This is a genomic window from Enterobacter sp. 6722112, from assembly GCF_058661685.1.
The window spans coordinates 4469636-4678988 of sequence record NZ_JBZWGR010000007.1 but is presented as its reverse complement, the minus strand read 5'-3'; the positions used below and the strand labels follow the sequence as shown (position 1 = coordinate 4678988).

Below are 209353 nucleotides of genomic sequence, written 5' to 3'. Positions count from 1 at the left end.
AGTTCTCCGCAGGCCGCAACCGCTAAATGACAGAAAAATGACTGACTGCTGCATTCCACAGCAAAACCCCGCCTTATACCTTTTTACGCACAGACTTATCCACAATGATACGAAAAAGTAAAAATGTGCGAGCGTTGCGCAAACGTTTTCGTTAAAATGCTCGCGCTTCACAAGGATGCCTCGTCAGGTGTGTTAGATGAGTTTTTCACAGGAAAATTCATCTAACGCTCTCTGTAATCGTGAAATCCAGGGGATTTACCATGCAACAACGTCGTCCAGTCCGCCGCGCTCTGCTCAGTGTTTCTGATAAAGCCGGTATCGTCGAATTCGCTCAGGCACTTTCTGCACGTGGCGTAGAGCTGCTTTCTACAGGCGGTACCGCTCGCCTGTTAGCAGATAAAGGTCTGCCGGTAACCGAAGTGTCCGATTACACCGGTTTCCCGGAAATGATGGATGGACGCGTCAAAACCCTGCACCCGAAAGTGCACGGCGGTATTCTGGGCCGTCGCGGTCAGGACGACGGCATTATGGAGCAGCACAATATTGCCCCCATCGACATGGTGGTTGTTAACCTCTACCCGTTCGCCCAGACCGTTGCCCGCGAAGGCTGTTCTCTGGAAGACGCTGTTGAGAATATCGACATCGGCGGCCCGACCATGGTGCGCTCCGCAGCCAAGAACCATAAAGATGTAGCCATCGTGGTAAAGAGCAGTGACTACAACGCCATTATTAATGAGATGGATGCCAACGAAGGGTCCCTGACGCTTGAAACGCGTTTCGATCTCGCCATCAAAGCCTTCGAGCATACCGCCGCCTACGACAGCATGATCGCCAACTACTTCGGTAGCCTGGTACCTGCCTACCACGGTGAAAGCAAAGATCCTTCTGGCCGCTTCCCGCGCACCCTGAATCTGAACTTCATTAAGAAGCAGGATATGCGTTACGGCGAGAACAGCCACCAGCAGGCTGCCTTCTATATAGAAGAAGAGGTAAAAGAAGCCTCTGTAGCGACTGCCCAGCAGGTACAGGGCAAAGCCCTCTCCTATAACAACATTGCCGATACCGACGCCGCGCTGGAATGCGTGAAAGAGTTCAGCGAGCCAGCCTGCGTTATCGTCAAGCACGCCAACCCATGCGGCGTTGCGGTAAGTGCGTCTATTCTGGAAGCTTACGATCGCGCCTACAAAACCGACCCGACCTCCGCGTTCGGCGGCATTATCGCCTTCAACCGCGAGCTGGATGCGGAAACCGCGCAGGCCATCATCTCCCGTCAGTTTGTCGAAGTGATCATCGCGCCATCAGCATCCGAAGAGGCGCTGAAAATCACCGCGGCGAAACAGAACGTGCGCGTACTGGTTTGCGGCCAGTGGGCAGAGCGCGTTCCAGGCCTGGACTTCAAGCGCGTGAACGGCGGGCTGCTGGTTCAGGACCGCGATCTGGGTATGGTGGGCGAAGCCGATCTGCGTGTCGTCACCAAACGTCAGCCAACCGAGCAGGAACTGCGTGACGCGCTGTTCTGCTGGAAAGTGGCGAAGTTCGTGAAATCCAACGCCATCGTCTACGCCAAAGAGAACATGACCATCGGAATAGGCGCAGGCCAGATGAGCCGCGTTTACTCTGCGAAAATCGCGGGTATTAAAGCAGGTGACGAAGGTCTGGAAGTCAAAGGTTCCGCCATGGCCTCTGACGCCTTCTTCCCGTTCCGCGACGGTATCGATGCGGCCGCTGCTGTGGGCATCACCTGTGTGATCCAGCCTGGCGGTTCAATCCGTGATGACGAAGTGATTGCCGCTGCCGACGAGCATGGCATCGCAATGATCTTCACCGACATGCGCCACTTCCGCCATTAATTCCCGGAGCAGAAAATGAAAGTATTAGTGATTGGTAACGGCGGGCGCGAGCACGCCCTGGCGTGGAAAGCAGCGCAGTCTCCGCAGGTTGAAACCGTCTTTGTGGCACCGGGTAACGCCGGGACCGCGCTGGAGCCCGCGCTACAGAACGTCGCCATCGGCGTAACCGACATCCCGGCGCTGCTGAGCTTTGCCCAAAACGAGAATATCGATCTGACGATTGTTGGCCCGGAAGCACCGCTGGTGATCGGCGTTGTAGATGCCTTCCGCGCCGCGGGCCTGAAAATTTTCGGCCCAACGGAAGGGGCTGCGCAGCTGGAAGGCTCAAAAGCCTTCACCAAAGATTTTCTCGCGCGTCATAACATCCCGACGGCGGAATATCAGAACTTCACCGAGGTAGAGCCTGCTCTGGCTTACCTGCGTGAAAAAGGCGCGCCCATCGTGATCAAAGCCGACGGCCTGGCTGCCGGGAAAGGCGTTATCGTGGCGATGACCCTCGAAGAAGCGGAAGCCGCCGTGCAGGATATGCTGGCGGGTAACGCCTTTGGCGACGCGGGCCACCGCATCGTGATTGAAGAGTTCCTCGACGGCGAAGAAGCGAGCTTTATCGTGATGGTTGACGGCGAGCACGTTCTGCCGATGGCGACCAGCCAGGATCACAAGCGCGTAGGCAATGCCGACACGGGGCCAAACACCGGCGGGATGGGGGCTTACTCCCCTGCTCCGGTGGTCACTGACGAAGTACACCAGCGCACCATGGACCGCATTATCTGGCCAACAGTGAAGGGGATGGCTGCGGAAGGCAATACCTACACCGGTTTCCTTTACGCAGGCCTGATGATCGACAAGCAGGGTAACCCGAAGGTGATTGAATTCAACTGCCGCTTCGGCGATCCGGAAACCCAGCCGATCATGCTGCGCATGAAGTCCGATCTGGTTGATCTGTGTCTGGCGGCGTGCGAAGGCAAGCTGGACGAGAAAACTTCCGAGTGGGACGAGCGTGCCTCTTTAGGTGTGGTGATTGCTGCGGGTGGCTATCCGGGTAGCTACAACACCGGAGATGAGATCCACGGCCTGCCGCTGGAAGAGATTGACGGTGCGAAGGTGTTCCACGCCGGTACAAAGCTCTCTGACGACGACCGCGTGCTCACCAACGGCGGTCGCGTGCTGTGTGCGACCGCGCTGGGCCAGACCGTGGCAGAGGCGCAGAAGCGCGCCTATGCGCTGATGGCGGATATTCACTGGAATGGCAGCTTCAGCCGCCAGGATATCGGCTATCGTGCCATTGCGCGGGAGCAGGGAGAGTAATTTCACACCCTCACCCTAACCCTCTCCCACAGGGAGAGGGGATTTACGTCAGAAACTCTTCTCTGTCGGCTGCCAGGTGCAGAAATCTTCATTCGCCACCAGCAACAGCTGAGAGCCTTCCGGCGCTTCCAGCCATGCCACACTCACCTCCACAGATGAATGCCGCTGACGACGCTGAATGTGTTCGGTTGCCCAGGATTCAAGCTCAGGCTTCACTGTCTGCCCTTCGCAGGTGGTCACCGTGCCGTCGGCATGCCAGCGCCCCTGGCGCAGCACCACGCGGCCCTGACGCAGCGCATCGCTGGTCTGGCGGAGTTGTTCAGCACGGTAGCGGTAGAGAGCGACCTGATCGCTGGAAAGCTGCTGTTTCAGTCCACTGACCTCATGCTGCATAAAGCTCAGCTCGCCGTGGTCGTCGAAACGCACCTTCACGTGTTCGGGAGTCTTACTGTAGATATTCAGTTCAATGAGCGACAGCGCATCGCCCTGCCAGCGGTATTCTGCGGTCGAGGTGTTGCCGTTATGCCACGGGCTGAATGCGGTGAGCATATGGACTTCATCGCTGGAATCTTTGCGCCAGATCCTGACCGCACCCTGGTTGTCAGCATAGCCGCTGGCGGTAAACGGGGGGAGTGAGGAATCATGGCTACAGGCAGACAGCAACAGTACGCCTGCCAGCGCGAGCGTTCCACGCCAGAATGACAAAAGGGGCGTTGCCGCCCCTTCGTTAAAACTGTTCACTGCCACGCGTCTTACTTAACTGCGTCTTTCAGTGCTTTACCAGAAACAAATGCCGGCACGTTAGCTGCGGCGATTTTGATTTCTTTACCGGTCTGCGGGTTGCGGCCAGTACGCTCAGCGCGGTGGTTCACTTTGAAGGTACCGAAACCAACCAGTTGTACAGCATCGCCTTCTTTCAGAGACTCAGTAATAGCAGCCAGGGTAGATTCCAGAGCAGCTTTAGCCTGCACTTTAGACAGATCAGCCTTGTCCGCAATTACATCAATCAGTTGAGTCTTGTTCATAAGTTATCCTTTCAATGTGTTTATCGCTTGCTAAGCATCGAGTGCGACGAAAATGCCAAAAAAGCACTCTCCTGCATACACGCACCGATAGCCACTTTTTTTCGCCCCCCAAATGTAGACCAGACGGGGGGCGAAAGGGAAGAGTCGAGGAGTGACAAAACAGGCGTTAAATCACGTTTTGTTGTCTCATTGGTTAAAAATTATACCAATATTGCTCTCACCGGCCTCGCGAAGGTCCGCGCGAAGCCCTTTGATCAGCTCAATATCACGTTCTTCACACTCCGCCAGCAGACGGAAAATTTCCCACTGAATATCCCATTCCTGTTCAACCGCCGGGTTAGCACGCAGCTCCTCGTCGGTCATTTCACGGCCTTCCTGGGTCATTTCCAGCATCGCAACGGTGGTAATGGATGCCTTACTGACTTCAATGGCGTGTTCCAGGGTTTCACCGCTCAGACGGGAGTGGATCAGCTCGCTCAACGCCACACAGGCATCAATGGCCGGGTAGACGCCATACAGGTCGAAATCATCCGCAGCCGGAATAGCCTCTTCCAGCTTTTCGAGCTGAGAGTCAAAATTTACCTTCGCATCTTTGACCGTCAGCGTCTCCCAGATTAAATCCAGGATACGACGATAAATCTGGCCTTCGCCAAACGCCGTCTGCTTGCAGAACGCGGCATAGTTGGGATACATGCGCTCGCACAGGCAAGCCATAAACGTCACGTGCTGCCAGCTTTCCAGCTTCTCAAGGCGCAGATGAATCGGGTTTTGTAACATGATGATGTCTCGAATCGAAAATTAGCCGCAGTTTACCTGAATCACGGCTGAATTTCCTGCCAACGAATGAATGCCGGACGTGAAGAGGCCACGGCGTCAGCCCAGCGGGTTGGCTCAGGTAAACGGTAGCCCTTCATACAGCGTTGCACCCACGCCAGGGCGCTATCCATGCTGACCCGATGCCCGGTGGCGATAAACAGCGGGTTGCAGCGCGCTTTACTGCGCCAGACCCACGCCAGCTGCTCGCCTTTATGGATAAGCGGCGCCAGCGCACCCGGTTCGGCAGAGAGCGGCTCAAACGCGCCGCACAGGCGTTTTTTCGCTACGCCGATGGTCGGCACGTCCACCAGCAGACCAAAGTGGCTGGCGACGCCTAAGCGACGCGGATGGGAGATACCATGCCCATCAACAAACAGTAGATCGGGTTTTTGCGAGAGTTGCTCCCACGCGGCCAGCAGCGCGGGATATTCGCGGAAGGAGAGAAAGCCGGGGATATAGGGCATGGTGGTGGCGATACGCGCCACCTTGTACTCCACCAGCTCCAGCGAAGGGTATTTCAGCACCACCATCGCCGCTCGCGTCACTTCACCGCCCTGCTCAAACCCGACGTCCGCCCCGCCAATGTACCGCGGAGGGTCCGTATCCAGACGATCCTCGCGGATCACTGATGAAGCCAGTTCGATTTGCTGAGCGCGTAGCGACGCGAGATCCATAACCACTCCTTACTTATGATACTGGGCAGAAAGCCGATGCACCGCCTCCACAAATACGCCAGCGTGTTCTGGCGGTACATCCTGATGAATACCGTGACCGAGGTTGAAGACGTGGCCTTCGCCCTGGCCGAAACCAGACAGTATAGTCGACACTTCTTCTTCGATACGGGCAGGCTGCGCATAGAGCATGGACGGGTCCATGTTGCCCTGGAGCGCCACTTTGTCCCCCACGCGACGGCGCGCATCGGCAATATCGGTGGTCCAGTCGAGGCCCAGCGCGTCGCAGCCGGTGGCCGCCATCGCTTCCAGCCACTGACCGCCGCCTTTGGTAAACAGCGTCACCGGCACGCGACGGCCTTCGTTTTCACGCAGCAGGCCATCGACAATTTTGTGCATGTAGTACAGGGAGAACTGCTGATAATCACGTCCGGTCAGCACGCCGCCCCAGGTGTCGAAAATCATCACCGACTGCGCGCCCGCTTTAATCTGCGCGTTGAGATAGAGCGTGACGCTCTTCGCCAGCTTGTCGAGCAGGGCATGCAGGGCCAGCGGCTCGGCGTACATCATCTTTTTGATGACGGTAAAGGCTTTGCTGCTGCCGCCTTCCACCATGTAGGTGGCCAGCGTCCACGGACTACCGGAGAAGCCAATCAGCGGCACGTCGCCTTTCAGTTCGCGGCGAATGGTGCGCACGGCGTTCATCACATAGCCCAGCTCGCCTTCAGGATCGGGGATCGGCAGCTTATCAACGTCGGCTTTGCTTTTGATCGGAGAGGTAAAACGCGGGCCTTCTCCGGTTTCGAAATAGAGCCCAAGGCCCATCGCATCCGGAATGGTGAGAATGTCCGAAAAAAGAATGGCGGCATCGAGCGGGAAGCGGCGCAGCGGCTGGAGCGTCACTTCACAGGCCAGCTCGGCGTTTTTGCACAGCGACATAAAATCGCCTGCCTGCGCGCGCGTGGCTTTGTACTCTGGCAGATAGCGTCCCGCCTGGCGCATCATCCACACCGGGGTGACATCAACGGGCTGGCGCAGCAGCGCACGCAGATAACGATCGTTCTTCAGTTCGGTCATTTTGCAGTTCCTTATTGCGTCAGTCCGTCAGTGTAACACTACTCATACTCGGCCCGACACATTGCCACGGTATCTTCTATCAGGCGACGCGCCACCGTTCCCGGTGGGGGCAGCAGCGGTAAATCGTCGTAGCGATACCAGTTCGCCTCCAGCAGCTCTTTCTGATCGATAACAATCTCGCCGCTGTCGTATTCCGCCATAAACGCGGTCATCAGGGACATCGGGAACGGCCACGGCTGCGACGTCACATAGCGCAGGTTTTTCACCTTAATGCCGCTCTCCTCCATCACCTCGCGCGCCACCGCCTGTTCCAGCGTTTCGCCGACTTCCACGAACCCGGCAAGGACGGTGTGAATGCCGTTGCGATGACGGGTATGTTGCGCCAGCAGGATGGAATCATCACGGCGGATGGCGACAATGATGCACGGTGCGATTTGCGGGTAGTAGCGTTCACGGCAGTGGCCGCAGAGCATTGCCCACTCGGTTTTGCTCGGGTGCATGGTATGGCCGCAGTAGCCGCAGTATTTGTGCGAGCGATAAAACTCCGCCAGCTGCACGCCGCGCCCCGCCAGCTGGAACAGGCCGACGTCCAGATCCAACACCTGACGAACGGATCCCATATCCTGACGACGAGCCTGTTGGATCAACCATACCGGATCGCCCTGCCACTCGCCGATCCGCAGCGCAGGTTGCCCGACGAGATCGAAGATGTCTGCCGCGCCGTAGGGTATCTCCCCACCGGGCAGCCATAATTTTTGTTCGTGACTGACGATCCACCAACCCAGATCTGATTTTTCAATAATACGATCCATATCTATTGCACTACCTTCGCTTCACTGACATGTTGTTAGCATTGTGGTTACATTTTGGATAAGCAGATCCCATTCTAAACCTTATGGAGTCGACCATGTTAAACCAGCTGGAAAGCCTGACTGAGCGCGTTGGAGGAAGTAACACCCTGGTGGATCGCTGGCTACTTGTGCGCAAGCATCTACTCGTGGCGTATTACAATCTGGTTGGTCTTAAGCCTGGCAAAGAATCCTTTATGCGGCTGAATGAAAAAGCGCTGGACGACTTTTGTCAGAGCCTGGTCGACTACCTCTCCGACGGCCATTTCAATCTTTATGAACGCATTATCCGCGAAATGGAAGGGACAACGCCGTATTTAGCGGCCAGCAAACTCTGTCCGCTGCTGGAAGCCAACACCCAGCAGATCATGGACTACTACGATTCCACGCTAGAGAACGCTATCGATCACGATAACTATCTTGAGTTTCAGCAGGCGCTTTCCGACCTTGGCGAAGCGCTGGAAGAGCGATTCACGCTGGAAGACAAGCTCATCGCCCTCGTGCTGGACAACAACCTGAATATCAGCACCAGCGATAACGTTGCGCGCCCTGCTTGAGTTCTTAATCGTTAACGAGTAATTTACAACCATTCGCCCCTCTCACGAGGGGGATTTTTCTTGTCGGAGTGCCCAGTGTGAAAGCACGGGCTGAGACCGTTAATTCGGGATCCGCGGAACCTGATCAGGTTAATACCTGCGAAGGGAACAAGAGTCACACTGCTGTTGTATCGCCCCTGAGGCGATCTTCTCTTGCTTCATCCGTCGTCTGACAAGCCATGTCCTTCACATCTGGAATGAGCTATGTCTACAACAAAACTGACCCGCCGCGAACAGCGCGAACACGCACAACGCTTCATCGACACCCTGGAAGGCACCGCTTTCCCGAACTCAACGCGCATCTACATCACCGGTTCACAGGCTGATATCCGCGTGCCGATGCGCGAAATCCAGCTCAGCCCGACGCTTATCGGCGGCAGCAAAGAAAACCCGCAGTTTGAAGACAACGAAGCCGTGCCGGTGTATGACACTTCCGGCCCGTACGGCGACCCTTCTGTTGCTATCAACGTACAGCAGGGTCTGGCAAAACTGCGCCAGCCGTGGATTGACGCCCGTAACGACTGCGAAGAACTGAGCGTGCGCAGCTCGGCGTATACCAACGCGCGCCTGGCCGACGACGGTCTGGACGAGCTGCGCTTTACCGGCCTGCTGACGCCGAAACGCGCTAAAGCGGGCAAATGCGTCACCCAGCTGCACTACGCGCGCCAGGGTATCGTCACGCCGGAGATGGAGTTCATCGCCATCCGCGAAAACATGGGCCGCGAGCGCATCCGCAGCGAAGTGCTGCGCCACCAGCATCCTGGTGAAGGGTTTGGCGCTCGCCTGCCGGAAAACATCACGCCGGAATTTGTGCGTGACGAAGTGGCCGCCGGGCGCGCCATTATCCCCGCCAACATCAACCACCCGGAATCCGAGCCGATGATTATCGGCCGCAACTTCCTGGTGAAGGTCAACGCCAACATCGGCAACTCAGCGGTGACGTCATCCATCGAAGAAGAGGTGGAAAAGCTGGTCTGGTCGACGCGCTGGGGCGCGGACACGGTGATGGACCTTTCCACGGGCCGCTATATTCACGAAACCCGCGAGTGGATCCTGCGTAACAGCCCGGTGCCGATTGGCACCGTCCCGATTTATCAGGCGCTGGAGAAGGTCAACGGCATCGCCGAAAACCTCACCTGGGAAGCGTTCCGCGACACGCTGCTGGAGCAGGCCGAGCAGGGCGTGGACTACTTCACCATCCACGCGGGCGTGCTGCTGCGCTACGTGCCGATGACGGCGAAACGTCTGACCGGTATCGTCTCACGCGGCGGTTCGATTATGGCGAAATGGTGCCTTTCCCATCATCAGGAAAACTTCCTCTACGAACACTTCCGCGAAATCTGCGAAATTTGCGCCGCGTACGACGTCTCCCTGTCGCTGGGCGACGGCCTGCGTCCTGGCTCCATCCGCGATGCTAACGACGAGGCGCAGTTTGCCGAGCTGCACACGCTGGGCGAGCTGACCAAAATCGCCTGGGAGTACGACGTGCAGGTGATGATTGAAGGCCCGGGCCATGTGCCGATGCAGATGATCCGTCGCAACATGACCGAGGAGCTGGAGCACTGCCACGAAGCACCGTTCTACACCCTGGGGCCGTTGACCACCGATATTGCGCCGGGCTACGACCACTTCACGTCAGGCATTGGCGCGGCGATGATCGGCTGGTTCGGCTGCGCCATGCTCTGCTACGTGACGCCGAAAGAGCACCTCGGGCTGCCAAACAAAGAGGACGTGAAGCAGGGGCTGATCACCTACAAGATTGCCGCCCACGCGGCGGATCTGGCGAAAGGCCATCCGGGCGCGCAAATTCGCGACAACGCCATGTCCAAAGCGCGCTTTGAATTCCGCTGGGAAGACCAGTTTAACCTGGCCCTCGATCCGTTCACCGCCCGCGCCTATCACGACGAAACCCTGCCGCAGGAATCGGGCAAAGTTGCGCACTTCTGCTCCATGTGCGGACCTAAATTCTGCTCGATGAAAATCAGCCAGGAAGTACGCGATTACGCCGCCGCGCAGACCATTGAAGTCGGCATGGCGGACATGTCGGAAACCTTCCGCGCGAAAGGCGGCGAAATCTACCTCAAAAAAGAGGAGGCATAATGTACCAGCCTGATTTCCCCCCTGTCCCCTTCCGCTTAGGGCTTTACCCGGTGGTGGACAGCGTGGCGTGGATCGCCCGCCTGCTGGAAGCTGGCGTTCGCACCCTCCAGCTACGCATCAAGGATAAACGCGATGAAGAGGTGGAGGCCGACGTGATCGCCGCTATCGCGCTGGGACGTCGCTACCACGCCCGCCTGTTTATCAACGACTACTGGCGGCTGGCGGTTAAACACCAGGCGTACGGCGTGCATCTGGGACAGGAAGATCTGGAAACGACCGATCTCAACGCGATCCGTGACGCCGGTCTGCGGCTGGGCGTTTCTACCCACGATGATATGGAGATCAACGTGGCGCTGGCGGCCCGCCCCTCTTACATCGCGCTCGGGCACGTTTTCCCGACGCAAACCAAACAGATGCCGTCCGCTCCACAGGGTTTGACGCAGCTGGCGGCCCACGTTAAGCGCCTTGCCGATTACCCCACCGTCGCCATCGGCGGGATCAGCCTTGAACGTGCGCCCGCCGTGCTGGAAACCGGCGTCGGCAGTATCGCCGTCGTCAGCGCCATCACCCAGGCGGCAGACTGGCAGGCCGCCACCGCGCAGCTTTTACAACTGGCAGGAGCAGGTGATGAAAGATCGTGATTTTATGCGTTACAGCCGCCAGATCCTGCTGGAGGATATCGCCATCGAGGGGCAGCAAAAGCTGCTCGCCAGCCGGGTACTGATTGTCGGTCTGGGCGGATTAGGCACCCCCGCCGCGCTGTATCTGGCCGGCGCGGGCGTGGGCACGCTGGTGCTGGCCGATGACGACGAGGTACATCTCAGCAATCTGCAACGGCAAATTCTCTTTACGACAGAAGATATCAACCAGCCTAAAGCGCACGTTACGCGCCAGCGGCTGAACCAGCTTAACCCCGATATCGAACTGGTCGCACTCCAGACGCGGCTGAGCGGGGAAGATCTGCAACGCGAAGTGGCCCTTGCCGACGTGGTGCTGGACTGTACGGACAATATGGCGACACGTCAGGCCATCAACGCGGCCTGTGTTGCGCAGAACACGCCGCTGATCACCGCCAGCGCGGTCGGTTTCGGTGGGCAAATAATGGTGCTTACGCCGCCGTGGGCACAGGGCTGCTACCGCTGCCTGTGGCCGGACGAGGCTGAACCGGAGCGTAACTGCCGCACGGCAGGCATTCTGGGCCCGGTGGTGGGCGTGATGGGTACTCTTCAGGCGCTGGAGGCCATCAAGTTGCTCAGCGGCATGGAGACAGAACGCAACACGCTGCGGCTGTTCGACGCCCGCTCCAGCGGCTGGCGTCATCTGGCGTTAAACCGTGCCAGCCACTGCCCGGTATGCGGAGGCCGCAATGCGCATTCTGTTTAACGATGAGCCGATGACGTGCGACGACGATCTCACCGTTGCCGCCCTGCTCGACATGCTGCGCCAGCTGAAGCCGGGAACGGCGCTGGCGCTCAATCAACAGATTCTGCCGCGCGAGCGGTGGGATCATCAGCAGGTCAATGAGGGCGACCAGATCCTGCTGTTTCAGGTTATCGCAGGGGGCTGAGATGTTACGTATTGCCGACAAAGTCTTTGATTCACATCTGTTTACCGGAACCGGAAAATTCGCCTCCCCGCAACTGATGGTGGATGCCATTCGTGAAAGCGGCAGCCAGCTGGTGACGCTGGCGATGAAGCGCGTGGATCTGCGTCAGCACAACGATGCCATACTTGCGCCGTTACTGGAGGCAGGCGTGACGCTCTTACCGAATACCTCCGGTGCGAAAACGGCCGAGGAAGCAATTTTCGCTGCGCAACTGGCGCGGGAAGCGCTCGGCACCCGCTGGCTGAAGCTGGAAATTCATCCGGACGCCCGCTGGCTGTTGCCCGATCCGATCGAAACCCTGAAAGCGGCAGAGAAGCTGGTGCAGCAGGGATTCACCGTTCTGCCCTACTGTGGTGCCGACCCCGTGCTCTGTAAGCGTCTGGAAGAGGTCGGCTGCGCGGCCGTAATGCCGCTGGGCGCCCCCATTGGCTCCAACCAGGGGCTGGAGACCCGCGCGATGCTGGAAATCATTATTGAGCAGGCGACCGTGCCCGTGGTGGTGGATGCGGGCATCGGCGTACCCAGTCACGCCGCGCAGGCGCTGGAGATAGGGGCCGATGCGGTGCTGGTCAATACCGCGATTGCGGTGGCCGACGACCCGGTGATGATGGCGCGTGCGTTCCGCCTTGCCGTGGAGTCCGGTCTGCTGGCTCGGCAGTCCGGCCCCGGCTCGCGCAGTGTTCAGGCGCAGGCCACCAGCCCGCTGACCGATTTTCTGGAGGCGCTCTGATGGCTACCTTTACCGATCGCTGGCGTCAGCTTAACTGGGACGATATTGCCTTACGCATCAACAGTAAAACCTCTGCGGACGTAGAGCGGGCATTAACAGCCAAACATTTGACGCGCGAGGATTTGATGGCCCTGCTTTCTCCGGCAGCCAGCGCGTACCTTGAACCAATGGCCCAGCGCGCGCAACGCCTCACCCGCCAGCGTTTTGGCAACACGGTGAGCTTTTACGTGCCGCTCTATCTTTCTAACCTGTGCGCCAACGACTGCACCTACTGTGGTTTCTCCATGAGCAACCGTATTAAGCGTAAAACGCTGGATGAGCATGAGATCGCCCGCGAGTGTGCGGCTATTCGTGAGATGGGTTTTGAACATCTCCTGCTGGTGACGGGTGAACATCAGGGCAAAGTGGGGATGGACTATTTTCGCCAGCATCTTCCAGCCATCCGCCGCGAATTTGCCTCGTTGCAAATGGAAGTGCAGCCTCTGTCGCAGGAGGAATATGCGGAGCTGAAAACCCTCGGGCTGGACGGCGTAATGGTTTATCAGGAAACCTACCATGAGGCGACCTATGCCCGGCATCACCTGAAAGGGAAGAAGCAGGATTTCATCTTCCGGCTGGAAACGCCGGACAGGCTGGGGCGCGCCGGTATCGATAAAATTGGGCTGGGCGCGCTTATCGGTCTGTCCGACAGCTGGCGGGTGGACTGCTATATGGTGGCGGAGCATCTGCTGTGGCTACAGCAGCAGTACTGGCAAAGCCGCTATTCCATCTCTTTCCCGCGGCTGCGTCCCTGTACGGGAGGCGTTGAACCCGCCTCGCTGATGGATGAGCGCCAGCTGGTGCAAACCCTGTGTGCATTTCGCCTGTTCGCGCCGGAAGTGGAATTGTCGCTCTCCACGCGTGAATCCCCCGCGTTTCGCGATCGCGCGATCCCGCTGGCGATCAATAACGTCAGCGCCTTTTCCAAAACGCAGCCGGGCGGTTACGCGGACGATCACCCGGAACTGGAACAGTTTGCACCGCACGACGGCCGACGGCCCGAAGCGGTGGCGGAAGCCCTGACTGCACAGGGGCTACAGCCGGTGTGGAAAGACTGGGATAGCTGGCTGGGAAGAGCCCCGCATTAGCGCTGAAACTGTCTGCAAAAATGCGAAAAGGTTACGAGGCGGCTCGTAAGATCATAACCGGGCGATTGAGGCGATCTGCCCGGTTTTCTTATGCTTAACCACGTCAGCAACGGACGCTGACCAGGGTGAAAATGCTTCTTCCTCGTTTCGCCCTGCCCTCCGCCTCTTAAACAAAATTCAATTGATACAATAAATACGTCGTTTCTTATCTACGCTTAAGATAAATCATCTCGTCGGTAATCGCCTTCTGTATAATTTACTACCAGCAACCGGACAGCGACTATGCTGAGGGTATCGACAGACGCAACGCGTCTACCATCTGGATTGATGTACAACTCATGGCACTCCACAGTAAAAAGCTCTCTTTTACCCGGCCAATTATGGTCAGCTTCGCGGGGATCCTGTTCAGTTTCGCGCTGATCGCCATCCTGGTCATCCTTTCACAGAGAAAGGATTTTCTTGAGGATTATCATAAAATTAATGGTAATTTCACCCATAATCTGGCGGTGAACTATACCGAATCCATCCTGCGAGAAAATGACTATATTCTTGGTCGCGCTGCGATGTACTTCGCCCGTAACGACAGAGTAAATCAGACAATAAATATCGATCCGACACACGGTTTGCAGATGTTGATGCATTTGCAGAACCTGATGCCGACGGTGTCGTCTATCTCTCTGGCGGACACAGAAGGGCGCCATCTGCGCGCGCCGGAAGTGCTGCCAACGGAGAAAAGTAAGTCGTTCGACGCCAGAAGCCGCCCATGGTTTGTCGGGCAAGCGGAAGCCAGCAACTTTCCTCACTACACCCGCCCCTATCTGGACTATTTCACCCAACATCCTACGGTCACTCTTTATAAGCCGGTCATTTCACCGGAAGGCCGTCTGAAGGGCACGCTCGCTTTCCATCTTGATTTAACGTCCATGGGGTATACCCTGCGCCAGATGGTGGCGCCGGTTCAGGGTGAGTTTTTTGTCGTGGAGCGTGACGGCGCCGTTGTGCTGCATCCGGACACGGGGGCGCTCTTTAAGCATTACGTAAGCGAAGCGCTGATGGACAAAATGACCAGCGGCGAAGGCCATCTTTTCGACCCCAAAAGTAAAACCTGGTATTACTACTACTCTTTCACCAATCCGGACTGGTTTGTAATTTATCGGGTCTCCGATACCACGCTTACCGTCATCACCCGGCATGAAACCACCGTCGTCGGCTGGGGATTTGCGCTGGCGGCAATCATCATCATTCTGTTCGGGCTTTACCTTCGTCATGCCTCGCGTTCTGTGCTGATGAACATTATCAATGCCATCAAAACCGGCGACGTCAACCAGGCGCCACGCCTTGAGGCGATGCTCAGCCATACCATTCGAACCAATAAAGAACGCGAGCTGGCCTATGTCCGTCAGGCCACCCATGATGCGCTGACAGGCTGCAAAAATCGCCGTGCGTTCGATAACGATGTGGATGAGCTGCTGACCGCTCATCAACCCTTCGTTCTGGCGCTGATCGACATCGATAACTTCAAATCCATTAACGACACCTGGGGCCACCTGAGCGGGGATATTGTGCTGCGCAACGTGGCGCGGGAAGGTATTCAGATCATGCAGCCGCACCACGTTTCCGTTTACCGCTACGGTGGAGAAGAGTTCGGCGTGATATTTCCGGCCGAGCTGATGAACTCCGCGCACGCGCTACTGGAAGCCTGGCGCACCGCCGTTGAAAAGCGGACCTGGCGGGAAGAGAACCTGCGAGTGACCTTCAGCGCCGGGATGGGAGAGTGGCACTTCGAACCGCTGGAACAATTTATCGGTAGCGTAGATGAAGCGCTGTATACCGCTAAACAACAGGGTAAAAACCGCATCGTAAGCACGGCCAGCCGATAATACCCTTCCTCAAATTCTGCCCGATCTGACGGGCAGAATGCTCTCCGCTGTAAAATTGTAACCGGTTTCAGAAAAATGCCGATTTCTTTGTGATGCCTGACACACAATCGCGGTAAAGCGGTTGTTGAAGCGGTCTGCACGGGATAATTATCAATAAACACATGTAGATCGAGGCTGACTATGAAGAACATCGTTTTATGCTGTGCAGCGGGAATGTCAACCAGCATGCTGGTTCAACGTATGAAAGATGCCGCGCAGAAAAAAGGAGTCGAAGTAACCATTAAAGCCGTTCCGGTCGCGGAGTTTAAAGATAACATCGCGACGGCTGATATCGTATTACTGGGGCCACAGGTTAAATACGAACAGGCAAAACTCCAGGCGCAGGCCGATCCGCTCGGAAAAAAGGTTGCGGTCATCGACATGATGGATTACGGCATGATGAAAGGTGATGCCGTACTGGAAAAAGCGCTCAAACTTCTGGAGTCATAATGGAAGACTTAGAAACCACGATTATGGAACTGCTTGTCAACGCAGGCGCAGCGCGCAGCGCGGCCCTGACGGCGTTGCAGATGGCGCGAAAAGGCGACTTTGATGAAGCCGAGAAAGCGATGGAAGAATCGCGTGAATATGTGAAACATGCGCATACGATCCAGACGCAGCTTATCGGTCTTGATGAAGGGACCGGGAAACTTCCGGTTAACCTGATCACCGTTCACTCTCAGGATCACCTGATGAACGCGATGGTTATTCAGGATCTGGCGGGCGATATGATTGAGCTTTATCGACGTATCCCGTTAGTGAACTGAAGACATACAGATGTAAAAAAACCCGCCGAGGCGGGTTTTTTATTGTCGGGTGGCGCTACGCTTACCCGACCTGTGATTCATATGCCCGGTAATTTTACCTACCGGGCATCAACGATTACTCGTTGTCGGAACCGCCCAGACCTGCGTTCAGCAGTTCTGCAAGGCTCGCGGATGCATCTTCGGCAGTCACCTGCGGTGCAGCTGGCAGTTCGCCCGCTGCGCGACGGCGCATACGATCCTGGTGGTACGCATAACCGGTACCGGCCGGGATCAGACGACCCACGATAACGTTCTCTTTCAGACCGCGCAGTTCATCACGTTTACCTGCAACAGCCGCTTCGGTCAGGACACGAGTGGTTTCCTGGAACGATGCAGCAGAGATGAAGGACTCGGTTGCCAGAGACGCTTTGGTGATACCCAGCAGATCGCGTGCGAAGGTCGCACCGATTTTGCCGTTCGCTTCCAGATCGCGGTTAGCGATCTTAACGCGTGAGTATTCAACCTGCTCGCCTTCCAGGAAGTCGGAGCTGCCCGCGTTTTCGATGGTTGCTTTACGCAGCATCTGACGAACGATAACTTCAATGTGTTTATCGTTAATCTTAACGCCTTGCAGACGGTATACGTCCTGTACTTCGTTAACAATGTAACGGGTAACAGCATGCACACCACGCAGACGCAGGATGTCGTGCGGCGCTTCTGGACCATCGGAAACCACGTCACCACGTTCTACGCGTTCACCTTCGAACACGTTGAGCTGACGCCACTTAGGAATCATCTCTTCGTACGGCTCGCTGCCATCTACTGGCGTAATAACCAGGCGGCGCTTACCTTTGGTCTCTTTACCGAAGGAGATGATACCGCTGATTTCAGCCAGGATCGCAGGCTCTTTCGGACGACGTGCTTCGAACAGGTCCGCAACGCGTGGCAGACCACCGGTGATGTCCTTGGTACCGCCGGATTCCTGAGGAATACGCGCCAGGGTGTCACCAGAGCTGATCTGTACGCCATCTTCCAGCTGTACAATCGCTTTACCCGGCAGGAAGTACTGCGCAGGCATATCGGTACCAGGGATCAGAACGTCGTTGCCCTGAGCATCAACGATTTTCAGTGCAGGACGCAGATCTTTACCGCCGGTAGTACGTTCAGCAGAATCCAGAACCACCAGAGAAGACAGACCGGTCAGCTCGTCGGTCTGACGAGTAATGGTCTGGCCGTCGATCATGTCAGTGAAGCGGATGAAACCACTTACTTCGGTGATAACCGGCATGGTGTGTGGATCCCAGTTTGCAACGGTTTCACCGCCAGCAACCTGCTCGCCATCACCTTTCGCCATAACCGCACCGTAAGGCACTTTATAGCTCTCTTTGGTACGACCGAATTCGTCGATCAGCTTCAGCTCGGTATTACGGGAAGTGATAACCAGTTTACCGCTGGAGTTCACAACCGACTTCGCGTTGCTGAGCTTGATGCTACCTTTGTTTTTCACCTGGATGCTGGATTCAGCAGCCGCACGAGATGCCGCACCACCGATGTGGAACGTACGCATCGTCAGCTGTGTACCCGGCTCACCGATGGACTGTGCCGCGATAACGCCGATAGCCTCACCTTTGTTGATGATGTGGCCACGCGCCAGGTCACGACCGTAGCAGTGCGCACACACACCAAAGTCGGTGTCACAGGATACAACGGAACGCACTTTCACGGAGTCAACAGAGTTCGCTTCCAGCAGGTCACACCACTGTTCGTGCAGCAGGGTGTTGCGTGGAACCAGAATGTCTGCGGTGCCCGGCTTCAGAATGTCTTCCGCGGTCACACGACCCAGTACGCGATCGCGCAGCGGCTCTTTAACATCACCACCCTCGATAACCGGGGTCATGGTGATACCTTCGAGGGTGCCACAATCGTCTTCGGTGACGACCAGATCCTGCGCAACGTCAACCAGACGACGCGTCAGATAACCGGAGTTCGCCGTTTTCAGTGCGGTATCCGCCAGACCTTTACGCGCACCGTGCGTGGAGATGAAGTACTGGAGTACGTTCAGACCTTCACGGAAGTTCGCGGTGATTGGCGTTTCGATGATGGAGCCATCTGGCTTCGCCATCAGACCACGCATACCTGCCAGCTGACGAATCTGTGCCGCAGAACCACGCGCACCGGAGTCGGCCATCATGTAGATGCTGTTGAAGGAGACCTGCTGCTCTTCTACGCCGTCACGGTTAATCACGGTTTCGGTTTGCAGGTTATCCATCATCGCTTTAGATACACGATCGTTCGCCGCAGCCCAGATATCGATAACTTTGTTGTAACGTTCGCCTGCGGTTACCAGACCAGACTGGAACTGCTCCTGGATCTCAGCAACTTCAGCTTCCGCTTCAGAGATGATCTCGTGTTTCTTCTCTGGGATGACCATGTCATCGATACCAACAGATGCACCTGAACGCGCTGCATAAGCAAAGCCGGTGTACATTGTCTGGTCAGCGAAGATAACGGTCGGCTTCAGACCCAGAATGCGGTAACAGGTGTTCAGCATTTTGGAGATCGCTTTCTTGCCCAGCGCCTGGTTGACGATGGAGAAAGGCAGACCTTTCGGTACGATCATCCACAGAATGGCACGGCCAACGGTCGTGTCTTTCAGGCTGGTGTGCGCAACGAACTCGCCGTTTTCATCTTTTTCGTATTCGGTGATACGCACTTTAACGCGCGCATGCAGAGAGGCCAGGCCAGCGCGATAAATACGCTCAGCTTCTTTCGGGCCAGTCAGCACCATGCCTTCGCCTTTGGCGTTAACACAGTCACGGGTCATGTAGTACAGACCCAGTACAACGTCCTGAGAAGGAACGATGATAGGTTCACCGTTCGCTGGAGACAGGATGTTGTTGGTAGACATCATCAGCGCACGCGCTTCGAGCTGGGCTTCCAGCGTCAGCGGTACGTGAACAGCCATCTGGTCACCATCGAAGTCGGCGTTATAGGCCGCACAAACCAGCGGGTGCAGCTGGATCGCTTTACCTTCGATCAGGACTGGCTCAAAGGCCTGGATACCCAGACGGTGCAGAGTTGGTGCACGGTTCAGCAGTACCGGGTGTTCGCGGATCACTTCGTCCAGGATATCCCAAACGACAGCTTCTTCACGCTCAACCATTTTCTTCGCGGCTTTGATGGTGGTGGCGAGGCCACGCAGTTCCAGCTTGCCGTAGATGAACGGTTTGAACAGCTCCAGTGCCATTTTCTTCGGCAGACCGCACTGATGCAGACGCAGGTATGGACCTACGGTGATTACAGAACGACCGGAGTAGTCAACACGCTTACCGAGCAGGTTCTGACGGAAACGACCCTGCTTACCTTTGATCATGTCGGCCAAAGATTTCAGAGGACGTTTGTTAGAACCGGTGATCGCACGACCACGACGACCGTTATCTAACAGGGCATCGACTGCTTCCTGAAGCATACGTTTTTCGTTGCGTACGATGATGTCCGGCGCAGCCAGATCCAGCAGACGTTTCAGACGGTTGTTACGGTTGATCACGCGACGGTACAGATCGTTCAGATCCGACGTTGCGAAACGACCGCCATCCAGCGGAACCAGCGGACGCAGATCTGGCGGCAGAACCGGCAGAACGGTCAGGATCATCCACTCTGGTTTGTTACCAGACTGAACGAACGCTTCCAGCAGTTTGATACGCTTGGTCAGCTTTTTACGCTTGGTTTCGGAGTTGGTTTCGTTCAGCTCTTCGCGCAGAGTTTCACACTCTTGCTCCAGATCCATGCTCTTCAGCAGGGCCTGGATAGCTTCCGCACCCATCTTCGCGTCGAATTCGTCACCGAACTCTTCCAGCGCGTCCAGATACTGTTCTTCGGTCAGGATCTGGTTACGTTCCAGATTGGTCATCCCGCCTTCGATAACCACATAAGATTCGAAGTACAGAACACGTTCGATATCGCGCAGCGGCATGTCCAGCAGCAGACCGATACGGGACGGCAGAGATTTCAGGAACCAGATGTGAGCGGTCGGAGACGCCAGCTCGATGTGGCCCATACGCTCACGGCGTACTTTGGTCTGGGTCACTTCAACGCCGCACTTCTCACAGATCACACCACGGTGTTTCAGGCGCTTGTACTTACCGCACAGGCACTCGTAATCTTTTACTGGCCCGAAAATACGCGCACAGAAAAGGCCGTCACGCTCAGGTTTGAACGTACGGTAGTTAATGGTTTCCGGCTTTTTAACTTCACCGAAAGACCATGAACGGATCATGTCTGGCGAAGCCAGAGCAATTTTGATCGCATCAAACTCTTCGGTTTTAGTTTGCGCTTTCAGAAACTTTAATAAGTCTTTCACGGATTTGCTCCCGTCGGAGTTAGCACACTCTGCTGTCGGGCGTTAACCCGACAGCAGTGACCTGTTTGAGCGAGAATTACTCGTCTTCCAGTTCGATGTTGATACCCAGCGAACGAATCTCTTTCAACAGTACGTTGAAGGATTCTGGCATGCCCGGTTCCATCTGATGGTTGCCGTCTACGATGTTCTTATACATCTTAGTACGACCGTTCACGTCATCAGACTTAACGGTGAGCATTTCCTGCAAGGTGTATGCTGCGCCGTATGCTTCCAGCGCCCACACTTCCATCTCCCCGAAGCGCTGACCACCGAACTGAGCCTTACCACCCAGCGGCTGCTGAGTAACCAGGCTGTAAGAACCGGTAGAACGAGCGTGCATCTTGTCGTCGACCAGGTGGTTCAGTTTCAGCATGTACATGTAACCTACGGTTACCGGACGCTCGAACTGTTCACCGGTACGGCCGTCAAACAGCGTAATCTGGCCAGACGTTGGCAGACCACCCAGTTGCAGCAGCTCTTTAATTTCAGCTTCTTTTGCACCGTCGAATACCGGCGTTGCAATTGGCATACCTTTGCGCAGGTTCTCTGCCAGACGCAGCACTTCTTCATCGCTGAAGGTGTTCAGGTCGACTTTCTGACGAACGTCGGTACCCAGATCGTAGGCACGCTGGATGAACTCGCGCAGTTTCGCGACTTCCTGCTGCTGTTTCAGCATGGCGTTGATCTTATCGCCGATACCTTTCGCAGCCATACCCAGGTGGGTTTCCAGAATCTGACCGATGTTCATACGAGACGGTACGCCCAGTGGGTTCAGTACGATATCTACCGGCGTACCGTTAGCATCGTGCGGCATATCTTCGATCGGGTTGATCTTAGAGATAACACCCTTGTTACCGTGACGACCTGCCATCTTATCACCAGGCTGGATCTGACGTTTAACAGCCAGATACACCTTAACAATCTTCAGCACGCCTGGTGCCAGATCGTCGCCCTGAGTGATTTTGCGGCGTTTCGCTTCGAGTTTTTTCTCGAACTCGTGTTTCAGTTCGTCATACTGCTCAGCCAGCTGTTCCAGCTGATTCTGTTTCTCTTCGTCGGTCAGGCCCAGTTCCAGCCAGCGATCGCGTGGCAGTTTGTCGAGCTTCTCAGCTTCAACGCCACCGGCAACCAGCACCGCATAGATACGGCTGAACAGACCTGCTTCGAGGATTTGCAGTTCTTCAGACAGGTCTTTCTTAGCCTGTTTGAGCTGCATCTCTTCGATTTCCAGCGCACGCTTATCTTTCTCAACGCCGTCACGGGTGAAGACCTGAACGTCGATAACCGTACCGGAAACACCGTTTGGTACGCGCAGAGAAGAGTCTTTAACGTCAGACGCTTTCTCACCGAAGATAGCACGCAGCAGTTTCTCTTCTGGCGTCAGCTGGGTTTCGCCTTTCGGCGTGACCTTACCAACCAGAATGTCACCGCCGGTCACTTCCGCGCCGATGTAAACAATACCGGATTCATCCAGTTTAGAGAGCGCAGCTTCACCCACGTTCGGGATGTCAGCGGTGATCTCTTCTGGCCCCAGCTTGGTGTCACGGGACACACATGCCAGTTCCTGAATGTGGATGGTGGTGAAACGATCTTCCTGAACCACACGCTCGGAGACGAGGATGGAGTCTTCGAAGTTGTAACCGTTCCACGGCATGAACGCTACGCGCATGTTCTGACCGAGCGCCAGTTCACCGAGGTCGGTGGACGGACCGTCTGCCAGCACGTCGCCGCGCTCAACTGGCTCACCCAGAGACACACATGGCATCTGGTTGATACAGGTGTTCTGGTTAGAACGGGTGTATTTGGTCAGGTTGTAGATGTCGATACCCGCTTCGCCCGGATACATCTCGTCTTCGTTAACTTTGATAACGATACGGGATGCGTCAACGTACTGAACGGTACCGCCACGCTTAGCAACTGCTGTAACACCAGAGTCAACGGCAACAGCACGTTCCATACCGGTACCAACCAGCGGCTTATCAGCACGCAGAGTTGGAACGGCCTGACGTTGCATGTTCGCACCCATCAATGCACGGTTGGCGTCATCGTGTTCCAGGAACGGGATCAGGGACGCACCGACGGATACCACCTGCTGGGTGGATACGTCCATGTAGTCAACCTGGTCGCGGCTGAACAAGCTGGATTCGCCTTTGCTACGGCAGGTAACCAGATCTTCTACAAAGTGGCCTTCGTCATCCAGGTTGGAGTTCGCCTGAGCGATAACGTAGTTGCCTTCTTCAATAGCAGACAGGTAATGAATTTCGTCAGTAACAACACCGTCGGTCACTTTACGATACGGGGTCTCGAGGAAACCGTATTCGTTCGTCTGTGCGTACACGGACAGGGAGTTGATCAGACCGATGTTTGGACCTTCAGGCGTTTCGATTGGACATACGCGACCGTAGTGAGTCGGGTGTACGTCTCGAACTTCAAAGCCTGCGCGTTCACGGGTCAGACCGCCTGGGCCGAGTGCGGAGATACGACGTTTGTGCGTGATCTCAGACAGCGGGTTGTTCTGGTCCATGAACTGAGACAGCTGGCTGGAACCGAAGAACTCTTTCACTGCCGCAGAAATCGGCTTCGCGTTAATCATATCCTGAGGCATCAGGGTATCCAGATCGCCCAGAGACAGACGCTCTTTCACCGCACGCTCTACACGTACCAGGCCAACGCGGAACTGGTTTTCCGCCATTTCGCCTACGGAACGGATACGACGGTTGCCGAGGTGGTCGATATCGTCCACTTCGCCTTTACCGTTACGGATATCGATGAGCTTCTTCATCACTTCAATGATGTCGTCTTTGCTCAGGATACCGGAACCTTCGATCTCGTCGCGCAGCAGAGAACGGTTGAACTTCATACGACCAACCGCGGACAGATCGTAGCGGTCTTCGGAGAAGAACAGGTTCTCGAACAGGCTTTCAGCCGCTTCGCGTGTTGGTGGCTCACCAGGACGCATCATGCGGTAGATTTCGACCAGCGCGCTCAGACGATCGTTGGTTGGGTCGACGCGTACAGTCTCAGAGATGTACGGACCGTGGTCCAGATCGTTGGTGAACAGCGTTTCGATACGTTTGTGGCCAGACTGGCTCAGCTTAGCCAGCAGATCCAGGCTCAGCTCCATGTTCGCCGGGCAGATCAGCTCGCCAGTTGATTCATCAACGTAATCTTTCGCGGCTACTTTTCCTGCAATGTATTCAACCGGAACTTCGATGTGTTTGATATCATCTTTTTCCAGCTGGCGGATGTGGCGCGCGGTGATACGGCGACCTTTTTCCACATACACTTTGCCGTCGGCTTCGATGTCGAACGACGCGGTCTCACCACGCAGACGTTCCGGCACTAACTCCATCTGCAACTTGTTGTCGCGGATTTCAAAGATCACTTTCTCAAAGAACAGGTCCAGGATCTGCTCAGTGGTATAGTTCAGTGCACGCAGAATGATGGTTGCAGGCAGCTTACGACGACGGTCGATACGGACAAACAGGTTGTCTTTTGGATCGAATTCGAAGTCCAGCCATGAACCACGGTAAGGAATGATGCGTGCGTTATACAGTACTTTACCGGAAGAGTGCGTTTTACCTTTATCGCTGTCGAAGAAGACGCCCGGGCTACGGTGCAGCTGGGAAACGATAACACGCTCAGTACCGTTGATAACGAAAGTACCGTTGTCCGTCATGAGTGGAATTTCACCCATGTAGACTTCTTGTTCTTTAATGTCTTTTACGGTGCCTTCCGGCGCTTCGCGCTCGTAGATCACCAGACGCAGTTTTACGCGCAGCGGTGCGGAATAGGTCACGCCACGGATCTGACATTCCTGAACGTCAAACACCGGTTCGCCAAGGCGGTAGCTGACGTACTGCAGCTCGGAATTACCGCTGTAGCTCTGAATCGGGAACACGGAACGGAAGGCTGCTTCCAGGCCGTACTGCCCTTCAGGATCTTGCTCGATAAACTTCTGGAACGAGTCAAGCTGGATAGAAAGGAGATATGGAATGTCCAGAACTTGTGGACGTTTACCAAAATCCTTACGAATACGTTTTTTCTCGGTATAGGAGTAAACCATAGGGTTCCTCAGCTCGCTGACAAGTCGACCCATCTGCCCGACGAAGGGACAGTTTGTGCAACACCATTTTGTGGACCGGAAAATTGAATACTTTCCGCAATACCTGTTGCTATCACGCTTAAACCATTTCATTGCGATTTACACAGAGCGAGCACCCTGTCGCAGTATATTAAGTCGTCGATAGAAACAAGCATTGTCAGGACAACCAGCAGTCAAACAGTGTGAAATGCTGCTGATGCCTTACAGCGCAAAAAGGCTGGTGACTAAAAAGTCACCAGCCATCAGCCTAATTGCTTAGGCTGCAACCAGAAAAGTTGGCTTATTTAACTTCAACTTCAGCGCCAGCTTCTTCCAGAGATTTTTTCAGTGCTTCTGCGTCGTCTTTGCTCACGCCTTCTTTCAGCGCAGCTGGAGCAGATTCTACCAGGTCTTTAGCTTCTTTCAGACCCAGGCCAGTTGCGCCACGTACTGCTTTGATTACAGCAACTTTGTTCGCGCCAGCAGCTTTCAGAATTACGTCGAATTCAGTTTTTTCTTCAGCAGCTTCAGCCGGGCCCGCAGCTACAGCTACAGCAGCAGCAGCAGAAACACCGAATTTTTCTTCCATTGCAGAAACCAGCTCTACAACGTCCATTACGGACATAGCTGCTACTGCTTCAATGATTTGATCTTTAGTGATAGACATTTAAATTGTTCCTGAAAATCAGAATAAGTTTATACGTAAGCAAATGCTTTATAAAGATAACTGCGATTAAGCAGCTTCTTTCGCATCGCGTACAGCAGCCAGAGTGCGAACCAGTTTGCCAGCCGCAGCTTCTTTCATGGTTGCCATCAGGCGTGCAATTGCTTCTTCGTAGGTCGGCAGGGTTGCCAGGCGATCGATTTGCGATGCCGGGATCAACTCACCTTCAAAGGCTGCAGCTTTGACCTCAAATTTTGCATTCGCTTTCGCGAACTCTTTGAACAGACGAGCAGCAGCGCCCGGGTGTTCCATAGAGTATGCAATCAGGGTCGGACCAACAAACGTGTCTTTCAGGCACTCGAACTGAGTACCTTCAACTACGCGACGCAGCAGGGTGTTACGAACAACACGCATGTATACGCCAGCTTCACGACCTGCTTTACGCAGTTCAGTCATTTTGTCTACAGTAACGCCACGGGAATCCGCAACTACTGCAGACAGCGCGCCTTTGGCTACTTCGCTGACTTCAGCAACAATCGCTTGTTTGTCTTGAAGATTTAAAGCCATTAGCTTTGCTCCTGGATGTTTGCCGGAACTCATGTTCCGGAACTCACTTCACTCGACCCAACGGGAAGAGCGTCTTAATACGGTGAGCAGAAACAAGCCAGAGTATTTAAAATAATCTTAGCGTTCTGTCACCGTCTACGCAGGGGATTAAGTTTCTTGCGAAACACCTGCGGTCTTCGACGGAGGCCTGGATAGGCCAGGCTCCAACGAACAATTCTTTTAGCCGCTAACTTTTGTTAGCAAACGTGGGGGTAAGATTGTAGACAAAATCACCGCCCACGTAAAGGCATTAGTTTGCAGCAGCGCTCAGGCCAGCTTGGTCAACTGCAACACCTGCACCCATGGTGGTGGAGATGCTAACTTTCTTGATGTACACGCCTTTCGCCTGAGTTGGTTTTGCTTTTTTCAGCGCAACCAGCAGAGCTTCCAGGTTTTCTTTCAGTTTGTCAGCGTCAAAGTCCACTTTACCGATGGTGGTGTGGATGATGCCGTTTTTGTCGTTACGGTAACGAACCTGACCTGCTTTAGCGTTCTTAACCGCTTCAGCAACGTTAGGCGTTACAGTACCCACTTTCGGGTTTGGCATCAGGCCGCGTGGACCCAGAACCTGGCCCAGCTGGCCAACAACGCGCATTGCATCTGGAGAAGCAATAACAACGTCAAAGTTCATTTCGCCTTTCTTGATCTGATCAGCCAGATCTTCCATACCTACCAGTTCAGCGCCGGCAGCTTTAGCAGCTTCAGCGTTTGCACCCTGAGCAAATACAGCTACGCGTACGGAACGGCCAGTACCGTGTGGCAGTACAGTTGCGCCACGAACGTTCTGATCGGATTTACGAGCGTCGATGCCCAGGTTAACGGCAACGTCAACGCTTTCAACGAACTTAGCAGTTGCCAGTTCTTTCAGCAGAGCGATAGCTTCGTTGATGTCGTACTGTTTGGTCGCATCAACTTTGTCACGGATCACGGACATGCGCTTGGTCAGTTTAGCCATTTCTTAGTCCTCCACTACCAGGCCCATGGAACGTGCAGTACCTTCGATGGAGCGAGTCATCGCTTCAATGTCGGAACCAGTCATGTCGGCAGCTTTGGTCTGCGCGATTTCCTGCAACTGAGCGCGGGAAATTTTACCCACTTTGTCTTTGTTCGGCTTACCGGAACCAGACTTGATGCCCGCTGCTTTCTTCAGCAGAACTGCTGCTGGAGGGGTTTTGGTAACGAAAGTGAAAGAACGGTCAGCGTAAACAGTGATTACAACTGGGATTGGCAGACCTTTTTCCATGGATTCAGTTTTGGCGTTGAACGCTTTACAGAATTCCATGATGTTCACACCCTGCTGACCCAGAGCTGGACCAACTGGTGGACTTGGGTTCGCCATACCTGCTGCAACCTGCAGCTTGACGTAGGCTTGTACTTTCTTAGCCATTCTAAAATCCTCTGATTGGGTAATAACGCCTCGGAGAGGCTCCCCGTGAATAAAATTCGTTTTACGGGCCGGGGCCCATAAAAACAAAAGGCGCGAAATTGTATTCCAATCTCGCGCCCTGTGCAACGATTAAATCGTCGCTTTTTTGATCGCTGCTTAGGCTTTTTCTACCTGAGCAAAGTCCAGCTCTACCGGGGTCGCACGACCAAAGATAGAAACGGAAACTTTCAGGCGGGACTTCTCGTAGTCCACTTCTTCGACGACGCCATTGAAGTCAGCAAACGGACCGTCGTTAACACGAACCATCTCACCCGGTTCAAACAGCGTTTTCGGACGCGGTTTATCACCAACCTGCTGGAGGCGGTTCATAATCGCATCAACTTCTTTGTCGCTGATTGGCGCCGGACGGTCAGATGTGCCGCCGATAAAGCCCATCACGCGTGGTACGCTGCGCACCAGGTGCCAGCTCGCGTCGTTCATCACCATCTGAACCAGCACGTAACCCGGGAAGAATTTACGCTCGCTTTTGCGACGTTGGCCGCCACGGATCTCAACCACTTCTTCGGTCGGAACCATAACTTCGCCAAATAACTCTTCCATATTGTGTAATTTGATATGCTCACGCAGCGACGTAGCTACGCGGCCTTCAAAACCGGAAAACGCCTGAACGACGTACCAGCGCTTTTTAGGGGCTTCAGACATCTCAGAACCTCAGGCCAGTGATAAAGGATACCAGGCGAACCAGAATACCATCCAGTCCCCACAGGATCAGTGACATTACAGCGGTTACCGCCGCTACAATCAGCGTGGTGTGCAATGTTTCCTGGCGAGTCGGCCAAATCACCTTGCGGACTTCGGTACGCGCTTCGCGGGCAAACGCAACGGTCGCTTTGCCTTTCGTCGTCAACAGCGCGACACCACCCGCCGCAGCAATCAGAATTACCACTGCAAGCGCGCGTAGCGGCAGCATCATGTCACGATAAAGATAGTTGCCGACAATCGCCACAATCAGCAGCACGGCTACAACTACCCATTTCATCGCTTCCAGGCCGCGCCCGCTCCCTTGAGCTTCGGTATTCGCACTCATAAACCAACCTGTCAGAAGTATTCTACAAACATTTTCACCCCGCGAGTGCGAGGCAAACCAATCGAAATGCTATTCGCTTTTCGTATTATACGCTCTCCGCAGAGCCTGTCTCAGCAATGATTATGACAAAATTAATCACTGATGAGCCAGGTTCTGATGTGAAAGCGTGCAAAAAGGGCATCAAATGATGCCCTTTTATTGCGCATTGCGTCAAATGTTATCAGCGATTAGCCGAGAACTTTAGCAACAACGCCCGCGCCAACGGTACGGCCGCCTTCACGGATTGCGAAACGCAGACCGTCGTCCATCGCGATTGGGTGGATCAGCGTCACAACCATCTTGATGTTGTCGCCTGGCATTACCATCTCTACGCCTTCTGGCAGTTCGATGGTACCGGTCACGTCAGTTGTACGGAAGTAGAACTGTGGACGGTAGCCTTTGAAGAACGGAGTATGACGGCCGCCTTCGTCTTTGGACAGAATGTACACTTCAGATTCGAATTTGGTGTGTGGCTTGATTGAGCCTGGCTTCGCCAGAACCTGACCACGTTCGATTTCTTCACGTTTGATACCACGCAGCAGAACACCAACGTTCTCACCAGCACGGCCTTCGTCCAGCAGTTTGCGGAACATTTCAACGCCAGTACAGGTAGACTTCGCAGTCTCTTTGATACCAACGATTTCAACTTCTTCACCAACTTTGATGATACCGCGCTCTACACGACCGGTAACAACGGTACCACGACCGGAGATGGAGAATACGTCTTCGATTGGCAGCAGGAATGGCTTGTCAATCGCACGCTCTGGTTCTGGGATGTAAGAATCCAGGTAGCCAGCCAGTTCGATGATTTTCGCTTCCCACTCTGCGTCGCCTTCCAGCGCTTTCAGCGCGGAACCACGAACGATTGGAGTGTCGTCGCCTGGGAAATCGTACTGAGACAGCAGTTCACGAACTTCCATCTCTACCAGTTCCAGCAGCTCTTCGTCATCAACCATGTCGCATTTGTTCAGGAACACGATGATGTAAGGAACGCCTACCTGACGACCCAGCAGGATGTGCTCACGAGTCTGAGGCATAGGGCCGTCAGTCGCAGCAACAACCAGGATCGCGCCGTCCATCTGCGCAGCACCGGTGATCATGTTTTTAACATAGTCGGCGTGGCCTGGGCAGTCTACGTGTGCGTAGTGGCGAGTCGGGGTGTCATACTCAACGTGAGAGGTGTTGATGGTGATACCACGAGCTTTTTCTTCTGGTGCGTTATCGATCTGGTCGAAAGCACGAGCAGCACCGCCGTAGGTTTTAGCCAGTACGGTAGTGATTGCAGCGGTCAGCGTTGTTTTACCATGGTCAACGTGGCCGATAGTACCGACGTTAACGTGCGGTTTTGTACGTTCAAACTTTTCTTTAGACATCGATTGTCCCTCTAAGACACGGATAAATCGGTGATATCACCACATCAACCAGGCGAAAATGCCTGAACTGTTGAATACATTTACATTGAAACAGAGAGAAAGGGAGGGAGAAGTGAAGTGGTGCTGATACCCAGAGTCGAACTGGGGACCTCACCCTTACCAAGGGTGCGCTCTACCAACTGAGCCATATCAGCACGTATTGGAGCGGGCAGCGGGAATCGAACCCGCATCATCAGCTTGGAAGGCTGAGGTAATAGCCATTATACGATGCCCGCATCCTGAAACTCGGCTACCCAGTTCTTTCTGTAACAAAAAAAGAGATTTCTCTCTTTTCTGTTCGAGCTGGTCAATTTTTCCAACCAGCTCCGGCGGCGTTGTCGCTGCCAGAAAGTGGTGGTGGGGGAAGGATTCGAACCTTCGAAGTCTGTGACGGCAGATTTACAGTCTGCTCCCTTTGGCCGCTCGGGAACCCCACCGGACTTGATGGTGCCGACTACCGGAATCGAACTGGTGACCTACTGATTACAAGTCAGTTGCTCTACCTACTGAGCTAAGTCGGCATCAAGTAGCGCGCATTCTATGGAGACCTGCGCAGTCATGCAACTAAAAAATTGCATAAAACGTTCTTTCGCTCACATTTTATTCGAAACCAGGGCTAACCGCTGTAAATTCATCCGCTCACGGTTAAAAATTCAACATGAACGCCTGATTTCGGCACGCTATAGCCCCAGGTGATGCCTGCCCGGTTAAGCATCGCTTTCCCATATTTTTTCTTATTATTCCTCTCATCTGGTGTTAACCTCCTGCCCATTGTCCAAAATTAACTATGTGATGAGCCCGCACCCGCCGTTTCGTGATGGTTCACAGAAGCATGCTTATGAGCAAAAAAGAGCAAACGTTAATGACGCCCTATCTTCAGTTTAACCGTAGCCAGTGGGCAGCCCTGCGTGACTCCGTCCCTATGACACTGACGGAAGGTGAAATCGCACGGCTAAAAGGGATAAACGAAGATCTCTCCCTGGAAGAGGTGGCAGAAATCTATCTCCCCCTCTCTCGCTTGCTTAACTTCTATATCAGCTCCAATTTGCGTCGTCAGGCCGTACTGGAACAGTTCCTCGGCACGAACGGTCAACGTATTCCTTATATCATCAGTATTGCGGGCAGCGTGGCAGTGGGTAAAAGTACCACCGCGCGCGTGCTACAGGCGCTGCTGAGCCGCTGGCCGGAACACCGCAGCGTGGAGCTGATCACCACCGACGGCTTCCTGCATCCCAACGAGGTGTTGAAAGAACGCGGCCTGATGAAAAAGAAGGGCTTCCCGCTCTCTTATGATATGCACCGCCTGGTAAAGTTTGTTTCAGATCTAAAATCGGGCGTACCTCACGTTACCGCGCCGGTTTACTCGCATCTGATCTACGACCGCATCCCGGATGGCGACAAAACGGTTGTGCAGCCCGACATCCTGATTCTGGAAGGCTTAAACGTCCTGCAAAGCGGGATGGATTATCCTCACGATCCGCATCATGTGTTTGTCTCTGACTTTGTCGATTTCTCAATTTATGTCGATGCGCCGGAAGATTTGCTGCAACGCTGGTATATCAACCGCTTCCTGAAGTTCCGCGAAGGCGCGTTCACCGACCCGGATTCCTACTTCCACAACTACGCCCAGCTCTCTGAAGAAGAGGCTATCAGCGTGGCGACCGGGCTGTGGAATGAGATCAACTACGTCAACCTCAAAGAGAACATCCTGCCGACGCGCGAACGCGCAAGCCTGATCCTCACCAAGAGTGAGAAACACGCCGTCGACCAGATTCGTTTACGGAAGTAGATCTCAGACGTAAAAAAACCGGCTTAGCGCCGGTTTTTTTATTTATGCCTGCGGCTTTTCGCCGTTTTCATCCTGATCGACTGCGAAGCAGGCCACCAGCTGTCCGCCATAATCCTTCAGCTGTGGCTGCAACTGCGTGCACGGACCGAAGCGGCGACGGCAGCGGGCGTTGAACGCACATCCCGGCGGCGGGTTAAGTGGGCTTGGCAACTCGCCGGTCAGCTTAATGCGCTCCCGGCGGTCATCCGGGTTCAGTCTCGGCGTTGCAGACAGCAGCGCCTGCGTATACGGATGACGCGGGTTAGTAAAGATCTGATCTTTCGTCCCCTTCTCCACGCAGCGTCCCAGATACATCACCATCACCTCATCGGCAATGTGCTCAACCACGGACAGGTCATGGGAGATGAAGACGTACGACAGTCCCAGATCCTGCTGTAAATCCATCATCAGGTTAAGCACCTGCGCACGAACGGACACGTCAAGCGCTGAGACCGGCTCATCGGCAATCACCACGTCCGGGTCAAGCATCAGCCCACGGGCGATGGCAATACGCTGACGCTGACCGCCAGAGAACATATGCGGGTAGCGATCGTAATGCTCGGTTTTAAGCCCCACCTTCGCCATCATCGCCAGCGCTTTTTCACGACGCTGCTCTTTGCTCAGATTGCTGTTAATCAGCAGCGGCTCTTCCAGAATCTGCCCCACTTTTTTACGCGGGTTTAAAGAACCGTACGGGTTCTGGAACACAATCTGGATTTTTTGACGACGCAGCTTCTGCGCCTGCGGATCGTGCTTGAGCAGATCCTGGCCCTGATAGTAAAGCTCGCCGCCGGTTGGCGTTTCGATCATCGTCAGCAGACGGCCCAGCGTGGATTTTCCACAGCCCGACTCCCCGACGACCGCCAGCGTTTTACCGCGTTCAAGGCTGAAGGAGACGCCGTCCAGCGCTTTTACCAGGCGCTCGGGGGCAAAAATCCCCTTCTTCACCGGGTAATGTTTTTTCAGGTCGATAGCCTGCAACAGCGGCTGTTGCGTGGTGGCCTCGTGCGTACTCATAGTGTTGGCCTCCCGGCATCATCGAGTGGGTAGTGGCATTTTGACTGCCGACCATCGGCCAGCAGATTCAGCTCTGGCTCCTCGGCGCGGCATTTATCCGTCGCATACGGGCAGCGCGGATTCAGCAGGCAGCCCTGCGGACGGTCATATTTACCCGGAACCACACCCGGCAGTGACGCCAGACGCGCTTTGTCCTGGGCAAACTCCGGCAGCGCGCGCAGTAACGCCTGCGTATACGGGTGACGCGGCGCGCGGAAGATATCATGCGAACTTCCGGTCTCCACCACCTGACCCGCGTACATCACGATGATTTTGTGTGCCGCTTCCGCCACCAGCGCCAGGTCGTGCGTAATCAGCACCAGTGCCATATTCTCTTTCTGCTGCAACTCCAGCAGCAGCTCGATGATTTGCGCCTGGATGGTCACGTCCAGCGCGGTAGTTGGTTCATCCGCAATCAGCAGTTTTGGTCGACAGGCAATCGCCATGGCGATCATCACGCGCTGGCTCATGCCGCCGGAAAGCTGATGCGGGTAAACGTCCAGACGCGATGCTGGGTCAGGTATCCCCACCAGGTTCAGCAGATCGATAGCACGCTGGCGACGGGTTTTCTTGTTGCCGCCCTGATGCACCTTAATGGCTTCCATAATCTGGAAACCGACGGTGTAGCATGGGTTCAGGCTGGTCATGGGGTCCTGGAAGATCATCGCCACTTCCGCGCCCACCAGCTGGCGGCGCTGTTTTTCGGAAATGCGCTTCAGATCCTGACCGTTGAACTCCAGATTTTCCGCCATCACGCGGCCGGGGTAGTCAATCAGCCCCATAATCGCAAGCGAACTCACTGACTTACCGGAGCCCGACTCTCCTACAATCCCGACCACTTCGCCCTGATTAACGCTGTAGCTGATGCGGTCCACGGCGCGAAACGGTGTGCCTTCGTCGCCAAAGTGCACGGATAATTTATCTACATTTAATAACGCCATCTCGTGCCTCTTACTGCTTCAGTTTGGGATCAAGTGCATCACGCAGACCGTCACCCATCAGGTTAAATGCCAGCACCGTCAGCAGAATCGCCAGACCCGGGAAGGTGACGACCCACCAGGCGCTTTGCGCGAACTGCAACACGTCGGAGAGCATGGTGCCCCACTCCGGTGTTGGCGGCTGCGCACCCATGCCAAGGAAGCCAAGAGCGGCCATATCAAGAATGGCGTTAGAGAAACCGAGCGACGCCTGAACAATCAGCGGCGCAAGGCAGTTTGGGAAAATATTGATAAACATCTGACGCATCGCACCAGCACCCGCCACGCGAGAGGCGGTAACGTAGTCGCGGTTCACTTCCACCAGCACCGCCGCACGGGTCAGACGCACGTAATGCGGTAGCGCAACAAACGTCAGCGCAAGCGCGGCGTTACCAATCGACGGACCAAAGATCGCCACCAGCACCAGCGCCAGCAGCAGGCTTGGCAATGCCAGCATAATGTCGACGACGCGCATGATGATGTTATCAACGATGCCGCCGAAATAGCCTGCCACCAGGCCGAGTACGATCCCCATGATCAGCGACAGTACGACAACGAGGCAGCCAACCAGCAGCGACAGGCGTGCGCCGTACATCAGGCGCGACAGCACATCGCGGCCCACGTCGTCGGTGCCCAGCAGGTGCGTCAGGCTTCCGCCGTCCTGCCATGCAGGAGGTGCCAGCAGCGCATCGCGGAACTGATCAGCCGGGTTATACGGCGCAAGGAAGTTCGCAAACACCGCAATCAGGATCATGATGGAAACATACACCAGCCCGACGACCGCGCCTTTGTTGCGCTTGAAGTAGTGCCAGAACTCCTGCATCGGCGTCATTGGCACCGGTGCGGTGACCACTTTATTTTGAGTAACTTGTGACATGATGGCCCCTTACTTCTTATGACGAATACGCGGGTTCACCACGCCGTACAGCAAATCGACCAGCAGGTTGACGAGGATAATCATCGTCGCGACCAGCAGTACACCGCCCTGCACAACCGGATAGTCACGGCGTTGCAGCGCATCAATCAGCCAGCGTCCAAGACCCGGCCAGGAGAAGATGGTTTCGGTCAGGATCGCCCCCGCCAGCAGCGTACCGACCTGCAAACCGATAACGGTTACCACCGGCAGCATAGCGTTACGCAGGGCATGAATGATGATGACGCGCATACGGGTCAGGCCTTTAGCGCGGGCAGTACGAATATAATCCTCGCCCAGCACTTCCAGCATGGAGGAACGGGTCATACGCACGATCACCGCCAGAGGGATGGTGCCCAACACCATTGCAGGCAGGATCATGTGCGCAACCGCATCAATGAAGTTGCCCTCTTCGCCCCAGATCGCCGTATCAATCAGCATAAAGCCGGTTAACGGGTTGGTGTCGTCAAGGAAAACCATATCGCTGACGCGTCCGGAGACCGGCGTCAGGTTCCACTGCACCGAGACCAGCATGATCAGCATCATGCCCCACCAGAAGATAGGCATGGAGTAGCCGGTCAGTGCCAGGCCAACAGCGGTGTGGTCGAAAATAGAGCCACGCTTAACGGCAGCCAGTACGCCAACGGGGATCCCTACTGCGGTCGCGAAGATCATGGCGCAGATACCGAGCTCCAGCGTCGCTTTAAAGCGCGGTACGAACTCGTCCCACACCGGAAGACGGCTTTTCAGTGAAATCCCTAAATCGCCGTGCAACACACCCCAGATATAGTGGAGATACTGCTGCCACATCGGCTTATCAAGGCCGAGCTCAGCCAGCAGTTGCGCATGACGTTCAGGGGAGATACCACGCTCGCCTGCCATAATCATTACCGGGTCACCCGGGATCATATGGACGAAGGCAAAAGTGAGAAGGGTGATACCGATAAACGTCGGGATAACCAGTCCCAGACGTCGGAGGATGAACTGCAACATAACCCGGATTCTCTCTGATGACGCACGCCCAGTGGCGTGACGTCTGTATTGCTCACAAATGTAAATTCCCTCTCCCTGTGGGAGAGGGTTAGGATGAGGGGATGCATGCACGCCCCTCACCCCTGCCCTCTCCCACAGGGAGAGGGAGAACACCCTACTTATTATTCAACAGACACGTTTTCGAAGTGGTGTTTGCCCAGTGGATCAACCACGTAGCCCTTCACTTCTTTACGCACTGGCTCGTACACGGTGGAGTGAGCAACAATCAGAGCCGGAGCCTGATCGTGCATGACAACCTGAGCTTGCTTGTACAGTTCAATACGTTTGTTGTGATCGTCGGTCGCACGCGCCGGCTGGATCAGATCTTCAAATGGCTTGTAGCACCAGCGAGAATAGTTAGAACCGTCTTTCGCTGCCGCACAGCTGAACAGGGTCGCGAAGAAGTTGTCCGGATCCCCGTTGTCGCCGGTCCAGCCCATCATGACCGCCTGGTGTTCGCCCGCTTTAGCGCGCTTCAGGTACTCGCCCCACTCGTAGGTCACAATTTTGGCCTGTACGCCAATCTTCGCCCAGTCAGCCTGAACCATTTCCGCCATACGACGTGCGTTCGGGTTGTAAGGACGCTGTACCGGCATCGCCCACAGCTCGACGGTGAAGCCTTTGTCCTGGCCCGCTTCTTTCAGCAGCGCTTTCGCTTTCTCAGGATCGTAGGTGTAGTCCTTAATGTCGTCGTTATAACCCCACATGGTTGGTGGGATCAGGTTCTTGGCCGCAACGCCCGCGCCCTGGTAAACGGCTTTGATGATCGCTTCTTTGTTCACCGCGTAAGTCAGCGCCTGACGCACTTTCACGTCATCGAACGGTTTCTTCTCGGTGTTGAAGGAGAGATAACCCACGTTCAGGCCCGCCTGCTCCAGCAGGTTGATATTTTTGTCCTGCTTCATGCGCGCGATGTCAGCCGGGTTTGGATACGGCATCACCTGACATTCGTTTTTCTGCAATTTTGCGTAACGCACGGATGCGTCAGGCGTGATGGAGAAGACCAGACGGTCGATCTGCGGCTTGGTGCCCCAGTAGCCCGGGAAGGCTTTATACAGAATACGGGAATCTTTCTGGTACTGAAGCAGCTGGAACGGGCCGGTACCGATTGGGTTCAGGTCCACTTTTTCCGGCGTGCCGGCTTTCAGCATGTTGTCAGCGTACTCTTTAGAGAGAATCGAGGCGAAGTCCATCGCCAGGTCAGCCAGGAATGGCGCTTCCGGACGCGTCAGCACAAACTGAACGGTTTTATCGTCCACTTTTTTCACTTCAGCGATCAGGTCTGGCAGACCCATCCCTTCGAAGTATTCATAGCTGCCGCCAGACACTTTATGGTACGGGTTCTGGGCATTTTTCTGACGGTCGAAGGAGAACACAACGTCGTCGGCGTTAAAGTCGCGCGTAGGTTTAAATTCTTTGCTGTCCTGCCACTTCACGCCCTGGCGCAGGTGGAAGGTATAGGTTTTACCGTCTTCGCTGATATCCCACTTTTCAGCCAGGCCAGGAATTACTTCCGTGGTGCCGGTTTTAAATTCAACCAGACGGTTATAGATCGGTACAGAGCTTGCGTCGTAAGTCGTACCAGAGGTAAAGAGCTGTGGGTTAAAGCCTTCCGGAGAGCCTTCAGAACAGTAAACCAGGGTTTTTGCCTGTACGCTTGCTGCAACGGTCATGGCCACCAGGCTCAGACCAAGCTTCAGCATCCCTGACTTATTCAAGGAAATACTCATTATTGTGCTCCAATGTGATGTTTTGCTTTGTTGTGTTACGCCGCCTGACCTTTATTTATTTTTTACCCGGTCCGGTCGGTGATGCCCGAAGGCGTTAAAAGGGATAGAGAATCCTTTCAGAAGAGCGTTTGAGTTGCAGCGCAGATCCTCCCTGAAATGCCCCTCGTGCCCTACAATCTGTCAACAGAATGTGAAAACGTCAATACAGGTGGCGGGGATTTACGTGGAGTGTGAGAAACCGCAAACAAAGATTAAAAAAACCCTGACCGTGAGTTTTCAGCAGAGAAATTTATGCTACTCGCCATGATGCAGCACAATTATCTTCATATTTCGCAACACTCAGTGATTAAGTTTTATTCAGAATGGGTAAATTTTCTTACAGAATGGTGATTATCTGAGCACTAAATACCGCGAACGTTAAAACGCACAGCGAAAAATGCTGAGGTTATCCATAAGCAACGCGAAAAAAGATCAAACTATATATAAAAAAATACAATGGATTATGTCACAAAACCGCAAACAGGCAGGGGGAAGCAGGGCTAAGGGGTATTTTGAGGACTCGTGCGGGGTAACGCGTTAATGCAAAAAGGGCTAACCTTGCGGTTAGCCCTTTTTAGAATGTGGTCGGCGAGAGAGGATTCGAACCTCCGACCCACTGGTCCCAAACCAGTTGCGCTACCAAGCTGCGCTACTCGCCGAATGCGGAGCGCATCTTACTGCTGAGGTGCGCCCCCGTCAATCCCTTATTTTCAAAAAGCCATTCAACTGGCGATATTCTCGCCAGACCAGCTACTGCGCGGCTTTTGTGGTGTTATCAGGGAGTTTACACCAGTTGTTGTTTTCGTTAATCCCACCGTTCGGTGAGGTATAGCCCAGACAACCCATAATGGTGTCGTACAGCTCAACGTGACGGCGCGGTACCTTGATCTCTGCCTGCTGTTTCAGATGGGCAAACATTTTGGCTTTGTCCGGGTTTTCCAGGTACTTATCCGACATCCACATGATCATCGGCACGCGGAACTGCTCAGGCGGGGCCAGCTTACGCGGCGTACCGTGTAAATGCTCTTTCTCGTTGATGGACTCGCCGTGGTCGGCCGCGTAGATCACAATCGCTTTCTTATCGCGAAGCTGGTCGATCACCCGGCTGAGGAAGGTATCCACATACAGAATCGAGTTATCATAGGCATTGATCAGCTCCTGCTTGCTACAGTTCTTGTTAATGCCGACGCACTCAGGCGTCCATTTGGCGAAATCGCGCGTATAACGCTGATAGTAGCTGTAGTGTGAACCTTTGGTATGCAGAACAATAAGGTGCTTACCCTGCGGATGGTTTTTCAGCGACTGTTCCATCTCAGAGAGCAGCAGCATATCATCAACGTTCTTTCCGCGGTTACGCGGCTCGGCGCCAATCTGCTCGCGGTAGGCGATGTTATCCGCCATGGTGTTGGTGTAGAACCACATCTCACTTTGCATGGCGAACAGATCGGAGCTAAATCCAAGCTGCTTCAGAACAGCAAACACGTTTTGCTCTTTGAGAGTGCGCTGAGGATTATCACTCGCACCGCCCTCACGAACAAACATACAGCGCAACGAAAGCTTCGTGGCGGTATCGCAGGAGTAGCCGCGGTATGCCACCAGGTTCTTTTCCTGCGCCAGTTTCGGGGTGGTATCGCGGTCATAACCGAGAATACCCATATGATCCCAGCGCGTCGTTTCGCCGATAACGAAGACCACGTAAGTATCATCCAGTCCGTCAGCCGGAGCCTGGTAGGTGAACTTTTTGGTCGGGTTAATCAGCGATTTCACATCGCTGGATTCGTCCGCCTGAGCCCAGGCATAGAGACCTAGCGCCGACAGCCAGTTAGACGGCAGATACGAGTTAGCCACCACGCCGCCGTAGCTTGGCATATCTACGCCTGTCGCTTTTTCGATCCGCTTTTGCTGTTTTTCCATCAGGCGAATAGGCGCCCATACCAGCAGACCCGCCAGAAGAACGACGGCGACGTTGCGGATGCGTTGCCCACGGGTACGCAGCTGGCGTAACAGGGTATAGCGACAGGTATTACTCCAGATAAAGAAGAGCGGGATCAGGCAGGTCAAAATCGTCCACATGATGAACCCTTGCCCCACTACCTCTTTCGAGAGGTCGATGTCCGTGGTCATCACCGAGGCCACAATACCGTAGCCAATGACCACATTCATGAATGTCATGTAATAGCTTGCGGCGGCAGAGATAATCACCACCAGCGAGGCCAGAACCTGCCATGTACGTCTGCCAAAAAGCGAGAGCAGACGTAGCAGGAAGAAGGTTGCCAGAATTGAGCCAAACACTTCAATCGCGGCGAAAATCCCGTTTCTTACGGTGAGGTGTTCAAAATAACCTTCCACTCTTCTGAACAGCACCGCGCCATTCAGAAACAAACCGATATAGACAGCCAGCATCAGACACAATCTTTGCTGGGTAAGAGACCTGATATATTTCATGCAAACAACCCTGGGGGAAGGGGTATAAAGACCCGCCGAATCTCATTGAGAAAGCAGACAGAGTAAGTAGGTGCGAGATAAACCGTTATCAGAAACGTCTACAAGCGCGATAAGTAGACCACAGCGAGGAAGAAAAGTGGCAGCAGAGAATGTGAATCGATGAAAATTTTTACAAAATAACAAGTCCGGAAGTGATATTGCGATAAAAAAAGAGGCCCTGCGGCCCCTTTTTATCGAATCATGCATGCGCTTCTTTATAGACCTCGCGTTGCGGCTGACGAATCGTGGTGGACAGCGCCAGTGAAATAATCAGCAAGGCAAATATCACGCAGAATGTCACGTAGAAGCCACCAAACAGCGAGGCAATCAGCGATCCGCAAATACTGCCGATACCGAAGCCGAGATAAATCACACCGTAGTTTTTCGCCAGATTGTTCAGCCCGAAGAACTCGCTCACCAGCGACGGGAAGACGGTAATGGTACCGCCAAAGTTAAAGGCTACGCAGGCTATCGCCGCAAAGAATGTCGCTTCGTTCAGCGGAGCGAACAGCAGCGCTGCCATCCCCACCAGGGAGATCACCTGCCCCAGCGTAATCACACGGATCCTGGCGATTTTGTCAGACAGGATACCCAGTACCAGACGACCCGAGAGGTTAGCGATGGAGATGACCGTTACCGCGTTCGCCGCCGTCGCCGCGTCCAGCTTCACCATTCCCTGCGCGATATCTTTCGCCACGCCGATGACATACAGACCGCTCATGCAGGCCGTCAGGAACATCACCGCCAGCATCCAGTACTGCGGTTTACGCATGGACTGTGCAAGGGTGAAATCATTCTCCACCACACCGTTAACGGTTTTCACTTCCTGCTGCGGCGCGTCTTTCATCAGCGTTGCGCCGAAGAGGATCATCACCAGCACAATCACGCCCCAGATCATAAAGGTTTTCTCAAGCCCCACCGAGGCCAGCAGATGCGCATCGATGAATTTGAAGCCAAGGCTGCCCAGGCCATATGAACCAATGGCAAACGCGGAGATAAGCCCTTTACGCTCCGGGAACCACTTCACGCAGTTAGACAGCGTCAGCAGGTAACCTGCGCCGTCCGCCAGCCCCACCAGCACCCCGGCGCTCAGCCACAGCATCATCAGGTTGTCGGAATATGCCGTCAGGAAGAAGCCCACGCCCAGCAAGATCCCGGAGGCCATGGTTACACGCTTCACGCCGAAGCGCTCCTGAAGTTTGCCCGCCACGGAAGAGGAAATTGCTAACCCAAGACTCAGCAAGCCGAAGGAGAACGCCACCTGGCTTATCGGCGCGCCGAGCTTATCAGACAGGGCGCTGTTAAACAGGCTCCAGGTATAGACCGATCCCAGTGCGAACTGGGTAACGATGGTGCCGAATAGCGTCAGCCAACGCGTGCGGTTATAAGTTGATGTGTTCATGGCAGTGTCCTGCAAGATAAATTAAGGAAATTCGCTGAGGACACGATAAACAAAACCCCATAACACCAGGGGTAAAACGGCATGAAATGCAGGAGAAACGGAATGAAATGCCTGGAAGCGGGAATGAATGACCTTGCCGGAGAAGAAAAAGCTCAAAGGTGAGCGATCACTATCGCTACAGTCCCTGCCGTTATTGTATTAAATATGTTACCGCAGCGTTTAAAAAAGTGACAACCCTTTAAAATTTGGCGCTCAATCCCAGCGTATATAAATATTCTTCTTCAGTTTGCTGGTTATAGCTGATCTTCGCCCAGGGGTGTAAATCACCATACTGCGTATCGACACGCCACCCCAATGAGTTCACGCTGGCATGCCAGAGTGGATCGGTAAGCGACTGCGTGGTGGTTGTATCCTCAAACGCATTCACTGGTGCGGAGGGAGCGCCATCAGTGCGCCACGCCATTACGGGCCCGGTGGTGAAATGTCCCGCCACGGGAAAATTCCAGCCAACGCTCAGAACGGTTTCCGCATCTGAACCGGATGGGTCGTTCAGGGTAAACCCCGCAGCATTCTGCGTGCGGTTAATACGCTCCGCGAGAATATCTTCATAACGAGGTTGGTGATCGGCGTCCCATGTATAGCGTTCCATCGTATTACTTTGAGCATCTGAAACGATATATTCCTGTTGCCACGCAAAAGCGGTGTTACAAAAAAGCAGGCAGACTGAAACACCCACCAGGCCAGAAGCAGCATGGCGACCACTGATTTTTTTTATCATCATCAAAGCGACTCCAGAAAGAGCCGAGTTCGGCGATATATGTCATTGTTCGAAGAGGTATTAGGGCGTATAGCCCTGTATTAACTATTGTCTCTTTAGCAGACACGTCAAGCCGGGCAGATTGAAATTTTTGCGTTTACCGTATCAGGAAGGGAGATGACCTATGCAACGTTGCGGCTGGGTAAGCCAGGATCAGCTTTATATCGATTATCACGACAAGGAATGGGGCGTACCGGAAACCGACGGTAAAAAACTGTTTGAAATGATTTGCCTTGAAGGCCAGCAGGCCGGACTGTCGTGGATCACCGTTCTGAAAAAGCGTGAGAACTATCGCAAAGCCTTCCACCAGTTCGATCCGGCTGCGGTTGCCGCCATGACCGACGACGACGTGGAAAGGCTGGTTCTGGATACCGGTATCATCCGCCATCGCGGTAAAATTCAGGCCATTATTGGTAACGCGCGTGCTTATCTGGCGATGGAGCAAAACGGCGAACCCTTCTCAGCATTCGTCTGGTCGTTTGTGGATAACGAGCCGAAGGTGACGCAGGCCGCCACGCTTGCAGAGATCCCAACGTCGACCCCCGCCTCAGATGCCCTGTCGAAAGCGCTGAAAAAACGCGGCTTTAAGTTTGTGGGCACCACCATCTGTTACTCCTTTATGCAGGCCTGCGGGCTGGTCAATGACCACATTACGGGCTGCTTCTGCCATCCGGAGGGCCACCATGATCCGCAAATGGCAAAGTGAGGACACCGCTCCGCTTTTGAGTCTGTGGCTGGAGAGCACCACCGAGGCGCATCCGTTTATCGACGCAAGTTACTGGCAAGCGAATGAAGCGGTAGTGCGGGATGAATACCTTCCCGCCGCCGAGACCTGGGTCTGGGAAGAAAACGGTACCCTGTGCGGTTTTATCAGCGTCATGCAGTTCCAGTTCGTGGGGGCATTGTTTATCGCCCCGGCGTTCATCGGAAAGGGGATCGGGCGTGCGCTGCTGAACCACGTTCAGCAGCACTATCCGTATTTAACTCTGGAGGTGTATCAGAAAAACGTGCGGGCGGTGAATTTCTATCATGCTCAGGGTTTTCGCATCGAAGACAGCGCCTGGCAGGATGATACCCAACACCCGACGTGGATCATGAGCTGGCAGGCGGATCAAACGCCGTAAGGGTAAGCGCCGGCCCCTCATATTTCTCCACCCATGCCAGCGCCGTATTCCCCGCGCAGCCATTCCCCAGCTTCGAGCTGGGGAGATCTTTGGTCAGCACGTTTACGGCGCCGTTCTTACAAATACCGCCCTCGTCCAGCGCCAGATCCGGCCATGCGCCCTGATGAATGCAGAAAACGCCAGGGCGGATCCCGTCACTCACCACGGCGCCTGCCAGCACCTGCCCGCGCGCGTTCCAGACCCGAACGAGGTCGCCGTGGTTAATCCCCCGCGCCTTTGCGTCATCGCTGTTCAGCGCAATCGGCTCACGACCCGCCACCGCATACTGCTCGCGCAAAGCCGAATAGTTGAGCTGGCTGTGCAGACGATGGGCGGGATGGGCAGACAGCAGCTGAAGCTGCCCCGGCTGCGCATTGCCATGCCATTCGTCCGGCTCCAGCCACGCCGGATGTGGCGGACAGTCCGCGTAGCCAAAGCTGGCGATGCGTTCGCTGTAGATCACAATCTTCCCGCTTTCGGTTTTTAACGGATGATTCTCCGGATCGCGACGGAAGTCAGCAAAGCGCACAAACCGCGCATTCTGCTCGCTTTCCGGCATTTCGAAGAGTTGATTCGCCTCCCAGAACTCAGCGAATGGCGGCAGCGTCACGCCCTGCGCAGCCCCACGCTGGCTGGCAATCTGGTAAAACGTTTCCAGCCATTGCAGATCGGTTTTGCCCTCGGTGAAACGCTCCCGACCGCCCGCTTCCCACATTTCACTCAGGTCGGCAAAGACATCAAAATCATCCCGCGCTTCATCCCGGGGAGCCACGACGCGCTTCATCGGCACCATATGCTGATTGCTGTAATCCCCCGTCATGGTGAGATCGTTACGCTCGAACGAGGTCGTGGCGGGCAAAACGATATCGGCATGTTTCGCTGACGCGGTCCAGAAGCACTCCGAGATCACCACCAGCTCCGGTTTCTGCCAGGCGCGGATCAGGCGGTTAGTATCCTGGTGATGGGTGAAGTTGGCCCCACCCGCCCACCAGACAAACTTAATATCCGGGAAATGCCGATCCTGGCCGTTGTGCTGATAAAACCCGCCTGGGTTCTCCAGGGCTTCAACAATGCGTGCCACCGGAATTTTATCTACCGCGTCCACGCCACCCTGCACCGAGCCCTGCATGGAGGCCAGCACCGCGGCTTTTCGCGTCGGGTTGCCGCCGTTAGCAAAGTGATAGGAAAGCCCAAAACCGCCGCCGGGTGTGCCAATCTGCCCGAGCATCGCGGCGAGCGTCACCAGCATCCAGTGCTTCTGCTCGCCAAACTGCTGGCGCTGCATCCCCCAGCCGGACATGAGCATCGTGACACGGCTATGGAATAACGTCGCCAGTTCGCGGATTTTAACGGCATCAACGCCGCAAATCGCCGCAGCCCACTCTGCGGTTTTGGCGATACCGTCGGTTTGTCCCGTCAGGTAGTCGGCAAATTTATCGAAGCCCGTGGTGCAGCGCGCCAGAAATTCCGTATCGTGCCAGCCGTTCTCCACCAGGGTGTGGGCGATGCCCAGCATCATCGCCACGTCGGTGCCCATATGCGGCGCGATCCACTCGGCGCTGTCGCCGAAGAAATCCAGCGTTTCAGAACGCATCGGATCGATACAGATGATGCGCTTGCCGCTTTTGCGCAGCGCATCAAAGTAGGAAACGCCCTGCTCGTCGGACGCATTCCAGGCAATTTTCAGGGTATTGAGCGGGTTGGCGCTCCAGAGCACCACCACCTCCGCATGCTCCAGCACCAGCGGCCAGCTGGTCTGCTGCTGATAAACCTCATTCCCGCCCACGACATACGGCATGATTGCCTGCGCCGCGCCGGTCGAGTAATCGCCCAGATGGCCGGTGTATCCTCCGGCCAGGCTCATATAGCGTTGCAGCAGGGTTGCGGCCTTATGCAGCACGCCGTTCGAGCGCCAGCCATAGGAGCCGGCAAAAATGGACGACGGGCCATAGCTGTCGCGAATGCGTTTATGCTGGGTATGGATCAACGCCAGCGCGTCGTCCCAGCTCACGCGTACGAACTCATCCTGCCCACGAATACCCTGCGGCTTATCCGGTGACGCCAGAAAGCCTTTACGCACCATCGGCCAGCGGACGCGGGTTTTACTGTGTACCTGATCGCGAACGACGGTCTGTAAAGAGTTGAGATGGCGCGAAGGCAAAGCCCCGCGAGACGACAGCACAGTGTCGCCATCGGTTTCGACCAGCATCGGCCCCCAGTGGGCGGCGGTCAGAATGGTTTTTGTTGAGGTGCTCAAAGCGTGCGCTCCTGGTTGCGTGCAGGTGTTTCGGCCTTTCATTGAGGCAGTTTATCGTTTGTGACAAATTTCAGAGTTATACACTGAATTTTCTCCGTATCCGGACGTCATAATCCACTGCCACGTCCATCGTGGCAAAGAATAAAAAGGATTAAGGAAATAAGATGAAAAAACGCGTACTCGTTATTGCCGCTCTGGTGAGCGGCGCACTGGCTGTTTCTGGCTGTACAACCAACCCTTACACCGGTGAACGCGAAGCGGGCAAATCCGGCATTGGCGCGGGTATTGGTTCCCTGGTGGGCGCTGGCGTTGGCGCACTCTCCTCCTCCAAGAAAGATCGCGGCAAAGGTGCGCTGATTGGCGCAGCGGCAGGCGCAGCCCTGGGCGGCGGCGTGGGTTATTACATGGACGTGCAGGAAGCAAAACTGCGTGACAAAATGAAAGGTACGGGCGTGAGCGTGACGCGCAGCGGTGACAACATCATCCTGAACATGCCAAACAACGTGACCTTTGACAGCAGCAGCGCGACGCTGAAACCCGCCGGCGCAAACACCCTGACCGGCGTGGCCGCAGTGCTGAAAGAGTACAATAAAACTGCCGTGAACGTGATTGGCTACACCGACAGCACCGGCAGCCAGGATCTGAACATGCGTCTGTCCCAGCAGCGCGCCGATTCCGTGGCCAGCTCGCTGATCGCCCAGGGCGTAGAAGCGAACCGCATCCGCACCAGCGGCATGGGTCCGGCTAACCCGATCGCCAGCAACAGCACGGCGGAAGGCAAAGCGCAGAACCGCCGCGTTGAGATTACGTTAAGCCCGGTGCAGTAGTTAAAAGCAAAACGGCAACCCCGTTGCCGTTTTTAGTGTTTGCGCCCTCTCCCGTGGGAGAGGGTTGGGGTGAGGACATCAGACCGCAACCTCCGGTAAGCGCAGCGCCACCCGGCAAATTGCTTGATTCGCCAGATTTTCCCGCTAAGGTATTCTCATTAAATTCAGGGAAATCAGCGATGATCAAACCAACCCGGGCCACCATCAGCGACGTGGCGAAAGCCGCCAAAACCGGTAAAACCAGCATTTCACGCTACCTCAACGGCGAGAAACACCTGCTTTCCGATGCGCTGCTGGCACGAATCGAACAGGCCATTGCCGATCTCGACTACCGTCCCAGCCTGATGGCGCGCGGCCTCAAGCGGGGCCGCACCCGTCTGATTGGCCTCATCATCGCCGATATCACCAACCCCTACTCCGTAAACGTCCTCAGCGGCATCGAAGCGGCGTGCCGTGAGAAAGGCTTTACCCCGCTGGTCTGTAACACCAATAACGAGGTTGATCAGGAGCTGCATTACCTCGATCTGCTGCGCAGCTATCAGGTGGAAGGGATTGTGGTGAATGCCGTCGGGATGCGAGAAGAGGGGCTAAATCGTCTGCAACAATCGTCTCTGCCAATGGTGCTTATTGACCGAAAAATCCCGGAATTTGCCTGCGATGTGGTCGGGCTGGATAACACCCAGGCGGCCACCACCGCCACTGAGCACCTGATTGAACAGGGCTTCGAAGCCATTTTATTCCTGAGCGAACCGCTGGGCATGGTTAACACCCGCCGCGACCGCCTGGCTGCATTTCGTGCCACGCTGGCGCGATATCCCGGCGTGATCGCCGAGAATGCCGAAATCCCCCTGCATGAAGCCGGGCAGCTGGATAATACCCTGCGCCAGTTCCATACCCGCCATCGGGGTATGCGCAAGGCGGTGATCTCCGCGAACGGGGCGCTGACGCTTCAGGTTGCCCGCTCGCTTAAACGCATTGGCCTGCACTGGGGCAGCGACATCGGCTTACTCGGCTTTGATGAACTGGAGTGGGCAGAACTTGCTGGCGTAGGCATCACCACCCTCAAACAACCCACCTGGCAGATCGGCTATGCCGCGGTTGAACAAGTGGTTCGCCGCATTGAAGGCACCCGCGACGCCGTACGCGAGCAGGTTTTTTCCGGCGAGCTGATCGTTCGCGGCTCTACTGCCCGTTAATTCCCCCTTCGTGACAGCGATCATAAATTCAGCATCCCGATCTTTTCTTTGGAACCGGTTCCATCTAGCGTAATACTACCGATTACGCTCTGGAGTCAGGAAATGATCAGGAAAATTATGGTGGTCACCGCCGCGTATGGTGCGGATCAGGTGCGACAGGCAGGCGGTCAACGGGCAATGCTTCCCGTTATTGCCGGCGCGGGAGCTGATGGCGTTGAAATCCGCCGCGAGCTCTTCAGCAACGACGAGTTAATGGCCCTGCCTGCGCTCGGCGAGTCCATTGAACTGCTGGGTTTACTGGCGTGCTACTCCGCCCCGGCCCCCCTGTTTATGCCCGATGGCACCCTCAACACGGATCTCCCGCGCTACCTTAGCGAAGCCAGCGCCCTGAACGCGCTGTGGCTTAAAGTCTCGCTGGGTCATTTCAGCGACAAACAGCCGCTTGAAGCCCTGCGCGCACTGCTGGATGAAAGCGGCATGACGCTGGTGGTGGAAAACGACCAGACCGACTGCGGGCAGCTCGCGCCGATGCAGCGCTTCAAAGCCGCCTGCCGTGTAATGGCGCTGCCGGTCACGCTGACGTTCGATATGGGCAACTGGCTGTGGGTTGGCGACTCCCCGGAAGAGGCTGCACGTCAGCTGGCTCCCGCCGTGAGCTATATTCATGTGAAGGCCGCAGTCCCGCATAAGGCGCAGTTCCGCGCCGTCGCACCGGATCAGACCGATTCTCGCTGGCGGGATCTGCTTAATCAACTCCCTGCCGATGCGCCACGCGGTATCGAATTTCCGCTGGAAGGGACGGATCTCACCGCCGTCACCCGCCATTACGTCAACCTGCTGCGCGAGGAGTAAACCATGCACAAGACGCTGGATGTCATCACCATTGGCGAGGCCATGGCGATGTTTGTCGCCACCGAAACGGGCGAGCTGAGCGCAGTGGAGCACTTCATTAAACGCGTGGCAGGTGCCGAGCTGAATGTTGCTACCGGACTTGCGCGGCTGGGGCTGAATGTCGGCTGGGTAAGCCGCGTGGGAAATGACAGCTTTGGCCATTTTGTTCTCGACTCGCTGAAAAAAGAGGGCATTGATGCCGCAGGCGTGACCCTCGACGGACGCTTTGCGACGGGCTTTCAGCTGAAATCTAAAGTTGAAAATGGAACCGATCCCATCGTGGAGTATTTCCGCAAAGGCTCAGCGGCAAGCCATCTCTCCGTGGATGATTATCACGCCGCGTATTTCTCCTCCGCGCGCCACCTGCACCTGAGCGGCGTGGCGGCGGCGCTCTCGGCCAGCTCGTACGATTTACTGGATCACGCGGCTTCGGCAATGAAAGCACAGGGCAAAACGATCTCTTTCGATCCTAACCTGCGCCCGGTGCTGTGGAAAAGCGAAGCGGAGATGGCTGAGAAACTCAACCGACTGGCGTTTCAGGCGGACTGGGTTCTGCCTGGCATAAAAGAGGGAATGATCCTCACTGGCGAAAGTACGCCCGAAGGCATTGCTGATTTTTACCTCAACAGAGGGGTAAAAGCCGTGGTGCTGAAAACCGGTGCCGACGGCGCATGGTTCAAAACTGCCGACGGCGAGCAAGGCGCCGTCGCTGCGGTAAAAGTCGACAACGTGGTCGATACCGTGGGCGCGGGCGATGGGTTTGCCGTCGGGGTCATCAGCGCTCTGCTGGAGGGCAAACCGCTGTCGCAGGCCGTGGCGCGAGGCAACAAAATTGGTTCGCTGGCGATTCAGGTGCAGGGCGACAGCGAAGGATTACCAACACGAGCAGAGCTCGGCGTCTAAATTCCCTCTCCCTGTGGGAGAGGGCCAGGGTGAGGGCAGCAATCCGCACCAGATAATTAAGCCACCGTGTACCCTACAGACAACGGCGGCAACAACCTCAACAACAGAGGCAAGCCTATGAACAGTTCGACCAATGCAGTAAAACGCTGGTGGTACATCATGCCAATCGTGTTTATCACGTACAGTCTGGCGTACCTGGATCGTGCCAACTTCAGTTTCGCATCCGCCGCCGGGATCAACGAAGACCTCGGGATTACCAAAGGGGTCTCCTCCCTGCTGGGTGCCCTCTTCTTCCTGGGTTATTTCTTCTTCCAGATCCCCGGCGCGATTTACGCTGAACGCCGCAGCGTGCGAAAGCTCATTTTCATCTGCCTGATCTTATGGGGTGCCTGTGCGTCGCTTACTGGCGTGGTGAATAACATTCCTGCTCTGGCGGCTATTCGCTTTATTCTCGGCGTGGTTGAGGCGGCCGTCATGCCAGCAATGCTGATTTACATCAGCAACTGGTTCACAAAATCTGAGCGTTCACGTGCTAATACGTTCCTGATACTCGGTAACCCGGTCACCGTGTTGTGGATGTCGGTGGTTTCCGGCTACCTGATCCAGTCCTTCGGCTGGCGCGAGATGTTCATCATCGAAGGGGTTCCCGCGATTATCTGGGCCTTCTGCTGGTGGGTGCTGGTGAAAGATAAGCCAGCCCAGGCAAAATGGCTTTCTGAGGACGAAAAAGCCGCACTCCAGGCGCAGCTGGATAAAGAGCAGCAGGGGCTGAAAGCGGTGCGTAACTACGGCGAAGCCTTCCGCTCACAGAACGTTATTCTGCTGTGCGCACAATACTTTACCTGGAGTATTGGCGTGTACGGCTTTGTGCTGTGGCTGCCGTCGATTATCCGCAGCGGCGGTGAAAACCTTGGCATGGTGGAAGTGGGCTGGCTGTCATCCGTTCCTTACCTGGCTGCGACCATCGCGATGATTATCGTCTCCTGGGCATCGGACAAGCTGCAAAACCGTAAGCTGTTCGTCTGGCCACTGCTGCTGATCGCCGCTTTTGCCTTTATTGGCTCCTGGGCCGTAGGCGCGAACCACTTCTGGGCTTCGTATACGCTGCTGGTGATTGCGGGTGCGGCCATGTATGCCCCGTATGGTCCGTTCTTTGCCATCATCCCGGAAATGCTGCCGCGTAACGTCGCAGGGGGCGCGATGGCGTTGATCAACAGTATGGGCGCGCTGGGTTCGTTCTTTGGCTCGTGGTTTGTGGGCTATCTGAACGGCGCCACCGGCAGCCCATCGGCCTCTTACATCTTTATGGGGGTGGCGCTTTTTGCCTCGGTATGGCTTACTCTGATTGTTAAGCCTGCTAATAATCAACAGCTACCCGTCGGCGCACGCCACGCCTGAATCCTTTTAAAATCAACGGAGATTAGCATGAAGCCGTCCGTCATTTTGTACAAAGCACTGCCTGAAGATCTGCAAAAACGCCTGGAGGAACACTTTACCGTTACCCGGGTAAAGAACCTCAGCCCGGAAACCGTGGCACAGCACGCCGACGCGTTTGCCAGCGCCGAGGGCCTGCTGGGTTCGAGCGAAAAGGTGGATGCAGCGCTGCTGGAGAAAATGCCGAAGCTTCGTGCTACCTCAACCGTTTCGGTGGGATACGACAATTTCGACGTGGATGCGCTAAACGCGCGCAACATCCTGCTGATGCACACGCCGCATGCCCTGACGGAGACCGTCGCCGACACGCTGATGGCGCTGGTGCTCAGTACCGCGCGTCGCGTGGTGGAAGTGGCCGAGCGCGTGAAAGCGGGCGAATGGACGAAAAGCATTGGCCCGGACTGGTTCGGCGTGGACGTTCATGGCAAAACGCTGGGGATTGTTGGGATGGGCCGCATCGGTCTGGCGCTGGCACAGCGCGCGCATTTCGGCTTCAGCATGCCCATTCTGTATAACGCACGCCGTCACCACACTGAAGCCGAAGAACGTTTCAATGCCCGCTACTGCGAGCTTGATACGCTGTTGCGGGAAGCCGACTTTGTCTGCCTGATCCTGCCGCTGACGGATGAAACGCGTCATCTCATCGGCAAAGCGGCGTTTGAAAAGATGAAGAAATCGGCCATTTTCATCAACGCGGGTCGTGGTCCGGTGGTCGATGAGAAGGCGCTGATTGAGGCACTGCAAAACGGTGAGATCCACGCCGCCGGTCTGGACGTGTTTGAACAGGAGCCGCTGCCGGTGGATTCTCCGCTACTGACCATGCCGAACGTCGTCGCCCTGCCCCACATCGGCTCTGCCACTCATGAAACACGCTACAATATGGCGGCGACCGCCGTGGATAATCTGATTGCCGCGCTTGGCGGTAAAGTGGATAAGAACTGCGTTAACCCACAGATACAACAGTAGAAACGAAAAAACCCGCCAGAAGGCGGGTTTTTGAATTTTGTGCTACTGGGCTGGAAGCTTACAGGCTTACAACGTTACCAGCTGCTGGGCCTTTAGCGCCGCTTTCGATGGTGAAGGAAACTTTCTGACCTTCATCCAGAGATTTGTAGCCATCGTTCTGGATAGCAGAGAAGTGTACGAACACGTCTTTAGAGCCATCGTCAGGAGTGATGAAGCCGAAACCTTTATCAGCGTTGAACCATTTTACCAGACCAGTCATTTTAGCAGACATAGAAATTACCTTATTAACAAATATATTGTGCCTTCCGGCTTGATGGATTGCGTTACAGATTTTTAAGCGATGAAGGAAGGGTCACTACGAAGGGTATCTATGGATAACAATCTGGACTGCTTTACTAAACTGCTTTAGGTCTGTGTAACAAACCGACGGACATAGTTATACCGATGTGGTAGATGAATGACAAGCGTTATTTTCATCAAGCATAAAAAAAACCCCGCCGAAGCGGGGGTTTTTCTTATTCCGTAGCAGCGACCGCTGCGCTCCAGGCCTGGCTAAAGGCCTGGTGCTGGGACGCGAGCGGCCCGATCAGCGCATTGTACTGGCTCGCCTGCTGGGAGGTCGGGAACTGGATACCGTTAGAGACGAAGCTCACCTGCGTACCTTGTTCACTGATAAAGTCACCCACCTGAACCAGCTGCTGAGTAAAGACCTGCGCCGCCGGGATCAGCGGTTGCAAGGCGTTTGACGGCTTGGTCACGACTTTCTCATACACCTGGTCATAGACCGGTTTGAGATCCTCGCCCTGCTTCAACGCGGAACGCGACGCATCAGCCTGCATTTTGGCATTTTGCAGCTGCTGGCTCAGTACCCCAAGCGCGCCATTTGACTGGCGCAGCGGTTCGCGCTGGGTCATATAATCCTGTGGAACGCGAATAGCATTCACGCTATCCACTACCGGGCGAATACCGGAATCCATCGCCTGGCTTACCTGTTGTGAATAGCCATACAGAATGGCGTAATCCGACACGAATGGACCAAACTGTTTTTTCTGATCCGCAGTCAGCGTTGGTAAACGCTCGCCGCTACGCATCACTGTATTCTGTAAAAAATCGATAAACGCTTTGCGCTGATCGCCTTCTTTATCGAAACACCCACTCAGGCTAACAACCATCAACAACGCCGCAATAGGCGCAAACCAGCGAGAGCAGGACTTTCCTGTCGCCATTTTATTACTCCTTTCACCCAAAAAGCGCACACCGGCACACGCGTGCCCAACGCTGACAAGGATAGTCCAGGTCAGCCTTGCAAGATAGAGTTTTCATGCAAAACGGGTATTCCCGTTTTTGTACTGACTATTTACAAAAAAATACCTGTGCATCCCTACATATGACTAATCAGGTAATTAGCATAACTATCCATATAGCTGAAACGCGTAAAGCGATCGTTATCGCACAATTAATCACAGCCGTGACGATCCTGTGTCTGGTTTAGGGACTATTCTTAACAGGCTCTCTGATGTTCATGATCCCGATGTGTGATTTATGAGGAGTTCTCAATGGAATTAAAAGATCCTGAGTTTGAGCTGCTGAGCAGCCTGGAACAGATTATTTTTAAAGATGTACCGCCGACGGTTACCCTGAATCAAAAGTCCAATCCTTTTAGTGAATTTGAGCGTTTACGCAAAGGATCGGGCCTGAAAACAGATGAATTCGCAAGAGCGATGGGTGTCAGCGTAGCGATGGTGCTGGAGTGGGAGTCAAAACGTGAAAAACCTACCCCAGCCGAGCTAAAGCTGATGCGCCTGATCCAGGCAAACCCTGACCTTCGCAAGCAGTTAGCCTGATAAAGTTTGTTTGCCCCCGCCCTTGCGGGGGCTTGTGTTTACAGGCTTTCACATCGCCATCCCGTCTCTTCCCATACCAGTTCATGCGTCAGCTTCAGCCCTGCCAGAAAGGCTTCATCATGCGACACCACCAGCAGCGCGCCGGGGTAATCGGCTAAGGCCGCTTCAATAGCCTGAACAGAGGCCAGATCAAGATGGTTGGTTGGCTCATCCAGAAGCAACAGCTGCGTTGCCGCTTCACGCCACAATACGCAGGCCAGCGCGGCCTTCAGGCGCTCGCCGCCACTCAGTTCGGCCAGTGGTAGTGTCACTTTCTCTGCGCCCAGCTGAAGCTGCGCTAAACGGGTACGCAGCGCCCCCTCTTCGAGCGGCGTATTGCCCAGGCTAAGGTGCGTCATCACCGACTGCGACAGATCCAGCCGGGAAAGATGCTGATCGAGATAAGCACACCTGACGGAGACCTTACAGGTTCCCGTAACAGGGGCGGTTTCGCCCAACATCACTTTCAACAGCGTGGATTTTCCACAGCCGTTCGGCCCGCGTAGCGCCACGCGCATCGGGCCATCCATTCGCCAGTTTATCGGGCAGACAGGCACGTGCGGAAGCACCAGTTCTTCCAGCACCAGCACCTGTTTTCCTTCCGGGATTTCACTGCCCGGCAGGGTAAACATCACCGCGTTATCCTCTTCAACCCGCTCGCGTGCCTGGTTGACCGCAGCGTTCAGAGCATGATTTTGATCGCTATGCTGTTTTTTCCAGGAACCAATACGCTCTTTCGCCGCCCCTTTGTATTTGACCCGTTCAAACGAGGCGATGTTAAGGCTGTCGACCGTGCGAAGCGTTTTGGCTGAACGCCGCAGGCTGTCGTCATGCTCTTTATGCATACGGGCGCGGGTACGCTTGCGCTCGGTGGCAGCATGCTCCAGCGCGGCGCGGGCAGCCAGTTGCTCAGCATCACGCTGGGTTCGATAGTCAGCATAATTCCCCCCGTAGCTGCGCAAGCCCAACGCGCTCAGTTCAAGGATACGCGGTACCTGGGCCAGCAACTCACGGTCGTGAGAGGCCACCAGTACCCCGCCCTGATACCGGGAAAGCTGCTCGTAGAACCACACGCGGCCTTGCCTGTCGAGGTGGTTGGTCGGTTCGTCCAGCAGCAGGTAATCAGCATCTGCGGTGAATGCGCTGCACAGCAAAGCACGAATGCGCTCGCCGCCGCTCAGCTCTGCCGCGCGTTTATTCGGGTCAAAAGGGGGAAGTTTTGCAGCGATAAAAGCCTGGCTCAGCCGTTCAGCCAGATCCCAGTAACCGTCGAGCGTATCGAGATCGTCGGGTTCATAATGACCGCTGTCGATGCGCGTGCGCGCCGCAAAGATCGCGTCGTAACCAAGCAGTCCGGCAAGAGTCGTATCCGCAGAAATATCCTGCTGCTGCGCCACATAGACGTGTGTACCAAAGCGCTCAATATGACCGCTGGCGGGTTCATCAACCCCTGCCAGCAGCCGCAGAAGACGTGTTTTACCGCTGCCGTTGCGGCCAACCAGCGCGCACACTGACGCATCCAGAGAAAGATTCAGCGGACCAAAAAGGATATCGCCCGTCGCAAACTGACAGGTGACCTGATGCAAAATAAAAGAGGGGGACTGCGCAAAATGAGCCATAAGCACTCCTGAATGAAATCAAAACATCCCCTGCCGACGCGGTGCGTTGAGCAAGGATCGAAATTCATCAGTCGTGTTTGTTCATTTTTGGGGGGCGCTCCTGAGGGCGAAATTTAACGGGAACAAGAATAACGGCAATGCGCCGCCCATTTCAAGGTTAAATTTTCACCAGGCTAATGCCCGAGCGTAAAAAACCCGCCGAAGCGGGTCTCTCAATCAGATAAACGCAAACGCATCGCCAAACAGACGATCTTCCCGCGCGTCACGCTCGTTGCAGAACAGGTCGCGGGCAATTTTTGCCATTTCAAAGCGACCGGCAATATAGATGTCGTGCCCGGCCAGCGTCCCGTGATCCTGCAATACCGCAGTCAGCACCGTACCGCTGCGCCCGCGCCAGCCCTCTTCCGGCTGCTCGACAACCGGCTCGATGCGCAGGTTTGGATGATTTACGCTCAGCGCTTCCAGCTCAGACAGATCGTAAAGATGCTTCTCTTCACGGCCGCCCCAGTAGATGGTGATATCGCGATTCGGGTTGCGCGCCAGCGCGGTCAGCAGAATAGAGCGGACATATGAGAAGCCCGTGCCACCGGCAATCAGGATCAGCGGACGGTCTTCGTCTTCACGCAGCCAGGCCTCGCCGTGAGGAATATCGACCACGATTTCACGCTCTTTCAGGATGCGGTCCATCACGGCCATCGCGTACAGGTTAAGCTCAGACGCACCAATATGCAGCTCAATAAATTCCTTCTCTGCTGGCGTTGAGGCCATAGAGAAAGGACGCTTATCACGCTCGTCCATCACGACCATCAGGTACTGACCGGCACGGAATGAGAAGGCCGCTTCAGGAACCAAACGGACGCGATATACGGTGTCGGTAATAGCATCTACCGACGTCACTTTACAGCTTAAGGTTGTCATTCGCTCTCTCTGTCGGGAAGTCTATAGGGCTAAACGGTCTTATTCTGCCTTACCGTTATTCATTATGGCCAGCTCGTCCCAGATCGCGTCAATTCGCGCGGTCACGGCAGGATCTTTTTTGATCGGGCGACCCCATTCACGGTCGGTTTCGCCAGGCCATTTGTTCGTGGCATCCAGTCCCATTTTTGAGCCAAGGCCGGAAACCGGCGAGGCAAAGTCCAGGTAATCAATCGGCGTGTTTTCCACTAACACCGTATCACGCGCCGGATCCATACGCGTGGTGATGGCCCAGATGACGTCATTCCAGTCGCGGGCATTGACGTCATCATCGCAGACAATCACAAACTTGGTATACATAAACTGGCGCAGGAACGACCATACGCCCATCATCACGCGCTTAGCGTGACCGGCATACTGCTTCTTCATCGTCACCACCGCCAGGCGATACGAACACCCTTCCGGCGGCAGATAAAAATCAACAATTTCCGGGAACTGCTTTTGCAGGATCGGCACGAACACTTCGTTCAGCGCCACGCCAAGCACCGCCGGTTCATCCGGTGGACGGCCGGTATAGGTGGAGTGATAGATGGCATCTTCACGCTGGGTAATGTGGGTGACGGTGAACACCGGGAAGTTATCCACTTCGTTGTAATAGCCGGTGTGGTCGCCGTACGGCCCTTCGGGCGCCAGCTCGCCCTGTTCAATGTAACCTTCCAGCACAATCTCTGCGCTGGCCGGCACTTCCAGGTCACTGGAGATGCACTTCACCACTTCGGTTTTGGTGCCGCGCAGCAGCCCTGCAAAGGCATATTCAGACAGCGTATCAGGAACAGGCGTCACCGCGCCCAGAATGGTTGCCGGATCGGCACCCAGCGCGACGGAAACCGGGAAGCGTTCGCCCGGATGGGCCGCGCACCACTCCTGGAAATCCAGCGCCCCGCCGCGATGGGACAACCAGCGCATGATGAGCTTGTTTTTGCCAATCAGCTGCTGGCGATAAATGCCGAGGTTTTGACGCTCTTTATGCGGCCCACGCGTCACGGTGAGGCCCCAGGTGATCAGCGGTGCGGCATCGTCAGGCCAGCACTGCATGATGGGAATTTTGGTCAGATCCACCGCATCGCCTTCCAGCACTTTTTGCTGGCACGGCGCACCGCGCAGGCGTTTGGTGGGCATGTTCAGCACCTGCTTAAACTGCGGCAGCTTGTCGAACAGGTCGCGGAACCCTTTTGGCGGCTCCGGCTCTTTAAGAAAGGCCAGCAGTTTGCCCACTTCACGTAACGCCGTGACATCTTCCTGTCCCATCCCCAGCGCCACGCGGCGAGGTGTGCCAAACAGGTTGCACAGCACCGGCATGGCGTAGCCTTTTGGGTTTTCAAACAGCAACGCCGGGCCGCCCGCGCGCAGGGTGCGGTCAGCGATTTCTGTCATTTCCAGATACGGATCAACAGGAAGCGTAATGCGTTTGAGTTCGCCCTGCTTTTCCAGCAGCGCCAGGAAGTCGCGTAGATCGTGGTATTTCATGCAGTTAATCATGGCCTCTCTGTAAGCGCTTCATTATACGGCGTAAGACCGCGTGATGCTGTAATTTTGTTAAATTAGCGTGAACTTCCACGACTTACTCTCTTTTTCGCCATTATAATCACCTTAGCGATCCCGCCAGGGTTTTGGTATGCTTGCGCCCCGAACAATGGGAAGAGTGATTATGCAGGCCTGGTATTTACTGTATTGCAAACGCGGGCAACTTCAGCGCGCGCAGGAACATCTTGAACGTCAGTCTGTTAACTGCCTGACACCCGTGATCACGCTTGAAAAAATGCAGCGTGGAAGACGCACGACCGTCAGTGAGCCTCTGTTCCCGAATTACCTGTTCGTCGAGTTCGACCCCGAAGTGATCCACACCACGACGATCAGCGCCACGCGCGGCGTCAGCCATTTTGTGCGTTTTGGCGCTCATCCGGCAAGAGTACCGTCATCGGTTATTCATCAGCTTTCTGTCTACCAGCAGCCTGAAGATATTACCGATCCGGAAACCCCTTATGCCGGCGACAGCGTGGTGATCACCGAAGGCGCCTTTGAAGGCTTACAGGCCATCTTCGCTGAGCCGGACGGTGAAGCGCGCTCCATGCTGCTGCTCAACCTGCTGAATAAAGAGGTGTTGCAGAGCGTTAAAAACACCGATTTCCGCAAAGTTTAGAACTGCACGCCGAACAGACGACGCACGTTATCATCGGTTTGTGCTGCCAGCCACTGGGCATCTTCTCCGCGCCAGTGCGCCACTCGCTCAGCAATATGCCCCAGGTAGGCCGGTTCATTACGTCGTGATGGCAGTTTGGGCTGCATATCCCGGGGCAACAGATACGGCGCATCCGTTTCCAGCAGCAAACGATCGGCCGGGATAACGGGTAACAGCTCACGCAGTTCCAGCCCACGACGCTCATCGCAGACCCAGCCCGTGATACCCAAATACAGCCCGCGGTTCAGGCAATCCAGCGCTTCCTGACGGGAGCCCGTAAAGCAGTGCAACACCGCGCCCGGCAGTTTCTCCAGCCAGGGTTCCAGTAGCGCCATAAAACGTTCATGCGCATCGCGACAGTGCATAAACACCGGCATCTCCAGCTCTGCTGCCAGCGCGAGCTGGGCGGTAAATGCCTTCTCCTGCTCTTCAGGCGTCGAGAAGTTACGGTTGAAATCAAGCCCGCATTCGCCAATGGCAACCACTTCTGGCGTTTGTGCCAGACGATGAAGCGCCTCAGCGCTTTCATGCGTCCACTGGCTGCTGTCATGAGGATGCACGCCTGCGGTGGACCAGCAGTGTTGATAGCGTTGCGCCAGCTGCCGTGCCTGCTCACTCTCATGCAGATTCGTTCCCGTCAGTAGCAGCCCACCCACGCCGGCGGCAAAGGCGCGCGCCACCACCTCATCGTGGTCTTTCGCAAACTGGGCGCTGGTGAGGTTAAGCCCGATATCAAACATACGTATCCCCATATGACAACCGCCCTGACGGGCGGTTGGTTTTATTCTTTAGTAGTCTCTTCAGACGGCTCGTCTTCTTCGTCCCGGGTACGCCCCTTTCCGACGTAGAAACGAGCGAAGAACACGCCGACTTCAAACAGGCAGTACATAGGTATCGCCAGTAAGGTTTGCGAGAAGACGTCCGGTGGCGTTAACAGCATACCTACGACAAATGCCCCCACCAGGATGTACGGGCGCTTCTTACGCAGATCGTCAGGCGTGGTCACCCCCACCCAGCAGAGCAGGACAATTGCTACGGGCACCTCGAAGGCGACACCAAAGGCCATAAACAGCGCCATCACGAAGCTGAGGTAGCTGGCGATGTCCGTCGACACCTGTACCCCTTCCGGTGCGGTATGCGTCAGGAAGCCGAAGGCCAGCGGGAAGACAACGAAGTAGGCGAACGCCATGCCGATATAAAACAGCAGCGAACTGGACACCAGCAGCGGAATAACCAGCTTGCGTTCATGCTTGTACAGCGCGGGCGCCACAAATGCCCAGACCTGATACAAAATGACCGGCGCAGAGGCAATCAACGACACCCAGAAGGTCAGTTTGATCGGGGTAAAGAACGGTGAAGCAACGTCTGTTGCAATCATCGTCGCGCCCAGAGGCATCTGTTTAATCAGCGGCGCGGAAACCACCTGATAGATATCGTTGGCAAAATAGACCAGACATAAAAAAATGAGGAAAACCGCAATAATGCAGTTTAACAGGCGCTTACGCAGCTCAATGAGGTGCGTAATAAGCGGTTGAGTATCATCTACTGCCATGTTTACGCTTTATCACTCGACGAGGGGGATGATTCGGAAACGGGCGCGGCGGGTTTTACCTCAGCCGTTTTGACCACGGGCTCTTCCGGCGGCACCTGCTTTTTCACTTCGGGCTCCTGCGGCGATTGCTCTGGCGAAGCAGCCTGATGCTCCGCGCTGGAAGGCGTTACACCCTCGCGCTGCTCTTCGCTACCCTTCACCACCGGATTGTGGATGGTGTTTGCTTCATCGCTCGCCTTCTCAGGATCGTTAATACTGTAAGAACGCTTCATGGATTCAGCCGCTTCGCGCAACTCATCCATTGATGCTTTCAGCTCCGGCGTCAGGTTGTCCATGCTCGCCTTTTCAACCTTTTTCAGGCTGTCCTGAAATTCCTGAAGCTTCAGCTCCTGCGCCAGTTCGTTCTGCACGGTAGTTGCCAGCGAGCGAAGCGCCCGCACCCAGCCCACGACGGTTTTCACCGCAACGGGTAAACGCTGCGGCCCCAACACAATCAGACCAATCACAAAGACCAGCAGTAACTCACCAAAACCAATGTCGAACACGAATTACACCTGCTCTTTATCGTGACGTTTAGCCTCTTCCTTTTTGGCTTCGTCCTGCTTATCGGCGATGGATTTAGCGGTAAAATCAGCATCCTGACTGGTTTTTTCCTGCTTATTCTCATCATCGCTCATGGCTTTCTTGAAGCCTTTGATTGACGCGCCCAGGTCGGAACCAATCGATCCGAGTTTTTTCGTGCCAAACAGCAGCACAACGATGACGGCAATGATCACTAACTGCCAGATACTGATACCACCCATGCGTGTTCCCCAGTGATAGATGATTAATTAGTCAGATCGCATTATACGTATGCAATCTCTCGATAGCGACGCTAATTCAGCGCGTTTTTCGCCAGCCAGCAAGCCAGACAACCACACCGGCAGCCATAATCCAGGCTGGCATCATTTCCCAGTCCGGACGATTGATCAACAGCAACGTGCCGCTTATCAGCAGCGTCGCGCCAATTCCGAAGAGATAGCGGGACTGCCCCTGACGCACGCGACTGGATTGAAGCTCGTGCGCGATTTTATCCATGCTGTGCTGAAGGTTCTTGCTCTGACGCAAACTGTCGTAAACCAGTTCAGGAATTTCAGGCATTTTTTCAATCCAGAACGGGCCTTTCTCTTTAAGCGAGCGAACCAGGGCTGGAATACCGACCTGATCCTTAATCCAGGATTCGAGGAACGGTTTCGCGGTTTTCCACAAGTCTAACTGAGGATAGAGCTGGCGGCCTACGCCCTCAACGTAAAGTAATGTTTTCTGAAGTAAAACTAATTGTGGCTGCACTTCCATATTGAAACGGCGTGCGGTGTTGAACAGGTTGAGCAGGACGTGTCCGAAAGAGATCTCCGAGAGCGGCTTTTCAAAAATCGGCTCACAGACGGTGCGGATCGCAAATTCAAACTCTTCCACGTTGGTATCTGGCGGAACCCAGCCTGAATCCACGTGCAGCTCGGCCACCTTACGGTAGTCGCGATTGAAGAAAGCGATAAAGTTCTCTGCGAGGTAGCGCTTATCCTCTTTATTTAGCGAGCCGACAATACCGCAGTCGATGCCGATGTATTTCGGATCTTCCGGGTGCTCATAGCTGACGAAGATGTTGCCCGGATGCATGTCTGCATGGAAGAAGCTGTCGCGGAAAACCTGAGTAAAGAAGACCTGCACGCCACGCTCGGCCAGCAGCTTCATGTTGGTGCCCTGTTTTTCCAGCGCCGCCACGTCCGAGACCGGAATACCGTAGATACGTTCCATTACCATCATGTTCTGACTGCAATAGTCAGAATAGACTTCAGGAACATACAGCATCGGGCTGTCTTCAAAGTTTCGACGCAGCTGAATGGCGTTCGCCGATTCACGCAGCAGGTTAAGCTCGTCAATCAGCGTTTTTTCGTATTCCCGAACCACTTCCAGCGGACGCAGACGGCGACCATCCGGCAACAGACGCGGCACCCAGCGAGCCAGGCGATAAATCAGCTTCATGTCTGCTTTGATAACCGGCAGGATATCCGGACGAATCACTTTGATGACCACCTCTTTGCCATTTTCCTTCAGGCGCGCGGTGTGAACCTGCGCAATAGAGGCAGAGGCCAGGGGCTGAATATCGAAATCATCAAACCAGGTCTCGATGGGGATATTGCCCATCGCTTCTTCGATTTGTTTCTTCGCTCTCTCTCCGTCAAACGGAGCAACGCGGTCCTGCAATAGCGCGAGCTGATCGGCAATCTGCGGTGGGAAAAGGTCGCGACGTGTTGAGAGCATCTGTCCAAACTTGATCCAGACCGGGCCCAGCTCCTGTAACGCAAGACGCAGGCGTGCGCCCAGCTCCTGATCCTTATGGCGATTCGGCATCCAGAACAGCGTGCGACGCCAAAGCCGAAGCGGCAGGGTGATACGCATTCTGGGGATAAGCTCGTCGAGCCCGTAGCTCAAAAAGGTGCGAACGATAAAATAGAGGCGCCGAATTTCACCAGGCGTCATTTGCCCTCCAGTTTTTCCAGCCGTTTGGTTAACGCATCAACTGCGCGCTCAACTGCCGCGGTCTCTTCTGCAAACCAGGCGACTTCTAAAGGCCCCGGCGCCATACGCCACTCTTCGGTCAGCACCTCGGCAGCGTAGCGCTGTTGACGGAGCAGACCTTTACGAAGGAAAGCGGAACCCGTGCGCAGCGTTTTGCTTATACCTTCAGCCGCGATGTCGCCGATATAGGGCGCCATCAGTTCCGCCGGGTCGAATTCAGCCTGATCGCTGAGTGCAACGAAGTTCTGTACCACCTGAATATCGCCTTCGACCTCCAGCTCACCGCTGCGAATAAGCGCCGTCATCTGCTGACGGTCACGCAGTTTTGGCAATACGCTCATGTGCGTAATCACCGAGCAGTCAGCCTCGCCTTCCCACTCACCCAGAACGTCAAGCTGGCGTTCGCTGAAGACCAGCACAAGCGGCGTCGAGAACTCCTTTAAAACGATGCGCAGCACCTTTCCGTTAAGCCGCTGACGTGCGGTTTTCAGCGCCGGAGCGCGATACAGAAAGGCATTCAGCACATTCTCGATGCCAGCGGTGACTAAGGGTTTAATGGGCACGGGAAACCTCCACTCAGAACTTGTAACCACGATGCAGCGCGACGACACCCGCCGTCATATTGAAGTATTCCACGTTTTCAAACTCCGCATCCTGCATCATCGCTTTCAGCGTGTCCTGATCCGGGTGCATTCGGATGGACTCGGCCAGATAACGGTAACTTTCTGCATCGTTTGCCACCAGCTCGCCGATGCGCGGCAGAACGTGGAAGGAATAGGCATCGTAAGCTTTGCTCAGCGGGTCGATAATCGGTTTAGAAAACTCGAGTACCAGCAGTCGACCGCCCGGCTTAAGCACGCGGTACATGGAGCGCAGCGCTTTATCTTTATCGGTCACGTTACGCAGACCGAAAGAGATGGTGATGCAGTCGAACGTATTATCCGGGAACGGCAGCGCTTCGGCGTTGGCCTGAACATATTCAACGTTGCCTACCACGCCGATATTACGCAGCTTTTCGCGTCCCATTTTCAGCATGGAGTCGTTGATATCCGCCAGCACCACGCGGCCGGTTTCGCCAACCAGACGGGAGAACTTAGCGGTCAGATCCCCTGTGCCTCCGGCTAAATCCAGCACCGTTTGTCCACGGCGCACGCCGCTGCAATCAATAGTGAAGCGCTTCCACAAGCGATGAATGCCAAATGACATCAAATCATTCATCACATCGTACTTCGCCGCCACGGAATGAAATACGTGGGCCACCATGTCAGCTTTCTGCGCTTTGGCGACAGTCTGAAAGCCAAAGTGCGTTGTGTCTTGTGAATCGTCAACCATCTCAGAGCCTGCTAATCAGTCAAATGTTCGTGAAGTGTAACAGATTGGGCGCATTTGCCCTACGTTTCAACCACCGTGAAAGAAACGCGCCGGCTGCGCTTCGGGGGATAAACTCGCCGCTAAATCGTTGTCTTCATTGCGGCTATTTTGCTTACCGTCGCCTTCACGCAGACGAAACTCTTCGTCCTGAGCGGTAGCCTGCTCCACCAGTTCCGGATTAATCTCGCGTTTAACTTCCACCCCCAGGCTGCGAAACGCCTCCGCCTGCGCCAGCAAATTGCCACGCCCGGAGGAGAGTTTTTTCATCGCCTGGCGGTAGTTATCCTGCGCGCGATCCAGGCTTTGCCCCACCGAGGACATATCGTCCACAAACAGCCGCATTTTGTCGTACAGCTTGCTGGCGCGATCGGCAATCTGCTGCGCGTTACGGCTTTGGTGCTCATAGCGCCACAGGTTGGCAATGGTACGTAACGCCACCAGTAGCGTGGTGGGGCTGACCAGCATAATGTTATTTTTCAGCGCTTCGGTGATCAGTTCGGGCTGTCTGTCGAGCGCCAGCAGGAACGCAGGCTCGACCGGAATGAACATCAGCACATAATCCAGCGATCGCAGCCCCGGCAACTGCTGATAATCTTTTCTGCCCAACAGACGGATATGGTTACGCACGGAGGCGATGTGCTCCTGCAACGCTGTTTCGCGGGTGTAGTCATCCTCAGCGTTGAAGTAGCGCTCATAGGCCACCAGCGTCATTTTGGCGTCGATAACCACATCTTTGCCCTGTGGCAGACGAACAATGACATCCGGCTGCATCCGCGAGCGCGCATCGTTCTCAATGCTGACCTGCGTTTCGTATTCGTATCCTTCGCGCAGGCCAGAGGCCTCCAGCACGCGCGTCATGACCACTTCGCCCCAGTTTCCCTGCGCTTTGTTATCACCTTTCAGTGCGCGCGTCAGGTTAACCGCCTCCTGCGCCATCTGCGCATTCAGCTGCTGGAGATTACGAATTTCATGCGCCAGCGTGTGGCGTTCGCGGGCTTCCTGACCAAAGCTGTCCTGTACCTGACGGCGAAAGCCATCCAGCTGTTCACGCAGCGGCGTCAGCAGGCTGTTCAGGCTCTGGCGGTTCTGCTCATCCACGCGGCGATTGCTGTGCTCAAAAATGCGGTTCGCGAGGTTCTCAAACTGCTCGCTAAGACGCTGCTCGCTGTTGATCATCTGACGGATTTTGTCTTCGGCGTGCAGTTGGGTGGACTCAAGACGGGTGGTCACTTCACGGAGATCGGCCTCCAGCGAGGTATTGATATCACGCAGATTGCGCAGTTCGTTATTGAGCAGTTCGCATTCGTCGCGCCAGTGGTCACTCAGCGCAAGCTGTTGTTTCGTCGCGCTAAGTTCAGCGACGATCTCCTCGCGCTCTGCCAGCTGTTCGGCTTTCTGCTGCGCATGCTGGTAGCCGGAAATGAGCCAGCCAATTCCCACGCTCACCAGCGCAATCACTGCATAAATCAGGATTGAGATATCCACAATGCCCCCTGCATCAACGTATTACCGCACAAAATAGAATTGTGCTGTATGAACGTCCAGTTTGAAAGGGTTTTCCTGCGAGGCGTTACGCAAAAAGAAAAGGCCGAGCATGTCGACCTTTCAGCACTGAAGAGAGAATTAGATCAGGCGGCGCGCCGCTTCAACCACGATTTTCACCGCATGGCTTTCAGTCTGCTTCATGGTTTCAGCGTTCGGGATCTCCTGCTGAGTACGGTTGACGATAACGCCCGCCACCATACCGGCACGCAGACCCTGGCTTGCGCACATGGTCAGCAGCGTCGCAGATTCCATTTCGTAGTTCATGACGCCCATCGACTGCCACTCTTCCATGGAGCCTTTGAAACGGCTCACCACGCGACCAGAGAAGGTGTCGTAACGCTCCTGGCCCGGGTAGAAGGTATCGGAAGAGGCAGTTACGCCCACGTGGGTGGTTGCGCCCACGGACTTCGCGGCTTCAACCAGCGCGGTGGTGCATTCGAAATCGGCCACTGCCGGGAATTCCATCGGTGCAAAGTGCAGGCTTGCCCCGTCCAGACGCACGGATGCGGTGGTAACCAGCACGTCGCCCACGTTGATGTGCGGCTGAATGGCGCCTGTGGTGCCGATGCGCAGGAAAGTACGAATGCCCAGCTGCGCCAGCTCTTCAACGGCGATAGAGGTAGACGGGCCACCAATACCGGTAGAGCACACGATCACCGCTTTACCGTCCAGCTCTGCGCGCCAGGTGGTGAATTCGCGATGCGCTGCCAGCTTAACCGGCTTATCCATCAGCGCGGCGATCTTTTCCACACGCTCAGGATCGCCAGGGACGATAGCAAGCGTAGCCCCTTGTAAATCGTTTTTAGTGAGGCCGAGATGAAAAACATCAGACTTAGACATAGGTGACTCCTCTGTGGGTCGGTTTGTCAGAAGAAGTAAAACGGTACTTTACAGAAGCAATGTGCATTATTTCGTGACACACCTCACCATGAATGAAAATGATTGCAGTTAATTTCCATAAAATAGTGATTCACATCACATTAACAAGTTATATCGCCGGGTGCTGCACAAAAGATAGACGCTATAAGGCACTGTGGATTGTTAACCTGGTGTCTATATTTATCTTTGCGCTAATCCATTCATTGGTACGGAGAATGCCATGACTGAAAAAACCGGTTTTGCACCTGCTGCGGCCCCGCATGCTTCAACCATCGTCTCAACCCCTGAAGAGGCCATTACCGCAGGCGAGACCTCCATTCCCTCCCAGGGAGAGAACATGCCAGCGTACCACGCGCGGCCAAAATCCGCCGATGGCCCGCTGCCCATCGTGATCGTGGTGCAGGAAATATTTGGCGTTCATGAACATATTCGCGACCTCTGCCGCCGTCTGGCGCTGGAAGGTTACCTGGCCGTTGCGCCGGAACTCTATTTCCGTCAGGGCGATCCGAATGATTACAGCGACATCCCGACGCTGTTCAGCAACCTGGTCAGCAAAGTGCCGGACGCGCAGGTGCTGGCCGATCTCGACCACGTTGCCAGCTGGGCGGCGCGCAACGGTGGCGACCCGCACCGTCTGATGGTGACCGGCTTCTGCTGGGGCGGACGCATTAGCTGGCTGTATGCCGCGCACAATCCGCAGCTGAAAGCCGCTGTGGCCTGGTACGGTAAACTGGTGGGTGAAAAGACCCTGAACTCGCCGAAACATCCAGTTGATATCGCCACCGATTTAAATGCCCCGGTGCTAGGGCTGTATGGCGGCCAGGATACCGGCATTCCGCTTGATACCGTCGAGACCATGCGCCACGCGCTGCGGGCGGCAAACGCGAAGGCCGAAATCGTGGTGTACCCGGATGCGGGACACGCGTTTAATGCCGATTATCGTCCGAGCTATCACGCAGAATCGGCGAAAGATGGCTGGCAGAGAATGCTGGCGTGGTTCAGCCAGTACGGCGGGAAGAAAGCGTAATACAAAAAGCCCGGTGGCGGCTGCGCCAACCGGGCAATCCAGCCCCACTACGCCTGACGCAAATTCTGCGCCGCCTGCACCATGTTCGCCAGCGCCGCGCGGGTTTCAGGCCAGCCGCGAGTTTTCAGGCCGCAGTCCGGGTTTACCCACAGGCGTTCCGCCGGAATGCGCTGGGCGGCTTTTTGCAGCAGCGATTCAATCCACTCCACGCTCGGCACGTTAGGGGAGTGAATGTCATACACGCCCGGCCCGATTTCGTTCGGGTAGTCGAACTCTTCGAACGACTCCAGCAGCTCCATGTCTGAACGCGAGGTCTCGATGGTGATCACATCGGCGTCGAGCGCGGCAATGGAGTCCATGATGTCGTTAAATTCGCAGTAACACATGTGGGTGTGGATCTGCGTGTCGTCCTTCGCGACGGCCGCGTTGAGGCGGAACGCCTCCACGCCCCACGTCAGATAAGCATCCCAGTCGCTGCGACGCAGCGGCAAGCCTTCACGCAGCGCCGGTTCGTCGATCTGAATGATGCCAATCCCCGCCGCTTCCAGATCCGCCACTTCATCACGCAGCGCCAGGGCGATCTGTTTGGCGATGGTTTCCCGGGATACATCTTCACGCGGGAACGACCAGCAGAGAATGGTCACCGGCCCCGTCAGCATGCCTTTTACCGGTTTGTCGGTCAGAGACTGGGCATACTTCGCCCACTCCACGGTGATCGCTTCCGGGCGGCTGACGTCACCGATCACCACCGGCGGCTTCACGCAGCGGGAGCCGTAGCTTTGCACCCAGCCGTTCTGGGTAAAGACAAAGCCGTCCAGGTGTTCACCGAAGTATTCCACCATATCGTTACGCTCGGCCTCGCCGTGCACCAGCACGTCCAGACCCAGACGTTCCTGCTCGACGATCGCCTGTTTGATGTGCTCCGCAATGCCGGTGCGGTAGTGATTCGCATCCAGATTGCCCTTTTTGAAGTCCAGGCGCAGGCCGCGGATCTCGGTAGTCTGCGGGAAGGAGCCGATGGTTGTGGTCGGCCACGCGGGCAGGTTAAAGCGCGCACGCTGGGCTTCGGCGCGCACTTCATACGGGCTCTGGCGCTGGCTGTCCCGGGCAGTGATGGCCGCCAGACGTTTTTCCACCGCCGGGTTATGCACGCGCGTCGAGTGACGGCGCGCCTGGATCGGCGCGCTCCAGTCGGTAATCGCTGCCGTGTCGCCGCTGTTCAACGCGTCGCGCAGCAGAGCCAGCTCCTCACACTTTTGCAGGGCAAAGGCAAACCAGCTTTTCACCTCAGGGTCGAGTCGGGTCTCCACGCTCAGGTCGATCGGGCTGTGCAGCAGGGAACAGGAAGAGGCTACCCACAATTCACGTTTACCGACAATCTCCTTGATTTGTGCATATTTCCCGGTGAGATCGGCACGCCAGACGTTACGACCATTCACCAGACCGGCAGAGAGCAGCCACTCCGCAGGCAGACGCTTGTGCAACTCTGCCACATCGTCTTTGCCGTGAACGAGATCAACGTGCAGACCCTGAACCGGCAGCGCGGTAATGGTGTCGAGGTTCGGCGTTACGCCCTCGAAATAGGTGGTCAGCAGCAGCTTCACCTGGCCCGTGAGCGCGTCATACGCCGGTTTGAAGGCATCCAGCCACGCCTGTGGCAGCTCAAGCACCAGCGCCGGTTCATCGATTTGCACCCACTGAATACCGCGTTTGCCCAGCTCAATCAGCACCTGCTTATAAACCGGCAGAATATCGTTCAGCAGGCTGAGGCGGTCGAACTGCTCGCCTTTCACTTTGCCCAGCCACAGGTAGGTGACCGGCCCCAGCAGCACGGGTTTCACCTGGTGACCCAGCGCCAGCGCTTCGTCCACTTCATCCAGAAGCTGGGTCCAGGTCAGTTTGAACTGCTGGCCCTTAACGAACTCCGGCACCATATAGTGATAGTTAGTGTTAAACCACTTGGTCATTTCCGCCGCTGCCGCTGGCTCACCCGTTGGCGCGCGGCCACGGCCGATGCGGAACAGGGTATCGATATCCACCGATCCATCGTTGTTCTGATGACGAGCCGGCACGTTGCCAAGCAGCAGGCTGGTGGTCAGAACATGGTCGTACCAGGCGAAATCGCCCACCGGCAGCAGGTCTACGCCCGCCTGTTTTTGCTGATCCCAGTGACGCGCGCGCAGCTCGCGCCCCACCGCCAGCAGTTCTTCGCGGGTGGCGTTACCCGCCCAGTAGCTTTCTTGCGCTTTTTTCAGCTCGCGACGCAGACCAACGCGAGGGAAACCGAGAGTGTGAGTGCGGATTGTCATGGCATACCCCTTGTAGAAATTCGTTATTTAGACGTCCAGATGTTTACACTTCTATAATTGGCAGGTACTGTATATTCCTCAAGCGCAAAATGTTCATGGCGAAGTGAAGGACTTTCATGATCGAGATAAAACACCTGAAAACGCTACAAGCGTTGCGGAATTGCGGTTCTCTTGCGGCGGCAGCGGCCACGCTGCACCAGACTCAGTCTGCCCTTTCTCACCAGTTCAGCGATCTGGAACAACGCCTCGGCTTTCGTCTTTTTGTGCGTAAGAGCCAGCCTTTGCGCTTTACGCCGCAGGGCGAAATTTTGCTTCAGCTGGCGAACCAGGTGCTGCCGCAGATTGCCAGCGCGTTGCAGTCATGCAACGAGCCGCAGCAGACCACCCTGCGCATCGCCATTGAGTGTCACAGCTGTATTCAGTGGCTGACCCCCGCGCTTGAGAACTTCCGCCAGAAGTGGCCGCAGGTGGAGATGGACTTCAAATCCGGCGTCACGTTTGATCCGCAGCCGTCGCTTCAGCAGGGTGAGCTGGATCTGGTGATGACCTCAGATATTCTGCCGCGCAGCGGTCTGCACTATTCGCCAATGTTTGATTTTGAGGTGCGTCTGGTGCTGGCCCCGGACCATCCGCTGGCCGCTAAAACGCGTATCACGCCGGAAGATCTGGCAACGGAGACGCTGCTGATTTACCCGGTACAGCGCAGTCGTCTGGATATCTGGCGCCATTTCCTGCAACCCGCGGGCATCAGCCCACAGCTGAAAAGCGTGGATAACACGCTGCTGTTAATTCAGATGGTGGCGGCCAGAATGGGGATTGCGGCGCTGCCGCACTGGGTGGTCGAGACGGTTGAACGCCAGGGTCTGGTGGTCACCAAAACCCTGGGTGAAGGACTGTGGAGCCGGCTGTACGCCGCCGTGCGCGACGGCGAGCAGCGTCAGCCGATTACGGAAGCGTTTATTCGCTCAGCGCGGAACCACGCGTGCGACCATCTTCCGTTTGTGCGGAGCGCGGAGCGACCCAGCGGCGATGTACCCACAGCGAAGCCAGGATCACCGTTCCCCCAATAAGGAAACTCGGCCAGTGCGGCTGCTCCTGCCAGATGGCGAGGTTCACCAGTAGCCCCGCCGGCACGTGCACATTGTTCATGATCCCCAGCGTCCCGGCGTCTACCTGCGTAGCGCCGTAGTTCCACATAAAATAGCCCAGCCCCGACGCCACCACGCCCAGCCAGACCAGAACGCTCCACTGCACGGAGGTAGTCGGCAGCTTTTGCGGATTGCCGAGCAGAAACCACGCCGCTACCGCGACAATCGCCGCGCCCATATAGAACCACGCAAACGCGTTATGCTGCGGCATCGGGCGGGTCTCCATCAGACGTTTGTAACCCACCATCCCGATGGCAAAGCTGATATTAGCGAGCTGGACGAACATCAGCCCGGTCCAGAAGTGATCGCTTACCTTGTCATAGCGAATAATCGCAGCGCCAATGACTGCCAGCGCAGCGCTCAGCAGATATCCCCAGCGCAAACGGCGCCTGCTGAGCAAGTCATAAATCAGCGTGATGTAGAGCGGCGTCAGCACGGTGAAGAGCAGAAATTCCGAGACGGACAGGTAAACGTAGGCCCGGAAGCTGAACAGGTACATGATGCCGAGCTGCATCGCGCCTACCAGCATGTACAGCAGTATCGTTTTTAGCGACTGCCCGCGGGTACGCAGGAACGGCAGGAACACCAGCGCCGCCAGCCCCACGCGCATCAGTACCGAGAAGTAGCTGTCGACCGATCCGGCAAGGTATTCGCCAATCAGACTAAAGGAGAAGGCCCACAGGATAGTGGTGATAATGAGTAGCGCCACAATGCTTGTCTCTCAGAAAGAAGGAGAGGCATTGTAGCGAACTCTTTAGTTGACATCTGAACAATAAACAATCAATTGAAGATTATTCAAGGAACAGTTTGCGCAGATACTTAGGCACGGCGTTATCGCCGTTGGTGCCGATCACTTCCAGCTCCGGGTGCAGATCTTTCAGGCGCTGGTGCGCGTTCTGCATGATGCAGCCTTTACCCGCCATGGAGAGCATCTCGGCATCGTTCATGCCATCGCCAAAGGCGATACAGTCTTTCAGATCAAAGCCCAGCCGTTTCGCTACCGCTTCCAGCGCGTGACCTTTGGACACCCCGCCCGCCATCACTTCCAGACAGGTCAGCGTGGAGAAGCTCACGTTCACGCGGTCGCCCCAGCGGGCGTTGATCGCCTGCTCCAGCGGCAGTAACTCCTCATGATTTACACAGGTGAAGAATACCTTGCTGATCCCTTCCGGCTCCAGCAGACCCGGCTCGTACAGTGAGTACTGGAATACGGCTTCCTTGAAGAAGCGCATCTCTTCCGGGCGATGGCGGTTCATAAACCACTCGTCGTCACGGTAAACGTTAGTCACGATATCCGGGTTGTTATGCACAATGCCGAACAAATCGGTGGCGATGTCACGATCGAGATTATGGGTAAAAATCAGGTTGCCGTCCGTGTCATGTACGCGCGCACCGTTAGAGGTGATCATGTACGACTTGATCTCCAGGTTATCGCGGATCTGTCCCACGTCCACGTGGTGGCGACCGGTGGCGAACACAAAGTTCACGCCACGGGCAGTCAGGAGTTTTAGGGTCTCTTTCGCATAAGGCGACAGGGTGTGGTCGGGGGAAAGCAGCGTGCCATCTAAATCAGATGCAACAACCTGGTACATAGGGATTTCAACCTCTGGTGGAAAACAATAATCAGTTATGCCTGTTGAAAAATTCAACAATGGCGTTGAGCGCGACTGAGCGCATAGCGTCCTTTTCAAAAAGGATCTCATGGTACGCACCGTTGATGACCAGCGGTTTACCCCCTTCACAGGGATGGCCCGCAGCGGCGCGAAGTTCACAATAGCGGTCATGCATGCGGTTATCCACCACACGCTCTTCTTCCGCCTGGATCAGGAGCGTCGGCGTGTCATCATCGCCTACGCCCGCCAGCACCTGCTCACCGGCATGAATACCTTCCCGCACCCAGTGCCAGGTGGGGCCGCCGACCCGCAGACGCGGTTCATCGGCATAAAAACGCAGGTTGCGGCGATAACGCTGTCGGCTGTGGGTTAACACGTTGATGGCAAACGGCAATGCCCGCCAGCGTCCTGTTCCGATGGCATAGCCTTCTCGAATGCGCTGATGGCCCTCAGCCCAGTCGAGAAGATGGCGCACCATCCAGTCAGGAAAACGTATCACAATGCCGTACATCGGCGCGGTCAGCGCAATGGCGTCACACTGGTGCTTATGGCGCTGCAAAAACAACGTCGAGATCGCCCCCCCCATGGAGTGGGCAAGAATATAACGCTTGCGCCACGGTCCGGGCTGCACTTCCTGCTGCCAGAACGCGGCCAGATCGTCGACGTAATCGCTGAAGTTATCCACGTGGCCGCGATGGGTATCCGGCAACATCCTGCCAGAAAGCCCCTGCCCGCGATGGTCGATAATTAACACATCAAAGCCCAGATGGAACAGGTCATACGCCAGCTCGGCATATTTGATATAGCTTTCGATGCGCCCGGGGCAGACCACAATCACCCGGTCATTTTTTTCATCACGGAAACGAACGAAGCGTACCGGGATTTCCCCGACGCCCATAAACTCATCTTCCTCACGCTGGCGCCAGAAATCGGTCAGCGGCCCCATGGAGAAAGCAGCAAATGCGTTTTCTCGTGTTTCCCAGTCCTTTTTCTGCTGAAACATTGGGTTTCCACCCCCCGTAATTCAGGGAATATCGTTTTTTTCGTCACCGGTCACAAAATGACTCAACAATAGCGTATTGTGGCATAAAAACAGACGATCCGGGAGTTTCAAATGACCTTCGAATGGTGGTTCGCCTACCTGCTGACATCCATCATCCTCAGCCTTTCACCTGGCTCGGGCGCAATCAACACCATGACCACCTCCATTAATCACGGCTATCGCGGCGCGGCGGCGTCAATCGCCGGTTTACAGACCGGGCTTGGCATTCATATTGTGCTGGTGGGGATTGGTCTGGGCACGCTGTTCTCCCGTTCGGTGCTGGCCTTCGAGGTGCTGAAATGGGCTGGCGCAGCGTATCTTATCTGGCTAGGTATTCAGCAGTGGCGCGCCGCAGGCTCGATTGATCTGCATACGCTCTCCCGGACGCAAACACGCGGCCACCTGTTTAAACGCGCGGTGTTCGTTAACCTGACCAACCCGAAAAGCATCGTGTTCCTCGCCGCCCTGTTCCCGCAGTTTATCGTGCCGCATCAGCCACAGGTGATGCAGTACGTGGTGCTGGGCGCGACCACCATTATTGTCGATATCATTGTGATGATTGGTTACGTGACGCTGGCGCAGCGAATTGCGGCGTGGATCAAAGGGCCTAAACAGATGAAGGCCCTGAACAAAGTCTTTGGTTCGCTGTTTATGCTGGTTGGCGCGCTGCTTGCGTCAGCGCGTCATGCTTAGCGAGAAATGATGAGATGAATGCCGAAGCCGGCGAACAGCGCGCCGGCAAAGCCGTCGATCCACTTCGCGATGCGCTGGTAGCCGCGACGCATCGCCGGTAAGGCAAACAGGCTTGCCACAACGGTAAACCAGGCGAACGTCTCAACAACGATCAGCAGAAAGATCCCCCAGCGCGCGCCCGCGCCGACGTTATCCCCTACAAACAGCGAGAACACAGAGCCGAAGTAGATAATCGCTTTCGGGTTCGCCAGGTTGGTCAGCAGCCCTTTCACAAAGCTACGGCCGCCCGTTGCCAGCTCAACCTTTGGCTCTTCCGGCTTTTTCTCTTCTTTCTTCAGCGCCCCGCGCAGCATCTGGTAGCCCATCCAGCACAGGTAAAGACCGCCGCCGACCATGATGATGTTATGCAGCCACGCCATTTTCGCCAGGATCAGGTTCAGACCGAGCAGCGCAACCGCCGCCCAGACCATGACGCCCATGGTAATACCGAGCACACCCATCATTGCCTCTTTGCGGGAGCGGCTGACGGCCGTTTGTGACACGAAGAAAAAGTCAGGGCCAGGGCTCATCAGCGCCACGATGTGCACTAACGCCACGGTGAGAAATAGCATTAACATAATTAGCTCGCGGGGAAATAATGTAGTGAGTCACCATCCTGGCACTTTTTCGCCCGGCTGACTACTCCTCGTCATCACCGTCGGCGTGAGAGCGGATGAGCGCCATAAACTCTTTCCCGAAGCGCTCCAGCTTACGCGTGCCAACGCCGTTGACGCTGAGCATCTCGCTGGCGCTGAGCGGCATTTGTTCGGCCATCTCGATAAGCGTCGCGTCGTTGAACACCACGTATGGCGGGATGTTCTCTTCATCCGCAATGGCTTTACGCAGCTTACGCAGCTTGGCGAACAGCTTGCGATCGTAGTTACCGCCGTAGGATTTCTGCATCACGCGCGGCTTCAGGGCGACGACGCGCGGAACGGCGAGCTTCAGTTCAACCTCGCCACGCAGGACCGGTCGCGCCGCTTCGGTCAGCTGAAGCGCAGAGTGCTGGGCAATGTTCTGCGTGGCAAAGCCGAGATGAATCAGCTGGCGGATGATACTCACCCAGTGCTCGTGGCTCTGGTCTTTCCCGATGCCATAAACCGGCAGCTTGTCGTGACCCATATCGCGGATACGCTGGTTGTTAGCCCCGCGCAGCACTTCAACGACGTAGCCCATCCCGAAGCGCTGGTTCACGCGTCCGATAGTCGAGAGCGCTTTGCGCGCGTCCATCAGGCCATCGTACTGCTTCGGCGGGTCGAGGCAGATATCGCAGTTGCCGCACGGTGCCTGACGCCCTTCACCAAAGTAGTTGAGCAGCACCAGACGGCGGCAGGTTTGCGCTTCGGCGAAGGCCCCCATCGCGTTAAGCTTGTGGCGTTCGATATCCTGCAACTGCCCCTGCGGTTTCTCCTCGAGACAGCGGCGCAGCCACGCCATATCCGCCGGATCGTAAAACAGCATCGCTTCCGCAGGCAGGCCGTCACGCCCGGCGCGGCCGGTTTCCTGATAGTAGGATTCGATATTGCGCGGAATGTCGAAATGCACCACAAAGCGCACGTTGGGCTTGTTGATCCCCATCCCGAACGCCACCGTTGCGACCACGATTTGCAGGTCGTCGCGCTGGAATTTCTCCTGCACGTCGGCGCGGATATGGTTCTCCAGCCCGGCGTGATAGGCCGCGGCGCTAAAGCCACGGTTTTGCAGACGCGCGGCGGTGTCTTCCACCTTCGCCCGGCTGTTGCAGTAGATGATGCCGGACTTTCCGCGCTGCTCCTGCACGTAGCGTAAGAGCTGATCCAGCGGCTTGAACTTCTCCATCAGCATATAGCGGATGTTCGGGCGGTCGAAGCTGCTGACCTGAATATACGGGTCGTTCAGCCCCAGCAGGCGAACGATGTCCTGACGCGTGGTGTCGTCCGCCGTAGCGGTAAGCGCCATAAACGGCAGTTCGGGGAAGCGCTGACGAAGCTGGCCAAGAGCGGCGTATTCCGGGCGGAAATCGTGCCCCCACTGGGAGATACAGTGCGCTTCATCCACCGCCAGCAGCACCGGATTCCAGTGCGCCAGATGATCGAGGAAGTTGTCCAGCATCAGGCGTTCTGGCGCGATATACAGCAGGCGGATCTGCCCGGTGCGGCACCCGGTCATTACCTCTTGCTGTTGCTCGCGGGTCTGCGTCGAGTTCAGGCAGGCCGCCGCCACGCCGTTGGCAAGCAGCTGGTCGACCTGGTCTTTCATCAGGGAAATAAGGGGCGATACCACGACCGTCAGGCCATTAAGCACCAGCGCGGGCACCTGATAGCAGAGCGATTTTCCGCCGCCGGTTGGCATGACCACCAGGCAATCGCGGCCTTCCAGCACGGTTTCAATGATGGTTTCCTGGCCAGGGCGGAACTGCTGGTAGCCAAAGGTTTCCTGCAAAACCTGTTTAGCCAGCGATTCCTGATTCAATACTTCCGCCTGCGCCACGTTAACCCCATATGCCAGAAATGAAACAGGCGCTATTTTCAGCGCCTGAGAGAGAAACTTCAACGTTTAACGCAAAAACATTCGAGCAGCTTAGAAAATATCGTTCAGCATGACGCCCACACCGACGCGGGTCTGATTGAAATTGTAGTCGATCAGCGATTCGCCATACCCGCTATACACCTGAGTATAAAGACGAACGTGTTTCGTTACCGGGTAGCTCAGGCCCAGCTCTGCACCGCCGTAGCCAGTATTCCAGTTGTACTGGCCTTTGGCGCTCAGCACCGCGTCACCCAGCTGATAGCCCACTTTAAGCTGATAGTAGCCCATATATTTGGTGATATCCGGGTTGTCATCGGTGCTGCCCACCACGTACCACGGCTTCACTTCCACCAAGAAATTGCCGTTCTGCGCCATCAGACGCGTATAGATGCGGTTCCAGCTGCGTGAGGTTGGGTCGGAACGACCGTTAGAATCGTGGTTATAGCCCACCTCCACGTCTCGCAGCGTCCAGCCTGCAAACTCATAATCGGTGGCGAAACCGAGGAACAGCTGCGGTTCATAGTTGGTTTCGCGGAACGGTGAAGATTCCCCGCTGTTGGAGAGCTGCCACCATGACTTCTGCGTGTAAGACGCGCCAAGCACCGAGTTCGGCCCCAGGATGCCGCGCCAGAACGGGAAGGCGAGGCTGAGCTGGAACTTCACCTCATCTTTACGCGCATTATCAGACCAGTTATAGGAGCTTATCGCCTCTTTGTTGAGATCGCTGGTCTGGGTGTAGATCACGTAGTTTGTATCATAAGGGTACAGCGTGAACGGATTGTCATGCTCCTGAAGCATATTGGCGATGATGCTGCCCTTAACGGCAGGTTTATCATGCACCTCTTTGATCGTCGCTTCCTGCGCATATGCTGTGAGGGGCAGCGCAACCGCCGCCAGTAACCAACCCAGATACGTCCGCATCGGTGGTGTTCTCCTGAAATGGTGACATTTAATGAATAGTTTTGTCCGGGCATTCTACAGACTTCTGCGATAACTTCCGCTTCCTCGTTTCTTAAAGTGGCATTCCTTTATCCCGAAGCATAAAATCAACATTTTGTTAACAACAAGGATGCCACGTCAGATGTCAGCCACACTCACCGCCGAAGAAACCTTAAAGCTCGTGGGCGAGATTTTTGTGTACCACATGCCATTCAACCGTGCACTGGGTCTTGAGCTGGAGCGATACGAAAAAGACTTCGCTCAGCTGAGTTTCAATAATCAGCCAATGATGGTCGGTAACTGGGCGCAAAGCATTTTGCACGGCGGGGTCATTGCCTCCGCGCTGGACGTGGCGGCCGGTCTGGTGTGCGTGGGCAGCACGCTGACGCGCCATGACACCATCAACGAAGATGAGTTACGCCAGCGCCTGTCGCGCATGGGCACCATCGATTTACGCGTCGACTATCTGCGTCCGGGACGCGGAAACCGCTTCACCTGCACCAGCAGCCTGCTGCGCGCCGGGAATAAAGTTGCCGTCGCCCGCGTTGAGCTGCATAACGAGGAGCAGGTTTATATCGCCAGCGCAACCGCCACTTATATGGTGGGTTGAGACGGCAAATTCGGGTAAAATTACTTCACTTTTTTGTAACGGATTTTCCCGATGGATGCTAAACAGACGCGGCAGGGCGTTTTACTCGCCCTTGCCGCTTATTTTATTTGGGGTATCGCACCGGCGTACTTCAAACTTATCGCCTATGTCCCGGCGGACGAGATCCTCACTCACCGCGTCATCTGGTCCTTTTTCTTCATGATTGCGCTGATGAGTATCAGCCGTCAGTGGTCAGGCGTCAAAACGCTGCTGAAAACCCCGAAGAAGGTCTTCCTGCTCGCTCTCTCTGCGGTGCTGATTGGCGGAAACTGGCTGCTGTTTATCTGGGCGGTGAATAACCATCACATGCTCGAAGCCAGCCTGGGCTACTTTATTAACCCGCTGGTCAATATTTTGCTGGGGATGATTTTCCTTGGTGAGCGCTTTCGCCGGATGCAGTGGGTGGCGGTGATTCTGGCCTTCTGCGGCGTGCTGGTACAGCTGTGGACCTTCGGCTCACTGCCGGTTATCGCCCTGGGGCTGGCGTTCAGCTTTGCCTTCTACGGCCTGGTGCGTAAAAAAATTGCCGTGGAAGCGCAGACGGGAATGCTATTTGAAACCCTGTGGCTGCTGCCTGTCGCCGCGATCTACCTGTTCGGTATTGCCGACAGCGCTACCAGCCACATGGGCAGCAACCCATGGTCGCTGAACCTGATGCTGATGGCCGCGGGCGTGGTCACGACGATCCCCCTGCTGTGCTTTACCGGCGCGGCAACGCGTCTGCGCCTCTCCACGCTGGGCTTCTTCCAGTACATTGGCCCCACGCTGATGTTCCTGCTGGCGGTGGTGTTTTACGGCGAGGTGCCGGGTGCGGATAAGATGGTGACGTTCGCCTTTATCTGGGTGGCGCTGGCCATCTTTGTTGCAGATGCGATTTATACCCAGCGCAGGGTGCGCAAAGGGCTGTGATGTTGCCCTCACCCTAACCCTCTCCCACAGGGGAGAGGGTTCCCCAGTAATTTGAAAGCAAAAGCGATAACGTTGCCTCAGAATAACTGAGGGCTTTCAGCGATGCCTCGGTCCGGCTGTAAATCGCTGAGGCGTTTCCTGTAGGCCGGGGCGAGGCGCAGGGATGCGCCGAGAGGGCGGGCTTTACAGGGATGTTACCTCCTCCCGTCCCCGATAAGCCGGAAGGAATAAGCCGAAGGCACCGCGAAGCGGCGATTTTCCGCCGGAAGCCCGGGTCGCCAGGGTGGTGGCGACTGAGCCACCCTGGCACGTTCACCGGTCATGTCGTGACAGAGTAGCAAGGAACATAAAGTGAACGGAATGACCACCAGAGCCGTATGTTCCCCCTCACCCCAGCCCTCTCCCTCAAGGGAGAGGGGGCCGTCTGTGCAGGCATTATTTTGTGGGGAACCCTCTCCCACAGGGAGAGGGAATTCGATCGTAGGGCGGGTAAGCGCAGCGCCACCCGCCAGATTTTTACAGCCAGTTCTTCCGCTTAAAGTACAGATACGGCGCCAGCCCGGCGAGGATCATAAAGATAATCGCCCCCGGGTAGCCAAAGCTCCACTTCAGCTCCGGCATAAACTCGAAGTTCATCCCGTAGCTGGACGCCACCAGCGTCGGCGGCAGGAACACCACGGACACCACCGAGAAGATCTTGATGATGCGGTTCTGCTCGATGTTGATAAAGCCCATCGCCGCCTGCATCAGGAAGTTGACCTTCTGGAACAGGGATTCGTTGTGCGGCAGCAGGGATTCGATATCGCGTAAGATCTCACGCGCCTGCTCCAGCTGACCGCCCGGCAGACGCGCCTTGCGCACCAGGAAGTTCAGCGCGCGCTGGGTATCCATCAGACACAAACGCACCTTCCAGCCGATATCTTCCAGCTCAGCCAGCGTGGACAACGCTTCGTCGTACTCATCGCCCTGATGGCCTTCCATGATCACGCGGCTCAGCTTTTCCAGGTCGCTGTAGATGTTTTCGATTTCATCCGCCAGCTGTTCGATTTTGGTTTCGAACAGATCCAGCAGCAGCTCATAAGCGTTGCCGTCCATCATCGCCTGGCTGCGGGCACGCATACGGTAGAGACGAAACGCAGGCAGTTCGCGCTCGCGCAGGGTGAACAGGCGGCCATCGCGGATGGTAAACGCCACGGTAGAGTTCCCCGCGTGGTCTTCGGCATCTTCGAAAAAGAAGAAGGAGTGAATGTGCAGGCCGTCTTCGTCTTCAAAAAAACGGGCGGATGCTTCGATGTCTTCCAGTTCCGGGCGTGTCGCCAGGCTTTGCCCCAGTTCAGATTGTACGCGAAGGCGCTCATCGTCGTCCGGCTCGACCAGATCCACCCATACGGCATCAATGAGGGGCTGTGACTCTTCGGCTTCAAGCCGAGTCAGTCGGTTATTTTCGAGTTGAAATGCGCTCAACATGACCGGGACTCCCAATGCAAAAAATATCGGACAGTTCGGTGGGCACACAGAAACAAATTGGGTTTCAGACCATTAAACAGCCTGACTCAGCGCGACGGGAATGATGCAGTCGCTGACAACCACTAAGGCCATCAGCAAGAGGAGATAGCCTTAGGAGTTGTTCCTGGATGACAGGGAATTGAGCCAGTATCTACTGGGTGTGTCCAAGGCGAATGTCCTCTTAGCGTAATCGTGCGCGCATGTTACGCCAGCAATAACTGTGGCGTCAACACGCAACGGAACGCTGAAGGGCATTAATTGACCTTCAACGTATAAGGCTAGCAGATTATTACAAAATAGTGATATTTTTCTGAAAGTTACACACTTTCCAGCTTGGCATAGGCTGCCACCAGCCATTTGATCCCCTGCCCCTGGAACGCTACCTGCAAACGGCTGTGCTCGCCGCTGCCTTCCAGGTTGACGATGGTGCCTTCGCCAAACTTCGAGTGGCGCACGCGCTGGCCCAGCTTGTAACCGGTGTCGGTTTCAGAGATCGGCGAGCCCATACGCTGATGGCTGACCGGACGGCTGATGCTGGCGCGCAGGCGCACCTCTTCCACACACTCTTCCGGCAGTTCGCCGATAAAGCGCGACGGACGGTGATACACCTCTTTCCCGTACAGGCGGCGGGTTTCCGCGTAGGTCAGGGTCAGTTTCTGCATCGCACGGGTCACGCCCACGTAGGCCAGACGACGCTCCTCTTCCAGACGCCCGCCTTCATCCAGCGACATCTGGCTCGGGAACATCCCCTCTTCCATCCCGACGATGAACACCTGCGGGAACTCCAGACCTTTTGCGGAGTGCAGGGTCATCAGCTGAACCGCATCCTGCCAGGTATCGGCCTGCCCTTCACCCGCCTCCAGCGCGGCGTGAGAGAGGAATGCCTGCAACGGCATCAGGTCTTCGTCTTCTTCGTTGTAGCTGAACTGGCGCGTTGCCGTCACCAGTTCCTCTAAGTTCTCAATACGGGTCTGGCCCTTCTCGCCTTTTTCCTGCTCGTACATGGTGCGCAAGCCGGAATCTTTGATCACCCGGTCGGTCTGGACGTGCAGCGGCATGTCGGCCGTTTCCTGCGCCAGCGCGTCGATTAACTCCAGGAAGCGCTGCAATGCGCTGGCGGCGCGCCCGGCAAGGGCTTTTTCCTGTAACAGCTCGCGGCACGCCTGCCACAACGTGAGCTGACGATCGCGCGAGGCCTGACGCACCACGTCCAGCGTACGATCGCCGATGCCGCGCGTCGGCGTGTTCACCACGCGCTCAAACGCCGCATCGTCGTTACGGTTGGCAATCAGACGCAAATACGAGAGCGCATCTTTGATCTCCTGACGTTCGAAGAAGCGCATACCGCCATAAATGCGGTACGGCATGCTCACCTGCAACAGCGCCTCTTCCAGCACGCGCGACTGGGCGTTGCTGCGATAGAGAATGGCACACTGCTCCAGCGCGCCGCCGTTCTCCTGCCAGGTTTTAATGCGGTTCACCACGAAGCGGGCTTCGTCGAGCTCGTTGAAGGCGCAGTAAATCGAAATCGGTTCGCCGTCGACGCCATCGGTCCACAGCTTTTTACCCAGGCGCCCGTTGTTGTTCTCAATCAGGGCGTTGGCCGCGCTCAGAATGTTGCTGGTAGAACGGTAGTTCTGCTCCAGACGGATGGTTTGCGCGCCGGGGAAATCGTTGAGGAAGCGCTGGATGTTCTCCACCTGCGCGCCGCGCCAGCCGTAGATAGACTGATCGTCATCGCCTACGATCATCACCTTGCCGGTATCCCCGGCCAGCAGGCGGATCCAGGCGTACTGGATGTTGTTGGTATCCTGGAATTCGTCCACCAGGATGTTGGTAAAGCGTTCACGGTAGTGTTGCAGGATATGCGGTTTGTTCAGCCACAGCTCGTGGGCGCGCAGCAGCAGCTCGGCGAAATCCACCAGACCGGCGCGATCGCACGCTTCCTGATAGGCCTTGTAGACGTTCTGCCAGGTCTGCTCGACCGGGTTACCGAAGCTCTGAATATGATGCGGACGCAGCCCTTCGTCTTTCTGACCGTTGATGTACCACATCGCCTGACGCGGCGGCCACTGCTTCTCATCGAGGTTCATCGCCTTGATCAGGCGTTTCAGCAAGCGCAGCTGATCTTCGCTGTCGAGGATCTGGAAATCCTGCGGCAGGTTAGCGTCCATATGGTGCGCGCGCAGCAGACGGTGCGCCAGGCCGTGGAAGGTGCCAACCCACATGCCGCCCTGGCTGGTGCCCATCAGCTGCGCGATACGGTGGCGCATCTCCGCCGCCGCCTTGTTGGTGAACGTCACGGCCATAATCGAGTACGGCGAGCAGTTCTCCACGCTCTGTAGCCAGGCGATACGGTGAACCAGCACGCGCGTCTTACCACTGCCCGCTCCAGCCAGTACCAGCAGGTTTGTACGCGAGGCGGCAACCGCGTCACGCTGTTTATCATTAAGGCTGTCGAGCAGGTAAGAAACGTCCATTGGCACCGTCACGTCATGTCGGGCAGGCAAATGTTTCCATTCGCCAAAACCCTGTTAATTTATACAGAACAATTGATGATTATATCAGCGTCGTGAGGGATGCCAACCGTGAAATTTCCACGTGCGGCAGAAGACGGCTATCCGGGGTAGTCATCAGATCGGCATTTTCCGGCTTGATCCAGCAGGCCTGCATGCCGCAGCGGATCGCCCCGGCGACGTCCGTGGTCAGGTCGTCGCCCACGTGCAGGATCTCACCGAGCGGCAAATCCAGTTTTTCCGCTGCCAGATGATACATATCGTTGAACGGCTTCGAGCGTCCGTGCGGGCCCGCGCGCAGCACGAACTGAAAATAGTTCCCCAGACCAAACAGTTCAGGCTGAGCGTTGCCGTTGGTGATGGCCACCAGCGGCCACTTTTCGGCGAGCTTCGCCAGCGTGTCGTGGGTCTCCTGCGGCACGTCGATCCGACTGCGCCATTTGGCGAAGTTTTCCATGGCCGCTTCGGCCCCCGTGGCCGCATCCTGCGCGCTCAGGCCGGCGTTGAGCATCGCCTGCTCAACCGCACGGCGGCGCCATTCGGTCACGTCGTGGTAAATCTCCGGTTCGGTTTCCCGCAGGGACTGACGCAGCTGCTGGAAGTCTTTGTTCTGCATCGCTTTCAGCGCAGGATGGTAGTTCTGCACAAACGCCAGCGACTCCTGCTCGGTACGCAGGATCACCGGGCGGTTATCGTAAAGAGTGTCATCAAGGTCAAACGTCAGGGCTGATATCTGACCGAGTGGGCGGTAAAAACGCATTATTTCCCCCGTTTGGCGCGTGGATGCGCCGCGTCATACACCGAGGCAAGGTGTTGGAAGTCTAAGTGGGTATAGATTTGGGTGGTCGACAGATTCGCGTGACCAAGCAGCTCCTGTACGCCGCGCAGGTCGCCGCTTGATTCCAGCATGTGCGTCGCAAAGGAGTGGCGCAGCTTGTGGGGGTGAACGTGGCTGTTCAGCCCCTGCTTAATGCCCCACTCCGCAAAGCGCTTCTGCACGTTACGCGCCGAGATCCGCTTGCCGAGTTTCGACAGGAACAGCGCATCTTCGTCGGCGCCAAACAGCCCGCGAAGGTCCAGCCAGTGCTCAATCCAGGAGACCGCGTTGCGGCCGATCGGCAGGCGGCGCTCTTTGCTGCCCTTGCCCATCACCCACACCTCGCCGGATTCCAGATCGAGGTGCTTTAAGTCGAGGTTCACCAGCTCAGAGAGACGCAGGCCCGCGCCGTACATCACCTCCAGCATCGCGCGGTCGCGCACGGCCAGCGGATCGTTAAGATCGATATCCAGCAGGCGGTTTACGTCGTCGACGTCGATATTTTTCGGCAGATGACGCGGGGCTTTCGGCGTGGCGATCCCTTTTGCCGGGTTGGCTTTCAGACCGCCCTGACTGACCAGCCAGTCGAAGAAACTGCGCAGGGCAGAGAGCCGGAGCGCCAGGCTCGCCGGGCTGAGATTTTTTTTACGGCTACGCACGACGAACCCGCGTACCGTGGCGGCGTCACATTGTTGCCAGCTTTTCAGGCCGATTTCATCGGCAATCTGCATGATGGCATCAAGCTGACGCTGATAGTTGAGCAGCGTAATAGGGCTGAGCTGGCGTTCTACGCCCAGATAGCGCAGAAAGCGGTTGACGTCAGTGGCGAGCAGTCCGTCCGTCATACGCGCTCAATCCAGCGCTCCAGCAGCTCAGGCAGCATCAGGGCGATCTCCTGCAACAGTTGCGTGCCCTGCCCCTGTTCATAATGATGCGCGTCGCGGCTGGTAAATAACATCACGCCCAGGTCACCATCGCGCCCCATCAGCGACATCGCCACCGAGCCGATAGCTTTGGCTTCCGGCAGCACCACCAGCAGTTCTGGCCCGTTAAGCGGCCCCAGATAGTGGTGCTCATGGCCCAGACGCTGAATGCGCAGCGGCTCAAACGCCTGACGGCTCAGCGCCAGATGGGTAAACCCGGACGGCGCGCCAATGCGCCAGCGGTCAGGGAAGAGACGGATCGTCGCGCCTGCCAGCCCCAGCTCGCGCGCCCAGCGGTGGAAGCGGTTGAGGAACTCTTCTAGACTGTGCGCGGAAGCCAGACGCGCCTGAAGGTGCAGTAGACGGTAGAACAGGCTTTCGTTATTGCTGGCCTGCTCCATCAGCAGCGTCATGTTCTCTTCGAGCTGATTGATGTGGTTGCGCGAGCGCGCCATGTGCCATTCAACCAGCGACACGGTCTCGCGAACCGGATGCGGCACGCGCATCCGTTCGACGACGCGTGCATTGCGGATAAAAAACTCAGGATTGTGCAGCAGGTAATCCACAACAGCGCTGTCGTCCAGCTCCGTTACAGGTTCCCGCAGTTCTTCCCCTGGTTGCTTCATAGATGGATAAACCCGTCATAAACATGTGTCGCCGGGCCAGTCATGTACAGTGGATGACCCGCTCCTTTCCAGGCGATATCAAGACGTCCGCCCGGTAATTCCACGCGAACCTCTTCTGCCAGTAACCCCTGTGAGATACCGACGGCCACCGCCGCACAGGCACCGCTTCCGCAGGCCTGGGTTTCGCCCGCGCCGCGCTCGTAAACCCGCAGGCGAATGTGTTCACGCTTCACCACCTGCATGAAACCGATGTTCGCCCGCTCCGGGAAGCGCTCGTGGCTTTCCAGCACCGGGCCGAGCGTTTCAACCGCCGCGGTTTGCACATCATCCACCTGAATCACGCAGTGCGGGTTACCCATTGAGACGACGCCGCACAATACTGTCTGCTCGGCGGCACGCATAATATAGGTCTTTTCCGCTTTGTTGGCGCGAAACGGCACGGCAGAGGGGTCGAAGTTTGGCTCGCCCATGTTCACGCGCACCAGTTCGTCGTCGGTGACGCTGAGCACCATCCGGCCGTTGGCGGTGCTGACGCGGATATCGCGCTTGTTGGTCAGCCCTTTCAGCCGAACAAAGCGGGCAAAACAGCGCGCGCCGTTGCCGCACTGGGAAACTTCGCTGCCGTCGGCGTTAAAAATGCGGTAGTGAAAGTCCAGGTCAGGATCGTAAGGCGGCTCCACCACCAGCAGCTGGTCAAACCCCACGCCCATGTGTCGATCCGCCAGGCGACGGATCAATTCCGGGGAGAAAAAGACATTCTGCGTTACCGCGTCGACGACCATAAAGTCGTTGCCAAGGCCATGCATTTTAGAGAACTGCATCATTTGCTCCATTGCGCGGGTACAGAACGTAATTGTCAGAGATTGACCTGAGTCGGGCCGCCGTTATTGCCGCGATCGTTGGTATCCGGCGTAGATGACTCGATACCACTTTGCACCGGTTTTGTCGGCGGTGGTGCGTTTTTATCCTCTGGCGGGAAGTACAGTGGTCCCTTCAGTCCACAGCCGGTCAGGCTAAACAGAGTGACAAGAACGACAAGCGTTCGGAAGACGTTTTTCATGTAGAGGTTGCCCGTAAGTTCAAATCTGTTTCTATCATCGCAGGAGAAGACACAAAAGCAAGAGTTTGCCGCTTTCCTGCAACGGGAATTATTTAGCGTTATACTGCCGCCATCACGAAAAACAGGAATAAAACCATGAACGACAGTGAATTTCATCGCCTTGCCGATACCCTGTGGATGACCATCGAAGAGCGTATCGACGACTGGGACGGCGACAGCGATATCGATTGTGAAATCAACGGCGGGATCCTGACCTTAAGCTTCGAAAACGGCAGCAAGATTATTATTAACCGTCAGGAGCCGCTTCACCAGGTGTGGCTGGCGGCGAAACAGGGCGGCTATCACTTTGATCTGAAAGGTGACGAGTGGATCTGCGATCGCAGCGCCGAAACGTTCTGGGATCTGCTGGAGCAGGCGGCGACGGCGCAGGCAGGCGAGGACGTGAGTTTCAGGTAGTTGCGTTGCCCGGTGGCGGCTACGCCTTACCGGGCCTACAACGGCTCGAACCGTAGGACGGGTAAGCGTTAGCGCCACCCGGCAACAGCGGCTCGGACCGTAGGCCGGGTAAGCGTTAGCGCCACCCGGCAACAGCGGCTCAAACCGTAGGCCGGGTAAGCGTTAGCGCCACCCGGCAACAGCGGCTCAAACCGTAGGCCGGGTAAGCGTTAGCGCCACCCGGCAACAGCGGCTCAAACCGTAGGCCGGGTAAGCGTCAGCGCCACCCGGCGAAAAGCCTCAGGAAAAATACTGCTGCAACAGCGGCGCAGTTTCCTGGTTAGCGGGCGCCGCCGGGGTAATCGCCTGCGTACGGAACGGGATCACCTGCGCTCGCCCATCCACATTCACAATCTGGTAGAACTGCGGCAGGTTGAAGTTGATAAAGCTTGAGCCGTAGGTAAAGCGATCGTGCGAGGACGAATAGAAGCGGCTGACGTCGCGCACCAGCTCCTCTTTGCTGCCTTCGCAGTGGTGATACACCTCGGCACGGTTGGTTTCATCCAGAATGTAGATGTTAAACCCGGCGTTATCGCCCGACTCTTCGAAGAAGAACTGAATAATCCCTTCACTCGCAAAGCCATCCACCACCTGCGGCAGCTTAACGTGATTGGTTTCCACCTGAACCGACAGGCCATGCAGTTTGTTGTGTGAAATCGCGCCGTAGAATTCAATGGCGTTTTCCAGCTTCTGCACCGACACGTTCAGGCGCTCAAAGAACAGCCCCCAGGTCTGGCCGGAGACGCGTAGCGCTTTAAAGCGCCCGGTTTCCTGTCGGGTGCTGGAGAGACGCAGTTCGATGCACTCAGACACCAGCTGCTGAACGCGGGTACGAATCAGGCCGCGCAGGTGCTGACTGTAGCAGAACACCTCCACGCTGTCCGGCGGCGCGGCGTCCTGGTGCATCTTGCCGAGGATCGTTTTCAGCGCCTCGATCATCGCCTGCTCGCCGTTAAAGTGCAGGGTACGCACTTCGTTCCACGAGTTGCGGTACAGCAGATCCACGCTGCCCACCAGGCAGTTTTGCTGCTCGCCAAAGCTAAAGACGTCCAGCTTGCGGAAGTCAAAGTGAACGACCTGATTGCGGAAGGCCGCCGTCGGGTCGTATTCCAGGTTGACGATGATCGCCAGATGGCGAATCTCACACGGGCTGTAGAGCGCTTTTGGCGTCGGCGCAGGCAGACGCAGCGGGAAGTGGTGCGAGACATCCGCCACCATCTCCTGCAACTTGGCTAAATCGACCACCTCGTTGCCTTTGATAAACAACCGGGTACGTGAGGTGAGAAGGCCGTTAAACCAGGCCCAGGCCACCAGCTTGTTCAGGTAGCGGTTATATTCCAGCGGCTGATGGCTGATGATCGAATCCATGCTTGGCGCACGGTTGTACAGATACCACCCGGTGCGGTTCGCGCGGCCCGGCGGCACGTAGATAAAGGTCAGATTCGGTTCAGACAGGTCAGGCGAAATCTGTGGGTTAACCAGCGTTACCTTGCCCGGCAACGCTTCAAACGCGGCGTACAGTTTGCGGGTCAGCACCCCGATATCCTGTGGGCTGGCAGAAACGCTAAGGTTGTTACGGCGGGCAAAGCGGATCAGGTTGCGGTAGCTCTGCATCATCGCATCAAGCAGTTCGTTGTGCGCCTCACGCACCTGATCGATCTTCCAGTTGGCGCGGTTGTCGAGCATGGCGAGACGCTCTTCGTCCCATCCCCACTCTTTGACTAACTGGCTGACGACTTCACGACGCCAGCCCACGCAGGCGCGTTCGCGGCTCAGTTTTTCACAGACTTTGAGATAGAAACATCGACGCACCAGGTCAAGACGCGTGGCGTCCTCAATGGCTGTCAGGTATTCGGTGACGCGTTCCAGCATCATGCAGTAGGCATCAAGACCGTAGGAGACGATCTCCCCGTCGTGCAGACGCTGTTTAATATCTTTCGCCAGCAGGCGCGGCGTGGGGTATTCCCAGGAGTAGGCTTCCAGCAGCAGGGTTTTCAGCACCGCTTTGTACGGTGAATCAATGCTCTTATAAAGCTGCCAGAGGCTTGCGCCAAAGTACTCTTCGGCGGACAGGGAGCTCAGGCCGCCCAGATCCAGCCACTCGTTTGGCGTCAGAACGCCCTGCGAGTAAAGCGACATGACGTAGTCGTCATAATTCTCTTCTTCATCGCACGGCACCATATTCCACAGAATACGTTTCCCGGCCAGGCGAACGGCAGTACGGTAAAACTCATCCAGCAACAGGATGTGCTGAGTCGAGCCGCAGTCTTCACCACCCAGACTGCCGCTTTCGTTATGGCGGAAACGGTTTTCATCAATCAGGAAGAAGCTCACTTCCACGCCGAGCGACGCCGCCCAGCTCTCCAGCAGGCTGCATTTACGCTGCAACAGCTGGCGCTCTTCATTGTCGAGCCAGGACTGATGGCAGACCCAGATATCCAGGTCAGAAGAGCAACTTTGCCCAACCGATGACGTGCTGCCCATGGAGTAAACCCCGGTAATCGGCAGCTCGCCTTTCGGCGAATCCTGCGGCGGCATACCACGGTAGAGTTCAAGTTCAGTCAGGTAATGCTGTTGGGTTTCATCAGGCGTGAAGAGGCAAATGCCCTGGGGAACGTTACCATCAAGGTAACCCGGCATCAGCGGATGGTGATAGTGCAACAATGTTGGCAGTAGACTGTATACCTGCTGGAAAGCAGGGCCCATGGCAGCAAGCGCGCGATCCACACGCAATTGATTGATGGCATCCAGTCTCTGTTTCAGAGTCTCAATATAGAGGTACAAGACGTATCGCCTGATGTTTCCGGGTGTCGCACGCCAGTCAGAACACAAAAAGCAGCGGACCCGCAGTATTTCAAAAAATAACCGTTACCCTTTTTTCGCCTTTTGCTTTTCTGGTGGTACAGACGAAAAAATGGTCTAAAACGTGATCAATTTAACACCTTGCCGGTTGACCGTAAAGAAAGATGCGCTACATACAAGTGTAGCATCGTTCTTGACGTGTAAATTCCTGAATACGGCGATGGCTGACGAGTACGCCGCCCTGTCCCTCTCACTCTTCATCAACCGTAAAACTGCCATCCGAGTGTCAACAATGTTAGGATGGTTAGCGATTGATAATGACGGTAACAAGCATGTTAGACAATGTTTTGAGAATTGCCACACGCCAAAGTCCTCTTGCACTCTGGCAGGCACATTATGTTAAGCAGCGCCTGGAAGCCTGCCACACCGGATTACGCGTTGAGCTGGTGCCAATGGTCACACGTGGCGATGTCATTCTGGATACGCCGCTGGCCAAAGTGGGCGGAAAAGGTCTGTTTGTCAAAGAGCTGGAGCTGGCATTGCTTGAGAACCGCGCCGATATCGCCGTGCATTCGATGAAGGATGTGCCCGTTGAGTTCCCGGAAGGGCTGGGGCTGGTGACCATCTGCGAGCGCGAGGATCCGCGCGATGCGTTTGTCTCTAATCGCTATGACTCGCTCGATGCGTTGCCGGCAGGCAGCGTGGTCGGCACGTCAAGTTTACGCCGCCAGTGTCAGCTGGCTGAACGTCGCCCGGATCTGGTGATCCGTTCGCTGCGCGGGAACGTCGGCACACGCCTTGGCAAGCTGGATAACGGCGACTACGATGCCATTATTCTTGCGGTTGCGGGCCTGAAACGCCTGGGGCTGGAAGAACGCATTCGCGTCGCGTTGCCGCCGGAGCTGTCGCTGCCCGCCGTCGGCCAGGGTGCCGTCGGCATTGAGTGTCGTCTGGTTGATGCGCGCACTCAGGCACTGCTCGCGCCGCTGAATCATGACGATACCGCCGTTCGCGTAAAAGCCGAGCGCGCGATGAATACTCGCCTCGAAGGAGGCTGTCAGGTGCCAATTGGCAGCTATGCTGAATTAACTGACGGTGAGCTGTGGTTGCGTGCGCTGGTTGGCGCGCCGGACGGCTCACAGATGGTTCGCGGTGAACGTCGCGGCAAGCCGCAAGATGCCGAGGCGCTTGGCGTATCGCTGGCGGAAGAGCTGCTGAATAACGGCGCGCGTGAAATTCTGGCTGAGGTCTATAACGGAGAGCCCCCTGCATGAGCATACTTGTCACCCGCCCTTCTCCCGCAGGAGAGCAGTTAGTGAGCCGTCTGCGCGCACTGGGGCAGGTGGCCTGGAGTTTTCCGCTGATTGAATTCTCCCCCGGTCGCGAGCTGCCTGAGCTCGCTGACCAGATGCGTCTCTTACAGGAAGGCGATCTGCTCTTTGCGCTGTCGCAGCATGCCGTGGAGTTTGCCCATGCGCAGCTGCAACAGCATGCCGTTAGCTGGCCTCACGCCCCCCGCTATTTCGCCATCGGGCGCACCACGGCGCTGGCCTTACATACCGCGAGCGGAATCGATGTTCGTTACCCGTTAGATCGGGAAATCAGCGAAGTCTTGCTACAATTACCTGAATTACAAACCATTGCCGGAAAGCGCGCGCTCATTTTGCGCGGCAACGGTGGCCGCGAACTGCTGGGCGAAACGCTGCGCGAACGCGGCGCAGACGTGACGTTTGTGGAGTGCTATCAGCGCTGTGCGAAACACTATGATGGCGCGGAAGAAGCAATGCGCTGGCACGCGCGCGGCATTAATACGCTAGTGGTGACCAGCGGTGAAATGTTACAACAGCTTTGGTCGCTGATTCCGCTTTGGTATCGCGAAAACTGGTTACTCCGCTGTCGGCTTCTGGTCGTCAGTGAGCGTCTGGCGAACCACGCCCGGGAACTGGGCTGGCAGGATATTCGGATCGCTGAAAACGCCGACAACGATGCGCTGCTGCGCGCATTACAATAACTCTCAAATGGGAAGCCATAATGACGGAACACGAAAAATCCTCCGCCGTGGTTGAAGAGACCAGGGAGACTGTGGACACCACGTCACAGCCAGAGACGACAGACACAACCGTTGAGAAGAAAAACGGCAGCAATAAAACCAGCCTCACGCTGAGCGTGATTGCCATCGCGATTGCGCTGGCCGCAGGCGTGGGTCTCTACGGACTGGTGAAGAAACAAGGCACCAATCAGACGGCCACCAGCGACGCGCTGGTTAACCAAATCACTGCCCTACAGAAAGCGCAGGAGGCGCAAAAAGCTGAGCTGGAAGGCGTGATCAAACAGCAGGCTGCCGCCCTCGCCGACGCGAACAGCAAACGTGAAGAGTTGACCAAACAGCTGAGCGAAGTGCAGGAAAAAGTCGCCACAATTTCGGGAACCGATGCCAAAACCTGGCTACTTTCACAGGCCGATTTTCTGGTGAAACTGGCCGGGCGCAAGCTCTGGAGCGATCAGGATGTCACCACCGCCGCCGCGCTGCTGAAAAGCGCCGACGCAAGCCTGACGGACATGAACGATCCGAGCCTCATCAACGCTCGCCGCGCTATTACGGAAGATATCGCCAGCCTGTCCGCGGTTTCTCAGGTCGATTACGATGGTATCATCCTTAAGGTAAATCAGCTCTCCAACCAGATTGATAACCTTCAGCTGGCCGATAACAACGACGATGACTCCCCGATGGATTCTGACGGCACCGAGCTGTCCAGCTCCCTGAGCGAATGGCGTATCAACCTGCAAAAGAGCTGGCAGAACTTTATGGACAGCTTTATTACCATTCGCCGCCGCGATGAAACTGCCGTGCCGCTGCTGGCGCCGAACCAGGACGTCTATCTGCGCGAAAACATTCGTTCCCGCCTGCTGGTGGCTGCCCAGGCCGTACCGCGTCACCAGGAAGAGACCTACAAACAGGCGCTGGATAACGTTTCAACCTGGGTACGTGCTTACTACGATACCAATGACGCAACCACGACCGCGTTCCTTGAGGATATCGACAAGCTGAGCCAGCAAAACATCACCATGAACGTGCCGGACAAGCTGGAAAGCCAGCCGATTCTGGAGAAGCTCATGCAGACGCGCGTGCGTAACCTGCTGGCCCAGCCGGGCGTTCCGGCAGAGCGTCCGGCTGAAGCACCTGCCGCCGCGCCAGCGCCTGAAAGCGCGCCGCAAGGAGAGTAATGATGCTAAAAGTCTTCTTACTCTTCATCCTGCTGATCGCCGGGATTGTACTGGGGCCGATGCTCGCGGGTCACCAGGGTTATGTATTGATCCAGACCGATAACTACAATATCGAAACCAGCGTAACAGGGCTGGTAATTATTCTGATCCTGGGTGTGGTCGTTCTGCTGGCAGTGGAGTGGCTCCTGCGTCGTATTTTCCGTACCGGCGTACATACGCGCGGCTGGTTCGTTGGCCGTAAGCGCCGTCGCGCCCGCAAGCAGACCGAGCAAGCGTTGCTGAAGCTGGCCGAAGGCGACTATCAGCAGGTTGAAAAGCTGATGTCGAAAAATGCCGACCATGCAGAACAGCCGGTTGTTAACTATCTGCTGGCCGCTGAGGCGGCGCAACAGCGAGGCGATGAGGCCCGCGCCAATCAGCATCTTGAACGCGCGTCTGAGCTCTCTACTAAAGATCCGATTCCGGTTGAGATCACCCGCGTTCGTCTGCAACTGGCGCGCAATGAAAACCATGCCGCTCGTCACGGCGTTGACCGTCTGCTGGAAATTACCCCTCGTCATCCGGAAGTGCTGCGTCTTGCTGAGCAGGCATATATTCGGACCGGCGCCTGGGGCTCGCTGCTGGACATTATCCCTTCCATGGCGAAAGCCGACGTGGGCGATGATGAACATCGTGATGAACTTCAGCGTCTGGCCTGGATTGGCCTGATGGATCAGGCGCGCGCCGATCTCGGCAGCGACGGCCTGAAAACCTGGTGGAAAAACCAGAGCCGTAAAACGCGCCAGCAGGTTCCTCTTCAGGTGGCGATGGCAGAACATCTGATTGAGTGTGACGACCATGACACCGCGCAGGAGATCCTCCTCGACGGTCTCAAGCGACAGTATGATGACCGCCTGGTGATGGTCATCCCGCGTCTGAAAACCAACAATCCGGAACAAATTGAAAAAGCACTGCGCCAGCAGATCAAAACCGTGGGCGATCGTCCGCTGCTGTGGAGTACGCTGGGCCAGTCTCTGATGAAACACGGCGAGTGGCAGGAGGCAAGTCTCGCCTTCCGCGCCGCGCTGAAGCAACGTCCGGACGCATTTGATTACGCCTGGCTTGCTGATTCGCTGGACAAGCAGCATAAGCCGGAAGAGGCCGCAGCTATGCGCCGTGATGGGCTGTTATTGACGTTGCAAAATAACGGAACGCAGCAGTAATTAACAGGAGGCCAGATGGCCTCCTTTTTTACGCCCATAAAAAAACGCCTGCTATAAAAGCAGGCGTTAAAACAGGTCTGTAAGACAACATATTTGGTGCTTCACTCAACGTTGTGTCCATGGTGTCTGATGAGGCCGAAGCGACATCTGTCAGTGGACGATAAGCACCGTAAACGGCTCTGCGTCATTCCTGAGTTTATGAGGCCTTAAGGCGAACATAAGAGATGGAATGAGCATCTACACGCATATTATTGCATGTAATGTGCCAGGTTTACACGCAGAACTTTTACATCGCGCAACATTTTAAGATAAAAGGAAATTATGCTGTTAAGAACCGCCTGAAGCCATACAACATCGCGCTGAAGGCGGCGATATGTCGTCACCAGGAGACAGGTTAAGAGGTAAAATAATAAATTCTTTAATATTAACGGGTTATATGTCGCTGAATCGCGACAAGGATATAGAGTGTTGTCGGGGAAAGGCTACAGGATAAAAAACGCAGAAAACAAAAAACCCCGCCGAAGCGGGGTTCAAAATTGGTCGGCGAGAGAGGATTCGAACCTCCGACCCACTGGTCCCAAACCAGTTGCGCTACCAAGCTGCGCTACTCGCCGATGTACTGCTTTTTTGAATTTTTAGTTCAACTCATTAAAAGTCGTGGTGCGAGGGGGGGGACTTGAACCCCCACGTCCGTAAGAACACTAACACCTGAAGCTAGCGCGTCTACCAATTCCGCCACCTTCGCAATTCACAACTCTTTCAATAATGGGGTGGCTAATGGGATTCGAACCCACGACAACTGGAATCACAATCCAGGGCTCTACCAACTGAGCTATAGCCACCACTGTATTCTTTCACGCGGTTCTGACTACTTCTCAGACCACCGCAGCTCTAGCGCCGGGACTAAAATGGCGCGCCCGACAGGATTCGAACCTGAGACCTCTGCCTCCGGAGGGCAGCGCTCTATCCAGCTGAGCTACGGGCGCTTAGCGCCGTTGCGGGGCTGGATATTACGTACCTCCGTCCCCGCTGTCTAGTGCTTTTTTGAAAAAAATGCGCGTTTGGTTATGGTTTGCACATTTTGCCGCTTATTCCTCCACTTTATGGGCGGAGCCACGGCGACCCAGGCCAAAAAGTTTATATGCAGCTGTGACGGCAGCCAGGAAGATCATCCCGACAAACAGCGACATGCGGGTATCTTCATTAAAGTACATTCCAATTAATACGCAAATCAGGAACGCCATCGTCAAATAGTTCGCATACGGGAACAGAATGGAGCGGAACGGATGGCTGGCGATCGCTTTTTTGTGCGCCTGTCGGAAACGCAGCTGGCTAATCAAAATGACAAACCACGGTACCATTCCCGGCAGCACGCTGGCGCTATAGACATAAACAAACACGCGCTGCGGATTCGGGATGATGTAGTTCAGGCAAGAGCCAATCAGCAGAATCACAATCGACACCGCTACGCCCGCCACCGGTACACCCACGCGGGAGACTTTACCCATCACCGCCGGCAGCTGTTTGTTTTGCGAGAGCGCGTAAAGCATACGCCCGCAGCTGTACATCCCGCTGTTACAGCCGGAGAGCGCCGCCGTCAGCACCACAAAGTTGATAATGGCGGCCGCCGCCGTGATGCCAATCTTAGCGAAGGTTAAGACAAACGGGCTGCCGGTGGTGCCGATCTCGTTCCATGGGAAAATGGTCACGATAACGAAGATCGCGCCCACATAGAAAATCAGGATACGCCACAGCACCTTGCCTACCGCGCTACGCAGCGTGACCTGCGGGTTTTTCGCCTCACCTGCGGTAATGCCGATCAGCTCAACGCCCTGATAAGAGGCGACAACGATACAGAGTGCGGTCAGGAAGCCTTTCCAGCCGCCGGCAAAGAAGCCGCCGTGTCCGGTCAGGTTACCGAAACCAATCGCGTGCCCGCCGTTACCGAAACCAAAGAAGATGACACCCAGACCCACAACAATCATCACGATAATGGTGGTGACTTTGATCATCGCAAACCAGAACTCGATTTCACCGTAAAGGCGAACGGCGGCAAGGTTCGCCAGCGCCACAAGCCCTACGGCGATGAGCGCGGGTATCCACTGGGCCATCTCCGGGAACCAGAACTGCACGTAGACCCCGATGGCGGTGATCTCCGAAATCCCGACGGCCATCCACATAAACCAGTACGACCAGGCCGTGAGATAGCCAAAGAACGGGCTCATATAACGGTGGGCGTAAACGGCGAAAGAGCCCGTTACCGGCTCCAGAAACAACATTTCGCCCATTGAGCGCATGATGAAGAAGACGAACAGCCCGGCAATAATATACGCCAGCAGGACGGAAGGCCCCGCCCATTTCAGCGTGCTTGCCGAGCCCATAAACAGGCCAACGCCGATAGTCCCGCCCAGCGCGATCAATTCAATATGTCGAGCTTCCAGCCCACGCTGAAGCTCCGGTTTTTTCTCTGCCATAAATCCTCGGTTGTGTTTGCTGTTTCCCGACTTATTGCCGGGTATTGTTTTGAGGGGTACTGAAATACGGAGCGAATGGTTTCTTAAATTCTGGCAAATGGCAAACAATGCATTAAAAAAATGAATGCATTGTACAGAAATCCAGCAGTTTTACAGGGGGGGTTGCAGCGCGAACAGCAGATCGCGCTGCATATTGATTACATTTTCCCGGTGTAGTGCCAGGCGAGGTAGCGCAGCAGACGAATCTGTCGTTTGATACGCGTCGGTTGAGAGAGCAGGCGGTAGAGCCACTCCAGCCCCAGGTTTTGCCAGACTTTGGGCGCCCGCTTAACGTGGCCGGTAAAGACGTCGTAGGTGCCGCCAACGCCCATATAGAGCGCATCCGGGCTGACCAGACGGCAATCGCGCATCAGAATTTCCTGCCGCGGCGACCCCATGGCGACAGTGACAATTTTCGCCCCGCTGTCGCGCACGCGCTCATATAACGCCTGGCGATCTTCCGGCCTGAAATAGCCATCCTGGCTGCCCACGATGTTAACATTCCACTGGCTACGCAGCTTTTGTTCGGTCTGCGCCAGCACCTCTGGTTTGCCGCCAATCAAAAATACCGGCGTGCCTTCAGCGCCTGCGCGTTCCATAAGTCGCTCCCAAAGGTCAGCACCCGCCACGCGAGACACATTAGCGTCAGGAAACTTTTTACGAATTGAACGCACCACGCTAATACCGTCGGCATATTTAAACTCCGCGGCTTCAATCAGGCTTTTCACTTCCGCATTATCTTCAACCGCCAGCATTTTTTCTGCGTTGATGGCCACCAGCGTGCCCGATTTCATCTGCCCGTCCGCGAACAGGAAATCCAGCGCGTGTTGCATGTCACGCCAGCCAATAAGCTGTAGCCCACGCAGCGCGTAACGCGGGGCTGAAGTTGTATCCGTCATGATAATCCCTACTAGACTTGCGACAGCGTTGTGCTGCCCTGTGGCTCACGTCTGTGCACAAGCCCTGCACTGTCAAACAACCAGTACAGCAGTTTTGCCAGCAGCAGACAGAGACCGAAAACGACCATAAAGAACACCACGCGTGAGACGAACGAATCCAGCCCCTCGCGCGCGAGAACGATCATATTGAAAATGGCACCGAAACAGAAACTGTGCAAAACAGCGGCTTTGTAGCGGTTGGTCTCTTCGTTACCCAGCGTATATAGCCAGTCGAACCATTTTATGATCAGCCCGACCGCGATCGCGCCCGGCAGGATAAACCACGTTCCGCCCATCACTACCAGCGAGCCAATCAGGGTTGGGGAAATCGCCAGGCCCGAATGGTTGTTCAGCACTTCCCAGGTAAAGTAGTTCGCCGTGTTCAGGACAATACCGGGACGGTCAGGCCACAGCCACGTCGGTATAAAGACATAGAAATCGCGAACAATCGGCGCCAGCCCCTGGAATTCGATTTTGTCGTAGTTTTGCAGTAGCAATGCCAGGTTTTCCCACGGCGAGAAGGTGTCGCGCGTCAGATACAGGAAGGTATAAAACGCTTCGTCGCCCGCCACGTTCAGTCCGTAGCGCTTCAGCGCCAGCCAGAACATCCCCACAATGCCAAAGACGCCTGCCGCCGCCAGCATCCACAGCGAGATCCAGCCGCGAATAATGCCGATAAACAGGAAAATCGCGAAAGCGATAATGATGTTGGCGCGGGTGCCGCCGACGATCATGTAGGTCAGAATGCCAAATGCGACAGTGCTGACCAGGAAGAACAGCCAGGCTTTGCTGTCCTGACGCAGGAAAAAGACCACCAGCATCGCCGGAATGAAGAAATAGAAGAAACGCTTGAGCGCAACGCCGGAGACTTCGGCGGAGAAAATCTGGCTATAGGACTGCAACTTAAACAGTAAAAAGCCGTTATGCATGAAGAAAATCGCCACGCTGACGAGGGCAATAGTCATCAGCATAACCCACGTCAGATGGGTTTCTACCCGGTTCATGGTAAACAGCGGACGACGGGGTGTAGTGTCTTTCGCCGCGCGCAGGCGCGTTTTATAGGTGACGTAATACACCGCGTAGAAGCAGGTCGCAGAGAGCAGCGCCTGCAATAAGATTTCCGGCGGAGCGACGCCAACATCAAAGCGGAACACGAGGATGCTGGTCAGCGGGAAGCCAAAGAAAAAGGTCAGCAAAAACAGCAGCGAGAAGAATACGTTGAAGTTAAAACGTACGCGCCGGAATTCAAACCAGGTGAGCGTGGCGATAAACAGCGTGCTCAGCAGCCAGACCACCAGCAAGCCGCTAAATTGCAACTGGCTCATGCGTTGTCTCCTGAAGCAATACGCAGCGCGCGGTGCCACGGCGTGAGATAGTTCGGGCTGAAAAAGTCGATGCTATTTTTATCCACCAGCGTGAGCTGACGCTGCGCTTCCCGTACCACCTCGACATTAAGCGTGTCAGAGGTAAACAGCACCGGAATATGCTGTTCGGCCATGTCCTGCCAGAACGGGTTTTCGCGGTTGAGCACGCACGGTACGCCCGCCTGAATCAGCAGACACAGAGTACCAATCCCCTGCTGACGGGCAAAGATGAAATAGCCCAGATCGCATTTTCGCAGCAGCGCGAGATAGTCATCAAATTCCAGCTTATCGCTGAGAATGTGCAGATTTTCCGCGCTAAACAGCCCAAGCCCCTGCTGGCGAACGTCATCGATGTAGGCGTCGTTATTGGCGGGATAGCCCATCGGCACCACCACGTTCACCGTATCGCCAAACTGCTGATGCACCGCCCGCAGCGCCGCGACATGCTCGTTACTGCGATCGCCGGAATTTCCCACCAGGATAGTCAGTTTGCCCTCACGAACCGCGTCATTCGCCATGGTATTCAGTGCCGGATCCATACGGGTCGGAAAATAGAGCAGTTCCCCGCGAACCTTCGGGTGCTGTTTAGCAAAATAGTTGAGGTCGCCACGGGTAGCAAAAACGCAGCCCACGCGCGCCTGCGCCAGACGACGCAGCGGATAGAAAAGACGGAACTTCCAGCCGTGGGAGACTTCGTAGAGATCCGCTCCCCAGATATGCCAGCTGAACTGGGAACGTTTTATCCCGCCGCTTAACAGCGCCAGCCACAGCCCGGTATTGAATTGTCCGTGGAAGAAGAAACGCTGGCTTCGGTCCGCTTTGGCTTTCGCGACAACGGCTTTGGTCAGGGCCGCTTTGTCTGGCCAGAAGGTGATGTGCAATGCCGGACACGCCGCGCTCAGGCCGTTATCGCGTCCAACGACCATAAACTCGCGCGCATCGGGCGTGCCGGATGCCAGTTCATCGTTGAAGAACCGCAGAACGGTCTGGTTATGATGCGGGATATCCGATCCCAGTATGTGTATCAGTGCAGTCATGCGCGTTTACGCCAAAGTAAAAATACGCCGCAACAGGCAGCGAAATAAACGATATAAGTTGCCATATAGGCCTGAGCCGCCCCCAGCGCACCGTGGGTGGGGATCAGCCAGTGAGAGAATGCCGTCAGCAGCGCAAACTGGCCGATCTCTGCCAGGATATACAACCGCAGCGAAGCCTTCGCAATCACCAGATAGCCGAAAACGTATGCCCCCACTTTCAACACATCGCCGACCAGTTGCCAGGCAAACAGATCGCGCATGGCGGTAAACTTCGCCGAAAACAGCAGCCAGATGGCGAAATCACGCAGTAACCAGACGGTAAAGCTGGCGATCGCAACCGCCGGCAACACAAAACGCAGGGAGCGAAAAATCTCGCGGGTAATATCCTGCCTGGAAGTCAGGCGCGATAAGGTTGGCAGTAAATAGACGCTAAAGGAAGCCGTAATAAATTGGAGGTAAGCATCTGAAATGCTGCTCACGCCCTGCCAGATCCCCACTTCATCCCAGCTGTAATGCGCTGCCAGCAGGTTTCGCATCATCACGTAGGCAACGGGAAGCGTTACCGAAGTGATGAGCGCCATCAGGGTAAACTTTCCTAGCTGCCCCGCCAGCATCTTGTCCCACTGCGGTTTCAGGTAATTCAGCGGGACATTGCCTCTGCGCATCAGCATAAACGCTGCCGGAATGACAACGAGCGCAGGCACCAGCGCCAGCCCCAGCAGCGCGCCTTCATAGCCGCCCAGCCGATAGCAAAAGTAGTAGGCGATAACGCCGATGATGCTGCCGAGGATCAGCGCCAGCGCATTCCCGGCGGCATCACGGAAGCCTTTCATCAGCGCCAGCAGCAGGTTTGCCCAGGCGATCCCCATCTGAACGAGCGCCACCAGGCGCACCAGCCCCTGATAATGCGTGTGTCCGAACAGCCCCTGGCTGATGGGTGCCGCCGCCAGCAAAAAGACGACGGCCAGCAACGTAGAGAAGCCCAGCACCATAGCAGAGGAGGTGCCCACCACCGTGCGGAGCTTTTCGGCATCGTCATGATGCTGCGCGACGTATTTGGTGACGCCATTGAATATCCCGGCTCCCGCCAGCACGCCAAGCACCGTGACCAGCTGGCGGAAGTTCCCTGCCAGCCCAACGCCTGACGGACCAAATGAGACGGCCAGCAGCTTGACGACCAGTAACCCGGCGCCAATTTTTACAAGCGTGGACGCTGCCGTCCACACCGACGCTTTTGCCAGAGACATATCAGGCGAAATAACTCAGAAGCGAATTGATCACCGTACGCTGGTTCACCGGCGCGAGGTTGTAGAACAGGGGCAGACGGAGCAGACGTTCGCTCTCTTTGGTGGTGTAGCGGTCTTCACCGGCAAACATCCCGAAGGCTTCGCCAGCCGGGCTAGAGTGCAGCGGAATATAGTGGAATACCGCCATAATTTCCGCCTCTTTCAGCCAGGCAATCAGCTTGCTGCGATCGTCGTTATCGCGCAGCTTGATGTAGAACATGTGAGCGTTGTGGATGCAGTCTGCCGGAATAGTCGGCAGTTCAATACGTCCGGCTTTTGCCAGCGGCTCCAGCGCGTCGTAGTAGGTTTGCCACAGGGAGAGGCGTTGCAGATTGATGCGCTCTGCCGCTTCCAGCTGCGCCCAGAGATACGCGGCCTGCAAATCCGCCATCAGGTAGCTTGAGCCGATATCGCGCCAGGTGTACTTATCCACCTGACCGCGGAAGAACTGGCTGCGGTTGGTCCCTTTTTCACGGATCACTTCCGCACGCTCCACCAGGGCACGATCGTTAATCAGCGTCGCGCCGCCTTCGCCGCCTGCGGTGTAGTTTTTGGTTTCGTGGAAGCTAAAGCAGCCGATATGACCAATGGTGCCCAGCGCGCGCCCTTTGTAGGTGGACATCACGCCCTGCGCGGCGTCTTCCACCACAAACAGGTTGTGCTTTTTAGCGATGGCCATGATGGTGTCCATCTCACAGGCCACGCCCGCGTAATGCACCGGCACAATCGCCCGCGTTTTATCGGTGACCGCCGCTTCAATCAGCGTTTCGTCGATGTTCATAGTATCCGGACGGATATCCACAAACACGATTTTCGCCCCGCGCAGGACAAACGCGTTCGCCGTGGAGACGAAGGTGTAGCTCGGCATGATCACTTCATCGCCGGGCTGGATATCCAGCAACAGCGCCGCCATCTCAAGCGATGCGGTACAGGACGGCGTCAGCAGTACCTTGGCACTGTGAAAACGTTGCTCCATCCACTGCTGGCAGCGGCGGGTAAAACCGCCATCGCCACAGAGCTTGCCGCTGCCCATAGCAGACTGCATGTAATCAAGTTCAGTGCCCACAACGGGAGGCGCGTTAAATGGAATCATCTTGTCACCTGTATAACCAGTAGGCGGTGGCGTCGATGCTGGCACCACTCGCAATATAACGTTTAAGCGCAGCGGTGTTGCCCATCTGGGTTGCGACCCGCAGCGTCGATACCTGTTGTTGCTCCGCCCAGTGCAGCGCCGCCTGCATGAGTTTCTCGCCCATGCCGCGCCCGGCTAACAAACCGATGCGCGCCTCGTGCTCGTTGAGCCTGCGAAGCGAAACAAAACCCTGAATCTGCCCCCCGGCAGTACGGAACACCAGACAGACGTGGTCAAACGTGCCTTTGACCGCATTCTCTATCCACTGGGCATAAAAGCGGCCGCTGTCATCGGGCGCATACCAGGGCGCCCGGAAACGGCTCTGAGCGAAGGCCAGCGCCGCCATCTTACGCAGCGCGGGGATATCCTGCTCCGTTGCAATTTCCGCGCCCGGTGAGGCGTGGAGAGCCACGGTAACAGAGAGATCAACCTCACCCTCGACCAGCCGGAATCCGTGCTGCTGGAGGGCGTCCAGCAGATCGGCGCGGTCCGCCGGGATCTTAGCCTGTACGCGCTGCCAGGCGCTGAAGTCTGCTTCCTGCAACGCAGGGGCATTGTCGCGCAGACGCACTATCGCTGAGGGACGCGCAAAGAATGCGCTTTCCCACTCAAGGGCCTCCAGCACGCCGTTGAGGATACTCAACGCCACACGCCTTTGGTATCAACAACATACTGCTGACGTACGGCATCACCGGAAACCGCTTTGAACGCATTGTGATCCACCAGCAGCACCAGCACATCCGCCGTCGCCAGCGCGTCATCCAGGGCGGTAAGGGTGCAGTGACCGGCAAGTTTTGCCGGCAGCGCATGAATATTCGGCTCAACCACCAGCGTTTCACCGCTGTGCCAGGCAGCGATCATTTCGGCAATTTCCATCGCCGGGCTTTCGCGCAGATCGTCAATATTCGGTTTGAATGCCAGACCAAAGCAGGCAATTTTCAGCTCACTGGCGCGTTTGCCGCTGTCGGCCAGGCAATCCGCGACCGTGGCTTTGACCTGGTTGATAACCCAGTGCGGTTTGTGGTCGTTTACTTCGCGTGCGGTGCGAATCAGGCGTGCCTGTTCCGGGTTCTGCGCCACGATAAACCACGGATCGACCGCGATGCAGTGCCCACCCACGCCCGGCCCCGGCTGAAGGATGTTCACGCGGGGGTGACGGTTAGCAAGGCGAATAAGTTCCCAGACGTTAATCCCCTGATCGGCGCAAATCAACGACAGTTCATTCGCAAACGCGATGTTAACGTCGCGGAAGCTATTTTCGGTCAGTTTGCACATCTCGGCGGTGCGGGAGTTGGTCACCACACATTCGCCTTCAAGGAAAATTTTATACAGCTCGCTGGCGCGCGCGGAGCAGACTGGCGTCATGCCGCCAATCACGCGGTCATTTTTAATCAGTTCCACCATCACCTGGCCGGGCAGTACGCGCTCAGGACAGTAGGCGATATTGATATCGGCCTCGTCGCCCGCCTGCTGCGGGAAGCTGAGATCGGGACGCGCCTCGGCCAGCCACTGCGCCATCTGCTCGGTAGCCCCAACAGGTGAAGTGGACTCAAGGATAACCAGCGCCCCTTTCTTCAGCACAGGCGCAATGGATTTTGCCGCCGCCTCGACGTAAACCATGTCAGGCTCATGATCGCCTTTAAAGGGCGTTGGAACCGCAATCAGGTACGCATCGGCTTCTACCGGCGTGGTGCTGGCGCGCAGGAAGCCACCGTCCACCGCCTTTTTCACCACACGATCGAGATCGGGCTCCACGATATGAATTTCGCCACGGTTGATGGTTTCCACCGCGTGCGCGTTGATATCTACGCCAACGACCTGCTTTTGACGAGAGGCAAAGGCCGCCGCAGTAGGCAGCCCGATATAGCCAAGACCAACAACAGAGATGGTAGAAAAACTCATAGCGTTACCCGATTGTGTTTAAGTGCGTGCAAAATACGACCACAAGCCTGCCCGTCACCGTACGGATTGTGGGCCCGGCTCATCGCCTGATACTCTTCATCGTCATGCAGTAAGCGCGTGACCTCTTCGACAATACGACGCGGATCCGTTCCCACCAGACGCACGGTACCGGCAGTAACCGCTTCCGGGCGTTCGGTGGTTTCACGCATCACCAGTACCGGCTTACCGAGGGAGGGCGCCTCTTCCTGAATGCCGCCAGAATCGGTCAGGATCAGCCAGGCGTGGTTCATCAGCCAGACAAATGGCAAATAGTCCTGCGGCTCGATCAGGAGCACGTTTTCCACGTGGCCCAAGATACGGTTGACCGGTTCGCTGACGTTCGGGTTGAGGTGCACCGGATAGACAATCTGCACATCCTCGTTCTGCGCGGCGATTTCAGCCAGCGCGTGGCATATTTGCTCAAAGCCACGGCCAAAGCTTTCGCGGCGGTGGCCCGTCACCAGAATCGTTTTCTTGCCGTTGTTCAGGAACGGATAGCGCGCAGCAAGTTCTGCCTGAAGCTCGCTGTTAGCCAGCACGCGGTCACGCACCCAAATCAGCGCATCAATGACCGTATTGCCGGTGACGAAGATCTTGCTGTCGCTGATATTTTCGCGCAGCAGGTTCTGACGTGAGTTCTCGGTTGGCGCAAAATGGTACATCGCCAGGTGACCGGTGAGCGTACGGTTGGCCTCTTCCGGCCACGGGGAATAGAGATTGCCGGTACGCAGACCCGCTTCAATATGACCAACGGGGATACGCTGATAGAACGCGGCCAGGCTGGTCGCCACGGTGGTGGTGGTGTCGCCGTGCACCAGCACCACATCCGGCTTGAACGACTCCAGAATAGGCTTTAATTCTTGCAGAATACGGCAGGTGATTTCCGTCAGTCCCTGTCCCGGTTTCATTATATTGAGATCGTAATCCGGGACGATAGAAAAGAGGGTTAAGACCTGATCGAGCATCTCACGGTGCTGGGCAGTCACGCACACTTTCGCTTCAATATCAGGATCTCTGGCCAGCGCATGAACCAGAGGCGCCATCTTGATGGCCTCCGGCCTGGTGCCAAATACGGTTAGTACTTTCACATCGATTCTCTTCGATTAGACGATGAAGGCCGCAGCCTTCATCGTAGACGGCGTTCTTAGTTTGTGCGGCGACGCAATAACGCTACGCCAGCGCCAGTCAGTGCGCCCACAATCCCCCACATGATCATCAGGAATGCGCGACGCGGACTATCGCGTTTTACAGGCTCTTCAGGCGTTCTTAAATAACGATAGGTCTGAAAACGCGGGTCCAGCGTTGGACCGACGTTGAGCGTATTGAGCATGGCGCGGTTTTGGTCGTAATCAAGGTCAAAGTCAGGGCCAACGGCCTGGATATTTTCCAGACGTGCCTGAAGCATTGGGCGACCAAGAAGGAACATTTCTGAATCCGGGAGTTCGTCAGCCGGAACATCCGTTTCGCTACGGGAAATATTGTGCTGTTCCGCAATCTTCAGCGCCTGCTCAATATTATGTACGCGACGGGCGAAGATGGCCTTAGCGACCTCTTCCTGGCGTTTGACCTGCGCTTTCATCTGAATAGTACGCGCAGCCCAGGCGCCTTTCAGCTCGTCATTCAGATGACTGGCCGCGCGCTGGCTGGCAAAAGCAACGTACTGACGCAACAGGTTATTGGCGTCCGGCGCCGTTTCCGCAATCAGCTTCACGCTGTCGCTAACGTTACGGAGCACATCTCCAGGCATAAACTGAATGTTATTAATCAGGTCATCCAGCAGCGCGGCATCCGCTTTGCTGTTACCGACCATGCGCTGCTTGTAGTAGTCCGTCTGGGACCAGAAATCGCGACGTGTATCCCACGACGCCAGCTGCATCACAAACTCTTTGTAGGATTCATCCATCACCGAAGCCTGATCCGGGGTCGCCAGATTGGCCTTGATATCAAGATTACGCAGGAATTGCTGCTGGGAGTAGTAGCCTCCAAGCATATTCACCGTTGGTCGGTCTGTGATCGCCGTGGCGCTCCACTCTTGTTTTGCAAAGAAGGTGTAGGCAAGCGCTAACAGCGCGAACCCCAGGGCAATCCCCACAATCCACAGTTTGCCTTGCCATAACACGCGAAACAAACCACGAATATCCAGCTCGTTCTCAGTGCCCACTGATTTCGCTCCCGCCAACGGTTGAGTCATCATAGTCCCGGTTTTACTTAGTTAATGTTGTGTTTTTGCCACTGTTCCGACGCATCCTGCGTTTTAAACGTTTAATAAAACGCGCGACTTTCCATGCACGCTTGATGCAGTAACCGTACATGAAAAATGCTAGCAAGAATAATACCAACATTACCCATTCAGGAATGAAATGTGCGTATTCCGCGGCAACGCCAATCGCAGCCAGAATAGCAGCCGCAAGCGTAATCAACACAAATGCCTGACGAGACGTGAAGCCGGCGCGCATAATCAGGTGATGAATATGCTGCCGATCGGGAGAAAACGGGCTCATCCCTTTACGCAGACGGCGGTACATTATAGCGACCATGTCCATCAGCGGGATGGCGATAATCCAGAGAGCCGTTACCGGGCTGATAGGGTGCGTTTTACCCTGCGTGGTCTCCAGCAAGACCCAGATAACCGTAAAGCCAATCAGGGTACTGCCCGCATCGCCCATAAAGACTTTATAGCGACGCCCTAACACACCCAGATTCAGGCAGATGTAAGGCAGGATGGCGGCAATCATGGCAAAGCACCACATTGACAGGCTGTACTGGCCGTCAAACCATAAGATGATGCCGATAGCGCCAAACGAAACAGAGGACAGCCCACCGAGCAGACCGTCTATACCGTCAACCATATTAAAGGCGTTGATAGCCGCCCACACGGCAAACAGCGTCAGGAAGAAGCCGAATGGCCCAAGCACCAGCTCCCAGGGACCAAACACGTAGCCCAGGCTTCTGAGATAGAGGCCGCCTACCACCATCATAATGATGCCAATGGCCGCCTGTACCGTCGCGCGGAACTTCACGCTGATATCAAAACGATCATCAAGGGCGCCGACCAGTACCAGCACACCGGCACATGCCAGGTAGAGTGCGGCATGGGGGATATAGTAATCCGCGATCCCGAATGTGAAACAGATGCCTGCGTATACCGAAATGCCGCCCACCAGCGGAATAAGCCCCTGATGACGTTTACGGAAGTTCGGTTTGTCCACTAACCCAATTCTTTTTGCTACCTTGCGCGCAATGAACAAAAAACAGGTTGTGAATAAAAAAATACTGATCAGCTCAGTTACAGCAGTGAGTAGATTCACAATGGATTGCTCTCAACAAATGTTAGTCCCGGAAGTATAACCATGAAGCCTCTGCCTCAGAAGGATTAAAGATGGCTCATCACAACTCCCTTTGTATGTTTTTCAATCAATTATTTCTTTGACTGTGCAAACCTTCTTATTGTCGCACCGACAGGTCTAAATTGGGAGTGTGTGGTAATAGCGTATAGTCCATAAATAAAAAACGCCACGTAAAAACGTGGCGTTTACTGGGATTATTTGCGTTACGAGCGTTTCATCATGTCGAAGAAATCGTCGTTCGTTTTGGTCATCGCCAGTTTGTTAATGAGGAATTCCATTGCGTCGATTTCGCCCATTGGATGGATGATTTTACGCAGGATCCACATTTTCTGAAGCTCTTCCTGAGTGGTAAGCAGCTCTTCTTTACGGGTACCGGAACGGTTGTAGTCGATCGCCGGGAAGACGCGTTTTTCTGCGATTTTACGAGAAAGGTGCAGTTCCATGTTGCCTGTACCTTTAAACTCTTCGTAGATAACTTCGTCCATTTTGGAGCCGGTATCGATCAGCGCCGTCGCGATAATGGTCAGGCTACCGCCCTCTTCCACGTTACGCGCCGCACCGAAGAAACGCTTCGGACGATGCAGGGCGTTAGCATCCACACCACCGGTCAGTACTTTACCGGAAGCCGGCACCACGGTGTTGTAGGCACGCGCCAGACGGGTAATGGAGTCGAGCAGGATGATCACGTCTTTCTTGTGCTCAACCAGGCGTTTCGCCTTCTCGATGACCATTTCCGCAACCTGAACGTGGCGAGAAGCAGGCTCGTCGAAGGTAGACGCAACCACTTCCCCTTTCACCAGACGCTGCATCTCGGTCACTTCTTCCGGACGTTCGTCAATCAGCAGCACCATCAGCACACAGTCTGGATGGTTGTAAGCAATGCTCTGCGCGATGTTTTGCAGCAGCATGGTTTTACCGGCTTTTGGCGGCGCCACAATCAGACCACGCTGGCCACGACCAATTGGCGATGCCAGATCCAGCACACGAGCGGTTAAGTCTTCAGTAGACCCGTTACCACGCTCCATGCGCAGACGAGAGTTAGCGTGCAGCGGCGTTAAGTTCTCGAACAGGATCTTATTGCGGGAGTTTTCCGGTTTGTCGTAGTTAACTTCGTTAACCTTCAACAGCGCAAAGTAGCGTTCACCCTCTTTTGGAGGACGAATCTTACCTGAAATGGTGTCACCAGTGCGGAGGTTGAAACGGCGGATTTGGCTAGGGGATACGTAGATGTCGTCAGGGCCGGCGAGGTAGGAGCTGTCTGCGGAGCGGAGGAAACCAAATCCGTCTTGCAGTATCTCCAGCACACCGTCGCCAAAGATATCTTCGCCACTCTTAGCGTGCTGCTTCAGGATGGCGAAAATGATGTCCTGCTTGCGCATACGAGCCTGGTTTTCCAGTCCCATATTTTCGCCGAGAGTGATCAGCTCAGAAACCGGCGTATTCTTTAATTCGGTAAGATTCATAATGGTGTGGGTTCTTAAACTCGGGGTGATTCTCGAACTTAATGTTGTGAATGGTATGGCAGGGTCATCCATGCCTGTTTAGCGGCCATCACCTCATGTCTGTTCGCTGTCTGGTCACAGGGAAAGAACGCAGAACTGAAACGACAAGACGGATTGAGTGACAAGCCCGGAATCTAGCAACTTCACGCACTGTTTAAGTTAACAACGGGAAGTATCGGGTAAAACAAGATTCAAACAACAAGATATGTTTAAAACGTAGTCATAGCTAACTTAGCACGACTAAAGCCGGGCGTCCAGAGCTCGCCGTTAATTAGGCGTTCTGGACGCTCAGCTGAGAAACCTTACGCCAGGTTAGCGTCCAGGAACTCTTTCAGTTGACCTTTGGACAGTGCGCCCACTTTGGTCGCCGCCACGTCACCGTTCTTGAACAGCAGCAGGGTCGGGATGCCACGGATACCGTATTTTGGCGCGGTGCCCGGGTTCTGGTCGATGTTCAGCTTGGCAACGGTCAGTTTGCCCTGATATTCGTCAGCGATTTCATCCAGAATCGGAGCGATCATTTTGCAAGGACCACACCATTCAGCCCAGAAATCAACGAGGATCAGCCCGTCAGCTTTAAGTACGTCCGTGTCAAAACTGTCGTCAGTCAGGTGAATAATTTTATCGCTCATATATAACTCCACAGGAATAAGCCTGGTACGTTGGTTTTGTCTCCACCAACGACGTGTTGATGTCGCATTAACCAACTAAAGGTTGACTTTATTTCACCGGATACGCTTTCGTAAAGCAATAGTAAGCTGATATTCTACCACACTATGAGCAAAACACATTTAACAGAACAGAAGTTTTCCGACTTCGCCCTGCACCCAAAGGTGATCGAAGCCCTTGAAACTAAAGGGTTTCATAACTGCACGCCCATTCAGGCTCTCGCCCTGCCGCTGACGCTGGCCGGTCGCGATGTTGCAGGGCAGGCGCAAACCGGTACTGGCAAAACGATGGCGTTTTTAACGTCAACGTTTCATTATTTACTTTCTCACCCGGCGATTGCAGACCGCAAAGTTAACCAGCCGCGCGCGCTAATTATGGCCCCGACGCGAGAACTGGCGGTACAGATCCACGCAGACGCTGAGCCCCTGGCGCAAGCCACCGGCCTGAAACTTGGCCTGGCCTATGGCGGCGACGGCTACGATAAACAGCTGAAAGTGCTGGAAAGCGGCGTCGATATCCTGATTGGGACCACCGGCCGTCTTATCGACTACGCCAAACAGAACCATATCAACCTCGGCGCAATCCAGGTCGTGGTGCTGGATGAAGCAGACCGCATGTACGATCTGGGCTTCATTAAAGACATCCGCTGGCTGTTCCGCCGTATGCCTGCGGCAAACCAGCGTCTGAACATGCTGTTCTCCGCAACCCTGTCATACCGCGTACGTGAACTCGCATTCGAGCAGATGAACAATGCCGAATATGTTGAAGTGGAACCGGAGCAGAAAACCGGGCACCGCATTAAAGAAGAGCTCTTCTATCCTTCTAATGAAGAGAAAATGCGCCTGCTGCAAACCCTGATCGAAGAAGAGTGGCCGGATCGCGCGATTATCTTCGCGAACACCAAACACCGCTGTGAAGATATCTGGGGTCACCTGGCGGCAGATGGGCACCGTGTGGGCCTGCTGACCGGCGACGTGGCGCAGAAAAAACGCCTGCGCATTCTCGACGAATTTACTCGTGGCGACCTTGATATTCTGGTCGCGACCGACGTGGCGGCCCGTGGCCTGCACATTCCAGCCGTGACGCACGTCTTTAACTATGACCTGCCAGATGACTGTGAAGACTATGTACACCGTATCGGTCGTACCGGTCGTGCCGGCGCAAGCGGTCACTCCATCAGCCTTGCGTGTGAAGAGTATGCGCTGAATCTTCCGGCCATTGAGACCTACATCGGTCACTCTATTCCACAGAGCAAATACAATCCGGACGCGCTGTTGAGCGAACTGCCGCCACCTAAGCGCCTTACCCGTCCACGCTCCGGCAATGGTCCGCGTCGTTCCGGCGGTGCACCGCGTAATCGTCGTCGTTCAGGTTAAAAAATATGCTCAGCTCCACCTCGCTTTATGCGGCAATTGATCTCGGTTCGAATAGTTTTCATATGCTGGTTGTGCGCGAGGTGGCGGGAAGCATACAAACGCTGACGCGCATTAAGCGCAAGGTCCGCCTCGCGGCGGGCCTGAGCAGCGATAATCACCTCTCCCCGGAAGCCATGGAACGTGGCTGGCAGTGTCTGCGTCTGTTTGCAGAACGTTTGCAGGATATCCCGCTCAGTCAAATTCGCGTTGTTGCCACGGCGACTCTTCGTCTGGCGGTTAACGCTGGCGATTTCATTGCCAGAGCACAGGAAATTCTGGGCTGCCCGGTGCAGGTCATCAGCGGTGAAGAAGAAGCGCGTCTGATTTATCAGGGTGTGGCGCATACGACCGGCGGCGACGATCGTCGTCTGGTGGTCGATATCGGTGGCGCCAGTACCGAACTGGTCACGGGCACAGGCGCGCAGGCGACGTCACTGTTCAGCCTGTCGATGGGCTGTGTGACCTGGCTGGAACGCTACTTTACCGATCGAAACCTTGCCAAAGAGAATTTTGACGAGGCGGAAAACGCGGCGCGTGCGGTCCTGCGCCCGGTCATGGACGAACTGCGCTATCACGGCTGGAAAGTGTGTGTCGGCGCGTCCGGAACCGTTCAGGCGTTGCAGGAAATCATGATGGCACAGGGAATGGACGAGCGGATCACGCTTGCCAAACTCCAGCAGCTTAAACAGCGCGCCATCCAGTGTGGTCGTCTGGAAGAGCTTGAAATAGAAGGGCTGACGCTCGAACGCGCGCTGGTTTTCCCCAGTGGGCTCGCCATTCTGATCGCCATTTTTACTGAACTCAATATCCAGTGTATGACCCTGGCAGGCGGTGCGCTGCGCGAAGGTCTGGTCTACGGAATGCTGCACCAGTCGGTCGATCAGGACATCCGTAGCCGTACGCTGCGTAACGTTCAGCGCCGCTTTATTGTGGATATCGACCAGGCACACAGAGTGAGTCAACTGGCGTCACTGTTTGCCGATCAGGTGAAAAAAAGCTGGGATATTGAACCGTTAAGCCGCGATCTGCTGCTAAGCGCCTGTGCGCTACATGAAATTGGTCTCAGCGTGGAGTACAAGCAGGCACCGCTGCACGCGGCCTGGCTGGTGCGTAATCTCGATTTACCGGGCTATACGCCCGCCCAGAAGAAGCTGCTGGCCACCCTGCTGCTAAATCAGACTAACGCCGTCGATCTCTCTTCCCTTCACCAGCAGAACGCTGTGCCGCCGCGCGTGGCGGAGCATCTGTGTCGTCTGCTTCGCCTGGCGATCCTGTTTGCCAGCCGGCGTCGTGATGATTTGCTGCCAGCCATTACGCTGGCGGCAGACGATGAGAAACTGACGCTGACGCTACCGGAAAACTGGCTTGAGGATCATCCGCTTGGGGCGGAACTGATTGAGCAGGAGTACCAGTGGCAGAGCTATGTGCACTGGGCGCTTGATGTGAAGTGACCCTTTGAAGCGTGCCGGGTGGCGGCTTCGCCTTACCCGGCCTGCAAATAGTTATCCCTTCTCTTTGGCTTTTGCCAGCATCGCGCGAATGTTTGCCACGTTTGCCTGCCCTTTGTGCATACGCTCTTCAGCGGTAATGACTTTACGCTCCTGCTCCCAGATAAGATCGTCCTGAGGCAACTCCAGCAGAAAACGGCTCGGCTCCGGGCGCACCAGCTCACCATACTGACGGCGCTCTTTGCACAGCGTAAACGTCAGCTCCTTCTGCGCACGAGTGATCCCCACGTAGGCCAGACGGCGCTCTTCGTCGACGTTATCTTCATCAATGCTGCTCTGGTGCGGCAATAAGCCCTCTTCCATCCCCACCAGATAGACATACGGGAACTCCAGCCCTTTCGAGGCATGTAACGTCATTAGCTGAACCTGATCGGCCTCTTCTTCGCTTTCGCCGCGCTCCATCATATCGCGCAGCGTGAAGCGGGTGACCACCTGCGTCAGGGTCATGGGCTCGTCAATCTCAGATCCTTCAAGCATTTCGGTCATCCAGCTGAAGAGCTGGTTAACGTTTTTCATCCGCATCTCGGCTGCTTTCGGGCTGGCGGAGGTTTCATACAACCAGGATTCGTAATCAATGCCGTGGATCAGATCGCGAACTGCCGCCACAGGCTCGCGCTCAGCCAGACGCTGCACCTCACCCAGCCAGTGGGTAAAGCGGGTTAAGACGTCATAGCCGCGCCCGGTCAGGGTCTGGCTCAACCCCATATCGAAGCTGGCGGTGAACAGACTTTTGTTGCGGGTCATCGCCCATTCACCCAGCTTTTGCAGCGTCGCAGAGCCAATCTCGCGTTTCGGCGTATTCACGATGCGCAGGAAAGCGCTGTCGTCATCCGGGTTGGTCAGCACGCGCAAATAGGCCAGCAGATCCTTGATTTCCGGACGCGAAAAGAACGACGTACCGCCGGAGATTTTGTAGGGAATGCGGTTCTGCATCAGCATCTTTTCAAAGACGCGCGACTGGTGGTTTCCGCGATAGAGGATCGCGTAATCCTTGTATTCCGTTTTGTTGACGAAGTGATGGGCAATCAGCTCGCCCGTTACGCGCTCCGCTTCGTGCTCTTCGTTGTTGGCGCTGAGCACTTTCAGCTCGGTGCCGTAACCCAGTTCGGAGAACAGGCGCTTCTCAAAGACGTGTGGGTTATTGGCAATCAGGATGTTCGCCGCCTTCAGGATACGCCCGGAGGAACGGTAGTTCTGCTCCAGCTTAATCACCTGCAACGCCGGGAAATCTTTGCTCAGCAGCACCAGGTTTTGTGGTCGCGCGCCGCGCCAGGAGTAAATCGACTGGTCGTCGTCGCCTACCACAGTGAAACGCGCGCGTTGCCCTACCAGCAATTTCACCAGCTCGTACTGGCTGGTGTTGGTGTCCTGGTATTCATCCACCAGCAGGTAACGAATTTTGTTCTGCCAGCGCTCGCGTACCTCTTCATTCCGCTGAAGCAGCAGCGTCGGCAGCAGGATCAGATCGTCGAAATCCAGGACGTTGCAGGCTTTCATATGCGCGTCGTACAGTCCGTAGCAGTGGGCAAAGATGCGGTCGCGCTCGCCTTTGGCGCTTGCCGCTGCCTGGGCCGGCGTCATCAGATCGTTTTTCCAGTTCGAGATCGTCGAGATCAGCTGTTGCAACAGCACTTTGTCATCTTCGATCAGCCCTTCCGTCAGCTCTTTAAGCAGCGCCACCTGGTCGGTGTCATCGAAGAGAGAAAAGTTGGACTTCATGCCCAGCGCCGCGTATTCGCGCTTGATAATATCCAGACCCAGCGTGTGGAAGGTGGAGATCATCAGCCCGCGCGCCTCTTTACGGCCCAGCGTCTGGCCGACGCGCTCTTTCATCTCACGCGCCGCTTTGTTGGTAAAGGTGACCGCCGCGATATGGCGCGCCTGGTATCCACAACCCCGAATTAAGTGGGCGATTTTGTTGGTGATCACGCGTGTTTTACCGGATCCCGCTCCCGCCAGCACCAGGCAGGGTCCGGTGACGAATTCGACAGCTTGTTGTTGTCCGGGGTTTAAACGCATAAATGATCACTCAATGAAAGTCGGGAGAGGAGGAAAAACGCGTGGTAGTATACCGATCGTAAACTAGTCGACTCAAGGCACGATCATGGCAAAAACAGCAGCAGCACTGCATATCCTTGTTAAAGAAGAGAAACTGGCACAGGATCTGCTCGAACAGATTAAAAACGGCGCCGACTTCGGCAAACTGGCGAAGAAACACTCGATTTGCCCGTCAGGCAAACGCGGTGGTGACTTAGGCGAGTTCCGCCAGGGCCAGATGGTTCCGGCGTTTGATAAAGTGGTCTTCTCCTGCCCGGTGCTGGAGCCAACCGGCCCACTGCATACGCAGTTCGGCTATCACATTATCAAAGTGTTATACCGCAACTAATCAAAAGCCCGGTGCATTGACTCACCGGGCTTTTTTATTTGGCTGTTCCGGGGTTCAGATGCCGTCGCCGTATTCGAAGGTGTGATGAATACCGTTGAAGTGCTGATCCATATCCATCGACGGCTTATCGCTGTCTGGCTTACCGACGATGCGCGCCGGGACGCCAGCGGCGGTGGTGTGCGGCGGTACAGGCTGGAGCACAACCGACCCCGCGCCAATCTTCGCGCCGCGTCCGACTTCAATATTGCCGAGGATTTTAGCGCCTGCGCCAATCATCACCCCTTCACGAATTTTCGGATGGCGATCGCCGCTGGTTTTACCGGTACCGCCCAGCGTAACGGATTGCAGGATCGACACGTCATCTTCGATCACCGCCGTTTCACCAACAACAATGCCGGTGGCGTGATCGAGCATGATCCCGCGGCCAATTTTCGCCGCCGGGTGAATATCGACCTGGAAGGTCACGGAAACCTGGTTTTGCAGGAAGATGGCCAGCGCGCGGCGTCCCTCATTCCATAACCAGTGGCCGATGCGGTACGCCTGTAAGGCATGGAAGCCTTTGAGATACAGCAGCGGCGTGGAGTATTTATCCACCGCCGGGTCTCGCGTGCGCACAGCCTGGATGTCGCAGGCGGCAGAAGCAATCATCTCCGGATCTGCGGCGTAGGCCTCTTCCACCACTTCGCGAATCGCGATAGCAGGCATGATAGGGGAAGCCAATTTATTGGCGAGCATATAGCTCAGGGCGCTGCCGAGATTTTCGTGCTTAAGTAGCGTCGCGTGATAGAAACTGGCCAGCATGGGCTCACAGTCGGCCAACGCTCGGGCTTCGGCTTTAATATTATTCCAGACGATATCCAGTTCTTCACACGGCATTGCTTGCTCCAGACGATAGTTAATGACCAGCCAGTTCTGCGCTGGCTGGGTCATTCAGGTGACGATACTTCCCGGCTAATTGCTGCTGCGCTCGTCCTTGCGCGCACGACCTAATAAGGTCAATGCTGCCTCGCGCGCATTTTTTCCGCAATACAATACCTGATAAATTTCCTCGGTTATTGGCATTTCGACACCGAAACGGTGCGCCAGTTCGCGAACTTCTTTGGTATTGCGATAGCCTTCAACCACCTGACCAATCTTCTCCTGCGCGCTTTTTACATCGCTGCCCTGTCCGAGCATCATGCCAAAGCGGCGGTTACGCGACTGGTTATCGGTGCAGGTCAGCACCAGGTCGCCCAGCCCTGCCATTCCCATAAAGGTGGCCGGATCGGCACCCAGCGCTTCGCCCAGGCGGGACATTTCGGTCAGGCCACGGGTGATCAGCGCAGTACGCGCATTCGCGCCGAAACCGATGCCGTCAGACATCCCGGCCCCGATGGCAATGACGTTCTTCACCGCGCCGCCCAGCTGCACGCCGATAAAATCGGGGTTGCTGTACACGCGGAAGCTTTTGCCGCAGTGCAGCAGTTGCTGAAGATCGTCGGAAAATGCCTGGTCGGTGGACGCCAGCGAAATCGCCGTCGGCAAGCCCGCAGCCAGCTCTTTGGCAAACGTCGGCCCGGAGATCACCGCCAGCGGGATCGCTGTTCCCAGCGCTTCGCGGGCAACGTCCTGCAACAGACGTCCGGTTTCCGCTTCCAGCCCCTTCGTCGCCCACACAATACGCGCATCCGCACGCATCAGCGGCTTAATCTGACGCAGGACTTCGCCAAACACATGGCTTGGCACCACAATCAAAATATTGCGGCTGGCCGCCAGCGCGGTCGCGAGGTCGCTTTCCAGATACAGGGAGTCAGGGAACGGAACGTCCGGGAGAAACGCCACATTGCAGCGGTCGTGTTGCAACGTCGCGATATGTTTTGGATCGTGGCCCCACAGGACCACGTCGTGACCATTTCTTGCCAGGGTGATGGCAAGAGCGGTGCCGTAAGAGCCGGCACCGATCACAGTCATTGACGCATTAACAGTGCTCATCAGGCATCCTGATGTTGTTCGGTACCTTCGCCAGCCTGCTGCTGTAGATAGTTCATGAACAGCGCATCAAAGTTTACTGGCGCAAGGTTCAGTTGCGGGAATGTACCGCGAGAAACCAGGCTGGTGATGCATTCACGGGCATACGGGAACAGGATGTTCGGGCAGTATGCCCCCAGGCAATGCGCCATCTGGTTGCCTTCGATGCCGCCGATGGAGAAGATACCGCCCTGCTGAACTTCGCACAGGAATGCGGTTTCTTCGCCCAGAGAGGCGGTCACGGTGACACGCAGTACGACTTCATACACATCATCCGCCAGCTGGGTGGATGCGGTATCCAGATCAAGTTTAACCTCTGGCTGCCAGTCTTTCTGGAAAACGTGCGGCGCATTTGGCGCTTCGAAAGAGACATCCTTGGTGTAGATGCGCTGGATCTGGAAAGTCATCTCGGTGTTGTTTTGTTCTGACATGGAAAAACCCTTTTTAATTGTCCTAAAGTCTCTAGCTCAGCAGCGGATCGAGTCCACCACGGGCGTCGAGCGCATACAAGTCATCACAGCCGCCAATGTGCTGCGCATCAATAAAAATCTGTGGAACCGTTGTGCGACCACTGCGTTGGATCATCTCTTCGCGTTTAATCGCGTCACCATCGATCGGCAGTTCCTTGAACGTTACGCCTTTGCTGGACAGCAGCGCTTTCGCTCGGTGGCAGAACGGGCACGTTGCTTTGGTGTAGATCTCAATATTGGCCATCACTTAACTCCTTATTTACCGCGCACTAAAGGAAGATTCTCCCCGCTCCAGCCGGAGATGCCTTCTTTCAGCACCGTTACGTTTTCAAAGCCTGCTTTATGCAGTGCGCTGGCAGATTCCTGCGCCTGCATGCCAGTGCCGTCAACAACAATAATCGGCTGGGCTTTATGCTTCTCCAGCTCACCAATGTTGTTCGCTTTAATTTCCGCGGGCAGCAGGTTGATAGCACCTGCGATGTGGCCCTTGCGGAAATCGTCGCGCTGACGCAGATCGACAACCACGGCGTCCTCTTTGTTGATCAGACGTGTCGCTTCACCGCGGGTGATCACCTTAATTTTAGACGTCAGTCCCTTAAATGTGGTGAACAGTACAGCGACCAGCAGGCCAATCCACGCGATGCTCAGAACCGGGTGGCGGCTAACGAATTGCATAATTTCTTGCATGGGGGGTAACAACTCCCGACTAAGTGATTAAAAAAACCAGGACAGGAGTATACCTGTGCGCTGTGGCAAATACAGCCAGCGACATAAAGCTAATCTATTTTCTGCGGCATGCCACGTAAAAAAAGCCTCAAAATGGCCTGAGAACAGCCTTGCCCCCGCGCTTTCTTTGATCTTCTGCGGCTATTTTATCGATTCAGCTGTAGTAAAATTACGCAAATTTTTTGTCTCTTGAGCATGAGGTTGTCGCAATGTCGGTTTCTAAAAAACCTATGGTACTGGTGATTCTGGATGGCTATGGCTACCGTGAAGATCAACAGGATAACGCCATTTTCAACGCCAAAACCCCGGTTATGGATGCGCTATGGGCAAAACGTCCCCACACCCTGATTGATGCGTCTGGCCTGGAAGTGGGTCTGCCGGATCGTCAGATGGGCAACTCTGAAGTGGGTCACGTTAACCTGGGTGCGGGCCGTATCGTTTATCAGGACCTGACGCGCCTGGACGTTGAAATCAAAGAACGTACATTCTTTGCCAACCCAACGCTCACCGGAGCGGTTGATAAAGCCGTTGCCGCAGGCAAGGCCGTTCACATTATGGGTCTGCTCTCTGCGGGCGGCGTTCACAGCCACGAAGATCACATCATGGCGATGGTAGAACTGGCCGCCGAGCGCGGTGCGGAAAAAATCTATCTGCACGCCTTCCTGGATGGTCGCGATACGCCGCCACGCAGCGCAAAAGGTTCTCTTAAAGCGTTTGAAGATAAATTTGCCGCACTGGGCAAAGGCCGCGTGGCGTCCATCGTTGGCCGTTACTATGCCATGGACCGTGACAACCGCTGGGACCGCGTTGAGCAAGCCTATGATCTGCTGACCCTGGCAAAAGGTGAGTTCCAGTTCCCGACCGCCGTTGAAGGCCTGGAAGCGGCTTACGCGCGTGATGAAAACGACGAATTTGTGAAGGCAACCGTGATCCGCGCTGAAGGCCAGGCCGATGCCGCCATGGAAGATGGCGATGCGCTGATCTTCATGAACTTCCGTGCTGACCGCGCGCGCGAAATCACCCGCGCCTTCGTCAACAGCGATTTCGACGGTTTCGCCCGTAAGAAAGTGGCGAAGATCGATTTCATCCAGTTGACTGAGTATGCAGCGGATATCAAAGCCCCATGCGCGTATCCACCCGCTTCCCTGGAAAATACCTTCGGCGAGTGGATGGCGAAAAACGATAAAACGCAGTTGCGCATCTCCGAAACTGAGAAGTATGCGCACGTGACCTTCTTCTTTAACGGCGGCGTAGAAGAGCCGTTTAAAGGCGAAGACCGCATCCTGATTAACTCGCCGAAAGTCGCCACTTACGATCTCCAGCCAGAAATGAGCTCTGCGGAGCTGACCGAAAAACTGGTGGCCGCGATCGAAAGCGGTACATACGACACCATCATCTGTAACTATCCGAATGGCGACATGGTGGGCCACACCGGCGTGATGGAAGCAGCCGTTAAAGCTGTTGAAGCGCTGGACCACTGCGTTGAGCAGGTCGCAAAAGCGGTTGAATCCGTGGGCGGCCAGCTGCTGATCACCGCTGACCACGGTAACGCAGAACAGATGCGTGATCCGGCAACCGGTCAGGCGCATACCGCCCATACCAACCTGCCTGTTCCACTGATTTATGTAGGTGATAAATCAGTGAAAGCTGTGGAAGGCGGCAAGCTTTCCGACATCGCGCCAACCATGTTGTCGCTGATGGGTATGGAAATCCCTGAAGAGATGACTGGCAAGCCGCTGTTCATCGTGGAATAATCGCTCCCCATGAGGGGAAAGGCGATTTTTTCAATCACATGGGTCGTGAAGCCGCTTCGGTTATCAGTCAGACCTCTGCTTTGCGCCAGCGCACTCAGCGCTGGCGTATTGCTGTGCGCCGCATCCGCCCACGCGGATGACCGCGATCAGCTTAAATCCATTCAGGCCGATATCGCCGCCAAAGAGCGTGCGGTACGTCAGCAGCAACAGCAGCGCGCCACCCTGCTCGCCCAGCTTAAAAAGCAGGAAGAGGCCATTTCCGCCGCCGCGCGTAAGCTGCGTGAAACACAAAACACCCTTGCCCAGCTCAATAAGCAAATCGATGAAATGAACGCGTCGATTGCGAAACTGGAGCGTCAGCGCGATGCCCAGGAGCGGAACCTTGCTGCACAGCTTGATGCTGCTTTCCGTCAGGGTGAGCACACAGGCCTTCAGCTGATCCTCAGCGGTGAAGAGAGCCAGCGTGGTCAGCGTTTACAGGCCTATTTCGGCTATCTAAACCAGGCGCGTCAGGAGACCATTGCGCAGCTGAAACAGACGCGCGAAGAAGTCACCACGCAAAAAGCCGAGCTGGAAGAGAAGCAGAGCCAGCAGCAAACGCTGCTCTACGATCAGCAGGCGCAGCAGGAGAAGCTTGAGCAGGCGCGCAATGAGCGTAAGAAGACGCTCGCCGGGCTGGAGTCCTCTATCCAGGCAGGACAAAGCCAGCTGAGCGAAATGCGCGCCAACGAATCCAGACTGCGTAACAGCATTGCCCGGGCAGAAGCCGCGGCCAAAGCGCGCGCCGAAAAAGAAGCGCGTGAAGCGCAGGCGGTGCGTAATAAGCAGCAGGAAGCCTCCCGGAAAGGCACCACCTACAAACCGACTGAAAATGAACGTTCCCTGATGTCGCGTACCGGCGGCCTCGGCTCCCCGCGTGGTCAGGCTTACTGGCCCGTTCGCGGTACGATCCTGCATCGCTATGGCGAACAGTTGCAGGGTGAGCTACGTTGGAAGGGGATCGTTATCGGTGCGTCTGAAGGTAGCGAAGTCAAAGCCATCGCCGATGGCCGCGTGATCCTGGCCGACTGGCTACAGGGTTATGGGCTCGTGGTGGTGGTTGAACACGGTAAAGGCGATATGAGTCTTTACGGCTACAACCAGAGCGCGCTGGTCAGCGTTGGCACTCAGGTGCGCGCGGGTCAACCCATTGCCCTTGTGGGCAGCAGTGGCGGTCAGGGCCGCCCGTCACTCTATTTCGAAATTCGTCGTCAGGGTCAGGCGGTCAATCCACAGCCGTGGTTGGGAAGATAGGTTTTGCTTCAATTTCGTCGAATTGTTGTTTCCGTAGTCAGCGCACTGGCGCTGGCTGCACCGGTTTATGCAGGCAAACTCGCGATTGTGATTGATGACTTCGGTTATCGACCACACTATGAAAATCAGGTGCTGGCGATGCCGCCAGCCATCTCTGTCGCCGTCCTGCCTAATGCGCCTCACGCGCATGAAATGGCGACCAAAGCGCACAATGGCGGCCATCAGGTCCTCATCCATCTGCCGATGGCCCCCCTCAGCAAGCAGCCGTTGGAAAAAGATACCCTGCGCCCGGACATGAGCAGCGACGAGATCGATCGCATCATCCGCGATGCGTACAATAAAGTGCCGTATGCCGTGGGTCTGAATAACCATATGGGCAGCGCGATGACCTCCAGCCTGTACGGTATGCTGAAAGTGATGCAGGCGCTGGAGCGTTACAATCTCTATTTCCTCGACAGCATGACCATCGGCAACAGCCAGGCGATGCGTGCCGCTCAGGGGACGGGTGTAAAAGTCATCAAGCGCAAAGTATTCCTGGACGACTCCCAGAACGAAGCGGATATCCGCGTGCAGTTCAACCGCGCGGTACAGCTGGCGCGCCGTAACGGTTCGGCGATTGCCATTGGGCATCCGCATCCGTCTACCGTTCGCGTTTTGCAGCAAATGTTGTCGGGCTTACCCGCCGATATTACGCTGGTGCGTCCGAGCGATCTGCTCAATGAACCTCAGGTGGATACTTCTCGTCCGGGTAGCACGCAACCATCCGCAACGCAGCCGCGTAATCCATTCCGCGGCGTGAAGAACTGCACGCTGAAACAGCCGCCTGAACCGGTCTATGCAACCCGCTTCTTCTCGGTGATTGGCGAAAGCATCAGCAGCAGTACACTGGTTAAATACGTCCAGCAACAGTGGCAGGGTTGGGGAAAAAAAGCCTGATCGGCTAACGCCTATTCTGCCAGATAAGAGTCCGACTGCTCTTTTGCAACGGACTCTCTCTTTTCCCGATCCTGATACCAGGCCTTGAAATACTTCAAAAAACTGTACGCCGTGGCATAAAACCCTGTCACCACACCTACTTTGCCCTGACGCCAGGCACCGCTAAACAGATACCATTTGAAAAATGCGCCGATAGCGCTGATCGCGCCGCGACCAAGAGAGGGACGTATCGTCTGATATTGAACCAGGCGAGTGGTATATCCGTTTAATTTATTAAAAAGTTCATGCAGCGAATGAAACGTCTCATGTCTGACATAACCTGGAATACGTTCAGAACGGAGAAAACCTTCAACCTGATCGTCTACTGGCCGGTTATTAAATCGCGACTGCGTACGGTTAAAAAGACGCACCGGATAATCCGGTGATGAGACGGGATAAATCGTTCGGACATTTTCTCCCAAAACAAACCAGTGACGACATATCCGCCACGCCATATCCAGTTCGGGTTCATCGCCCATTTTTAATTCTAAAATAGCATCAACGGTTTCTTGATCGAGTATTTCGTCACTGTCCATGCACAGCACCCAGTCGTTATGCGCATGGGATACGGCATGGTTCATCTGCTCGCCGTGCCAGCTATATTTTTTGAATATGGGCGACAATCCATAACTCTGGCAAATATATATCGTCGAGTCTGTACTTCCGGAATCCACTATAACGAATTCATCTGCTATTTTTAAAAGAGGAGGAATAACATCGTGCAACGTTCTTTCGGAGTTAAACGTTAATAAGCAGACCGTTATTTTAAACATATTTTCACTCTCTCAATAACGACATAAAATTTTTCACTCATACTATCGAATTGAGAAGAGGCGATTAAAGTCTTAAATCGCACTTTTAAAATAAGCGCGTTTAAAATGTTTTCTTGTAAAAAGACAAAGAAATACAAAAAATCTATTTTATTTCAGTAAATTCTTTATAATGCGGTCAGATGAAGGGTAGCATACGGATTCAGACATGCCGCAAAAACGTAAAATCCTCCTCCTGGACACGGGCAAAGAATGGGGGGGAGGTACCAACAGTATGCTTGAGCTTCTGAAGCGAATCAACCGCGACAAATTCGACATTACTTGTTGTTTTTACAGTGATTATAGTCGTGCTGAAGGTCAAACGATTGGCCAGGTGCTCAATAGCATTGGGATCCCGCTACTCGTTATCCCTCAACGTAAGCAACCGGCATGGGCAAAACTACTGAAAGAAGCGGGACGTGGTCTGCTGTTTTTTTCGCGTTCAGCGCGCAAAGCATTTACGCGGCATATCGATACCCTGTGGCGCATTCGCCCCAACGTCAGCAAGATCGAGACCATTTTCAGGGAAGGTGGATTCGATACGCTGTATATGAACAACCAGCCAGGCTCTAACGAAGAAGGGTATCTGGCGGGCGCAAACCTGCATGCGCGGATAATCCAGCACTGCCGGATTGAACCGGTGCTGACCCCGCCGCTGGTGAAGTTGGTCAATGCCCATGCCACAAAAATCATCGCCGTCTCGCACGGCGTTGAACGCGTGTTGCTTCAGCATGGCGTCCGGCCAGCGCTGTGTACCACGGTCAACAATGCTATCGACATCCACCAGCCTTTGCCCGACCGACGCGCGATGCGCCAGCGCCTGAACATTGATGACGACACGTTTGTGTTCGGCAGCATTGGCTCGCTAATCCCTCGCAAAGCCAACCACCATACGCTGGAGGCGCTGGCACAGTTCAGCCAGAGGCACCCGCAGGCAAAATGGAAGATGGTGCTGGTCGGTGAAGGGGCGGAGCGCGGCGCACTGGCGGCACAGGCTGACGCGCTGGGTATTGCTGAGCACGTCATTTTTACCGGTTTCCAGAACACGCCTTTTGACTATCTCGCCACCTTTGACGCATTTATTCTGGCCTCGAAGAGCGAAGGCCTGCCGCGCGTCGTGCTGGAGGCAATGCTGCTGAATATTCCCGTGATTGGTTCAAAGGTGACCGGCACGGCAGAATTGATCGATCATGAGTCGACCGGCCTGCTGTTTCCCTGGAGCGACGTGTCGCAACTTGCTCAACATCTGGATAATATCTGGCAGGATCCTGCTCTGCGCGCCCGGCTCGCCGCTGCCGCACACCAGAATGTCTGCAACATGTATGCCATTGAAAGCTATGTTAACGGTGTCGAGGCCGTTCTTGGCGCGCAATAACCAAACGAGAAGAACATGTTTAAATTCCTGAATGCTCGCTACCGCCACATTACCGGGCGTCATAACATTCCTTACGCTTCCCTTCCGGTCACGCGCGATCTCGTTGCGGTGGATTCCATTGTGATCCCGTGTACGGGCGCGGATTTCGTCGAAGAGGCGTTATTGTCAGCGACCTTTGCAGAGCGTTATGCCACCGACGTCAGCGAGATTGTTATCGTCAGCGATCAGCCTGAATCCGCTTTCGGCGAGCTGCCGCCAAAAACCCGCGTTGTTACCCTCACGCTTCCAAAACGTGAAGAAGGTTACCGCTATAAGCAGATCTACCTCAGTCGTCTGGTGAAGCTTAACGCTCCGTTGCAGGCGCGCGGTGAAGGTGTGCTGATGATCGACTCCGATCTCAACCTGCTTAAAATGCCAGAGATCAACATGGCGGATATGCACATCTACTCCAGCTTCCGTCAGGGCAAAATGATTGCCAAGCTGGACGGCGCGCCAGCGGAGAAAGTGCCGGCATATTACAAAGAAACGGTGCGTCCGTATCTGGTCGATCACGTTAACGGCGCGTTTCTTGCAGCCACCAAAAAGACCTGGCGCCGTATCTGCCCGCTGTGGCTGACGCTGTTCCAGGATACCTGGGAGCTGATGGACGACACGCAGCCGCCGACCGATCAGCTGCCGCTCGCTGCGCTGCTGGACATGCTGGATGTAAAAACGGTTAACCTCGGTGACTGGATGAACTGGCCGGTCTCCAAGAAGATCGGCGGTCAGGAAGCCGTTGTGCCGAAAGAGGTGATTGGCGCGCACGGTGGTTTCCCGCTTTCCGAATGGCAGAAGTATCTGGAATCGCCGGATAACAAACTGCTGTTCAAAGGCCAGGATTACACCCGCAAAGTGCGTTACCTGACGGACGAAGAGAAAAAGAATCAGTAAAAAAAGGGGCCGCTGGCCCCTTTTTAATTACTTATCCCAGCTCAGGATCACTTTCCCTGACTGGCCGGACCGCATTGCGTCAAAGCCCTGCTGGAACTCATCGATGGAGAAACGGTGAGTGATAATCGGGGACAGATCCAGACCGGACTGGATCAGCGCGGCCATCTTGTACCAGGTTTCGAACATCTCACGGCCATAGATGCCCTTAATGAACAGCCCCTTGAAGATGACTTTGTTCCAGTCAATGGACATATCTGACGGCGGAATACCCAGCATCGCGATACGGCCACCGTGGTTCATGGTGTCGAGCATGGTGCGGAACGCCGGTGGCGCGCCGGACATCTCCAGACCCACGTCAAAGCCTTCGGTCATGCCCAGCTCTTCCATCACATCGGTCAGGCTCTCTTTCGAGACATCCACCGCGCGGGTGACGCCCATTTTGCGCGCCAGCGACAGGCGGTATTCGTTCACGTCGGTGATCACCACGTTGCGCGCACCCACGTGCTTCGCCACGGCTGCCGCCATAATGCCGATGGGGCCCGCGCCGGAAACCAGCACGTCTTCACCCACCAGGTCGAAGGAGAGCGCCGTGTGTACCGCGTTGCCGAACGGATCGAAGATGGAGGCCAGATCGTCAGAGATATTGTCCGGGATTTTGAAGGCGTTAAACGCCGGGATCACCTGGTATTCCGCGAAGCAGCCCGGACGGTTCACGCCCACGCCGACGGTGTTGCGGCACAGGTGGGTACGCCCACCGCGACAGTTACGGCAGTGACCGCAGGTAATGTGGCCTTCACCGGAGACGCGATCGCCAATGTTGAAGCCTTTTACTTCCTGGCCGATACCCACCACTTCGCCGACATACTCGTGACCGACAACCATCGGTACCGGAATGGTTTTCTGTGACCACTGGTCCCAGTTGTAGATGTGAACGTCAGTACCGCAGATGGCGGTTTTACGAATTTTGATCAGCAGATCGTTATGACCGACTTCCGGCTCCGGCACGTCGGTCATCCAAATCCCTTCTTCCGCTTTCAGTTTGGATAACGCTTTCATCATACGTCCTCAGGCAATGACGCCCAGCTGTTTGCCGATGCGGGTAAAGGCTTCCACCGCACGTTCAATTTGTTCAGGCGAGTGCGCCGCAGACATCTGGGTGCGGATACGCGCCTGACCTTTTGGTACCACCGGGAAGAAGAACCCGGTCACGTAAATCCCTTCTTTCTGAAGCTCACGAGCAAATTTCTGCGCGACAACCGCGTCGCCCAGCATCACCGGAATGATCGCGTGATCGGCACCGGCCAGGGTGAATCCTGCGGCACTCATTTTTTCACGGAACAGGCGGGCGTTAGCCCACAGGCGGTCGCGCAGCTCAGCCCCGGATTCCACCATCTCCAGCACTTTAATGGAGGCAGCCACAATCGCCGGCGCCAGGGAGTTGGAGAACAAATACGGGCGGGAGCGCTGGCGCAGCCACTCGACCACCTCTTTACGCGCGGCAGTGTAGCCGCCAGACGCGCCGCCGAGCGCTTTGCCCAGCGTACCGGTGATGATATCCACGCGGCCCATTACGTCGCAGTATTCGTGGGAGCCACGACCGTTTTCGCCGACAAAACCGACCGCGTGAGAGTCATCCACCATCACCAGCGCGTCGTATTTATCCGCCAGATCGCACACGCCCTTCAGGTTGGCGATCACACCGTCCATGGAGAACACGCCGTCGGTGGCGATCAGGACGTGGCGAGCCCCTGCTTCACGGGCCTCTTTCAGGCGCGCTTCCAGCTCCACCATGTCGTTGTTGGCGTAGCGGAAACGCTTCGCTTTGCACAGGCGTACGCCGTCGATGATGGAGGCGTGGTTCAGGGCGTCGGAGATAATCGCGTCTTCTGCGCCGAGCAGGGTCTCAAACAGACCGCCGTTGGCGTCGAAGCAGGAGGAGTACAGAATCGCGTCTTCCATTCCGAGGAAGTTCGCCAGCTTTTGCTCAAGCTGCTTGTGGCTGTCCTGCGTACCGCAGATAAAGCGAACGGAGGCCATACCGAAACCGTGGGTGTCCATGCCGTTTTTCGCCGCGGCAATTAGCTCAGGGTGATTCGCAAGACCTAAGTAGTTGTTCGCGCAAAAGTTGATCACATGGCTGCCGTCGGCAACGGTGATGTCCGCCTGCTGGGCAGACGTGATAATACGCTCTTCTTTGAACAACCCTTCCGCACGTGCGGTGTCGAGGTCGCTGTTTAACTGTTTGTAAAAATCACCACGCATTGCAATTCTCCAGACTCGGCAAATTTTGGCACATATTACCCAAACCAATAGTTCATGACGAGATGACGCAGTATCTCTTCTCGTTTTTGCAGCATAAATCACGCGTACCCCTGCTGCATATCGGTGAATGGCTGAAGCCTGAGCATTGTGATGATATGATAAAGAGATTAGCGTTCGGGATATTCCCCGACTCATACTTCAAAGGTTACAGTTATGATCATCGTTACTGGCGGCGCGGGCTTTATCGGCAGCAATATTGTTAAGGCCCTCAATGACAAAGGCATCACCGACATTCTGGTGGTGGACAACCTGAAAGACGGCACCAAGTTCGTGAACCTGGTGGATCTGAACATCGCTGACTACATGGATAAAGAAGACTTCCTTATCCAGATTATGGCGGGTGAAGAGTTCGGCGAGATCGAAGCCATCTTCCACGAAGGTGCTTGCTCCTCCACCACCGAGTGGGACGGCAAGTACATGATGGATAACAACTATCAGTACTCCAAAGAGCTCCTGCACTACTGCCTGGAGCGTGAAATTCCGTTCCTGTACGCCTCTTCCGCGGCAACTTACGGTGGGCGCACTTCAGATTTCATCGAATCCCGCGAATATGAGCAGCCGCTGAACGTTTACGGTTACTCCAAGTTCCTGTTTGATGAGTACGTACGTCAGATCCTGCCAGAAGCGAACTCGCAGATTGTCGGCTTCCGCTACTTCAACGTCTACGGGCCGCGCGAAGGCCACAAAGGCAGCATGGCGAGCGTGGCGTTCCACCTGAACACCCAATTAAATAACGGCGAAAGCCCGAAACTGTTCGAAGGCAGCGACGGCTTCAAGCGTGACTTCGTCTACGTGGGCGATGTGGCGGCAGTAAACCTGTGGTTCCTGGAAAATGGCGTGTCCGGCATTTTCAACCTGGGCACTGGCCGCGCGGAATCCTTCCAGGCGGTGGCAGACGCGACGCTGGCGTACCATAAGAAAGGCAGCATCGAGTACATTCCGTTCCCGGATAAGCTGAAAGGCCGCTACCAGGCATTCACCCAGGCGGACCTGACTAACCTGCGCGCCGCAGGCTACGACAAGCCGTTCAAGACCGTTGCCGAAGGCGTAACGGAATATATGGCCTGGCTGAACCGCGACGCATAAGCATGAAAATTCTGGTGATCGGCCCGTCATGGGTGGGCGACATGATGATGTCGCAAAGTCTCTATCGCACGCTCAAGGCGCGTTATCCCCAGGCGATAATCGACGTGATGGCACCCGCATGGTGCCGTCCGCTGTTATCGCGTATGCCGGAAGTGAACGAGGCGATCCCGATGCCGCTCGGACACGGGGCGCTGGAAATCGGTGAACGCCGCAAACTCGGCCACAGCCTGCGCGAGAAACGCTATGACCGCGCGTACGTGCTGCCTAACTCCTTCAAATCCGCCCTTGTGCCCTTCTTTGCGGGCATCCCGCACCGTACCGGCTGGCGCGGTGAAATGCGCTACGGCCTGCTGAACGACGCCCGGGTGCTGGATAAAGAGGCCTGGCCGCTGATGGTGGAGCGCTACGTGGCGCTGGCCTACGACAAAGGCGTGATGCGCAGCGCGAAAGATCTGCCGCAGCCGCTGCTGTGGCCGCAGCTCCAGGTAAGCGATGGGGAGAAATCCCACACCTGCAACGCATTTGGCATTTCGTCCGAACGCCCGATGATTGGGTTCTGCTCTGGCGCAGAATTCGGTCCGGCAAAACGCTGGCCGCACTATCACTATGCAGAGCTGGCGAAACAGCTTATCGATGAAGGCTATCAGATTGTGCTGTTTGGCTCGGCGAAAGATCATGAGGCGGGCAATGAAATTCTCGCCACGCTGAGCACCGAGCAACAGGCATGGTGCCGCAACCTGGCCGGGGAAACGCAACTCGAGCAGGCGGTTATCCTCATTGCCGCCTGTAAGGCCGTGGTCAGTAACGACTCTGGCCTGATGCACGTCGCCGCCGCGCTGGACCGCCCGCTGGTCGCGCTGTATGGCCCAAGCAGCCCGGACTTCACGCCGCCGCTGTCGCACAAGGCGCGCGTGATCCGTTTGATCACCGGCTACCACAAGGTGCGCAAAGGCGATGCCGCAGAAGGTTACCATCAGAGCCTGATCGACATTACCCCGCAGCGTGTTCTCGAAGAACTCAACGCACTGCTGTTGAGCGAAGAAGGATAACGGATGCGGGTATTGATCGTTAAAACCTCCTCAATGGGTGATGTTCTGCATACGCTGCCGTCGCTGACGGACGCCATGCGGGCCATTCCCGGCATCCGTTTTGACTGGGTGGTGGAAGAAGGCTTCGCGCAGATCCCCACCTGGCATGAAGCGGTTGATCGCGTGATCCCGGTGGCCATTCGCCGCTGGCGCAAAGCGTGGTTCTCCGCACAGATTAAAGCCGAACGCAAAGCCTTCCGCGAAGCGGTGCAGGCCCGGCGTTACGACGCGATCGTCGACGCCCAGGGGCTGGTGAAAAGCGCCGCGCTGGTCACGCGTCTGGCGCACGGCGTAAAGCACGGCATGGACTGGCAAACCGCCCGCGAACCGCTGGCGAGCCTGTTCTATAACCGTCGCCACCATATTGCGAAGCAGCAGCACGCCGTGGAACGTACCCGCGAGCTGTTCGCTAAGAGTCTCGGCTATGCAAAACCCGACCTCCAGGGTGACTACGCCATCGCACAGCATTTTCTGCGCGAAACGGACAAGGATATCGCGCCCTATCTGGTTTTCCTGCATGCCACAACGCGCGACGATAAGCACTGGCCGGAAACGCACTGGAGAAGGCTGATTGAACTAATGCAACCTAGCGGTATCCATATTAAACTCCCGTGGGGCGCTGAACATGAGCGGCAGCGAGCGGAACGTCTGGCAGCAGGTTTTTCCCACGTCGAGGTGTTACCCAAACTCACGCTGGCGCAGGTTGCCGCACAGCTGGCGGGCGCTAACGCCGTCGTTTCTGTGGATACAGGGTTAAGCCATTTAACCGCCGCACTGGATCGTCCTAATATCACGATTTTCGGCCCGACCGATCCGGGGTTGATCGGGGGTTACGGTAAAAACCAGCATCAGATGGTTAGCCCTACGCAACAAACGAAGGATATTAGCGCAGATGCTATTTTTTCATTTTTACAGGGCAGCCATCGGCTTTCCAACAGGGATATTTAACCCATGAGTTATGTATTTCTGCTGATTTTACTCTTTCCGGTGAAACTCATCCGGAAGCTGTTTCGAAAAGACACGGGCAAGAACCTTGTCATTCAGACAGCCAAAATCGGTGACTTTATTAATGCGACGCCTCTTCTGGCATATCTGCAAAAAAGCGATGTGTTGATCAGTCGCAGCGTTGGCGCGCTGGCGAAGCATGATGAGACTATTGAGCAGATCTATTTTATTGAGCAGCATAAGCGCAACCTGTGGCGTAAACTGTGCTTCGCGTGCAGGATCATGAACCGATACGACAACGTCTACCTGCTACAGCCCAACAGCGTGAACCTCTTTTTTGCCGCCGTCTGCAATGCCAAAAACAAACAATTTTTAAGCATTTACACGCGCAGGTGGTATCACGGGATTTTCTATCTCGCAGCCGACGGCACCGTTGAGCATGGCAAAAAAACGCTTTCGGTGACGAACTACCTGAAACTGGCCGACCGCTCGCTCACGTGGCAAGACTCTCCCAAGCACGCCACAAAGCCACTCTTCAAGCCGACGACCTGGCCGGCCATTCTTGATAAACCTGGCGTTATCCGCATCGGCATCAGTATTGCGGCGGGCAATAAAGCCAAAACCGTCCCTCCGGTTATCTGGAAGCGGATTGTTGATCAACTCGCTGATTTACCCTGCGAGTTTTATGTCTTCGGCGCGCCAAACGAACAGTCGTGGATGGACGATATCACCCGTCTTTACGGTGACATCCCCAATTTTATCAATCTTATTGGCAAAATTTCGCTGGAAGAGCTTCCCTGGGCCATTTCTAAGATGGACTGCTATATCGCGTCTGACTCGGGGAATGTCTACATCGCAGACGCCGTCGGCGTGCCGGTGGTCCTGCTGTTTGGACCGTGTTGTCACTATGAACAGCGTCCGCTTGGCAATGTGATGCTGATCGGGAATGACGATAACATTTGTTCTTATGTGTTTGAAACGCGCTATTACTTCCCGCAAGAACGGGAAGCGCTATTCTCTGTCACTGACTCCGCGTTACACGATCTTCAGCAGTTTATCCGTACATTACCAAAAGCCCGCTCACTGGCTAGCGCTACCGACGCTCAAGGAAACTAATTTTTATGGCTTTTTTAAGCGTCATTATTGCTGCGCATAACGCTGAAGCTACGCTGCACGCCACGCTTTCAAGCCTGCTGGCAGCAACCGATCAGGACACTGAAATTATTATTTTCAATGACAGTTCTGAGGATGCCACGCAGGCAATAATTGATGAGTGGTCGCCGAAATTTCCTCAGATCATAACGCGCACCGTGAACTTTCGTAACGTTGGCCGGGTAAGAAACAGCGCTGTCGCACTGGCATCGGGTGAGTATATTACGATGCTCGACAGTGACGATTGCTTAAAGCCTGGCAGCCTCAGGGACGCAATGGCCTTCCTGAAAGCGCAACGTCCGGACATGTTACTGACTCGTTTGCTTGAGATTCGCGATCCCCGGAAAATGACTTCAGACTGGCAGGGATTTAAGCCTGTGCCATTGTCACAACATGAAGCAATTGCTCGTTTCTTACGTCATAAAGACTTTCAGGCACATCTCATTGGCCAGTTTATTCATCGTAGTCTTTACGAGAAAAATCCCATACCTCCGATGTTATGTTATGAGGATTTCGCTGTCTTCCCGGGAATGTTGATGCAATCGAGCAAAATAGCCTATCAACGCCAGGGGCATTATTATTACATCAAGCGTCGCGACAGTTTGTCGAGCAGTCTGGACGCCAGCAAAATTTCAACGCTTGTCGAATGCACGTTACACATGGAAAGAACATTTCCGTCACGCTACAAACATCTCGTCAATTGCCACTGGTTTGATATTTACAGCAACCATCGGTCCTGTCTTATAGACCAACAATTGCAGCTCGTGAAACAACGCGTAAAGACCATGTATACATTGTCTTTTTTCCTGTCCACCGATGTTCGTTTTAGCTACAAAAAAAGGGTTATTGAGGCGTTATGGAAAAAATAAAACCACGGCTATATCAACTGACGATCGCTTTAAGCCTCATCTCCTTGATACTGGCTTTAGTCAGTTCTGGGAAGCAAAGAGAGTTTTTCTATATCGCTATTTACGTCAGTATTATTGGCCTGGCTTTCGAATATAAAAAAATCACTTTGCGACCTTTTACTATAGCGCTGCCCATTCTGCTGATTGGGTTACTTAACCTCGGCTGGTACTTACTCTATGAGTATCATAACGAGGGCCTCAACCTTTACAGCGACTACCTCGGTGCCAGCAAAAAGTTAATTTTAGCGAGTGTCCTGATTTTCTATATCGACCGCTTTAAGTTTTATATCGATAAGGATACCTTCAGGAAATTCTTCTTCTTCGCAACGGCCCTGGGGTTTGTGCTCGCCACAGGGTATGGCTTGTGGCAGGCCTCGCAAGGTATGACTCGCGTTGAGATGGCAATTAACCGTGCCACCGTTTCAGCCTATGTTTATTCTGTCCTGTCACTGGCTTTCGTATACAGTCTTTACCTTCAACAGAACGTGAAGCTGTATGTTGTTGCGGGCTTCACTATATTAATCTCTTACTTCGTCATACTGTTGACGGGGACCCGCGCTGCGATGGGTTTATATCTGCTTCTGGCAATTGTGCTCACGCTTTATCATTTCAGAAAGATTCATCTCAAATCCGCTCTCATCTTTTTATGTATTGTGGCCGGGATTGTTATCGTGAGCTACAAGCCATTGATTTCCCCAAAAATAAGGCAAACCCAAATAGAAGTTGAGAAATATCAGCAAGGCTATGACCGCACGTCACTTGGCGCACGTTTTTCGATGTGGACTGTCGGGATCGAGAATGGTCTTGCACATCCGTTGGGACAATCACTTGAAGACCGTGAAACGTGGACACGGCAGTATATAAAAGACGGCCATCCACATCTTGCTACCGCGCTCGTGTACATCAAAGTCCACCTGCATAATGAATTTATTGAGAAATACTCTTTGCAGGGGATCCCCGGCGTAGCGGTAATGCTCTTTTTCTTCGTTTCGATGATTGTGTATGCCTTACGAAACAGAAACGCGCTGCTGCTGACATCGATGCTTCTTTTGCTCTTATATGGACTGACAGATGTCATACTGCTCAGTTCAGAAGCCTTAATCTTCTTTATGATTTTGTTTGCGCTAAGTACACCTTTCTCACAAACAAAACAGCAATAACAAATATGCCCGCCTGGCGGGCATAACTATTTTTTGTACTGGTAAAACTCCGCCAGCGTCATCCCCACGGTCTTATCTGATAACCAGGTAAAGAGCTGCTCCAGATCCTGATACAGCCCCTCAATCGCGGCCTCGTCTTTAAAAGTAGGGCTCCCGCCAGGCATAAATTCCGACGAATGCAGCATGAATTCCACGTAGTCATTCCCCTGAGCCAGGCACTGCTGCGCAACCTTAATCATCTCCGCCGCATTTCCTCCGGACGGACGTAACCAGTTAACTGACGGAGAACGGTATTTACCGCGCAGACGATCATAACCCTGCTTCAGGGAATTCAGCCATGCCGGGTGTTTATACTGGATGCTCATCGGCACTTCGAGGAGAGGGCTGTTTCCCGGCCGGGAAATGTCGTCTACGTCCAAAAAGTAGGCACTATCGGGAAAATGCTGGTAATTCGTTCCGCCATTACCCTGCGGGACACCTTTCGCGTTGCGCCAGTTCACGCGCGGCGTAACGGAACAATCTACCTGATACCCCAGCTCAATCAGCAACTGGGCGTAACGGCTGTCGAATGCCCAGCGCCCGGCGCGATGGCTGAGCATTTTTGTCTGGAAAGTCTCTTCCAGTAAGCGGGTCATGAAGAGCACTTTCTCACGCATGACCTCGTCTGAAAACTCAATCAGATAAGGCTGCCAGCGCCAGTCATCACCGGTCAGATCGTGCTCCGGAGGGCTATTCCAGGCATGGAGATGCATTCCCACCTCACCCTGGCCGCGGGCTATGACCTCTTTCGCGAACTCAATGAATACCGGTTCGACTGCCATCTCGTAGTTGGTCAGCCAGACGGGCTTAAAGCCGAAGCGTTCACAAAGCGCCTGAAACCGCGCCAGGTAGCGCGCGTTTTCCGTTTTGATCACCCGGTGGTTCTGCCAGAGATTATCCCCTTCGGTATCGATCGTGATGATAAACGCTGGTTTTTTCATAATGAGCCCGCAAGACAAAATAGTTAGCGCTATGTTACGCACGCCCGAAAGCAGGAGTAAACCCTTCCAGGGAAATTCCTGACATTATGGAGAAAGAGTGCAAGTCGTTACCAGGTCTATTAGAATTGCCAATAGTACAACGCCGATAAGATGATGATGAATAACTTACCTGACACGCCTGATTTGCGCATTTTACTGATCAAACTTCGCCATCATGGTGACATGTTACTCACCACCCCCGTCATCAATTCATTACGCCAGAAATGGCCTGAAGCCCAAATCGACGTGCTTCTCTATGAAGAGACGCGAGACATGCTCGCCGCGCATCCGGCAATCAGGACGATCTATGGTATCGATCGTAAATGGAAGCAGCTGGGGACGCTGAAGCACCTGCAAAAAGAGTGGCAGTTGCTTCGTGCTTTACGTGCTCAGCATTATCATCTGGTGATCAATCTTGCCGATCAGTGGCGCAGCGCGATTGTTACCCGCTTCACCGGTGCACCGGTTCGGCTCGGGTTCGCTTTTAACAAGCGCAATAATGCCTTCTGGCGTTTTTGTCACAGTGAACTGGTCTCGGTCGCCAGCCATCAGTCGTTGCACACCGTTGAACAAAATCTCTCCATACTGTCAGCGCTGCCGGTAATGGCCAACCCTACCGTGACCATGGCTTACAGCGCGGATGACTGGCGCCATGCTCACCAAAAGCTGTCGCAAAAGGGCGTGGGAGACCGCTACATCGTTATTCAACCCACTTCACGCTGGTTCTTTAAGTGCTGGGATGAAGACAAAATGGCGCAAACTATCGCCGCGTTGCAGCAGGACGGCCACACTATCGTCCTCACGGCGGGACCGGATAAGAAAGAGCTGGCGATGATTGACCGCATTCTTGCCGCCTCCCCGCAGACGGGTGTTGTATCACTGGCAGGCCAGTTAACCCTGCGCCAACTGGCCTCGCTAATCGATCACGCGATCCTGTTCATTGGCGTTGACTCCGTCCCCATGCACATGGCCGCCGCCCTTCAGACGCCCTGCGTGGCGCTGTTTGGCCCGTCAAAATTGACGTTCTGGTCGCCATGGCAGGTTAACGGAGAGGTCATCTGGGCAGGTAACTACGGCCCGCTTCCCAACCCTGACGCCATTGATACAAAAACGACGGAACGTTATCTCGACGCCATCCCCGTTGATGCTGTCGTCTCCGCCGCTAGGAGATACCTGCAATGAAGCTTCATCGTCTGGCCATTGTGCGCCAAAAATATCGTCCGGATGGAGGAGCAGAACGTTTTGTCTCCAGGGCACTTACCGCGCTGAGCAATCAAAATCTTGAGCTCAACGTCATCACCCGCGAGTGGCAGGGCGAAAAGCAGGACGACTGGCATATTCATATTTGCGATCCACGAAAGTGGGGCCGCATCAGCCGTGAGCGCGGCTTTGCACACGCCGCGCGCGCGCTGTGGCAGCAACAGCAGTTTGATATTGTCCAGAGCCACGAACGTATTCCGGGCTGCGATATTTACCGCGCCGGGGATGGTGTACATCGACGCTGGCTGCTACAGCGTACGCGTATTCTTCCCGCCTGGCGCGCGAAGCTGCTTACGCACGATCGCTATCACCGCTACGTGATGCACGCAGAACGTGAAATGTACCAGGCTCCCGAGTTGAAAGCCGTTATCTGTAATGCGGAGATGATCAAGCGCGAAATCGTCGAAGACTTTGATATTGACGCAAAAAAGATACATGTGATTTATAATTCAATAGATTCCAGCCGCTTCGTTCCGGCAGAAGAGAGACAACGCGCTGTACTGCGTCAGCAATTTGGCTTACCCGCTGATGCCGTCATTTTCTGCTTCGTGGGTTCAGGGTTTGAACGCAAGGGGCTGGCAAGCGCTATTCGGGCTATAGCAGGAACCTCGGCGTGGCTGGTTGTGGTCGGTCAGGATAAAGCGGAAAGCCGTTATCGCGACCTCGCCCGTTCATTAGGCTGTGAGGGGCAAATCCGTTTCCTGGGGATGCAAAAAGAGACGCTGCCATTTTATCAGCTTTCTGATGGTTTACTGCTGCCGACGCTGTATGACCCTTTCCCTAACGTCATACTTGAAGCAATGGCCTGTGGATTGCCCGTCATTACGTCAGAGAGTTGCGGTGGTTCAGAATTTATTGAGCAAGGCCAGAACGGGTTTTACTGTGATGCACTTGATATCCACACATTGAAGGAGGCCGTCATGTCCATCCCTTCACTGGAAAAAAATAACAATATGGGGCTTGCGGCGCGTGAACGCGTCAGAGAAGCAACCCCTGAAAAACTATCAAGTCAGCTTATTTCGCTTTATCAAAAATTACTGGATTAATAATGCGCATCCTAATGATTATTGATGGTTTACCCGGTGGAGGAGCCGAAAAAACGGTTCTCACCCTCTCCAGCGGACTGACAGAACTGGGGCATCAGGTCACCCTTTTCTCCTTACGGAAGGTGTGCGACTACGCCATTCCGGAAGGCATCGATTTTCAGGTTGTGCAGGATACCTGTAAAAAACCCTGGCGGAAGCTGACCGAGATCCCGCGTCGCGCCCGTTTGCTGGATCGCGCCATCGAGCAGGCAGAACGCAGCGGTAAATTTGACGTCGTGTTCTCACATCTGCATAAAACCGACCGTATCGTGGCGCACAGCTGCGTGCTGGATCGGGATAAGGTCTGGTTCTGCGTACACGGGATGTTCTCCTTCTCCTATTTGCGCCATCGCAGCGGGCTTTCTCGCTGGTTTAAGCATTATAAAATCCGTCATACCTATGAAAACCGCAACGTGGTGGCGGTATCCGGCGCCGTGCTGCACGATCTGTCTGAAGTACTCGCGATCCCCCTGCGGCGCAAAGCGGTTATCCATAACCCCTTTGATATCCCTGAAATTCAGCGTCTGGCGGAAGCGCCCTTTGAGATGCAGGGGCAGGATTACATTATCCACGTTGGCCGTTTTCATGAACACAAACGTCACGACAGGCTGCTGCGGGCGTTTGCGCTGAGCAAGATCGACGCATCGTTGGTGTTGATGGGCAAAGGTTCTGACGCGAAAATAAATCAGCTCAAACAGCTTGCCGCTAAGCTGGGAATTGAAAACAAGATCGTCTTCCGCCCGTTCGAAACCAACCCCTACCCGTGGATCAAAGGGGCACGCCTTTTAGTGTTAAGTTCCGACTGCGAAGGTTTTGGTAATGTACTGGTAGAGTCCATTATCTGTCAGACCCCACCGGTGAGTACAAACTGCCCTGGCGGCCCTGCTGAGATCCTTACTGGCCCCCTGGCGCGTGGTCTGACAGCGTTAACCGACGAATCACTGGCGAAAACACTGGCAGAACTGTATGCCTCTCCGCCGGTTGTTGATCGCGAAACGATCGCATCGTTCGGTATCAACGCCATTTGCCAGCAATACATTGCTTTGGTCGACAACCAAAAATAATCAGGTTTCATATGCAAAATTCAGCGCCTTTATTAAGCGTGGTGGTGGCCGTTTATAACGGTGAAGCTTTTCTCGATCAGTTCTTTACCTGCCTTGTAAATCAACACATCGACAGTATGGAAGTCATCATCGTGAATGACGGTTCCACTGACCGCTCGATGCAGATTGTCGAAAAATGGCGCGAAAAGCTGCCACAGATGCAGGTTATTGAACAACCTAATCAGGGCGTGTCCATCGCGCGTAATACTGGCCTGGCCGTTGCGACCGGGCAGTATCTCTCTTTCCCGGATATTGATGATGTCTTCAAACCCGGCATGTACCAGCGTCTGCTGGATATGGCCGTCACGCAGAACCTGGATGTCGCCACCTGCAATGGCAACTACGTCTGGGAAAATAACAAAAAACCGTCTCGCCCTATCTTCCCTGAAGATAAGCTCGCCTCAACGGGCGTCATGAATGGCGCGGCATGGTTAAAAAAGGCGCTGGATTCACGTAAGTTCCTGCATGTGACCTGGCTGAATATCTATCGTCACGATTTTATTCGTCAGCACGGCTTCCGTTTCGAGCCAGGCCTGCGCCATCAGGATATCCCGTGGACGACTGAGGTGCTGCTTGCCGCGGAACGCGTTCAGTACACCAGCGAACGCTTTTACGACTACTACATTCACTCCGCCTCGGTATCGCACACCCCGGATAATGACGACACGCTGATTCGCTCTGCGCGCCATTATATGAAGATCCTGAAGATGCTTGATGCCATTAACCAGCGCTACCCGGATAAAGTGAAAAATATCCCGGCCTGTTACTGGCAAATCGCTAAAGAGGGTCTGGGAATTATTCATACCTTCGACAACATGAAGGATGAGGCGAAGAAATCAATGATAATCAAAGAGTTCTTCGACACCGGGATCTGGAAGCTCATCTGGAAAAGTGCCAAAAGCCCGCGTTTGCGCTGGCGCCTGGGCCGGCGCTACTTCCGTTTAAAACGGTATCTGGCATAAGAGATAGCTTTAGCACGCTTAAATGCTTAGAATTTCCCGGCCGAAACTAAAAAAACGGATAATCGCTTGGAATTGTTGTATACCGCCCTGCTCTACATCATTCAGCCACTGGTGTGGCTGCGACTGTTGCTTCGTAGCCGTAAAGCGCCTGCGTACCGTAAACGCTGGGCCGAACGTTATGGCTACTGCCGCAATAAAGTGGCGCCGGACGGTATTCTGCTGCATTCCGTGTCAGTCGGGGAAACGCTGGCCGCCATTCCACTGGTGCGTGCCCTGCGCCACCGTTATCCGTCACTGCCCATCACCGTCACCACGATGACGCCAACCGGCTCAGAGCGCGTGATGTCTGCCTTCGGTAAAGACGTGCATCACGTCTACCTGCCGTACGATCTCCCCTGCGCCATGAACCGTTTCCTGAATACCGTGCGCCCTAAACTGGTGATCGTCATGGAAACCGAACTGTGGCCGAATATGATTTCCGCCCTGCATGCCCGTAAAATTCCTTTGGTTATCGCCAACGCGCGTCTGTCGGAACGCTCGGCGAAAGGGTACGGCAAGCTGGGTAAATTTATGCGTCGCCTGCTCAGCAAAATCACGCTGATCGCCGCGCAGAACGAAGAAGATGCCGCGCGCTTTATCGCCCTCGGCCTGAAGCGCAACCAGCTTGCGGTCACGGGTAGCCTGAAGTTCGATATTTCCGTCACCCCTGAACTCGCCGCCCGTGCGGTAACACTGCGTCGTCAGTGGGCGCCGCGTCGCCAGGTCTGGATTGCCACCAGCACCCATGATGGCGAAGAAGCCATTATTCTTCAGGCTCACCGCCAGCTGCTGGAAAAATTCCCTGATTTACTGCTGATTCTGGTTCCTCGCCATCCTGAGCGTTTTAAAGATGCCCGCGAGATGGTGCAAAAAGGCGGTTTCAGCTTCACCCTGCGCAGCAGCGGCGAAATCCCCTCTGGCAGCACGCAGGTGGTGATTGGCGATACGATGGGCGAACTGATGCTGCTGTACGGGATCGCCGATCTTGCATTCGTTGGCGGAAGCCTGGTGGAGCGCGGTGGTCATAACCCGCTGGAGCCAGCAGCCCACGCCATCCCCGTACTGATGGGGCCACACACGTTTAACTTCAAAGATATCTGCGCGAAATTGCAGCAAGCCGATGGCTTAATCACCGTGACCGACGCGGATTCGGTGGTCAAAGAGGTCTCTACCCTTCTGACTGACGAAGATTACCGCCTGTGGTACGGTCGTCACGCCGTTGAAGTCCTGCATCAGAACCAGGGCGCACTGACCCGTCTGCTGCAACTTCTGCAACCTTACCTGCCGCAGCGGAGCCACTAATGTCAACGCGTCTGTCGGTCGTGATGATCGCCAAAAACGCCGCCGACCTGCTTCCGGATTGCCTGGCCTCTGTTGCCTGGGCTGACGAAATCGTCATTCTCGACTCCGGAAGTACGGACAACACGGCGGACGTTGCCCGTGCAGCCGGAGCAAAAGTCTTTACCGACACCGACTGGCAGGGCTACGGTATTCAGCGCCAGCGTGCGCAGGGTTACGCCACGGGCGATTACGTGTTGATGATCGATACCGATGAGCGCGTCACCCCGGAACTCCGACAGGCCATTCAAATGGTGCTTGCCGCGCCACAGCCCGGCGCGGTCTACAGTATCGCGCGTCGTAACTATTTCCTGGGCCGCTTTATGCGCCACAGCGGCTGGTACCCCGACCGCGTGATGCGCCTCTATGCGCGCGAGCGTTATCAGTACAACGACAACCTGGTCCATGAATCTCTGGCCTGCGATAGCGCTCAGGTCATCCCTCTGACAGGCGATCTGCTTCATCTGACCTGCCGCGATTTCGCCAGCTTCCAGCGGAAACAGCTGAACTATGCCACCGCCTGGGCGCAGGAGCGGCATACGCGCGGCAAGAAGGCCACGCTGACCGGCATCTTCACCCACACGCTGGGCGCGTTTCTGAAAACGCTGCTGCTGCGTGGCGGCGTGCTGGACGGCAAACAGGGCTGGTTACTGGCCGTAGTGAATGCCCAGTATACTTTCAACAAATACACCGAGCTGTGGGCGCTGAACCGCGGCTACTCAGAGAAAACGTGAGCCATGAGCACAAAAGCGATTTATCCGGGTACCTTCGATCCGATCACTAACGGTCATCTTGATATCATCACCCGTGCGGCGTGTATGTTCGACAAGGTGATTCTGGCCATTGCCGCCAGCCCGAGCAAAAAGCCGATGTTCGACCTGAACGAACGCGTGCAGCTTGCCACCGATGCGATTTCGCATCTGTCGAATGTTGAGGTCGTCGGATTCAGCGACTTGATGGCAAACTTTGCCCGTGACCGGCAGGCCAATATCCTGATCCGCGGTCTTCGCGCGGTAGCAGACTTCGAATATGAGATGCAGCTGGCACACATGAACCGCCATCTGATGCCGGAGCTGGAGAGCGTATTCCTGATGCCCTCCAAAGAGTGGTCCTTCATCTCTTCCTCACTGGTGAAAGAGGTGGCGCGCCATCACGGGGACGTTACCCACTTCCTGCCGGTTAACGTCCACCAGGCGTTGATGGAAAAGCTAAAGTAACCCTACTTCTGGCACTGACGGCAGTAAAACGTGGCGCGCTGAGCGTGCTTCGTGGCAATAATCGGCGTCCCGCAGGCTCTGCACGGCTCACCCTTACGGCCATAAACCTGCAACTCCTGCGCAAAATAGCCCGGCTTCCCGTCGCTTTGCAGGAAATCCTTCAGCGTCGTCCCGCCCTGCTCAATTGAGCGCAGCAGTACCGCTTTAATTACTCTGACCAGCAGCTCGCACTCCTGCGCCGACAGCGAGGAGGCCAGCCGATCGGGATGGATCCCGGCGGCAAACAACGATTCGCTGGCATAGATATTTCCCACGCCCACCACCAGCTTGTTATCCATCAGCCAGGGTTTAATCGGGGTTTTCTTTTTCGCGCACTTCTCTTTGAGATAATCCGCGTTAAACGCCTCTGACAGCGGCTCAGGTCCGAGATGCGCCAGCACGTTGTGTCCTTCCAGCTCTTTGGTCCACAGCCATGCGCCAAAGCGACGCGGGTCGGTGTAACGCAGCACTTTGCCGTTACTCATCACCAGATCAACGTGGTCGTGCTTTTCCGCAGGCAACTCTTCGGTGAGGATGCGCAGGCTTCCCGACATGCCCAGATGGATAATGATCCAGCCGTCAGGCAGCTCCAGCAGCAGGTATTTCGCGCGGCGCTGCACGCTCAGGACGGGTTTGTCGCTTAACGCGTGGATCTCATCGGACACCGGCCAGCGCAGACGCCCGTTGCGAACGACAGCATGAAGAATAGTCGCGCCAACCAGATGGGGCTCAATGCCGCGGCGGCTGGTCTCTACCTCAGGTAATTCAGGCATGGTTCCTCCGTTGAGATGCAGAATGCAAAAAACCCCGCAGTTGCGGGGTTTTTCAATACAAGGAGACTAAAATTATTTGATTTTAGCTTCTTTGTACAGTACGTGCTGGCGTACAACTGGATCGAATTTTTTCAGTTCCAGTTTTTCCGGCTTAGTACGTTTGTTCTTCGTGGTGGTGTAGAAGTGACCTGTACCAGCAGAAGAAACCAGCTTGATTTTCTCGCGAATACCTTTAGCCATGATTTATTTCCTCTTTAAGTACTTAGTACTTTTCGCCACGGGCACGCAGTTCGGACAGAACTGTATCGATGCCTTTCTTATCGATTACACGCATACCTTTAGCAGATACGCGCAGGGTGACAAAACGCTTCTCGCTCTCAACCCAGAAACGGTGAGAGTGCAGGTTCGGCAGGAAACGGCGTTTAGTCGCGTTCAGTGCGTGGGAACGGTTGTTACCGGTCACCGGACGCTTGCCAGTAACTTGGCAGACTCGGGACATGTCTATTCTCCAAAAATCAAATTAGCTCGAGCTTCGTATGGGGTATCGGCGCCTCGTCAGGCTTTACAGCCCGGTCATCGCATAGTTCTATTGAACTCTCGATTGCCAGGCCCAAATGCCAAACCCGAGATTCTCAAAGGTGGCGTAGTATACGCTGACTCGGCGGTGTGCTCAAGTCCCGAACAGACAAAGATCCCGATGGATCGCGAGAAAAGGCCTAAATCCAGCCACGTTCGGCAAAAGAAATGTACTCTCCGCGGCCAATTATCAGATGGTCCAGCACACGAATGTCCATGAATTGACAGCATTTGATAATACGTTCGGTAATTGCTTTGTCAGCTCTGCTTGGTTCTGCACAGCCAGAGGGGTGATTATGCGCGAGGATCACGCCGGCTGCATTCACTTTTATCGCTTCCCGCACAATTTCACGCGGATGCACCTCAACGTGACTCAATGTTCCCGAAAAAAGGCGGGTATGTTTCAGTACCCGGTTTTTGTTGTCGAGAAAGATCACCATAAAGATCTCCCGCTCCAGATCGGAGAGCTGGCTTTGCAGAAATTCGCGGGTCATGTCGGGGGTGAGGATCGGGTCTTCTTCCTCCATACGCACGTTGTAAAATCGCCGGGCCAGCTCGGCAATGCCCCGTAACTGGGCATATTTCGCCACGCCAATGCCCTCAACGTGCGTAAACGCCTCCAGCTCAGCGGTCAGCAATCCATACAGTGAACCGAAATGGTCTATCAGTTCTTTCGCCAGCGTAAATACCGTTTTCCCCGGCGTGCCTGTGCGTAAAAAGAGCGCCAGCAGCTCGTCGTCCTTTAACAACGTGACGCCATGACGCAGCATTTTTTCACGCGGTAGCAGCAGTTCAGTCTCTTCCATGCCCGGCCTCCTTCTGTTTGCCATTATGCTGCCACAGGCAAATTCGGGGTTCGACGCTGGCATTTCGTTCTTGCGTAACGCCTCGCAAAGTGAATTAAGGACATCATCACCCCGTTTTAGGGATTGTGATAAAATGCCCGCTCTCTGGTGAAACCTAACAGGAAAGAATCATGATGAGCCTGGCCGGTAAAAAAATCGTTCTTGGCGTCAGCGGCGGTATTGCTGCCTATAAAACGCCAGACCTGGTGCGCCGTTTGCGCGAGCGCGGGGCCGACGTACGGGTCGCGATCACCGAAGGCGGCAAAGCCTTTATCACCCCGCTGAGCCTGCAAGCCGTCTCGGGATACCCGGTATCCGACAGCCTGCTCGACCCGGCAGCCGAAGCCGCAATGGGCCACATTGAACTGGGAAAATGGGCCGATCTGGTTATCCTTGCCCCCGCCACGGCAGATTTAATTGCCCGCGTGGCAGCCGGTATGGCGAACGATCTGGTAACGACCATTTGCCTCGCCACGCCTGCGCCCGTCGCGGTTGTGCCCGCAATGAACCAGCAGATGTACCGCAACGCCGCTACCCAGCATAATCTGGACACGCTGGCCTCGCGCGGCCTGCTGATTTGGGGACCGGACAGTGGCAGCCAGGCCTGCGGCGACGTTGGGCCAGGGCGTATGCTCGACCCATTGACGATTGTTGATATGGCCGCCGCCCATTTCTCGCCTGTCAACGATCTGCAACATCTCAACATCATGATTACCGCGGGCCCCACGCGCGAGCCGCTGGATCCGGTGCGTTACATCACCAACCACAGCTCAGGCAAAATGGGCTTTGCGATTGCTGCCGCGGCAGCCAAACGCGGCGCGAACGTCACGCTGGTGAGCGGCCCGGTGTCGCTTACCACCCCTGCGTTTGTGCAGCGTATTGATGTAACGACCGCGCTGGAAATGGAAGCCGCCGTACAGGCACATGCTCAACAGCAGCATATTTTTATCGGCTGTGCGGCCGTCGCTGATTACCGCGCCGAAACCATTGCCGACGCCAAAATTAAAAAGCAAGGTGATGAATTAACAATAAAAATGGTGAAGAACCCGGATATCGTTGCCGGTGTCGCCGCATTGAAAACTCATCGACCTTACGTTGTTGGGTTTGCCGCAGAAACGAATAATGTGGAAGAATATGCCCGGCAAAAACGTACCCGCAAAAACCTCGATTTGATTTGCGCGAACGACGTATCGCTGTCCACGCAAGGATTTAACAGCGACAGCAACGCATTGCACCTTTTCTGGCAGGATGGAGATAAAGTCTTACCGCTTGAGCGCAAAGAACTCCTGGGCCAACACTTACTGGACGAGATCGTTACCCGTTATGATGAAAAAAATCGACGTTAAGATTCTGGACCCGCGCGTTGGCGAGCAATTTCCGCTGCCAACGTATGCCACCTCCGGCTCTGCCGGTCTTGACCTGCGCGCCTGTCTTGATGACGCCGTAGAACTGGCGCCAGGTGCAACGACCCTGATCCCGACCGGGCTGGCGATTCACATTGCTGACCCGTCACTGGCAGCGGTGATCCTGCCGCGCTCTGGCCTGGGCCATAAGCATGGCGTCGTGCTGGGTAACCTGGTCGGCCTGATCGACTCTGACTATCAGGGTCAGCTGATGGTATCCGTCTGGAACCGTGGCCAGGACAGCTTCACCATTGAGCCGGGCGAGCGTATCGCGCAGATGGTGTTTGTACCGGTGGTGCAGGCAGAATTTAACCTGGTGGCAGACTTCGACGCTACCGACCGTGGCGAAGGCGGCTTCGGCCATTCCGGGCGCAAATAACCGCCTGACAAACACGCATCTCACAGCGCCATAATGCAATAACAAACCGCAAACGTCAGTTTGCGGGTCGCTGTGTGGTTGCCAGCCTGACAAGTGCTTATTTTCAGGGGTATTTTGTAACATGGCAGAAAAACAAACCGCGAAAAGGAATCGTCGCGAAGAAATACTTCAATCTCTGGCTCTGATGCTTGAATCCAGCGACGGCAGTCAACGCATCACCACCGCAAAACTGGCGGCCTCTGTGGGCGTGTCAGAGGCGGCGCTGTATCGTCATTTCCCGAGCAAAACCCGGATGTTTGACAGCCTGATCGAGTTTATCGAAGACAGCCTGATCACGCGCATCAACCTGATTCTGAAGGATGAAAAAGACACCAGCACGCGTCTGCGTCTGATTGTGCTGCTGATTCTGGGGTTTGGTGAACGTAACCCGGGTCTGACCCGTATTCTGACCGGCCACGCGCTGATGTTTGAACAGGATCGTCTGCAAGGCCGTATAAACCAGCTTTTTGAGCGTATCGAAGCCCAGCTGCGTCAGGTTCTGCGCGAGAAGAAAATGCGGGAAGGCGAGGGATATAATACGGATGAGACCCTGCTGGCAAGCCAGATCCTGGCTTTTTGCGAAGGGATGCTCTCCCGGTTTGTGCGCAGCGAGTTTAAATATCGACCAACGGACGATTTTGACGCCCGCTGGCCGTTAGTGGCTGCTCAGTTACAGTAACGCCATCGCCGGATGGCGGCTTCGCCTTATCCGGCCTACGAACGGGTAGGCCCGGTAAGCGTAGCGCCGCCGGGCAATTGAATTATACGCCAAACTCTTCGCGGTATTGACGCACCGCCGCCAGATGATCAGCCATCTCAGGCTTCTCTTCCAGATACGCAATCAGGTCTTTCAGCGTGATAATCGACGTGACCTTGCAGCCATAATCGCGCTCCACTTCCTGAATAGCAGAGATGTCGCCGCGCCCGCGCTCCTGACGATCGAGCGAAATCAGCACACCCGCAAGCGTTGCGCCGTTAGCCTGGATAATCTCCATCGATTCACGGATCGCGGTACCTGCGGTGATCACGTCATCCACCAGCATCACACGCCCCTGCAACGCACTGCCTACCAGATTGCCGCCTTCACCGTGGGTTTTGGCCTCTTTACGGTTAAAGCAGTACGGTACGTCGCGGTCATGGTGCTCCGCCAGCGCTACCGCCGTGGTGGTTGCAATTGGAATGCCTTTGTACGCGGGGCCAAACAGCAGGTCAAAATCAATCCCGGAATCCACCAGCGCTTCGGCATAGAAGCGGCCTAACAGTGCCAGGTCGCGCCCGGTATTAAACAGCCCGGCGTTGAAGAAATACGGGCTTTTACGCCCGGATTTCAGCGTGAACTCGCCAAACTTAAGTACCTGCTTGTTAAGCGCAAACTCAATAAACTGGCGCTGATACGATTTCATGGATTTGCTCCTTTGTCTTTTCAGTCTTACAGGCAAAAAAAAGGCGACTCATTGGTCGCCTTAAAATCAATTTTCTAACGCCGCTTTCTGCGTCGCTACAATAGATTCGATTCCCCCTCGGGCCAACGCCAGCAAGGTGAGCAGTTCTTCGTGAGTGAATGGCTCGCCTTCTGCCGTACCCTGCACTTCAATGATGCGACCATCTTCGGTCATCACCACGTTCATGTCGGTTTCTGCGGCAGAATCTTCAACGTATTCCAGATCGCAAAGCGCCTCGCCGTTAACGATACCAACGGAGACAGCAGCAACCATCCCTTTCATTGGGTTGGTTTTCAGCTTACCGGCGGCAACCAGCTTGTTCAGGGCATCTGCCAGCGCCACACAGGCACCGGTAATAGAGGCCGTACGCGTGCCACCATCGGCCTGGATCACGTCGCAGTCCAGCGTGATGGTGAACTCACCCAGCGTTTTCAGGTCAACCGCGGCGCGGAGCGCACGCGCGATCAGGCGCTGGATCTCCATAGTACGGCCGCCCTGCTTACCTTTTGCCGCTTCACGGGCATTACGGGTATGGGTTGCGCGCGGCAACATACCGTATTCGGCGGTGATCCACCCCTGGCCCTGACCTTTCAGGAAGCGAGGCACGCCCTCTTCAATGGACGCGGTGCAAAGCACCTTGGTGTCACCAAACTCAACCAGCACGGAGCCTTCAGCGTGTTTTGTATAGTTACGGGTCAGGGTGACGGGACGCACCTGGTTGGCGCTACGACCTGCTGGACGCATGATGGATTCTCCGGCTTGAAACGAATGTGGCTGCGCATTATACGGATAAAGGACGCTTATTCCTATCCTGAGAAGCCCCTGAAAGCTATAATCCCCCCATCTCTCCTTTAAAAACGGGAATGTCTATGATCCGCAGTATGACCGCCTACGCCCGGCGTGAAATCAAGGGTAGCTGGGGTAGCGCTACCTGGGAAATGCGCTCGGTAAACCAGCGCTATCTGGAAACGTATTTCCGTATGCCGGAACAGTTCCGCAGCCTGGAGCCTGTGGTGCGTGAGCGTATCCGTACGCGTCTGACCCGCGGGAAAGTGGAATGTAACCTGCGTTTTGAGCCCGACGCCAGCGCGCAGGGTGAACTGATCCTGAACGAAAAGCTGGCAAAACAGCTGGTTAATGCGGCGAACTGGGTCAAAATGCAAAGCGATGAAGGCGAGATCAACCCGGTTGATATTCTGCGCTGGCCTGGCGTGATGGCCGCCGGAGAGCAGGATCTGGACGCGATTACCGCTGAGATCCTGGCTGCACTCGACGGCACGCTGGATGACTTTATCGTTGCCCGTGAAACCGAAGGCCAGGCGCTGAAAGCGATGATTGAGCAACGCCTTGAAGGCGTGAGCGCCGAAGTCGCTAAAGTGCGCGCTCATATGCCAGAAGTGCTGCAATGGCAGCGTGAGCGTCTTGTCGCCAAACTGGAAGAGGCGGAAGTTCAGCTGGAAAACAACCGTCTGGAACAAGAGCTGGTGCTGATGGCGCAGCGTGTGGACGTGGCTGAAGAGCTGGATCGTCTGGAAGCGCACGTTAAAGAGACCTACAACATTCTGAAGAAGAAAGAAGCGGTAGGCCGCCGTCTCGACTTTATGATGCAGGAGTTCAACCGCGAGTCGAACACGCTGGCGTCTAAGTCTATCAATGCAGAGGTAACCAATTCAGCGATTGAGCTGAAGGTCCTGATTGAGCAGATGCGCGAGCAGATCCAGAACATCGAGTAACATATCACCTGATATCAGGTAGAATCAAAACCCCACCAAAGCCCGCTAACCACGGGCTTTTTTCATATCACAAAGTTGCAGTTAGTATCATAAAAGCGCATATTTTCCGTGTACCCAGCAGTGTACAAATCCGTATATAGCTAAATCAAAATCGGGTACACAAGCACAGGTGAGATATGGGCAAGCTGACAGACACTCAGATCAAAGCATGGATAAGAGCCAATGAGCGGTTCGAGGGCAAATCGGACGGTAACGGCTTATATCTGCGCTTCAGAAATAACGACACAAAACCATCATGGCGGTTTCGCTACCGTCTGGCTGGTAAACCCCGCGTAATGACCATTGGCACCTATGGCCTGATGTCACTGGCTGAAGCGCGTCAGGAGACTAAAAGACTTGCTGCGCTTGTTACTGGCGGCCATGACGTTGCCGGAGAAAAGCAGGAAAGAAAGGCTGAAGCAAAAGCCAAAATTGAAGCGGAGCGGAACGACAAAACCGTTGCTGAGGTTGCCGAAGACTATTTCAGAAAGAAAGTGTTAGGCAAATGGAAACACCCCGACATTCTGCGCCGCCGTCTTGAGAAAGATATCAACCCGCGCATGGGGAAAAAGAAGGTCAAAGAGATAAAACCTAAGGATATCGACGCCCTAATTCAGGCAATCGTAAAGCGTGGTGCGCCATCCGTTGCCAATGACGTTTTACGTTGGGTGCGCCGCATCTTTGACCATGCTATCAAGCTGGGGATGATTGAAGTTAATCCCGCTGCTGCGTTTGATTCCAGTGACGCAGGCGGCAAAGAAAAGTCACGCGACCGCGCACTGTCCAGACAGGAACTGGTTCAGTTTTTCGAGGCCATGCGCATGGCTAAAGGCTTTAGCCGTGAGAATGAATTGACCATGAAACTTCTTCTGGTTACCTGCGTGCGCAAAATGGAGCTATGCGCTGCCCGCTGGAGTGAGTTCGATTTAACCAATGGCATTTGGTATCTGCCGGGCGAGCGCACAAAGACTGGTGACGGTATTGATATTCCCCTGCCTAAACAGGCCGTCGAATGGTTGGAGGAACTGCGCCTACTGTCCTGTAACAGCAAATGGGTATTACCAGCCCGCAAGCAACAACACAGGATGATCCCCCATATTCAAGAAAGCACCCTGCCCGTCGCACTGGCAAAGGTTAAGCATGAAATGCCAGGTGTGCCCAACTTCACCGTTCACGACATGCGACGCACAGCGCGTACACATCTGGCTGAATTGGGAGTTGACCCCATCGTTGCCGAACGGTGCCTCAATCACCGCATCAAAGGTGTCGAGGGCATTTACAACCGCCACCAATATTTTGAGGAGCGCCGGGAGGCTTTAGCGATGCTGGGCAACCTGATGGAAACGTTGGAACGTGGTGAAGATTACAACGTTCAACCGCTGCGGAAAGCATGAGGATTCCCCAGATAAAACTTCAATATCGTTTTTTCGCTTGTCCCGTTTGTCCCGTTTGTCCCATAAGAAAAAAGTGAATGTATTTCAGTTTGTTAGACAAAAAACAATGGGACAAGGGACGGGACAGACCGGGACAGGATTTTGTCCCACAAACCACAATCAGAACAAATAACAACCAAATTGGATGAGATATGAGCATTTTTGATGTTTTCGCCAAACAGACTGAACTGTACAACCGCTGGCTGGAAGCACTCCCCGAAAAAGATCGAGAGAATTGGGAGCGGGATGCGAGCGTTTTAGATGTTTTCAGAAAGAAGGATGAACTGTGTAACCGTTGGGTGGCATTACTCACCGGAAAAGAGAAGGAGGATTGGGAGCGAGATAGGAAAGAGGATTCGCGCCAAGCGAGTGACTGGTACGCAGGGAGAGCGCCGCGCATTGATAAATTCGTCGAGGACTTATGTAACGCCCCCATTAACACGCCCGTAGTGGACATTCCCGGCTTACTGGATGGAATGGACACTACGGAGATGATCAAGGGAGTGAAAAGATTTTTAAACGCCCTGAATCGGAATAAGACAGAGGGAAAGACACCGGTAAAGGACTGCTATGCCGAAGCGTACAGCGCCGTCATGGCGGAAAATGGCGGGAAAAAGCCAAAGCAGAAAGCGGTTTTATGCAAACTTGCAGAATTGGCTGATAACGCAGACCGGGCGGGAGACTTTAGCTACCCACTCGAGGCTGCGGATGTTGACCCGGCAGGCAATGAAATCAACGCGGATGGAGTCCGTCACTTCGGGACATCGGCCATTGGGAAATGGCACACAGAACTAAATAAAAAAAATTTTCCTACCTGACCCGTCGTAGGATTTTCATATTGCTATCGTTCGTTTGCGGGGATATCCCGTGACACTAACAAGCAATCAGAGGTGCTACATGATTAAGCAAAGTTACATCCGACCAAAAAATCTGGCTGAGGAATTGGGTATCTCAATGCCTTCTTTATGGCGCTGGGTTAAGGCGGGGAAGATGCCGCGACCAGTGAAACTATCCCCACGAGTAGCGGCTTTTTCAACTGAGGAGATCAATCAATGGCTGGAGGGGAAAAATGCTAATTGATGAGAAACGCTGTGAGGGCATTGGCCTGCCAAAACCGGAAAGTTTCGATACTGAGAGGACTTATGTGATCAAGGTGATGCTGGCCGGGAAATCAATCAACACGAGACAAGCCCGATATATCGGCATTGGCAACTTGCATAGTGTCGTTTCAAGCCTAGTAAACAGAAACAGAGTTAGCCTAACCAGAGTTCGTGGTGTCGTTAAAGACCCAGCCACGGGACAGCGGCCAGCCAATACGGTACTTACTGTGTACATGACACCAGAGCAGATCGAGGAGTACAAAGCAAAACGGCACCCCGAAGGATGCCGCTGATGATGCCAAATAACTCTTAATTCTTTCGCTGGCGGTGAAGTTTGCGACCGATCCGCCAGCCTCACTAACAGGTAAAATTATATATGAACAGTTGTCAGACACAACCCCTGATTGACACCATGCGCGATGCGGGTGTGATGCCATGCGCTATGCCGGAACTGACCCCCGGCGACGTGTCCCGATTCCGTATCGAGGGCGATAAATCCGGTTCCCTTAATGGCTGGATTTACCCCTTCCCCGATGGCGCTGGCTGCGTTTTCGGAAGCTGGAAGACTGGCGTTAGCGCATTTCACTTTGCTGATGGGATTCAGGTCAATAGCATTGAGCGTAAGCGCGTCATGATGGAAGCACGTCAGGCTATGGGGGAAGCACAGCGCAAAGCTGAGGTAGCTGCCGCCATTGAATGCCGCGCAAAGCTGAGCAGCGCAACGCCTGCCAGCAATAACCATCCATATCTGGTGCGCAAGAGCGTTAAAGCCCACGGCATTTATCAATCTGGTGACTGGCTATTAATTCCAATCCACGACCAGTACGGCGGTACACAATCCCTTCAATTCATCATGCCCGACGGTACAAAACGCTTTAAATCTGGCGGGCTTCTCAAAGGCGGACGCTATTGGTTGGGCGGTCACCTCATTAATGATGGCACCGTATTCATTGCTGAGGGGTATGCCACAGCCGCAACGGTTCGGGAGGTCACAGGCTGCCCGGTGTGTGTCGCCTTTACTGCCGGAAACCTGCGTGAAGTCACCGAAAGCGTGCGCTGCGAGTTCCCACGGAGCCGTATCATTATTGCCGCTGATAACGATGCCAATACCGACGGCAATCCCGGTCTGTCCAAAGCACTGGACGCGGCGCGGAGGTATCGCGCGGAAATACTCATTCCATCGACCAACGGCGACTGGAACGACCATAAAGACGAGCTGGCGGAGCAATGGAAGGTGATGGCATGAGTACGAACAACGTAATTGAGATGGCAGCGCACAAAGACAACCCGCCGGGCGATAAACTTCCGCCATTCTACTGGGTACACCGTGAATACGACCGGGAGCGCGGGGACGCTGGCGTTTACCTCTACAAAGCGCCAACGGAGAAGAACCCAAACCCTGCGCCAGTTTGCATATCTGACGTTATTGAGGTCACTGCCGAAACCAGAGATAACGATAATGAATCATGGGGAAAACTTTTAGCATGGTGCGACCGGGATGGGATACCAAAGCAATGGGCAATGCCAGCGACAGCCCTTTATGCTAATGGCGGTTCGGAAGCCATTAATATTCTGGTTGGTGGCGGTCTGCGTGTGTGGGATGAAAAAAGGTTTATCCACTACCTGAAAGGGCAGTCACACAATAGCCGACTGACATGCGTAACCCAGTGCGGATGGTTCAAACCATCGATTTACGTCACCCCAACGCGCACATTCAACGCCGTTGATAAGAATATGGTTGTCTATCAGATGAATGAGCGTGTGAAGCCTGAGCCACACAGCGGCACCGTAGAGACATGGCGTGATGAGGTGGCCTCTTTATGTGCTGGCAACAGCCGGTTGATGCTGGCGGTATCTATGCCGTTTCTGGCACCGATGCTAACCATGTTGGACGTTGACGGCTTCTGCTTCCATTACGTGGGCGCATCATCGTCCGGGAAGTCTCGCGCAATGAAGGTGGCCGCATCTGCAATTTCCGACCCACAGGCATATATCCGATCATGGAGGGCGACAGATAACGGTCTGGAGGGCATTGCCACGCGCCACAATGACGGCTTGCTGTGTCTGGATGAAATCGCACAGGTAGACGCAAGCAAAGTCGGGGAAATCGCGTACATGCTGCCGAACGGCATAGGGAAGCAGCGAAGCGCCAAAAGCGGGGCAGCCAAAGAGATTCAGCAATGGCGGCTGGCATTGTTATCCAATGGTGAAATTGACCTGAAATCGCACGCAGGCACAGCGCGTAAAAGCACATATGCCGGGCAGGAAATGCGACTGATTAACATCCCTGCTGATAACTGCGAATTTGCCTGTTTTGAGTCACTCCATGGCGAGGCCAACGGCGCACTATTCGCTGACCGCATCGACAGAGCAGTGTCAGAGAACCACGGGACAGCTTTCAACGCATGGCTTGAGTATCTGACTATCAACTATGACACCATTAAGAATGGCTGGCGTGAGTTCAAAGCAGACTTCCTCGCTCATGTATCTGACGACCCTACCGGACAAGTCGGGCGCGTGGCGGAGAAATTCGCTATTGCTGCCTACGCTGGGGAGCTATCGCGTGAGCTGACTGGCTGGAGTGAAGGAGCGGCCACCAAAGCGGCTAAGGTCTGTTTTGATTCATGGATTGAACGCCGGGGCGGAACTGAAAACCATGAAGATACGGAAATCATGGAGCGCATCACCCAAACGATTATTCGTGACGGCGCACGTTTTCAGGATGCCAATAAGCCGGACGAGGTGCCAGCTTCACGTATCGGCTTCATTAAAGACGATGAATACATGATTCCGGTGAGTGCCTGGAAATCGGTATTTGCCGGGCTTGACCATGCGAGAGCGGCGCGGCTACTTCAGGACAAGGAGATCGTCAGAAAGGAGCGGCGTTACTTGCCGGGATTAGACCGCATGTGGTGCTACATTATCCATAAAGATAGTCTGTCAGACTGATAACCGATACCCGCCAGCGTGCGGGTATTTTTTCGCCTCAACCCTGAGAAATTGGATATATTTCACCCAAATTAATCGAGTGGGACAAAATCCTGTCCCGGTCTGTCCCGTCCCTTGCCCCGGTATTTAAACGCTTAACCGGCTGAAATTAATGATATTTTTTCTCGTGGGACAAACGGGACAAACGGGACAAGCGAAAAAACGATATTGAAGTTTTATCCGATTATAAAATTAGTTACGAATAACAAGGATGAAGAATGTTAACTCGACCATATCAATCTACCCTTTTTTAAATATATAATCACTTTACTTTTCTGGTCTCTCAATGGTGTTATTTATGGCTAAATTAATATGTAAGAAGTGCGATCATGAATATGATAAAAATGATAAAACCTGCCCTAATTGTATGGCTGTAATTGACGACGCACAAGAAGAGCAGTTAACAGAGCATAGACAAAATCATAATAAATCCTCAGATATAAGCACTAATAAAATTTCGTTTTCTGAATTCAAGAAATTAAACAAGGAAGAAAAGAAAACATTTTTCAATCAAGGAGGAAAAATAACATATTCAAAAAAAGACAAAATAATCATCGCGCTTGGAGTGACATTTTTTTGTTTGTTTGCTTTAGGAGTTCTAAGTGTTATAAATGCTCCAGAGAAGCCTAAAACAGCGGAGCAGATCGCATCCGAAGCCGCTGAAAATGCTGAACGAAAACTCACTAGCGAACTTGAGGCTACATGTGTAAACAACGTAATAGCAAGACTCAAACTACCAGATACCATTGAAATTGACTATGGTAGCTTAAAAACAAACATGAAGAATGATTTAAACGGATATGCTGTTTATTTTAAATTTACCGCTGAGAATAAATATAGTATGACAGTACACAATGAAGCCCTTTGTACTTTCAAAGCGAATAAGAAAATCATTAAAGTTGTAATAAGATAACATTTTCGAGATTTTTGTACGGATTATTTATATTAATACTTTTCATCTTAAAGAAGTACACCTACCAGTCAGGCCGATATTTCGGCCTGACATTAATCACTCCTCGTATTCATTTATTTTTTGCCTGTAGTTTACCATTAGGCACCCTGATTTTACCCCTACCTATGGCTTACATTTGCTGACCCTTTACATGTGGTTAGCCGGAAAATAGTTAGCAATAGTTATCAATTTTGGTTGCTACTGACCTCAGATAAATCATGTATACCCACCAGAAACAGAAAAGCCCCGCATTGCTGCGAGGCTGTTCCGGTTCACTACGCTTCTTTTGATGCCGGATGGATGAGCCGACGCATTTATTTTAACCTTTCATGTACTACCGAGCTAGTACATTTGGTATAATTAATCATCAATTACTGCGCTATGGTGAACCCGAATGAATGAAGTAACTTCAATCCTCCTTGAGCAACGTCGAACCGCAGAACAACAACGCAAAACTGCCGAATCCGCACGCCACGCATCTGGTTTATATGCTGCCGGAAACGGCTGGTTTTCTCGTGCGATTGAGTTCGAGCATGTTTCCCCGCTGGGCTTGAGTGCCACCAAACTGGTTAGCCCGGAGCAGGTATGCGAGCGATATCAGCGCCAGTATGGGAAAGCACTGACCGTAGACCAGTTAAAGGCATGGGCAAATGCTGGCAATTTCCCACTGCCCCGTTCAGTTAATGGTGTGATCGGCTGGACTGCTGAATCATTAACGCCTGCGCTGAATGCCCTGAGCCGTAGCGGAGCCGGGCGCGGGTTTACTTCCATCTCACGAGCGGGAAGCCTGTAAATGAGTAAATCATCTGTAATGGCTGCGCTCAAAAAAGCACGTCTGGCGCGTGAAGGTGAAAGCACTGCGATGGGTGGAACCGGGCAACATGACTTCAATGCGAAATTCTACGGCAAGTCTGACACTGCCCCGATGAGCCAGAAGGTTTTTAACGCCAATTTCTATGCGGGGAAAGCATGACGGAAGCCTATGCGCTCTGCTTAATGACGTACTGCTATCTCATGGTGTATCGCCCCTGAATCCCCATCCCTGCTAAGCGCCGCCGAAAGGCGGTTTCTTTTATCTGGAGTGCGCCCAATGCTGAACGTGAACCGGCTGCCTAACAGTACCCGTCTGGAAATTGCCTCCGCTATCGCTGAGGAGGTTTTCGGGCTGGAACTGGATGACGAAGCGTTAATCCATGAACTGAGGCGCTACGGCTTCACACAGGCGTACGCTGAGGCGATGACTTACAGATTTGTGTCAGTCATGAATATTGATGAGGTGCCACAAAATCCACCAAAGCAGAAAAAGCCAATCAATGTGGCCGCATAACTCATGGCTTACAATTCTTTACCAAAGAATAAAAACGCACAGCATTTGGGAAGCACCTTCAAAAAACGTGTACCCATACATGTACCCAATGAAATATTCAAATTAATAAAACCCAACAATAACAAGACTTACAGGCACATAGTCAACTAACAGATCCAATATCGAGTAATTCCTTTCAGGGTGGTGTTGCCTCGCACACCACCCATTACTTTTTCTAATCCTTATTTAGCCTTACTTTCTTTTCCTCCCGCCTTATCACAAGCCCGCCAGGCATGCGTTGATAAATTTCTGTAGGGCAAACCCCCTCGCCTTAGAAAATCTCAATCGTGATCTTCCGCACAAATCGCTAATCTCCTCCTCTTCATTCCGGAGGGTTTATGCTGCTTCACATTCTCTATCTTATTGGCATTACCGCAGAAGCCATGACCGGCGCGCTCGCTGCCGGACGTCGCCGTATGGACACCTTCGGCGTGATTATTATTGCCACGGCCACCGCGCTCGGCGGCGGGTCCGTGCGCGATATCCTGCTTGGCCATTATCCGCTCGGCTGGGTAAAAAACCCTGAGTACGTCATTATCGTGGCAACGGCAGCCGTGCTAACCACGATTGTGGCCCCGGTGATGCCTCATCTGCGCCGCGTGTTCCTGGTGCTGGATGCGCTTGGGCTGATTGTTTTTTCCATCATTGGCGCACAAATCGCTCTCGATATGGGTGAAGGCCCGGTTATCGCCACCATTGCTGCCGTGATCACGGGCGTGTTTGGCGGGGTGCTGCGGGATATGTTCTGCAAACGTATCCCGCTGGTTTTCCAGAAGGAACTGTATGCCGGCATCTCCTTTGCCGCGGCAGTGCTTTATGTCGCCTTGCAGCACTATGTCACCAGCCACGATGTGGTGGTTATCTCCACCCTGCTGTTTGGCTTCACCGCGCGTATGCTGGCATTGCGCCTTAAGCTGGGCCTGCCCGTTTTTCATTACAAACACAATGCGCATTAATGTCAGAACGGGCAGGCGCCGGATAATCAATTACTCGAATAGTTGTAACCGTAGTGATGATAGCCGTAGCCGTAAGCGTTGCTTGCCCGCTTAACGACGCCGTTGAGAATCACCCCTTTGGTATTGACGCCACTCTGCTCCAGACGCTGTACACAGACCAGCATCTCCTTCACGCTGTTCATCCCGAAGCGGGCGACCAGCAGCGTGGTGCCTGCGCGACGACCGACAACAGCCGCGTCGGTGACCGCCAGGATCGGTGGCGTATCGATAATCACCAGATCGTAGCGTTCATTCGCCCAGTCCAGCAGCTGCTGGAAACGCGTATGCATCAGAAGCTCCGCCGGATTAGGGGGGATCTGCCCGCGCACGATGGTATCGAACCCGCCTTTATCGAAGGTCTGAACGCCCTGGGTATACTCCGCCTTACCGGACAATATTTCTGACAAGCCGCAGGTATTGTCGAGCTTAAACAGATCATGGGCATACCCGCGACGCATATCCGCATCAATATAGAGCACTTTCTGGCCCGCCTGCGCCACGACGGCCGCCAGGGTACTGCTGACAAAGGTTTTACCGCTGTCAGGCGTGGCGCCAGAGATCATCAGTATATTGTTCGCTGACTCCATCATCGCAAAATGCAGACTGGTGCGCAGGCCGCGAATCGCCTCCACGGAGAGATCGACCGGGTTATCCGCCGCCAGGAAGGGGATATGTTTGGTCTTATGGCGCAGCCCTGAGGACATAAAGTCTTTTTTGCGCAAACGCATCTTTTTAGCCAGCCATTCCGACAGCGGTACGGTGGCATAGACGTTAATCCCGTGCTCCTCCAGCTGCTCCGGCGTTTCAATGCCCATACGCAGCATACTGCGTGCCAGGATCCAGCCCACAGAGACGAACAGACCCAGGAGAACCCCCAGAACGACGACCAGCGCTTTTTTCGGCTTGACTGGCTGCGGCCGGGTCACGGCCGGATCGATAATGCGGACGTTACCAATTGCGCTCGACCGGGCGATGCTCAGCTCCTGTTCGCGGTTAAGCAGCTGCTGGTAGATAACGCGTCCGGACTCCACATCACGGCTCAGGCGCAACACCTCCTGCTGGGTTGACGGCATGGACGATACCCGTTTATTCAGGCGGTTTTTTTCCTGCTCCAGCGTCTGGCGTTTCTCAATCAGCGCCCGGTAGGTGGGGTGATCTTTTTTGTAGAGCTGCGAAATTTCCGCTTCCCGGAAGGTCAGTTCATTGAGCTGATTGTCCGCATTTACAATCTGCTCCAGCACCGCTTTTGCCTCCAGGTTCAGGTCAACGGAGTCATTTTGCTGGCGATAGCGGTTGAGCTTCTCCTCGGCCTGGTCCAGCTCGCTGCGCACCTGCGGAAGCTGCTGCTTCAAAAATTGCAGGCTTTTCGCATCCTGCGCCGCCTGGCGAGCCACGTTCTGTTGTAAATAGTTATCGGCGATGCAGTTAAGCACGCGCGCCATCTCATCGGGATCTTCCCCCGTGATGGTCAGGCCAAGCATCCCACTGTCCTTGCTGCGCTCGCTCACGGAAAAACGCAGCTGTAGCGCGTCAATGGCCTCCAGCTCGCTCAGCTGTGTAATCGTAAATTGCGTACCCGGCTTCGCCTGGATAGCGGCAATGGTAATGGCGATATTCGCCGCGCTCAGTGGCTGTCCCACGACGCCCTGTAACGTCACGTTATCGCCTTCCAGCTGATAGTGGCCCTTCTCGCCGACGGTCAGCGTCAGCTTTTGCGCCCGACCCGCGACAGGGGGAAGATTGAGCATACGGATATCGACGATGCCAGGCTGTTGCCCGGTGAGTCGCGCCCAGCCGCGTCCGACAAGGGGAAAATAGTTTTCACTTACCTGCGTGCGCAGGTTCAGGTCATCAATCGTTTTACCGAGGATCATGCGCGACTGGAGAAGCTGAAGCTCCGGCGCCGACTCAGGCGAGGAGTCAGGGATGAACTCGCTAAGGTTACTGAGTAGCGCGTTGCCCTGCTTCTGTTCCACCTGTATCAGCGCATCGGCCTGATAAACTGGTGTGGCAAAGAGCGCATAAAGCAGTGCCGCCAGCGTGAACAGCGCGGTAAGGATGAGAATAAATTTTCGGTGGTCGAGCAGCTCACCCAACAGGCGCACCAGATCGATCTCGTTATTCGCGGCAGACGCATCATGGGCGTGAAGGTTATTTGTTGACATAAAACGTAACTATCCCGTGTGATTAACTGAGCCGTTTCGCCCATTCCAGACTGGCCTGCTCCAGCAGCCCATAAACATATTCAAATGCGTCCCGGTTTTTACGGTAGGGGTCCGGGATCTCTTTTCTGCCCGTCCAGTGACCAAAGAGCATCATTTTGCCGCGCGCCTCCGGTGCGATAGCCGTGACCTGCTCGATATGTTCCAGCTCCATCGCCAGAATCAGATCGTAGTCGCGCACCATGGCGGGGGTGAGCCTGCGCGCCACGTGGCCCTCAAGCAGGGTGCCGCGTTCGGCGGCGATCTCTGTCGCCTGTGAATCGGCGGTGCGCCCTTCCAGGCCACAAATTCCCGCTGAATCGACCCGGGTGGCGGGAAGCAGCCGGCGCAGCAGCCGTTCCCCAATGGGAGAGCGGCAGATATTGCCGGTACAGATCACCAGGATGGCGTTAAACGTTAGTTTGGCCATGTTCTGATATATCTCCCTGTTTCAGTCAGGTCATGTACGCCGGTAATAGTCGGCACAAGCTGAGAGATCACGCGGTTCCAGCGCACCAGCGGCGCGGTGGTGACATAGACGATGTCGTAAGGCTCAAGCTGAAATTCGGTGCTCAACACCATCGCGGTGGCATCCCGGGCGTTAAGCTGGTAGACGTTGGCGATTTTGCCGTTCTGCTTGCCCTGCAACGGACGAATCACAAAGATCCCTGTGGCGTCGGCCATATCCTGATTTACGCCCTGCGCATTACCCAGCGCTTCCGCCAGCGTCATGCCGCTACGGTCCATCTTCAGGGTGCTCTGTTTACCCACCTCGCCCATGACAAACACTTTCAGGTCGTCATTACGGGGAATGAAGAGAATATCGCCCGGATAGAGGAGTTTGTTCTGGGTGAGATCGCCGCGCTGCATCAGCGCGTAGAGAGAAATGTGCGTGTCCTGGCCGTTATGGGTCAGCACCACGTGGCGCCAGTCCGCCTCCGACGTCAGGCCGCCTGCCGCATTGATCGCATCCATTATGGTCAGCGGAATGTTGGTGATGGGCTGCTGGCCCGACTTAGCCACTTCGCCCGTCACGTAGGCTTTTTGCGAGCGGAACGCCGCGACGCTGACATCCACCTGCGGGCTCTCAATCACCGAGTCCAGCCGGGCGGCGATCTCATCGCGCACCTGGGCCAGCGTTTTGCCGACGACGCGGATTTTGCCGATATAGGGGTAGAAGATCGTGCCATCGGCATTCACCCAGTTGCCCGTATCGCTGGCGCTACGGTACTGACCTGCGGGGGTGGTCAGCTCCGGGTGGTCCCAGACGGTAACCATCAGCACGTCGCCGACGCCGATGCGATATTGGTAGTTCTGAAGCTGGCGATCCAGTTCAGGATTCGCGCGGGAGTCGACTTTGCCAGGCAGCAACTGCTCCACCAGCCCCGGCGTGAGCGGATAGACGTTGACCATCTTATTCAGATCGTAATTGCTGTCAGGCAGATCGATAATATCTTTGCCCTGGGTGCTAAGTCCCTGGCCCGGTACGATAGTACAACCGCTTAACGCCATCATAGCCAACGCAAGCACGGAAAATTTAACGTTTTTCATTCAGGAAAATCATCTGGTTAAGTAATGCCTGTTTCATCCGGTACTACTGCCCTACCGGGGTTTCGCGTTCTGACGTCATGTCATAGAGCTGATATTTACGGCCTAACGTCTGGCCGCCATCACGCGTGAGAGGTGTCCACGAGACCACCGCCCGGTTGCGATTTGGGCCGATCGTCATCAGATCAAGCGGGATCGAGATGTAGAAGCCTTTGCTAAAGCCACCTTCGCCATAATCCTCTTTCGAGACGTTGGTCAGCGCCGCCCAGGCGCCTACCGTCACGCCGCTGTCGAATCGCTTCGCGACGTCGAGGGTGGCGCCTTTATCTTTCGCCAGGTACTGCCCGACGCTCAGCTTCATCAACACACTGTTGAGCTTCGCCGGGTTCCAGTAGGCGGTGATAAATCCGGTTGGCGCGCTGTAGTCGGTAAAGCGCATCATGTCGTCCCAGTCGCGCTGCTTGACGTAGTTCGCATCCACGCCCAGCGCCCAGTCGCTATCCAGCGGGCGCCAGAGCGCCTCTGCTCCCACGCCGCCGTACATGGTTTCGAGGTAGCCGCCATAAATCTGGGCATAGAAGCCGTGCCCCAGCGCATCGACATAGTTGGCCTGTAAGTTGTTGATGTAGAAGTCATTGCTGACATAATCTCGAATATGGGTTCTGACTCGCGGCAGGCTGGAGTCAGCGGGAAGCAGCGAGGATTTGAACTTGTCGTAGTTGTTATAGAGGTTGGCGAACACGCCGCCGTCGAGCAGCAGACGATCGGTCAGCCAGTAGCTGGCGCTGGCCATCACCCCCACCTGGAACATATAGAAATCTTCCGGACCGCCCAGCGACTGCGCCAGCGTCGGTTTGACGCTGTAGCTGAAGCGATCGGCGCGAATACGGTAGCCGCGCCCGAACGCTGTGGTATCCACAGGCTCGACGCGCTGCTGCCTGAGCGCCTCCTCCTGGCCGAGCGGCTGTCCCGCCAGCTGTTTGCGCAGGCTGGTGACATCGGTTTGCGTCGTGACCAGCGGCAGATGGTCACGCCGCTGGGTGATAGCGATCGTGTCGACCCCGTCGGGCAGGTTATTGATCAGAATACGGTTGGCGCGATCCACCGCTTCGCGCGGATCGCGATAGCGATACTGTTCGCCGGTCATGTATAAGGTATTGCCGTGCTGAAGGATCTCCGGCGCATCGAAGCCTGCGTTGTACTTAAGCGCGGTGAGCTGGTTTGCCGCCGAGGTATAGTCCAGCGTCTCGCCTGCCGGTGCCGGTTTCCAGGCCGGTTTCGGGTTATCACGCAGCGCGGGGCGCAGATCGTTAAAGTTGGTCCGCAGGGTGAAGCCAAACATCAGCGTATTGCCGCGCTCGTAGCTGAGGTTGAGATCGGCCCAGTCGGCAACGCGATAGACTGCCCCCACGTTGATATGGCTCGACTGCTTAATGGAGCCGGCAAAATCATCGGCATAATTGTTGCCGTCATACTCGAGCTTCAGGCGCAGGGGCTGCCAGGGCGTCTGATACTGGAGGCCGCCAAACAGCGACGTCGGACCACGAAACATATCGCTTAAGCTGATATCCCCGGCATCATGTGATTCGCCGCGGGTGCAATACTTATTGTTGTCGTGGCACAGCGGGTTACCCACGTTGTCGCTATTACCGGGATATCCCCAGGCTATTCCAAAGGTAAAATCGACCGGTCCGGCCATTTTACTGGCAACCAGATATTCACCGTCGAACAGGCCGGTGCCCGCAATATCGCGCTTGCCGAGCGCCACCTGCGGCAGGCTATAGTCCTCTTCCCACAGACGAACCTTAAAATCGAACGACTTATCCTTGTAGCTTTGATCGCCGCTGAAATCCTCGTCGCTGCTGTATTTGCGGGTGCGGACGTCGGTATAACGAATCGTCCCTTCCAGCCACGGAAAGAGCACGACCGAAGAGGAGTAAAAACGATACTGGTCGTTATCGCGGTAGTTGACGCTGAATTCCCCTTCCCGACCAAAGCGCGCGTCGGGCATTTGCATCAGGCCGGTGCCGCCAAAGTCGGACTGTGAAGGTCCGGTCGGATCGGGCCAGGTACGCAGTTCCGCGTGGCAGGCAGAAGAGATCGCCAGAGCAAGGCCGCTCAGTAAAAAAAGTTTGTTCATCAGTCAGGTATCCGCCGCGTCAGGAGCGCAACGATTTGCTCATTCAGACCGGTAAAATCGTCCGGCACCGCCCGGGGATCAAACCCCACCCACAGAACAGCGCCCGGCTCTGCTTCAATATGGCGTGCGTTCCAGTACGCCACCGGCGCAACAACCGTACTGCCGTCAGGATCGATAACGGTCACGTTATTCCTGTCGGCGCCAGCCAGCCGCAGCTGCCCCTGTAAGTAATCCCTGATGCTTGCGCCCGGACGCCAGGCCAGTTTCCCCGGTGTGGCGACCGCCCCCATCAGCGTGACGGTGCGGGGCGCAGGCGAGACCCACAGATCGTAACGGCCCTCAAGGGAACGATCGCCGCGGGCGTCGGTACGCACGGCGTCTGGATCGAGGCTGATAAACTGCCGCCCGACGATCCGCAGGGAGCGGGTCTGTGTAGCGACAGCGCGAATGGTCGCGATCCGCTCGTCATCGGCGCGATTCTGCCAGGCTGAAAGCGACGCCAGCACCTGCTGTTGCGTCTGTTGCGCTCGCCGCGTGGCGGAAGGGGTTGCGATGACAGCGCCCTGCCACCAGACGTTGTTCAGCTGCGGCTGGGTGACCAGCCGGGAGAGCGTATCGGCCTGTCCAGCAGACCACGTTTTGCCCGGCTGATGCACGGTAACGACGCTTGCGCATAAGGCGGGCAGGCTGAAGAGAGATAGCCCTACGCCAGGTAACCATTTTCTGAGTCTGTTCATGGGGCGGGCTTCAACATCGTCATGGCGACAGGGAATACGCCCGCGCCGAGCATCTGTTCGCTCTGGCGTACCTGGCCGGTGGCGGAATCAATCCAGAAGGTGTTATGCCAGCGACGATCGAGGCCGTCGGCCTGCACCGTCTCCTGCCAGACCTGACAACGTAGCGTGTTTCCGGCAAGGGTCAGGTTTTCCGTCCCGCTCAGGGAGAAGCGCGAGGTCAGGTGTGCGGAGCGATACCGCCCCTCTTCCTGCCAGCGCACATCACGCGACCACTGGCTGCCGTCGCGGAGCTGCGGCGTGTGGCGCAGCGGATCGTGCTCAAGATTGGTTACCTCAAGCAGGTTATAAGGAAGCTTGAGCGTGTGGATAAGGCGACCGTTATGCGTGACGATCATCGCATTATCCTGCGATAACCACTTACTGTTTCTCTGTTCGATGTATCCGAGAACCACCAGGATCCTCGGGCTATTATCCAGACGCAGGTACATGGTTGAGTATGGGAGCACCTGAATCTGCCCGTCCGTTACCGTCACATCCTGGCGCCCGTCCAGGCTGGCGTTAAAGGTCTCAATAATGCTCTGCTGGCTCGGCGTACATCCCTGGATCAGCAGAGTCATGATGAGCAGAATAAACAGTCTCACCAGAAATCCTTGATTAAATAACATTGAAATCAATTAAATACCCGGCTTTGATATCGCCACCGGGTCAAGTCGTTGCGCTGTTCAGCGCAAGGCTATATCGCCTTGCGCACCAGCCTTAGCGGGTAACTGTCGTCGTGGAAGTACCATTGCCTGAGTCATCGCCACTGTCGCTTGCCGCGACAACGGCTAACGTCGCTACGCCGGCAATCGCAGCGGTGGTGACAACAGCGGTTGTCCCAATCGCGCCTGCCGCCAGTCCCCCCGTAGTGCCAGCGGTAGTTCCCACCGTTGCTCCGGTTGTTGTACCGGTTGTTGCTGCGCTGGTGCTACCTGCTTCGGTGGTAGCGCCTATAGCAGGCAGGGCAGTCGCCAACGTGAGTGCCGTCAGCACTGTACAAAGCGTCCTTTTCATTTTTGGTCCTCATTCAAATGAAGGAAAATATGAGCACCTGGAAACCAGGTCCCGGTTAACGGGCATAAAGCCCGGGGCTGAATTCCGGCCCGACAGGGACGGAAAATCATCCATGTAAAAGCCCTGGGCTCTGAACACCAGCGCATATAAACTGCCAGGATATATTTCGGTACCCTTAATTGCTTCAATTGGAGTTCAGATAGTTAACTCCCTCACGGGGTGCAAAAAGAAAGGAAAACGCAGAAGTGATGCGAAATGCACCCCAGCGGTAACTACCTTAAAAATTTTGGATAAGATAATTCTTATAATAATTTGACGCAATGATTTCCGGCAGAATAAATATGACTAATTGTTAACCAGAAAACACTCAACATATTATTAATAAAATAGTTAAACAACTGAAATTAAAAGCAAAAATACGAACAATACTCAGGCTACATTGCCTACAACTCCTTCATTCCCGGCTATTGCTCTCGATTAATAGTGATTGAGATCAATTAAGCCGTTCTCTCAAAGAAAATAAAAACGCAAGCAGAGCAAATTCTGAAATTGGGTTCAGGGATAATATTTCCTCAAAATATATTTGCCATGAATAATTCATTTATATTCATAATTATTGCGTATATAAACCGCGTCTCATAAATACGCTATTCACGGCAGCGGAAGTGTGCCCCCTCGCCAGTCTGTTCAGGAGCGCACGCAGATTAAAATCCACCGATGTGCTCTGCGGCCAGCCATTTTGCCAGGGCATCAATCTGAGGCTGATGCAGCCAGTTTACGATCTGGCGGGCCTTCTCCTGCCCGACACCCGGCAGCATCCGCCACTCCGCTTCGCTTCGCTGAATCAGCGCCTGCCAGGTGCGATCCCCTGCCGCCTTGAGCGTCGACCGGGCCAGCGGTATTCCCATCGCGGTGATCCAGCGGATAAAAGGTCGCTCCCGCGCCAGGTTAAACTGATGCCACAGCGCAGCGCCATGCGATGCCGATATCCCCGCCGTCGCGGTGAGCTGCGCCTGCGTGAGCTGTAGCCAGGAGAAGAGGTGCTTAAACCGATGCGCCTGATAGAGGGTCCGCCATCCTGATTCGCCCATTCCTTCGATATCTAACGCCTGCCTGGAACTTAGCCACGTCAGCCGGGCAAAAAATTGCGCCATGCACTCCGGAGAGGCATAGAAACAGGTTAAGCCGTTATAGCGCGATGAGGGCGGCTGCGGTTTACTGCGATCCACATTGCGCCACACCACGTTATCCAGCCGGGGAATACCTTGTCCCGCCAGGCTTACCAGCACCTGATCGCCGGGGGCAATATCCAGCCTCTGCCAGCGGTTAACCGACCCTAAGCTGACGCGCTGTACGCGTTTATCGTCGAGCATCAGCGGCTCAAGCTGCGCAATCGCGGTGATCCGCCCGGTACGGCCAACGGTAAAGTGAATCGCTTTGACCTCCGTCACCTGGGCCACAGGAAGGTATTTCCATGCGACGACCCAACTCCCTTCCCCCGGCAGCCATCGCTCGCCCGGCGGCTCTGCCGAGGCGCGGACCACAATGCCATCCGTGGCGAAGGGCAACGAAGCCTTAAACCAGGCCGTCCGCTGCGCCTCCACGTCAGCCGCGTTTTTAACCGGCAGGGTATAGCGGGCCGTCAGGGTAAAACCTGCCTCCGCCAGCGCGGAAAGGCGTGCTTTCATCGCTTTTGGGCCGTTCGGCCAGGCCCAGATAAAAATGCCTGTCTGCTTCAGCGCTGCGCGATCGGTCGCGCGCATCATCGCTCCCGCTACCTTCGCACGCGCGTTCATCCCCCCCATCCGCTGCTGGATATGCCCGTCGCGCAGCAGAAAAAGTTCACCCTGCAACACGCTGTTGGCAAGCGGCCCGGCCAGCGTTTGCGGAATAGCGGGGATCATTCGCGCCTGTGCCGTCCACTCTTCCCCCTGTAAGCCGTCGCCCCGGCTAATCGCCTGCACCAGCTTGCCGTTTTTGTAGACCAGGGTGACCGCAACGCCATCCACCTTTGGCTGTACCCAGAGATCCTGCTGCGTCGCCATCCAGCGGCTAAGCGCCTGCTTGCTTTCTACCTTATGCACGCCGGTATGGGCGAAGGGATGTTTCACCGTCCCACTGGCAGCTGGAAGATCGTCGTGCAGCGGTTCATCGTGAAAACAGCGCTGCCACTGTTTTAAGCGGGCGTTAAGCCTGTCGTAAACGTCGTCGCTCACCTCGCTGCGGCCCTGCTTCCAGTAATCATCATTCCAGCGGGTCAGCTGCGCCTTCAGGGCCGCGATCTCCTGCCCGGCTTTAGCCGGTGACCAGACCGGGCAGATAGCCATCGCCCCGCTGCTTAAGAAGATCATCAGTATGCTTATCCATTTCACCATTATTACCCCTCCCTGTTTTGCGAAGGGTATACCCTGCCCGGGAGCCGCAGACCAGCTGCAAAATTGCATTTTACGAGCGCGCTTCAGCGCATTGTTTTTATTGCAGCAAAAAGAAGGTAAAAGCTGAAAACGGCACGCAAAATTTAATCATCCAGGGGAAAAAGTGTGACAAAGGCTACGTCACACAGCGGCGACGTGTATAATAAGCCCGTATGTAGGACTTCTTCGTTAACACATACAAAAGACTCTCATGGCTCAAGGCACGCTTTATATTGTTTCTGCCCCTAGTGGCGCGGGTAAATCCAGCCTTATTCAGGCACTGTTAAAAACCCAACCGTTGTACGATACGCAGGTTTCTGTTTCTCACACCACGCGAGCACCGCGTCCGGGTGAAGTGCACGGTGAACACTATTTCTTTGTGAATCACGACGAATTCAGAGCGATGATTGGCAGAGACGCGTTTCTTGAACACGCAGAAGTTTTCGGTAACTACTACGGTACTTCGCGTGAAACCATTGAGCAGGTTCTGGCGACCGGCGTGAACGTGTTCCTGGATATCGACTGGCAGGGCGCGCAGCAAATTCGTAAGAAAATGCCTGATTCGCGCAGTATCTTTATTTTACCGCCATCGAAAGATGAACTGGATCGTCGCCTGCGTGGTCGCGGCCAGGACAGCGAAGAAGTTATCGCGAAGCGTATGGCGCAAGCTGTTGCAGAAATGAGCCATTACGCGGAATATGATTACCTTATTGTGAATGATGATTTTGATGCCGCGCTGAGCGATCTCAAAACTATCCTTCGCGCAGAACGTCTGCGTATGAGCCGCCAGAAGCAGCGACATGACGCATTAATCACCAAACTGTTGGCAGACTGAACCCACTTTCAGTATCATGCCCAGTCATTTCTTCACCTGTGGAGCATTTTAAGTATGGCACGCGTAACTGTTCAGGACGCTGTAGAGAAAATTGGTAACCGTTTTGACCTGGTGCTGGTCGCCGCGCGTCGCGCTCGTCAGATGCAGGTAGGCGGTAAAGATCCGCTGGTACCGGAAGAAAACGATAAAACCACCGTTATTGCACTTCGCGAAATCGAAGAAGGTCTGATCAACAACCAGATCCTCGACGTGCGTGAGCGCCAGGAGCAGCAAGAGCAGGAAGCCGCTGAATTACAAGCTGTTACCGCTATTGCTGAAGGTCGTCGTTAATTAAACCTGCGGGTCGCCCTTGTATCTGTTTGAAAGCCTGAATCAACTGATTCAAACCTACCTGCCTGAAGACCAGATTAAGCGTCTTCAGCAGGCGTATCTCGTTGCACGTGACGCTCACGAGGGCCAGACACGTTCAAGCGGTGAACCCTATATCACGCACCCGGTAGCGGTGGCCTGTATTCTGGCCGAGATGAAACTCGACTACGAAACGCTGATGGCCGCCCTGCTGCATGACGTGATTGAAGATACCCCTGCCACCTACCAGGACATGGAACAGCTGTTTGGCAAAAGCGTTGCCGAGCTGGTGGAAGGGGTCTCTAAGCTTGATAAGCTAAAATTCCGCGACAAGAAAGAGGCGCAAGCCGAAAACTTTCGCAAGATGATCATGGCGATGGTGCAGGATATCCGCGTCATTCTCATCAAACTCGCGGACCGCACCCACAATATGCGCACGCTGGGCTCACTTCGCCCGGATAAACGTCGCCGCATCGCCCGTGAAACCCTCGAAATCTACAGTCCGCTGGCGCACCGTTTAGGTATTCATCACATTAAAACCGAGCTGGAAGAGCTGGGTTTTGAGGCGTTGTACCCGAACCGCTATCGCGTGATTAAAGAGGTGGTGAAAGCCGCTCGCGGTAACCGTAAAGAGATGATTCAAAAGATCCTCTCTGAAATCGAAGGGCGTTTGCAGGAAGCGGGCATTCCGTGCCGCGTGAGCGGTCGCGAAAAGCATTTGTACTCTATCTACTGCAAAATGGTGCTTAAAGAGCAGCGTTTTCACTCGATTATGGATATCTACGCGTTCCGCGTCATCGTCCACGATTCAGACACCTGTTATCGCGTGCTGGGGCAGATGCACAGCCTGTACAAGCCGCGTCCGGGGCGCGTCAAAGATTACATCGCCATTCCAAAAGCGAACGGATACCAGTCTTTGCACACCTCCATGATTGGCCCGCACGGTGTCCCTGTTGAGGTGCAGATTCGTACCGAAGATATGGATCAGATGGCGGAGATGGGTGTCGCGGCGCACTGGGCTTATAAAGAGCACGGCGGCGAAAGCAGCACCACCGCGCAAATCCGCGCCCAGCGCTGGATGCAGAGCCTGCTGGAGCTGCAACAGAGCGCAGGTAGCTCGTTTGAATTTATCGAGAGCGTTAAATCCGATCTCTTCCCGGATGAGATTTACGTTTTCACGCCGGAAGGGCGCATTGTCGAACTGCCTGCGGGCGCGACACCGGTCGACTTCGCTTACGCCGTGCATACCGATATCGGCCATGCCTGCGTAGGTGCCCGCGTCGACAGGCAGCCTTATCCGCTGTCGCAGCCGCTTTTCAGCGGACAGACGGTGGAGATCATTACCGCGCCAGGGGCACGTCCTAACGCCGCCTGGCTGAACTTTGTCGTGAGCTCAAAAGCGCGCGCAAAAATCCGCCAGCTGCTGAAAAACCTCAAGCGCGACGACTCCGTTAGCCTGGGGCGTCGTCTGCTCAATCACGCGCTGGGTGGCAGCCGCAAACTGGCAGAGATCCCGCCAGAAAACATTCAGCATGAGCTGGAGCGTATGAAGCTCGCCTCGCTGGATGACCTGCTGGCAGAGATTGGTCTCGGCAACGCCATGAGCGTGGTCGTGGCGAAGAACCTGCAACAAGGCGAAACGACAGCCGTTCCTGCCACCACGCAAAATCATGGTCACCTGCCGATCAAAGGCGCTGACGGGGTGCTCATCACCTTCGCCAAATGCTGCCGTCCTATCCCGGGCGACCCGATTATTGCGCACGTCAGCCCGGGTAAAGGGCTGGTGATCCACCATGAATCCTGCCGTAACATCCGTGGCTATCAGAAAGAGCCTGAGAAGTTCATGGCGGTCGAGTGGGATAAAGAGACGGCGCAGGAATTTATCACTGAAATCAAGGTGGATATGTTCAACCACCAGGGTGCCCTGGCGAACCTGACGGCAGCGATCAACACCGCCTCATCCAACATTCAAAGCCTGAATACGGAAGAAAAAGATGGCCGCGTTTATAGCGCCTTTATTCGCCTGACCGCCCGTGACCGTGTGCATCTGGCCAATATTATGCGCAAGATCCGCGTGATGCCGGACGTCATTAAAGTCACCCGTAACCGAAACTAGCATTATGAATTCAAAACGTTACGAGCGAATCTGCGAAATGCTCGCCAGGCGTCAGCCTGATCTGACGGTCTGCATGGAGCAGGTCCATAAACCTCATAACGTCTCTGCTATCGTCCGCACCGCAGATGCCGTCGGCGTGCATGAAGTCCACGCCGTCTGGCCTGGCGCACGTATGCGTACCATGGCCTCCACCGCCGCAGGCAGCAACAGCTGGGTATCCGTGAAAACTCACCAGACTATTGGTGAAGCGGTCTCGCACCTGAAAGGGCGTGGCATGCAGGTTCTGGCAACCAACCTCTCTGCTAAAGCCGTGGATTTCCGTGAGATCGACTACACCCGTCCGACCTGTATTTTAATGGGCCAGGAGAAAACGGGGATCACGCAGGAAGCACTGGATTTGGCCGATCGGGACATCATCATTCCAATGATCGGCATGGTCCAGTCACTCAACGTGTCGGTCGCCTCAGCGCTGATCCTGTATGAAGCGCAGCGCCAGCGTCAGAATGCCGGAATGTACGAGCGCAGCAACAGCATGCTGCCTGAAGAGGAGCAGCAGCGCCTGCTGTTTGAAGGTGGCTATCCGGTGCTGGCTCGCGTTGCGAAGCAGAAGAAATTGCCTTACCCCCACGTCAACGCGCAGGGCGAAATTGAAGCCGATGCCGAGTGGTGGTCCACCATGCAGTACGCGGGGTAAATCATGAAAGGCCGCCTGCTGGACGCCATACCGCTCAACAGCCTGACGGGCGTGGGCGCGGCACAAAGCAGTAAACTGGCGAAGATAGGCCTGCACACCGTGCAGGATCTCCTGCTCCACCTCCCCCTGCGCTACGAAGACCGTACTCAGCTTTATAAGATTGGCGATCTGCTGCCCGCTATTTACGCCACCGTTGAAGGGGAAGTGCTGAACTGCAACATCACCTTTGGCGGACGCAGGATGATGACCTGCCAGATCAGCGACGGCACCGGCATTCTCACCATGCGCTTTTTCAACTTCAATGCGGCAATGAAAAACAGCCTTGCCACTGGACGACGCGTACTTGCGTACGGTGAAGCCAAACGGGGCAAATACGGCGCGGAGATGATCCACCCGGAATACCGCGTGCAGGGCGATCTCAGCTCACCTGAGCTACAGGAGACGCTCACGCCGGTCTATCCAACCACTGAAGGCATTAAGCAGGCTACGCTGCGCAAGCTCACCGATCAGGCGCTGGAGCTGCTCGATACCTGCGCCATTAACGAGCTGCTGCCGCCGGAGCTGGCGCAGGGCATGATGAGCCTGCCGGAGGCGTTGCGCACCCTGCACCGTCCACCGCCAACGCTTCAGCTTGTTGATTTAGAGAGCGGTAAACACCCCGCCCAACGGCGTCTTATCCTTGAGGAATTACTGGCTCACAACCTGAGCATGCTGGCTCTGCGCGCAGGAGCGCAGCGCTTCCACGCGCAGCCATTAAGCCAGCGTGATGAGCTCAAAGATAAGCTGCTGGCCTCACTGCCGTTTAAACCCACCGGCGCCCAGGCGCGGGTGACTGCCGAGATCGAACGCGATATGGCGCTGGATGTGCCGATGATGCGCCTGGTGCAGGGCGACGTGGGTTCCGGGAAAACGCTGGTCGCCGCGCTGGCCGCTTTGCGCGCCATCGCCCACGGTAAGCAGGTGGCGCTGATGGCGCCGACGGAACTGCTGGCCGAGCAGCACGCCAACAATTTCCGTAATTGGTTCGCCCCGCTGGGAATTGAAGTGGGCTGGCTGGCTGGGAAGCAGAAGGGCAAAGCGCGCCTTGCGCAGCAGGAAGCCATTGCCAGCGGGCAGGTGCAGATGATTGTCGGCACGCACGCCATTTTCCAGGAACAGGTGCAGTTTAACGGCCTGGCGCTGGTCATTATCGACGAACAGCACCGCTTTGGTGTTCATCAGCGTCTGGCGCTGTGGGAGAAAGGTCTGCAACAGGGCTTCCACCCGCATCAGCTGATCATGACCGCCACGCCGATTCCGCGCACCCTGGCGATGACGGCCTATGCCGATCTGGATACCTCCACCATCGACGAACTCCCCCCGGGCCGTACGCCGGTGACGACGGTCGCCATTCCGGACACGCGCCGCAACGACATCATTGACCGCGTGCGCAACGCCTGCACCCACGAAGGACGTCAGGCTTACTGGGTCTGTACCCTGATTGAAGAGTCTGAGCTGCTGGAAGCGCAGGCTGCCGAAGCCACGTGGGAAGAGTTAAAGCTCGCCCTGCCGGAGCTGAACGTCGGTCTGGTTCACGGGCGCATGAAGCCTGCCGAGAAGCAGGCGGTGATGCAGTCGTTCAAACAGGGCGAGCTGCATTTGCTGGTCGCGACCACGGTCATCGAAGTGGGCGTGGACGTGCCGAACTCCAGCCTGATGATTATTGAGAACCCGGAGCGCCTGGGCCTGGCGCAGCTCCACCAGCTACGAGGCCGCGTGGGCCGTGGCGCGATCGCCTCTCACTGCGTGCTGCTCTACAAAGCCCCTCTGTCGAAAACCGCGCAGATGCGTTTGCAGGTATTACGCGACAGCAATGACGGCTTCGTCATTGCGCAAAAAGATCTGGAGATCCGCGGCCCGGGCGAACTGCTGGGCACGCGTCAGACGGGTAACGCCGAGTTTAAAGTAGCGGATTTATTGCGCGATCAGGCCATGATCCCCGAAGTACAACGCCTTGCGCGTCATATTCATGAACGCTACCCCGAACAGGCGGCAGCGTTAATTGAACGCTGGATGCCGGAAACCGAGCGGTATTCCAACGCCTGACGATCAGCCAAACATCGGCAGCATCAGGTAGAGCTTAATGACCAGCGCGTTGACGATATCAATGAAGAATGCGCCCACCATCGGCACCACCAGAAACGCCATGTGCGACGGGCCGAACCGTTCGGTGATCGCCTGCATATTCGCGATGGCCGTTGGCGTCGCTCCCAGACCAAATCCACAGTGACCCGCAGCCAGTACCGCCGCATCATAGTTTTTGCCCATCATGCGCCAGGTAACAAAGATGGCATACAGCGCCATGAACACGGCCTGCACCGCCAGGATCGCCACCATCGGCAGCGCCAGCGAGGCCATTTCCCACAGCTTGAGGCTCATCAGCGCCATCGCCAGGAACAGCGACAGGCTGACGTTCCCCAGCACGGACACTGCGCGCTCAAAGACGCGGTAGAAGCCCATCTGCGCCAGACCGTTGCTCAGGATCACCCCGATAAACAGCACGCAGACAAAGGTTGGCAGTTCGAAAGCCGTTCCCGCCAGCCATTGCGCAACGATTTTGCCCACGGTAAGGCAGATGGCAATCATGGCGATGGTTTCAATCATCACCAGCGAGGTGATGCTGCGGCCAACGTCCGGTTTTTCAAATGCGGTCGGCACCATTTCATCGTCTGGCCTGCCTTCCGGCGTGGTGGAGTGTTTCACCAGATAGCGCGCCACCGGGCCGCCAATCAGCCCGCCAAGCACCAGGCCAAAGGTCGCGCAGGCCATTGCCACTTCCGTTGCGTTTTCAAAGCCATAGCGTTCGATGAACAGCTTGCTCCACGCCGCGCCCGTTCCGTGGCCACCTGACAGGGTAATCGACCCCGCCAGCAGACCCATCAGCGGATCCAGCCCCAGCAGCGACGCCATACCGATGCCGATGGCGTTTTGCATCAGCAGCAGGCCCACCACAACAATCAGAAACACGCCCAGCACCTTGCCGCCCGAACGCAGGCTTGCGAGGTTAGCGTTCAGGCCGATAGTAGCAAAGAAGGCCAGCATCAACGGATCTTTCAGGGACATATCAAAATCTATTTCCCAGCCCATGCTTTTTTTCAGTACCAGCAGGGCCAGCGCCACCAGCAATCCACCGGCGACAGGTTCAGGAATGGTGTACTTTTTCAGAAAGGAAACACTGTGTACCAGCTTGCGACCAAGCAGAAGAACCAGCGTTGCGGCAACAAGGGTCGACAACGTATCGAGATGAATCATAAAAGGCTCCTGTTATGCGCGTGTTCCATACACACGCGGCGTTATCCTGGGCCGGGTGATGCTCGTCATGAGCCGCCGGCGCGAAAAGTGTAATTTTTTTTTCCTGTTCGTTGTAGAAAACCTGCTCACACCGGCAGATTTTCTCTCTTTTTTTTGCTGGCAATCGTTTGCTTTTACCAGGTGGTCAGCTAGAATGCCCGCTTTTCCACCGTGGGATTGCCGCCGATGTCTGTTAACACTCTGGAGTCTGCTGATGCGCAACCGATTGCGCAGAAGCAAAACAGCGAACTGATTTACCGCCTTGAAGATCGTCCCCCGCTGCCTCAAACCCTGTTTGCCGCCTGCCAGCACCTGCTGGCGATGTTCGTTGCGGTCATCACGCCGGCTCTGCTGATTTGCCAGGCGCTGGGGTTACCGGCGCAGGATACGCAACACATCATCAGTATGTCTCTGTTCGCTTCCGGCGTGGCCTCCATCATTCAAATTAAAGCCTGGGGTCCGGTGGGCTCGGGTTTGCTGTCGATTCAGGGCACCAGCTTTAACTTTGTGGCGCCGCTGATCATGGGCGGTACGGCACTGAAAACCGGCGGCGCAGATGTCCCGACGATGATGGCGGCGCTTTTCGGCACCCTGATGCTGGCAAGCTGCACAGAGATGATCATTTCCCGCGTTCTGCACCTGGCGCGCCGGGTGATCACCCCGCTGGTCTCCGGCGTGGTGGTGATGATTATCGGCCTGTCACTGATCCAGGTGGGTCTGACCTCCATCGGGGGCGGCTACGCGGCAATGAGCGACCATACCTTCGGCGCGCCGAAAAACCTGCTGCTGGCAGGCGTGGTGCTGGCGATCATTATTCTGCTTAACCGCCAGCGTAACCCGTACCTGCGCGTGGCATCGCTGGTGATCGCCATGGCGGCCGGTTACCTGCTGGCGTGGGCGCTGGGCATGCTGCCGGAAAACACCACCCCAACCAACAGCGCGTTGATTACCGTGCCAACGCCGCTCTACTACGGCCTGGGCATTGACTGGAGTCTGCTCCTGCCGCTGATGCTGGTCTTTATGATCACTTCGCTGGAAACCATTGGCGATATCACCGCCACCTCCGACGTGTCCGAGCAGCCGGTCTCCGGCCCGCTGTACATGAAACGTCTGAAAGGCGGCGTGCTGGCGAACGGACTGAACTCGTTTGTCTCGGCGGTGTTCAACACCTTCCCGAACTCCTGCTTTGGCCAGAACAACGGCGTGATCCAGCTGACCGGCGTGGCCAGCCGCTACGTGGGCTTCGTGGTAGCGCTGATGCTGGTGGTCCTCGGCCTGTTCCCGGCGGTGAGCGGGTTTGTGCAGCACATCCCTGAGCCGGTGCTGGGCGGCGCGACGCTGGTCATGTTCGGTACCATCGCGGCCTCTGGCGTGCGTATCGTCTCCCGCGAGCCGCTGAACCGCCGCGCAATCATGATTATTGCGCTGTCTCTCGCCGTAGGGCTTGGCGTCTCCCAGCAGCCGATGATTTTGCAGTTTGCCCCGGACTGGGTGAAAAACCTGCTCTCTTCCGGCATCGCCGCGGGCGGTATTACCGCTATTGTGCTGAATCTCATTTTCCCGCCTGAAAAGAACTGATCCCCACACGGCAGGCTGTCAATGCCTGCCGTGACATCTCTTTACACCATTCCCGCCTTGAGCATTGCGCATAAATCGTGCATAACACCCTTATGTGCGTTTCGCGGGAAGGAAGACCATGAAATTTATTGGAAAGCTGCTTATCTATCTTCTGGTAGCCCTGCTCATTGTAGTGCTCGCCTTTTATTTTCTGCTCCAGACCCGCTGGGGCGCATCGCAGGTCAGCAGCTGGATCACGGTGAATACCGATTACGAGCTCAACTTTGACCTGATGGATCACCGCTTTTCATCCCCTTCTCACATCCTTCTGGAAAACGTTACCTTCGGACGAGATGGCAAACCGGCCACGCTGGTCGCTAAAAAAGTGGATATTGGCTTAAGCAGCCGCCAGATCACCGACCCGCTGCATATGGATGCCATCACCCTGTTCGATGGCACGCTGAATTTATCGCCGCAGACGGCGCCGCTGCCGTTCCAGGCCGACCGTCTGCAACTGAATAACATGGCCTTTAACAGCCCGAATACGGAGTGGGATCTCAGTGCGCAAAAGGTGACCGGCGGCGTCAGCCCGTGGCAGCCCGAGGCGGGGAACGTACTGGGAAAAAATGCGCAAATCCAGATGAGCGCCGGGTCGCTCACGCTCAACGGCATACCGGCCAACAACGTGCTGATTCAGGGACAACTCAACGGCAAAGAGGTGGTGCTGAATACCATCGGTGCCGATATGGCGCGCGGCTCGCTGACGGGCTCGGCTCTGCGTAATGCCGACGGTGGCTGGGTTATCAACACCCTGCGTCTGAATGAGATCCGCCTGCAAAGCGACAAATCGCTGCTGGATTTCTTCGCCCCTCTCTCCACCCTGCCTTCGTTACAGATTGGGCGGCTGGAAGTGACCGATGCCCGTCTACAGGGGCCAGACTGGGCGGTAACCGACCTCGATCTCAGCCTGCGTAACCTCACCCTGAGTAAAGGTGACTGGCAAAGCCAGAAGGGACGGTTATCCATGAACGCCAGCGAATTTATCTACGGCTCGCTGCATCTGTTTGACCCTATCCTGAATGCGGAATTCTCCCCGCAGGGCATTGCGCTGCGTCAGTTCACCTCCCGCTGGGAAGGGGGCATGGTGCGCACCTCCGGCAACTGGCTGCGCGAGGGTCAGGCGCTGGTGCTGGACGACGTTGCCATTGCCGGGCTGGAATATACGCTTCCGGAAAACTGGAAAACGCTGTGGATGGACCCGCTTCCGGCATGGCTGAACAGCGTGACGCTAAAAAAATTCGGCCTGAGCCGCAACCTGGTGATCGACATCGATCCGGCGTTCCCGTGGCAGATCACCTCCCTCGACGGTTATGGCGCTAATCTGCGGCTGGCGCAGGATCACAAGTGGGGCGTGTGGGGCGGTAACGCAACCCTCAACGGGGCGGCAGCAACCTTTAACCGCGTCGACGTGCGTCGCCCGTCGCTGGCGCTGAATGCCAACGCCGCAACGGTAAATATTACCGATCTGAGCGCCTTTACCGAGAAAGGGATCCTGGAAGCAACCGCCACCGTGTCACAGCTGCCACAGCGACAAACCACCGTGAGCCTGAACGGGCGCGGTGTACCACTCAACGTTTTGCAGCAGTGGGGCTGGCCAGCGCTGCCGATTGCGGGCGACGGCAATATTCAGCTCACCGCCAGCGGCAGCGTGCAGGCCAATGCGCCGCTGAAGCCGACGGTGAATGGGAAGCTGAGCGCGGTGAATATGGATAAACGGCAGGTACAACAGACGATGACCGGCGGGATGGTGTCGACGGTGGCTCCGGCACAGTAAATAGCCGGGTGGCGGCTTCGCCTTACCCGGCCTACGATCTAATGTAGGCCCGGTAAGCGAAGCGCCACCGGGCATTTTTCCAGCTCAGAGGTGAACCACCACCTCATCCCCCTCGGCTTTCACCACCACACCCCATTCGCTGCCCGTATGTGAACCGCCTTTTACGCCGCCGACCTTCTGCACGTTGCGCAAGCATACCGACCAGTTTTGCGCATCTCCCGCGCCGGTAAAGGTCACGACTTCGCCCTGACGTGACGCCTTCAGCGCAAACACTACAGAACCGTCCGCCGCAGGCACTTCACTCACCGCCGTTGCGCCATCGCTCAGGTTGAAGAGCTGGAAGGCCGTCTCCTCGTGCCACGCATAGTCCGGCTTCTGGTTATTATTGCCGAGCGCCAGCAGCGTGTTGTCGCGCACATAGACCGGCAGGCTCAGGAAATCGTGCTGCTGCTTATGCCAGCGGCTACCCTCGATTTCATCGTTGTGCCACAGGTGCGTCCAGCGCCCATCCGGCAGGTAAAACTGCACGTCACCCGCCTCGGAGAACACCGGCGCCACCATCATTGAATCCCCCAACATGTACTGGCGGTCGAGGTAATCGCACGCCGGATCGTCCGGGAACTCCAGCATCATCGCCCGCAGCATCGGCGTGCCGAACTCGTGCGCCAGCGCCGCCTGACGATACAGGTACGGCATCAGCTGGCATTTCAGCTGCGTGAAGTGGCGCACCACATCGCAGGACTCGTCATCGTACACCCACGGCACGCGGTAGGATTTGCTGCCGTGCAGGCGGCTGTGGCTGGAGAACAGCCCGAACGCGCACCAGCGTTTGTAGACGTGCGCCGGAGCGGTGTTTTCGAACCCGCCGATATCGTGGCTCCAGAACCCGAAGCCGGACAGCCCAATCGACAGCCCGCCGCGCAGGCTTTCGGCCATCGACTCATAGTTGGCGTAGCAGTCGCCACCCCAGTGTACCGGGAACTGTTGCGCACCCACGGAGGCAGAACGGGCAAACAGCACCGCCTCTTCTTCTCCCACCGTCTCTTTCAGCACGTTCCACACCAGTTCGTTGTAGATGTAGGCGTAATGGTTATGCATCTTCTGCGGATCGGAACCGTCAAACCACTGGACCTCCGTCGGGATACGCTCGCCGAAGTCGGTCTTGAAGCAGTCGACGCCGATCTCCACCAGGCCTTTCAGTTTGTCCGCATAACACCTGCACGCGTCCGGGTTGGTGAAGTCGTAGATCGCCAGCCCCGGCTGCCATTTGTCCCACTGCCACAGGGAGCCGTCCGGGCGCTTCAGCAGGTAGCCCTTCTCTTTCAGCTCCCGGAAGATCGGCGATTTCTGGCCGATGTACGGGTTGATCCACACGCAGACCTTCAGCCCTTTCTCTTTCAGGCGGCGGATCATCCCTTCCGGATCCGGGAAGGTCACCGGGTCCCACTCGAAATCGCACCACTGGAAGGCCTTCATCCAGAAGCAGTCGAAGTGGAACACGTGCAGCGGCAGGTCGCGCTCGGCCATGCCGTCGATAAAGCTGTTCACCGTCGCTTCGTCATAGTTAGTGGTGAAGGAGGTGGTCAGCCACAGGCCGAACGACCACGCAGGCGGCAGCGCCGGACGGCCGGTAAAGCGGGTATAGCGGCTCAGCACTTCTTTCGGCGTCGGGCCGTCGATCACGAAGTACTCGAGATATTCCCCTTCCACGCTGAACTGCACTTTGGACACTTTCTCGGAGCCGACTTCAAACGAGACGTTTTCCGGGTGATTCACCAGTACGCCGTAGCCGCGGTTGGTCAGGTAGAACGGGATGTTTTTGTAGGATTGCTCGGTGCTGGTGCCGCCGTCGCGGTTCCAGGTTTCGACCGTCTGGCCGTTGCGCACCAGGGCGGTAAAGCGCTCGCCCAGGCCGTAGACCGTTTCCCCCACGCCCAGATCCAGACGTTCAAACACATAGTTGCGATCGGTATTGCTGTCCTGCACGTAGCCGTTGTTTTTCAGCTGGCTGCCGGTAATGCGCTGGCCGTTGCGCAGGAAATCCAGCGCCCAGAACTCGCCTTTGGTAACGCGCACGCTAACGCTGCCGCTTTTCAGCTCGGCAAATTCGGCGTTGTTTTCAATCTCAACTTTTACATCCTTCAGAACGTTCAGCGGATAGTGCGGACCGTTATTCAGCGCACCCTGGAAGTGCTCAATGCGCACCCCGACAATCCCTTCCTGCGGGGCAAACAGGCGCACCGTGAACATCAACGTGTCGAGCTGCCAGGTGCGTTCGCGCACGTCACGCGGCGCCACATACACCACCAGGTCATTGCCCTGCTGCTCCACGTCGAACACCTGCACCGGATAGGTCACATTCAGGCCCGGTTGAATAAGCCAGTTTCCATCACTGATTTTCATGCTTACGTCCTCTTAGTTCTGCAATTCTTTGCTGACCGGCAGGTTTTCAAACTCCTGCTGATTGCGGCGCGCGCCCTGCGCCAGCTCGCGCAGGATTTTGGTCAGGAATGGCGTTTTCAGCATGTAGAAGCGTTTGGCGATGATGGCGCTCAGCACGTAGCAGATCGCCGGAGCCAGCGTAAACAGGCCGATAATGATGCTGATGGTTGCGCTGTTCTGGGTTTTGGCTGCCGCGTCGTAGCCCCCACCTGCCAGCATCCAGCCGATCATCGCCCCGCCCAGCGCCAGGCCGAGCTTCAGCACGAACAGCGTGCCCGCAAAGCTGATGCCGGTCAGGCGCTTGCCGTTAGTCCATTCGCCGTAGTCGACGGTATCGGACATCATTACCCACTGAATCGGCGTCACCAGCTGGTGCAGCACGCCGATAACGAAGATGAAGCCGAACATCAGCACGGTGGCATGCATCGGCACGAAGAACATCGCCACGCTGACCACCGCCAGCGCGGCGTTGGTCCACCAGAAGATGCTGACCTTGCACTTCCAGTCGGTGAGCGGTTTTGCCAGCGCGGAGCCAATCAGGTTGCCGACGCAGTAGGTGGTGAGGAATGCGACGAATACTTCCGGCGAGCCCATGATCCAGGTGCAGTAGTACATCATCGCGCCCCCGCGCACGCAGACGGCGAGAATGTTGAGGATGGTGAGCACGCCGACGATGCGCCACTGGTCGTTTTGCCAGATGTCGCGCAGATCTTCCCGCATAGAGGTGGTGCTCGGCGGCACCTGGATGCGCTCTTTGGTGGTGAAGAAGCAGAACGCCAGCATCAGGAACGCGACCACCGACAGCACGGCGATCCCGCCCTGGAAGCCGAAGGCTTTGTCATCCCCGCCAATCAGGTTCACCAGCGGCATCATCAGCACCGTGGAGAGCATGCCGCCCGCCGTCGCCAGCACAAAGCGCCAGGACTGGAGAGAGATACGCTGCGTCGGGTCGTTGGTGATCACGCCGCCCAGCGCGCAGTAAGGGATGTTGACCACGGTATAGAGCAGGGTCAGCAGGGTGTAGGTAACGGCGGCGTAAACCATTTTACCGTTGAGGCTGAGGTCCGGCGTGGTGTAGGCCAGCACGCAGACGATGCCAAACGGAATAGCGCCGAACAAAATCCACGGACGGAACTTGCCCCAGCGGCTGCGGGTGCGGTCGGCGATCAGGCCCATGCACGGGTCGGAGATCGCATCCAGCGCGCGCGCCAGCAGGAACATGGTGCCGACAAACCCGGCGGGAATACCAAAAATATCGGTGTAGAAAAACATCATATAAAGCATGACGTTATCAAAAATGATGTGGCTGGCGGCGTCTCCCATGCCGTAGCCAATCTTCTCTTTTACTGACAATACTTCGCTCATCTTTTTATATCCTTCACGCTGTAGGGGGCGCTGAGACCGGTTGCATTGGTTTTAAACCATTGTTTCAAAGGCGGGTATTGCGTTTTCTGGTTAGCAGATTACGTTTCTTGTTTTTTGTGATCGCGGTAAATGTTGGGAGCACGAAAGGCTAACCTGAAGATTTTCTTAAGAATTAACCGAAACAGGGGTATGCAGGTCAAAAGAGAGGTGAAAAAAGTGGTGTGGGGTATGTGGTAAATGCCTGAAAGTAGCTATAATGCGCCCCGCCTCCATGTAGCAATGCAGGCGCGGAAGATCGTCATCTCCGGTGAGGTGGCTGGACTTCAAATCCAGTTGGGGGCGCCAGCGTTCCCGGGCAGGTTCGACTCCTGTGATCTTCCGCCAATTAGCCTCTACTGAACTCCACTGTCTCAAGTAAATCCCCTATAATACCCGCAATTAAAGCTGATTATGTTCTCCCGAGGTCTACTGTCTCTACCAGAATCAAGTGCATTCTGGGGGCATAATGGGGGGCATGATTTATAGCCCTATTTTGAGATGCCCCCAATGAAGCTAACAGTCAGACAAATTGATACAGCCAAACCCAAAGAGAAGCCGTATAAGCTATCTGATGGTGGCGGCCTCTACCTTGAAGTAACTACCAACGGCTCACGTTACTGGCGTTTAAAGTATCGCTACGCAGGTAAAGAAAAGCGTCTTGCTTTCGGCGTTTATCCCGAGATTTCTCTCGCTCAAGCACGCGAAAAGCGTGATGCTGCGAAAAAGCTGCTGTCTGCCGGAAGCGATCCCGGTGAAGTAAAGAAAGCAGAGAAAATTGCCCAAAAGCTTAACTATGAAAATACCTTCGAAGCTATTGCCCGTGAATGGCATCAGTTGAGAGCGGATCGTTGGTCATTACGCTATCGCGATGAAATTATTGATACCTTTGAAAAGGATATTTTCCCCTACATCGGTAAGCGCCCTATAGCTGAAATTAAGCCCATGGAATTGCTGGAAACCCTTCGTCGTATGGAAAAGCGTGGTGCATTAGAAAAGATGCGCAAAGTCAGACAGCGCTGCGGTGAAGTTTTCCGTCATGCGATTGTGACCGGACGCGCTGAATACAATCCAGCACCCGATCTCGCCACAGCCCTCGCAACACCAAAGAAAACACATTTTCCATTCCTGACAGCCGAAGAACTCCCTCACTTTCTTAGGGATCTTGCCGGTTACACCGGTAGCGTTATTACCAAGACTGCGACTCAAATCATCATGCTTACAGGGGTACGAACCCAGGAATTACGTTTTGCCCGCTGGGAGGATATCAATTTTGAAAAGCGGCTTTGGGAGATCCCTGCTGAAGTGATGAAGATGAAACGACCACACATCGTTCCGATGTCGGATCAGGTTGTCGAACTTTTTGAGTCACTTAAACCTATTACCGGGCTATACCCACTGGTATTCGTCGGACGTAACGATCGAACGAAGCCGATCTCAAAGGAAAGCGTTAATCAGGTTATTGAGTTATTGGGATATAAAGGAAGGCTGACAGGACATGGTTTCCGCCACACGATGAGTACCATCCTCCATGAAGAAGGTTTTAACTCAGCGTGGATAGAAACGCAGCTAGCACATGTGGATAAGAACGCGATACGTGGGACTTACAACCATGCGCAGTATTTGGAGGGGCGTAGGGAGATGATGCAGTGGTATGGGAACTATCTTGACAACCTTATTGTTGATAGAGATAGTTCAGTATACTTTCCAGACCTAAAAACCATTAATATGTAATATGTTAATTATCTTTATTAATGTATAAGCCATTGTGGGTATTTAAAGCAGATAAGAACAAATATGGTGCATATTAAAATATGCACCTGTATTTTCTAACGATAAAGACCCTCTAGTTGGGGCAATTTAAAAAAGTAAGATGCTTCAGACTTCTTAAATGCCCCAGTCGAGTTTTGGCGTAACTCTGCATTAATTAATACGCAGCATTTCTCAGCTCTTGTAATACCAACGTAATGAAGGTTTGTTTCTTGTGGAAGACTGGGATAAAGTGCTATATTTCTATCAACCTCATTTACTAATCTATATGGAAAAGACCATTCATCCATATCCAAATGTAATACTATTTTAAATTCAAGTCCTTTAGACTTGTGAAGTGTCATTACTTGAACTTCATTTTTATCTAATGGCATAAACTGCTTTAAGTACATACCATCTGATATAATTTCCAAAACTGCATTATCATTAGATTCAGTAAACTGAATGTTTAGCATTCCAGCGATTTCATGGAAGTAATTAATTAGTTCCTCATCAGTTAGATTACTCCTGAGAATTTTAATTTTTTTCCTTAATAAAAACTGATGGTTGTCATTCATGATTAAGCCATCAAATACTTTATTAATTAATTCTTGCGCAGTACCTATTGCCTTGTATCTATACGCTAGAAGATCTTTATATAAATCTGAACATTCTGTGCCCAATTTATCTAATGGCGTATCAATATAAACCCTGAAATTTGATGTCAATCCCGAGCATAGCAATAGTAATGACTGTTCTTTTCTTGCAAAAATAGCTATTTGGCTTGCTTGCTCCACGCCCCATTGACCTACATTTAACCATTTTGAAATCCATGATGATAATGTCATCGAAACATCTTTAAGATTTCCAGGCAATCTCTTCCTATAAACATTAATACTTTCACTTGGCAATAATACGAAATTTGAATCTAGTAGTCGAGATGCATAATTAATTATTGATGAATGACATCTATGATTTAAATTTATCTCAAAATGCTCAAAAATACTTTTATCTCTAACCAAGTCAAGTAACAACTCTGCATTTCCACCTCGAAACTCATAAATTGATTGCCAAACATCACCAACAGCAATAGAACATAAACCGATCTCATTTATTTTTAAAAATAATTGATGCTGTGATAAGGATGAGTCTTGATATTCATCTATAAATATATGGCTATATCTCGCTTTTATATATCGTTGTGCTGCAGGAGATTCATTGAGTATTTTTAAAGATAAGGCAGCAAATGAACTCATCCACAGCATTCCCTCATCATACAGTCTCTTATAGCCAGCGTCTTCATTGACATTAACAATTGATGGTGTTCCAAAAAAATCCTCCTTTAAGTAATATTTATAAGGAGAATCTAATTTCTTAAGTACTTTACATTCTGTTGGTTTGCCACCCCATATTTTGGGAAGAAACGGAATGATTATTTCATTTAAGCAAAAGCTATCAATCGTACCAAAAAAACTATGTTTTATATCGTGCCCATCGGCCTTACATCTACGCTCTAGTTCTGCACTTGCTTTCCTTGTAAAAGTAATAGCAATGACTCCTTTATGCTCAGGAAGACAACCGGTAATATTTCTAATTTTCTCTTTTATAACTGTAGTTTTACCGCTACCAGGGCATGCTGTTATTACCATACTTTTAGGGTAGTCAATGGCTGATGCTTGCTGAGTGGTTGGTGAAAAAACGCTCATTTCATTCACCTTTAACTATTTTTACAAGATGGTGTAACGGTTTAACCAAATCACCCATACTAAGTTTATCAAGGTCATTTTTAATTTTCTTAAGAAGTATACGCATTCTTATTGCTTTTTTCTTTTGTAAATATTCTATTGCGCTTTGGTTATTTTTTTTATCTAGTGCATCTAATATTGAAGCACCTAATTCTTCTACAAGATCAGTTTCCAAATCAATTTTTGATAAATATATTCCAGATCTATTCACTTCATCAGAAACTTTTTGCCAATCACCGTTAGCAAGAGTATCTTGAGAAGATATTTTTTTGTCGCTATGCTCAAACTTTTCTATACCAGCTATATCTAAACATCGATTAATCCCTGCATAGTGCCACTTTTCTTTATCTTTTAGCTTTGATACATCGTTATCAGTGCGCATTACCCATGGAATTTCTAAAGCATCTAGAATTGCTGCGTATATTTTAAATGATATTCCATCAACTGAAATCAATGAAATATTTAAATAATCTAGGTCAATTTTCAAACTTTTAGCTAAGGAATGATAAAACAAAATTTCGGATGGCCCTTCGATTAAGAAAACGCCATTTGAAAAAAATGATTCTGCTGGTAATATACTCATCCGATAGCTCATATCCTCCCAGCCATCTGAAATACCTTTTGAGCATCCTTCACTTGCGGCTACAGTGTGTCCCCCACGGTCAAGCAATCTTATTATAGAGTCTGGCTCAAAGTTTACCGCTATTTGGGGAGAATGTGATGAAATGATCGTTTGACCTGGGAGTTCAGCTATCAAATAATCAGCCAATTTTCTTTGTTGGTGAGGGTGTAGGTGTGCTTCAGGTTCTTCGATAACATAGAAGATGACTTCGTTATCGATATCATGTTCCTTAATACTTTTCGCTTTCCATAATGCTAATAATATTTGATTGTTCCGTCCGTCTCCTCCAAGCATTACGTTAGAACCATTTGTATTAGCTCCAAGTTGTAGATTATCAATTAAATCATTTATTCCAATTGCCCCAGTATCTAGTTGCACAGAATACTCTGAATAATGATGTGCAAGTTTTTTCAACTCATCGTTGACTTCTTTTGTAGCTCTTTCTACATATACAAGCTGAGATATTTTATCATTGATCAACTGCAAATCTGTACTTATCTCTCCTAATAAATCTTCATCTTCTTTTCTTTCATCAGAGTTCAATGATTGTTGGGCAATTTTTAAGAGTTGTCTTTTTTCTTTGCGGATAAATCTTTCTAAATCTCGTTGTGACTGAATATATTTTAGATTAACGAACTTAAGATAATAACGAGAGTTAATTTCTTGTAAAGACTCTAAAGAGTCACCTATAAAAAGTTTGTAGCTGAGATCAGATTTTTGTGCAACATACTTAATGAAAGATTCACCAGAGTCACTGACATTACCTTTCAAAATTGAAAGAACCGCATCTTCATTGATATCTTTAAAATGAAGAATAATCTCAAACTCTTCACATGAATTCCCATTTTCTAAATGGAAATCAAGCTCATTTGGTTCAATTTCTGAATCTGATACACTTTTATCTAATAGCATTCTTAGCGAATGCAGCATATTACTTTTGCCAACATCATTAGCTCCGATAATCAGAGTGTTCGAATTAAAATTGATATGTGCATCTTTAAAGTTTCTAAAACCTTTAAGTTTCAGATATGATATTTCCAACTTAAAATCCCTCTTTAAAGTAAAAAATCATATTTATAATGAGGTTTCACGTAAAGTATGCAACCTAATTTTGCTCATTTTTTGCAGCAGATCTATTAGTTGATTTGGTGAAACGAAGGGTCTACTATGATCATAAATATATGCTTTACCATATGCATTGATTCTGTTCTTTAAGCAACACAATTTCAAGGCCTCGTTAAATTTAATGAAAATCATAGCATTACAACTGTTCAAAAATCTCTCCGATGAAACCCGCCTGGGCATCGTGCTGCTGCTCAGGGAGATGGGAGAGCTGTGCGTGTGCGATCTTTGCACGGCGTTGGAGCAGTCGCAGCCCAAGATCTCCCGTCATCTTGCAATGCTCCGGGAAAGTGGTCTATTGCTGGACCGTAAACAGGGTAAGTGGGTTCACTACCGCTTATCCCCGCATATTCCTTCCTGGGCCGCTCAGGTGATTGAGCAGGCCTGGTTAAGCCAACAGGACGACGTACAGGCCATCGCCCGTAAGCTGGCATCGGCAAACTGCTCTGGTAGCGGTAAGGCTGTTTGCATCTAAAAAATTTGCCTGGACATATATGCTTTTACGAATGTGAGGTATTTAGAATGAAGACGTTAACGGTGTTTGACCCGGCAATGTGCTGCAGTACCGGCGTATGTGGCTCAGATGTCGATCAGATTCTGGTTGATTTTTCTGCTGATGTGCAGTGGCTGAAAGGACGTGGCGTACAGGTTGAACGTTACAACCTGGCGCAGCAGCCCATGAGCTTTGTTCAGAATGAGAAAGCGAAAGCATTCCTCGAAGCATCTGGCGCAGAAGGGCTTCCGCTACTGCTGTTGGACGGTGAAACGGTGATGGCAGGGCGATACCCAAAACGTGCTGAGCTGGCTCGCTGGTTCGGTATTCCGCTGGAGAAGGTCGGGTTAACTCCCACCAGCTGCTGTGGTGGTAATACTTCCTGTTGCTGAATATGTCAGGAGGACATATGAAATTCTTACAGAATATCCCGCCTTACCTGTTTTTTACTGGCAAGGGAGGCGTAGGAAAAACTTCTATTTCCTGCGCGACGGCTATCCGCCTTGCCGAACAGGGTAAGCAGGTTTTGCTGGTCAGTACCGATCCTGCCTCGAATGTCGGCCAGGTATTCGATCAGGCTATCGGTAACACCATTCGCCCTGTGACGGCAGCTCCTGGACTTTCCGCTCTGGAGATTGACCCGCAGGAAGCCGCCCAGCAATACCGCGCCAGAATCGTTGATCCTATTAAAGGTCTGTTGCCTGATGACGTTGTTAACAGTATCAGTGAGCAGCTTTCAGGAGCCTGTACCACTGAGATTGCGGCGTTTGATGAGTTCACCGGTTTATTGACAGACGCTTCCCTGCTGACCCGTTTCGATCACATCATTTTTGATACAGCGCCGACGGGCCACACGATTCGCCTTCTTCAGCTTCCCGGAGCCTGGAGCAGTTTCATCGAAAGTAACCCGGATGGTGCTTCCTGTCTTGGTCCAATGGCTGGGCTGGAAAAGCAGCGTGAGCAGTATGCTCATGCGGTAGAGGCGTTATCCGATCCTGAACGTACCCGCCTGGTTCTGGTTGCACGACTGCAAAAATCTACGCTGCAGGAAGTCGCCCGCACCCATGAAGAACTCGCCGCAATTGGCCTGAAAAACCAGTACCTGGTTATTAATGGTGTGCTGCCTAAAGCCGAAGCTGAACATGACGCCCTGGCCGCTGCGATATGGCAACGTGAGCAGGAGGCACTGGCAAATCTTCCTGCCGGTTTATCTGAGCTACCGACAGATACCCTATTACTACAGCCAGTCAATATGGTTGGTGTTTCAGCATTGAAGGGACTGCTGGATACCCATTCTGAGGCATTACCGCTCCCGGTAACGAACATCCTGTACACGCCTGAAAACTTATCGCTCTCTGGCCTGGTCAATGATATCGCTCGCAGTGAACACGGCCTGATTATGCTGATGGGCAAAGGTGGCGTAGGGAAAACCACGATGGCTGCTGCCATCGCCGTCAGGCTGGCAGACATGGGATTTGACGTGCATCTCACGACCTCTGATCCTGCTGCACACCTGAGTACAACGCTGAACGGCAGCCTCAAAAACCTGCAGGTCAGCAGCATCAACCCTCACGATGAAACCGAACGCTATCGCCAGCATGTTCTTGAGACGAAGGGAAGAGATCTGGACGAAGCAGGGAAACGGCTACTGGAAGAGGATTTACGCTCTCCCTGTACTGAAGAAATTGCCGTGTTTCAGGCCTTTTCCAGGGTGATTCGTGAAGCGGGTAAACGGTTTGTTGTTATGGATACCGCCCCTACGGGACACACGCTATTGCTGCTGGATGCGACCGGGGCTTACCACCGAGAGATTGCCAAAAAAATGGGGAGTAAAGGTCATTTTACTACCCCAATGATGCAGCTTCAGGATCCGGATAGAACCAAAGTTCTGCTTGTTACGCTTCCTGAAACCACACCGGTGCTGGAAGCGGCAAACCTGCAGGCTGACCTTGAAAGAGCGGGGATTTATCCGTGGGGCTGGATTATCAATAACAGCCTTTCCATTGCGGATACGCGCTCTCCGTTGCTTTGCCAGCGCGCTTGTCAGGAACAGCCTCAGATTGAGGCTGTTAAGAATCAGCACTCTAACCGTATAGCGCTTGTTCCGGTGCTGGCGTCAGAGCCTGCCGGTATTGAAAAACTCAGAGAGTTGATGAGTTAATTTTTTGGCATATACAGGGCGACAAAGTCGCCCTGTCAGGAGGTTTTATGTTACTGGCAGGCGCTATTTTTGTCCTGACCATTGTTTTGGTTATCTGGCAACCAAAGGGATTAGGGATCGGCTGGAGTGCAATGCTGGGCGCGGGACTGGCTCTGATATCTGGCGTTGTGCATGTGGGCGATATTCCGGTGGTGTGGAATATCGTCTGGAATGCGACGGCGACCTTTATTGCCGTGATTATTATCAGCCTTCTGCTCGATGAATCGGGCTTTTTCGAATGGGCAGCGCTGCACGTTTCCCGCTGGGGTAACGGTCGCGGACGTTTGCTCTTTACGTATATCGTTCTGCTCGGCGCAGCGGTGGCGGCACTGTTTGCCAACGATGGTGCGGCACTTATTCTGACGCCGATAGTCATCGCCATGCTACTGGCATTAGGGTTCAGCAAAGGCACCACGCTGGCATTCGTCATGGCTGCCGGTTTTATTGCCGATACGGCCAGCCTGCCGCTTATCGTGTCGAACCTGGTGAATATAGTCTCGGCGGACTTCTTTGGACTGGGCTTCACTGAGTATGCGTCGGTAATGGTGCCGGTGGATATTGCCGCTATTATCGCCACGTTGGTGATGCTGCATCTGTTCTTCCGCAAAGATATTCCACCGACTTACGACCTGGCTCTCCTGAAAGCACCGGCAAAGGCGATTAAAGATCTGACAACCTTCAGAACCGGCTGGATAGTTTTAATTCTTCTGCTGGTTGGGTTCTTTGTCCTTGAGCCGCTGGGTATTCCCGTTAGCGTGATTGCGGCTGTTGGCGCTGTGATCCTGTTTGCAGTAGCTAAACGAGGCCATGCCATTAACACCGGTAAAGTGCTGCGCGGTGCGCCATGGCAGATCGTTATCTTCTCGCTGGGGATGTACCTGGTGGTCTACGGTCTGCGCAACGCCGGGCTAACCGAATACCTTGCAGGTGTGCTGAACGTACTGGCGGATAAAGGACTCTGGGCTGCGACGCTCGGTACTGGCTTCCTGACGGCTTTCCTGTCTTCCATCATGAACAACATGCCTACCGTGCTGGTTGGCGCTCTCTCTATTGATGGCAGCACCGCAACAGGCGTTATCAAAGAAGCGATGATTTATGCCAACGTGATTGGCTGCGATCTGGGACCTAAAATTACACCTATTGGTAGCCTGGCAACGCTGCTCTGGCTGCATGTCCTTTCACAGAAGAATATGATCATCACCTGGGGATACTATTTCCGCACCGGGATCGTCATGACTCTGCCTGTGCTGTTTGTAACGCTGGCCGCGCTGGCGCTACGTCTCTCTTTCACTTTGTAATGAGATACTGATATGAGCAACATCACCATTTATCACAACCCAGCCTGCGGCACGTCGCGAAATACGCTGGAGATGATTCGCAACAGTGGTAATGAACCGACCGTTATTCATTACCTTGAAAATCCACCGTCACGCGATGAACTGGTCAAACTTATTGCAGATATGGGGATTACAGTACGGGCGCTGCTGCGTAAAAATGTCGAGCCTTATGAAGAACTGGGGCTTGCCGAAGATAAGTTTACTGACGAGCAGTTAATCGATTTTATGCTTCAGCATCCGATCCTGATTAACCGCCCGATTGTGGTGACACCGTTGGGAACGCGCCTTTGCCGCCCTTCCGAAGTGGTACTGGATATTCTTCCGGATGCGCAAAAAGGTGCATTTGCTAAGGAAGACGGCGAGAAAGTTGTTGATGAAACAGGTAAGCGATTGAAATAAACATAAAGGGGGCAGACGCCCCCTTATTCCTGCCTCAAGGCATAAGATCTGAACCTTCTGGCAGAGTACTATTGCCTTCACCAAGTTTCATTTGCAGCAAAACCGTGTCAAGCCAGCGGCCATGTTTGAAACCAATGTCCTTTAATGTGCCTATTTCAGTAAATCCTGCGCGGATATGCAGCGCAACAGAAGCAACGTTAGCGCTGTCACCCACAACAGCAATCATCTGACGATATCCCTGAGATTCGGCCCATTTTAATGCATGATCGAGCAGTGCTTTTCCGACGCCCTGGCGCTGATAAGCCGGATCAATATATATCGAATTTTCAACCGTGAACCGATAAGCATGGCGTTCGCGGTAACGGGAAATATAACAGTAGCCAATGATCGTATCGCCCTGCAGGGCGACATACCATGGGAATCCCCGAGACTGAATGCTCCTCAGTCGGTTAAGCATTTCCTGCATATCCGGAGGTTCGGTTTCGAAGCTACCTGTACCATGCAGAACATGGTGAGCATAGATATTGCGTATCGCGGTAATGTGCTGTTCTTCAGCTTTGATATTTCCTGCAAACGAGCAGCGAGTCATCCAGCGAGCATTACGTCTGCTGGAGAAATACCAGCGTCAACCGAGTGAGTCATTTACCTCTGCCAGCCTTACAAAAACCTGGCTGCAACTGCAGATGGCTCACCTGGAGCGGGAAGTCTTCATTGTAATGTATCTCGACAATCAGCATTGCCTGCTAGAGCGGGAAACACTGTTTACCGGCACGCTCAGCCATACCGAAGTGCATCCCCGCGAAGTGGTTAAATCAGCCCTGAAACATAACGCTGCTGCGGTCATTTTGGCGCATAACCACCCGTCCGGCACGACAGAAATTAGCCAGCAGGATAAACATGTCACTCAGCGAATTGCTAAAGCCTTGGCTCTGGTGGAAGTGCGTGTGCTGGATCATCTTGTGGTCGGGAACGAAGTGGTGTCTTTTGCTGAATGTGGCTTGTTATGAGGTGCAGAATGAAAATCATCAGTAAGCGCCAGGCGATGCATATTTATCGTCAGCATCCCGAATCCAGGCTATCTGCCTTCTGTACAGGCCACTACCAGTGGCATGGCAGTGTATGCCATTACTATGGATATGAAGTTCAGCATATCAGCGGCGTACTCGCTGTTTTTGTTGAACGTCGTCAGGACCGGGCAGGTCCGTACGCTATTCTTCGCTGCGTGACGGTGAACTAATCATCCCACTCAATCATTAAGGAGTATATTAATGCAGTCGACCACCATATCCGGCACATCGGCGAAGAACACATCCTGCCTTCAGTGGGGATTAAAACGTAATATCACGCCGTGCTTCGGCGCTCGTCTGGTACAGAAAGGCAAGCGCCTATACTTTTTGGCTGACCGGGCAGGATTTAATGGCTCATTCAGTGACGCAGAAGCATTGAGTCTGGACCAAGCGTTTCCACTAATGGTGAAACAGCTTGAGCGGATGCTGACAACTGGCGAGCTTGATCCTCACAACCAGCACTGCGTCACACTGCATCACAATGGACTTACTTGTGAAGCTGACACTCTCGGCTCTTATGGCTACGTTTATATCGCCATTTATCCCCATCAGCTATAACCAGTTAACACCTTCCTCTACTTTTATCAGGGAATCAACTCATGCATATTTCGACTGTACCGAAAACAGTGACGGTTTCGTCACGCCTGTCTCCTGTCCAAGTTTGGCAAAAACTATTAACGTATATTTTAGAGCATCATTACGGCCTCACGATCAACGACACACCGTTCAGTAACGATACGACGATTCAGGAACATATAGAGGCGGGAGTGAATCTTACTGATGCTGTTAATTTCCTTGTGGAACGATTCGAGCTTGTGCGCATTGACCAGAAGAGTTTCTCCTGGCAGGATCAAGAACCCTGGATAACATCTTTGGATGTTCATCGGGCACAGTCCAACCTTGGCTTGAAACGCCCATAAATCAGCCAACTGATCCTTAAGGAAAAACATGTGGGGGCATAATCGGGGGCATATCAGTAAAACGCATAGTAAAATAATCAATAAATTCAACATGATTAACCACCAAATGCGACTCCTGTGATCCCGTTTCCTCACATTATATCACGTACCTTCATTTCCATTTGTATTGTCATTACCGTCAAAATTAAGGAAACGAAATGAACTGGGCACTAGCTATTGCTACCATTTTTGCTACGCTAATAAGTCCCTTACTCGCTGTAAGAGTTCAGAAGATCATAGAAAAAAGCTCAGAAAAAAGAAATATTAAAATAAATATATTTACAGAACTAATGGCTACAAGATCTGCAGAAGCTCGCCTTTCTAATGAGCACGTTAGAGCACTTAACATGATCGATTTAGCATTCTATGGTGATATAAAAAGAAGTATAAACAAGAGAACAAAATCTGAGAAAAAAGTTCTTGATGCATGGAAAGAATATTTCACCCACCTATGTACACATTGCCCCGAAAATGAAAGTGGCAGTGCTATATGGAATCAGAATAGCGATAGACTGTTTGTAAGTTTACTTTCTGTAATGGCTGAAGATATAGGTTACGAGTTTGATCGAGTTCATTTGCAGAATGCTATTTATAGACCAATTGCGCACGGACAAATGAACCTAGATAACCAAAAAATTCGTAAAGGACTGGCTTCAATCTTCTCAGGTGAAAGTGCCTTGAAAATGGATGTGGCTTCGTTTCCTGATGCCCCTGATATTCATAAGTCGCAAGAAAACTAAACTACATTTTTGGCTCAATACCCAGTTTCCGTAGTTCTGTTCTTCCTAAGGTCTTGAGCCAATTCCCCAAACTCATCCCTTCAGCCTTCGCCGCAGCCTCAAACTGCGCCTTCAACTCTGGCGTAATACGAATCTGAAAAGTCGGTGCTTTTCCGGAAGTTGACTTATTAGGATCGCGTTTAGCCGTTGACATGTACGTACCTACGAGAGCAAAATACCATCATTCAGGTACGTACCTTAACACACGATAACCTGAGATTGAAACGCCCTCGCCAGGTACTCGCAATACCGGACGAGAGCTAACCTCACCAACTATCAAGGAGTTGATTATGGCTGATTCGCATTCTACCCCAGACACTGACCAATCCGGAACCGAGCGTTCATTAATTGTGGGATACCGCCCGAATGTTTACGACAAATCTACACCAAAAATCATCCTTTCCGGTAAGTGGTTGCGCGCAGCGGGGTTTGATACCGGACAGCAGGTCACGGTAAAGGTCATGAAAGGATGCATCGTTCTGGTGGCGTATAACGAGCAGGAGCAGCGTTTGCAAGATGATTATAAACGGACGAAAGCAAAGCTTATTGAGATAGAGGACGCGCTTGCAGCGATCCAAATTCCGCATGCTGGAAAGCGACTCGCAAAATCAAATACAAACCACCTGGCTTAGCGGCTGTTTCTGGCATACTACGAGCTTACAGGCATCAACCTTATGAAGCGGAGGCAGCATGACATATGAGGAATTAATAAATTCTCCAGCCGGTGAGTTCGTCATGTTTGCCAGCAAGGATGGAAAAGTTCGCATTGAATGCCGCTTCGAAAGCGATACGTTGTGGCTCTCACAGGCCACGATCTGTGAGTTATACGGCAAAGCCAAAGCTACGATCAGCGGGCATATCAAGAATATTTTTGATGAGGGTGAACTGGTCGAAAATTCAGTTGTTCGGTTTTACCGAACAACTGCCAGCGATGGTAAAGTATATAACGTTCAATACTTTAGCCTGCCCGTCATTCTCGCCATCGGCTATCGCGTCCGATCCACGCGAGGTACGCAGTTCCGCCAGTGGGCCACCCAAACGCTCCAGGAATACCTGGTTAAAGGCTTCGTTATGGACGACGAGCGCCTGAAAAATCCGCCTGTGGGATCTTCCGCCGTCCCTGACTATTTCGATGAAATGCTGGAACGCATTCGCGATATACGGGCCAGCGAACGCCGGGTCTATCTTCGCGTGAGGGAGATTTTCGCATTAGCTGCTGACTATCAGCCGTCGCTCAAAGAAACCACGCAATTCTTTCAGACCATCCAGAATAAACTGCATTTTGCCTGCACTGGGCACACCGCTGCTGAGTTGATTCACCAACGTGCGGACGCCACTCAACCGCATATGGAGCTGACCAGCTATAAAGGCGAAGAAGTCCGTAAAAGCGATGTCACCACCGCAAAAAATTATCTGTCTCAGGATGAGGTGAGCGAGCTTAATCGCGTCGTTAATATGTGGCTCGATTTTGCCGAAGATCAGGCCAAACGCCGCAAGCAGGTATTTTTACGAGACTGGCAAACCAAGCTCGATCAGTTTCTGCAATTTAATGACCGGGACGTTTTAGAAGGAGCAGGCAAAATCAGCAAGAAAACGGCTGATGAAAAGGCGTGCTCAGAATACCTCGAGTTTGAAAAAAAGCAGCGCCTGCTGAAAGAAGCCGAAGGTAAGAAAGATATCGCCAGCTTATTAAAATGGGATAAGCAGGCTAAGCGCTAATCCCGGCATAGGTTCATTATTTAATGATATTCATCATTTCAATATTTGATGCTTTTTTTAGTGACTATTATTCTTGCGATGGAAGAATAGTCATAAATCAACCTTATAAATTTTTAAACGTCAATTGATACCATCCATATCTCGCAACTACAACTTTCTATTAAACCAACCAAAATTCTTTAACATTCCTGTTTTGAAATGAAAGTCACAATTTAAATCCATTATGAAGAGTAGTTTCCCTCAGTCTATAAAAGGAGATTGAGATGGCTATACCTGTTTACTTATGGCTCGAGGATGATTCAGGCCGGAGGATTAATGGATCTGTCGATATAAAAGATCGCGAAGGTTCAATAGAAGTGATTGAATTTATGCATTCTATAGAACAACCTATAGATAAATTCTCCGGTAAAATCACTGCAAAACGCATTTGTAGTACCTATGCATTCATGAAAGAGATTGATTCATCATCCTCTTATCTATACAAAGCCTTATGCACTGGGCAAACACTTAAAAAAGCAGAGTTCATATTTTACAGAATCAACTATAACGGACTTGAAGAGGCTTACTTTAAGACAACTTTAGAAAATGCAAGAGTAGTTCAAATTGAACCACTCATGTTTGACATTAAACTACCGCGAAACGAACGCTATACACATTGTGAATATGTAGATCTAACATATGAAAAAATAACATGGCATTACATAGATGGAAACATCATTCATTCTGATACCTGGAAGGAACGCGCTTAAGGAGAAAGTATGTCCTGGGAATATGATGTAAAAGAGCACAAATTTTATCTGGATGGTGTCTACCAATTTGATGCAGATTACGCAGGTGCTAGTGGTTACAAAAACGATCCGTCACAAGAATGTGTAAAAAACAGCGGACCGCTGCCACGAGGTACCTACACTATTGGGTCCCCTCATAATTCAGCCCACACCGGGAAATATACTCTCAGCCTCACGCCCTACTCGACAAATGATATGTGTGGTAGAGACTCATTTAAAATACATGGTAAAAGCAGTTTGCACCCTGACGACTCTTCAGAGGGCTGCATCATTGCTCCTCTGAGTGCCAGAAGGAGTATCTGGAAAAGCAACGATACGGTATTGATAGTCAAATGAAGCGTTTATTTTGTTTATTGCCATTACTCGTTGCAGTCAGTTCGCACGTCTCAGCAACGGAAATGACCGGCTTCGCGACCGAGTATTACGATGAAGACGGATCACTGACGGAAATTTCTACAACAGTGCCCCTTTCACCGACCATCGCTATAAGCAAGCAAGCCGTACGAATGGAGGTTACTCACCTGTCAGATATCACCAGCACACCAGTTAACAAAGACAGCTCAGCACGCTGGGTCTGCCTTCATGACGACGATGGCACGAATTACTGGTTCATTTCTGATAACGAAATGGGTGCAGGATTGTTAACTGCGCTAGTTATTGCCAAAGATGGCATCCATAAAGAGTGTGCTAAAACAACGGAACCTGTCAGCGTCTCAGTCGCGAATGTTCCATTGTTGAATGCTACTCACAGGAATCTAATTGAAATGTTCGGCAAGAAAGGGATCGCCAAAAAGAAAGCGATACTTTTTTATCAGGAGACGCCAGTACAGAATGGATTCATCCAGAGTAATACGGTCTCGTATTACTTCGATGGCGAAAAAGTGCGTGGTGTAATCATCGGGCAAATTACCAGTAACTAGCTTGCAGACGCCCTCTGCAGAGGGAGAGGGCGTTAAGCCTGTCCACTCAACCGCATATGCAACAATGGAAACGGATTCCCCTGCCCATCCAGTTCCGAGCGCCCGACCTGCTCAAACCCCATATGACGATAAAACGCCACCCCCTGCGGATTCTGCTCATTCACGTCCACTTCATTTACGCCGAATTCTGCAATGGCATATTGCAGCAGCATTTTGCCGATACCCTTCCCCCGGCTCGCATCATCCACAAACAGCATTTCAATGCGATTTTTATCCACGCCCAAAAAGCCGTGAATAATACCCACGTCATCCCGGGCAATCACAACCCTGAGATTAGGCAAATATGCGTTGAGCAATAACGGACGCAGCGCCGCGATATCGCTTTCCTGCAAAAAGCGGTGCGTGGCGCGAACGGACGACTCCCAGACTGCGACGAGGCGTTCAAATTGTGAGGGGTGTGCGGCTTCTATTTTCATGATGATATTCCGGTTGAGTAAAGTTTCAGGGCAGCAATGTAATGATATTCAGCTCTGCGAAGTGCGCCACACGCCAGGCGTACAACCATACTCCGTCTGAAAATGACGAATAAAGTGCGCGCAGTCGCTGAACCCCATCCGCTGCGCAATATCCGTCACGCTTTGCTGTGAGTTCTTCAGCAGCCAGCAAGCATAGCGCAGTCTGGCACTGCGGATAAATTCGCGGGCCGTTTTGCCGAATTCTGCGTGGAACAGACGGTTGAGCTGGCGTTCACTCAATGCCACTTCTCGCGCAAGCCCGGCGGTGGTGAGCGGCCGGGTCAGGAACTGTTCTATCAGCATGACGGCGCGGCGCAACCGCGAGTCAGGGATAAGCGCAAAATTCGCCGGACGCGGGGTGGCAATTTCATGCGGAACGAGCGACAAACGCTGACAGGTGGTGCTGGCGATATCATCCCCGGCATGGGCGCGGATAAGCTCAGTTGCCAGCGTCAGGGTGGAAATACCGCCCGGGCAGGTCAGCACATCGCCATCGTCGATGAAATCATACCCTTGCTCAGCATAAACCAGCGGGAAAGCCTGCCGAAATGCATCAAGGTGGAAAGGATGGATGGACGCTCGTCGTTCATTCAGCAATCCTTCCTGTGCGAGGACAAAACTGCCGGTGCCAATGCCAATGAGCGGAACCCCGGCATGGTGGGCATGTGCCAGATACGCTTTATCCCCCTGATACCCTAAGTCCAGATACTGCAATTCACCGCCGATAACAGCAAGATAGTTAAAACTGTCCGGCGGCGCATGGGGAGAATCCGGTCTCATGATAATCCCCGCATTGCTGATAATCGGGATATCAGGAAATTCACTTATCAGGCTGATTTTAAATGCTAATTTATCCTGAGCTTTCGCTGCATAACGCAGCGCCTCCAGCAACCCGGAGACGGCCAGGAGTGAATAACGGGGCCATAATATCAACCCAATATGCAGACACTTTTCCGGTACTGATTTCCCCCCATCGGAGGAGTCAAATACACTTTTCATTTACTTGCCAAATTTAAAATTAATTACATTATCGCAACATGATCTGTCGCACTTTTTATTTCTAAGGTAATCCTGATATTTTAAATCAAGCATAAATGAGACGGGAGGAAAATATAATGTTTTTCTCGTTTATATCATTCTTTTTTTGAACCACGACACACATATGTCGGTAATGTTCCTAAGGTAAAGATATAGTTACCATTATGTTGTTCATTGATCCGCATATAAATACTCTTGCCCGGATAGACAAAGAATTGCGGTTCATATTTTTCCAGCCAGCTGTCGTCGACATTATCGTCCGGGAACGTCATATTTTTTTCTGACGTCAGCAAATAGAGATGATCTTGTCTCTCCACCCGAAAGGAAATTTTCCTGTCAATGGTTTTACCCGGATCGCTCTTTGCCCGGCCATTCATGCTCAGGGTGCCGAATTTCCCGTCGAAGGTGTAATTCAGCCAGACCGTCAGCGTCTCATCCGGATGGTGCTGTACCAGATTAGCCTGGCATGAAAAAGGCTGAACGTAAGTTCGGTGCCACAGGTAATAGCCCGTCAGCACGCCTGCCGTGACGAGGCCCGTCACGATGATATACAGCATCTGCCGAAAACGAGTCATGCTAGCTATCCTTCAGGAAATAATCAGATATACAGCGGTTCGGTTCTTTCATTGGCCGGTCGCAGCGAATAACCGACGCACGAGGAAGCAGAGCGTACCAGCTGATGTAAACCCAGGGATATTGCGCGCATTCAGCCTTGAATTGTTCCACATAGGTCAGCGCGGAAGCGCGTTCAGCGTGAGTCTGAATGTCGTTCGCAAGATAAACGCGACAGGCTCCGACGGATGCCGCAAAACGGTAATCCTCAACAAAACGGTTTTCTGTGGCGTTCATATATCCCGTCACGCCTGCCCCGGCCAGGACGATCAATAGCCCCATGACGAAAGCCAGCCAGCGCGTGGGCTTCCTGGCAACGGGCGTTGCTGGCTCGGAGGATGCAGAGACCTCCTCGATCGCTGGCGCCTCCACACATTGTTCCTCTGCGGGTTGAGGCGCGACAGGTGAAGACTCTCTGACGGTTATTTGCGTGTCGCTTGCCAGCGTCAACCCAATCCGCGGAATGGTAACGATAGGGTCAGTTTCAAAACCAATCTTTTTGAGCCCTTTGCGCAGGATGGAGATGTTCTGGTAATAGGTATTGGAGGAGACAAGCATGCCGCGGCTTTGCCAGACAATATCAAGGAACTCTTGCTGAGTGACAATCGACCCCGCTCTGTCGATTAATAACAACAGGCATCGGCCTGCTGGCGAATTTAACACAACCACACGGTCAGGATTGTTGATATCACGTAACGTGCTGGCCGCAGGATGAAATTCGACGATATTATTTATAATGTAATGCTTATGCATAGGGGCAGTATGAATTCTCCGGTTAACAGATGTTGAACCTGGGTCACCGCATGTATGGGATGACATTCACGTCGGGATTAATGTGACTGATTAACGTCATGCTGTATATCTTCGCCATTGGCGAAAAATCTTAATTTATATTTCATCCCTTAAGCTTCACTGAACCTGCATAAGAACTCAACCCTTGTAGAATGCGGCTTGCAGAGCCGCTTCATCCGCGATCATCCTCATTATGATGTTTTGTGAAGTGAATTTCCGCTCCACAGAAGTATCTGACTACCGGCAGCATCTCATTTATCAGGGCCTCATCTTTTGGCGCGCTCCTCGCCTCTTGACATTGACAAATATCTACATAAAAAAACATTGTACGCCACGGACATGCGTGTCTGAAATATTCAGCACCCTTAAGCCTTAAGTTTTCTCAACCTGACCAATATCAATAACTTACATGGTTTTTGTATGCTTTTAAGCCACCTTTCTATCAGTTTTTATCGATGATAACATTCGTAAATTGTTATTCCCCGTCAGCAACTTCACACCCGCACTGACACCAGACGACAAACTCCTTACAAAACATTTATCAAAGCTAAATTTTCATTAAAAATAGCGGCTATCATAATTTACAGAAAGCGAAGCGGAATAAGACCAATCAGAGGGAAGCGTCGTAACCGGTCTCGATCTTAGTAATTAATACAATTTTAGATTAATTCAGATTACCTCTTTATTGGCCGACGTATAGTAGGCCTACAGTATGCAATACGTCATTGCTTCGAGAATACTGGCGATAACCTTATAAATAATTCGCCTGATTACTATTATAAATCGAGGAATAACATGACGAACAATAGCCAAATAACACAGCATATAACTGTTGCACTGATGGGCGGCGATCATTATGCAAGAAACGGCATTAAAACGTTATTAAGCAGCATCCGCGACGACCTTCACATCATTATCATCGAAGGAGGTTATCAGGAACTGGATAAGGCGCTGTCGTCGATTCGTATCGATATCTTATTTATATCCGGCGCAGAGAAATACCATACAGGGTATGACTCACTGAAATATTTAAAAAAAATCAAAGTCACGCAGCCTGAAGTGATTATCTGCCTGTACTCAACCTCTGCCCATTCCCTGTTATGGGTCCGGGAAGATATTGATGCCTATATCTCGCTACAGAACACGGTTTATCAGTGGCGGATAAAGCTAGCAAAAATGGTCGATAGCCATTATCGGCCCCAAAAGCAGCCAGCGGCGTTATCGCTGACGCCTGGAGAAAGGAGGGTATTAAAGGAACTCAGGAACGGACTGGATATACGTTACATCGCAGAACTGGAGAAACTTTCTTATCGCCGCGTGAGCGCCTTAAAAAGCTCAGCGATAAGGAAACTCGGGCTCAGGAATAAGACAGATTTGCTGGTCTTTTTAACCAGTTAGACCTGCCGCTTTCAGAGCAAATCTCGTAATAAAAAAATCAAGGAACTATGAAATGAAAGCACGCCTTACTTGCCATTCTCTGCTGGCATTAAGCATTGCCGCCCTGCTGCCAGCGGGCGCAGCACTGGCCGCCACCACCAGCGGCGGCACGGTTAACTTCAGCGGTAAAGTGGTGACCTCCGCCTGTGCCATCAGCGCCGGTAGCGCCAATATCGACGTCGACATGGGTGAAGTGCGTACCGCCACGCTGGCTGCCGCAGGCAGTGAAGCCAGTACCGCAAAAGCCTTCTCCATCACCCTGGAAGATTGCGAAATCGCCGATACCTCGGCGTCCACGGAAGATAACCCTATTGCCGCAACGACCGTGGCTATCACCTTCACCGGTACACCGGACAGTACCGATGTGAATAGCCTGGCTGCGGGAGTAAACGGCGGCGCGGGCTCGGCGCAGCATGTCGCTATCCGTCTTTATGACGAACAGGGCAACGTCGTCAGGCTGGGTGAGCCGGCAGCAGCGATCCCCCTGCGTGCGGGGGCGAACATCCTGAACTTCAGCGCGAAATATTACTCCCCACTGGGCAACGCCACGGCGGGTGATGCCAGCGCGGTCGCCACCTACACCGTGACCTATTCGTAATCTTCAGGCCCGGTCTGCTGGCCGGGTCTGACTCAGCTTTCAGGAGACGCACTATGCGCGTAAACACATGGATTTGTCTGGCTGGCACGTTATGTTCATCCGCCGTGTACGCAGGCGGCGTGGGGTTAGGCGCAACGCGGCTGATCTACACCGGCGCGGCTACGCAGACGATGATGCAGGTAAGAAATACCCACCCTGATGCCACGTTTCTGATCCAGTCCTGGATGGAAGACGAGAAAGGGAGCCGTACCAACGACTTCGTCATCACGCCGCCGCTGTACGTCATGAAGCCCGCCAGCGAAAGCGCGGTGAAAATCATGTTCAGCGGCGACGCCCTGCCAGCCGATCGCGAGACGCTGTACTGGATGACGGTCAAAGCTATCCCACAGCAGGTTAAAAACGGTTCCGGCAATTCGCTGCAATTCGCCTCTGCCAACCGCATCAAGGTCTTTTATCGCCCGGAGCGGCTCAGGGAAGGTGCAGGGGAGGCATGGAAAAACCTTGCCGGCGCCTACCGCGCGGGCAAGGTCACGCTGACCAACCCAACGCCGTATTACCTCACCACCATTAACGTGAAAATTGATGGCAGGCCGGTGTCGCCCGTCATGGTGCCGCCGAAATCCAGCGTGACGCTGGCAGACACCTTCAGCCATGCGAGCAGCATGAGCTACCAGACGATTAACGATTATGGGGCCTGGACGCCCGTTACCCGCACGTCATTGTCCCAATAATAAAAACAGTAAGGCGTGACCACATGAAAATTAAAATCCTGTGCGCCACGGCGATCGCCCTGGTGATTCGGCAAGCCGTGGCTGCCGAAAGCGAGCTGCAATTTAATCCTGCGTTTCTCAACGGCGAGCGCGCCAACAGCGCCGATCTCGCCTGGGTCAACGCCGGGAGCGCGTTGCCGCCGGGCGAGTACAATCTTAACGTGTATATCAACACCCAGTTCGCGTTCACAGGTAACGTCACGTTTCGCGTCGCTGAAAACACCGCCGGTGAAGCCCTGCCGTGCCTTACGCCTGCGCAATTCGCCGCACTTGGCATCGACAGCCGTCAGGCTAAAGGGGGTGAGCTGCCGCCTGCGCAGCGGTGCATTTTTTTAACCCGGTCATTCGCCGATACCCGGTTTGATTTTGACCAGAGGACGCTTACCCTCAACTTCACCGTACCGCAAAGCGCGATGCGCGCTCTGCCGCGCGGGTACGTCAACCCGGAGAGCTGGGAGTCCGGCATCCCTGCCGCGTGGCTGAACTATGTGGTCAATGGCGCGAATAATGACTACCGGGGCGAGACGCGCACGCGGGAACAACAGCTGTTTGTGAGCCTCAACAGCGGCGCCAACCTGGGCGCATGGCGGCTGCGTGATTTCACCACGTGGACCAAAGAGAGTAACGAGCTCACCCACGTCCAGACCTGGCTACAGCGGGATATCCGCGCCCTGCGTGCCCAGGTTTATGCCGGTGAAACGTTCACCTCATCGCAGGTGTTTGACGCCGTTGGCCTACGTGGGGTTGCCCTGAAGACCGATGACAATATGTTGCCCGCCAGCCTGAGCGGTTACGCGCCCGAAGTGCGCGGCATCGCGCGCGGCAATGCCACGGTGACGGTTCGCCAGAACGGTAACGTCATCTATCAAACCTCCGTTCCGCCGGGGGCGTTTGTGCTGAAAGATCTCTATCCGACCTCTTCCGGCGGCGATCTCGCGGTCACCATTCAGGAGAGCGACGGTAGCCAGACGCAATACACCCTGCCCTTTGCCAGCGTGCCGAATCTGGTGCGTAACGGTCAGGTCAAATATGCTCTGGGTGCGGGGAAATACCGCCCTGCGGGCAATCAGATCACGCCCTCCTTCGCGCAGGGCGAGCTGTTCCTGGGCTGGCGATACGGCCTCACGTTTTATGGCGGGGCGCAGTTTTCCGATCGCTACAACGGCCTGGCCTTCGGTATCGGGCAGAATCTCGGCCGCTTTGGCGCCTACTCCCTCGACCTCACCCATGCCCGCAGCCAGCTGGCTGATAACCAGCACTACACCGGTGATTCGGTGCGCCTGCGGTACAGCAAGCTGCTGAACGATATCGGTACGCGAGTCAATTTCTTCTCGCTGCGTTACTCAACGGCAGGGTTTTATACCCTCAGCGATACCACTTACAAAGGCATGGCGGGCGGAGCGCCAAAACAGACCGTGGAAGACGATGGCACCGTCACCACTCACTACGACACGGTTTACAACCTGCATATGTCGCGTAAGGCAAAAAATCAGCTGCTGTTGTCGCAGCCGATGGGCGAATACGGCGCGCTGTCGCTGTCCTGGGATCAACAAACCTACTGGAATACGTCAAAAACCACGCAAAGTTTGCAGTTCGCGTGGAACGCGACGTTTCGTAACCTGTCGCTTGGCATCAGCGCCCAGCGTAGCTCTGGCCTGTACGACAACAAGAAAGACAATATCCTCGCGTTGTCCCTGTCGGTGCCGCTGGGTAACCCGGCGCTGTCGACCCGTCTCCGTTTTACCGCTACCCATGCGGATCCCGCTGGCACCACCGCCAGTACCGGTGTCAGTGGTTATCTGCCGGGGCAGGAGAATCTTTTCTATAGCGTCAACCAGCGCTACAGCGCGCAGCAGCACTACGGCGGCGATGCCGCGCTGCAATACGAGGGCGCGTGGGGAGACTATAACCTGGGCTACAGCTACGCCGGTGACTCCCGCAACCTCAGTTACGGGATGAGCGGCGGTGCGGTGCTGCATGAGGATGGTCTGACGCTGAGCCAGCCGCTCGGGAACACCAATATTCTGGTGAAAGCCCCGGGCGCCAGCCATGTCGCCGTGCTCAACCACAAGGGCATCAAAACCGACAGCCGGGGCTATGCGGTGATCCCGTACGCCACGCCGTATCGCGTTAATCAGGTTGCGCTGGATGTCACCACCGTGGGCAATGACGTGGAACTTGAGAACGCCATCGCCAATAAAATCCCCACCGACGGGGCACTGGTTCGCGCCACCCTCACCACGCGTCAGGGGGCAAAAGCGATGTTTATCGTACGTCACGCTAAAGACGTGCTCCCCTTCGGCACGCTGGTCTCGTCAGAGGATGACAAAGCCAGCGGTATCGTCGGCGACGGCGGCAGCGTGTATCTGACCGGCCTGTCAGCGGAGGGAACCTTGCATGCCGTATGGGGGCGCAACAGCGCCCAGCGCTGCACGATCCGCTATGCGTTGAACCCGCAGAATTATCACGCCCGCACCGGGCTTTATTCCCAGGAGGTCATATGTCAGTAACCACCCGGTTCCTCCCCCTGATCCTGCTGATGTTCATCACCGTTCCCGCGCGCGGCTATGACGTGCTGGTTTCCGTGACCGGCAACGTGATCGGCAATACCTGCATTGTCTCGGAAGATTCGAAGGAGCAAAACGTGCCGCTGGGCACCCTCGGCGTGAAGCAATTTAGCGAGGCGGGCGCGGTCAGCAATATCAAAACGCCCTTCACGCTCACCCTTGAAGCATGCGGCCCCACCTTTGCTGGCGTGAAAATCCGCTTCAGCGGTACGCCGGATGACGAGAACCCGCAGCTTCTGAAAGTCGCTGACGGCGGCGCGACCGGCGTGGCGGTGCAGATTCTGGATAAAGACAGCGTACTTATCCCGCTGGACACCCAAACCGCTGCTTACGGCGCGGCGGGGGATGACAGCGTAAAAATGACCTTCTATGCGCGACTGGCCGCCACGGGTGCGCCGGTCAATGCCGGAGACGTTTCGGCAGTGGCGACCTGGACGACGGAGTATCAATAATGCGTTTACTGTTTTTAGCCCTGTTTTTCATGTCCTCTCAGGCACTTGCCCTCTCCTGGACATCGGATATCACCCTTTCGCCAACGCCCATGTCGTGGTCCGGCCCGGCAGACTCCATCGTGCCTGGAAAGACGATCGGCTCTGAATGGAGCGCCTCTGCGAGCGTCTCGGAAGTGTTCTGGTGCGGCCTGGTATTTACCTGCTCCAAAGGGACGCTGGAGCCGAGCAGCAGTATAACCGCCACCGGCATCACGGTTATTCTTGATGGCGCAAATTACATGGTATTTGAAACGGGCGTGCCCGGCATCGGCTTCATTCTTGGGCTTAAAGATTATAACGGCACCACCTATGTCCCGATGCAGACGGGCATTACGCAGAGCTATCCGGCCGATGGGACTAACGGTTACGCCACCGCACTGGGCTGGTCGGCAAAAGTGACGTTTATCAAGACCGGCGTTCCGCTGAAATCCGGCGTATACCAGACCCCGACCATTAACGCGGCGATCCTGACGGCCTATAACAACGAAGTGAAAACCGCGCAGGTGATCATCAACCCCACCACCATCACGGTGACGGCAAGCGGCTGCACGGTAGGCACGAAAAGCGCCAACGTCGACCTGGGCACCATTGATATTCACACGCTGCCCAGCGTAGGCAGCACCTCGCCGTCGGGGGAGTTTAACGTCAGCCTGACCTGCGATGAGAACGTGGCGGTTAACGCAGTGATGACCGATCAGACCACACCGTCAAATACCTCGTCGGTCGTGACGCTGACCGGGGACTCCACGGCCTCCGGCATTGGCGTACAGTTTTTCTATAACGGTACCGGGCCGCTTATGATGGGGCCGGACAGCTCGTCCGCAGGTACGACGGGACAGTTTTTCATCCAGACCACCAGCTCGGCACAAACGCTGTCCCTGCCGTTCCAGGCGCAGTACATCCGAACCGGTGAACTGGTCCCCGGCTCGGCCAACGCCCTGGCAAGCATCACCTTTTCGTATCAGTAGGTTAGTGCTTCACCCACACCAGCTGATCGACCCGGAAGCCCAGCTCGCGTGCGGTGTTCAGGTAGTCCTGTTTTACCGCATCCGGAATGGTCGGGGTGCGCGATAAAATCCACAGATAGTCGCGGTTCGGGCCGCTGACCAGCGCGTACTGGTACTTATCATCCAGCTTGATCACGTTATAGCCGCCGTAGAACGGGCCGAAGAACGATACCTTCAGCGCAGCCGTGGTCG

201 protein-coding genes, 10 tRNA genes and 1 riboswitch (1 of these 212 only partly in view) are annotated in these 209353 nt (G+C 54.6%); of the genes, 99 read left to right on the top strand and 112 right to left on the bottom strand.

Annotated features, from left to right (window positions below; all coding sequences use genetic code 11):
• The first annotated feature begins 260 nt into the window (after nucleotides 1-260).
• Together purH and purD are read left to right on the top strand one after the other, a co-directional pair.
• On the top strand, nucleotides 261-1850 hold the full coding sequence (gene purH, locus AC4OVU_RS23890) for a bifunctional phosphoribosylaminoimidazolecarboxamide formyltransferase/IMP cyclohydrolase (protein ID WP_023295751.1): 1590 nt from the start codon (nucleotides 261-263) through the stop codon (nucleotides 1848-1850).
• Nucleotides 1851-1865: 15 nt separating this feature from the next.
• Nucleotides 1866-3158, top strand: a complete 1293-nt coding sequence (gene purD / locus AC4OVU_RS23885) for a phosphoribosylamine--glycine ligase (RefSeq protein ID WP_015569963.1) — start codon at nucleotides 1866-1868, stop codon at nucleotides 3156-3158.
• A gap of 48 nt (nucleotides 3159-3206) precedes the next feature.
• Here purD and AC4OVU_RS23880 read toward each other — a convergent pair whose 3' ends face one another.
• The 6 genes from AC4OVU_RS23880 to nudC form a co-directional block, all read right to left on the bottom strand.
• On the bottom strand, nucleotides 3207-3899 hold the full coding sequence (locus tag AC4OVU_RS23880) for a DUF1481 domain-containing protein (RefSeq protein WP_017384076.1): 693 nt from the start codon (nucleotides 3897-3899) through the stop codon (nucleotides 3207-3209).
• An 11-nt stretch (nucleotides 3900-3910) separates the two neighbouring features.
• On the bottom strand, nucleotides 3911-4183 hold the full coding sequence (hupA, locus tag AC4OVU_RS23875) for a nucleoid-associated protein HU-alpha (RefSeq protein WP_002445246.1): 273 nt from the start codon (nucleotides 4181-4183) through the stop codon (nucleotides 3911-3913).
• 186 nt (nucleotides 4184-4369) lie between these two features.
• Entirely contained in the window at nucleotides 4370-4960 is a 591-nt protein-coding gene (locus tag AC4OVU_RS23870) for a YjaG family protein (RefSeq protein ID WP_003862310.1), read from the bottom strand.
• A 41-nt stretch (nucleotides 4961-5001) separates the two neighbouring features.
• On the bottom strand, nucleotides 5002-5673 hold the full coding sequence (nfi, locus tag AC4OVU_RS23865) for a deoxyribonuclease V (RefSeq protein WP_003862312.1): 672 nt from the start codon (nucleotides 5671-5673) through the stop codon (nucleotides 5002-5004).
• 9 nt (nucleotides 5674-5682) lie between these two features.
• On the bottom strand, nucleotides 5683-6747 hold the full coding sequence (gene hemE, locus AC4OVU_RS23860) for a uroporphyrinogen decarboxylase (RefSeq protein ID WP_022650209.1): 1065 nt from the start codon (nucleotides 6745-6747) through the stop codon (nucleotides 5683-5685).
• A 38-nt stretch (nucleotides 6748-6785) separates the two neighbouring features.
• On the bottom strand, nucleotides 6786-7559 hold the full coding sequence (gene nudC, locus AC4OVU_RS23855; RefSeq protein ID WP_047052401.1) for an NAD(+) diphosphatase: 774 nt from the start codon (nucleotides 7557-7559) through the stop codon (nucleotides 6786-6788).
• Nucleotides 7560-7654: 95 nt separating this feature from the next.
• On the opposite strand from nudC, the gene AC4OVU_RS23850 reads away from it, so the two are divergent.
• The 10 genes from AC4OVU_RS23850 to AC4OVU_RS23805 all read left to right on the top strand — a co-directional run bounded on the left by AC4OVU_RS23850 (nucleotide 7655) and on the right by AC4OVU_RS23805 (nucleotide 16440).
• Nucleotides 7655-8152 carry an Rsd/AlgQ family anti-sigma factor gene (locus AC4OVU_RS23850; protein ID WP_045340548.1) on the top strand — a complete coding sequence of 166 codons (498 nt, stop codon included), beginning with the start codon at nucleotides 7655-7657 and terminating at the stop codon, nucleotides 8150-8152.
• Between the two features lie 54 nt (nucleotides 8153-8206).
• A riboswitch (TPP riboswitch) is annotated at nucleotides 8207-8316 on the top strand.
• Nucleotides 8317-8395: 79 nt separating this feature from the next.
• The gene (gene thiC, locus AC4OVU_RS23845) at nucleotides 8396-10291 is read left to right on the top strand and encodes a phosphomethylpyrimidine synthase ThiC (protein WP_015569968.1); all 1896 of its coding nucleotides are present in this window, start codon (nucleotides 8396-8398) and stop codon (nucleotides 10289-10291) included.
• On the top strand, nucleotides 10291-10932 hold the full coding sequence (gene thiE, locus AC4OVU_RS23840; RefSeq protein WP_045348337.1) for a thiamine phosphate synthase: 642 nt from the start codon (nucleotides 10291-10293) through the stop codon (nucleotides 10930-10932). The genes thiC and thiE overlap by 1 nt, the downstream gene beginning before the upstream one ends.
• The gene (gene thiF, locus AC4OVU_RS23835; protein ID WP_023302918.1) at nucleotides 10919-11674 is read left to right on the top strand and encodes a thiazole biosynthesis adenylyltransferase ThiF; all 756 of its coding nucleotides are present in this window, start codon (nucleotides 10919-10921) and stop codon (nucleotides 11672-11674) included. The genes thiE and thiF overlap by 14 nt, the downstream gene beginning before the upstream one ends.
• Complete coding sequence (thiS, locus tag AC4OVU_RS23830; protein WP_062939282.1) at nucleotides 11658-11858, top strand: sulfur carrier protein ThiS; 201 nt, start codon at nucleotides 11658-11660, stop codon at nucleotides 11856-11858. The genes thiF and thiS overlap by 17 nt, the downstream gene beginning before the upstream one ends.
• A 1-nt stretch (nucleotide 11859) precedes the next feature.
• Nucleotides 11860-12627, top strand: a complete 768-nt coding sequence (gene thiG / locus AC4OVU_RS23825; protein WP_015569972.1) for a thiazole synthase — start codon at nucleotides 11860-11862, stop codon at nucleotides 12625-12627.
• Nucleotides 12627-13754 carry a 2-iminoacetate synthase ThiH gene (gene thiH, locus AC4OVU_RS23820; RefSeq protein WP_110292965.1) on the top strand — a complete coding sequence of 376 codons (1128 nt, stop codon included), beginning with the start codon at nucleotides 12627-12629 and terminating at the stop codon, nucleotides 13752-13754. The genes thiG and thiH overlap by 1 nt, the downstream gene beginning before the upstream one ends.
• Nucleotides 13755-14092: 338 nt before the next feature.
• The gene (locus tag AC4OVU_RS23815; RefSeq protein WP_110292966.1) at nucleotides 14093-15634 is read left to right on the top strand and encodes a sensor domain-containing diguanylate cyclase; all 1542 of its coding nucleotides are present in this window, start codon (nucleotides 14093-14095) and stop codon (nucleotides 15632-15634) included.
• A gap of 180 nt (nucleotides 15635-15814) precedes the next feature.
• Complete coding sequence (locus AC4OVU_RS23810; protein ID WP_010425948.1) at nucleotides 15815-16123, top strand: PTS sugar transporter subunit IIB; 309 nt, start codon at nucleotides 15815-15817, stop codon at nucleotides 16121-16123.
• On the top strand, nucleotides 16123-16440 hold the full coding sequence (locus AC4OVU_RS23805) for a PTS lactose/cellobiose transporter subunit IIA (RefSeq protein WP_003862327.1): 318 nt from the start codon (nucleotides 16123-16125) through the stop codon (nucleotides 16438-16440). Before AC4OVU_RS23810 ends, AC4OVU_RS23805 begins: the two co-directional genes overlap by 1 nt.
• Nucleotides 16441-16555: 115 nt before the next feature.
• Here the strand turns inward: AC4OVU_RS23805 and rpoC are convergent, their stop codons facing one another.
• The 13 genes from rpoC to AC4OVU_RS23740 form a co-directional block, all read right to left on the bottom strand.
• Nucleotides 16556-20779 (bottom strand): DNA-directed RNA polymerase subunit beta', encoded by a 4224-nt coding sequence (rpoC, locus tag AC4OVU_RS23800; RefSeq protein WP_017384083.1) that lies wholly within the window; start codon nucleotides 20777-20779, stop codon nucleotides 16556-16558.
• A 76-nt stretch (nucleotides 20780-20855) separates the two neighbouring features.
• Nucleotides 20856-24884 (bottom strand): DNA-directed RNA polymerase subunit beta, encoded by a 4029-nt coding sequence (gene rpoB / locus AC4OVU_RS23795; RefSeq protein WP_015569976.1) that lies wholly within the window; start codon nucleotides 24882-24884, stop codon nucleotides 20856-20858.
• A gap of 319 nt (nucleotides 24885-25203) precedes the next feature.
• Nucleotides 25204-25569 (bottom strand): 50S ribosomal protein L7/L12, encoded by a 366-nt coding sequence (gene rplL, locus AC4OVU_RS23790; protein ID WP_002445276.1) that lies wholly within the window; start codon nucleotides 25567-25569, stop codon nucleotides 25204-25206.
• A 66-nt stretch (nucleotides 25570-25635) separates the two neighbouring features.
• Nucleotides 25636-26133, bottom strand: a complete 498-nt coding sequence (gene rplJ, locus AC4OVU_RS23785) for a 50S ribosomal protein L10 (RefSeq protein WP_003862338.1) — start codon at nucleotides 26131-26133, stop codon at nucleotides 25636-25638.
• Between the two features lie 289 nt (nucleotides 26134-26422).
• Nucleotides 26423-27127, bottom strand: coding sequence for a 50S ribosomal protein L1 (gene rplA / locus AC4OVU_RS23780; protein ID WP_006810530.1), 705 nt, complete (start codon nucleotides 27125-27127; stop codon nucleotides 26423-26425).
• A 3-nt stretch (nucleotides 27128-27130) separates the two neighbouring features.
• Nucleotides 27131-27559 carry a 50S ribosomal protein L11 gene (rplK, locus tag AC4OVU_RS23775; RefSeq protein WP_003862340.1) on the bottom strand — a complete coding sequence of 143 codons (429 nt, stop codon included), beginning with the start codon at nucleotides 27557-27559 and terminating at the stop codon, nucleotides 27131-27133.
• 156 nt (nucleotides 27560-27715) lie between these two features.
• Nucleotides 27716-28261, bottom strand: coding sequence for a transcription termination/antitermination protein NusG (gene nusG, locus AC4OVU_RS23770; protein ID WP_003862341.1), 546 nt, complete (start codon nucleotides 28259-28261; stop codon nucleotides 27716-27718).
• 1 nt (nucleotide 28262) lies between these two features.
• Complete coding sequence (secE, locus tag AC4OVU_RS23765) at nucleotides 28263-28646, bottom strand: preprotein translocase subunit SecE (protein ID WP_003862342.1); 384 nt, start codon at nucleotides 28644-28646, stop codon at nucleotides 28263-28265.
• Between the two features lie 227 nt (nucleotides 28647-28873).
• A complete protein-coding gene (gene tuf, locus AC4OVU_RS23760) occupies nucleotides 28874-30058 on the bottom strand; it encodes an elongation factor Tu (protein ID WP_014885484.1) in 1185 nt (394 codons plus the stop codon).
• Between the two features lie 118 nt (nucleotides 30059-30176).
• A tRNA-Thr gene (locus tag AC4OVU_RS23755) sits at nucleotides 30177-30252 on the bottom strand.
• A gap of 6 nt (nucleotides 30253-30258) precedes the next feature.
• Nucleotides 30259-30333 (bottom strand) — tRNA-Gly (locus AC4OVU_RS23750).
• A 116-nt stretch (nucleotides 30334-30449) separates the two neighbouring features.
• Nucleotides 30450-30534: transfer RNA gene (locus AC4OVU_RS23745), tRNA-Tyr, on the bottom strand.
• 8 nt (nucleotides 30535-30542) lie between these two features.
• Nucleotides 30543-30618, bottom strand: a tRNA-Thr gene (locus tag AC4OVU_RS23740).
• 317 nt (nucleotides 30619-30935) lie between these two features.
• Here AC4OVU_RS23740 and coaA point away from each other — a divergent pair.
• A complete protein-coding gene (coaA, locus tag AC4OVU_RS23735) occupies nucleotides 30936-31886 on the top strand; it encodes a type I pantothenate kinase (protein ID WP_015569977.1) in 951 nt (316 codons plus the stop codon).
• Nucleotides 31887-31928: 42 nt separating this feature from the next.
• Here coaA and dppF read toward each other — a convergent pair whose 3' ends face one another.
• The 9 genes from dppF to AC4OVU_RS23690 form a co-directional block, all read right to left on the bottom strand.
• Nucleotides 31929-32942, bottom strand: coding sequence for a dipeptide ABC transporter ATP-binding subunit DppF (dppF, locus tag AC4OVU_RS23730; protein WP_017383568.1), 1014 nt, complete (start codon nucleotides 32940-32942; stop codon nucleotides 31929-31931).
• Nucleotides 32939-33922: a dipeptide ABC transporter ATP-binding protein gene (dppD, locus tag AC4OVU_RS23725; protein ID WP_015569978.1), complete on the bottom strand. Its 984-nt coding sequence runs from the start codon at nucleotides 33920-33922 to the stop codon at nucleotides 32939-32941. Before dppD ends, dppF begins: the two co-directional genes overlap by 4 nt.
• A gap of 10 nt (nucleotides 33923-33932) precedes the next feature.
• Nucleotides 33933-34835: a dipeptide ABC transporter permease DppC gene (dppC, locus tag AC4OVU_RS23720; RefSeq protein WP_017383569.1), complete on the bottom strand. Its 903-nt coding sequence runs from the start codon at nucleotides 34833-34835 to the stop codon at nucleotides 33933-33935.
• 9 nt (nucleotides 34836-34844) lie between these two features.
• Nucleotides 34845-35864, bottom strand: a complete 1020-nt coding sequence (gene dppB / locus AC4OVU_RS23715) for a dipeptide ABC transporter permease DppB (RefSeq protein WP_006810536.1) — start codon at nucleotides 35862-35864, stop codon at nucleotides 34845-34847.
• A 161-nt stretch (nucleotides 35865-36025) separates the two neighbouring features.
• On the bottom strand, nucleotides 36026-37633 hold the full coding sequence (gene dppA, locus AC4OVU_RS23710; protein WP_110292244.1) for a dipeptide ABC transporter periplasmic-binding protein DppA: 1608 nt from the start codon (nucleotides 37631-37633) through the stop codon (nucleotides 36026-36028).
• 621 nt (nucleotides 37634-38254) lie between these two features.
• A tRNA-Pro gene (locus tag AC4OVU_RS23705) sits at nucleotides 38255-38331 on the bottom strand.
• A 91-nt stretch (nucleotides 38332-38422) separates the two neighbouring features.
• The gene (gene eptB, locus AC4OVU_RS23700; protein ID WP_017383570.1) at nucleotides 38423-40117 is read right to left on the bottom strand and encodes a kdo(2)-lipid A phosphoethanolamine 7''-transferase; all 1695 of its coding nucleotides are present in this window, start codon (nucleotides 40115-40117) and stop codon (nucleotides 38423-38425) included.
• 238 nt (nucleotides 40118-40355) lie between these two features.
• Nucleotides 40356-41558 carry an L-lactate MFS transporter gene (locus tag AC4OVU_RS23695; protein WP_023295746.1) on the bottom strand — a complete coding sequence of 401 codons (1203 nt, stop codon included), beginning with the start codon at nucleotides 41556-41558 and terminating at the stop codon, nucleotides 40356-40358.
• A 238-nt stretch (nucleotides 41559-41796) separates the two neighbouring features.
• Nucleotides 41797-42339, bottom strand: a complete 543-nt coding sequence (locus AC4OVU_RS23690; protein ID WP_015569983.1) for a hypothetical protein — start codon at nucleotides 42337-42339, stop codon at nucleotides 41797-41799.
• A gap of 160 nt (nucleotides 42340-42499) precedes the next feature.
• Here AC4OVU_RS23690 and tag point away from each other — a divergent pair, with 160 nt between their 5' ends.
• Nucleotides 42500-43081, top strand: coding sequence for a DNA-3-methyladenine glycosylase I (gene tag, locus AC4OVU_RS23685; RefSeq protein ID WP_017383572.1), 582 nt, complete (start codon nucleotides 42500-42502; stop codon nucleotides 43079-43081).
• Nucleotides 43059-43499: an N-acetyltransferase gene (locus AC4OVU_RS23680; RefSeq protein WP_015569985.1), complete on the top strand. Its 441-nt coding sequence runs from the start codon at nucleotides 43059-43061 to the stop codon at nucleotides 43497-43499. The genes tag and AC4OVU_RS23680 overlap by 23 nt, the downstream gene beginning before the upstream one ends.
• On the opposite strand, the gene AC4OVU_RS23675 is transcribed toward AC4OVU_RS23680, so the two are convergent.
• Nucleotides 43468-45837, bottom strand: a complete 2370-nt coding sequence (locus AC4OVU_RS23675) for a molybdopterin guanine dinucleotide-containing S/N-oxide reductase (protein ID WP_044488942.1) — start codon at nucleotides 45835-45837, stop codon at nucleotides 43468-43470. The two genes, AC4OVU_RS23680 and AC4OVU_RS23675, sit on opposite strands and share 32 nt — an antisense overlap.
• Nucleotides 45838-45959: 122 nt before the next feature.
• Between AC4OVU_RS23675 and AC4OVU_RS23670 the strand changes: the two genes are divergently transcribed.
• The 6 genes from AC4OVU_RS23670 to ghrB all read left to right on the top strand — a co-directional run bounded on the left by AC4OVU_RS23670 (nucleotide 45960) and on the right by ghrB (nucleotide 52012).
• A complete protein-coding gene (locus AC4OVU_RS23670; protein ID WP_015569987.1) occupies nucleotides 45960-46622 on the top strand; it encodes an OmpA family lipoprotein in 663 nt (220 codons plus the stop codon).
• A gap of 179 nt (nucleotides 46623-46801) precedes the next feature.
• On the top strand, nucleotides 46802-47818 hold the full coding sequence (locus tag AC4OVU_RS23665; protein WP_015569988.1) for a LacI family DNA-binding transcriptional regulator: 1017 nt from the start codon (nucleotides 46802-46804) through the stop codon (nucleotides 47816-47818).
• Nucleotides 47819-47920: 102 nt separating this feature from the next.
• Nucleotides 47921-48670: a sugar phosphate isomerase/epimerase family protein gene (locus AC4OVU_RS23660; RefSeq protein WP_017383574.1), complete on the top strand. Its 750-nt coding sequence runs from the start codon at nucleotides 47921-47923 to the stop codon at nucleotides 48668-48670.
• Nucleotides 48671-48673: 3 nt separating this feature from the next.
• The gene (locus AC4OVU_RS23655) at nucleotides 48674-49612 is read left to right on the top strand and encodes a sugar kinase (RefSeq protein WP_017383575.1); all 939 of its coding nucleotides are present in this window, start codon (nucleotides 48674-48676) and stop codon (nucleotides 49610-49612) included.
• Nucleotides 49613-49729: 117 nt separating this feature from the next.
• Entirely contained in the window at nucleotides 49730-51010 is a 1281-nt protein-coding gene (locus tag AC4OVU_RS23650) for an MFS transporter (protein WP_110292245.1), read from the top strand.
• Nucleotides 51011-51037: 27 nt separating this feature from the next.
• Nucleotides 51038-52012: a glyoxylate/hydroxypyruvate reductase GhrB gene (ghrB, locus tag AC4OVU_RS23645; protein ID WP_032673092.1), complete on the top strand. Its 975-nt coding sequence runs from the start codon at nucleotides 51038-51040 to the stop codon at nucleotides 52010-52012.
• 58 nt (nucleotides 52013-52070) lie between these two features.
• Here ghrB and cspE read toward each other — a convergent pair whose 3' ends face one another.
• The gene (cspE, locus tag AC4OVU_RS23640) at nucleotides 52071-52283 is read right to left on the bottom strand and encodes a transcription antiterminator/RNA stability regulator CspE (protein ID WP_003860775.1); all 213 of its coding nucleotides are present in this window, start codon (nucleotides 52281-52283) and stop codon (nucleotides 52071-52073) included.
• A gap of 244 nt (nucleotides 52284-52527) precedes the next feature.
• Nucleotides 52528-53238 (bottom strand): DUF3053 domain-containing protein, encoded by a 711-nt coding sequence (locus AC4OVU_RS23635; protein WP_017383576.1) that lies wholly within the window; start codon nucleotides 53236-53238, stop codon nucleotides 52528-52530.
• Between the two features lie 330 nt (nucleotides 53239-53568).
• Between AC4OVU_RS23635 and AC4OVU_RS23630 the strand changes: the two genes are divergently transcribed.
• Nucleotides 53569-53856 carry an HTH-type transcriptional regulator gene (locus AC4OVU_RS23630; RefSeq protein WP_003860776.1) on the top strand — a complete coding sequence of 96 codons (288 nt, stop codon included), beginning with the start codon at nucleotides 53569-53571 and terminating at the stop codon, nucleotides 53854-53856.
• 38 nt (nucleotides 53857-53894) lie between these two features.
• Here the strand turns inward: AC4OVU_RS23630 and AC4OVU_RS23625 are convergent, their stop codons facing one another.
• From AC4OVU_RS23625 to ubiD, 3 genes are all read right to left on the bottom strand, one after another.
• Nucleotides 53895-55514, bottom strand: a complete 1620-nt coding sequence (locus AC4OVU_RS23625; RefSeq protein WP_108394224.1) for an ABC-F family ATP-binding cassette domain-containing protein — start codon at nucleotides 55512-55514, stop codon at nucleotides 53895-53897.
• A gap of 216 nt (nucleotides 55515-55730) precedes the next feature.
• The gene (gene fre / locus AC4OVU_RS23620; protein ID WP_003860778.1) at nucleotides 55731-56432 is read right to left on the bottom strand and encodes an NAD(P)H-flavin reductase; all 702 of its coding nucleotides are present in this window, start codon (nucleotides 56430-56432) and stop codon (nucleotides 55731-55733) included.
• 39 nt (nucleotides 56433-56471) lie between these two features.
• Nucleotides 56472-57968 (bottom strand): 4-hydroxy-3-polyprenylbenzoate decarboxylase, encoded by a 1497-nt coding sequence (gene ubiD / locus AC4OVU_RS23615; protein ID WP_033486949.1) that lies wholly within the window; start codon nucleotides 57966-57968, stop codon nucleotides 56472-56474.
• Between the two features lie 169 nt (nucleotides 57969-58137).
• Here ubiD and rfaH point away from each other — a divergent pair, with 169 nt between their 5' ends.
• Nucleotides 58138-58629, top strand: coding sequence for a transcription/translation regulatory transformer protein RfaH (gene rfaH / locus AC4OVU_RS23610; protein ID WP_003860779.1), 492 nt, complete (start codon nucleotides 58138-58140; stop codon nucleotides 58627-58629).
• Here rfaH and tatD read toward each other — a convergent pair.
• From tatD to udp, 9 genes are all read right to left on the bottom strand, one after another.
• Nucleotides 58626-59408 carry a 3'-5' ssDNA/RNA exonuclease TatD gene (gene tatD, locus AC4OVU_RS23605; protein WP_110292246.1) on the bottom strand — a complete coding sequence of 261 codons (783 nt, stop codon included), beginning with the start codon at nucleotides 59406-59408 and terminating at the stop codon, nucleotides 58626-58628. The genes rfaH and tatD overlap by 4 nt on opposite strands.
• Before the next feature lie 41 nt (nucleotides 59409-59449).
• Nucleotides 59450-60220 carry a Sec-independent protein translocase subunit TatC gene (gene tatC / locus AC4OVU_RS23600; RefSeq protein WP_015569997.1) on the bottom strand — a complete coding sequence of 257 codons (771 nt, stop codon included), beginning with the start codon at nucleotides 60218-60220 and terminating at the stop codon, nucleotides 59450-59452.
• A 2-nt stretch (nucleotides 60221-60222) separates the two neighbouring features.
• The gene (gene tatB / locus AC4OVU_RS23595; RefSeq protein ID WP_003860783.1) at nucleotides 60223-60765 is read right to left on the bottom strand and encodes a Sec-independent protein translocase protein TatB; all 543 of its coding nucleotides are present in this window, start codon (nucleotides 60763-60765) and stop codon (nucleotides 60223-60225) included.
• Between the two features lie 3 nt (nucleotides 60766-60768).
• On the bottom strand, nucleotides 60769-61023 hold the full coding sequence (tatA, locus tag AC4OVU_RS23590) for a Sec-independent protein translocase subunit TatA (RefSeq protein WP_003860787.1): 255 nt from the start codon (nucleotides 61021-61023) through the stop codon (nucleotides 60769-60771).
• 76 nt (nucleotides 61024-61099) lie between these two features.
• A complete protein-coding gene (ubiB, locus tag AC4OVU_RS23585; protein ID WP_017694740.1) occupies nucleotides 61100-62740 on the bottom strand; it encodes a ubiquinone biosynthesis regulatory protein kinase UbiB in 1641 nt (546 codons plus the stop codon).
• Nucleotides 62737-63342 (bottom strand): ubiquinone biosynthesis protein UbiJ, encoded by a 606-nt coding sequence (gene ubiJ / locus AC4OVU_RS23580; protein WP_023295740.1) that lies wholly within the window; start codon nucleotides 63340-63342, stop codon nucleotides 62737-62739. The genes ubiB and ubiJ overlap by 4 nt, the downstream gene beginning before the upstream one ends.
• A 13-nt stretch (nucleotides 63343-63355) precedes the next feature.
• Entirely contained in the window at nucleotides 63356-64111 is a 756-nt protein-coding gene (ubiE, locus tag AC4OVU_RS23575; RefSeq protein ID WP_003860790.1) for a bifunctional demethylmenaquinone methyltransferase/2-methoxy-6-polyprenyl-1,4-benzoquinol methylase UbiE, read from the bottom strand.
• 66 nt (nucleotides 64112-64177) lie between these two features.
• Complete coding sequence (gene rmuC / locus AC4OVU_RS23570) at nucleotides 64178-65635, bottom strand: DNA recombination protein RmuC (RefSeq protein ID WP_017383581.1); 1458 nt, start codon at nucleotides 65633-65635, stop codon at nucleotides 64178-64180.
• 138 nt (nucleotides 65636-65773) lie between these two features.
• Nucleotides 65774-66535, bottom strand: a complete 762-nt coding sequence (gene udp / locus AC4OVU_RS23565) for a uridine phosphorylase (protein WP_003860792.1) — start codon at nucleotides 66533-66535, stop codon at nucleotides 65774-65776.
• Between the two features lie 259 nt (nucleotides 66536-66794).
• On the opposite strand from udp, the gene AC4OVU_RS23560 reads away from it, so the two are divergent.
• On the top strand, nucleotides 66795-67601 hold the full coding sequence (locus AC4OVU_RS23560; protein WP_003860793.1) for a dienelactone hydrolase family protein: 807 nt from the start codon (nucleotides 66795-66797) through the stop codon (nucleotides 67599-67601).
• A 47-nt stretch (nucleotides 67602-67648) separates the two neighbouring features.
• On the opposite strand, the gene metE is transcribed toward AC4OVU_RS23560, so the two are convergent.
• The gene (gene metE / locus AC4OVU_RS23555; RefSeq protein ID WP_047731277.1) at nucleotides 67649-69910 is read right to left on the bottom strand and encodes a 5-methyltetrahydropteroyltriglutamate--homocysteine S-methyltransferase; all 2262 of its coding nucleotides are present in this window, start codon (nucleotides 69908-69910) and stop codon (nucleotides 67649-67651) included.
• 116 nt (nucleotides 69911-70026) lie between these two features.
• On the opposite strand from metE, the gene metR reads away from it, so the two are divergent.
• Entirely contained in the window at nucleotides 70027-70980 is a 954-nt protein-coding gene (metR, locus tag AC4OVU_RS23550; RefSeq protein WP_015570000.1) for an HTH-type transcriptional regulator MetR, read from the top strand.
• Here the strand turns inward: metR and AC4OVU_RS23545 are convergent.
• The 3 genes from AC4OVU_RS23545 to pldB form a co-directional block, all read right to left on the bottom strand.
• On the bottom strand, nucleotides 70868-71767 hold the full coding sequence (locus AC4OVU_RS23545; RefSeq protein ID WP_023295736.1) for a carboxylate/amino acid/amine transporter: 900 nt from the start codon (nucleotides 71765-71767) through the stop codon (nucleotides 70868-70870). The genes metR and AC4OVU_RS23545 overlap by 113 nt on opposite strands.
• An 82-nt stretch (nucleotides 71768-71849) precedes the next feature.
• Nucleotides 71850-72650 (bottom strand): sugar/pyridoxal phosphate phosphatase YigL, encoded by an 801-nt coding sequence (gene yigL / locus AC4OVU_RS23540; protein WP_015570001.1) that lies wholly within the window; start codon nucleotides 72648-72650, stop codon nucleotides 71850-71852.
• A gap of 31 nt (nucleotides 72651-72681) precedes the next feature.
• A complete protein-coding gene (gene pldB, locus AC4OVU_RS23535; RefSeq protein ID WP_015570002.1) occupies nucleotides 72682-73674 on the bottom strand; it encodes a lysophospholipase L2 in 993 nt (330 codons plus the stop codon).
• 111 nt (nucleotides 73675-73785) lie between these two features.
• Between pldB and rhtB the strand changes: the two genes are divergently transcribed.
• Entirely contained in the window at nucleotides 73786-74406 is a 621-nt protein-coding gene (gene rhtB, locus AC4OVU_RS23530; protein WP_110292247.1) for a homoserine/homoserine lactone efflux protein, read from the top strand.
• On the opposite strand, the gene rhtC is transcribed toward rhtB, so the two are convergent.
• The 3 genes from rhtC to pldA form a co-directional block, all read right to left on the bottom strand.
• The gene (rhtC, locus tag AC4OVU_RS23525; RefSeq protein WP_006179256.1) at nucleotides 74403-75023 is read right to left on the bottom strand and encodes a threonine export protein RhtC; all 621 of its coding nucleotides are present in this window, start codon (nucleotides 75021-75023) and stop codon (nucleotides 74403-74405) included. The genes rhtB and rhtC overlap by 4 nt on opposite strands.
• Before the next feature lie 61 nt (nucleotides 75024-75084).
• Entirely contained in the window at nucleotides 75085-76914 is a 1830-nt protein-coding gene (gene recQ, locus AC4OVU_RS23520; protein ID WP_032620661.1) for an ATP-dependent DNA helicase RecQ, read from the bottom strand.
• Between the two features lie 90 nt (nucleotides 76915-77004).
• Nucleotides 77005-77874: a phospholipase A gene (pldA, locus tag AC4OVU_RS23515; RefSeq protein WP_110292248.1), complete on the bottom strand. Its 870-nt coding sequence runs from the start codon at nucleotides 77872-77874 to the stop codon at nucleotides 77005-77007.
• 160 nt (nucleotides 77875-78034) lie between these two features.
• On the opposite strand from pldA, the gene yigI reads away from it, so the two are divergent.
• Both yigI and rarD read left to right on the top strand, forming a co-directional pair.
• Nucleotides 78035-78502: an acyl-CoA thioesterase YigI gene (yigI, locus tag AC4OVU_RS23510; RefSeq protein WP_006812366.1), complete on the top strand. Its 468-nt coding sequence runs from the start codon at nucleotides 78035-78037 to the stop codon at nucleotides 78500-78502.
• A 51-nt stretch (nucleotides 78503-78553) separates the two neighbouring features.
• Nucleotides 78554-79450 (top strand): EamA family transporter RarD, encoded by an 897-nt coding sequence (gene rarD / locus AC4OVU_RS23505; protein WP_017694744.1) that lies wholly within the window; start codon nucleotides 78554-78556, stop codon nucleotides 79448-79450.
• A gap of 516 nt (nucleotides 79451-79966) precedes the next feature.
• Here the strand turns inward: rarD and corA are convergent.
• From corA to lptM, 8 genes are all read right to left on the bottom strand, one after another.
• The gene (gene corA, locus AC4OVU_RS23500; protein WP_003860807.1) at nucleotides 79967-80917 is read right to left on the bottom strand and encodes a magnesium/cobalt transporter CorA; all 951 of its coding nucleotides are present in this window, start codon (nucleotides 80915-80917) and stop codon (nucleotides 79967-79969) included.
• A gap of 150 nt (nucleotides 80918-81067) precedes the next feature.
• The gene (gene ysgD, locus AC4OVU_RS23495) at nucleotides 81068-81124 is read right to left on the bottom strand and encodes a YsgD/CorL family protein (protein WP_212743980.1); all 57 of its coding nucleotides are present in this window, start codon (nucleotides 81122-81124) and stop codon (nucleotides 81068-81070) included.
• A gap of 149 nt (nucleotides 81125-81273) precedes the next feature.
• A complete protein-coding gene (gene uvrD, locus AC4OVU_RS23490) occupies nucleotides 81274-83436 on the bottom strand; it encodes a DNA helicase II (protein WP_017383586.1) in 2163 nt (720 codons plus the stop codon).
• A gap of 79 nt (nucleotides 83437-83515) precedes the next feature.
• On the bottom strand, nucleotides 83516-84232 hold the full coding sequence (gene yigB / locus AC4OVU_RS23485; protein ID WP_017383587.1) for a 5-amino-6-(5-phospho-D-ribitylamino)uracil phosphatase YigB: 717 nt from the start codon (nucleotides 84230-84232) through the stop codon (nucleotides 83516-83518).
• The gene (gene xerC, locus AC4OVU_RS23480) at nucleotides 84232-85134 is read right to left on the bottom strand and encodes a tyrosine recombinase XerC (RefSeq protein WP_015570006.1); all 903 of its coding nucleotides are present in this window, start codon (nucleotides 85132-85134) and stop codon (nucleotides 84232-84234) included. The genes yigB and xerC overlap by 1 nt, the downstream gene beginning before the upstream one ends.
• Nucleotides 85131-85838 carry a DUF484 domain-containing protein gene (locus AC4OVU_RS23475; RefSeq protein ID WP_023295731.1) on the bottom strand — a complete coding sequence of 236 codons (708 nt, stop codon included), beginning with the start codon at nucleotides 85836-85838 and terminating at the stop codon, nucleotides 85131-85133. Before AC4OVU_RS23475 ends, xerC begins: the two co-directional genes overlap by 4 nt.
• On the bottom strand, nucleotides 85835-86659 hold the full coding sequence (gene dapF, locus AC4OVU_RS23470) for a diaminopimelate epimerase (protein WP_023295730.1): 825 nt from the start codon (nucleotides 86657-86659) through the stop codon (nucleotides 85835-85837). Before dapF ends, AC4OVU_RS23475 begins: the two co-directional genes overlap by 4 nt.
• A 35-nt stretch (nucleotides 86660-86694) precedes the next feature.
• Complete coding sequence (gene lptM, locus AC4OVU_RS23465; protein ID WP_003860815.1) at nucleotides 86695-86898, bottom strand: LPS translocon maturation chaperone LptM; 204 nt, start codon at nucleotides 86896-86898, stop codon at nucleotides 86695-86697.
• Nucleotides 86899-87033: 135 nt separating this feature from the next.
• Between lptM and cyaY the strand changes: the two genes are divergently transcribed.
• Nucleotides 87034-87354 carry an iron donor protein CyaY gene (cyaY, locus tag AC4OVU_RS23460; RefSeq protein WP_110292348.1) on the top strand — a complete coding sequence of 107 codons (321 nt, stop codon included), beginning with the start codon at nucleotides 87034-87036 and terminating at the stop codon, nucleotides 87352-87354.
• A 279-nt stretch (nucleotides 87355-87633) separates the two neighbouring features.
• Here the strand turns inward: cyaY and cyaA are convergent, their stop codons facing one another.
• The gene (gene cyaA, locus AC4OVU_RS23455; protein ID WP_017383591.1) at nucleotides 87634-90177 is read right to left on the bottom strand and encodes a class I adenylate cyclase; all 2544 of its coding nucleotides are present in this window, start codon (nucleotides 90175-90177) and stop codon (nucleotides 87634-87636) included.
• Nucleotides 90178-90527: 350 nt separating this feature from the next.
• Here cyaA and hemC point away from each other — a divergent pair, with 350 nt between their 5' ends.
• Genes hemC through hemY form a run of 4 tightly spaced genes read left to right on the top strand, consistent with a single transcriptional unit; the run spans nucleotide 90528 to nucleotide 94622 of the window.
• Nucleotides 90528-91469: a hydroxymethylbilane synthase gene (gene hemC, locus AC4OVU_RS23450; protein ID WP_017383592.1), complete on the top strand. Its 942-nt coding sequence runs from the start codon at nucleotides 90528-90530 to the stop codon at nucleotides 91467-91469.
• Nucleotides 91466-92206 (top strand): uroporphyrinogen-III synthase, encoded by a 741-nt coding sequence (gene hemD / locus AC4OVU_RS23445; RefSeq protein ID WP_017383593.1) that lies wholly within the window; start codon nucleotides 91466-91468, stop codon nucleotides 92204-92206. The genes hemC and hemD overlap by 4 nt, the downstream gene beginning before the upstream one ends.
• Nucleotides 92207-92226: 20 nt before the next feature.
• The gene (gene hemX, locus AC4OVU_RS23440) at nucleotides 92227-93420 is read left to right on the top strand and encodes a uroporphyrinogen-III C-methyltransferase (RefSeq protein WP_110293033.1); all 1194 of its coding nucleotides are present in this window, start codon (nucleotides 92227-92229) and stop codon (nucleotides 93418-93420) included.
• A gap of 2 nt (nucleotides 93421-93422) precedes the next feature.
• The gene (gene hemY / locus AC4OVU_RS23435) at nucleotides 93423-94622 is read left to right on the top strand and encodes a protoheme IX biogenesis protein HemY (protein ID WP_026080629.1); all 1200 of its coding nucleotides are present in this window, start codon (nucleotides 93423-93425) and stop codon (nucleotides 94620-94622) included.
• Nucleotides 94623-95159: 537 nt separating this feature from the next.
• On the opposite strand, the gene AC4OVU_RS23430 is transcribed toward hemY, so the two are convergent.
• The 17 genes from AC4OVU_RS23430 to trxA form a co-directional block, all read right to left on the bottom strand.
• A tRNA-Pro gene (locus tag AC4OVU_RS23430) sits at nucleotides 95160-95236 on the bottom strand.
• Nucleotides 95237-95280: 44 nt separating this feature from the next.
• Nucleotides 95281-95367, bottom strand: a tRNA-Leu gene (locus AC4OVU_RS23425).
• A 21-nt stretch (nucleotides 95368-95388) separates the two neighbouring features.
• Nucleotides 95389-95464: transfer RNA gene (locus AC4OVU_RS23420), tRNA-His, on the bottom strand.
• A 67-nt stretch (nucleotides 95465-95531) separates the two neighbouring features.
• Nucleotides 95532-95608: transfer RNA gene (locus tag AC4OVU_RS23415), tRNA-Arg, on the bottom strand.
• A 102-nt stretch (nucleotides 95609-95710) separates the two neighbouring features.
• Complete coding sequence (gene thrP / locus AC4OVU_RS23410) at nucleotides 95711-97096, bottom strand: bifunctional threonine/serine APC transporter ThrP (protein WP_017693946.1); 1386 nt, start codon at nucleotides 97094-97096, stop codon at nucleotides 95711-95713.
• A gap of 197 nt (nucleotides 97097-97293) precedes the next feature.
• The gene (wecG, locus tag AC4OVU_RS23405) at nucleotides 97294-98034 is read right to left on the bottom strand and encodes a lipopolysaccharide N-acetylmannosaminouronosyltransferase (RefSeq protein WP_015570015.1); all 741 of its coding nucleotides are present in this window, start codon (nucleotides 98032-98034) and stop codon (nucleotides 97294-97296) included.
• A gap of 11 nt (nucleotides 98035-98045) precedes the next feature.
• On the bottom strand, nucleotides 98046-99398 hold the full coding sequence (wzyE, locus tag AC4OVU_RS23400; RefSeq protein ID WP_017693948.1) for an ECA oligosaccharide polymerase: 1353 nt from the start codon (nucleotides 99396-99398) through the stop codon (nucleotides 98046-98048).
• Complete coding sequence (locus AC4OVU_RS23395; protein ID WP_110293032.1) at nucleotides 99395-100474, bottom strand: TDP-N-acetylfucosamine:lipid II N-acetylfucosaminyltransferase; 1080 nt, start codon at nucleotides 100472-100474, stop codon at nucleotides 99395-99397. The genes wzyE and AC4OVU_RS23395 overlap by 4 nt, the downstream gene beginning before the upstream one ends.
• The gene (gene wzxE / locus AC4OVU_RS23390) at nucleotides 100471-101721 is read right to left on the bottom strand and encodes a lipid III flippase WzxE (RefSeq protein ID WP_017383597.1); all 1251 of its coding nucleotides are present in this window, start codon (nucleotides 101719-101721) and stop codon (nucleotides 100471-100473) included. Before wzxE ends, AC4OVU_RS23395 begins: the two co-directional genes overlap by 4 nt.
• A gap of 1 nt (nucleotide 101722) precedes the next feature.
• Nucleotides 101723-102853: a dTDP-4-amino-4,6-dideoxygalactose transaminase gene (gene rffA / locus AC4OVU_RS23385; protein ID WP_015570019.1), complete on the bottom strand. Its 1131-nt coding sequence runs from the start codon at nucleotides 102851-102853 to the stop codon at nucleotides 101723-101725.
• Nucleotides 102854-102857: 4 nt separating this feature from the next.
• Nucleotides 102858-103535 (bottom strand): dTDP-4-amino-4,6-dideoxy-D-galactose acyltransferase, encoded by a 678-nt coding sequence (gene rffC / locus AC4OVU_RS23380; RefSeq protein WP_032620667.1) that lies wholly within the window; start codon nucleotides 103533-103535, stop codon nucleotides 102858-102860.
• Entirely contained in the window at nucleotides 103532-104794 is a 1263-nt protein-coding gene (gene wecC / locus AC4OVU_RS23375; protein WP_033486961.1) for a UDP-N-acetyl-D-mannosamine dehydrogenase, read from the bottom strand. The genes rffC and wecC overlap by 4 nt, the downstream gene beginning before the upstream one ends.
• On the bottom strand, nucleotides 104791-105921 hold the full coding sequence (wecB, locus tag AC4OVU_RS23370) for a non-hydrolyzing UDP-N-acetylglucosamine 2-epimerase (protein ID WP_006812390.1): 1131 nt from the start codon (nucleotides 105919-105921) through the stop codon (nucleotides 104791-104793). Before wecB ends, wecC begins: the two co-directional genes overlap by 4 nt.
• A gap of 56 nt (nucleotides 105922-105977) precedes the next feature.
• Nucleotides 105978-107024 (bottom strand): ECA polysaccharide chain length modulation protein, encoded by a 1047-nt coding sequence (gene wzzE, locus AC4OVU_RS23365; RefSeq protein WP_017693953.1) that lies wholly within the window; start codon nucleotides 107022-107024, stop codon nucleotides 105978-105980.
• Nucleotides 107025-107037: 13 nt separating this feature from the next.
• Nucleotides 107038-108141 (bottom strand): UDP-N-acetylglucosamine--undecaprenyl-phosphate N-acetylglucosaminephosphotransferase, encoded by a 1104-nt coding sequence (wecA, locus tag AC4OVU_RS23360; protein WP_001050933.1) that lies wholly within the window; start codon nucleotides 108139-108141, stop codon nucleotides 107038-107040.
• Nucleotides 108142-108383: 242 nt separating this feature from the next.
• On the bottom strand, nucleotides 108384-109643 hold the full coding sequence (gene rho / locus AC4OVU_RS23355) for a transcription termination factor Rho (RefSeq protein ID WP_001054528.1): 1260 nt from the start codon (nucleotides 109641-109643) through the stop codon (nucleotides 108384-108386).
• A 341-nt stretch (nucleotides 109644-109984) separates the two neighbouring features.
• Nucleotides 109985-110314, bottom strand: a complete 330-nt coding sequence (gene trxA / locus AC4OVU_RS23350; RefSeq protein WP_006812392.1) for a thioredoxin TrxA — start codon at nucleotides 110312-110314, stop codon at nucleotides 109985-109987.
• 144 nt (nucleotides 110315-110458) lie between these two features.
• Here trxA and rhlB point away from each other — a divergent pair, with 144 nt between their 5' ends.
• Both rhlB and gppA read left to right on the top strand, forming a co-directional pair.
• Nucleotides 110459-111727, top strand: a complete 1269-nt coding sequence (gene rhlB, locus AC4OVU_RS23345) for an ATP-dependent RNA helicase RhlB (protein WP_006812393.1) — start codon at nucleotides 110459-110461, stop codon at nucleotides 111725-111727.
• A gap of 5 nt (nucleotides 111728-111732) precedes the next feature.
• A complete protein-coding gene (gene gppA / locus AC4OVU_RS23340; protein ID WP_017383602.1) occupies nucleotides 111733-113217 on the top strand; it encodes a guanosine-5'-triphosphate,3'-diphosphate diphosphatase in 1485 nt (494 codons plus the stop codon).
• 51 nt (nucleotides 113218-113268) lie between these two features.
• Here gppA and rep read toward each other — a convergent pair whose 3' ends face one another.
• Complete coding sequence (gene rep, locus AC4OVU_RS23335; RefSeq protein WP_110293029.1) at nucleotides 113269-115293, bottom strand: DNA helicase Rep; 2025 nt, start codon at nucleotides 115291-115293, stop codon at nucleotides 113269-113271.
• Nucleotides 115294-115378: 85 nt separating this feature from the next.
• Here rep and ppiC point away from each other — a divergent pair, with 85 nt between their 5' ends.
• Entirely contained in the window at nucleotides 115379-115660 is a 282-nt protein-coding gene (gene ppiC / locus AC4OVU_RS23330) for a peptidylprolyl isomerase PpiC (protein WP_006812396.1), read from the top strand.
• 54 nt (nucleotides 115661-115714) lie between these two features.
• On the opposite strand, the gene cysE is transcribed toward ppiC, so the two are convergent.
• From cysE to AC4OVU_RS23305, 5 genes are all read right to left on the bottom strand, one after another.
• Complete coding sequence (cysE, locus tag AC4OVU_RS23325) at nucleotides 115715-116536, bottom strand: serine O-acetyltransferase (protein WP_022646641.1); 822 nt, start codon at nucleotides 116534-116536, stop codon at nucleotides 115715-115717.
• Nucleotides 116537-116611: 75 nt separating this feature from the next.
• Entirely contained in the window at nucleotides 116612-117631 is a 1020-nt protein-coding gene (gene gpsA, locus AC4OVU_RS23320; protein WP_006812398.1) for an NAD(P)H-dependent glycerol-3-phosphate dehydrogenase, read from the bottom strand.
• A complete protein-coding gene (gene secB, locus AC4OVU_RS23315; protein ID WP_014168079.1) occupies nucleotides 117631-118098 on the bottom strand; it encodes a protein-export chaperone SecB in 468 nt (155 codons plus the stop codon). Before secB ends, gpsA begins: the two co-directional genes overlap by 1 nt.
• A 31-nt stretch (nucleotides 118099-118129) precedes the next feature.
• On the bottom strand, nucleotides 118130-118381 hold the full coding sequence (gene grxC, locus AC4OVU_RS23310) for a glutaredoxin 3 (protein ID WP_003860837.1): 252 nt from the start codon (nucleotides 118379-118381) through the stop codon (nucleotides 118130-118132).
• Nucleotides 118382-118392: 11 nt separating this feature from the next.
• Nucleotides 118393-118824 (bottom strand): rhodanese-like domain-containing protein, encoded by a 432-nt coding sequence (locus tag AC4OVU_RS23305; RefSeq protein WP_017383604.1) that lies wholly within the window; start codon nucleotides 118822-118824, stop codon nucleotides 118393-118395.
• Between the two features lie 248 nt (nucleotides 118825-119072).
• On the opposite strand from AC4OVU_RS23305, the gene gpmM reads away from it, so the two are divergent.
• The 3 genes from gpmM to AC4OVU_RS23290 are packed head-to-tail and all read left to right on the top strand — an operon-like array spanning nucleotide 119073 to nucleotide 122846.
• Nucleotides 119073-120617 carry a 2,3-bisphosphoglycerate-independent phosphoglycerate mutase gene (gene gpmM, locus AC4OVU_RS23300; protein WP_110293028.1) on the top strand — a complete coding sequence of 515 codons (1545 nt, stop codon included), beginning with the start codon at nucleotides 119073-119075 and terminating at the stop codon, nucleotides 120615-120617.
• A gap of 33 nt (nucleotides 120618-120650) precedes the next feature.
• Nucleotides 120651-121910, top strand: coding sequence for a murein hydrolase activator EnvC (envC, locus tag AC4OVU_RS23295; RefSeq protein ID WP_026094345.1), 1260 nt, complete (start codon nucleotides 120651-120653; stop codon nucleotides 121908-121910).
• A gap of 3 nt (nucleotides 121911-121913) precedes the next feature.
• Nucleotides 121914-122846: a divergent polysaccharide deacetylase family protein gene (locus AC4OVU_RS23290; protein WP_032620676.1), complete on the top strand. Its 933-nt coding sequence runs from the start codon at nucleotides 121914-121916 to the stop codon at nucleotides 122844-122846.
• 11 nt (nucleotides 122847-122857) lie between these two features.
• Here AC4OVU_RS23290 and AC4OVU_RS23285 read toward each other — a convergent pair whose 3' ends face one another.
• Nucleotides 122858-123658 carry a glycosyltransferase family 2 protein gene (locus AC4OVU_RS23285; RefSeq protein ID WP_023302891.1) on the bottom strand — a complete coding sequence of 267 codons (801 nt, stop codon included), beginning with the start codon at nucleotides 123656-123658 and terminating at the stop codon, nucleotides 122858-122860.
• 205 nt (nucleotides 123659-123863) lie between these two features.
• Here AC4OVU_RS23285 and AC4OVU_RS23280 point away from each other — a divergent pair, with 205 nt between their 5' ends.
• Together AC4OVU_RS23280 and AC4OVU_RS23275 are read left to right on the top strand one after the other, a co-directional pair.
• Nucleotides 123864-125069, top strand: a complete 1206-nt coding sequence (locus AC4OVU_RS23280; protein ID WP_017693957.1) for a glycosyltransferase — start codon at nucleotides 123864-123866, stop codon at nucleotides 125067-125069.
• A 15-nt stretch (nucleotides 125070-125084) separates the two neighbouring features.
• Nucleotides 125085-125999, top strand: coding sequence for a hypothetical protein (locus tag AC4OVU_RS23275; protein WP_015570028.1), 915 nt, complete (start codon nucleotides 125085-125087; stop codon nucleotides 125997-125999).
• A gap of 27 nt (nucleotides 126000-126026) precedes the next feature.
• On the opposite strand, the gene tdh is transcribed toward AC4OVU_RS23275, so the two are convergent.
• Nucleotides 126027-127055 (bottom strand): L-threonine 3-dehydrogenase, encoded by a 1029-nt coding sequence (gene tdh, locus AC4OVU_RS23270; RefSeq protein WP_110292527.1) that lies wholly within the window; start codon nucleotides 127053-127055, stop codon nucleotides 126027-126029.
• A 9-nt stretch (nucleotides 127056-127064) separates the two neighbouring features.
• Entirely contained in the window at nucleotides 127065-128261 is a 1197-nt protein-coding gene (gene kbl, locus AC4OVU_RS23265) for a glycine C-acetyltransferase (RefSeq protein ID WP_015570030.1), read from the bottom strand.
• Between the two features lie 213 nt (nucleotides 128262-128474).
• Here kbl and rfaD point away from each other — a divergent pair, with 213 nt between their 5' ends.
• Genes rfaD through AC4OVU_RS23235 form a run of 6 tightly spaced genes read left to right on the top strand, consistent with a single transcriptional unit; the run spans nucleotide 128475 to nucleotide 134660 of the window.
• Nucleotides 128475-129407, top strand: coding sequence for an ADP-glyceromanno-heptose 6-epimerase (gene rfaD, locus AC4OVU_RS23260; protein ID WP_003860858.1), 933 nt, complete (start codon nucleotides 128475-128477; stop codon nucleotides 129405-129407).
• Nucleotides 129408-129409: 2 nt separating this feature from the next.
• Entirely contained in the window at nucleotides 129410-130456 is a 1047-nt protein-coding gene (gene rfaF / locus AC4OVU_RS23255; protein ID WP_110292525.1) for an ADP-heptose--LPS heptosyltransferase RfaF, read from the top strand.
• 3 nt (nucleotides 130457-130459) lie between these two features.
• A complete protein-coding gene (gene rfaC, locus AC4OVU_RS23250) occupies nucleotides 130460-131443 on the top strand; it encodes a lipopolysaccharide heptosyltransferase RfaC (RefSeq protein ID WP_045142435.1) in 984 nt (327 codons plus the stop codon).
• Between the two features lie 3 nt (nucleotides 131444-131446).
• The gene (locus AC4OVU_RS23245; RefSeq protein ID WP_017693958.1) at nucleotides 131447-132556 is read left to right on the top strand and encodes a glycosyltransferase family 9 protein; all 1110 of its coding nucleotides are present in this window, start codon (nucleotides 131447-131449) and stop codon (nucleotides 132554-132556) included.
• A gap of 5 nt (nucleotides 132557-132561) precedes the next feature.
• The gene (locus AC4OVU_RS23240; protein WP_110292524.1) at nucleotides 132562-133461 is read left to right on the top strand and encodes a glycosyltransferase family 2 protein; all 900 of its coding nucleotides are present in this window, start codon (nucleotides 132562-132564) and stop codon (nucleotides 133459-133461) included.
• On the top strand, nucleotides 133449-134660 hold the full coding sequence (locus tag AC4OVU_RS23235) for an O-antigen ligase family protein (protein WP_491928796.1): 1212 nt from the start codon (nucleotides 133449-133451) through the stop codon (nucleotides 134658-134660). The genes AC4OVU_RS23240 and AC4OVU_RS23235 overlap by 13 nt, the downstream gene beginning before the upstream one ends.
• 26 nt (nucleotides 134661-134686) lie before the next feature.
• Here AC4OVU_RS23235 and AC4OVU_RS23230 read toward each other — a convergent pair whose 3' ends face one another.
• A complete protein-coding gene (locus tag AC4OVU_RS23230; RefSeq protein ID WP_045142432.1) occupies nucleotides 134687-135640 on the bottom strand; it encodes a polysaccharide deacetylase family protein in 954 nt (317 codons plus the stop codon).
• A gap of 150 nt (nucleotides 135641-135790) precedes the next feature.
• Here AC4OVU_RS23230 and rfaQ point away from each other — a divergent pair, with 150 nt between their 5' ends.
• The 7 genes from rfaQ to coaD all read left to right on the top strand — a co-directional run bounded on the left by rfaQ (nucleotide 135791) and on the right by coaD (nucleotide 142683).
• On the top strand, nucleotides 135791-136861 hold the full coding sequence (rfaQ, locus tag AC4OVU_RS23225) for a putative lipopolysaccharide heptosyltransferase III (protein WP_110292523.1): 1071 nt from the start codon (nucleotides 135791-135793) through the stop codon (nucleotides 136859-136861).
• Nucleotides 136858-137985, top strand: coding sequence for a glycosyltransferase family 4 protein (locus tag AC4OVU_RS23220; protein ID WP_110292522.1), 1128 nt, complete (start codon nucleotides 136858-136860; stop codon nucleotides 137983-137985). Before rfaQ ends, AC4OVU_RS23220 begins: the two co-directional genes overlap by 4 nt.
• A 2-nt stretch (nucleotides 137986-137987) precedes the next feature.
• Entirely contained in the window at nucleotides 137988-139088 is a 1101-nt protein-coding gene (locus AC4OVU_RS23215; RefSeq protein WP_110292521.1) for a glycosyltransferase, read from the top strand.
• 11 nt (nucleotides 139089-139099) lie between these two features.
• Entirely contained in the window at nucleotides 139100-140089 is a 990-nt protein-coding gene (locus AC4OVU_RS23210) for a glycosyltransferase (RefSeq protein ID WP_015570038.1), read from the top strand.
• 66 nt (nucleotides 140090-140155) lie between these two features.
• Nucleotides 140156-141430 (top strand): lipid IV(A) 3-deoxy-D-manno-octulosonic acid transferase, encoded by a 1275-nt coding sequence (gene waaA / locus AC4OVU_RS23205; protein WP_003860874.1) that lies wholly within the window; start codon nucleotides 140156-140158, stop codon nucleotides 141428-141430.
• Complete coding sequence (locus tag AC4OVU_RS23200; RefSeq protein WP_110292520.1) at nucleotides 141430-142200, top strand: glycosyltransferase family 2 protein; 771 nt, start codon at nucleotides 141430-141432, stop codon at nucleotides 142198-142200. Before waaA ends, AC4OVU_RS23200 begins: the two co-directional genes overlap by 1 nt.
• Nucleotides 142201-142203: 3 nt before the next feature.
• Entirely contained in the window at nucleotides 142204-142683 is a 480-nt protein-coding gene (gene coaD / locus AC4OVU_RS23195) for a pantetheine-phosphate adenylyltransferase (RefSeq protein ID WP_015570040.1), read from the top strand.
• A gap of 2 nt (nucleotides 142684-142685) precedes the next feature.
• On the opposite strand, the gene mutM is transcribed toward coaD, so the two are convergent.
• The 4 genes from mutM to radC (AC4OVU_RS23175) form a co-directional block, all read right to left on the bottom strand.
• Nucleotides 142686-143495 carry a bifunctional DNA-formamidopyrimidine glycosylase/DNA-(apurinic or apyrimidinic site) lyase gene (gene mutM / locus AC4OVU_RS23190; protein WP_003860879.1) on the bottom strand — a complete coding sequence of 270 codons (810 nt, stop codon included), beginning with the start codon at nucleotides 143493-143495 and terminating at the stop codon, nucleotides 142686-142688.
• A gap of 72 nt (nucleotides 143496-143567) precedes the next feature.
• Nucleotides 143568-143735, bottom strand: a complete 168-nt coding sequence (gene rpmG / locus AC4OVU_RS23185) for a 50S ribosomal protein L33 (protein WP_003024094.1) — start codon at nucleotides 143733-143735, stop codon at nucleotides 143568-143570.
• A 22-nt stretch (nucleotides 143736-143757) separates the two neighbouring features.
• On the bottom strand, nucleotides 143758-143994 hold the full coding sequence (gene rpmB / locus AC4OVU_RS23180; protein ID WP_002436699.1) for a 50S ribosomal protein L28: 237 nt from the start codon (nucleotides 143992-143994) through the stop codon (nucleotides 143758-143760).
• 217 nt (nucleotides 143995-144211) lie between these two features.
• Entirely contained in the window at nucleotides 144212-144877 is a 666-nt protein-coding gene (gene radC / locus AC4OVU_RS23175) for a RadC family protein (protein ID WP_006812419.1), read from the bottom strand.
• A gap of 173 nt (nucleotides 144878-145050) precedes the next feature.
• Between radC (AC4OVU_RS23175) and coaBC the strand changes: the two genes are divergently transcribed.
• From coaBC to slmA, 3 genes are all read left to right on the top strand, one after another.
• Nucleotides 145051-146262 (top strand): bifunctional phosphopantothenoylcysteine decarboxylase/phosphopantothenate--cysteine ligase CoaBC, encoded by a 1212-nt coding sequence (gene coaBC, locus AC4OVU_RS23170; protein ID WP_168728665.1) that lies wholly within the window; start codon nucleotides 145051-145053, stop codon nucleotides 146260-146262.
• A complete protein-coding gene (dut, locus tag AC4OVU_RS23165; protein ID WP_015570042.1) occupies nucleotides 146240-146698 on the top strand; it encodes a dUTP diphosphatase in 459 nt (152 codons plus the stop codon). The genes coaBC and dut overlap by 23 nt, the downstream gene beginning before the upstream one ends.
• A 121-nt stretch (nucleotides 146699-146819) precedes the next feature.
• Nucleotides 146820-147416 carry a nucleoid occlusion factor SlmA gene (slmA, locus tag AC4OVU_RS23160; protein ID WP_003860901.1) on the top strand — a complete coding sequence of 199 codons (597 nt, stop codon included), beginning with the start codon at nucleotides 146820-146822 and terminating at the stop codon, nucleotides 147414-147416.
• A gap of 82 nt (nucleotides 147417-147498) precedes the next feature.
• Here the strand turns inward: slmA and pyrE are convergent, their stop codons facing one another.
• Both pyrE and rph read right to left on the bottom strand, forming a co-directional pair.
• Entirely contained in the window at nucleotides 147499-148140 is a 642-nt protein-coding gene (gene pyrE, locus AC4OVU_RS23155) for an orotate phosphoribosyltransferase (protein WP_015570043.1), read from the bottom strand.
• Between the two features lie 66 nt (nucleotides 148141-148206).
• A complete protein-coding gene (gene rph / locus AC4OVU_RS23150; RefSeq protein WP_015570044.1) occupies nucleotides 148207-148923 on the bottom strand; it encodes a ribonuclease PH in 717 nt (238 codons plus the stop codon).
• Between the two features lie 125 nt (nucleotides 148924-149048).
• Here rph and AC4OVU_RS23145 point away from each other — a divergent pair, with 125 nt between their 5' ends.
• The 12 genes from AC4OVU_RS23145 (at nucleotide 149049) to AC4OVU_RS23090 (ending at nucleotide 158746) form a co-directional block, all read left to right on the top strand.
• The gene (locus AC4OVU_RS23145; RefSeq protein ID WP_003860907.1) at nucleotides 149049-149912 is read left to right on the top strand and encodes a YicC/YloC family endoribonuclease; all 864 of its coding nucleotides are present in this window, start codon (nucleotides 149049-149051) and stop codon (nucleotides 149910-149912) included.
• Nucleotides 149913-150088: 176 nt separating this feature from the next.
• Entirely contained in the window at nucleotides 150089-151345 is a 1257-nt protein-coding gene (locus AC4OVU_RS23140; protein WP_116360358.1) for a tyrosine-type recombinase/integrase, read from the top strand.
• 191 nt (nucleotides 151346-151536) lie between these two features.
• Nucleotides 151537-152202 carry a hypothetical protein gene (locus AC4OVU_RS23135; protein ID WP_032200669.1) on the top strand — a complete coding sequence of 222 codons (666 nt, stop codon included), beginning with the start codon at nucleotides 151537-151539 and terminating at the stop codon, nucleotides 152200-152202.
• A gap of 79 nt (nucleotides 152203-152281) precedes the next feature.
• The gene (locus AC4OVU_RS23130; RefSeq protein ID WP_096098264.1) at nucleotides 152282-152464 is read left to right on the top strand and encodes a helix-turn-helix transcriptional regulator; all 183 of its coding nucleotides are present in this window, start codon (nucleotides 152282-152284) and stop codon (nucleotides 152462-152464) included.
• Nucleotides 152454-152777 carry a hypothetical protein gene (locus tag AC4OVU_RS23125; protein WP_032200671.1) on the top strand — a complete coding sequence of 108 codons (324 nt, stop codon included), beginning with the start codon at nucleotides 152454-152456 and terminating at the stop codon, nucleotides 152775-152777. Before AC4OVU_RS23130 ends, AC4OVU_RS23125 begins: the two co-directional genes overlap by 11 nt.
• An 83-nt stretch (nucleotides 152778-152860) precedes the next feature.
• The gene (locus AC4OVU_RS23120) at nucleotides 152861-153730 is read left to right on the top strand and encodes a toprim domain-containing protein (protein WP_116360357.1); all 870 of its coding nucleotides are present in this window, start codon (nucleotides 152861-152863) and stop codon (nucleotides 153728-153730) included.
• Nucleotides 153727-155433 (top strand): DUF927 domain-containing protein, encoded by a 1707-nt coding sequence (locus tag AC4OVU_RS23115; RefSeq protein WP_162873166.1) that lies wholly within the window; start codon nucleotides 153727-153729, stop codon nucleotides 155431-155433. The genes AC4OVU_RS23120 and AC4OVU_RS23115 overlap by 4 nt, the downstream gene beginning before the upstream one ends.
• A gap of 337 nt (nucleotides 155434-155770) precedes the next feature.
• Entirely contained in the window at nucleotides 155771-156385 is a 615-nt protein-coding gene (locus tag AC4OVU_RS23110; RefSeq protein ID WP_116360355.1) for a hypothetical protein, read from the top strand.
• Nucleotides 156386-156818: 433 nt separating this feature from the next.
• A complete protein-coding gene (locus AC4OVU_RS23105) occupies nucleotides 156819-157217 on the top strand; it encodes a hypothetical protein (RefSeq protein WP_058683188.1) in 399 nt (132 codons plus the stop codon).
• Complete coding sequence (locus AC4OVU_RS23100; protein ID WP_097491588.1) at nucleotides 157218-157397, top strand: hypothetical protein; 180 nt, start codon at nucleotides 157218-157220, stop codon at nucleotides 157395-157397.
• Nucleotides 157398-157514: 117 nt separating this feature from the next.
• Complete coding sequence (locus AC4OVU_RS23095) at nucleotides 157515-157751, top strand: hypothetical protein (protein WP_116360354.1); 237 nt, start codon at nucleotides 157515-157517, stop codon at nucleotides 157749-157751.
• Nucleotides 157752-158128: 377 nt separating this feature from the next.
• Nucleotides 158129-158746: a trimeric intracellular cation channel family protein gene (locus AC4OVU_RS23090; protein WP_015570045.1), complete on the top strand. Its 618-nt coding sequence runs from the start codon at nucleotides 158129-158131 to the stop codon at nucleotides 158744-158746.
• A 26-nt stretch (nucleotides 158747-158772) separates the two neighbouring features.
• Here AC4OVU_RS23090 and etk read toward each other — a convergent pair whose 3' ends face one another.
• The 8 genes from etk to ligB form a co-directional block, all read right to left on the bottom strand.
• The gene (gene etk, locus AC4OVU_RS23085) at nucleotides 158773-160950 is read right to left on the bottom strand and encodes a tyrosine-protein kinase (RefSeq protein WP_110292519.1); all 2178 of its coding nucleotides are present in this window, start codon (nucleotides 160948-160950) and stop codon (nucleotides 158773-158775) included.
• Nucleotides 160951-160972: 22 nt separating this feature from the next.
• On the bottom strand, nucleotides 160973-161416 hold the full coding sequence (locus tag AC4OVU_RS23080) for an arsenate reductase/protein-tyrosine-phosphatase family protein (protein ID WP_110292518.1): 444 nt from the start codon (nucleotides 161414-161416) through the stop codon (nucleotides 160973-160975).
• Complete coding sequence (locus tag AC4OVU_RS23075) at nucleotides 161404-162537, bottom strand: polysaccharide export protein (protein WP_032646765.1); 1134 nt, start codon at nucleotides 162535-162537, stop codon at nucleotides 161404-161406. Before AC4OVU_RS23075 ends, AC4OVU_RS23080 begins: the two co-directional genes overlap by 13 nt.
• 43 nt (nucleotides 162538-162580) lie before the next feature.
• Nucleotides 162581-164674, bottom strand: a complete 2094-nt coding sequence (locus AC4OVU_RS23070) for a YjbH domain-containing protein (RefSeq protein ID WP_110292517.1) — start codon at nucleotides 164672-164674, stop codon at nucleotides 162581-162583.
• Nucleotides 164674-165411, bottom strand: coding sequence for a capsule biosynthesis GfcC family protein (locus AC4OVU_RS23065; protein WP_023302877.1), 738 nt, complete (start codon nucleotides 165409-165411; stop codon nucleotides 164674-164676). The genes AC4OVU_RS23070 and AC4OVU_RS23065 overlap by 1 nt, the downstream gene beginning before the upstream one ends.
• The gene (locus tag AC4OVU_RS23060; protein ID WP_110292516.1) at nucleotides 165408-166052 is read right to left on the bottom strand and encodes a YjbF family lipoprotein; all 645 of its coding nucleotides are present in this window, start codon (nucleotides 166050-166052) and stop codon (nucleotides 165408-165410) included. Before AC4OVU_RS23060 ends, AC4OVU_RS23065 begins: the two co-directional genes overlap by 4 nt.
• A 115-nt stretch (nucleotides 166053-166167) precedes the next feature.
• Nucleotides 166168-166464, bottom strand: coding sequence for a hypothetical protein (locus AC4OVU_RS23055; protein ID WP_017383628.1), 297 nt, complete (start codon nucleotides 166462-166464; stop codon nucleotides 166168-166170).
• Between the two features lie 704 nt (nucleotides 166465-167168).
• Complete coding sequence (gene ligB, locus AC4OVU_RS23050) at nucleotides 167169-168839, bottom strand: NAD-dependent DNA ligase LigB (protein WP_110292432.1); 1671 nt, start codon at nucleotides 168837-168839, stop codon at nucleotides 167169-167171.
• A 250-nt stretch (nucleotides 168840-169089) separates the two neighbouring features.
• Here ligB and gmk point away from each other — a divergent pair, with 250 nt between their 5' ends.
• The 5 genes from gmk to recG are packed head-to-tail and all read left to right on the top strand — an operon-like array spanning nucleotide 169090 to nucleotide 174956.
• Entirely contained in the window at nucleotides 169090-169713 is a 624-nt protein-coding gene (gmk, locus tag AC4OVU_RS23045) for a guanylate kinase (RefSeq protein ID WP_006177710.1), read from the top strand.
• A 54-nt stretch (nucleotides 169714-169767) separates the two neighbouring features.
• Nucleotides 169768-170043 carry a DNA-directed RNA polymerase subunit omega gene (rpoZ, locus tag AC4OVU_RS23040; RefSeq protein ID WP_000135058.1) on the top strand — a complete coding sequence of 92 codons (276 nt, stop codon included), beginning with the start codon at nucleotides 169768-169770 and terminating at the stop codon, nucleotides 170041-170043.
• 19 nt (nucleotides 170044-170062) lie between these two features.
• Complete coding sequence (gene spoT / locus AC4OVU_RS23035; protein ID WP_003860921.1) at nucleotides 170063-172177, top strand: bifunctional GTP diphosphokinase/guanosine-3',5'-bis pyrophosphate 3'-pyrophosphohydrolase; 2115 nt, start codon at nucleotides 170063-170065, stop codon at nucleotides 172175-172177.
• Nucleotides 172178-172181: 4 nt separating this feature from the next.
• Nucleotides 172182-172871 (top strand): tRNA (guanosine(18)-2'-O)-methyltransferase TrmH, encoded by a 690-nt coding sequence (gene trmH, locus AC4OVU_RS23030; RefSeq protein WP_003860922.1) that lies wholly within the window; start codon nucleotides 172182-172184, stop codon nucleotides 172869-172871.
• 3 nt (nucleotides 172872-172874) lie between these two features.
• Nucleotides 172875-174956 (top strand): ATP-dependent DNA helicase RecG, encoded by a 2082-nt coding sequence (gene recG / locus AC4OVU_RS23025; protein WP_045910955.1) that lies wholly within the window; start codon nucleotides 172875-172877, stop codon nucleotides 174954-174956.
• A 3-nt stretch (nucleotides 174957-174959) separates the two neighbouring features.
• On the opposite strand, the gene gltS is transcribed toward recG, so the two are convergent.
• Nucleotides 174960-176162, bottom strand: a complete 1203-nt coding sequence (gene gltS, locus AC4OVU_RS23020; RefSeq protein WP_491928795.1) for a sodium/glutamate symporter — start codon at nucleotides 176160-176162, stop codon at nucleotides 174960-174962.
• A 225-nt stretch (nucleotides 176163-176387) separates the two neighbouring features.
• Between gltS and xanP the strand changes: the two genes are divergently transcribed.
• On the top strand, nucleotides 176388-177779 hold the full coding sequence (gene xanP / locus AC4OVU_RS23015) for a xanthine/proton symporter XanP (protein WP_015570053.1): 1392 nt from the start codon (nucleotides 176388-176390) through the stop codon (nucleotides 177777-177779).
• 118 nt (nucleotides 177780-177897) lie between these two features.
• A complete protein-coding gene (locus AC4OVU_RS23010) occupies nucleotides 177898-179592 on the top strand; it encodes an AsmA family protein (RefSeq protein WP_110292431.1) in 1695 nt (564 codons plus the stop codon).
• An 84-nt stretch (nucleotides 179593-179676) separates the two neighbouring features.
• On the opposite strand, the gene yicI is transcribed toward AC4OVU_RS23010, so the two are convergent.
• Nucleotides 179677-181995, bottom strand: a complete 2319-nt coding sequence (yicI, locus tag AC4OVU_RS23005) for an alpha-xylosidase (protein WP_491928794.1) — start codon at nucleotides 181993-181995, stop codon at nucleotides 179677-179679.
• Between the two features lie 12 nt (nucleotides 181996-182007).
• Nucleotides 182008-183399, bottom strand: coding sequence for a glycoside-pentoside-hexuronide family transporter (locus tag AC4OVU_RS23000; RefSeq protein WP_110292429.1), 1392 nt, complete (start codon nucleotides 183397-183399; stop codon nucleotides 182008-182010).
• 289 nt (nucleotides 183400-183688) lie between these two features.
• Here AC4OVU_RS23000 and AC4OVU_RS22995 point away from each other — a divergent pair.
• Nucleotides 183689-183783: transfer RNA gene (locus tag AC4OVU_RS22995), tRNA-Sec, on the top strand.
• A 162-nt stretch (nucleotides 183784-183945) separates the two neighbouring features.
• Entirely contained in the window at nucleotides 183946-185169 is a 1224-nt protein-coding gene (locus tag AC4OVU_RS22990; protein WP_044599767.1) for a tyrosine-type recombinase/integrase, read from the top strand.
• A gap of 95 nt (nucleotides 185170-185264) precedes the next feature.
• Here AC4OVU_RS22990 and AC4OVU_RS22985 read toward each other — a convergent pair whose 3' ends face one another.
• On the bottom strand, nucleotides 185265-186890 hold the full coding sequence (locus AC4OVU_RS22985; RefSeq protein ID WP_044599768.1) for a UvrD-helicase domain-containing protein: 1626 nt from the start codon (nucleotides 186888-186890) through the stop codon (nucleotides 185265-185267).
• A gap of 1 nt (nucleotide 186891) precedes the next feature.
• Nucleotides 186892-188592 carry an ATP-dependent nuclease gene (locus tag AC4OVU_RS22980; protein WP_491928793.1) on the bottom strand — a complete coding sequence of 567 codons (1701 nt, stop codon included), beginning with the start codon at nucleotides 188590-188592 and terminating at the stop codon, nucleotides 186892-186894.
• 205 nt (nucleotides 188593-188797) lie between these two features.
• Between AC4OVU_RS22980 and arsR the strand changes: the two genes are divergently transcribed.
• From arsR to arsC, 5 genes are read left to right on the top strand one after another with little or no spacing between them, the layout of a single operon-like run.
• On the top strand, nucleotides 188798-189148 hold the full coding sequence (gene arsR / locus AC4OVU_RS22975; RefSeq protein ID WP_039272869.1) for an As(III)-sensing metalloregulatory transcriptional repressor ArsR: 351 nt from the start codon (nucleotides 188798-188800) through the stop codon (nucleotides 189146-189148).
• Nucleotides 189149-189195: 47 nt separating this feature from the next.
• Nucleotides 189196-189558 carry an arsenite efflux transporter metallochaperone ArsD gene (gene arsD, locus AC4OVU_RS22970; protein WP_044599769.1) on the top strand — a complete coding sequence of 121 codons (363 nt, stop codon included), beginning with the start codon at nucleotides 189196-189198 and terminating at the stop codon, nucleotides 189556-189558.
• A gap of 17 nt (nucleotides 189559-189575) precedes the next feature.
• Nucleotides 189576-191327: an arsenite efflux transporter ATPase subunit ArsA gene (arsA, locus tag AC4OVU_RS22965; protein ID WP_046377360.1), complete on the top strand. Its 1752-nt coding sequence runs from the start codon at nucleotides 189576-189578 to the stop codon at nucleotides 191325-191327.
• A 47-nt stretch (nucleotides 191328-191374) separates the two neighbouring features.
• Nucleotides 191375-192664 (top strand): arsenite efflux transporter membrane subunit ArsB, encoded by a 1290-nt coding sequence (arsB, locus tag AC4OVU_RS22960; RefSeq protein WP_044599770.1) that lies wholly within the window; start codon nucleotides 191375-191377, stop codon nucleotides 192662-192664.
• 12 nt (nucleotides 192665-192676) lie between these two features.
• Nucleotides 192677-193102, top strand: coding sequence for a glutaredoxin-dependent arsenate reductase (gene arsC / locus AC4OVU_RS22955; protein WP_044599771.1), 426 nt, complete (start codon nucleotides 192677-192679; stop codon nucleotides 193100-193102).
• Between the two features lie 34 nt (nucleotides 193103-193136).
• Here arsC and AC4OVU_RS22950 read toward each other — a convergent pair whose 3' ends face one another.
• Nucleotides 193137-193691, bottom strand: coding sequence for a GNAT family N-acetyltransferase (locus AC4OVU_RS22950; protein ID WP_110293160.1), 555 nt, complete (start codon nucleotides 193689-193691; stop codon nucleotides 193137-193139).
• Between AC4OVU_RS22950 and radC (AC4OVU_RS22945) the strand changes: the two genes are divergently transcribed.
• The 5 genes from radC (AC4OVU_RS22945) to AC4OVU_RS22925 all read left to right on the top strand — a co-directional run bounded on the left by radC (AC4OVU_RS22945) (nucleotide 193642) and on the right by AC4OVU_RS22925 (nucleotide 195868).
• Entirely contained in the window at nucleotides 193642-194109 is a 468-nt protein-coding gene (radC, locus tag AC4OVU_RS22945) for a RadC family protein (RefSeq protein ID WP_110293161.1), read from the top strand. The two genes, AC4OVU_RS22950 and radC (AC4OVU_RS22945), sit on opposite strands and share 50 nt — an antisense overlap.
• A gap of 8 nt (nucleotides 194110-194117) precedes the next feature.
• Nucleotides 194118-194339: a DUF987 family protein gene (locus AC4OVU_RS22940; RefSeq protein WP_057696015.1), complete on the top strand. Its 222-nt coding sequence runs from the start codon at nucleotides 194118-194120 to the stop codon at nucleotides 194337-194339.
• Nucleotides 194340-194370: 31 nt separating this feature from the next.
• Complete coding sequence (locus AC4OVU_RS22935) at nucleotides 194371-194727, top strand: type IV toxin-antitoxin system YeeU family antitoxin (protein ID WP_044599779.1); 357 nt, start codon at nucleotides 194371-194373, stop codon at nucleotides 194725-194727.
• A gap of 41 nt (nucleotides 194728-194768) precedes the next feature.
• Complete coding sequence (locus AC4OVU_RS22930) at nucleotides 194769-195089, top strand: TA system toxin CbtA family protein (RefSeq protein ID WP_071605960.1); 321 nt, start codon at nucleotides 194769-194771, stop codon at nucleotides 195087-195089.
• A gap of 197 nt (nucleotides 195090-195286) precedes the next feature.
• Entirely contained in the window at nucleotides 195287-195868 is a 582-nt protein-coding gene (locus AC4OVU_RS22925) for a DUF6680 family protein (protein ID WP_284965383.1), read from the top strand.
• A gap of 1 nt (nucleotide 195869) precedes the next feature.
• On the opposite strand, the gene AC4OVU_RS22920 is transcribed toward AC4OVU_RS22925, so the two are convergent.
• Nucleotides 195870-196061, bottom strand: a complete 192-nt coding sequence (locus tag AC4OVU_RS22920) for a toxin-antitoxin system HicB family antitoxin (RefSeq protein WP_032620729.1) — start codon at nucleotides 196059-196061, stop codon at nucleotides 195870-195872.
• A 136-nt stretch (nucleotides 196062-196197) separates the two neighbouring features.
• On the opposite strand from AC4OVU_RS22920, the gene AC4OVU_RS22915 reads away from it, so the two are divergent.
• The 5 genes from AC4OVU_RS22915 (at nucleotide 196198) to AC4OVU_RS22895 (ending at nucleotide 199334) form a co-directional block, all read left to right on the top strand.
• The gene (locus AC4OVU_RS22915; RefSeq protein ID WP_006812446.1) at nucleotides 196198-196539 is read left to right on the top strand and encodes a SymE family type I addiction module toxin; all 342 of its coding nucleotides are present in this window, start codon (nucleotides 196198-196200) and stop codon (nucleotides 196537-196539) included.
• A 58-nt stretch (nucleotides 196540-196597) separates the two neighbouring features.
• The gene (locus tag AC4OVU_RS22910) at nucleotides 196598-197626 is read left to right on the top strand and encodes a virulence RhuM family protein (RefSeq protein WP_146215457.1); all 1029 of its coding nucleotides are present in this window, start codon (nucleotides 196598-196600) and stop codon (nucleotides 197624-197626) included.
• Nucleotides 197627-197889: 263 nt separating this feature from the next.
• Nucleotides 197890-198375 (top strand): type VI secretion system tube protein TssD, encoded by a 486-nt coding sequence (tssD, locus tag AC4OVU_RS22905; protein WP_017383637.1) that lies wholly within the window; start codon nucleotides 197890-197892, stop codon nucleotides 198373-198375.
• A gap of 9 nt (nucleotides 198376-198384) precedes the next feature.
• Complete coding sequence (locus tag AC4OVU_RS22900) at nucleotides 198385-198750, top strand: tlde1 domain-containing protein (RefSeq protein WP_072051083.1); 366 nt, start codon at nucleotides 198385-198387, stop codon at nucleotides 198748-198750.
• On the top strand, nucleotides 198747-199334 hold the full coding sequence (locus AC4OVU_RS22895; RefSeq protein ID WP_223826496.1) for a hypothetical protein: 588 nt from the start codon (nucleotides 198747-198749) through the stop codon (nucleotides 199332-199334). The genes AC4OVU_RS22900 and AC4OVU_RS22895 overlap by 4 nt, the downstream gene beginning before the upstream one ends.
• Before the next feature lie 32 nt (nucleotides 199335-199366).
• Here AC4OVU_RS22895 and AC4OVU_RS22890 read toward each other — a convergent pair whose 3' ends face one another.
• The 4 genes from AC4OVU_RS22890 to AC4OVU_RS22875 all read right to left on the bottom strand — a co-directional run bounded on the left by AC4OVU_RS22890 (nucleotide 199367) and on the right by AC4OVU_RS22875 (nucleotide 202252).
• A complete protein-coding gene (locus AC4OVU_RS22890; RefSeq protein ID WP_017383639.1) occupies nucleotides 199367-199810 on the bottom strand; it encodes a GNAT family N-acetyltransferase in 444 nt (147 codons plus the stop codon).
• A 48-nt stretch (nucleotides 199811-199858) separates the two neighbouring features.
• Entirely contained in the window at nucleotides 199859-200740 is an 882-nt protein-coding gene (locus AC4OVU_RS22885; RefSeq protein WP_017383640.1) for a GlxA family transcriptional regulator, read from the bottom strand.
• A 242-nt stretch (nucleotides 200741-200982) separates the two neighbouring features.
• Nucleotides 200983-201462: a YqeJ family protein gene (locus tag AC4OVU_RS22880; protein WP_017693981.1), complete on the bottom strand. Its 480-nt coding sequence runs from the start codon at nucleotides 201460-201462 to the stop codon at nucleotides 200983-200985.
• Between the two features lies 1 nt (nucleotide 201463).
• Entirely contained in the window at nucleotides 201464-202252 is a 789-nt protein-coding gene (locus AC4OVU_RS22875) for a winged helix-turn-helix domain-containing protein (RefSeq protein ID WP_017693982.1), read from the bottom strand.
• An 834-nt stretch (nucleotides 202253-203086) separates the two neighbouring features.
• Here AC4OVU_RS22875 and AC4OVU_RS22870 point away from each other — a divergent pair.
• From AC4OVU_RS22870 to AC4OVU_RS22845, 6 genes are read left to right on the top strand one after another with little or no spacing between them, the layout of a single operon-like run.
• The gene (locus tag AC4OVU_RS22870; RefSeq protein WP_015570068.1) at nucleotides 203087-203689 is read left to right on the top strand and encodes a helix-turn-helix domain-containing protein; all 603 of its coding nucleotides are present in this window, start codon (nucleotides 203087-203089) and stop codon (nucleotides 203687-203689) included.
• A 52-nt stretch (nucleotides 203690-203741) separates the two neighbouring features.
• Nucleotides 203742-204326: a fimbrial protein gene (locus AC4OVU_RS22865; RefSeq protein WP_032668879.1), complete on the top strand. Its 585-nt coding sequence runs from the start codon at nucleotides 203742-203744 to the stop codon at nucleotides 204324-204326.
• A 53-nt stretch (nucleotides 204327-204379) separates the two neighbouring features.
• Nucleotides 204380-205057 (top strand): fimbrial biogenesis chaperone, encoded by a 678-nt coding sequence (locus AC4OVU_RS22860; protein ID WP_017693983.1) that lies wholly within the window; start codon nucleotides 204380-204382, stop codon nucleotides 205055-205057.
• Between the two features lie 23 nt (nucleotides 205058-205080).
• Nucleotides 205081-207606: a fimbria/pilus outer membrane usher protein gene (locus AC4OVU_RS22855; RefSeq protein ID WP_110292770.1), complete on the top strand. Its 2526-nt coding sequence runs from the start codon at nucleotides 205081-205083 to the stop codon at nucleotides 207604-207606.
• Nucleotides 207597-208115, top strand: a complete 519-nt coding sequence (locus AC4OVU_RS22850) for a fimbrial protein (RefSeq protein ID WP_110292771.1) — start codon at nucleotides 207597-207599, stop codon at nucleotides 208113-208115. The genes AC4OVU_RS22855 and AC4OVU_RS22850 overlap by 10 nt, the downstream gene beginning before the upstream one ends.
• Entirely contained in the window at nucleotides 208115-209122 is a 1008-nt protein-coding gene (locus tag AC4OVU_RS22845) for a fimbrial protein (RefSeq protein WP_017383645.1), read from the top strand. The genes AC4OVU_RS22850 and AC4OVU_RS22845 overlap by 1 nt, the downstream gene beginning before the upstream one ends.
• Nucleotide 209123: 1 nt before the next feature.
• Here AC4OVU_RS22845 and AC4OVU_RS22840 read toward each other — a convergent pair whose 3' ends face one another.
• A protein-coding gene (locus AC4OVU_RS22840; protein ID WP_110292776.1) for a lipocalin family protein crosses the window boundary here: on the bottom strand, nucleotides 209124-209353 show its end. The gene runs 295 nt beyond the window's last position; 230 of the gene's 525 nt are visible here — the last part of the coding sequence; its start codon lies off the right edge, out of view; the stop codon is at nucleotides 209124-209126.

What these genes read in the sequence shown, in the direction of transcription:
- purH (WP_023295751.1), top strand. Translation starts at nt 261, where the DNA reads ATGCAACAACGTCGTCCAGTCCGCCGCGCTCTGCTCAGTGTTTCTGAT.
- purD (WP_015569963.1), top strand. Translation starts at nt 1,866, where the DNA reads ATGAAAGTATTAGTGATTGGTAACGGCGGGCGCGAGCACGCCCTGGCG.
- hupA (WP_002445246.1), bottom strand. Translation starts at nt 4,183, where the DNA reads ATGAACAAGACTCAACTGATTGATGTAATTGCGGACAAGGCTGATCTG.
- AC4OVU_RS23870 (WP_003862310.1), bottom strand. Translation starts at nt 4,960, where the DNA reads ATGTTACAAAACCCGATTCATCTGCGCCTTGAGAAGCTGGAAAGCTGG.
- nfi (WP_003862312.1), bottom strand. Translation starts at nt 5,673, where the DNA reads ATGGATCTCGCGTCGCTACGCGCTCAGCAAATCGAACTGGCTTCATCA.
- hemE (WP_022650209.1), bottom strand. Translation starts at nt 6,747, where the DNA reads ATGACCGAACTGAAGAACGATCGTTATCTGCGTGCGCTGCTGCGCCAG.
- nudC (WP_047052401.1), bottom strand. Translation starts at nt 7,559, where the DNA reads ATGGATCGTATTATTGAAAAATCAGATCTGGGTTGGTGGATCGTCAGT.
- AC4OVU_RS23850 (WP_045340548.1), top strand. Translation starts at nt 7,655, where the DNA reads ATGTTAAACCAGCTGGAAAGCCTGACTGAGCGCGTTGGAGGAAGTAAC.
- thiC (WP_015569968.1), top strand. Translation starts at nt 8,396, where the DNA reads ATGTCTACAACAAAACTGACCCGCCGCGAACAGCGCGAACACGCACAA.
- thiE (WP_045348337.1), top strand. Translation starts at nt 10,291, where the DNA reads ATGTACCAGCCTGATTTCCCCCCTGTCCCCTTCCGCTTAGGGCTTTAC.
- thiF (WP_023302918.1), top strand. Translation starts at nt 10,919, where the DNA reads ATGAAAGATCGTGATTTTATGCGTTACAGCCGCCAGATCCTGCTGGAG.
- thiS (WP_062939282.1), top strand. Translation starts at nt 11,658, where the DNA reads ATGCGCATTCTGTTTAACGATGAGCCGATGACGTGCGACGACGATCTC.
- thiG (WP_015569972.1), top strand. Translation starts at nt 11,860, where the DNA reads ATGTTACGTATTGCCGACAAAGTCTTTGATTCACATCTGTTTACCGGA.
- thiH (WP_110292965.1), top strand. Translation starts at nt 12,627, where the DNA reads ATGGCTACCTTTACCGATCGCTGGCGTCAGCTTAACTGGGACGATATT.
- AC4OVU_RS23815 (WP_110292966.1), top strand. Translation starts at nt 14,093, where the DNA reads ATGGCACTCCACAGTAAAAAGCTCTCTTTTACCCGGCCAATTATGGTC.
- AC4OVU_RS23810 (WP_010425948.1), top strand. Translation starts at nt 15,815, where the DNA reads ATGAAGAACATCGTTTTATGCTGTGCAGCGGGAATGTCAACCAGCATG.
- AC4OVU_RS23805 (WP_003862327.1), top strand. Translation starts at nt 16,123, where the DNA reads ATGGAAGACTTAGAAACCACGATTATGGAACTGCTTGTCAACGCAGGC.
- rpoB (WP_015569976.1), bottom strand. Translation starts at nt 24,884, where the DNA reads ATGGTTTACTCCTATACCGAGAAAAAACGTATTCGTAAGGATTTTGGT.
- rplL (WP_002445276.1), bottom strand. Translation starts at nt 25,569, where the DNA reads ATGTCTATCACTAAAGATCAAATCATTGAAGCAGTAGCAGCTATGTCC.
- rplJ (WP_003862338.1), bottom strand. Translation starts at nt 26,133, where the DNA reads ATGGCTTTAAATCTTCAAGACAAACAAGCGATTGTTGCTGAAGTCAGC.
- rplA (WP_006810530.1), bottom strand. Translation starts at nt 27,127, where the DNA reads ATGGCTAAACTGACCAAGCGCATGTCCGTGATCCGTGACAAAGTTGAT.
- rplK (WP_003862340.1), bottom strand. Translation starts at nt 27,559, where the DNA reads ATGGCTAAGAAAGTACAAGCCTACGTCAAGCTGCAGGTTGCAGCAGGT.
- nusG (WP_003862341.1), bottom strand. Translation starts at nt 28,261, where the DNA reads ATGTCTGAAGCCCCTAAAAAGCGCTGGTACGTCGTTCAGGCGTTTTCC.
- secE (WP_003862342.1), bottom strand. Translation starts at nt 28,646, where the DNA reads ATGAGTGCGAATACCGAAGCTCAAGGGAGCGGGCGCGGCCTGGAAGCG.
- tuf (WP_014885484.1), bottom strand. Translation starts at nt 30,058, where the DNA reads ATGTCTAAAGAAAAGTTTGAACGTACAAAACCGCACGTTAACGTCGGT.
- coaA (WP_015569977.1), top strand. Translation starts at nt 30,936, where the DNA reads ATGAGCAAAAAAGAGCAAACGTTAATGACGCCCTATCTTCAGTTTAAC.
- dppF (WP_017383568.1), bottom strand. Translation starts at nt 32,942, where the DNA reads ATGAGTACGCACGAGGCCACCACGCAACAGCCGCTGTTGCAGGCTATC.
- dppD (WP_015569978.1), bottom strand. Translation starts at nt 33,922, where the DNA reads ATGGCGTTATTAAATGTAGATAAATTATCCGTGCACTTTGGCGACGAA.
- dppC (WP_017383569.1), bottom strand. Translation starts at nt 34,835, where the DNA reads ATGTCACAAGTTACTCAAAATAAAGTGGTCACCGCACCGGTGCCAATG.
- dppB (WP_006810536.1), bottom strand. Translation starts at nt 35,864, where the DNA reads ATGTTGCAGTTCATCCTCCGACGTCTGGGACTGGTTATCCCGACGTTT.
- dppA (WP_110292244.1), bottom strand. Translation starts at nt 37,633, where the DNA reads ATGAGTATTTCCTTGAATAAGTCAGGGATGCTGAAGCTTGGTCTGAGC.
- eptB (WP_017383570.1), bottom strand. Translation starts at nt 40,117, where the DNA reads ATGAAATATATCAGGTCTCTTACCCAGCAAAGATTGTGTCTGATGCTG.
- AC4OVU_RS23695 (WP_023295746.1), bottom strand. Translation starts at nt 41,558, where the DNA reads ATGAACACATCAACTTATAACCGCACGCGTTGGCTGACGCTATTCGGC.
- AC4OVU_RS23690 (WP_015569983.1), bottom strand. Translation starts at nt 42,339, where the DNA reads ATGATGATAAAAAAAATCAGTGGTCGCCATGCTGCTTCTGGCCTGGTG.
- tag (WP_017383572.1), top strand. Translation starts at nt 42,500, where the DNA reads ATGCAACGTTGCGGCTGGGTAAGCCAGGATCAGCTTTATATCGATTAT.
- AC4OVU_RS23680 (WP_015569985.1), top strand. Translation starts at nt 43,059, where the DNA reads ATGATCCGCAAATGGCAAAGTGAGGACACCGCTCCGCTTTTGAGTCTG.
- AC4OVU_RS23675 (WP_044488942.1), bottom strand. Translation starts at nt 45,837, where the DNA reads ATGAAAGGCCGAAACACCTGCACGCAACCAGGAGCGCACGCTTTGAGC.
- AC4OVU_RS23670 (WP_015569987.1), top strand. Translation starts at nt 45,960, where the DNA reads ATGAAAAAACGCGTACTCGTTATTGCCGCTCTGGTGAGCGGCGCACTG.
- AC4OVU_RS23665 (WP_015569988.1), top strand. Translation starts at nt 46,802, where the DNA reads ATGATCAAACCAACCCGGGCCACCATCAGCGACGTGGCGAAAGCCGCC.
- AC4OVU_RS23660 (WP_017383574.1), top strand. Translation starts at nt 47,921, where the DNA reads ATGATCAGGAAAATTATGGTGGTCACCGCCGCGTATGGTGCGGATCAG.
- AC4OVU_RS23655 (WP_017383575.1), top strand. Translation starts at nt 48,674, where the DNA reads ATGCACAAGACGCTGGATGTCATCACCATTGGCGAGGCCATGGCGATG.
- AC4OVU_RS23650 (WP_110292245.1), top strand. Translation starts at nt 49,730, where the DNA reads ATGAACAGTTCGACCAATGCAGTAAAACGCTGGTGGTACATCATGCCA.
- ghrB (WP_032673092.1), top strand. Translation starts at nt 51,038, where the DNA reads ATGAAGCCGTCCGTCATTTTGTACAAAGCACTGCCTGAAGATCTGCAA.
- cspE (WP_003860775.1), bottom strand. Translation starts at nt 52,283, where the DNA reads ATGTCTGCTAAAATGACTGGTCTGGTAAAATGGTTCAACGCTGATAAA.
- AC4OVU_RS23635 (WP_017383576.1), bottom strand. Translation starts at nt 53,238, where the DNA reads ATGGCGACAGGAAAGTCCTGCTCTCGCTGGTTTGCGCCTATTGCGGCG.
- AC4OVU_RS23630 (WP_003860776.1), top strand. Translation starts at nt 53,569, where the DNA reads ATGGAATTAAAAGATCCTGAGTTTGAGCTGCTGAGCAGCCTGGAACAG.
- AC4OVU_RS23625 (WP_108394224.1), bottom strand. Translation starts at nt 55,514, where the DNA reads ATGGCTCATTTTGCGCAGTCCCCCTCTTTTATTTTGCATCAGGTCACC.
- fre (WP_003860778.1), bottom strand. Translation starts at nt 56,432, where the DNA reads ATGACAACCTTAAGCTGTAAAGTGACGTCGGTAGATGCTATTACCGAC.
- ubiD (WP_033486949.1), bottom strand. Translation starts at nt 57,968, where the DNA reads ATGATTAACTGCATGAAATACCACGATCTACGCGACTTCCTGGCGCTG.
- rfaH (WP_003860779.1), top strand. Translation starts at nt 58,138, where the DNA reads ATGCAGGCCTGGTATTTACTGTATTGCAAACGCGGGCAACTTCAGCGC.
- tatD (WP_110292246.1), bottom strand. Translation starts at nt 59,408, where the DNA reads ATGTTTGATATCGGGCTTAACCTCACCAGCGCCCAGTTTGCGAAAGAC.
- tatC (WP_015569997.1), bottom strand. Translation starts at nt 60,220, where the DNA reads ATGGCAGTAGATGATACTCAACCGCTTATTACGCACCTCATTGAGCTG.
- tatA (WP_003860787.1), bottom strand. Translation starts at nt 61,023, where the DNA reads ATGGGTGGTATCAGTATCTGGCAGTTAGTGATCATTGCCGTCATCGTT.
- ubiB (WP_017694740.1), bottom strand. Translation starts at nt 62,740, where the DNA reads ATGACGCCTGGTGAAATTCGGCGCCTCTATTTTATCGTTCGCACCTTT.
- ubiE (WP_003860790.1), bottom strand. Translation starts at nt 64,111, where the DNA reads ATGGTTGACGATTCACAAGACACAACGCACTTTGGCTTTCAGACTGTC.
- udp (WP_003860792.1), bottom strand. Translation starts at nt 66,535, where the DNA reads ATGTCTAAGTCTGATGTTTTTCATCTCGGCCTCACTAAAAACGATTTA.
- AC4OVU_RS23560 (WP_003860793.1), top strand. Translation starts at nt 66,795, where the DNA reads ATGACTGAAAAAACCGGTTTTGCACCTGCTGCGGCCCCGCATGCTTCA.
- metE (WP_047731277.1), bottom strand. Translation starts at nt 69,910, where the DNA reads ATGACAATCCGCACTCACACTCTCGGTTTCCCTCGCGTTGGTCTGCGT.
- metR (WP_015570000.1), top strand. Translation starts at nt 70,027, where the DNA reads ATGATCGAGATAAAACACCTGAAAACGCTACAAGCGTTGCGGAATTGC.
- yigL (WP_015570001.1), bottom strand. Translation starts at nt 72,650, where the DNA reads ATGTACCAGGTTGTTGCATCTGATTTAGATGGCACGCTGCTTTCCCCC.
- pldB (WP_015570002.1), bottom strand. Translation starts at nt 73,674, where the DNA reads ATGTTTCAGCAGAAAAAGGACTGGGAAACACGAGAAAACGCATTTGCT.
- rhtB (WP_110292247.1), top strand. Translation starts at nt 73,786, where the DNA reads ATGACCTTCGAATGGTGGTTCGCCTACCTGCTGACATCCATCATCCTC.
- rhtC (WP_006179256.1), bottom strand. Translation starts at nt 75,023, where the DNA reads ATGTTAATGCTATTTCTCACCGTGGCGTTAGTGCACATCGTGGCGCTG.
- pldA (WP_110292248.1), bottom strand. Translation starts at nt 77,874, where the DNA reads ATGCGGACGTATCTGGGTTGGTTACTGGCGGCGGTTGCGCTGCCCCTC.
- yigI (WP_006812366.1), top strand. Translation starts at nt 78,035, where the DNA reads ATGTCAGCCACACTCACCGCCGAAGAAACCTTAAAGCTCGTGGGCGAG.
- rarD (WP_017694744.1), top strand. Translation starts at nt 78,554, where the DNA reads ATGGATGCTAAACAGACGCGGCAGGGCGTTTTACTCGCCCTTGCCGCT.
- corA (WP_003860807.1), bottom strand. Translation starts at nt 80,917, where the DNA reads ATGTTGAGCGCATTTCAACTCGAAAATAACCGACTGACTCGGCTTGAA.
- uvrD (WP_017383586.1), bottom strand. Translation starts at nt 83,436, where the DNA reads ATGGACGTTTCTTACCTGCTCGACAGCCTTAATGATAAACAGCGTGAC.
- yigB (WP_017383587.1), bottom strand. Translation starts at nt 84,232, where the DNA reads ATGCGTTTTTACCGCCCACTCGGTCAGATATCAGCCCTGACGTTTGAC.
- xerC (WP_015570006.1), bottom strand. Translation starts at nt 85,134, where the DNA reads ATGACGGACGGACTGCTCGCCACTGACGTCAACCGCTTTCTGCGCTAT.
- AC4OVU_RS23475 (WP_023295731.1), bottom strand. Translation starts at nt 85,838, where the DNA reads ATGAAGCAACCAGGGGAAGAACTGCGGGAACCTGTAACGGAGCTGGAC.
- dapF (WP_023295730.1), bottom strand. Translation starts at nt 86,659, where the DNA reads ATGCAGTTCTCTAAAATGCATGGCCTTGGCAACGACTTTATGGTCGTC.
- lptM (WP_003860815.1), bottom strand. Translation starts at nt 86,898, where the DNA reads ATGAAAAACGTCTTCCGAACGCTTGTCGTTCTTGTCACTCTGTTTAGC.
- cyaY (WP_110292348.1), top strand. Translation starts at nt 87,034, where the DNA reads ATGAACGACAGTGAATTTCATCGCCTTGCCGATACCCTGTGGATGACC.
- hemC (WP_017383592.1), top strand. Translation starts at nt 90,528, where the DNA reads ATGTTAGACAATGTTTTGAGAATTGCCACACGCCAAAGTCCTCTTGCA.
- hemD (WP_017383593.1), top strand. Translation starts at nt 91,466, where the DNA reads ATGAGCATACTTGTCACCCGCCCTTCTCCCGCAGGAGAGCAGTTAGTG.
- hemX (WP_110293033.1), top strand. Translation starts at nt 92,227, where the DNA reads ATGACGGAACACGAAAAATCCTCCGCCGTGGTTGAAGAGACCAGGGAG.
- hemY (WP_026080629.1), top strand. Translation starts at nt 93,423, where the DNA reads ATGCTAAAAGTCTTCTTACTCTTCATCCTGCTGATCGCCGGGATTGTA.
- thrP (WP_017693946.1), bottom strand. Translation starts at nt 97,096, where the DNA reads ATGGCAGAGAAAAAACCGGAGCTTCAGCGTGGGCTGGAAGCTCGACAT.
- wecG (WP_015570015.1), bottom strand. Translation starts at nt 98,034, where the DNA reads ATGACGGATACAACTTCAGCCCCGCGTTACGCGCTGCGTGGGCTACAG.
- wzyE (WP_017693948.1), bottom strand. Translation starts at nt 99,398, where the DNA reads ATGAGCCAGTTGCAATTTAGCGGCTTGCTGGTGGTCTGGCTGCTGAGC.
- AC4OVU_RS23395 (WP_110293032.1), bottom strand. Translation starts at nt 100,474, where the DNA reads ATGACTGCACTGATACACATACTGGGATCGGATATCCCGCATCATAAC.
- wzxE (WP_017383597.1), bottom strand. Translation starts at nt 101,721, where the DNA reads ATGTCTCTGGCAAAAGCGTCGGTGTGGACGGCAGCGTCCACGCTTGTA.
- rffA (WP_015570019.1), bottom strand. Translation starts at nt 102,853, where the DNA reads ATGATTCCATTTAACGCGCCTCCCGTTGTGGGCACTGAACTTGATTAC.
- wecC (WP_033486961.1), bottom strand. Translation starts at nt 104,794, where the DNA reads ATGAGTTTTTCTACCATCTCTGTTGTTGGTCTTGGCTATATCGGGCTG.
- wzzE (WP_017693953.1), bottom strand. Translation starts at nt 107,024, where the DNA reads ATGACTCAACCGTTGGCGGGAGCGAAATCAGTGGGCACTGAGAACGAG.
- rho (WP_001054528.1), bottom strand. Translation starts at nt 109,643, where the DNA reads ATGAATCTTACCGAATTAAAGAATACGCCGGTTTCTGAGCTGATCACT.
- trxA (WP_006812392.1), bottom strand. Translation starts at nt 110,314, where the DNA reads ATGAGCGATAAAATTATTCACCTGACTGACGACAGTTTTGACACGGAC.
- rhlB (WP_006812393.1), top strand. Translation starts at nt 110,459, where the DNA reads ATGAGCAAAACACATTTAACAGAACAGAAGTTTTCCGACTTCGCCCTG.
- gppA (WP_017383602.1), top strand. Translation starts at nt 111,733, where the DNA reads ATGCTCAGCTCCACCTCGCTTTATGCGGCAATTGATCTCGGTTCGAAT.
- rep (WP_110293029.1), bottom strand. Translation starts at nt 115,293, where the DNA reads ATGCGTTTAAACCCCGGACAACAACAAGCTGTCGAATTCGTCACCGGA.
- ppiC (WP_006812396.1), top strand. Translation starts at nt 115,379, where the DNA reads ATGGCAAAAACAGCAGCAGCACTGCATATCCTTGTTAAAGAAGAGAAA.
- cysE (WP_022646641.1), bottom strand. Translation starts at nt 116,536, where the DNA reads ATGCCGTGTGAAGAACTGGATATCGTCTGGAATAATATTAAAGCCGAA.
- gpsA (WP_006812398.1), bottom strand. Translation starts at nt 117,631, where the DNA reads ATGAGCACTGTTAATGCGTCAATGACTGTGATCGGTGCCGGCTCTTAC.
- secB (WP_014168079.1), bottom strand. Translation starts at nt 118,098, where the DNA reads ATGTCAGAACAAAACAACACCGAGATGACTTTCCAGATCCAGCGCATC.
- grxC (WP_003860837.1), bottom strand. Translation starts at nt 118,381, where the DNA reads ATGGCCAATATTGAGATCTACACCAAAGCAACGTGCCCGTTCTGCCAC.
- AC4OVU_RS23305 (WP_017383604.1), bottom strand. Translation starts at nt 118,824, where the DNA reads ATGCAAGAAATTATGCAATTCGTTAGCCGCCACCCGGTTCTGAGCATC.
- gpmM (WP_110293028.1), top strand. Translation starts at nt 119,073, where the DNA reads ATGTCGGTTTCTAAAAAACCTATGGTACTGGTGATTCTGGATGGCTAT.
- AC4OVU_RS23285 (WP_023302891.1), bottom strand. Translation starts at nt 123,658, where the DNA reads ATGTTTAAAATAACGGTCTGCTTATTAACGTTTAACTCCGAAAGAACG.
- AC4OVU_RS23280 (WP_017693957.1), top strand. Translation starts at nt 123,864, where the DNA reads ATGCCGCAAAAACGTAAAATCCTCCTCCTGGACACGGGCAAAGAATGG.
- AC4OVU_RS23275 (WP_015570028.1), top strand. Translation starts at nt 125,085, where the DNA reads ATGTTTAAATTCCTGAATGCTCGCTACCGCCACATTACCGGGCGTCAT.
- tdh (WP_110292527.1), bottom strand. Translation starts at nt 127,055, where the DNA reads ATGAAAGCGTTATCCAAACTGAAAGCGGAAGAAGGGATTTGGATGACC.
- kbl (WP_015570030.1), bottom strand. Translation starts at nt 128,261, where the DNA reads ATGCGTGGTGATTTTTACAAACAGTTAAACAGCGACCTCGACACCGCA.
- rfaD (WP_003860858.1), top strand. Translation starts at nt 128,475, where the DNA reads ATGATCATCGTTACTGGCGGCGCGGGCTTTATCGGCAGCAATATTGTT.
- rfaF (WP_110292525.1), top strand. Translation starts at nt 129,410, where the DNA reads ATGAAAATTCTGGTGATCGGCCCGTCATGGGTGGGCGACATGATGATG.
- rfaC (WP_045142435.1), top strand. Translation starts at nt 130,460, where the DNA reads ATGCGGGTATTGATCGTTAAAACCTCCTCAATGGGTGATGTTCTGCAT.
- AC4OVU_RS23245 (WP_017693958.1), top strand. Translation starts at nt 131,447, where the DNA reads ATGAGTTATGTATTTCTGCTGATTTTACTCTTTCCGGTGAAACTCATC.
- AC4OVU_RS23240 (WP_110292524.1), top strand. Translation starts at nt 132,562, where the DNA reads ATGGCTTTTTTAAGCGTCATTATTGCTGCGCATAACGCTGAAGCTACG.
- AC4OVU_RS23235 (WP_491928796.1), top strand. Translation starts at nt 133,449, where the DNA reads ATGGAAAAAATAAAACCACGGCTATATCAACTGACGATCGCTTTAAGC.
- AC4OVU_RS23230 (WP_045142432.1), bottom strand. Translation starts at nt 135,640, where the DNA reads ATGAAAAAACCAGCGTTTATCATCACGATCGATACCGAAGGGGATAAT.
- rfaQ (WP_110292523.1), top strand. Translation starts at nt 135,791, where the DNA reads ATGATGATGAATAACTTACCTGACACGCCTGATTTGCGCATTTTACTG.
- AC4OVU_RS23220 (WP_110292522.1), top strand. Translation starts at nt 136,858, where the DNA reads ATGAAGCTTCATCGTCTGGCCATTGTGCGCCAAAAATATCGTCCGGAT.
- AC4OVU_RS23215 (WP_110292521.1), top strand. Translation starts at nt 137,988, where the DNA reads ATGCGCATCCTAATGATTATTGATGGTTTACCCGGTGGAGGAGCCGAA.
- AC4OVU_RS23210 (WP_015570038.1), top strand. Translation starts at nt 139,100, where the DNA reads ATGCAAAATTCAGCGCCTTTATTAAGCGTGGTGGTGGCCGTTTATAAC.
- AC4OVU_RS23200 (WP_110292520.1), top strand. Translation starts at nt 141,430, where the DNA reads ATGTCAACGCGTCTGTCGGTCGTGATGATCGCCAAAAACGCCGCCGAC.
- coaD (WP_015570040.1), top strand. Translation starts at nt 142,204, where the DNA reads ATGAGCACAAAAGCGATTTATCCGGGTACCTTCGATCCGATCACTAAC.
- mutM (WP_003860879.1), bottom strand. Translation starts at nt 143,495, where the DNA reads ATGCCTGAATTACCTGAGGTAGAGACCAGCCGCCGCGGCATTGAGCCC.
- rpmG (WP_003024094.1), bottom strand. Translation starts at nt 143,735, where the DNA reads ATGGCTAAAGGTATTCGCGAGAAAATCAAGCTGGTTTCTTCTGCTGGT.
- rpmB (WP_002436699.1), bottom strand. Translation starts at nt 143,994, where the DNA reads ATGTCCCGAGTCTGCCAAGTTACTGGCAAGCGTCCGGTGACCGGTAAC.
- radC (WP_006812419.1), bottom strand. Translation starts at nt 144,877, where the DNA reads ATGGAAGAGACTGAACTGCTGCTACCGCGTGAAAAAATGCTGCGTCAT.
- coaBC (WP_168728665.1), top strand. Translation starts at nt 145,051, where the DNA reads ATGAGCCTGGCCGGTAAAAAAATCGTTCTTGGCGTCAGCGGCGGTATT.
- dut (WP_015570042.1), top strand. Translation starts at nt 146,240, where the DNA reads ATGATGAAAAAAATCGACGTTAAGATTCTGGACCCGCGCGTTGGCGAG.
- slmA (WP_003860901.1), top strand. Translation starts at nt 146,820, where the DNA reads ATGGCAGAAAAACAAACCGCGAAAAGGAATCGTCGCGAAGAAATACTT.
- pyrE (WP_015570043.1), bottom strand. Translation starts at nt 148,140, where the DNA reads ATGAAATCGTATCAGCGCCAGTTTATTGAGTTTGCGCTTAACAAGCAG.
- rph (WP_015570044.1), bottom strand. Translation starts at nt 148,923, where the DNA reads ATGCGTCCAGCAGGTCGTAGCGCCAACCAGGTGCGTCCCGTCACCCTG.
- AC4OVU_RS23145 (WP_003860907.1), top strand. Translation starts at nt 149,049, where the DNA reads ATGATCCGCAGTATGACCGCCTACGCCCGGCGTGAAATCAAGGGTAGC.
- AC4OVU_RS23140 (WP_116360358.1), top strand. Translation starts at nt 150,089, where the DNA reads ATGGGCAAGCTGACAGACACTCAGATCAAAGCATGGATAAGAGCCAAT.
- AC4OVU_RS23135 (WP_032200669.1), top strand. Translation starts at nt 151,537, where the DNA reads ATGAGCATTTTTGATGTTTTCGCCAAACAGACTGAACTGTACAACCGC.
- AC4OVU_RS23130 (WP_096098264.1), top strand. Translation starts at nt 152,282, where the DNA reads ATGATTAAGCAAAGTTACATCCGACCAAAAAATCTGGCTGAGGAATTG.
- AC4OVU_RS23125 (WP_032200671.1), top strand. Translation starts at nt 152,454, where the DNA reads ATGCTAATTGATGAGAAACGCTGTGAGGGCATTGGCCTGCCAAAACCG.
- AC4OVU_RS23120 (WP_116360357.1), top strand. Translation starts at nt 152,861, where the DNA reads ATGAACAGTTGTCAGACACAACCCCTGATTGACACCATGCGCGATGCG.
- AC4OVU_RS23115 (WP_162873166.1), top strand. Translation starts at nt 153,727, where the DNA reads ATGAGTACGAACAACGTAATTGAGATGGCAGCGCACAAAGACAACCCG.
- AC4OVU_RS23110 (WP_116360355.1), top strand. Translation starts at nt 155,771, where the DNA reads ATGGCTAAATTAATATGTAAGAAGTGCGATCATGAATATGATAAAAAT.
- AC4OVU_RS23105 (WP_058683188.1), top strand. Translation starts at nt 156,819, where the DNA reads ATGAATGAAGTAACTTCAATCCTCCTTGAGCAACGTCGAACCGCAGAA.
- AC4OVU_RS23100 (WP_097491588.1), top strand. Translation starts at nt 157,218, where the DNA reads ATGAGTAAATCATCTGTAATGGCTGCGCTCAAAAAAGCACGTCTGGCG.
- AC4OVU_RS23095 (WP_116360354.1), top strand. Translation starts at nt 157,515, where the DNA reads ATGCTGAACGTGAACCGGCTGCCTAACAGTACCCGTCTGGAAATTGCC.
- AC4OVU_RS23090 (WP_015570045.1), top strand. Translation starts at nt 158,129, where the DNA reads ATGCTGCTTCACATTCTCTATCTTATTGGCATTACCGCAGAAGCCATG.
- etk (WP_110292519.1), bottom strand. Translation starts at nt 160,950, where the DNA reads ATGTCAACAAATAACCTTCACGCCCATGATGCGTCTGCCGCGAATAAC.
- AC4OVU_RS23080 (WP_110292518.1), bottom strand. Translation starts at nt 161,416, where the DNA reads ATGGCCAAACTAACGTTTAACGCCATCCTGGTGATCTGTACCGGCAAT.
- AC4OVU_RS23075 (WP_032646765.1), bottom strand. Translation starts at nt 162,537, where the DNA reads ATGAAAAACGTTAAATTTTCCGTGCTTGCGTTGGCTATGATGGCGTTA.
- AC4OVU_RS23070 (WP_110292517.1), bottom strand. Translation starts at nt 164,674, where the DNA reads ATGAACAAACTTTTTTTACTGAGCGGCCTTGCTCTGGCGATCTCTTCT.
- AC4OVU_RS23065 (WP_023302877.1), bottom strand. Translation starts at nt 165,411, where the DNA reads ATGAACAGACTCAGAAAATGGTTACCTGGCGTAGGGCTATCTCTCTTC.
- AC4OVU_RS23055 (WP_017383628.1), bottom strand. Translation starts at nt 166,464, where the DNA reads ATGAAAAGGACGCTTTGTACAGTGCTGACGGCACTCACGTTGGCGACT.
- ligB (WP_110292432.1), bottom strand. Translation starts at nt 168,839, where the DNA reads ATGGTGAAATGGATAAGCATACTGATGATCTTCTTAAGCAGCGGGGCG.
- gmk (WP_006177710.1), top strand. Translation starts at nt 169,090, where the DNA reads ATGGCTCAAGGCACGCTTTATATTGTTTCTGCCCCTAGTGGCGCGGGT.
- rpoZ (WP_000135058.1), top strand. Translation starts at nt 169,768, where the DNA reads ATGGCACGCGTAACTGTTCAGGACGCTGTAGAGAAAATTGGTAACCGT.
- trmH (WP_003860922.1), top strand. Translation starts at nt 172,182, where the DNA reads ATGAATTCAAAACGTTACGAGCGAATCTGCGAAATGCTCGCCAGGCGT.
- recG (WP_045910955.1), top strand. Translation starts at nt 172,875, where the DNA reads ATGAAAGGCCGCCTGCTGGACGCCATACCGCTCAACAGCCTGACGGGC.
- gltS (WP_491928795.1), bottom strand. Translation starts at nt 176,162, where the DNA reads ATGATTCATCTCGATACGTTGTCGACCCTTGTTGCCGCAACGCTGGTT.
- xanP (WP_015570053.1), top strand. Translation starts at nt 176,388, where the DNA reads ATGTCTGTTAACACTCTGGAGTCTGCTGATGCGCAACCGATTGCGCAG.
- AC4OVU_RS23010 (WP_110292431.1), top strand. Translation starts at nt 177,898, where the DNA reads ATGAAATTTATTGGAAAGCTGCTTATCTATCTTCTGGTAGCCCTGCTC.
- yicI (WP_491928794.1), bottom strand. Translation starts at nt 181,995, where the DNA reads ATGAAAATCAGTGATGGAAACTGGCTTATTCAACCGGGCCTGAATGTG.
- AC4OVU_RS23000 (WP_110292429.1), bottom strand. Translation starts at nt 183,399, where the DNA reads ATGAGCGAAGTATTGTCAGTAAAAGAGAAGATTGGCTACGGCATGGGA.
- AC4OVU_RS22990 (WP_044599767.1), top strand. Translation starts at nt 183,946, where the DNA reads ATGAAGCTAACAGTCAGACAAATTGATACAGCCAAACCCAAAGAGAAG.
- AC4OVU_RS22985 (WP_044599768.1), bottom strand. Translation starts at nt 186,890, where the DNA reads ATGAGCGTTTTTTCACCAACCACTCAGCAAGCATCAGCCATTGACTAC.
- arsR (WP_039272869.1), top strand. Translation starts at nt 188,798, where the DNA reads ATGAAAATCATAGCATTACAACTGTTCAAAAATCTCTCCGATGAAACC.
- arsD (WP_044599769.1), top strand. Translation starts at nt 189,196, where the DNA reads ATGAAGACGTTAACGGTGTTTGACCCGGCAATGTGCTGCAGTACCGGC.
- arsA (WP_046377360.1), top strand. Translation starts at nt 189,576, where the DNA reads ATGAAATTCTTACAGAATATCCCGCCTTACCTGTTTTTTACTGGCAAG.
- arsB (WP_044599770.1), top strand. Translation starts at nt 191,375, where the DNA reads ATGTTACTGGCAGGCGCTATTTTTGTCCTGACCATTGTTTTGGTTATC.
- arsC (WP_044599771.1), top strand. Translation starts at nt 192,677, where the DNA reads ATGAGCAACATCACCATTTATCACAACCCAGCCTGCGGCACGTCGCGA.
- radC (WP_110293161.1), top strand. Translation starts at nt 193,642, where the DNA reads ATGTGCTGTTCTTCAGCTTTGATATTTCCTGCAAACGAGCAGCGAGTC.
- AC4OVU_RS22950 (WP_110293160.1), bottom strand. Translation starts at nt 193,691, where the DNA reads ATGACTCGCTGCTCGTTTGCAGGAAATATCAAAGCTGAAGAACAGCAC.
- AC4OVU_RS22940 (WP_057696015.1), top strand. Translation starts at nt 194,118, where the DNA reads ATGAAAATCATCAGTAAGCGCCAGGCGATGCATATTTATCGTCAGCAT.
- AC4OVU_RS22935 (WP_044599779.1), top strand. Translation starts at nt 194,371, where the DNA reads ATGCAGTCGACCACCATATCCGGCACATCGGCGAAGAACACATCCTGC.
- AC4OVU_RS22930 (WP_071605960.1), top strand. Translation starts at nt 194,769, where the DNA reads ATGCATATTTCGACTGTACCGAAAACAGTGACGGTTTCGTCACGCCTG.
- AC4OVU_RS22925 (WP_284965383.1), top strand. Translation starts at nt 195,287, where the DNA reads ATGAACTGGGCACTAGCTATTGCTACCATTTTTGCTACGCTAATAAGT.
- AC4OVU_RS22920 (WP_032620729.1), bottom strand. Translation starts at nt 196,061, where the DNA reads ATGTCAACGGCTAAACGCGATCCTAATAAGTCAACTTCCGGAAAAGCA.
- AC4OVU_RS22915 (WP_006812446.1), top strand. Translation starts at nt 196,198, where the DNA reads ATGGCTGATTCGCATTCTACCCCAGACACTGACCAATCCGGAACCGAG.
- AC4OVU_RS22910 (WP_146215457.1), top strand. Translation starts at nt 196,598, where the DNA reads ATGACATATGAGGAATTAATAAATTCTCCAGCCGGTGAGTTCGTCATG.
- tssD (WP_017383637.1), top strand. Translation starts at nt 197,890, where the DNA reads ATGGCTATACCTGTTTACTTATGGCTCGAGGATGATTCAGGCCGGAGG.
- AC4OVU_RS22900 (WP_072051083.1), top strand. Translation starts at nt 198,385, where the DNA reads ATGTCCTGGGAATATGATGTAAAAGAGCACAAATTTTATCTGGATGGT.
- AC4OVU_RS22895 (WP_223826496.1), top strand. Translation starts at nt 198,747, where the DNA reads ATGAAGCGTTTATTTTGTTTATTGCCATTACTCGTTGCAGTCAGTTCG.
- AC4OVU_RS22890 (WP_017383639.1), bottom strand. Translation starts at nt 199,810, where the DNA reads ATGAAAATAGAAGCCGCACACCCCTCACAATTTGAACGCCTCGTCGCA.
- AC4OVU_RS22880 (WP_017693981.1), bottom strand. Translation starts at nt 201,462, where the DNA reads ATGACTCGTTTTCGGCAGATGCTGTATATCATCGTGACGGGCCTCGTC.
- AC4OVU_RS22875 (WP_017693982.1), bottom strand. Translation starts at nt 202,252, where the DNA reads ATGCATAAGCATTACATTATAAATAATATCGTCGAATTTCATCCTGCG.
- AC4OVU_RS22870 (WP_015570068.1), top strand. Translation starts at nt 203,087, where the DNA reads ATGACGAACAATAGCCAAATAACACAGCATATAACTGTTGCACTGATG.
- AC4OVU_RS22865 (WP_032668879.1), top strand. Translation starts at nt 203,742, where the DNA reads ATGAAAGCACGCCTTACTTGCCATTCTCTGCTGGCATTAAGCATTGCC.
- AC4OVU_RS22860 (WP_017693983.1), top strand. Translation starts at nt 204,380, where the DNA reads ATGCGCGTAAACACATGGATTTGTCTGGCTGGCACGTTATGTTCATCC.
- AC4OVU_RS22855 (WP_110292770.1), top strand. Translation starts at nt 205,081, where the DNA reads ATGAAAATTAAAATCCTGTGCGCCACGGCGATCGCCCTGGTGATTCGG.
- AC4OVU_RS22850 (WP_110292771.1), top strand. Translation starts at nt 207,597, where the DNA reads ATGTCAGTAACCACCCGGTTCCTCCCCCTGATCCTGCTGATGTTCATC.
- AC4OVU_RS22845 (WP_017383645.1), top strand. Translation starts at nt 208,115, where the DNA reads ATGCGTTTACTGTTTTTAGCCCTGTTTTTCATGTCCTCTCAGGCACTT.